The following is a 229178-nucleotide window of genomic DNA, read 5'->3' as shown; positions in this document are numbered from 1 at the left end:
ACGACGGCCTCGTGCAATTCGCTGATGCCACTCTCTTCATCAACCTTGATATGCTCCGGCCGCACGCCGAGGACGACCTTGCGACCGCCGGTCAGAGGCTCCTGCGCGCGATATCCCTTCATCGAGAAGAGCACGTCGTGGGTGCGGAAGAAGATCTCGCCGCCCTCGTTGACGAGATCGCCGTGTAGGAAATTCATCGACGGCGAGCCGATGAAGCCGGCAACGAAAAGGTTTCGCGGCTGGTTGTAGATCGTGTTCGGATCGGCAAGCTGCTGGATAACGCCGCTTTTCATGATCGCGATGCGGTCGGCGAGCGTCAGGGCCTCGATCTGGTCATGGGTGACGTAAATCATCGTATTCTTGAGGCTGTGATGCAGACGCTTGATCTCGACGCGCAGCTCCGAGCGCAGCTTTGCATCGAGGTTGGAGAGTGGTTCGTCGAAGAGGAAGACATCGACGTCGCGCACAAGCGCACGACCGATTGCCACGCGCTGACGCTGGCCACCTGAGAGTGCCGAGGGCTTGCGGTCGAGCAGCGGGCCGATCTGCAGGATGTCGGCGGCACGTTGCACGCGTTTTTCGATTTCGTCCTTCGGCATCTTGGCGACCTGCAGGCCGAAGGAGAGGTTTTTCTTCACCGACATCTGCGGATAGAGCGCATAGGACTGGAACACCATGCCGATGCCACGGTCCTTGGGCTCTTCCCAGGTGACGTTCTTACCCTTGATGAATATCTGCCCGTCGGTCGGTTCGAGCAGACCGGCGATGCAGTTGAGCAGCGTGGACTTGCCGCAGCCGGATGAGCCGAGGAGAACGATGAACTCACCGTCGACGATGTCGAGATTGAGGTTTTCCAGCACCTTGACGGCACCGAAGCTCAACGAGAGGTCCTTGATCGATACACTATGCGACATGAACTTAACCCTTGACTGCGCCGGCGGCGATGCCCCGGACGAAGAGGCGTCCGGAAATGAAGTAGACGATGAGCGGCACGGCGCCGGTGAGCAGTGTTGCGGCCATGTTGACGTTGTATTCCTTCACGCCCTGGACCGAGTTGACGATGTTGTTCAGCTGCACGGTCATCGGGTAGTATTCCGGCCGCGTGAACACCACGCCGAACAGGAAGTCGTTCCAAATGCCGGTGATCTGCAGGATCATCGCAACGACGAAGATCGGCAGCGACATCGGCAGCATGATGCGGAGATAGATCTGCCAGAACCCTGCCCCGTCGATGCGCGCCGCCTTGAACAGCTCTTCCGGCAGCGAGGTGAAATAGTTGCGGAACAGCAGCGTCAGGATCGGCATGCCGAAGATGGTGTGCACGATCACGAGGCCGGTCAGCGTGCCGTAGATGCCGAGTTCGCGCAGCACGATGACGATCGGATAGATCATCACCTGATAGGGAATGAAGGCCCCGATGATCAGGATCGTGAAGAACAGTTCAGCACCCTTGAAGCGCCAGTTGGCGAGCGCATAGCCGTTGACCGAGGCAATCAGGATCGAGATCAGCGTCGACGGCACCGTGATGCGCACCGAATTCCAGAAGCCGCGGGACAGGCCATCGCAATTAAGGCCGGTGCAGGCGGTCGCCCAAGCCTTGACCCAGGGCTCGAAGGTGATCTCGACCGGCGGCGAGAAGATGTTGCCGAGACGGATCTCCGGCATACCCTTAAGCGAGGTGACGATCATCACGTAGAGCGGGATCAGATAGTAGATCGCAAAGAAGATCAGCGATCCGTAGAGCATGATGTTGCGCGGTGAGAAGGTGCGCTTCGGCTTTGCGCCGCGGGGCCCGGCTCCGAGACGATCGGAGACGGCATCGAAACCGGCGGCGGTGGTGTTCAGAGAACCGGGATTAGCCACGCTTCTTTCCTCCGAATTCGAGATAGGCCCAGGGGATGATGACGATGGCAACCGTCAGCAGCATCATGGTGGAGGCGGCGAAGCCCTGTCCGAGGTTCTGCGCCTGGAACATGTAGTCGTAGACGTACTTTGCCGGAACTTCGGAGGCGATGCCGGGGCCGCCGCTGGTCTGGGCGACAACGAGGTCATAGAGGCGGACAATGCCTGATGTGATAATCACGAGCGTGGTGATGAAGACCGGGCGCATCATCGGGATGATGATGAAGAGATAGGTCTTCCATATCGGAATGCCGTCGACGCGTGAAGCCTTCCAGATGTCCTCGTCGATGCCGCGCAAGCCCGCGAGCAACAGGCACATGACGAGCCCCGTGCCCTGCCAAAGACCGGCAATCAGAATGCCATAGATGACGATGTCGGCATCATAGAGGGGATTGAAGGTGAACGTCTCCCAACCGAGCGAACGCACGATCGACTGCACCCCGAAATCCGGGTTCAGAATCCACTGCCAGACGAGTCCGGTGACGATGAAGGACAGCGCGAACGGGTAGAGGAAGATGGTGCGGAACGCATTCTCGAAGCGGATCTTCTGGTCCATCAGAGCTGCCAGCACGAAGCCGATCACGATCGAGAAGACCAGCGACAGGATTCCGTAGATCGCGAGATTCTGGATCGACATGACCCAGCGCGGCGCATCCCACAGGCGCTCGTACTGGTCGAAGCCGACGAAGTTCGCGCGCGGCAGGAGCTTCGAATTGGTGAAGGAATAGACGACCGTCCAGATCGTGCCGCCAAGGAAGATGACCATTGCGGTCAGCACCATGGGAATGGAAGCAATCTTGGCGTTCAGATTGCGAAACAGCTTCTTGGGTCGACCGGCATGCGACGGGCTTGCCATGGGTCAGTCCTCCTCGTCCTGGACACGGGTGGCCAGCCAAGACCGTCACGCTGAAACGCACACGCTTCCCGCACACGGCCGGCAGACGGGCGCTCATGCCCTACCCGGTCGATAATGGCCAATGTCCGGCCAGGGGACACCCCTGGCCGGACAGGTCACCCGCGATTACTCGGCGGAAGCAATGATGTCGGCGAAGCGCTTCTGCGCATCTTCGACAGTCATGGACGGATTGGCGAAGAACTCGGAGAAGAGGTCTTCCTTCTGCTTCTGGCTGTCAGCCGAAAGCAGCTGGTCGGTACCCTGAATGACATTGCCCTTGGCGAGAATATCGAGGCCCTTCTTCATGCAGTCGTTGGCAGCCGCCAGATCGACGTCACCGCGAACGGGCAGCGAGCCCTTCTTCAGGTTGAAGGCGACCTGCGTTGCAGGGGCAACCAGAGTAGACGCGAGAACGTCCTGTGCTGCCGACTTTTCCGCGTCATCGATGACGGGGAAGTAGAAGGCGTCACCACCGGTCGAGATGATCTCGTTCACACCGAGGCCCGGAAGGCAGGTGTAATCCTTGCCGGCAACCTGATTGGCGAGAGCGAATTCACCCTGTGCCCAGTCACCCATGATCTGACCGCCGGCCTTGCCGGTGATCACAAGATTGGTGGCCTGGTTCCAGTCCTGCACATTGGTGCCCTTGGACATCCGGCGAGCATCGTCGGCTGCCTTGAAGACCTTGGCGATTTCAGGACCGGCCGCGACGGCCTCATCCTTGTCCTTGAACACCTTCTCGAAGGTCTCCTTGCCGGCAATGGCGACCATCAGCACGTCAAACGCACCGGCAGACTGCCACGGCTGACCACCAACGGCGAGCGGAATGATGCCCTTGGCTTCAAGCGCGGGTGCTGCTGCGACGAACTCGTCCCAGTTCTTCGGCACCGCAACGCCAGCCTGCTCGAAGGCGGCGTTGGACAGCCACAGCCACTGCCAGGAGTGGATGTTGACCGGGGCGCAATAGATCTTGCCGTCGATCGTGCAGCTCTCGAGCAGGCTTGCCGGCTTGATGATATCCTTCCAGCCTTCCTTTTCGGCGACGGCCGTCAGGTCTTTCATCAGACCGGCTTCGGCCAGTTCCTCGGCCTGGCGGCCGTGGTTGAACTGGGTGGCACCCATCGGGTCGCCACCCGTGATGCGGCTGATCATGATCGGGCGGGCTGTACCGCCGGAGCCGGCGATGGCGCCGTCGACCCATTTGTTGCCGGTGGCATCGAAGGCCTTGGCGAGTTCGGCGACGGCCGCGGCCTCACCGCCGGAAGTCCACCAATGAGTCACTTCCAGATCGGTTGCATGAGCCGCTGCAAACGGCATGACGACGGTGGCGGCCAAAGCTGCCGCAAAGCTACGAAAATTCATGAGTCTCCTCCCTCACTGAAACGTTGCCGGAAAAACTTATGCCAAAGATTTTGGAGACGCAACCAGCCGGATCGCAAAAAATGCTTGAGAGGCCGTCTTCATCGTTTGCGTGCACCGCAAATCGACCATTCAAATCGCTTTGGCTCATAGACAAACCCTGGAGCAGGCGGGAGATTGCGCCACTTTAAATCGTTTGAATCCCACATCTTGGGTCGCTTTCCGTGGCGCATCAAACCTTCACGGCAATTTTGTTGACTGCCAAGGCTCGCTTCGCACTGCACAATCGCAAAAGTTGCAACCTTTCGCGACGCAGCACAAAAAATCGCTCGACAAATCGACTGTATCGTTTCAGATTTTCTCTTCACCGCACCAGGGGGAGGTGCCGGTCTCCAGGTTTGCAGGCGAGGAAAAGCCAATTATAAGCGTGGCTTGTGCGAGTGGCGGGGACGACATGACAGATCAGCAGGGGGGCGGCCTCATAGACCGCCCAGTGGCGACGAAGGAGCGGCCGACGCTCAAGACGATCGCCTTCATGACGGGCCTCGGCATCACCACCGTATCGCGGGCCCTGAAGGACGCTCCAGACATCGGCGCCGAGACCAAGGAGCGGGTCCGCATGGTGGCGCGCCAGCTGGGCTACCAGCCGAACCGCGCCGGTGTACGCCTGAGAACCGGCAAGACCAACGTCATTGCCCTGGTGCTCGGCATCGACGAGGAAATCCTGGGCTTTTCCAACCAGATGGTCGTGGGGATCTCGGAGGTGCTGTCCGGCACGCCCTATCATATCGTGGTGACCCCGCATGCGCATACCAAGGACCCGATGCTGCCCGTCCGATACATTCTGGAAACGGGTTCGGCCGATGGCGTGATCATTTCGCGCACTGAGCCGGACGACGACCGGGTGCGTCTTCTGACAGACCAGAACATGCCCTTCGTCACCCATGGCCGCACCAATATGGGGATCGTGCACCCCTATCACGACTTCGACAACGAAGCCTTCGCCTTCGGCGCGGTGGAGCGTCTGGTCCGTCGCGGTCGCAAACGCATTGCACTGCTCCCTCCGCCGAGCAAGCTCACCTACTACCAGCACACATTCGACGGCTTCATGCGCGGCCTGAAGGCCTTCGGCGCGGAAGAAGTGCCGCTGCACATCAACATCGATGCGCCGCTGGCCCAGATCCGCACCAGCGTCCAGCAACTGATGTCGGGCCCCGACGCCCCCGACGGCCTGATCTCCTCCTCAGGCAGCAGCGCGATCGCGGCCAATGCCGGGATCGAGGCGGCCGGCAAGCGTGTCGGCCACGAACTCGACCTCGTCGCCAAGCAGGGGACACCGATCCTGCACTGGATCCGACCCGAGATCATCTCGGTCTATGAAGACGTCCGCCAGTCCGGTCGCGAACTGGCCAAGGCGGTGATCGCCCGCATCGACGGTGTCGATCCGGAACTGCTGCAGAGCATCAGCGAACCGCGCTGGGAGTAGCCCCCCGACCCCGCCGAGAGCTCTGTCGCACCGCCAATCATGCGAAGGAAGGGCTCTCGCCCTCGTTCCACACCACGACGGAATTGCGTCCGCGCACCTTCGCCGTGTGAAGAGCGGCATCCGCGCGCTTCAGCAACTCGTCCGCCGTCACCTGCATCGCACCATGGGCGACACCGACGCTGACGGTGACGGGCACGAGTTCGCCGCCGAGGAAAAACATCTGCTGTTCGACGCTGTCATGAATGATGTGTCCGAGCTTCTCGGCCTCCTCGACCTTGCAGAAGGGCACATAGGCGGCGAATTCCGCACCGGCCAGGCGCCCGAGGAGGGCTTGTTCGGGCAATTCGCGCAGGATGAGTTCGGCGCAGGTCTTCAGCACATCGTCACCGCCGGAATGCCCGTAGCGATCGTTGATCCGCTTCACGTGGTCCACGTCGATATAGATGAAAGCACCCTCCCCGCGTACCTTCATCGACAGGGTCTGCAGAAGGTTGAGGAAGGTGAAGCGGTTTGAAAGCCCGGTGAGAGCATCCGTGGCCGCCGCCCACTTCATTTCGACGACCAGTCGATCGCGCAGAAGCAGCAGGAAGGACAGCGGCGTAACAATCGCCTGCAGGAACACGGCGAGAAGTGCTGGCCCTGCCCAGGCAGGCAAGGAGCCGGGAGGACTGCCGGGGTGCATGGGTGCGATGAAAACGGCAAGTCCGCTGGCGACGAGAACGACTGCCTGCGCCGAGAACCATAGGCGCGCAACGCCACGGTTGGCAAGCCGCTCCTCCCGCTCCGAAATCGCATGCTCGCCTGCGATCAGGGCCGAGTAGAGGGCCGCGAGCAGGCAGAGAAGCAGAATGCGGGCGTTGATGTCCTGCTCGAAGACCGGAGCGGAGGCCGTCAGCAGGAAGAAGAGACCGGGACCGGCCACAGCAAGCCGCAAATCGAATTTCCGGCGATCGAAAACCCTGAGCCCTTGCCAGGCGAAGGCCGCGGCCAGGAGCATGTAACTCTGGGCGAAGGATGCAGCGATCAGGTGGCTGTCGCTGACCTGCGCCAGGAAGGTACCGAGCGCGCCCGCAGCCGCGCCGATTGCCCAGAGCACAAACTCGGTCCGCGCGGGCTCCTCGCGCCAGTGGCGCAAGAAGACCACGGCAAAAATGCAAAGAATGGCAAAGCTGCCCAGGAAGATCGTCTGAGTATCAATAGAAAACATCGGAAAAGCCTGCATTTCGAACGGCTTTGTTAACCGCTACGATACGCTAGGCCTGACCCGTTAACTCTATCATAAGACAGTAATTAGGATTTTAGCTATCCACCTGCAGCGGCGATTTCCCGGTCACTTGTTCACAGGGATATGACCAGCCCGTCCCGGCCAACGACCAGCGGGCCGTCCCAGACGGGCATCACGGCCGCGCGCCAATGCACTTCTCCGAAAGCTGGATCATCAGCCGGAATGAGGTGGTTGAGCACAAGCATACCGACGCCGGCCCGGTGGGCGATCGCAGCCGCGTCCGCAGCGAAACTGTGGGAGGCCACAAGATGTTCCCGCAGGCGCGCACCGTTCCCGGTGCGACGGATGATGCTCTCCAGCCCCTCCGGCAACATTGCCTCATGCACAAGGATATCGGCACCTCGAGCGAAATCGGCGAGCGGCGGAAAAGGGGCAGTGTCTGCCGAGAAAACAAGCGTCCGCCCTGCACCAGTCACCTTAAGGGCAAAGCACTCGACAACCGGCGGATGATCAACCCGCAGCGCCTCCACCGTCAGATCCGGCAGATCGAGCACAATACCAGGACCATATTCGACCACCGTTATCATTTCCGCCAAATCAGGCCGCCCTTCGTCCGCGATCCGCGTCTCGATGTCGTAGGCCAGAGAGGCGAGAAAACCGGCCCAGACCGCACGGATACCGACCGGACCAAAGACGGTGACCGGATGCTCGAGCCCGGTGGTCCACGCCGTATGGAGAAGCGGTCCGAGTTCCAGCACATGATCCGAATGCAGATGGGTGATGAAGACGAGATCGAGATCCTTGAGCGACATGCCGGTCTCGACCAGACCACGCGAAACCCCGAGCCCGCAGTCGATAACGATCCGGCGTGCCGCCAGGTTCAGCAACATGGAGGTCGGGTTCGGCCCACCCGGGCGGATCGCAGGACCACCCTTGGTGCCAAGAAGGATGAGCGCATCTGTCATGCTGTTGCTCCGCCAAAAAAAGGCCCGACATCGCGGGATATCGGGCCTCGGTCGTTCCAGTGTCAGCGTCTGTCCACAATCAGAACTGGCCGGCCCAGGGGCCGTGATGCATGTCCTTGCCGTCGAGGCGGTCAAAGCCATGCGCGCCGAAGAAGTCGCGCTGCGCCTGGATGAGGTTGGCCGTGCCACGTCCGCGGCGATAGGTGTCGAAGTAGGAGAGCGCCGAGGCGATGGCCGGAACCGGAAGGCCGGAGAGCGCGGCATGGGCAACGACCCGGCGAAGCGCCCCGTCGGTCTCCTTGACCATCTCTGCAAAGGCCGGCGTGACCACGAGGTTGGCCACGTTCGGATCCTTGGTGAAGGCCGAGGTGATCTCGTCAAGGAACTGCGAGCGGATGATGCAGCCGGCGCGCCAGATGCGGGCGATCGTCGGCATGGGCAGCGACCAGTTGAATTCGGCAGACGCGGCCGACATCACCGCAAATCCTTGCGCGTATGCCGCGATCTTGGCGGCGAGCAGTGCATTTTCAAGGTCGGCGATGAAGGCGGCCTTGTCCTTGGGCGTCTCTGCGAGGGTTGGCAGGCCAAAGAGCTTCTCGGCAGCGATACGCTCTTCGCGCAGCGACGACAGAACACGGCCGGCAACGGCAGCCTCGATGCCACCAGCGGCAATGCCAAGGTTCTGCGCTTCGATGGCAGACCACTTGCCGGTCCCCTTCTGGCCTGCGGCATCGACGATCACATCGACCATCGGCTTGCCGGTTTCCGGATCAGTCGCCTTCAGCACCTTTTCAGTGATCTCGATCAGGTAGGAATTCAGACGCCCCTTATTCCACTGACCGAAGATCTCGCCGATTTCGGCGGCCGACATCTTCAGACCGTCGCGCAGGATGCCGTAGATTTCGGCGATCATCTGCATGTCGGCATATTCGATGCCATTGTGGATCGTCTTGACGAAGTGGCCGGCGCCATCGGTGCCGAGCCAGGCGACGCAGGGCTCGTCGTTGAACTTGGCGGCGATCGAAGTCAGCACCGGTTCGACGCGCTTCCAGCTCTCTTCGGTGCCACCGACCATGATCGAGGGACCGTGGCGGGCACCCTCTTCGCCGCCCGAAACACCCATGCCGATGAAGGTGAAATCGGTGCCGGCAAGCTTTTCGAAGCGGGCGACCGTATCGCGGAAGTTCGCGTTGCCGGCATCGATCATGATATCGTTCTTCGACAGATACGGCATCAGGGCCGCGATCTGCTGGTCGACGGCCTCGCCGGCCTTGATCATGATGATGATCGGGCGCGGCGGGCGGATCGCGGCAACGAATTCTTCGATCGTGTGGCAACCGATGATCCGGTCGGCGAGTTCGCCGGCTTCACCGAGGAATTCATCGGTACGCGCAGGCGTCCGGTTGAAGACCGCGATGCGATTGCCCATTTCGGCAATGTTGAGCGCCAGATTGGAGCCCATCACTCCAAGACCGATCAGTCCGATTTCCGCTTGCTGCACGATGAAGCCTCCGCATGCAAATTTATGGATGCGGCTTTCTCGCATCCGCAAAGGCATGCGGCAAGAGTCAAATTTGACCGTTCGGTAAACGCTTCATCAAGTGTCGGGCTTGTCATCGCCGTCAGAGATCACCCGCCAGGCAGCGCCGTCGAGGTCCTCGTACTGGCCGCTCTTCAGCGACCAGAGGAAAGCAAACAGACCGAGACCGCCGAGCAAGAGCGCGATGGGGATCAGGAAAATCAGCATGTTCATGCAGCGAACCTCGCACCCTCTGACCTATCTGTCGATAGGGACGCGGCAGCGCCACCGGCAAGCCCCGTCTCATCCAGCGAAAGCCGGTTGAGCCTGAGCGCATTGGCAACGACGATGATCGACGACGTCGACATCGCCACCGCCGCGATCAGCGGGGTTGCATAGCCGAGGAGCGCGATCGGCACGGCGATAACATTGTAGCCGATGGCCAGTGCAAAGTTTTCGCGGATCAGCCGGTCCGCACGGCGCGAGGCCTCGATAGCAAAGGGCACGGCTTCCAGCCCGTCGCGCATGAAGACGAAGTCGGCCGCCTGGCGCCCGACATCGGCGGCGGTGGCCGGTGCCATCGAGACATAGGCGGCCGAAAGTGCCGGCGCATCGTTGATGCCGTCGCCGACCATCAGCACGCGGCGGCCACGGGCAGCGGCATCGGCGCAGGCTTCGGCCTTTTCGCGCGGGGTGAGACCCGCCCGCCAGTTGTCGATGGCGAGATCGGCTGCAAGCTTGGCCACGACCGGGGCGCGGTCGCCCGAGAGAATGCCGAGGTCAAGCCCCGACTGCCTGAGGGCATCGATCGATGAACGAGCCCGTGGCCTCAGCATATCCTCGAACAGGAAGCTCCCGCGTTCGACGCCATCCAGCGACAGGACGACCTCGGAATAGGGCTTCTCATCCGTCGTGACGGCCTCGGTGACACAGGCAAAACGGCGGTTGCCGAGGCGCCAGACGCCCTCCTCCGTTTCCGCTTCGACACCGGCGCCCGGCACTTCCCGCACGGTCGCAAACCCCCGCGGCTGGCCGCCATAGGCAGCCCAGAGTGCCCGCGACAACGGATGGCGGGAATGGGCGGCGAGACCTGCGGCGACGGCGAAGGCGACAGGCTCGAGCCGCGCGGGATCGACAAGGCGCGGACGGCCCAGCGTCAGCGTGCCGGTCTTGTCGAAGGCGACGGCCTCGATCTCGGCCAACCGCTCCATGGCAGAGCCGTCCTTGACCATCACGCCCGCCTTGAACAGGCGACCGGCGGCGACAACCTGGACCACCGGCACCGCGAGGCCCAGCGCACAGGGGCAGGTGATGATAAGGACCGCAATCGCGACCATCATCGCATGCTTCCAGTCGCCGTCGTAAAGCCCCCAGGCCACGAAGGAGGTGATCGCAAGGAGGTGGACGGCAGGCGAATAATATTGCGCGGCGCGGTCGGCGATGCGGCGGTACCGCGCCCTGCCCCCTTCGGCCGCCTCCATCAGGTGGATGATTTCGGAGAGGAAAGAGTTCTGGGCGGTCGCCGTCGCGCGGACGGTGAGCGAGCCGGTCAGGCTGAGCGTGCCTGCCTGAATTTCCGAGCCCGGACGGACAGAGACCGGCGCGCTTTCGCCATTGACGATCGACATGTCGAGATCGCTTTCACCGAAGACGACGACACCATCGACGGGAATGCGGTCGCCTGCGGAAATGGCGACCTGATCGCCGACACGGATCTCATCCACGGCGCGATATTCGCGCGAGCCGTCCTCGGCGAGCACCATGGCACCGCGCGGATTGAGGCGGGCAAGGCCGCTGATGGCGGAGCGTGCCCGATCGCGCATGATGTGATCCAGCGTACGGCCGATCAGAAGGAAGAAGAGCAGCGAGGCGGTGGCATCAAAATAGGCATGTTCGCCGTGATGGATGGTTTCCCAGAGAGAGGCGAAATAGGAGAGCGTGATGCCGATCGCGATCGGAACATCCATGTTGGTGCGCCCGTGCTTCAGCGCGTTCCAGGCCGATTCGTAGAAGAAGCGTCCGGCATAGATGAGGGCCGGTGCGGCGATCATCGCCGAGATCCAGTGGAAGAGATCGCGTGTCGAGGCGTCCGCGCCGGACCAGACGGAGACAGAGAGCAGCATGATGTTGGTGGCTGCAAAGCCGGAGACCGCGACTGCGCGGATCAGCTGGTTGCGCAGCGCGTCGGAGGCCTCTTCGGCTGCCGTGAACAGATGGGCGGTGTAACCGGTCGAGGCAATGGCCCGGGCCAGATTGACCGGGTCTGTCTCGACACCATCCACGGTCTCCTTCCAAACGACCGAAACGCGCTTCGTAGACAGGTTGACGCGCGCAAGCTCCACTTCCGGCAACGCTTTCAACGCACCTTCGACCGTGGTGATGCAAGTACCGCAATGGACCGCAGGCACGCTCATGTCGACCTGCCAGAGGCCCGGCCCGACCGCCCGGCTGGAGAGCTTCAGCTCTTCCGCAGACGGCAGGGAGACCCCTGCCCGCTCCAGATCCAGTGCACCTTCGGTGCCCGCTGCACAGCAACTCATCGTCATTCTCCCGAAACGGTGATCCGCTTCGCTTCGTGCATGATCATCTTGCCGCCCTTGATCGCCTGCATCTCGACGATCCAGCTGCCGGGTAGAACCACAGTTTCCGCAAGATAGAGACCGTCGCCGGCGGGCGTCAGCTGCAGTTCGAAATCCTGGGCGATACCGACGGGCCGCTTGAAATGGGCAGTCACCGCATCGGCAACGACGGCTGTATTGCCCGGAAGCGTCAGCCGATAGCGCATGCCCTTGGCATCAACAGAGAGATCACCGGTGATGCCGGTCGCCAGCATCTCCCGGATGGCTGCGGTCTTGCCGTTAAACTGTTGGCTGGCGACATAGGTGTTCTTTACCACGAGACCGCTCCAGCTCGACGTCGCAAGATAGGCCATGGTGAAATTGACCGTGATGATCGTGCCGAAAAAGGCCAGCATGATCGCCAGCATGTGCCAGCCGGTGAAGGTGAAGGATTTACTCGCTTCAGTGGTCATCTTTTTTCTCCCGGTCCCATAAAGACTGCGTCATAGACATCGCGCTCGTCACTGCCCTGATCCTGGGCGACGAATTGGAATTCCTGGTTGTCGTCCTCGACCTTGTCACCGGAGAGTGTGACGAAGACCTTGAGCGTGGTCGCCTCATCCGGTTCGACCGAGACAGTGAAGGCACGGGCGGGCGGCTGGTTGATACCGTTGATCTTCATCGTTGCATCCGGCAGGCCTTCGAGCGACACTTCGATCTCGCGCGAGGCAGCTATCATGTTGAGGATGCGGACCGTGTAGCCGTTGCGGATCGAGCCATCGGATTCGAGCACGAATTGCGGATTGCGGTCATGCAATACGTTGACCTCGAGACGGTCGCGACCGAGCAGAGCGACGAGCATACCGATGCCGACGGCGGTCCAGACGCCCATGTAGAGCAGCGTGCGGGCGCGGAAGATGACGCGCCAGTCGAAGTGGCGGATCTTGTCGGAGAAGCTGCCGTCCTCGTTTCGCACCTTCTTCGGGTCAATGCTGCAGCTACCGCCACCGGTGGCGAGCGCCATGTTCGACTGGTATTCGTCGAGCGTCGCATAAGCGATCAGACCGCGCGGCTTGCCGATCTTGTCCATCACGCCGTCACAGGCGTCGATGCAGAGCGCGCAGGTGATGCATTCCAGTTGCTGGCCATCGCGGATGTCGATGCCCATGGGACAGACGGCGACGCAGGCATTGCAGTCGACACAATCGCCAACCGATTCGCCAGCGGCGACCGCCTTCTTGGCGTGGCGCGTGCGGGGCTCGCCGCGCCAGTCGTTATAGGTGACGACGAGCGAGTTCTCATCCAGCATAGCAGCCTGGATACGCGGCCAGGGGCACATATAGATGCAGACCTGTTCGCGCATCAGGCCGCCGAAGACGTAAGTCGTGGCGGTCAGGATGGCGACGGTCATATAGGCGACCGGCGCGGCATTGCCGGTGAGGAAATCCATGGCGAGCGAAGGCGCGTCGGCGAAGTAGAAAATCCAGGCGCCACCCGTCAGAATGCCGATCAGGATCCAGGTCGCGTGTTTGCTGACCCGCTTCCAGACCTTGTCGAAGCCCCAGGGCGCCTGCTCAAGCTTGATTCGGGCGTTGCGGTCGCCCTCGATGAAACGTTCGACGACCAGGAAGAGATCGACCCAGACCGTCTGCGGACAGGTATAGCCGCACCAGGCGCGCCCGACGGCGGACGTGACGAGAAAGAGACCGAAACCGGCCATGACGAGCAGGCCCGCGACGAAGAAGAACTCCTGCGGCCAGATCTCGATGAAGAAGAAATAGAAGCGACGATGCGCCAGATCGATCAGCACCGCCTGGTCGGGCGCGAACTCACCTCGATCCCAGCGCAGCCAGGGCGTCAGGTAATAGATGCCGAGCGTGACCGCCATGATGATCCACTTGAAGCGGCGGAAGGCCCCCTCCGCACGCTTCGGGAAGATCTTCTTTCGCGCCTCATAGAGCGGGCCGCGGCTCTTGGCCGACATCACCGCCTCGGCTTCCAATCTCTCGACCTCAGGCGCGTCGGCTGCACGGGGGTGATCGGCATGCATGGTCATGGCATTTCAACCTTCTTCTGATGCTTGCCTTGTCCCATCTCGAAGCCCAGCCCGCCTTGACTTAAGTCAAGCAGCGGCGAAGCGTCGCAATACATAGGATTTTCCATACCTTAAGGAAAAAGGGCCGCATCAGCGATGCGGCCCGAAAGTGCGGGAAGAAGGGACGAGCTTACTCGCCGCCGCCCAGCTGGTGCACATAGACAGTCAGCTGCTTGACGGTGGTATCACCCAGGCGCGCGGTCCAGCCGGGCATGGCGCCATGGCGCGGCTGCCGGATCTGAGCTGCGATCTGGGCCTCGCCATCGACCTTCAGCCAGATGGCATCGGCCAGATTCGGCGCACCGAAGTCGCGATTGCCCTTGGCGTCATCGCCATGGCAGGAGGCGCAATTGTCGGCATAGATCTGCTTGCCGGGTTCCACCATGGCCGCATCATTCGGCGTGCCGGTCAGGCTGACGACATAGGCCGCAACCTGCTTGACCTGCTCCGGCTCGATGATGTCGGCGAAAGCCGGCATTTCGGAGACGCGGGTGTCCGGATCCTGATCGTAGCGGATGCCATGGGCGATCGAGGTGTGGATCGATTCGAGATCACCGCCCCACAGCCAGTCGTCATCGTTGAGGTTCGGGTAGCCGGCACCGCCGGCAGCACCCGAACCATGGCAAGGCGAGCAGTTCACCTTGAAGGCGGCGGCACCGCCGGCAAGCGCAAACTGCGTCAGGTCCTTGTCGGCGACGATCTGGTCGAGCGGCAGGGCGGCGATCTTCTCCAGATAGACCGATTGCGCAGACTTCGCCGCCGTCAGTTCTGCTGCGACTTCCGCGCGGCTGGAATAGCCGAGCAGGCCCTTGGTGTTGTCGGTCAGGAGCGGCCAGGCCGGATACATGATGGTGTAGCCGATGGCCCAGACGATGGTCGCATAGAAGGTATAGACCCACCAGCGCGGCATCGGGTTGTTCAGCTCGCGAATGCCATCCCACTCATGGCCGGTGGTCTCGACGCCGCTGATTTCGTCGATGTGTTTCTTGTCTGCCATTGTTCAATCCTCCTTGAGAGGGATGCTGGCCGCATCGTCGGCAGGCTTCTTGCCGCCCGGGCGGAATGTGAAGAGCACGACACCGACGAAGAACAGGGTCATCGCAAGCAGAGCCCAACTGTCGGCGAACTGGCGCAGTGCAGTGTAGGTTTCCATGGTGTCACCTCAGCGGTAGCCGGTTGCGTCGTCATAGGTGGAGAAGTCGACAAGCGTGCCGAGCATCTGGAGATAGGCGACGAGTGCGTCCATCTCCGTGAGCTTGGCCGGATCGCCGTCGAAATCGCCGACCTTGGCCTTCGGATAGCGCTCCAGAAGACCTGACGTATCGGCATTGGGATCGGCCTGTGCAGCAAGATCGGCCTCCGCCTGTGCCATCATGTCTTCGGTATAGGGCACGCCGACGAGGCTGTTGGCCTTCAGGTCCATCGTGACATTGACGACCTTGAGCGGCGTCGTCTTGAGATACGAGTAGCTCGGCATGATCGATTCCGGCACCACGTCGCGCGGCTCGGTCAGGTGCTGGACGTGCCATTCGTTCGAATAGCGGTCGCCGACACGGGCGAGATCCGGCCCGGTACGCTTCGAACCCCACTGGAACGGATGGTCGTACATCGACTCCGCTGCTAGGCTGTAGTGTCCGTAGCGCTCGACCTCGTCCTTGAACGGGCGGATCATCTGGCTGTGACAGACATAGCAGCCTTCACGGATGTAGATGTTCCGTCCAGCCAGTTCGAGCGGTGAGTAGGGACGCATGCCCTCCACCTTTTCGATGGTGTTTTCGAGGTAGAAGAGAGGCGCGATCTCGACGATGCCGCCGATGGTGACCACCAGAAGCGAACCGAGGAAGAGAAGGCTCGTGTTCTTCTCGAGGATTGCGTGTTTATCAAGAATGGACATGGGAGCCCTCCTCATTCAGCCGGCTGCAGGGCGGCGGGAGCGACCGATCCGGGGATCGGGGCTTCCTGGCGCTCATAGCCGAGGATGGTCATCAGGATGTTGTAGGCCATGATCACGCTGCCCAGCAGGTACATGGCACCGCCGACGGCACGCAGGACATAGTAGGGGAACATGGCGGCAACCGATTCGGCGAACGAGTAGACCAGGAAGCCCTGGGCATCATATTCGCGCCACATCAGGCCCTGCTGGATACCGGCAACCCAAAGGACAGCCGCGTAGACGACGATGCCGAGCGTGGCGAGCCAGAAGTGCCAGTTGACCATGCGCATCGAGTAGAGACGGTTGCGGTTCCACAGCTTGGGCGTCAGGTAGTAGATCGCGCCGAAGGAGATCATGCCGACCCAGCCGAGTGCACCCGAGTGAACGTGACCGATGGTCCATTCGGTGTAGTGGCTGAGCGAGTTGACGGCCTTGATCGACATCATCGGACCTTCGAAGGTCGACATGCCGTAGAAGGCGATCGCAATCACCATCATGCGGATGATCGGGTCGGTGCGGATCTTGTCCCATGCGCCAGACAGCGTCATCAGACCGTTGATCATGCCGCCCCAGGAGGGCATCCACAGCATGATCGAGAAGACCATGCCGAGCGTCTGCGCCCAGTCCGGCAGAGCCGTATAGTGCAGGTGGTGGGGGCCGGCCCAGATATACATGAAGATCAGGGCCCAGAAGTGGATGATCGACAGGCGGTAGGAATAGACCGGACGGCCCGCCTGCTTGGGCACGAAGTAGTACATCATGCCGAGGAAGCCTGCGGTCAGGAAGAAGCCGACGGCGTTGTGGCCGTACCACCACTGGGTCAGCGCATCCTGCACGCCGGCAAAGGCCGAGTAGCTCTTGACACCGAGGAAGGAGACCGGGATCGCGAGATTGTTGACAATGTGCAGCATCGCGATCGTGATGATGAAGGACAGGTAGAACCAGTTGGCCACGTAGATGTGGCTCTCCTTCCGGGTCATGACCGTGCCCATGAAGGTGATCAGATAGGCGACCCAGACCACCGTCAGCCAGAGATCCACATACCATTCCGGCTCGGCATATTCGCGGCCCTGGGTAATGCCCAGCAGATAGCCGGTGGCCGCCATGACGATGAAGAATTGGTAGCCCCAGAACACGAACCAGCCGAGATTGCCGCCGAAGAGGCGCTGGCGCGAGGTGCGCTGAACCACATAGAAGGACGTCGCGATCAGCGCATTGCCGCCGAAGGCGAAGATGACGGCCGAGGTGTGCAGCGGACGCAGCCGTCCAAAGTTCAGCCAGGGCTCGATGTTGAGATCGGGATAGGCGAGCTGCAGGGCCACGACCACGCCGACGAGGAAGCCGACGACACCCCAGAAGACGGTGGCGATGACGCCGTAGCGGACGACTTCGTCGAAATATTCGGATTGCGGCGCCTTGGGCTTGGATGCGGAGGAGGATGCCGTGGTCGGTGCAAACTGCATCCGGCGCAGCATGACGATCGTGCCGCCAGTGAGCACGAAGAAGGCAACCCACATATGGGCTGCAAAGAGGCTGTCATGGGTGAAAGCCACCCCGAGCAGCGCGGCGAAGGCGAGAACCGCCATCACCAGTGTCTCTAACGTATAGTTCATTGTTGGAATCCCCCAACGCTTGCTGATCTCATCGCGGGGGACAGGTCCCGTGGGAGAATCCTCCCGCGTCGAATGCACCAATCGCATTGGCGCCGCACAGCCACCTTGATCCAAGTCAATGCGGCCCCCTGTAAGATTCGCCAGATTCAAAGCGACAATCGGCCTCCTGCCCTGCGGGCACGGCAAGGTCGAAAACAGCACGGCATCGGGCCCGCTGCGCGTGTCTTGAAGCACAGGGGTGGCCATGCGGCGGAGACCCCGTTGGAGAAAACGGACATGCTGACCAACATGCAAAATGGCAAGGCCAACCGGAGCGATGCAACGACCGGCAACCGCATGCTCGATGCGAGCAAGCGTGATCTCGCCTGGCTCCATCGCGCCCATGGCGAACAGTTGGCGTTGTGTCGGGAATTGGAGGATATCGCCGACTCGCTGCCGGCCAGTATCAACAGGCAGAAATGCATCTATGCCGCGAAGGCGCTGGGGCCGCTGATCAAGGGGATCCATCACTACGAGGAGACGGTGCTCTTCCCCATGTTGCAGCGCGATCCGGACGCAGCCGTCCATCTTGAGTCAACACTGGAGCGACTGAAGTTCGAACATTGCGAGGACGAGTGCTTCGCCGAGGAACTGACCGATGCGCTGCTGAAGCTCGGTTCCGGCGAACGGGTTAACATGGAGGCTGTCGGCTACATGCTGCGCGGCTTCTTCGAAGGCATGCGTCGCCACATCGCGTTCGAGCAGGAGCATCTGCTGCAGGGCATCACAGACGACAGCAGGCAGTTCGGGCCCACCTGAACCGCCGCCTCGCACGCCATAGGTCGCCTCAGGCGGCCATGTCTCCGACGACAGAGCCCGCTTCACCGAGCGTCAGCACGGCGCCATTGATGACGCCATCCTTCGATCTGAGCGGACTGAAACGACCCCGCAACTGATCCGCCGTTGACGCATCGCTGTCTGACCGCGTCAGAAAGCATCCCGAGCGTCCCGCAAATGCGGAATCGAGCGCCTCACGCACATAGTCCTGCCTGCCGACGGAAAAAGCCGTCTCGAAGACAGACCGGCCGATCAGCGTCATCGGAGACACGCCGAGCATCTCCGCCATCGATGCATTCGCGAACAGATAACGATAGTCCAGCGTCACGACCGCAACGCGCTCTGGTAGATTGTTGAGAATAGCCTCGTTCAACTGCTCATCATCGACCTCGAAGGGGAGCCGAACCTCGGCAAGATGGACCGGCGGTACGTCCTGCACCTTCTTGGGACCAAAATAGCGTTCGATCAGGAGCGACAACATCGAGGCATGACGCAGCACGCAGGACCGATCATCCGCATCCTCGCGCAGCAGCTTGGTCAGCAAACGCATCTGCAGATAGATGTCATCCAGGTCGGATGCCCGATAGCTGATGAGCGCGCTGATCATTGGATCAATCTCACGATCCAGAACGGCCACAAGGTGGTCGTTACCCGAGCGGATCGCCTGCTGGAGCTGCATATTCTTCAACGATACCGCCTCGAACATTGCGCGCAAATTCGAATCACGGAACTCGCCAAAAGACATTCGCCACCTCTCCCCGCCGTGTGACAAAGTCTCGATCCACGTCACACCTGTTGCGGCGTCCGTAACATGAGGTCGTGTCACCTTCAATGTGTGCATCCGCACGGTTTGGGCCCAGCCCAAAAAATATCCATGCGGATAACCCATGTCATCCGTGACAATTCAGAGCAAAGCAGAACGATTTTGCGGAGGAGAATGCCAAAAACCGGGCAAACTGTCCGATTTCAGTACGTTCGACCTCTAGATCGACCGTTTGATGTCCCAGCGGTCATGGTACCACAGCCACTGCTCGGGATATTCCCGAACCCACGCCTCGACCTTGTTGTTGAGCATCTGCGCAGTCGCGGTGACGTCAATCTGTCCCTTGTCATTGCGTGGCAAAGTGATTCGGGGCTCGATTTCCAGGCGAAAACGGTTGCCGGGCAGCCGGATGCAGCGAGCCGGATAGACTTCGCAGTCGAACTGCCGGGCAAGTTTGGCGAGCAGCGGGTTCGTGCGGACCGGATTGTTGAAGAACTGCGTCTCCAGTCCCTTCTTGAACTTCTGGTCCACGAGCACGCCAACACCACCGCCCTGCTCGAGCTGCCGCGCCAGCGCGAAGGAAGAGCCGGCATGCGAGGGAACGAGGTCGCCCATCCGCTTGCGGCGGAACTCGAACACCTTCTCGGCGATGTAGGGATTGTTCGGCGGCCGGAAGAGGACCGTGACGAACAGCCCGAAGGCGGCACCCGCAACCGGCAACAGCTCGAAATTCGCGGTGTGACCGGTGAAGACGATGAAGGGACGCGGATTATCACGCAGGTCGAGAAACTGCTCGACCCCTGACACCTCCACCCTGCCCTCACCGGGCTTTTCCGGATCGAAATCGAAGAGACGGTCCAGGAAAACATACTCGGCAGCAAGCCGGCCCATATGGCCCCAGCTTGCCAGCGCAATGGCCTCGCGCTCCTCTTTCGACTTCTCCGGAAAGGCATTGCGCAGGTTCACCTGCATCAAGCGATGACGCCTGGTCTTCGGACCGAGCCAGCGCATCAGCCGGTCGGCGAAGTTGATCGCCGCGTCTGCCGGAAAGATCTTGAGCGCGGTCAGAAAACCGAAGGCAATCTGTGCCACGGACCACTGATAGAACTTGCGCAGCGCCAGAACGATGCGGGTGACGAGCATCCGCACCGGGTCAATCCATCTTCAGAATAATCTTGCCGAAGACCTGGCGGCCTTCCATGCGGGCAAGGGCCTTGTCGATGTCATCAAAGGAAACCTGCGTATCGATGACGGGATGCACGAGGCCGCGCGCCATCTTCTGCATGGCGTCTGCCATGTTTTCCATCCGGCAGCCGAAAGAGCCGAAAAGCTTCAGCTGTTGCTGGAAGAGCATCATCAGGTTCACTTCGGTCGACACACCCGAGGTCGAGCCGCAGGTCACGAGGCGGCCGCCGCGCTTGAGGCAGAACATCGAAGCCGCAAACGTGTCCTTGCCGACATGTTCGAAGACGACATCGACGCCCTTCTTCTTGGTGATCTTCCGGACCATGCCTTCGAAGCGGTCGGTACGGTAGTTGATGACGTGATCGGCACCCAGTGCCTTGGCCGGCTCGATCTTGTCGTCGGAGCCAACGGTGGTGATAACAGTGCAGCCGATCTTCTTGGCAAGCTGGATGGCAGCCGTGCCGATGCCGGAACCGCCGGCATGGATGAGGATGGTTTCACCCGGCTGGAGCTTGGCATTGTCGAACAGCATATGCTCGACCGTGCCGAAGGTGACCGGGGCCAGAGCCGCGGCAACCGCATCGACGCCCGGAGGGGCCGGCACAAGCAGGCGGGCCGGCAGGTTGATCTTTTCCTGGGCAAAGCCGTCGAGATGGAAGCCATGTACGCCGGAGACGTTTTCGCAGAGATTGTCGCGGCCTTCGCGGCAGGGCTTGCAGAGACCGCAGGTGCGCGCACCGTAGACGGCTGCCAGCTGGCCCGGCAGGATATTGCCGACGCCGGGACCGATCGCCTCGACGACACCGGAGGCTTCCGCACCGATGACGAGCGGCATCTTGCGCTTGGCGAACGCCATGCCGCGCCAGCCCCAGACGTCGATGTGATTGAGCGCGACAGCCTTGACGCGCAGCGTCACCTCACCCGGACCCGGTGCATCCGGCTCCGGCAGGTCGACGATTTCAAGCTTGCGGTCTTCGACGAGTTGCAATGCGCGCATGACATGTTTCCTTCAGGGCCTACGGGGCGGATGAGGCGTCGTCACGCTCCCATCGTCATGACCGGATCTGTCCCGGGCATCTGCCGACCTTCGTTGTTCTTGCGAGGGGCGTTACTCCTCGGCTTAAAGCCGAGGATGACGTCTCGAATTGTTGGCGCAGGCCTTAGACCGGTTCCCGCGTCATGACAAGGCTGGCGTTCTGGCCACCAAAGCCGAAGGAGTTGGAGAGCACAGCCGAAACCGAGGCCTCCCGCTTCACGTTCGGCACCACGTCGAGCACGATCGAAGGATCGGGGTTCGTGTAGTTGATGGTTGGCGACACCGTGCCGGTCAGCATGGTCTGGATCGAGAACACCGCCTCGACTGCACCGGCGGCCGTCAGCGTGTGGCCGATCATCGACTTGTTCGACGAGCACGGAATGGCATCCTTCAGCCGGTCGCCGAAGACGGACAGCATGGCGCCATATTCCATCTTGTCGTTTTCGGGCGTCGACGTGCCATGGGCATTGATGTAGCCGATGGCCTCTTCGGAGAGACCGGCATCCGCGAGCGCTGCCTTGATGGTTGCGATCGCAGGACCGCCATCCGGCGAAGAGCGCGTACGGTGGAAATGGTCGGCCTTTTCGCCGCAGCCCTTGATGATACCGAGCACCTTGGCGCCACGGGCAACCGCTGCTTCAAGCGATTCCAGCACGAGCGTTGCGGCCCCTTCGGCGATGACGAAACCATCGCGTTCCTTGCTGAAAGGCTTCGACGCCTTTTCCGGCGGATCGTTCTGGGTCGAAAGCGCCGAGAGCAGCGAGAAGCGGATCACCGCTTCCGGGCTGATCGAGCCATCGGTGGCAACCGTCAGCGCACGCTCCGTGCGACCCTGACGGATCGCCTCTACGCCGAGCTGGATGGCGGTGGCACCGGAAGCACAAGCCGTCGACAGCGTCACAGGCAGACCACGCGTCCCGAACTTGTCCGCGAGACGCTCGGAGATCGAACCGAACTGCACGGCTTCGAGGAAGACCGGATCCGGCTTTTCGCGCATGGCTGCCAAAAAACGGTCATAGGCGTCGCCCGGCTGGGTCGAGGCCGGAGCCCGTTCGGCGAGCGCAAAGCGGTCATGCCATTCCGGCTCGACCGGCGGAGCGGCAAGGAACAGCGGACCGTTGAAGTCGCCATTGATGCCAGCCTGAGCAAGCGCCTCAATGGTCGTCTCACGGGCCAGCGCATAGGAACGCTCGACGGCATTGTTGGCGGGTACGGCGATGAAATCGACGGTGCCACCGATGCGCGTGGACATACCCTCGGTATCGAAACGCTTGATATAGTGGATACCTGATAGTCCCGAGGTCAGCTTCGACCAGTTGTCGGAAAGCCCCTGGCCGAGCGACGTGATGACGCCCATGCCTGTCACGGCGATGATCGGGCGTCCGAGATGATCCTTGAAACGGCTGTCGGTCATGGATCTATCCTCCTCACGCATTCGCCGAGAGCACGGCAAGGCCTTCGCCCCGCACATAGCCGACGGTGGAGATGATGGCATGTTTGGCGGGGCCAGCCTGAGCAGCTTCGCTCGCCGGATCGAAGGCAGGCACCGTGGCGCCCGCATCGATGGCAAGCGCTGCAAGCGCCAGACCCGCCGGGAACTGCGCTTCGACCGAATGACCGATCGAACCGGCATAACCACGCACCGGCATGCCGGCGAAACGTTCCGCTAGGTGAGCCTTCTCCCGTTGCGTCAGTTCGGCCAGACCGGAGGCGCCCGAAAAGACGACGGTATCAGCAGCCGACAGGGACGCGGCTTCCGGCACCATGCGGCCCAGACGCGCTTCGAGCTTGCCCTCGTCGCGATTGCCGCGATCGCCTTCGACAGCATCCAGCACGGCATAGATATGCGCGCCACGCGCTTCGGCATGTTCGCGGGATTCCAGCACCAGGAAGGCGCCGACCGTGCCGAGGATCATGCCGCCACCCGAGGAACCATCGCGCGACCAGAGCGGCTGCCACGGACCGGTCTGATGGGCACGGATGCCCTCGACCAGCAACAGGATGTCAGGGCGTTCGGATATGAAGGCACCGCCGACGAGCGTATGGGTCGACTGGCCGGCCTTGATGCGGGCGAAGGCTGTCTCGATCGCCGAGATGCCGGCTGCTTCTTCGCCCATGAAGGTGCGCGAGGAACCGGTGACCTTGTGAACGATCGAGATATTGCCGGCGAGCAGGTTGGAGAGCTGCGCCAGGAACAGCGTTGGACGAAGCTCGGTCTTCAGCTTCTCGATCAGGAATTTTTCGCGGTCGTTGCGCTGCAAAGCCTCGTCGACGATCAAGCTGTCGACGGCTATGTCACGCTCGCCACCACCGGCAGCCACGATCAGGTCCATCGAGCCACAGGCGTCGACATCGTCCTTCATGCCGGCATCGTCGAGCGCGAGGCCCGCTGCAAAGACGCCGAGGCGCTGCCAGTTTTCCATCTGGCGCTGGTCCTTGCGCCCGATCTGCTCCGACCAGTCGATCTCGGGCAGCTTGTGCACGACATAGGGCGCGAACTTTTCGGTCTCGAGCACAGGCTCCGGTGCCGTCTTGGCAGAAAGCAGCGCGAGATGCGCATCCTTGCCGGTGCCGTGGCAGGTGACGATCCCCACGCCGGTGATCACCACATCATTCGGTTGTTTGACCATATGCAATCCTTTCGCCGGCAGGCTGGCCAGCGTAAAATGCGGGTTTTCCCGAATAAGGCCCCAAGGTCAATAGGAATTGCGCCCTTGCGGCCGAATGCGCCTTAAGCCTGGGCGGCCATCGCGGCCATAAGACCGACTTCCTCTGCGCGCTTGCGCACGATCGGGGCGAGCGGCACTTCGGAGAAGGGCATGGTGCGCAGCTTCAATTGCGCGTCACAGACCTTCTTGCCGCCGCTCGTGATCTTCGCCTTGGTGACGGCAAAGCCCGATCCGTCGTGCTCCAGCTCCGCCTCGATATCGAGCACGGCGCCCGGTTCGACGAAGGTGCGCATCTTGGCGCCATCGACCGACATCAGGAAAGGCATGGCCTCGAAGTCCTTGACCGCCAAGAGCAGCATGCCTGAGGCTTGCGCCATGGTCTCAATCAGAAGCACGCCGGGCACCAGCGGCATGCCCGGGAAATGCCCTTCGAAAACGGGGCTTTCCATCGGCACCACGGATGTGGCCTTCAAACGACCAAGGCCGAGATCCACGCTCTCGACCTTGTCAATCATCTGGAAGTATTCAAGCAGCATGACGATGTCCGCTCCTTTGGAGACGGGTCAGCCCTTGGCGGCGCGAAGTTCGTCGATCTTGGCGCAGAGGTTCTTCAGCACGAAGTACTCTTCGGTCGAAACCTTGCCTTCGTTGACTTCCTGCGTCCACTGCTCGAGCGGGATCTTGATGCCGAATTCCTTGTCGATCGCAAAGACGATGTCGAGGAAGTCGAGGCTGTCGATGCCGAGGTCATCGATCGTGTGGCTTTCCGGCGTAATCGTCTCGCGATCGATTTCGCTGGTCTCAGCAATGATGTCGGCAACTTTGTCGAATGTAGCGGTCACGCCAGTACCTCATATGTCTCAAATTCTGGGTTCCACATAAGGAAAACACCGTCAAATGCCAATGGTGGTTTTGTGCAACAGCGAAATTTGGGCCGGAAGTGTTGCCTAAACAGCAATCGAATGCCGTCCCTTGCCATTCGAAAGATAGCTGTCGAAGACCGCAGCGATGGTGCGGGCGAAGGGACGACCGGTATCGGTGATGACGAAATGTTCGTCCTCGAACAGACAGATCCGGTCCTGGTTGGACTGGGCAAACGCCCTAGCCTCCGAGATGATCGCATCAACGGCATCGCCGAATTCAGACCGCAAGTCTTTAAACGAGACGGTGAAGCGGCACATGATCTCCTCGATCACCCGGCGGCGCAGCCTGTCGTCCTCGCTCACCTCGACACCGCGAACCGCAGCGAGCCCGCCCGCATCGGCCATACGCTGATACTCGCCGGTCGCCGGCATGTTCTGCACATAACCCTGCGGCAATTGCCCGATCGAGGATGCCCCGAGCCCGATCAGGGCTTCCGCTGCGTCATCCGTATAGCCCTGGAAGTTGCGACGCAGGCGCCCTTCCCTCGCTGCAATCGCCATCCGATCGGACGGCAGCGCGAAATGGTCGATGCCGACAGGCTCGTATCCGGCAGCAACGAGCATGGAGGCGGCAAGGCTCATCTGGGCGAAACGCGCCTCAAGCCCCGGCAGCACCTCTTCCTTGATCATCGTCTGATGCTTCTTCATCCACGGCACATGCGCATAACCGAAGAGCGCGATGCGATCGGGGGCAAGCGACAGGATGTCCTTGACCGTCTCGGTCAGCGTCGCCTCGGTCTGATGTGGAAGGCCGTAGAGTATGTCGCAGTTGACCGAATGCACGCCCCGCGCCCGGACGGCCTCGACAACTGTTTTCGTATGTTCGAATGTTTGGATACGATTGATGGCCTTCTGCACCTCAGGGTGGAAATCCTGAACACCAAGGCTGGCGCGCGTCATGCCGATGGCAGCGAGTGCATCATAGCGCGGTTCGTCGAGATCGTTCGGATCCATCTCGACGCTGATTTCGACGTCGTCCGCAAAGCGAAAGGCGGCGCGCAGCGCGGCCATCAGGTCGAGCATATCCTCCGGTCGCAGCATGGTGGGAGATCCGCCACCGAAATGAACGGCGGTGACGACGGCGTCGCGGCTGACCAGCGCACCGACGGCTGAGATCTCCTTCTTCAACGATTCCAGATAGATCGCGATAGGCTCATATTTCAGCGTATGCTTGGTGTGGCAGGCGCAGAACCAGCAGAGCCGGTCGCAATAGGGGATATGGAGGTAGAGCGAGATTCGCTCCCGTCCAGTGAGCGCCGTGAGCCACTGCGCATATTCGCCGCAATCGACACCGTCGTGAAAATGTGGCGCCGTCGGATAACTCGTATACCTTGGGACAGCGCTGGAATACTTGGTGAGAAGGGAATTCTGCATGACTTTGCGCTGCCTTGAGATGTGTCGAGCTACGACCAAAGATAGCGCCGTCAGAGATTGTGGCCTTTGACTTCGATCAATTTGCTGATACATTTCTCACGTAGAGTTTATTGAAACTCAGCGGCCCGAGGAGGGCACTCGACCGGACGCAGCCCTCGTGGCGCCGAGCGGTCTGACGGGATGGCTTGACCATGGACACCTACAGAAAAAACCTCCCGGAATGCGAGGCTCCAGTGGTCTGCCGTTCCTGCGAAGCCCGTCACGGCGGCCTCTGCTCGGTGCTCACCTCGGCCCAGCTGGTCGAACTCAACCGTCACTCGATTCGCCGACGCGTCGATGCCGGCAACGAAGTGATCGGTCAGGGCGAGCAGGTCGGCAGTTACAGCAATATCCTGAAGGGTGTGATCAAGCTGTCGAAGATGATGGCGGACGGCCGCCAGCAGATCGTCGGCCTGCAGTTTGCCCCCGACTTCCTGGGTCGCCCCTTCCTCGGCGAAAGCACGATCACGGCGGAAGCCGCGACCGATACCGAGATCTGCACCTTCCCGCGCAACATCGTCGACCGCATGGTTGGCGAGGTTCCGGACATGGAGCGCAAACTGCACGCCCAGTCGCTGAAGGAGCTCGATGAAGCCCGCGACTGGATGCTGACTTTGGGGCGCAAGACGGCCCAGGAGAAGGTAGCAAGCTTCCTCTACCTGATCGCGACTCACATCGATCCGGAACGCGAGGGTGCCCAGACCTTCGACCTGCCGCTGTCGCGTGCCGACATCGCCGACTTCCTCGGCCTGACGATCGAGACCGTGAGTCGCCAGATGACAAAGCTCCGCAAAGATGGCGTGATCGTCATCGAAAACAATCGCCATGTGATCGTGCCGAAGCTCGAACGCCTGCGCGACGCGGCTGGTATCGACTGAACCGACCAGCGCCCCCAGTTAATCCAGACTGCCCGCCGCCCGACGCAGTTGCAGCGTTGCTCCGGTATTTCTAGACTATCCGCACAAGAAACCAGAGCAGGCCCACCAGGCCTGCCATGATCGTGCATGCCGTGTAGAAAAGGCGAATGCCGATCCGAATGTCTTCGGGCCCGGCATCGCCGCGTCCGGCCGCATGCATCATCGGCTCGCTCACACGCACACCGCCATAGACGCGCGGTCCTGCGAGTTGCAGATCGAGGGCACCTGCCATGGCCGCCTCGGGCCAGCCGGAATTGGGCGACCGATGCAAGCCGCTGTCGCGGAGCGCGGCAGACTGGGCCCGCCGACCGGCTGCCGCCCCAAGCCGCACCGCAGCGGCCACCGCAATGAGACTTGCGGAGAGCCTTGCCGCCGGCCAGTTGGCGAGGTCATCGAGCCGGGCGGACGCCCAGCCGAAATGGAGGAAGCGCTCGTTCTTGTGGCCGATCATCGAATCGGCGGTGTTGAGCATCTTGTAAGCCAAGATGCCCGGCAGTCCTGCGACAGCATACCAGAACACCGGCGCCACGACGCCGTCGGCGAAATTCTCGGACAGGCTCTCGATCGCAGCACGGCAGACGCCAGGCTCGTCCAGCGTCCTGGGATCTCGACCGACGATCATTGCAACCGCGCGACGTCCGCCCTCCAGTCCCTCCCGCCGGAGACCATCTGCAACCGCCTGCACATGGTCACCAAGGCTCTTCTGCGCCAGGAAGACTGCGACAACGACGACCTCGAGCAAAATGCCGACGGCACCGAGATGGTCGAAGACCGATGACAGGATCATGCCGCAGGCGGCAGACGCACCGAGCAGAACAAGGATCGCAAAAACGCCGTTCAGTCGACGGCCCTCCGCCGTGAAAGTGGTGCGATTGAGCGGCTTCTCCAGAAAATCGATCGCCTTGCCGAAGACGACCACGGGATGCGGAACGCGCTGCCAGAGCCACGGCGGATCACCGACGATCCGATCCAGCACGATGGCGGCCAGAAGCAGCAGCAGGTGGCTCATTTATCTGTCCTTTGGAACATCTTCAGTGCGGCCAGCAGGCGGGCATCACCTCCCGCGTCCGGTGCAAGCCCGAAGCGCAGCCAGTCCGGCCGATAGTCAAACTTGCGGGTCAGGATGTGATGGCAGCACAGGTGGTGATGCAGCGCTTCGGCTTCTCTATCCTCGACCAGCCGAAACAGGTCGGCGCCGCCGCGCACCACAAGGCCAGCCTCGCCTAGAGCCTGATCGAGCCCCTGCAAACGCTGCATGATACGGTCACGGATCACATCCGTATCAGAAGACATCAGTTGTTCGGCAACCACAAGCGCCGGCCCCGAGACCGCCCAGGGACCGAGCCATTCCGAAAAACGCGCGGTCACGCTGTCTGCGGCGATGACGAAGCCGAGACGCACACCGGCAAGCCCGAAGAACTTGCCGAAGGAGCGGAACACGATGAGGTTTGCCAGTCGCTCCGCCGCCATGCTCTGTTCGGGATGCATGTCGCCGAAAGCTTCGTCAACGACAAGATAACCATGCCGCCTATCAATCGCGGCGGCGAGTGCCCGGAGTTCATCCCGAGCGAACAGGCGGCCATCCGGATTGTTCGGATTGACCACCACCACCAGCCCATGAGCAGCCGTGATTTCCGACAGGTCCTGAACCGCGTCTACCGCAAGCCCCGCAAGCTTGAAGGCACGGACATATTCCCCATAGGTGGGGGAGACCACGGCGACACGAACACCTTCAGGAACAAGCTTCGGCAAAAGCTGGATCACCGCCTGCGTCCCGGGCACTGGCACGGGCAGCCGCGTTCCGGAGCGGTAATAATGCCTTGCAGCCACGCGCGCCGCCATCTCCCGCTCCTGATCCGGCAAGCGGTGCCAGACGCGCATCGGGATCTCGGGCAAGGCGACCGGGCACGGATTGATACCGGTGGAAAGATCGAGCCAGTCCTCGATCCGGCCACCAAACTGCGATGCGGCTGCGGCGAGCCCGCCGCCGTGTTGAATCGGCCCGTTCATGGTCGATCCCCCGCAAGGTCGATCAGGTGCATGTAGGATCCGGCAACAGATCCGCGCCGCAGGCCGACCTCACCAAGCGTTTCACCAAGCGCATCCTCAGCCTCGAACAACCGGTCTCCGCGACCTTCCGACACGACGGTCGAATAGTGGAACTCATGGCCGCAGTAGCAGCCGGACAACAGATCCGGTGCGAGCGAACGTAAGCGCCGATAGCCGAGATGCCGCTTGCGAACCGCATAGCTCGTCACCAGCGGCAGAAGGCCGAGCATGGCGTGGCGATGCCCATCGGCATCAACAAGCCCCTCTCCGAGCACCATGTATCCCCCGCATTCCCCGTAGATTCGAAGGCCTCGCCCCGCCGCGGAACCCATGCCGGAGCGAAAATGCGCGGCCTGTGCCAGGATGCCGGCATGCAGCTCCGGATAGCCGCCGGGCAGGTAGATGGCATCGACGTCTACCGCCGGCGCCTCGTCAGCGAGCGGAGAAAAGAAGGACAGTTCCGCGCCCTGCCGGCGCCAGCCCTCGAGCAGATGGGGATAGGAAAAGGCGAAGGCTACGTCGCGAGCGACGGCAACCCGTTGACCGGGTGGCGGGAGACCGTCCACCGCCCCCACCGGGCAATCCAGCGCCGCATGTTTTGACAGGGCCAGCAGTGCATCCAGATCCACGCCGCTCTCAACGGCATCGGCCGCCCCTTCGATGAAGGTTTCTAGAGCCGCATGTTCACCGGCCTGAACAAGACCAAGATGCCTCTCCGGCAGCGAAAATTTCGGATCCGTCCGCAGGCAGCCCAGAACGGGGACCTCCGTCTGTGCCATGGCCGCGCGTAGCATCGCCTCGTGCCGATCGCTGCCGACACGGTTGAGCACGACACCCGCAACGCGGACATCATGACGAAACCGGGCAAAACCGGTCACTAGCGCGGCAACGGATTGCGAGGTGCGCCCGCAATCGACCACCAGCACCACGCAGAGTGACAGCGACGCCGCGAGATCCCCGGCGCTGCCAGTCCCGTCAGCGGCCCCATCGAACAGCCCCATCATCGCTTCAATCACAAGCACGCCAGACGCGGCCAGCTGCCCGGCCTGCGCCCGCAGCAGGGCTGGCCGCATGGCCCAGGGATCGAAGTTGAAACAGGCAGCACCGCTTGCGGCCGCATGGAACGCCGGATCGATATAGTCAGGCCCGGCCTTTCCGGGTGCCACGCAGAGGCCACGGCGACGAAGCGCCCGCATCAGTCCAAGCGTCACCACCGTCTTGCCGGAACCGGAGGCCGGCGCGGCAATCAGCAGTCCGCTCATGCCGTGTCTTTCCGGTCCACGGCAAACGGATCGGGCATGAGCTTGCGCCCGGACAGGGCACCCAGCCAGTCAAGCGAGGGACGAAGCCGCACAACATCGCCGATGACGACGATGGCGGGTGGCTCGATGCCGGCCGCGATCATGTCCGCCTCGGCGCGCCCGAGTGTCGTCTCCAGCACACTTTGCTGCGGGGTCGCCGCATTGCAGACGAAGGCCACCGCCTCGTCCGGCCTGCGTCCGGCAGAGATCAGATTGGCGGTGATCTGCCCCATGTGCTTCATCGCCATATACATGACGATGACGGGCGATCCGCGTCCGATGGCCTCCCAGTCGATCCGGTCGGGAACAACGCCGGAGGAATCATGGCCTGTCAGGAACGTCACGGCGTGGTTGACTTCCCTGTGGGTGACGGGAATGCCTGCATAGGCGAGACCGCCGATGCCTGCGGTGATACCAGGCACGATGCGAAACGGAACACCATATTCGATCAGTGTCAGGGCCTCCTCGCCCCCACGACCGAAGACGAAGGGGTCGCCCCCCTTGAGGCGCAGAACGCGATGACCAGCCTTGGCAAGTTCGACGAGCCGCAATGAAATATCGCGTTGTTTGGCGGAAGGCTTTCCACCGCGCTTGCCCGCATATTCGAGCACGGCACCGGTTCGGGCCAATCTCAGGCAATCCTCGTTGACAAGCGCGTCATGCACGATCACGTCGGCCTCCGAGAGACTCTTGGCGGCCAGCAAGGTCAGCAGCCCAGGATCGCCAGGGCCTGCCCCGGCAAGCCAGACATGGCCAGGCTCGAGGCCCGGCAGGCTCATGGGCAGGGCAAGACGCATCGTGTCACTCATGTCCATGGTCTAGGCCCCGTCCGGCAAAATTGCAATTCCGATGAGGCAGTTTCCAGCCCCGATAGCTCATGGCGAGCCTTCCGCCCGACCACCGGCTCGCCTATAAGCAAGCCATGAGCGATGCTGATCGAACAGACACGGGAGACGCCGCAGACGGCCAGCGGCTGGACAAGCCGGAGGGTGCGCCGTTGCGCACCGGCTGGACGACGGGCGCTTGCGCGACGGCCGCGACCAAGGCAGCGTTCACGGCACTTTTGACGCGAGACTTCCCCGACCCTGTGTCCATCACCCTTCCGAGGGGGCAAACGCCAGCCTTCGCCCTCGCGACCGAAGGCTATGCCGACGGGAGCGCGTTTGCGGGCATCGTCAAGGATGCAGGAGACGATCCGGATGTAACCCATGGTGCCACCGTAATCTCCACCGTCACACGGCTACCTCCCGGAAGCGGCATCCGCTTTGTGGCCGGCGACGGCGTCGGCACGGTGACCAAGCCCGGCCTGCCGATCGCGGTGGGTGAGGCCGCGATCAATCCGGTACCCCGCGCCATGATGACGGCCGAGATCGTGGCACTCGCCTCGCAACATCAGGTGACACCCGACGTGGAAATCAGGATCTCCGTGCCGGGCGGCAGCACCATCGCGGAAAACACATGGAATCCGAGACTGGGCATCTTGGGCGGCATATCGATCCTCGGCACGACCGGGATCGTCCACCCCTTCTCCTGTGCGGCCTGGATTCATTCGATCCACCGCGGCATCGATGTGGCACGGGCCGAAGGCCTGACGCATCTGCTCGGCGCGACAGGCTCGACCTCGGAGAAAGCCGCACAAGTCTTTCACGATCTGCCCGAGGGGGCGCTGATCGATATGGGGGACTTTGCTGGTGGATTGCTGAAATATCTCCGCGCCCATCCCGTGCCGCGCCTGACCATTGCGGGTGGTTTCGCCAAGATGTCGAAACTCGGCCAGGGCGCGCTCGATCTGCATTCGTCCCGCAGCCAGATCGACAATCGGTTCTTTCTGTCTCTGCCGGGCAGTGAATTGTTGACGGACATGCAGCGTGGCAGCGTCGAGCGGGCGAATACGGCCCTGGAAGTCCTCCAGATCCTGTCGGCTGCGGGGATAGACATCGCGCAGCCGGTCGCCGAGGCTGCGAAGCGAACAGCCGAAGGCGTGCTGCGGGACAGCGGGGTCACGGTCGATGTCCTCGTGACCGATCGCAAGGGAACGATCATCGCAAATGCCAGGTGACCCGACGATGGCGAGACAGAGGATCCTCATTCTCGGGGGGACGGCAGAAGCACGCCTCCTTGCCGAACGACTGGTCGCGGAAGGCCATCTTGTCACCACGTCGCTCGCCGGGCGGACGATCGATCCGGCAATGCCAGCCGGTGCTGTCAGGATTGGCGGCTTCGGAGGGGCCGAGGGGCTGGCCGCCTATCTGCGCCAGGAGGGTTTCTGCCGGCTGATCGACGCGACGCATCCCTTTGCACACCGCATCAGCGAAAACGCCATCAAGGCCAGTGCCATGACCGGAGTGATCCTCGAACAGCACCTGCGACCCCGCTGGCAAAAGCAACCGGGAGACCGATGGAAACCCGTGGCATCGCTCGAGGCTGCAGCCGAGACATTGCCGCCAGGCGCGACCGCATTCCTCGCCCTCGGTCGGCAGTATCTTCACGCCTTCACGACGCGAAGCGATTGCCGTTTCGTGATCCGAATGGTCGATGCACCGGAGGGACCCCTGCCGTTTGCCGATCATCTCGTGGTTCTTGGAAAACCGGCCAGCACGGCGAACCAGGAAGCGGATCTCTTCACCGCCCACGGCGTGACGCATCTGGTCTGCCGCAATTCCGGGGGGCCGGCCGGTTATGCAAAGCTGATCGCGGCCCGCAATCTCGCACTTCCGGTGATCATCATCGAACGCGACTGACGAATGGGCCTCAACGGAATTCGAAAATCTGCCGGAAAACACCGGGTGCAATGATCGACAGAGGATTGACGACGAGATTGGGCTTCGCAGTCGCACCAGTCAGCTTGAACGTTATCCCCAGCAATCCCCGATCGCGGCCATTGCCGAGAATGGCTCCGATCACCGGCAATTCACCGAACAGCCGGTTCAGACCATAGGCCGGCATGAAGGTCCCGGTGAGATCGATACGCCCGGACTTGTCGCGAACGATCCCCTGGAAGGTCGCCCCCACCTGTTCGCCACGCACGATGCCGTTCTCGACACTGAGCGTGCCGTCGACCACGGCGAGCCTTGCAAAGGCGCGTTGAAACCGGGCAGAACTGACATCGATGTTGCTGCGCACCGCGCTGTTAAGGCTGCGCCCATCCGCACCTGTCGGTGCCGTGACGATGTTTTGCAGGCGCTCTTCGTTTTCGACCCTGAAATTCCGCAGATCCAGATTGCCGCTCCAGGAACCTTCGCGCACCTCCGTCAGGCGCATATTGGCCAGCCCGCCACCGAGCCGATTATAGGTATCGAGAAAGCGCAGCACGGCACCCGCGTCACTCGTCGTCACCGACAATTCCCGCGGCCCCTCCGCCTGACGTAGCTTGCCAACCAGCGCCTGGCCGCTGCCAGTAACCCCGGAAAAATCGACGGCATTGAGCCGCCCCTTGCTGGAGGCGTAGACAAGTGAAACGCCGGAAAGCTGTTCGCCGCCGAAGCCGAGAATGCGTTCGAACTGCCCCTCGACACGCAGCGAGGTCCGCGTCGCGACAGTACCGGACCGGCTCTGCGCCGGCCTCTGGACCGTCGAAATCAGCGATCGGGCGTCAAAGGCCCGCCCGTTGGCCACGACCGTGTAGACACCCTTGTTGACGCGCACGGTGAGCGATACGTCATCTTCGGCGGACAGCCGCACGCGCGAGAATTTGGCGGCAACCAGGCCCTTGTCATTGGCGGACATCTCACCCACGGCGCCAAAGCCATCACCGTCGAGGACAAACTTCTCGATCAGTGACTGATCGCCACTTTTTGACAATTCGAACTTTGCTGTCGCCGCGATCCCCTGCCCTTTCGACCAACCGATCCACGGTATGGTGAGCGTCGCCGAGCGAAGATCGACGGAAGCGGCCTGCTTGTTGTCATCGACGCGCCGCAGTTCGAATTTCAGCGGTCCATCGACGATGTCACCGAGCCCGGGCACCAGCTTTTCCCGCATCGCGTTGTCGAGGGTCGCCGTGACAATGCGCTGGCGCTCCACCTCGCCGGCGCCGCGCCGGATCGGCTCGATCAATTCCACATCCATGGGAACATCGTCGATCCGAGCGGCGGCATCGAGCTCCGCCTTGTCCACATCGACAGACAGCGTGCCCGTGACGTCGGCAATTTGCCGGCCGTCAAACGGTTTCACGATATCGACATCCTCAAGTTCTACCGTAGCACTCCAGACGGACGGCGGCGGCGACTGGTCGGGCACCAGCCCCACCCTGATCGCGGCGCGGCCACGCACTTTTCCGGAGAAATCCTCAGGCTTGAAATCAACGACGCGCAAGGCTTCGATCGGCTTGAAGGAAACGAGTTCGGCCACGGCATCCGCCGCACCGCTGACATTGATATCGATGTCAGCCATCAACGGCTTTTCATAGCTGTTCTGCAGCACGAAACGACCACTATCCAGGTTGACCATACGCCCGGACGGGAAGAAAGACCCAGCTGATCGGATGCCGATATCGATCCGCTCTCCCACCATGTCGAAGCGACCATAGACATCGCGCAGCGGCGGGAGTTCGCCCGTCAGATTGATGCGCGCATCCTCAAGATCGAACCCGATTTTCAACTCGTCGCCGTTCAGCCGTACCGGCTTCGGCTCGATCGACAGGCGGTTCTGCGGAATGAACACATCGATCGTCCCGCGAGGAATAACACCCCCAAAGATGTTCTCCAGAACCCATTGTCTGGGCTTGGAAGCAATCCAGTAGGGCCACAACTGCTTCACCGCAGTCGATCGCATGTTTTCGACGGCAGCGTTGAAGCGGATCTCCGGCCCCGTGCCGCCGAAGCGGATCTGTAGCTTGCCGCGCATGTTGCCGTTCGGCGTGGAGACGTCGAGCGCGTCGAGTTGCAGGCGCTTGTCCTCGACGAGATAGCGACCGTAACCCTTGAGGAAGAAGGGAAATGCAGCCTCGCCGGCGCTCGGCACATAGGCGCGCCCCTCGGTCACCACGAGGTCGATGCCGAAGCCCTTGCCGAAATTCGGGCCCTCCGGCAAGCGGTCGAGATCGATCAGCCCCCCGGACAGCGGGAACACCGTCTCTCCGAAGCGGGCAACCGAATCTGCGACTTCGATGGTGCCCTTGCCGAAGTCGTAGGAGAATTTGAGCCTGGCCTCACTCAGATCCTGACGCTGACCGTCCGAATAGAAGCCGGCATTGCGGATGTTGACGGCGAGCGAGACCTGGGGGGCCTTCACGACGCTATCGGCACGACGCGCATTCAGCAGAAGCTCGGCCGAACCATCAATTCCCTGGCGCGCGGCTCCCGACATCGATCGCCGAAGCAGGAACGGCGTTACCCGCACATCGGCCACGCGCATGGTGAGCGATTGGGCGCGTCCATCGACATTGGTGGTCAGGGCGGTGAGCTCGGTCTGCTGCCCATTGACCGAAATGGCTCCGAAGACGGACAGAGAATCATCCTCGCCGCGCTCAAGCGCGATGTCGTCGATTGCGAGCGTCATCGGACGACCGCTGGTGCTGGTGGAGGCGATCTCCAGGCCGCCTATCCTCATCCGGTCGAGACCACCGCGGGCGATAATCCCCTGCAGGCGATCCAGCTGATCAAATGCACCCGCCAGATGTGTTGGGATCTCGTCGATCCGCATCCCAGAGAGGTCGAGCGGCTCGCCCTTGGGAAGGACCGTGGCGTCGAGATTGATGCCCTCGCTCACCACCTCACGGATCGAAAAGCGGCCACCAAGCAAGGCGAGAGGCTCGAGGATGAAGCGAACGGACCGGGTCAGGGCGACCTGCTGGCCGTCCACCTGCTCATGCAACGTGACGTCGCGCGCCTCGACCGTCAGCTCCAGACCATTGACAAACCGCACCTCCGTCGCGCCGATCTCCGCAACGAATTGCGGCCCGACGGCATTGTTGAGAACAGTTTGTGCGCGCTGGGCAAGTGCCGCGTCGAGCGTGCCGCTTTCGACTACCGCATAAACCCCGAAGAAGACCACCAGCCAAAGCCCGGCGAAGCCCCCGAGCACCCGCAACACGCTTCGCATCATGGAGCGCTTTGGCGGTGGACAATGCACGATGAGGGGATCTTCGGTCTGAGCAGACGGAAGGGCATGCAGCGGCACGATGTCCCGCTTGCGAAACCGTAGCTTTTCGCCCCGGATCTCCGACATGTCCTGGTGATTGTCTCCGTCGATCGATGCCGCTAACAAGTCGCTCTGGACGACGTCGGAGCGGACTATATATCGAAGACGCCCACATTCACCCACAAAACGGGCAAAAGAAAGGTTATCCCATGACGGATTTGACTGCCGGGGACATGGCCCCCGATTTCTCCCTGCCCCGCAACGGCGGCGGCACCGTTTCACTCTCCGATTTTGCCGGAAAACCGGTGATTCTCTACTTCTACCCGAAAGACGACACGAGCGGCTGCACGACAGAAGCGATCGATTTCACCGGCCTCACCGCCGAGTTTGAGAAACTCGGGGCAAGCGTGATCGGTGTCTCGCCTGATTCGGTGAAGAGCCACGACAAGTTTGCCGCCAAGCACAACCTCTCTGTCGTGCTGGCCGCCGACGAAGAGCACAAGGCGCTCGAAGCCTACGGCGTCTGGAAGGAAAAGAGCATGTACGGCAAGACCTATATGGGCGTGGAGCGCTCGACCTTCCTCATCGACAAGTCCGGCAAGATTGCCGAGGTCTGGCGCAAGGTGAAGGTACCCGGCCATGCAGAGGCCGTGCTAAAGGCGGCGCAGGCCCTCTGACATGCCCGAGAAGATGCAGCCCGAGACGGCTTTCCATTCCCTTCGCGGCGCTGCCACTCTCGCAATCCTGAGCGCCGACCTCGACGAGAAGACGGCGCTCGCTCAAACCGCAGCGATCCGCTGGCAGGAGCGACGCCTGTCTTTGCGCTCGCCGCTCGATTCGCAGCTCCCCGATCGGCCGGGCCGCCCGGACAAGCCAGAACTCGTGCCGCCCAAGGCGGTTGGGAAGCGCTCGTTGCACACCCTCCCCGGCCGAATCGCACTTCTGCATGCGCTCGCCCATATCGAACTCAACGCGGTCGACCTCGCCCTCGACATAGTCGCACGCTTTGCAAAGGAGCCTGTGCCACATTCCTTCTTCGATGGCTGGATGAAGGTGGCCTATGAGGAAGCCAAGCATTTCAAGCTGGTGCGCGACCGGTTGAGGGTACTTGGAGCCGACTATGGCGACATGCCCGCCCATGACGGGCTCTGGCAGGCGGCACATTCGACGAAGAACGACCTGACCGCCCGCCTCGCCGTGGTGCCCCTCATTCTCGAAGCCCGCGGTCTCGACGTAACCCCTTCGCTTCAAGACAAGATGCGCGAAACGGGTGACATCGAGAGCGCCGATGTGCTGAAGGTCATCTACGAAGATGAGAAGGGACACGTCGCAGTGGGGGCTAAATGGTTCCGGTTTATCTGCGCCCGCGAGAAGCGCGATCCGGCCAAGGCATTCCAGGACCTCGTGCGCGCCAACTTCCGCGGCCAATTGAAAGCGCCGTTCAACGATGTCGCCCGCGCCGAGGCCGGGCTCACCCCGTCCTTCTACCGGTCGCTGTCGTCCAAGAACAACTCGTCCGTTTGACACGCAATTCCAAACGCCTAACGGTTCATTAACCCTAATTATGCGTAACTGCTAAAGGCGGATCGGACAGGCGACTCGCCGCATCGGGCAGACGCGTGGCAGCGATCCACCCGGCATGATTGGGGGTCAGCGTGACGACGGGTTCGAACAGCCAGGTCTTCGGAAAGCGCAAGAAGCAGCACATCGTCATCCTGGCGAGCGGCGACCAGATCCGCCATATGACGATCCGTCCCTGGATGGTGGCGCTGAGCGTCTGCTTTCTCGGCATGATGGCCATCGGCTATCTCGGGGCAACAACCTATCTCGTGCTGCGCGACAACCTGATCGGCGCAACGATGGCGCGCCAGGCCCGCATGCAGCATGAATACGAAGACCGGATCGCGGCCCTGCGCGCGCAGGTCGACCGTGTCACCTCCCGCCAGCTGCTCGATCAGCAGGTGGTCGAGGATAAGGTTGAAAAACTGCTGGAACAGCAGATGGCGCTCACCTCGCGTCATGGCCGGATCGGCGAACTGCTGCAGGGCGGACAATCTCCTGACAGCCTGCCGAGCGATGGACCGGTGCCCGCCAACAAACCCGTTGTCGATGGCAAGGACCAGGCGGCCCTCTCCACCGGCACACAGGCATTTGCTGCCTTGCTCGGTGAAAACAAGTCTTCCGCCGCGGGGCGGCCAGCGGAAAAACCGGCGCTTGCCCTCGGCTATGTGCCGATGAACGGCGAAAACGTTGCCGATCGTGCCGACCGGCTCTTCTCTCACATGACCCTCTCCCTCAAGGAAATCGAGGCGGAGCAATTGCAGCGCATTGATGAACTGGCGAACGGCGCCTCCCAGACTGCCGACGAGATCGCGGCGATCCTGAAGCGCCAGGGCGTCCCGATCGATGAACAGGCATCGCTCCCGGTGGCCGATGCGATCGGCGGCCCCTATCTGGCGCCGCAGTCCGACCGCAACTTCAACGCCTCGCTCAACGCTCTCGACGCCGCATTGACGCGGCTGGAAACTGTTCGCGATACGGCCAAGCGCCTCCCCTTTGCCAACCCCGCCCCCGGCCACGAAATCACCAGCCGATTCGGCAATCGACCCGATCCGTTCTTCGGCGGGCTCGCCATGCATGCCGGCATTGATTTTCGCGCACCGACAGGCACGGAAATCCGCTCGACTGGCGCCGGCAAGGTGGTGACCGCAGGCTTTTCCGGCGGCTATGGCAACATGGTGGAAATCGACCATGGCCTCGGCCTCACGACCCGTTACGGTCATATGTCCCGTATCCTGGTCAGCGAAGGCGACGACATCGAACCAGGCCAGGTCCTCGGCCTTTCAGGCTCCACCGGCCGCTCGACGGGACCGCATCTGCACTACGAGGTCCGTCGCAACGGCGACCCTGTCGACCCCATGCGTTTCCTCAATGCCGGTATGAAGCTCACCCCGCTGATCAATTGACAGCAACTCTCGCTGCATAGAGACTGGCTGCAACCGGAGATCGCTTCGATGGACGCTTCTGCCCTCCTTACCTTCGCACTTGCCTTCTTTGTCTTCGCGGCCAGCCCCGGCCCCGACAACATGACGATCGTTGCGCGCACCGTCTCGCATGGTGCAGCATCTGGGATCGTCTATGGGCTGGGCACGCTCTGCGGCATCCTGGTCTATCTCGGCCTTGCAGCCTTCGGTCTGTCGATGATCGCTCAGGAGATGGGGCTGGTGATGACGGTGATCCGCTATGCAGGCGCGATCTATCTGATCTACATGGCCTATCGTCTGTGGACAGACGAGCCTGTCGTGCCCGATGTCACGGGCCATGAAAGCAAGAGGGACCTGGCAAAGGTCTTCGCGACCGCGATTGCACTCAACCTCGGCAATCCCAAGATGCCGCTGTTCTACCTTGCTCTGCTGCCTGGCTTCGTCGGCGCGACCTTCGGCTGGAACGACTATGCCGCACTGGCAGGTGTGATCATCCTGGTTGAGGTCGTCGTAGTCGGAGGTCATGTCTATATCGCCGGGCGGGCACGCGCCCTGATGCGGTCTCCGGCGGTCATCCGCCGAACGAATCGGATCGCAGGTTCGGCGCTCGGCCTTGCCGGTTTGCAGATCGTTTGGACAACCCGCTCCAATTAATCGTGATGATTAAGCCTTTGTAGGGTTAAATCCGGCAGTTTCCTTGACTTTCCGGCAGTTTCCTTCTATTCGCCGCAACCATTGGCGCCCGATCTCACGGGCTTTTGAGCGATGTTCGCGAGAACAGGAACGGAAACTACTTCCCTTTGACCACTTTTGCTGACCTTGGCCTGAGCCAAAAAGTCCTTTCTGCCGTCACTGATGCCGGCTACACGATCCCGACCCCAATCCAGGCAGGCGCCATTCCGCCGGCCCTGCAACGGCGGGACATTCTAGGCATTGCGCAGACTGGCACCGGCAAGACGGCATCCTTCGTTCTCCCGATGTTGACCCTGCTCGAAAAAGGCCGCGCCCGCGCCCGCATGCCGCGCACGCTCATTCTGGAGCCGACGCGCGAACTCGCAGCCCAGGTCGCCGAGAACTTCGAGAAGTATGGCAAGAATCACAAGCTCAACGTCGCGCTCCTGATCGGCGGCGTGTCCTTCGACGAGCAGGACCGCAAGCTGGAACGCGGTGCAGACGTCCTGATCTGCACGCCCGGCCGCCTGCTCGACCATTGCGAACGCGGCAAGCTCTTGATGACCGGCGTTGAAGTCTTCGTCATCGACGAAGCAGACCGCATGCTCGACATGGGCTTCATCCCCGACATCGAGCGCATCGCCAAGATGATCCCCTTCACGCGCCAGACGCTGTTCTTCTCGGCGACCATGCCGCCGGAGATCCAGAAGCTGGCCGACCAGTTCCTGCAGAACCCGGAGCGCATCGAAGTCGCCCCGCCGTCCTCGACGGCCAAGACCGTGACCCAGCGCCTGGTGGCCTGCCACAACAAGGATTACGAAAAGCGCTCGACGCTGCGTGACCTGATCCGTGCCCAGGACGACCTGAAGAACGCGATCATCTTCTGCAACCGCAAGAAGGATGTCGCCGACCTCTTCCGCTCGCTCAACCGCCACGGCTTCTCGGTCGGCGCCCTGCATGGCGACATGGACCAGCGTTCACGCACGACCATGCTGGCAAACTTCAAGGCCAATGCGATCACGCTGCTCGTCGCCTCTGACGTTGCCGCCCGCGGCCTCGACATTCCCGATGTCAGCCACGTCTTCAATTTCGACGTTCCAATCCATGCCGAAGACTATGTCCACCGCATTGGCCGTACCGGCCGTGCAGGACGGTCGGGGGCAGCCTTTACCCTGGTGACGCGCAGCGACACCAAGTTCCTCGATGCGATCGAAAAGCTGATCGACCAGAAGATCGAATGGCTTGATGGTGACCTCTCGGCGCTTCCGGCGCCGGCGGAAAGCCACGACGAAAGCCGTGGAAAACGCGGTCGCGACAAGGGTCGCGAGCGGCGCGGCGGTCATAAATCCGATACGCGCAGCGAGTATGTCAAACCGGTAGAGGAACAACAGGTGATGGAAGCGGTGAAGGTGGAAGTGGTCAAGGCAGAACCGGTAGCGGCGGAACGCAGAACGGACAAGCGCCGCGATCAGAACCCACGCAACAACCGCAACAATCCGTCGCCGGCCAATGACGACAATCGCGATCGTCGTCGCAACCGTCACCACGACCATGACGACGGCCCGACACCTGTCGGCTTCGGCGATGACATCCCCGCCTTCATGCTGATCGTCGCCGCGAAGGCCTGATCGCTTTGGGTCAGCCCGGTCTCGATTTCCCCGGTCTCGGGGTCGGCCTTGCCATCCTTCGGGATGGCAAACTGCTTTTATGCAAGCGCATGAAGGCGCCGGAGGCCGGACACTGGAACATTGTGGGCGGCAAGGTAGACCACATGGAGCCGGCAGAGCTTGCCGCGCGCCGCGAAGCAGAGGAAGAAACGGGGCTTTCGATCGGTGCGATCCGCCATCTGGGCGTGACCGAGCAGCGGATCGAGGCGGACCGCCAGCACTGGGTCTCGCTGCTTTACGTTACAGACGACACGACCGGCGAGCCACAATTGACCGAACCCGACAAGCTCTCTGAAATCGGTTTCTTCGACCTAGATGACCTGCCGCAACCGCTCTCGGTTTTCACGCAGGCTGTGCTTCCTTATCTGCGCTGATCTGCCTCCCGTTCCGTGACCCGGATCGCCGCATCGAGCGCGATCCGCGCCCATTTGGCCATCAGATCGGGATCGTCAAGTGCTTCGTCGGGGATCGTCCAATAGGGCATGGCAACGGGTTTGCCGCTCTTGCCCTCGTAGCACCAACGCTTCGCGCCGGCCTCTTCCAGCAATGTTGCGCTGAGCGCATCGCCTTTCAGCATCAGCTCGCCGCGCAGTTCGACTGCGAAGATGACGCCACGGGCATAGATGCCCTTGCCGCCGAACATCCGGCGGATGCTGACAGGTCCCACCGCCTCGAACATGTCCTCGATCGCCGCATTGTCCATGTCAGTCAGCCCTTCAGAATGCCGCCGGCCGCCAGAATAGCCTCGGGCGTGTCCACATCCAGCCGTGCAGCAGGGCCGATTTCAACATCGATGACGGCAAGGCCCGCATTCTCGATCACCGGGCGCGCGCCGATGTCGCCCTCGAGCGACTTCAATGCTTCAAAGGTCGCGGCCGGCAGGATCACCGGATTGCCGCGCTGGCCGTCGGCGACGGCGCGCACGATCGCCTTGCCACCTGACTTCGCGTAAGCACGGACAAGCGTCGCTATATCGGTTGCGGACACATTGGGCATATCGGCAAGCAACACCATCATACCCGGAAGCCCTTCGGCTTCGATCGCCGCCAGCCCGGCTTTGAGCGAGCTTGCCATGCCGCTGGCAAAGTCCCTGTTTTGTAGAACCCTCGCCCCGAGACCGGCAAGAGCATCTGCAACCTCGTCACTACGATGACCGGTGACAACAGTCACGGGACCGACCTTGGCCTCCACCGCTTGACGCACCGAGCGCCGGACCAGCGGCTCGCCCTCGAATTCGGCGAGCAGCTTGTGGCGACCGCCCTCGCCCATCCGACTGGCCCGACCGGCAGCGAGCACCACAAGGCCGAGGGCAAGAGGGTCTGCCTCTGCGGTAGCCGCAAGGCGCGGAAGTGGGCGACTCGGGATCTCCATCAGGAGACCGCCGACGCCCCAACCTGTAATCTCGATCCGATCTGGTGGGTGTCCCGCGAGGATCCGGTTCAACACCCAGTCAAAACCATTTTCCTTCGGCGACCGCGCACAGCCGGGGGCGCCGAGGACACGCACGGCGCCGACATGGCCGAGCACGAGCAGATTGCCCGGATCAACCGGCAGCCCCACCTGATCGACGACCCCGCCGGCAAGTTGGATCGCCGCAGGTATGACATCCTCGGCATCGGCAACAGCCGAAGCGCCGAAGACGACGACAAGCAATGGGTCTTCCCCCTCGTCCGCCCGGGCTCCATCCAGCGCCGCACGAATGGCCTGCGCCACCGGCTCGGCCTGGTGGACCACGCGCGTTTCGGAGACCAGGCGGCTGCCCGAGGGCGCAAGCCGCGCTTCGAGCACGCGTGCCGTCTTGTCCATCACCGACGGTTTGAGCGATGGCAGTTGCGTCGCAACCAGATGAACGCGGTGTGTCAGATAGGGCGCAACTTCAAAGGCAGAACCAGCCCGCAAGATCACGGCCGCAGCCTCGATGCTGCGGCCGGCGACTGCGAGCGGGATGATCTTGATCGTCGCGACGAGATCGCCGGCCCGCACGTCACGGCGATCGGCAAGGCAGGCGAGCGTGATTGCGGGATCGATACTGTTGAAACGATCAACCGCATGCCTGTCGGCAAGAAACAACCCATTGTCGGAAGCATAGAAGTTTACGCGCCCGGTGGAAGCGGGACTGCGGCTGAACCCGCTTGGCACGACCGCAGCCGCCAGTTTCTCTGCCGCTTCGTCCTCTGCCATATCGTCAGGATCAAGGCGGCAAGCAATGACGGACGAGACCCCCTCGGCTACAAGGCGCGCAAGATCGGCCGCCTCCAGACGATGCCCCTTTGACAGTTTTCCGGAGGCGAGCGGCTGGGAATGGGCGAGGATCGAGCCCTCGGCCGCCTCGACCGGGATCGGTCCGAACTTCATGCAGACGCCTCATCCGACGTGGAGGCCGACACCAGGCTCCGCCGCCGGAGCGACTGGATGATTTCGGCAGTTATCGCAACGGCGATCTCGGCAGGCGTTGACGCTGCTATGTCGAGGCCGATGGGAGCACGGATACGGGCGATGGTCTCAGCATCAAAGCCAGCCTCTGCCAACCGCTCCACGCGTTTCGCATGGGTTTTGCGCGACCCGAGCGCACCAACATAGAAACATCCGGCCTTGAGGGCCGCGGTGAGGCCTGGGTCGTCGATCTTCGGATCATGGGTTACCGCGACCATGGCACTGTAGCGGTCGAGCTGCATCGTTGCGAAAACGTCATCCGGCCAGTCGGCGCGCAGGTCGAGACCGGCAAACCGTTCGGGCGTGGCAAAGGCCGTGCGCGGATCGATGATTGTCACAGCGAAACCAGCAAGCGCTGCCATCGGCGCCAGAGCCTGACTGATATGGACGGCGCCGATCACCACGATCCTCGGAGGCGGCAGGTGAACATTGAGAAAGACACTCCGACCATCAACCTCAATCATGCCGGATTTTCCCGAAAGCAGCCGCTCAGCGACATCTGCGCCAAGCGCGTCAGCCGGCACCTGGTCTTCCGCCACCAGCCGGGACGTGCCGGCAGCAATGTCCGTTACCAGCACGGCGCCATGACGTTCGCGTTTCGCAGCATTCAGTGCCTTCAGCGTTGCAATATCCATCACCCGAGCCTCTCGACAAGGACCCTGATCCGCCCACCACAGGAGAGGCCGACGCGCCAAGCCGTCTCATCGGCAACACCGAATTCGAGCATCTTTGGCGTCCCGCTTTCGATGACGTCAAGCGCGTCGGTGATGACGGCTCCTTCAACGCAGCCGCCGGAGACGGAACCTTCGAAATTGCCCTCGCTGTCGATCACCAGATGGCTGCCGACAGGACGCGGTGCCGAGCCCCAGGTTTCAATGACGGTGGCGATAGCAAGAGAGCGTCCTTCCGCCTGCCAGCTTTCGGCAATCGCAAGTGGATCTCGCAGAACGGTATCAATACTCATGGCTCGCTCCTTTGGGACCCGAGATAGCGTCGCGGATCGCAATCCCGATCCGGCGCTCCAGAGAGACAGTGCACCAGATCCGACAGCGCTTCCAGATTGTGAACCGAGCGCAGTTCGTCGACATGCGGCAGCATGGCCCGCACACCCCGCGCACGCGCCTCGAAACCGGCAAAGCGCAGGAGTGGGTTGAGCCAGACGAGCCGACGGCAGGAGCGGTGAAGACGATCGGTCTCACGGGCCAGCAACTCGACCTCGCCACGCTCCAGCCCGTCTGTTATCAGCAGCACAACGGCGCCCTGGCCCAGAACGCGCCGCCCCCAATGCCGGTTGAACAACTTCAGCGTCTCGCCGATGCGCGTACCGCCGGACCAGTCGGCGACCGCCTCGTTGCACTGGGCAATGGCTTCGTCCGGGTCGCGATGCCTCAACTGGCGGGTGACATTGGTAAGCCGCGTCCCGAACAGGAAGGTATGCACCCGACGCCGACGTTCCGTCAGCACATGCAGGAAGTGCAGAAAGATCCGGGTATACTGGCTCATCGAGCCAGAAATGTCGGCGAGGATGACGAGCGGCGGCGGCTGTTGTCGGCGCTCGCGGAATTTCGGCAGCATGAGATCGCCGCCCGTGCGCAGCGACTGCCGCATCGTCGCCCGCGGATCGATGATCCGCCCGCGGGGTGACAGCCGATAGCGCCGGGTCTGGACCAGATCGAGCGGCATGGCGAGCCGTTCGATCGCACGGCGTGCCTCCTTGAGTTCCGCCGCCGTCATCTGGCCGAAGTCAAGCCGGCGAAAGACCTCCTGGCCGGAGACCGTGAGCCGCGCATCGATCTCGACATCGGGCTCGTCGCGCGGCTTCGGCTCGCAACTCTTGTCGGCAAACAGGGCGTCACTCACCCGCGCACCGCCGGCCTTGGGCTTTTGTCGCTCGCCGATTGCCGCCACCGGCGACATCAGCGCGATCATCTTGCCAACCAGGTCGCGCGAGCGCCAGAAGATCGAAAAGGCCTCATCGAAGACGGGCTGGTCCTCGTGGCGCTTGACGAAGATGGCCGAGAGCGCCGCATGAAACTCGTTGCGCGAGCCGATGCCGATCGCATCAATCGCCTCGATGGCATCGATCACGGCGCCCGGTCCTGGCTTCAGACCAGCCTTTCTCAAGACGCGGGCGAAATGCACGATGTTGTCGGCGAGCCGCCCATCACCCTGTGCCGGTGGCGGCACGACAATGCCGTCGCGTCCGCTGCCCTGGTGCGGCCCGAAGGTTTCCATCTCAGCCGGCCTTCGCCAGCAGCTCTGCCTTCACCTCGGAGAGCAGCTTTTCGCCTTCGCTCCCCTGGATGCGGGCAATGTCCTCCTGATATTTCAGGAGCGTGCCCAGCGTATCCGCAATCGTCTCCGGATCGAGTGCGAGGCGATCGAGTTCGGTAAGCGCCGTCGCCCAGTCGATGGTTTCGGCAATCCCCGGATTCTTGAAGAGATCGATGGTCCTCAGCTTCTGAACATAGGCGACGATCTGGCGGGAGAGCTGTTCGTTGCAGCCCTTGACCTTGCGCCTGATGATGGCGAGTTCGTCGGCAGCAACGGGATAGTCGACCCAATGATAGAGACAACGGCGTTTCAAAGCGTCGTGCACTTCGCGCGTCCGGTTCGATGTCACGATGACGATCGGCGGCTCGGCGGCCTTCACCGTTCCGAATTCCGGGATCGTCACCTGGAAGTCGGAGAGCACTTCGAGCAGGAAGGCTTCGAAGGCTTCATCCGTGCGGTCAAGCTCGTCGATCAGGAACACCGGCGCGCGCCCGGGCTCACCCTGCAGGGCCTGCAGCACGGGTCGGCGAATGAGGTAGCGTTCGGAGAAGATGTCACCTTCAAGCCGTGAACGGTCCGAGACCCCGGAGGCCTCAGCCATGCGGATTTCAAGCATCTGCGCAGGGTAGTTCCACTCGTAGACGGCGGAGGAAACATCGAGTCCCTCATAGCATTGCAGCCGGATCAACGGACGATCGAGGGCCTTCGCCAGCACCTTGGCGACTTCCGTCTTACCGACGCCAGCCTCGCCCTCGAGAAACAGAGGGCGTTTCATCCTCAGCGCCAGGAACAGCACGGTCGCGAGCGGCCTACCGGCCAGATAATCCTCAGCCGCAAGTAGATCGATGATCCCATCGATCGTCTCCGGCAATGCCGTTCTCGAGGTCTCCGCCATGTCTCCTCCCATGTTCGGGGAGAAGCTTATAGCGTGTGATAGCCCCGGTCCAGATAGATGAGGGATGGCTCACGGGCACCGAAATGCACCGCCTTGACCTCACCGAAGAGCACGGTGTGGGTGTTGGTCACCTTCCGGTCGGTGACGACGCAATCAAAAGCGGTGATCGCATCGGTAAGGACTGGCGAACCGGTCGACAAGATCTGCCATTCGGCGAGCGCAAAACGGTCCTCCGGGGAAAGCTTGCCGAAGCCGGCAAAGGCGTTGGCGAGATCCTGATGATGGGCGCCCAGCGTATTCAACGCGAAATGCCCGCTCTCGAAGAGCACGGCATTGCTCGGATTGCTATTGTTGAGGCAGGCAAGCACTGTCGGAGGACTGTCGGACACCGAGCAGGCGGCGGTAATCGTAACGCCGCGCCGAACACCCTGATGCTCTGTTGTAACGATCTGCACATGCCCAGCGTAGCGGCTCATGGCGTCGCGATAAAGGACCGGATCAAGACCTGCGACACTCAAATTTCCCACTCCCCTTGCTGACTTGCTTCGTCACGGGGGCAATATGGGCCGCAGGCCTTACCTTTTCCACAACACCTCGGCGTTTTCTCGGCAACACCCGATGCGAGCCCGGAAAGCCAGCATTTCCAATCGCCTGCGCTTTCGGTTAGGATCGAACCATGATGGGAGAAGCACTGATGAAACGCCTGCTCACGGCACCGATCCTGCTGGCCATTGGCCTCGCACCTGCGGCAGCGGCCGAATTGAAGCTGGCCGTCGTCGCACCGAAAGCCGGACAGTTCGAGGTCCTCGGCGACCAGGTCCGACAGGGCGCGGCATTGGCCGCCAATAAACTCTCCATTGCCCTTGTCGAGGTCGACGAGGCCTGCACCGAAGGCAGCGGCAAGGCGGTCGCGGATGCGATTGCAGCAACGGGAGCCAGAGCCGCCATCGGCTTCTTGTGCAGCGAGAGCCTGAAGGATGCCCTGCCCATTCTGGCGGAGGCCGGCGTACCTGCGTTCACGTTGTCCGTCCGCTGGAAGGGCATCATGGAGGATGCAAACAAGGCGGACTGGCCACTTTTCCGGCTGGCCCCCAATGCCGACCAGGAAGCGGCCAAGCTCTCCCAGGTGATCCTGCGCGATTGGGCCGACGCGCCGGTCGCGCTTCTGGAAGATGGCACCATCAGGGGTCGCGAATTGACCGAGGCCATCCGGATCAGCCTTGAAGAACGCGGCCTGAAGCCCGCCTTCATCGACACCTTTCGACCGGGCCAGGAACAGCAGCTGGCACTGGTCCGACGGCTGAAGACGGCTGGCGTGACCCGTGCCTTCGTCGGCGGCGACCGCAATGACGTCGCGATCATCGCCAGGGATGCCCGGTCCGAGAACTTGTCTCTGACCCTCCTCGGCGGCGAAGCGTTGCGTTCGGCCAACGAACCCGTGGCCCTCCAGGATGGCGTGCTCGCCGTAGGGCTGATCGAAACAGCGCAGGGGCCGACAGCCAGCGCACTGGCGACGGAATTTGCGGCGGCGGAAATCCAGCCCGAGGGTTACGTGGTACCTGCCCATGCAGCGGTCACCATCATCGCAGACGCCTGGGGAATCTCGACCGCCATGGGAACGCCCGTGACGGATGCCCTGGTCGGGACCACGTTCGAGACAGCGCTAGGGCCGGTGACATTCGGTGAGGATCACGAACTCACGAACAATCCCTATCGCCTGCTGCAATGGCAGGAAAACACCTTCGTCCCGGTGCCAGAACCATCCCAGTGATGTCGGTCAATCCCGGTAGGGCCAAAAGGCCTGGCTGAAGACACCGCCATCGACCCAGATGGTCTGGCCGGTGACGAACGCCGATTGCGGTCCGGCGAGGAAGAGGATCGGCCCCGCAATATCCTCCGGCGTCCCCACACGACGAAGCGGCGTGACGTCTCCCCAGGTCTTTGCATAGTCGGGTGCCTCGGCCTGGGTGCGGGCCGTTTCGATCGCCCCCGGTGCCACGCAGTTGACGCGGATCTGATGTGGTCCGAGTTCGATGGCAGAGACCTTGGTTAGCTGCTCGATTCCGCCCTTGGAAGCGGTGTAGTCGACGAGCTTGGGGAAGGCGTGCTTGTTGCAGCCGGAGCCGAGATTGATGATCGACCCCCCCTTGCCCGCCTCCACCATGCGGCGCGCGACACGCTGGGTGTTCAAAAAGGTTCCCTTGAGGTTGGTGCTGATGACGGCATCCCAGCGCTCTTCGGAAAGCTCGAGCATCGAAGCCCAGGTCTGGATCCCGGCATTGTTGACCAGCACATCAGGTGTCTGGCCCGCCCAGGCAATCAATTCGTCGAGGAAGGCTTCGATCGCTGAACTGTTGGCCACCTCGCATTCCCGGCCCACGGCCCGTCCGCCAAGCGCTGCGGCCTCCGCCTCGACTTCGGCAGCGGCATCACTCTGGCCAAGATGGGTGAAGGCGACGTCATAACCGTCGCGCACGAAGGCGGACACAAGGTGCCGACCGATGCCGGAGCTGCCGCCGGTGATGATTGCGAACTTGGCCATGTCGTCCTCCCACACTGCTTTGATGTGTCCGAGGGATGCAGGGCCAGGCGGCGATCGTCAAGGGCAGGCATGGGGATGGGGCTTTCTCATCCCAAGGCATGGTTGCCGCCCGGGGTCGCCGATGCTATGCGGACGCCGAGCCATCGCCCCGTCTGCCAAGGCAATCAACGCCCGGACGGCGCGCAACCGTCCTGCCCGTCGAGGATACCAAGATGACCCGCCCTCTCCTGATCTCGCCCTCCATTCTCGCAGCCGATTTTTCCCGCCTCGGCGAAGAAGTCCGCGATGTCGTCGATGCCGGCGCGGAATGGGTGCATCTCGACGTCATGGACGGCCATTTCGTGCCGAACATCTCCTTCGGCCCGGCGGTGATCAAGGCGCTGCGCCGGCACACCAAGGCTGTGTTCGATTGCCATCTGATGATCGCGCCTGCCGATCCCTATCTGGCGGCCTTTGCCGATGCTGGCTGTGACATCATCACCGTCCATGCCGAGGCCGGCCCGCATCTACATCGTTCGCTGCAGACCATCCGGGCCCTCGGCAAGAAGGCCGGCGTTTCGCTCAACCCGGCAACCCCCCTTTCGATCCTTGAACATGTCATGGATGATCTCGACCTGATCCTGATCATGAGCGTCAACCCGGGCTTCGGCGGCCAGAAGTATATTCCCGCCATGACCGACAAGATCGCCAAGGCCCATGCCCTGATCGGCAACCGCCCGATCGACCTCGAAGTCGACGGTGGCGTGACGGCTGATAATGCCGCGGAGATCGCCAAGGCCGGCGCCAATGCGCTCGTCGCGGGATCCGCGATCTTCAAGGGCAAGGGCGTTGACGACTACCGCAAGACGGTCGACACTCTGCGCAAGGCAGCCGAGGGAGGTCGCGGTTGAGGATCACGCTTTCCGCCATTGCACTCGTTCTCCTGACGGCCACAGCCGTCAGCGCCGGCGACGTGGCGGAGATGCGGCCGATCGGCTTCTCCCCGGACGGAAGATTCTTTGCCTTCGAGCAATTCGGTCAACAGGACGGCTCCGGTTTCGCCTACGCGGAAATCCAGGTGATCGATACGCAAACCGACGCATACGTGCCCGGCACACCGGTTTCGGTCTTGATCCGTCGCGAAGAAGCATCGGTCGGCGAAGCGCGGCGTGACAGCCTCGCTCAGGCAAAGACGATCCTCGACATCAGAAAGATCGGTGACGACCCGGGCTTTCTGGTCGCCCTGTCGCCGATTGGGGAATTGGCGGAACAGGTACGCGAGCTGCGCTACCAGGCCTTCCCGAGTTTCTACATTTCCGACGGCATCCATCGACTGTCTCTGGAAGAATTCGGCGCTGAGGGCCTGGAACTCTGCCGCAGCATGAAAGTCGATGTTCAGGGCTTTGCGCTATCGCTCGCCGATGACAAGAAGCCTGACACGCGGCGCGAGGTCTATCGCGACAAGTCCGTCCCGAAGAGCCGCAACTGCCCGAGCGCCTATGCGATCGGCGGCGTGGTGACACCTGCCATGGGCTCGCCCGCGCCGCACATGGTCATGATCCAGGTCGTCTCCCTTGGCTTCGAGGGCAACAATTTGCGCTGGCTCGCCGTTCCGGTGAAGCCTTGACGCAGTGGCGATGGTTTCCACCGGCTGCATTGTGGATCTCCGGTTCGATCGCATGGGGCTTTGCCATGGCGGCAAGCTTCCTGCTCTCGGTCCATGTCTTCGGTCGCGCCACCGGCAGCCATGATCTCGGCCTAACGGCTATCTACGCAGGCGGTGGCCTCCTGGGCTGGCTCGTCGCGCTGCCGCTGATCCACCTCGCGACCCAGAGGCGTCGGCCATCCGTGGTCCTGGCTGGATGGGTGCTGCTGCTGGGCGTTGTCACCATCGGCGCAACGGCCGGCCTCTACGCGCTGCAATACCGCCATTTCTATGCCCATTGGCATGCGCCCTTTGCCTCACGCATCTGGGGCTACCAGATGTTCTACACGACCGCCGTTGCGCTCTATCAGTTCGCAGTGCTGGGTGTGCGGCATCTCTTGCCGGCCGGTTTTGCCATGCTTATCGTCTTGAGCGTGGTGATGGCCCGCCGCAGCCGTTGAGCTTGCCGCCCCACTTTGCTAAGGGGGGCCAGCATTTTCCAAGTCCAACGAAAGACGAGCCCGATGATCCCGCGTTACTCCCGGCCGGAAATGGTCGCCATCTGGTCCCCCGAAACCAAGTTCCGCATCTGGTTCGAGATCGAGGCCCATGCCTGCGACGCGCTCGCCGATCTCGGTGTGATCCCCAAGGAATCCGCCCGCACCATCTGGGAAAAGGGTGGCCCGGCCGAATTTGACGTCGCCCGCATCGACGAGATCGAAGCCGTGACAAAGCACGACGTCATCGCCTTCCTGACGCATCTCGCCGAATTCATCGGCCCGGATAGCCGCTTCGTCCACCAGGGCATGACCTCGTCGGACGTGCTCGACACGACGCTCAACATCCAGCTGGTGCGCGCCGCTGACATCCTGATCGCCGGCATGGACCGCGTGCTGGCAGCCCTCAAGGCCCGCGCCTTCGAGCACAAGGACACGGTCCGGATCGGCCGCAGCCACGGCATCCATGCCGAGCCGACGACGATGGGTCTCACCTTCGCACGCTTCTATGCCGAAATGGCCCGCAACCGCGACCGTCTCGTCAACGCCCGTGCGGAAGTTGCGACCGGTGCGATCTCCGGCGCCGTCGGCACCTTTGCCAATATCGACCCGCGCGTCGAAGAGCATGTTTGCGCAAAGCTCGGCCTCGTGCCGGAGCCAATCTCGACCCAGGTCATCCCGCGCGATCGTCACGCGATGTTCTTCGCCACCCTCGGCGTCATCGCTTCTTCGATCGAAAATGTCGCGATCGAAATCCGCCACATGCAGCGCACCGAAGTGCTTGAAGCCGAAGAGTTCTTCTCGCCGGGCCAGAAGGGTTCGTCGGCCATGCCGCACAAGCGCAACCCGGTTCTGACCGAAAACCTGACCGGCCTCGCCCGGCTCGTTCGCATGTCGGTCGTTCCTGCCATGGAAAACGTGGCCCTCTGGCACGAGCGCGACATCAGCCACTCGAGCGTCGAGCGCGCCATCGGCCCCGACACAACCATTACCCTTGATTTCGCCCTCAACCGTCTGGCCGGCGTCATCGAGAAGCTGGTCATCTACCCCGAGAACATGTTGAAGAACATGAACAAGTTCAAGGGCCTGGTCATGAGCCAGCGCGTGCTTCTGGCACTTACTCAGGCCGGCGTCTCGCGTGAGGACAGCTACCGTCTCGTCCAGCGCAATGCGATGAAGGTCTGGGAAAAGGGTGCCGACTTCCTGGAAGAGCTGTTCGGCGACGAAGAGGTTCGCGCCGCGCTTTCGGAAGAAGACATCCGCGAGAAGTTCGACCTCGGCTATCACACCAAGCACGTCGACACGATTTTCGCCCGCGTCTTCGGTTGACCGGACGCGGCAACGCGACAAGATGAACTGGCGGGCGCGGAGAAATCCGCGCCCGATCTGTTTCGCCGCAAGGAGCTCGGCATGAAACCCCTGTCGCGTCTCGCGGCAACCGCGGTCTACACCGTAGCGCTGCTCGGCATCTGGCTTCTCGGGGGAAGCAAATATGACTGGATGTCCGATATCGATCCGGCCTTTGCCGACGCTACGTTCGAAACGCACGGCAGCCGCGAGGTCGCTACCGCCGTTTTTGTCGTCATCGCCTTGTGCGCAACCGCGTTCCTCGCAAGGTCAGGCAAGGAGAGAGGCAACCGGGTTACACCTCTCATCCTGTCTCTGCTCGCGATTCTGGTATACGTCGCCAGCCGCGCGTAAGCCCGGTTCGCGGCGCTAGGCCACCAACCGGCGATAAAAGTGCCAGGTCGCGTGACCAAGGACGGGCACGATGACCACCAGCCCGACCATCAGCGTCGCCATTCCGAGGGCCAGAAGACCCGCGACCATCACGCCCCAGACCGCCACCGGGACCGGATTGGCAAGGCTGGCGCGCACCGAGGTGGCGACTGCAGATGCTGCCCCGCAATCTCGATCGAGCAGCATCGGAAATGCCACGAGGCTGATCACCAGGGCGACGAGGGCCAGCACGAAGCCGATACCATTGCTCCAGAACAGGAATGCCACTGCATTCGGATGTTCGAAGACACCGCTGGCGAATGCGAAAACGCCCGGCGCCGGATAGTCACCGATCATGGAGAGGTAGAGCCCGCGTGAGACGACCAGCCAGATCATGAACAATGTCAGGAGATAGGTGCTCATCATCAGAAGCGATGGCAATGACGGGGACTTGCCGAGATCGAGCACGTTGGACCAGTCGGCCGGCTGGCCAAGTTCCCGCCGACGACTGATCTCCATCAGCCCGAGTGCCGGAAGCGGCCCGACGAGAGTAAAACCGGTCAGCAGCGGATAGACCATCGGCAACAGCTCGATGCCCGCACTCCAGCCGATCATCACTGCACCGGCGATGGGATAGATGAGCGCCACGAAAGCGTAATGGGAAGGCTTTTCGCGAAAATCCTCATAGCCTTCGCGCAGCGCCGCAAAGACATCGGACACAGCAATACGGCGTACAGAGGGCCGGACGATGGTGCCACTGGCACCGGTCATGACATGAAAAGTCGACATTCTCACTTCCTCCTCAAACAACGGGGTCTGCAAGCTGCAAAGTGAAATGCGGGACGGCGTCGGGGCATACCGGGCGCAACGGGGCGGCGTCGCGGTCAACCTCACCGTCAATCATCGGACCGACATGGCGGATACGATCAATAGGAAATTAGGTTATCAGGTAAACCCCTGCCTGTCGCGCAAGAATGCACGCACGACGCCGTGAACGCCTCAGGACCTCGCTGATGGACCGGGACAGCCGGCATCGATATTTCTGCCTTCCGAACACCGGGTAAATCTTGACGTCGCCGCGACACGACAGCAGATAAGGGCCATGAAAGTCTCTGAAGCAGAAATCCTGATCGTCCCCGGCTATACCAATTCGGGTCCTGACCATTGGCAGACCCGCTGGGAAGCGAAACTGTCGACCGCCCGGCGCGTCGAACAGGCAGAGTGGTCAAAGCCCCTGCGCGAGGACTGGGTGGCGCGTGTGGCCGAGGAGGTGAATGCGGCGACCAGGCCGGTCGTACTCGTTGCCCATTCACTCGGTGTCCCCGCGATCGTGCACGCGATACCGGAAATGAAGCAGCACGTGGCAGGCGCTTTCCTTGTCGCGCCTCCGGATGTGGCCAATCCGGACATCCGTCCGAAGCATCTGATGACCTTCGGTCCCTATCCAAGATTGCCCCTGCCCTTTCCCTCGATCGTGATCGCCAGCCGCAACGATCCCTTCGGCGAATTCGCCCATGCCGAGGACATCGCCAATGCCTGGGGATCCTTCCTGATCGACGCGGGCGAATCAGGGCACATCAACTCAGAATCCGGTCATGGCCCCTGGCCGGAGGGGACGATGGTCTTCGCACAGTTCCTTGGCCGGCTGTGAACCAAGCCTGCCGGCCCTCGCATGGCGGCGGCATCACAAACCGGCCGGGCAGACGGCGAGAACAAGTCGGGATTTAAATTCTTATTAAGCAGACGCTCATAGACTCGTTGCAACCTATCGAAGTCAGGAGCACCATCTTGCGCCCACAAGCTGCCCTTTCATCCGCACCTGGTGCTGGCGGGATCGAGATCTCATGCCTTCCCTGGCCAGCCGCATGGCTCGACCCTGATGGCACGATCCGCGCCATGAACGAGCCGATGCGGACCGCGCTCGGCCAGGCGGCTTCGGTGGGAGGCAATCTTGCGGAAGGTCTGCAAAACGGGGACGGATCAAGATTGATCCTGGCACTGAGCCGCCTCATGGACGGTTCCCCCTCCGCGCTGGAGGTACAGACCGCAGACGGCAACGCCCGCAACTTCATCGCCACGCTTGCCCGGCCAGTCCCCGAGCCTCGTGACGCCCCTCTCCTCCTTCAGCTCAGCGAGATCACCGAGCTTCGTCGACAGCTCCATGACGTGCAGGAGCGAGAAAGCCGCTGGAACCATGCGCTTGTCAGCTCCATCTCGGGCGTCTGGGATCAGCGCAGCAGCGGGGAGTTGTATTACTCGGACGTCTGGCGACAGATCAGGGGCCTTGGGCCGGACGACACCTATCCGCCAACGACGGAGGAGTGGCTGAAAATCGTCCATCCCCAGGATCGCGAGCGCGTGCTTCACTGCATCGAGCGTCAGAATGCCGGTGATCCCGACTACACAGTATTTCAGTACCGGGAATTGCACAGGGATGGCCATTATGCCTGGATTGAATGCCGCGGCGCCTGCGTCGAACGCGACGCCGATGGCAAACCCACCCGTATCGTTGGCACGGATACCGACATCACAGCCCGCAAGGCACAGGAGGAGTGGCTCGAAGGCCTTTCACGGCGGCTGAAACTTGCGGTGGACATCTCCGGGATCGGCATCTTCGAAACCGACTTCGAAGTCGGCAGAAGCGAATGGGATGAAGGCATGCGCCGGATCTTCGAGGTCGAAGCCGATCACGACATCCAGCTCGGCGGTTTCTGGGAGAGCAAACTGCATCCCGATGACCGAAGCCGTACGCTGGCCAATGTGGCAGCCAAGATCGCCGAACTGAAGCCCTTCACCGACAACTACCGGATCATCGCCAAGGATGGCAGCATCCGCTACATCCGTTCCAACAGCCTGCCTTATGTCGATCAGGACGGCAAATTGAAGATGATCGGCGTCAATTGGGATGTCACGGAGGACCAGCGCCTCAGGCAGGAACTGGAAACCCAGAAAACCATCGCCGAGACACGCAGCACCGAGATGGAAAAGACGCGGCTTGCTGCCGAGCACTCGGCCTTGCACGACTATCTGACTGGTCTACCAAACCGCCGCTATCTTGAGGCAAAGCTCGATGAATGGCGTGCGGGCAAGGGCAATCTCGGCTCCGGGATCGCCATCCTGCACATTGACCTCGACCGGTTCAAGCAGATCAACGACACACTGGGACACGGCGCCGGTGACGCCATGCTGTCTATCGCAGCCAGGATCTTGCGCGATAACATCAGGCTGACAGACTTCGCCGCGCGCATCGGCGGCGACGAATTTGTCGTATTGATCGATCACGATGGCGCCACACCCGCACTCGCCGCAATCGCAAGTCGCATCATCGCCCAGATGCGGCAGCCGGCTTTCTACAACGGTCAGGAATGCCGCTTTGGCGCCAGCATCGGCATAGCCCACACGCTGGTCCGCGACATCGATCCGAAGCAATTGCTGCAGAATGCGGATATCGCGCTCTACAAGGCGAAACATCTGGGCCGCAACCGCTATGAATTCTATGCGCAGGCAAGTCGCACCATGCTTGCAGATGCCAGCCGCCTGTCGAGCGAGCTCATGCGCGCGTTGGAAAACAACGAGATCTTCCCGTATTACCAACTGCAGTTCGACGCACGCACCCGCGAAGTGGTTGGGGCCGAGTGCCTCGCCAGATGGCGACATCCGATCAGGGGGATCCTCGGACCCGACAAGTTCCTCGCGACCGCGGAAGAATACGGAATCCTCGCACAGATCGACGGCCTCATACTCGAGAAGGCCCTTCTCGACCTCGAAGCCTGGCGCGCCGAGGGGATCGCGCCACCAAAGATATCGGTGAATGTCTCCGCCAGACGCCTGACCGACCCGGAACTCGCCCGCGGCCTCTCCGACCTGGACATCAAGCCGGGTACGGTTTCTTTCGAACTGCTGGAAAGCGTATTTCTCGATCGACAGGACGCGGCCGTGATGGGCAATCTGGACATGCTGCGACGTCTGGAGATTGACGTTGAAATCGATGACTTCGGCACCGGTCACGCATCAATCGTTGGCCTGCTCAATCTCAAGCCGACAACCCTGAAGATCGACCGGCAGCTCATCGAGCATATCCCTGAAAGCCAGGAGCAGCGAATACTGGTCAAGTCGATCATCCAGATCGCCCGTTCGCTCGGAATCAAAGTGACGGCAGAGGGCGTGGAAACGGAAGAGCACGCCCGCATTCTCGGGCGCCTTGGTTGTGATGTCCTGCAGGGCTACGGCCTTGCATGGCCGGCAGGCTTCGCTGAAGCAACCCAACTCCTGAACAAGCACAAAAAATCCGCCCCGGCCTGACGCCCGGGCGGATCAGTGTAGCCCGCTATCGCAGATCAGGCGTTCTGGATCTGATCGATCGCCTGGCCGAGGAACTCCACCATCTTGGCGCGCAGTTCTTCGTCAGTAATCGACACGCCGCCAGCCGTCAGGTCACCCTTGACCTTGCGGATCACGTCTTCGTCACCGGCTTCCTCGAAATCGGCAGCGACCACTTCCTTTGCATAGGCATCCGGATCGGCCTTGCCGAGGAGACCGGCGGCCCACAGGCCAAGGAGTTTGTTGCGGCGGGCTTCCGCCTTGAAACGAAGCTCCTGGTCATGTGCGAACTTGTTTTCGAAAGCCTTTTCGCGATCACTGATGCCGCTCATATCGATCTCCCATTTTATGCCGCCGTCGTGCGGTTTCGTTTCCCCATTAATCAAAAGGGAGTACAAAGTGCAATGCAAACTTCCGCGAGTCCGGGTGAGTCCTTGGCGGCGCGACGTTTTGGCAGGAAGGGGTGAACTGCGCATTGTGAAAACCGAGGTTTTCCGTTAAGGGACCGCTTCAAAGACCGATCCACTGCGTCCGCGCTTTTGCGCCGGGATGCCAACAACAGAGAAAACCACCCATGAACCGTCGCCGCCGCGTTTACGAGGGCAAGGCAAAGATCCTCTATGAGGGTCCCGAGCCCGGCACGCTGATCCAGTTCTTCAAGGATGATGCCACGGCATTCAACAAGAAGAAGCATGAAGTCATCGACGGAAAAGGCGTTCTGAACAACCGTATCTCCGAATACGTGTTCACGCATCTCAACAAGATCGGCATCCCGACCCATTTCATCCGCCGCATGAACATGCGTGAGCAGCTGATCAAGGAAGTCGAGATCATCCCGCTTGAGATCGTCGTGCGCAATGTCGCCGCCGGCTCGCTTTCGACACGCCTCGGCATCGAGGAAGGCATTGTCCTGCCGCGCTCGATCATCGAATTCTACTACAAGTCCGACGCGCTTGCGGACCCCATGGTCTCCGAAGAGCACATCACCGCGTTTGGCTGGGCCAATCCTGCCGAACTCGACGACATCATGGCGCTCGCCATCCGCGTCAACGACTTCCTGTCGGGCCTTTTCCTCGGCATCGGCATCCAGCTCGTCGACTTCAAGATCGAATGCGGCCGCCTCTACGAAGGCGACATGATGCGCATCATCCTGGCCGACGAAATCTCGCCGGACAGCTGCCGCCTCTGGGACATCGAGACGCGCGAAAAGCTCGACAAGGACCGCTTCCGCCAGGATCTGGGCGGGCTTCTCGAAGCCTATCAGGAAGTCGCCCGCCGTCTCGGCATCATGAATGAAAACGAACCGGTGCGCGGCACTGGCCCGGTTCTCGTCAAGTAAGTTTTGGAGAAGAGATCAGTGATCAAGGCACGTGTCACCGTTACCCTGAAGAACGGCGTCCTCGACCCACAGGGCAAGGCCATCGAAGGCGCTCTCGGCGCACTCGGCTTCGACGGCGTCGGCCAGGTCCGCCAGGGCAAGGTCTTCGACCTCGAAGTCGAAGGTTCTGACAAGACCAAGGCGGAAGCCGACCTCAAGGCCATGTGTGAAAAGCTCCTCGCCAACACGGTTATCGAGAATTATACTATCTCCATCGCCTGAGGGTTGAAGGAGATGCACGATGGCCGAGATCACCAGCGAGTTGATGTTCGAGCTTCTGACGAAGCTCCATCAGAAACTTGACAGGGTCGACTTCGCCATCAGCGAGTTGCGCGCGGATAATCAGACAATACGCGCGCAACTTCATGCGCTGCAAGGTGACGTGAATAACCTGCGCGCAACAGTCGGACACTTCGAAAGCCGGTTAGACCGGATCGACAATCGTCTGGAACTGCGCGAGTTCCAGGAAGCCCAGCTAAGGTTTGAGTCACAGCCATGAAATCAGCCGTCGTCCAGCTCCCAGGCCTCAATCGTGACCGCGACATGATCGCGGCTCTCACCAAGATCTCCGGCCATGCGCCCGTCACGATCTGGCAGACCGAGACTGATATTCCGGATGTTGACCTGATCGTCATCCCCGGCGGCTTCTCCTATGGCGACTATCTGCGCTGCGGCGCGATCGCCGCCCGCATGCCGGTCATGCAGGCGATCAAGGAAAAGGCCGAGCAGGGCGTCAAGGTCATCGGCGTCTGCAACGGCTTCCAGATCCTGGTCGAAGCCGGCATGCTGCCGGGCGCCCTGATGCGCAATCAGTCGCTCAAGTTCGTGTGCAAGGAGATCAAGCTGGAAGTGGTGAACGCCGATACCGACTTCAGCCGCGCCTATGCCAAGGGCCAGATCATCCGCTGCCCGGTCGCTCACCACGACGGCAACTACTTCGCCGATGCCGAGACGCTGAAGACGATCGAGGGCAATGGCCAGGTGGTCTTCCGCTATGCCGACGGCACCAATCCGAACGGCTCGATGAACGATATCGCCGGCGTCATTAACGCCCGCGGCAACGTTCTTGGCATGATGCCGCATCCGGAGAACCTGATCGAGGCTGCCCATGGTGGCAATGACGGTCGCGGCATCTTCGCCTCGGCACTCGACGTCATCGCGGCCTGAAGTAAGCTTCGCTTAACCACAGACCTTTAAGGGAAGGCGGCAGTCAGCCGAAAGATCGCCATGCGCCGCTTCGCCTTCTCCCTTGTACTCCTTGCAGCAGTCGGCCTAGCCGCCTGCAAGCCCGAGGCACCACGCCCGCCGGCAAGCGGTCAGTCCGCCCTCGACATCATGGAAAAGGTTGCAGTCGCCGCGAACCGTTGCTGGTTCAAGTCCGGAGACCCCGCATTCAAGACCTACCAGTTGTCGCCTGAACTCAGCTCCTTCTCCGGTCGTCCAAGGATCCTCCTGGTTCGCAAGGGATCACGGGACGACCGCCCCGTTCTCGTGGTCCAGGCTGAGGGAAAGCCTCCGCGCCTCGACGCTTTCGGCCCTCTTCTGAACGAGGATCTCGCGCTGCGGATCCGCCAGGATGTCGTTCGCTGGGCAAATGGCAAGAAAGACTGCTGATCAGAACGGCGGCTGAAAAGGTCGATCCAGCAAAAGCAGCTTCGACTTCCTGATTTCCCGCTCAGCCATGTCAGGCGTCAGACCGACATCCCGCAACTGCAGCTCCGTCAGTTGACAGAGATGGGCGCGCGTCCTGCGCCGACGCCACCAGAGCTTGAGCCGTGTCATGACGCCACTCAGCGAGAACACCGCGCCCACTGGCGCGGGCACGACAGCCTCGACGGCATGACCCGTCGCGATTGTATCGATTGTTACCATTTCGACCACTCCTGACGTATCGGCTTCTACAAGCAGTCTATGAATTGACTCCATTGAGGTGACAATCTATATAATTGTCATCATGACAAATTGGCTTCCTGCTCTCGACACTGGCACCGGCCCGCTCTACATCCGCATTGCGGATGAGGCTGAAAGCGCCATTAAATCAGGCGCGCTGCCTCATGGGGCAAAGCTGCCACCGCAGCGTGATCTGGCTTATGACGTTGGGGTGACAATCGGGACAATATCCCGTGCCTACGCCTTGTTGCGTGAGCGCGGTCTGGTCACGGGTGAAGTTGGCCGTGGCACTTATGTGCAGGCCAGCGGTGACGGAACCCTGCCGGCCCGCGATCCGGTAAGCCTCAATTTCGGCGGCACGCGTGCCATCACGCCGCCCCCCGGCAAGCTGCGCTTCGACACGACGGCCGCGATCGACGTCGGCCAGGCGGAGATCGTCGGTCGCATCATGGCCGAGATCGCAGCATCGCATCCGGGCGAGATTTCGAGCTACACCCGAACCCTTTCTCCCGACTGGCTGGAGGCAGGCCGGCAATGGCTGTCATCAGGCAGCTGGACACCCGATGCCGAACAGATCCTTCCACAACTTGGCGTGCATGCTGGCGTCAACGCCGTCGTCGCCGCCGTCAGCGGCGCCGGCGACCGGATTGTCTGCGAACACCTCACCTATTCCCAGGTGTCGCGCAGCGCGAACCTGATGGGCCGCCAGATTGCACTGGTTGATTCGGATCAGGATGGCATCCTGCCTGAGGATTTCGAGCGGGTCTGCGCCCGCGAACATCCCAAGGCCGCCTTCATCATGTCGTCGGGGCAGAATCCGACGCTTGCGACCATCCCGCTCTCCCGCCGCAAGGAGATTGTCGACATCGCCCGCAAATACAATGTCTGGCTGATCGAGGACTATCTCTATGGCGGCATGGTCGACGACGGGATCCCGCTGCTGGCAGAGCTTGCCCCGGACCGCACCTTCCTGCTCAACGGCCTGTCGAAGTCGGTGGCGGCCGGCGTGCGCGGCGGCTGGGTCGCCTGCCCACCCCACATGAGCCAGCGCGTCCGCGTCACCCAGAAGATGGTGAGCGGCGGCTTGCCCTTCCTTCTCGCTGAACTCTCTGCTCGGCTGGTATTGTCGGGTGCTGCAGGGGAAATCCGCGGCAAGGTGCTAGCGGAAATCGGCGCGCGCGAAGCGGTCGTTCGCGAGCTCTTTGCCGGCAAGGACTTCCGCTCCCATCCCCGCCTGCCCTTCTTCTGGCTGAAGCTTCCCGAACCCTGGATGTCCGGCACCTTCAAGCAGGCTGTCCTCGATGCCGATGTCCTGATCGACGACGAGGACGAGTTCAAGCCCGCCCGTTCGTCGCGGGTCTATCACCATGTCCGCGTCGGCTTTAGCGAGGGTCGCGAACGCGCGATTTCGGTCGAAGGATTGAAGACGGTTCGGCGCATCCTCGACCAGTCGCCGCTCGGCACCAGTGCCATCGTCTGACCATCGGGAATAGCCAAGGCTTCTTGCGCTGGAAAGCCGCAGGAAAGGCCTGATTGCGCGCATTTTTCAAGTGCGCCGGGCGCAGGCTTGGGTTATAGCCTGCCTCGAAACCGATCTCCCACCGATCTCCATTGCCCTGAGAGCCAGATGACCGTTTCCAACTCCCGTCCCATCACCGCAGAATTGATCGCAAGCCATGGCCTCAAGCCGGACGAATACGATCGCATCCTGAACCTGATCGGACGCGAGCCGACCTTCACCGAGCTCGGGATCTTCTCGGCGATGTGGAACGAGCACTGCTCCTACAAGTCTTCCAAGAAGTGGCTGAAGACGCTGCCGACCAAGGGCCCGCGTGTCATCCAGGGACCGGGCGAAAACGCCGGTGTCGTCGATATCGACGACGGCGACGTCGTGGTCTTCAAGATGGAGAGCCACAACCATCCGTCCTACATCGAGCCCTATCAGGGCGCGGCGACCGGCGTCGGCGGCATTCTGCGTGACGTCTTCACCATGGGCGCCCGTCCGGTGGCCGCCATGAACGCCCTGCGCTTCGGCGCGCCCGATCACCCGAAGACCAAGCATCTGGTGGACGGCGTCGTCGCCGGTGTCGGCGGTTACGGCAACTCCTTCGGCGTTCCCACAGTCGGTGGTGAGGTCGAATTCGACGCTCGCTACAACGGCAATATCCTCGTCAACGCCTTTGCCGCAGGCCTCGCCAAGTCCGATGGCATCTTCCTGTCCCAGGCCAAGGGAGTCGGCCTGCCGGTCGTCTATCTCGGCGCAAAGACCGGCCGCGACGGCGTCGGTGGCGCCACCATGGCATCGGCCGAATTCGACGAGTCGATTGAAGAGAAGCGCCCGACCGTGCAGGTCGGCGACCCCTTCACCGAGAAGTGCCTGCTCGAAGCCTGCCTCGAATTGATGAAGACTGGCGCCGTCATCGCCATCCAGGACATGGGGGCTGCGGGCCTCACCTGCTCGGCTGTCGAAATGGGCGCCAAGGGCGACCTCGGCATCGAGTTGCAGCTCGACAAGGTGCCGGTGCGCGAAGAGCGCATGACGGCTTATGAAATGATGCTGTCGGAAAGCCAGGAGCGCATGCTCATGGTGCTCGAGCCCTCCAAGGAAGAGGTCGCCAAGGCGATCTTCGTCAAGTGGGGCCTCGATTTCGCGATTGTCGGCTACACCACCGACGACCTGCGCTTCCGCGTCATCCATCAGGGCGAAGAAGTCGCGAACCTGCCGATCAAGGAACTCGGCGACGAAGCCCCGGAATACGATCGTCCGTGGATCGAGCCGAAGATCCCGGCCCCGCTCACCGAGAACGACATCCCGGCCGGTGACGTCGCAGACGCGCTGCTGAAGCTGGTCGGTTCCGCCAACAACTCGTCGCGCCGCTGGGTCTATGAGCAGTATGACACGCTGATCCAGGGCAATTCGCTCCAGCTTCCGGGCGGCGATGCCGGCGTCATCCGTGTCGAAGGCCACGCCTCCAAGGCGCTCGCCTTCTCCTCCGACGTCACGCCGCGTTACGTCGAGGCAGATCCCTTCGAAGGCGGCAAGCAGGCGGTTGCCGAATGCTGGCGCAACATCACCGCGACCGGCGCTCTGCCGCTGGCGGCCACCGACAACCTGAACTTCGGCAATCCCGAGCGCCCTGAGATCATGGGCCAGTTCGTCTTTGCGATCAAAGGCATCGGCGAGGCCTGCCTCGCACTCGACTTCCCGATCGTCTCGGGCAATGTCTCGCTCTACAACGAGACCAACGGCCAGGGCATCCTGCCGACCCCGACGATTGCCGGCGTTGGCCTGATGAAAGACTGGAAGAAGATGGCCCGAATCCGCTTTGCCGCTCAGGGCGAAGCCATCCTGCTGGCCGGCGCGCCGTCAAGCTGGGGCACGCATCTCGGCCAGTCCTGCTACCTGCGCGACATTCATGGTCGCACGGATGGGCCGGCACCGCATGTCGATCTCACGCATGAAAAGAAAGTCGGCGATTTCGTCCGTAGCCTGATCCAGGACGGTCTCGCAACCGCCGTTCACGACTGCTCATCCGGCGGCCTCGGCCTTGCTGTCGCTGAAATGGCCATGGCCTCGGGCATCGGCGCGCATGTCAACGCCTTGAACGATGCAAATCCCGTCGCTGTATTCTACGGTGAAGACCAGGGCCGCTACGTCCTGACGGTCAGGGAAGCCGATGTCGATAAGGTGCAGGTCCGTGCCGAAGCCGCCGGCGTCTTCTGCCCGTGGATCGGCCGCACCGGCGGTTCGAACCTCGTGCTCGGCGATGCCAAGCCGGTCGCGGTCGAGGAACTGAAGAAGGCCCACGAAGCCTGGTTCCCGGCGCTCATGGACGGCGAGCTGGCCTGAGGCATTCGATCACATGCCTGTGGAGCATGGGGTAGGCGCTGCCTGCCCCATTGAATCGCTTCTGCGAATGCACGATAGTTCTCGCATAGCTGATTTGCATGAGGGATCCATTACATGCCGATGAAACCAGGCGACATCGAAGACATGATCAAGGCCGGCATTCCGGGAGCGAAGGTCGTCATCCGCGACCTCGCCGGTGACGGAGATCACTATGCCGCCGAGGTCGTCGCGGAAGCCTTCCGCGGCAAGAGCCGCGTCCAGCAGCACCAGATGGTCTATGACGCCTTGAAGGGCAATATGGGTGGCGTTCTGCACGCGCTGGCATTGCAGACCAGCATTCCCGAATAACCGGCTGCATTGCTGCTGCGATATCAAAGGCCTGGCCCTTGGGACGGGCCTTTTTTCATGACCGCGCTTGGATCACCGGCGCCCGGGTCGAAACCAGCGACTCGAAGCTTTTCGCCGGGAGCGGTCCAGCCGTCATCAAGGTGAAGTCGAAGCCACTCGGCTGATCGGGCCCGAGCACGTATTGTCGGTGCATCCTCAGAAAATCCCGCCGATTCTTCCTATAGCGCTCCGCCGACATCGCATGCTTGAAGCGGATGAAGACGAGCTTCGGCTGCGGCGCTTCGGGATGCCCCGACAACGCCACGGTGTGGCACTTGTAGAGATGGATCGGGTCGGTCAGACACTGGATGTCGAACCAGTCAACATCACGGTGACGTGCAAGCATCCCAATCCGGCGACGCAGGATGCTGGCGCTCGATAACAGGCTGCACTGCAGGGCAGCACCGCCCAGGGTCACGAAGATGATCCGCCGCCCTGCCACCATGTCCGGCGCCTTCTCGAGCAGCCGGCCGATCACCGAGATCGCAAAATTGGCACCCATGCTATGGGATGTCACGAGTACTTCGTCCGACGGCTGCTTCAAGGCCTCGATCGCCTGATCAGCCGCCCGCTCGATCAATGACGCGACCTCCGACCGATTTTCCGCCAACGCCACCGCGAGCCGCCAGTCGGCCAGCAGATGCAAGACGTGATAGCGATCGGAAAACGGAATAACGCCGTGACGGACGACGAGATAGCCAGTCGGAATAGCCAGGAAGAACCACCAGGTCGACAAATCGAATGTAGACGGGATCACAGCGATATTGATGCCGAGTGCCAGACCGGCGGCCACAAAGAGGAAGGGAAAGAGGAAGAACAGACCAAAACGCCAGGCATGGCGGAGATACGCGACGGCACCGCCCTGGCGAACGACATCGAACCCGGCCTTGAAGCCCTTGGCGATCTGAACCCACAACGGCTCGGACCGCATCGCGGAGATCAGGCTGTTGTGATCGAAGACGTGAATATCTGAACGGGTCGACCAATCGGTCCCCTGGGCATCCACCAGGAAGTGCGCACCCTGCCCGTCCAAGGTCAGTGTTCCGACATCGAACCGGGCGTTCCACACCGCTGCTGCCTGTGTGGCCGAGCGCTTGTAGCGTTGACGATGCGCCTCGGCGTCCAGAGGTTCGAACCCTGGAAAATGCAGGAGGATACGGTTCTGGATCATCAATGCGGTCACTCTTTCGACGGCAGGCAGCCGCAGGTGGCGCTTGCTAGACGAGAATTGCGCTGATTAAAAGAGCGTATGGAACAAAACATTCCGCAAATGTGGAACATGAGGGGGCATACATGGCTGATCTCGTCGGCGACATCGTGAGCAACGTCGTGAAGGGCGTTCTCCAGGAGATCCTCAAGAAAACCGCCAAGAAGGGAACGACGCGCCGCCGCAAGCGCCAGACCCGCTCGACCACCACAGGCCGCTTCGTGCGAAAGACGACGAAGCGGGTGAAGGCGCCAGCCCGCAAGCAGGTGAGCCGCCGACGCACCGCTGCCAAACGCAGCCGCCAGCGCACGCGTTAATTCCTTGCCCACGCAAATACGCCACTGGCAAAACGATGGCCGTGTTGCTATTTCTACGCCAGAACGAAGCTGCCGCCTTGAACGGCATGTGAAAAGGAAAGACACCATGAGCGCTCACGAATTCATCGACAACGAAGTCAAGACAAACGATGTCGTCCTGTTCATGAAGGGCAGCCCGCAGTTTCCGCAGTGTGGTTTCTCCGGCCAGGTGGTGCAGATTCTCGACTACCTCGGCGTTGACTACAAGGGCGTGAACGTCCTTGCCGATATGGAAATCCGCGAAGGCATCAAGCAGTATTCCAACTGGCCGACGATCCCACAGCTCTACATCAAGGGTGAGTTTGTCGGTGGCTGCGACATCGTCCGCGAGATGTTCCAGGCCGGCGAACTTCAGAAGCACTTCGAAGACCAGGGCATCGCCGTCCGCGGCGCTGCCTGACCCTACCGGCCGAAAGGCCTGCAAAAATCTCAAGGTAATGAAGGCGTTGCCCCAAGCAGCGCCTTCATGCCGTTTCAAGGTTTTAATTCATGTCAGTTTCATTACAGCCCTCTCCCAAGACACTTGGGGGCATGGGACGTGCCGAATTCATCGCCCTGATGGCGTTCCTCATGGCGCTCAATGCGCTCGCCATCGACATCATGCTGCCCGGCCTGCAGGAAATCGGTGCAGCGCTCAATGTCGAAAACGAGAACCATCGGCAATATGTCGTCTCGGCCTATCTGATCGGCTTCGGCATCGCGCAGTTGTTCTACGGCCCGATCGCCGACCGGTTTGGCAGACGCATCCCGATGATCGTGGGCCTCGCCATCTACGTGGTGTCGTCGCTGGCCGTGGTCTTCGTGCCCTCCTTCGAATCTCTGCTGCTGCTGCGCTTCATCCAGGGCATCGGCTCAGCTGCCACCCGCGTCATCACCGTTTCGATCGTCCGTGACGTCTTCGGCGGCCGCCAGATGGCCGAAGTCATGTCGCTGATCATGATGGTCTTCATGGTCATCCCCGTTGTCGCACCCGGCACCGGCCAGGTGATCATGCTGTTCGGCGACTGGCACTGGATCTTCGTCTTCATGGCCGTGACCGCCCTGATCGTCGGGGTCTGGATGTATGTCCGCCTGCCGGAGACGCTTGCCCCCGAAGATGTCCGCCCCTTCACCGTCAAGGTCATCTTCGAGGGCTTCCGCATCGTGCTGACCAACCGCGTCGCACTCTGCTACACGATCGCCAGCACCTTCATCTTCGGCGCGCTGTTTGGCTTCATCAATTCGGCCCAGCAGGTCTATGTGGGCATCTATGGCCTCGGGGTCTGGTTCCCGGTAGCCTTTGCGGCGGTCGCCCTGTTCATGGCGCTCTCGTCCTTCGTCAACGCCAAGCTGGTTGGCCGCTTTGGCATGCGCAAGCTGTCGCACGGTTCGCTCATCGGCTTCATCGCCATCAACTTCGTCTGGCTGCTGGTACAGGTCCTCGGACCGCAGCCTATGCCCTTCTTCCTGTTCATCACCTTTTTCTCGCTGGCGATGTTCCAGTTCGGCTGGATCGGCTCGAACTTCAACTCGCTCGCCATGGAGCCACTGGGGCACGTCGCAGGCACCGCGTCTTCCGTTCTGGGATTCATGGGTACGATCGGCGGGTCAATCATCGGCGCGGCCATCGGCCAGGCCTTCAACGGCACGGCTCTGCCCATGGTCACGGGCTTTTTCGTGGTTTCGATCATCGGCCTCGTCTTCGTCCTGATCGGCGAAAAGGGTCGTCTGTTCCAGGCCCAGAACAAGCCCGTCTGAGCGAGCGTCTGCAGCAGTCCGATACAAGAAAGGCCCGGTCGATGCCGGGCCTTTCTCTTTGATCAATCAACGGTGAAGATCCGCTCTCGCAACTCCTGCCAGGCATCGGGATCGGACGCGATGAGAAGCCCACCCGTCGTATGATGCGGCAGATAGGGCGATCCGTCGAAGCGAGCCACATGCGCGCCCGCCTCCTGCATCATCAACGCACCGGTCAGATGGTCCCAAGGCATCAGCTTGTTGTACATGGCAAAGTCCATGTGCCCCTGACCGAGCAGGCGGTATTCATGCGCGGCACAGCGATAGCTGGTGAAGAGGCGCACTTCCGCCAGGTTGGAGAGGATTTTTCGGCGGGTCTCGATGTCGAAGAAGCCCGTATTGGCAATCCCGATCATCTGCTCGAGCGGGCCGCTCGGCCGCATCTGCATCTGCTCCTGAGAGCCATCCGGCCGGCACAGCCAGGCGCCAGAGCCCTTCTCGACGAGAGCCCAATCATTGCCGACGGGGTCGTAGATCACGCCGCCGATCGTTTCCCCCTTGGACACGACGGCGAGGATCATGCCGAACAATGTCAGGCCCGACGCAAAATTGAAGGTCCCGTCGATCGGATCCACGATCACCGCCAAATCGGCGCCCTTCACCCGATCGAGCAATGCCGGATCAGCCGCAACGGCCTCCTCCCCCACGAACAGCGCATCGGGCATCAGGCTCTCGATGCCCTTGCGGATGACACGCTCGGCTGCCTCATCGGCCTCGGTGACGAGATCGATCGCCTCCGTCTTCATCCTGATGTCGCCATCCCCCAGATTGCGGAAGCGCGGCAGGATCTCCTCGACGGCGGCCTCCTGCAGGAGATTGGCAAGGGCGGCGATGTCGATGGCAGCGGTCATGAAATCTCTCCGGTATCGGCTGTTTTCGAAGCGGGCGAAGGCGCCATTCGGCGCCCGCCTCTTCTAGCCGGATCATGACGGCCAAGTATAGAGCCCAGCCTGCGCGATGATGGTTGTCTGGCCTCGGCAAAAATGCATTATTTCGAAAAAACCGTTTCACGGAGCCTTACAGCATCATGCTTTCCCGGCGTGCCTTCCTCACGACAGCAACCCTCTCCCTCGCTGCCTCCGTCCTGCCTGCCGCCGCGGCCACACGCCGGCAACAGAAGGTGATGAATGGTCAGGTCTACCTGTTCCGGGGCTTCGCCAACATCTTCTCGACGGGCCTCGACACACTGGGCAAGTCGCTCCATGCCGAAGGAATCAAGGCAGAGGTGCTGTCCCTGCCGAAAGCCGATCTCTTCGCCAAGAAGATTGCCGAGCGCTATCGCGCAACGAAGCAGCAACGCCCTATCGTGCTCGTCGGCCATTCTCTCGGTGCCGATATCACCTTTGCAATCGCGAGCGCCCTGCAGCCTATGAAGATCCCTGTGGCCCTGATCATTAGCTTCGATCCGACGGGCAAGGGCCCGGTCCCCGGCAACGTCAAGAAGACGCTGAACTTCTACACAGGCGGCGAGGCGATCTGGTCACCGGTCACACCGGCGCCGGGCTTCAAGGGTGAACTGGCCAACATAAACCTCCGGGAGGGAGACGACGCCATCAAGGGGATTGGCCACTTCAACGTCGAAAAGAACCCGGCCTTGCATGCCCGCGCACTGAAGGAAATTTCGCGCGCGCTCAAGCGGCGCTGATCGACCTTAGAAGATACCGGGGACCAGGCGGCTGGTCCGCGCGCAATAGGCATCATATTCGGCACCGAAGGTCTGGCGCATCATCGCCTCTTCCTTTGACTGCCTTGAGGCATAGAGCGCGATGACCGCAACAAGACCAGCAAGCCCCGCGATCCAGTTCGGGATGAGCAAGGCTTGCGTCACACCCCAGAGAAGGAACGAGGCATACATCGGATGCCGAACATGGGCATAGACGCCCTGCGTGACCAGCTGATGTCCTTCGCGCACCTCGAGCGTCACCGACCAGTTCTTGCCGAGATCCTTGTGGCTGCGCCGGAACAGCCACAGAAACGCGACCCCAGCAAGCAATCCCGCGATCAGCAGCAGTAGGCCCTGATCACGATCAGCAATCCCCTGCAGCGCACCGAGACGCCAGGCGATCGGCATGACGACAAGCCCGAGAACGCAGAAACCGAGGAGCGACATGTCCAGCGCCGTGCGCTTGTCGATGGCCGTCTTCTGTCGCCGGGCCCGGCGCATTGCGGGATAACGCATGGCGCACCAGCTCGCCAGCATAAGCGCCCAGAGCACGAAGGTCAGTCTTGTCACGTCGTCAACTCCGTCTGCTTGCAAGTCACTGCCGGAGACAGGGGCAACCGGTCGGGAGCGACCGCCTCCAGCCGTCTCGTACCACAGCAGATCATCAGGAAATCATAGAAATAGCACCGGCTGTTGGCCGAAATGAACTGGTAATGGACCCGGAAGAAATTGCGCTTGATCCGCTTGTAGGCCTCAGGCTGCAACATCTCTCGAAACCGCACCTGAAACATCCGCGGAAAGGCATCAGCCCGGTCATGCGAAAGGCCGGCCATGCGAAAGGGGTCGCATTTGTAAAAATTGATGATGTCGGTCAGCGCCTGAAACTCGATCCACCTGATGGATTGATGCTGCGCGAGGGTTTCGAGCCGCGCCCGCGCACGGACAGCCGCCGGATGCAGGGCAATCTTCAGTGACGTGGAGCCGATAGTAAGCAGGGTGAAGTCGATTTTCCTGTCTTCCGACCCAAGTCGCTGCACCAGCCGATCCGCGACGTCGAGGATGATCGCGCCACCCGTCGAATGACCGACCAGCAAAACCTCATCATAGGGGGCAGCCGCTGTGCGCTCGGCAATCAGCGCCGCCCATGCGTCGATGCGCTCATCCATCTCGGGACGTCTGCAACGCAGGTGCTCACGACTGAAAGACCAGAGATCCATGAGGTGGAAAACGAAATAGCGCCGCCCGATATAGCGTCCGAAAACCACGGCAATCAACAGACCGACCACAGCCGCCAAGACAGATGCGCCCGGAAACATAAGGCTGGCGACAAGTCGGTAGGCCAGCGTGCCGAGCCAGGCAGACGCTGCAAGCACAACCATCGGATACAGAAAATAGAGGGCGAAGCGCCAATTGGCGTGGAAAAAGCGGAACATCGTGCCGCTGAAGACATAGTCCCCAAAAGCGACGATGTAGGCAAAGAGCCGCATGGCAAAGGGCCGCGCACCGTCACGTCGTACGATATCGTCGAAACTGAGAAAGGTGAGCTCCGACCGGCAGCTGCCATCCAAACCGTGATAGTCGGCTGCCGCCGTCGCAGCGATACCGCCAGCCAGTGACTGCGGCTCCGCCAACTCGGCTCCCACGGACCAGCAGCTCCGGAACCGCTCAAGCTCGCGACGGATACGCCGAAAGAAGCCGGCCGCATCATTGCGCTCGTACCCCCCGACGAGAAACACGGCGCGCCGCGTCACCGGAGGCTGAGTGAACCCAGACATCCAAACTCCCACACGCATTCCCCACGCCGGCCCCGAAGATCACGGCATCCCTTCGGTCGCTAATCTGCAAGATGGCGGATGGACAGTCCAGTCAAAGTCGCAAGCACTTTCGGAAATACTGAGATTTCCTGTGTCTTGTCAAAAAATGCCGTGGCAATCATTGGCCTGTCGGGATTTCTGCAACGGAGCATGGCGTGAAGGATGGCATCGCCTAGGCGATCACCTCATCCCGCCATCACAACCCTCGAAAGAATCATGTCCCAGCTCTCTTGATCCGGTGCGCTGAGAATTCCCCCGGTCGTCTCTCCCGGCAGATAGGGAGAGCCGTCGAATTTCTTCGTCACGCCGCCGGCCTCCTGATGAAGCAGCACGCCAGCGAGATGGTCCCATGGCATCAGCTTGTGGTGTCCGATGAAATGGACCTTTCCTGTCGCCACAAGCCAATATTCGTAGGCAGAGCAGTTATAGGCGAAGGCCATCCTGGTTTGCGCCAGATTGCCCGCGATCCGCCGACGCTCTTCCTGGCTGATGTCATTGATCGAAATGGTGCCCACCATCCTCGAGAGTTCCGTCGGCGCAGCAACGCGTATCCCGGCCTCCGCTCCACCAGGTCTCAGCCAGCGTGCCCCTGCCCCCTTGATCGCCAGGAGCGTGTCACCCAACACGCTGTCATGGATCAAAGCACCGATCGTTTCACCTCGCCTGACAACAGCGACATTTGTGCCGAAGACCGGTAATCCCGCCTGAAAATTGAATGTTCCGTCCACGGGGTCGATCACAAAGGCCAGTTCGGCGTCAGCAAGCGCACCAATGAGGCCCGGATTGCCCTCGCACGCCTCCTCACCGACGACGACCGCGCCGGGCCAGCGGGCAAGAAGCTCCGTCGTGAGATAGGCTTCCGTCTTCAGGTCCGCGTCGGTGACCAGATCGATCGACGACTTCTTTTCAACCACATCCGGGGCATCGAAGCGCCGAAACCTCGGGAAAATCTCCCTTTCTCCGGCGAGCCTGACGAGGTCGAGAACCTGGGCGAGGTCATGATCGGTAAACATGCGGTCAGTCCGTTTTCACTATCAACGAGGACACAGCCGTGGCACAGCGCTGCGAACCCGCAGAGCCCCGCGCTCCCTGTCTGCGCGCCGAAGGACGCCATCCGACGAGCCGATGGCAATCGGCGCGCGGCAGTTCTTACGCCTCAGTCTGTGACGGCTTGGTGACAGCGAGACCGGCAAAATCGAAGAGCTTCGGATCGAGCAGATGCGAGGGATCGACATGGGCAAGTGCGCGCAGCATCGCATCCTTGCGGCCCGGCATTTTTGCTTCGATCCCGGCCAGCATCTCCTTCATCGCATTGCGCTGAAGGCCGTCCTGCGAACCGCAGAGGTCGCAGGGGATGATCGGGAACTCCATTGCCTGGGCGAAACGGGCCATATCCTCTTCCGCGGCGTAAGCCAGCGGACGGAGCACAAAGAGATCCTTCTCATCGTTCAAGAGCTTTGCCGGCATGGCCGAGAGACGGCCGCCGTGGAAGAAGTTCATGAAGAAGGTTTCGAGGATATCCTCGCGGTGATGGCCGAGCACCAGCGCGTCGCAACCCTCTTCGCGGGCGATCCGGTAGAGATTGCCGCGCCGAAGCCGCGAACAGAGCGAGCAATAGGTGCCGCCGCTCGGCACCTTCTCCTTCACGATCGAATAGGTGTCGCGATACTCGATACGATGCTTGACGCCGATCGAGGCCAGATATTCAGGCAGGATATGCTTCGGGAAATTCGGCTGCCCCTGGTCGAGATTGCAGGCGATGAGTTCAACGGGCAGAAGCCCGCGCCATTGCAGGTCGAGCAAGACGGCGAGCAGGCCGTAGCTGTCCTTGCCGCCCGACAGACCGACCAGCCAGCGCTTCTGGCCCTTCAGCATGTCGAAGTCGGATATGGCCTGGCGCACCTGGCGGATGAGACGCTTGCGCAGCTTGTTGAACGAGACCGAACGCGGCGCCTTGGCGAAAACCGGATGCACGCCCGAAAGGTCAAGCTCGTCCTCACCCTCAAGGATAGCGGCATCCTGGCTGTCGATCGTGTTGACGAGGTTCATCTTCGGCTCCGGTCTCAGCGGCAATTGGCTCTGCAATGCCTGCTGCAGGCTTGAAGATCAAGTCCCGAACACCGACCAGCCGGTGCGGGTGGCCAGCATTTCGAGCGCAGCCGAGCCGAGCGCGGAATTGCCGACCTTGTTGAGACCCGGCGACCAGACCGCAATCGAGGCCTTGCCAGGCGCCACCGCAAGGATGCCGCCTCCAACGCCGGACTTGCCCGGCAGACCGACCTGATAGGCGAAATCGCCCGAGCCGTCATAGTGGCCGCACATCAGCATCAGGGCATTGATGCGCCGCGCCCGCTTCGGCGAGACAACGGAAAAGCCGGTCAGCGGATTGGTGCCCCTGTTGGCGAGGAACAGGCCTGCATGGGAAAGCTGGACGCAGGAGAGCGCCAGCGCGCATTGGTGGAAATAGACGCCGAGCGTGTGCTCGACCGGATGGTCGAGATTGCCGAAGCCGCGCATGAAATTCGCGAGCGCGAAATTCCGGTAACCGGTCCGCTGCTCCGACTGCGCCACTTTCTCGTCGATCGACAGCGTCTCGTCATCGGCGAGATAACGCATGAAACGCAGATATTCGCCGATTGCCTCGCGCGGCGCATGGCCGGCCAGAACCATGTCGGTGACAACGATCGCACCGGCATTGATGAAGGGGTTACGCGGGATGCCGTGCTCGTGTTCGAGCTGGACGATCGAGTTGAAGGAGGAGCCCGACGGCTCACGACCGACGCGCTTCCAGATCGATTCGCCCGCCTTGCCGAGTGCCAGCGTCAGCATGAAGACCTTGGAAATGCTCTGGATCGAAAAGGCCGTGTCCGCATGGCCAGCCTTGTAGGTCTGACCGTCGACAGTGGTGATCGCGATACCGAACTGCTTAGGGTCAACCCGTGCGAGCTCCGGAATATAGTCGGCCACCTTGCCTTCACCGAGGCGCGGCTCAAGCGCGCTGACGATCTCCTCGGCGATCCGCTGCAGATCCATCTCATTCCCCTTACCCGATCACGTGCGGCGCCATCTTCTTCGGTCCGCGCTGCACTGCAAACAGAAAAAGCCGCCCCGAGGGGCGGCTTTCCACAAATCCGTCTCGCAAGCAATTAGCGCGAGTAGAATTCGACGACCAGGTTCGGTTCCATGATGACCGGATACGGAACATCCGACAGGCCCGGAACGCGAGCGAAGGTGGCAACCATCTTGTTGTGGTCGACTTCGAGGTAATCAGGAACGTCGCGCTCAGCGAGCGAAACCGACTCGAGGACGGTCACGAGCTGCTTCGACTTCTGACGAACTTCGATGACGTCGCCGGCCTTGCAACGGTAGGAACCGATGTTGACGCGAACGCCGTTGACCGAAACGTGGCCGTGGTTGACGAACTGACGGGCAGCAAAGACGGTCGGTACGAACTTGGCGCGGTAGACGATGGCGTCCAGACGCGACTCAAGCAGGCCGATCAGGTTTTCGCCGGTGTCGCCCTTGCGGCGGTTGGCTTCTTCAAAGATCGCGCGGAACTGCTTCTCGCGGATGTCGCCGTAGTAGCCCTTCAGCTTCTGCTTGGCGCGCAGCTGCACGCCGAAGTCGGAAAGCTTACCCTTGCGGCGCTGGCCGTGCTGGCCCGGGCCGTATTCGCGGCGGTTCACTGGGGACTTCGGACGGCCCCAGATGTTTTCGCCCATACGGCGATCGATCTTGTACTTGGATGATGCGCGCTTGCTCATCGTATTTCCTTCTCAACAGGTTACAGCGGTTTGTTACCAAACCGCTTAAGGAAACACGCCCTCCTCTGAACCTCCGTTTCCGAGGTTCTGACAGGCTTCTCACGTTAGCGAACGAAGAAAACCACGGGACATGTCAAAACAAACACCGGGCGTTTCGGCCCGGCGTTGGTGGCGTCATTAGTGGCGTGGAAAAGAAATGTCAACACGGGCCGGTGTGATCGCACACTCACGACCAGAAAATAGAGCCAATCCCCCTCATTCTCCAGCGGAAAAACACCTGAGATGGCCTGCAAAGGCTGACAGAAGCCGACAAGTCCGCTATCCCGGGTCATCCTCAATGAAAGAAGCCGTCGCCCTTCATGATGAATCGCGCTCTCCGCCTGCCCGTTCTCGCCCTCGCCTGCCTTCTTACAGCCATCACTCCTGCAACAGCGGAAGATAAGAAGCCGGGTCACGCCCATATCCTTGTGGATGCCGGGACCGGCGCGGTCCTTGAGGCGGAGAACCCCGACATGGTGCTCTACCCGGCGTCGCTGACGAAGATGATGACGCTCTACCTGACCTTCGAGGCGCTGCATTCGGGACGCTTCACCTGGGACCAGCGGCTCACCATCTCCCAGAATGCGAATGACAAGGAGCCCTACAAGTTCGCGATCGGTGCCGGCAACACGATCAGCGTCCAGGAAGCCGTGATGGGCATGGTCGTGCTGTCGACCAATGACGCGGCAACCGCCGTCGCCGAGGAACTGGCCGGCTCCGAGGAAGCCTTTGGTCAGATGATGACATCGAAGGCCCGCGATCTCGGCATGACGAGCACCGTCTTCACCAACCCGTCGGGCTTGCCCGATCCGCGCCAGGTGACGACCGCCACTGACATGGCGCGCCTCGGTCTGGCGCTGCTGCGCGACTTCCCCGAGGAATACAAGCTGTTCGCCTCGCGCGGCATGACCTTCCGCAGCATGAAGTTTCGTGGACACAACGCCTTCCTGGTGCAGTATCCCGGCGCCGAGGGCATCAAGACCGGCTACACCAAGGCCTCGGGCTACAACATCGTGACGTCAGCCAGCAATGGCAACCGCCGCCTGATCGGCGTGGTGCTCGGCGCCGACAGCGGCAATGCCCGCACGCAGGAAATGATCACCCTCTTCGACCGTCATTTCGGCACAAAGGTCAGCCAGTGATCTGAGGCAGACCAGGAAAGGCTTTGCCATGACCGACACCGTTCTCGACCGCTTCCTCCGTTACGTCGTCATCGACACGCAGTCCGATCCGGCCTCCGATACGCAGCCTTCGACGGAAAAGCAGAAGGATCTCGGACGCGTCCTCGTTGCCGAACTCCTGGCGCTCGGGCTCTCCGACGCCCATCTCGACGAACATGGCAATGTCTATGCGACGATACCGTCCAACACGGACAGGCAAGTTCCGGTCATCTGCTTCTGCAGCCACATGGATACGGCACCCGATTTCACGGGCACGAACGTCAAGCCGCAGATGGTGCGCAACTACCAGGGCGGCGACATCACGCTGACCGGTGACACGAGCCAGGTGATCCGCGTCGCCTCCCATCCGCAGCTGAACAACCAGATCGGCAACGACATCGTCACCACGGACGGCACCACACTGCTTGGCGCAGACGACAAGGCCGGCGTGGCGGAAATCATGACGGCCGCCGCCCATCTGATGGCGAACCCTCAGATCAAGCACGGCACGATCAAGATCCTCTTCACGACGGACGAGGAAATCGGTCGCGGCGCCGACAAGGTGGATCTCGCAAAGCTCGGCGCCCGCTTCGCCTATACCCTCGACGGCTCGACCGTCGGCGAGATCGAGAACGAGACCTTCTCAGCCGATGGCGTTGTTATCGAAATCACCGGTGTCGCCATGCATCCGGGTTATGCCAAGGGCAAGATGGAGAACGCCATCAAGGCGGTGAGCGACATCGTCGCCCGCCTGCCCCGCGACATTGCACCGGAGACCACCGAGGGCCGTGAGGGTTTCATCCATCCGGTCGACATGTCAGGCAGCATGGACAGTGCCAAACTCCAGCTCATTGTCAGAGACTTCACCGAAGCCGGCCTGAAGGAGAAGGAAGACCTGCTGGAAAAGATCACCCGCGAGGTCATGGCGACCTATCCGGATTCGAGCCATACCTTCACGGTGAAGCACCAGTACCGCAACATGCGGCAAGTCCTCGATCGTCATCCGGAGATCATGGACAATCTCGAAGAAGCCGTCCGCCGTGTCGGACTGGAACCCGTGCGCCACAGCATTCGCGGCGGCACGGACGGCTCACGGCTGTCCTTCATGGGCCTGCCCTGCCCCAACATCTATACCGGCGGCCATGCCTATCACTCGCCACTCGAATGGGTGAGCGTGCAGGACATGGAAAAGGCCGTCGAGACGATCGTGGCGCTGGTCAAGGTCTGGGAAGAGCGGGCAGCCTGAAAGCAAAGGCGCCTCGGAAAAGAGCGCCTCTCCTTCAGATCAGAAGCGAAATAATATTTTTCTAATATATAATTTATAAGGCAATGCATGCGCACAGCACTTCCAAGAACTGGAAGTGATTTTGACTTATTCTCAATCTTTTCTCACTACCCAAAGAAGAACCTATTGCTGAATGGCATTCTTCGTCGGGATGAGATTAATGATTTTGGACTATCTGTTTCGCTCGTTGCGCGGCCGCTTCACGGTTCTGGCTGTGGTTGGCTTCACCCTCGGCTTGACAGCCGTTGCGCTCGTTGGCGCCGCCTTCATGGAAAGCGCAATGAGGCAGGAAGCCGAAAAATCTGCCCGCGGGCTTCTGCTGCAATATGCCAATGACATCCGCGCCGATATCTCCCGCACCTCGGCGGTCTTGCAGGGAGTGAGCCAGGCCGCGGAAGCGGTGGCTGCGACGGATAAACCGAACCGCGACCTGCTTGGCGATATTCTCGATCGCGCCATCAATGCGGAAAAAGGTTTGCTCGGTGTGAGCCTCGTCTTCGAACCGGAAAAGCTGGACGGAGAGGACGAAAAATTCGTCGATCACCCCAATGCCGAGCTGCACAGCGGTCGTTTCGCCACCTATCTCTACCGGACGGGCGGACAAGGCGTCGAAATCGAAAAGCTGGATATGGCCGACAAGGCGGCGAAAATTTGGTACCAGGAACCGATGAAAGCGGGCAAACCGCTGATTACGCCGGCCTATACGGACCTGATTGAAAATGTCGAGATGATGATCACCACGATTACCTCGCCAATTCGACGGGGCAACGAGTTGATCGGTCTTGCCGGCACTGACTTTAACCTGAGCGACATTTCGCGCCGGGTAGGAGAATTGAAGCCCTTTGGCACAGGATCGGTCTATCTGGCCGATGCATCCGGCCTGTGGCTTGCGCATACCGACAAATCACTGCTGGCAAAATCTGCAAACGACAGCACCTTCCTCGGCCTGGGGCAGAAGGCATCGGCAGCCAATGTAGCAGATATCACGGATGAGAACGGCATCTACCACGCCGCCGTCAAGATCAGCTTTCCGGGGCTTGATGAGCAATGGACACTGATGCTGTCTGCCCCAAGTGCAGATATGGTCGTGGCCTCCCGCGACGCCAGAAACAAGATGTTGATGTTCGGCGCCATCGTGGCCCTCGTGGCCATGGCACTCGCCGCCATCGCGGCAACCCGCTTCATCGCCCCGATTTCAACCATGACGACCGTTATGAACCGGCTCGCAGCAGGCGATTACGGCGTTACGATACCCTTCACGCAGCGACAGGATGAGATCGGTGCGATGGCAGGCTCCATCGCCGTGTTCCAGCAGGCTGCCCTTCGCAATCAGCAACTGGAGAAGGAAGCGGGAGACGCGCGCGAACGGATGGAGCAGGAGCGCCAGCGCGCTCAGGCACTGGCAGAGTCGGAAGCAGCCGAGAAGCTTCGCATTGCCACTTCAGGCCTCGCCGCAGGTCTGAAACGCCTGTCCTCGGGCGATCTGGCCTTCAGCCTGACAGAGCCCTTCGCACCGGATTTCGAAGCGCTGCGCCACGACTTCAACCATTCTGTTGCGCAATTGGCTGAGACCTTGGTCGCCATCATTGAAGGCGTCACCTCCATTGATGAAGGCGCCAATTCGATCAATGAGGGTGCGAACGACCTTTCCAAGCGCACCGAGCAACAGGCAACTGCCTTGGAGCAAACCGCCGCCGCGATTGAGCAGATTACCACCAACGTCAAGAATGCGTCTAAACTCACGGAAGAAGCCCGCCGTGTTGCGCGCGACGCCAATGACGACGCCAGCCGCTCCGGCGTCATCGTCAACAGGGCGGAAGACGCCATGAAGGCAATTGAGGCTAGCTCCTCCAAGATCTCGAGCATTATCGGCGTGATCGACGAGATCGCCTTCCAGACAAACCTGCTTGCGCTCAATGCCGGCGTCGAGGCAGCACGCGCCGGCGAAGCGGGCAAGGGCTTTGCGGTGGTCGCGCAGGAAGTGCGAGAACTGGCCCAGCGCTCAGCCAATGCGGCGAAGGAAATCAAGGCGCTGATCACCACCTCCGGCAAGCAGATTGGCGAGGGTGTGGACCTTGTCCGTCAGACGGGCAATTCCCTGACCGAGATCTCCAACTATATCGGCCAGATGAACGAGCACATGGAATCGATCTCCACCTCGTCGCGCGAGCAGTTCACCGGGCTCGCCGAAGTCAATTCCGCCATCAACGAGTTGGATCAAACAACCCAGCGCAACGCCGCCATGGTTGAGGAAACCACCGCCTCCGTCGGTTCGCTGGCAAACGAATCGGACCGTCTTCAGACGCTGGTGCGCCGCTTCATCCTGCCGCAACAGGCGCGGATGCGTCGCGCGGCCTGATCATTCTGCCGCGTGCTGATCAACCACGGAGGCCACAGGCTCATCATCGGTCGCATCCGGGGCGCCGGGTGCGGTTTGCACCTCCAGATCCGGGAAGGCGACGATGCGCTTGCCGGCAAAGTCGGTATGAACAACCACCAGACCCTGCTCCTCGAAATAGCCGAGTAGACGGCGGGCGCGACGGGCCGAATGCGTGCCATAGGCGCGCGCGATGCGCTGGTCGGACGGGCATTCCTCGCTACGCAGCGCTGCCTTGGCGAGCAGCAGGAACACGCCCTGAAGATCGTCGGAGACGCGAACCGAAAGCGACAGCGCCGTCTGCCATCCCTCGCTTGCGGCCGTCTCTTCATCGACCCCGGCCCGCGTAATCGCCACCCGGCGGCGGAACTCGCCCATCGGCATCGGCGGGCCGGAAACGCGGCGCATGCGGGCGCGCACGAGGAATTCCTGATAGAGCACGCTGTCGGTCCGATAGGCGGCCTGCGGGTCGCCGAGGATTTCGGCAAGCACGGCGGACAGGCGGTCCTCACGCTCCTCGGCCGACATCTCCGCGCCCCGCATCGGCGATTCGCTCGGCGCAGGCACCATGGACGCCGGTGTCGAACGCGAGAGCTCGGCCAAAATATCGGTTGTCGGACGCGGCGCCGGCGGCGCGCGGCGCACGATCGGCCGGGTGAATTCTTCCGGGTCCGGCGTGAAGATCAGGTCCTCGACATCCTGAGGCGCATCCGGCAGCGGCATCAGCATGGGCGAAGACGAACGCGCCGAGGTTTCCACGGCACCGATGACAATCGGCAGCGGGCGGCGCGACATGGCAGGGCCCAGCGCCACGAAATTACCGCGCTGCAGATCGCGGAACATCTCTGCCTGACGGCGATCCATGCCGAGCAGGTCGGCCGCACGCGCCATGTCGATATCGAGAAAGGTTCGACCCATCAGGAAGTTGGAGGCTTCCGCTGCAACGTTCTTGGCAAGCTTTGCCAGACGCTGCGTCGCGATCACACCGGCAAGCCCGCGCTTACGGCCACGACACATCAGGTTGGTCATGGCACCCAGCGACATCTTGCGCGCATCTTCCGAGACGTCACCGCCGACGGCGGGCGCAAACATCTGCGCTTCGTCGACGACAACAAGCACCGGATACCAGAATTCGCGGTCCGCATCGAAGAGACCATTGAGGAAGGCACCGGCGGCACGCATCTGCTGCTCCACATCGAGACCTTCGAGCGTCAGCACGCAGGAAACCCGGTGACGGCGGATACGGTCAGCGATACCGGCAAGCTCCGCCTCGGTACGCTCGCCATCGACGACGACATGGCCATACTTGTCGGAGAGCGTGACGAAGTCGCCTTCAGGATCGATGATGACCTGCTGCACCCACTGGGCAGATTGTTCGAGGAGGCGGCGCAGCAGATGCGACTTGCCCGAGCCGGAATTGCCCTGCACGAGCAGACGGGTCGCGAGAAGCTCCTCGATATCGAGCTTGGCAGGCTGACCGCCCTGCACCGTTCCCATATCGATTCCGACCTTCAATGACGGCATCCTCAAATCATGCGTTGATCTTTTGTCACTAACAGAGTTGTCGGCAACCGTGTGCATTACATCCGCGAAACCCACAGGGAAGTGCGGCTTTCAGACACTGCGTCGCCGACGCAAGAGACCGGCGAGCAGCATGCTGAATATCAGCGGCGGCAGAAGCGTGGCAAGCCCACTGCGAAGTCCCGCAAGCTCCGCCACGAAACCGATCATCGGTGGCCCGACCAGAAAGCCGAACAGCGCAATGAAGCTCAGAATCGCGACGTTCTCGGCTGCCGGACGATCCCCGAGATCGGCGGAAGCGGTTACGGCGAGCGGGAACCCCACGGACACGCCGAGCCCGACGCAAGCAAGGCCGAGATAGACGATCGCCGAAACCGGTGCCATGACGACAAGCAGCATGCCGCCAAGCGCAGAACCGAGACAAAGTCGCGCCAGAACAACGGCCCCGAAGCGTTCCTTGGCAGCATCGCCAAGGAAACGCCCCAACGACACCATCATGGCAAAGACCACATACCCCATACCGGTCGCCATGCCCGCAGTGGCAAACACATCCTTGAGATAGACCGCAGACCAGTCGGCAACCGCTCCTTCGGTCATCGTAATGCCGAAGACGAACAGACTGATGCCGAGAATGGCGGGGCTTGGCAACCTCCAGGATGGTCGAGCCTCGGCCTCGGCGACCGGAGCCTCATGCCGCGGCAGCATTCGGCAGACAATCACCGTAATCGGCACCAGAAGCATGCACAGCAAACCGATCGCAAGCAGGGGCGAAGTCTCCAATGCCAGGAAACCCGCACCAATCAGACTGCCTGTCATGATGCCGAGGCTCCAGAAACCATGACAACGGTTCATGATCGACACAGTACCGCGTTTCTCGATCACATCCGCCTCGACATTGAGGCCCAGTTCAATGGTCGACAGGCCGATTCCGAGCAATGCGAGAAGCAGGAAGAGCGAAACGAGATCGGCAGCCGCCACGGGCAAGGGCACGAGCGTGAGGAAAACCGGAAAGCCGAAGATCAGCGTATTGCGGCTGCCAATGCGCCCCACCAGATGGCCTGCAAAGGGAAGCATCAGCAGAATGCCTGTCGGCAGACCCAGAAGCGCCAGAGCAAGCTCGACCGGGCCGAGATCGAGCCGTTCCTGCACGCCCGGAATCTGTGGCAGCCAACTACCGAACGCGACCGGCTGCAGAAAGAACGCAGCCATGATGATGAACTTCGGAGACATGGGGTGGCTGAAACCTGTCAAGGCGGGAGGGAATCACCAATGATCCCGACTGTCGGCCAGCACCGTCGATTTGGGAAGCAGACCACCGCGCCGAGTGGTCTGCTTGCGCGAGAAAAGGGAAGAACGATTCCACCGGCCACGGCCACCCGAACCGTTCTTCCTTTCCTCAGACGCGGAAATCCCAGAGGGAGAGGCTTCTCGGTCTCCTCCACTCTTCGTCTTCGGGCAGACCGATGTCTCGCCGCATCTGCGGAGAGAGGTCCGAGACGAGATTTCTGGCCCGCCTTTGCCGCCATGCGGCCGCAACAAACGCAGCAAAGAGACGCCACGAGCCGAAACGCTCCAGAAGCTCATCCATCCGCTTCGCCAGCGGATTTTCAACTATAGATTGATTTTCTTGCATGACTTGTCCGCCCCGGAACGCGCAAGCGCCCAGGTCCTTTCGGTGATGAAAAGCGACGTGACGCAAGCGACCGAACGCGATCAGACGCGCCGACGGCAAGTCACGTCAATATGGTTGAAAACGCCAGAAAAGGCAGGAAAAACGACTGTTCAGACAGTCATCGCGTGGTGCGAAGAATGAGGCATGGACCTACATAGCTTCGGGAAACCGATCCGCCAGAGAGGCGCATGCGCATGGTAAAATGAGTCATTTTTGGCCTCCTGTTGCTTGAGTTGCGGATGCGAGGACCATGCCATGGGAAAACACCGCCGGCAAGCACGCAATTCGAGATTGCAGAACTTACGGCGAGCCGTTGCAGATATGCAACAAATTGACGCAGGGCAGATGAATGGCCAGCAACGCGGCTGGCGCAGATTGGCGGCCATGACCCGTCCGGGCGAAATCACCGATCAGAACGACAACGGCTCTTGCGGCAGCGTCGCAGACAGCCCCATGCCCTGCAATAACCGCCGGGTCGCGAAGTCAGGGCTTCCCGAGGTGAAGACGGCGAAATCGAACTCGTCCGGATGCTCTGCCCCTTCGACCAGCGGCACGAGACGACGGGCCTGGCGCGCGATGGCTTCCGCCGGATCCAGCCAGTCGACCGGCCACGGGGCGAGCTTGCGAAAGACATTGGCAAGGAAGGGATAATGGGTGCAGGCCAGCACGACGATGTCCGTCCTCGCCCCATCCTTCTCGACGAAACACGGCGCGATCTCCGCCAACACGGCAGAATCGTCCAGCGTCTCGCCACGGATATAGGCCTCGGCCATCCGGGCAAGATTTTCCGAGCCGACAAGGCGTACATGGCATTGCGACGCAAAGGACTGGATGAGGTCGCGCGTGTAGGCGCGCTTGACTGTACCGGGCGTCGCGAGCACCGAGACGAGACCTGACCGCGTCCGCTCCGCCGCCGGCTTGATTGCTGGGACGGTGCCAATGAAGCGCATCTGCGGGAAACTCTGCCGGAGCTCGGCGCCGGCAAGCGTGAACGCGGTGTTGCAGGCGACGATCACAGCCTCTGGATCATAGCGTTTCAGAAGATCTTCGAAGAGCCTGACGATACGCGCCTTCAGCGGTTCTTCTTCCCATCCGCCATAGGGAAAGCCGGCATCGTCGGCGACATAAATGAAGCCGCGTTCCGGCATCAGGAGCCGTGCCTCGCGCAAGACGGTGAGGCCGCCGATCCCGGAATCAAAGACCAGGATCGGTTTGAGATCAGGCGTCCCGTTCGTCGTCATCTGTGGCCTGCGCCTCGCTCTCGGTCTTCGCCGCAGGCGGCCTCTGGCCCGGGCGTGCAAAACGGTCGAGCGAACTGATCACACCGCGGACCACATGGATCTCCGGACCGGTGAAAGCACGTCTGCTGAACACGGCCCGCAGGTTCTCTATCATCCTGGGCTTTTTGTGGGCTGGATGGAAGTAGTTGCGCGCGTCAAGCGCTTCTTCCAGATGTTCGAAGAGGCCGATGACCTGTTCCTTGGTGGCTGCCGGCTGTTCCGGCGCGTCGAATGGCACGACATGCACATCCTCCAAGCCGGATTTCATCCACTCATAGGACATGAGCAGAACGGCCTGGGCAATATTCAGCGAGGCAAAGGCAGGATTGACCGGAAAGGTGACAATCTCGTCGGCAAGTGCCACTTCCTCGTTCGAGAGACCCGACTTTTCGCGTCCGAACATGATTCCGGTCGTCTCTCCGCTGCGGAATTTGGTCCGCAGCGTCTCGGCTGCCGTCACCGGCGATCGCACCGGCTTGAAGCCGTCGCGCTGGCGGGCAGTCGTCGCATAGACGAAGTTGAGATCAGCAACGGCTTCTTCGAGCGTCTCGAAGACAACGGTGCCATCAATGACGTGATCGGCCTTGGCAGCGGCGGAACGAGCCTTGTCGGAAGGCCAGCCGTCGCGCGGATTGACGAGACGCAGCTCAGCGAGGCCAAAATTGGCCATGGCGCGCGCCACCATGCCGATGTTTTCGCCGAGTTGCGGCTCAACCAGAATGATTGCCGGCCCTTCGGCCAGCATGATGCGCTCGCTGTTCGTCCCTGCCATGATCTGCCCTTGTATGAGTGTGGGCCACCCATTGGCATAAAATCGTCAGGGCGCAAAGGGGTTGCACCGGCAAGGTACCCGTTGAAACACAGTCCGAGGCGTTGAATACGGGAGCGCAAACAGCGCCCCGAAGATCAGAGCCCGCCTTGCGCCTTCAATTCCTGCTTGATCGAGGAGCCATTCTGCCCATCGACAACGGGATAGAAATCGTCGATGACCGTCCGACCGTCCTCGTCAATCACATCGAAGATCAGGATCGTTTGGACGTCGTAGTCAGGGCCTTCGCCCATGCAACGGCGATTGTTGAAAAACGCGGTCACCTGCCCCTCTCCGTCATCCTCAAAATGGATATTCTCGAAAGGGCAACCATCCTGCCCCTGGGCAATCGGGTCGTAGTCGAAGGGATAGCCGGTGGTCTCGCCTTCCGGCGGGTCGAAAGGCGGGTTCTTCGATGCCGCCTCGAATGCCCGAACGAAATCCTCGCTGAACAGTCGCTCCAACCGATCCACGCTGAAGACGTCTTCGGCCGGCTCGTCGATCGTATTGTCCCAGCTGCGTGCCGCCGCCTCGATGATTTCCCGGACCGGTGCCTTTATGTCGGCTGTCGCGGCACTCGGCGCGACCGACACGAAAAACAGGCCAAGGACGAAGGCTGCAGACAGGGGCTTCATGGGAGACTCCGATGGATCTGATGGACACTTTGCTTTTAGCCGCAAATCGGGCGTCTCCCGCAACCAAGTTTGGGGCAAAACGCACACCGAAAGTCTGAACCTAGAATTTACCAGAAGACACCCTCTCCTGTTTGCCTTGTAACGAGAGAATGTTATAGGCAGGCCATCGGCAGAGCGCCCTCCCCGCGCCTGCGCGTCAGGCAAAAACTCGTGAGGATATTCATGACCAAGATCAAGGTAGCCAACCCGGTGGTCGATCTCGACGGCGACGAGATGACCCGCATCATCTGGCAGTTCATCAAGGACAAGCTGATCCTGCCCTACCTGGATCTCGACATCGAATACTACGACCTCTCAGTCGAGAACCGCGACGCCACCAACGACCAGGTGACCATCGACGCCGCCCACGCCATCAAGAAACACGGCGTCGGCATCAAGTGCGCGACGATCACCCCGGATGAAGCCCGCGTGAAGGAATTCAACCTCAAGGAAATGTGGAAGAGCCCGAACGGCACGATCCGCAACATCCTCGGCGGCGTCATCTTCCGCGAGCCGATCATCTGCAAGAACGTTCCGCGCCTCGTTCCCGGCTGGACCAAGCCGATCGTTGTCGGCCGTCACGCCTTCGGCGACCAGTACAAGGCAACCGACTTCAAGTTCCCCGGCAAGGGCAAGCTGACCATCAAGTTCGTCGGCGAAGACGGCGAAGTGATCGAGAAGGAAGTCTACAACGCACCGGGCGCCGGCGTGGCTCTCGCCATGTACAACCTCGACGAATCGATCCGCGAATTTGCCCGCGCCTCGATGATGTACGGCCTGATGCGCAAGTGGCCGGTCTACCTGTCGACCAAGAACACCATCCTCAAGGCCTATGACGGCCGCTTCAAGGATATCTTCGAAGAAGTGTACCAGGCCGAGTTCAAGGCGAAGTTCGACGAAATCGGCATCGTCTACGAACATCGCCTGATCGACGACATGGTCGCTTCTGCATTGAAGTGGTCCGGCGGCTACGTCTGGGCCTGCAAGAACTATGACGGCGACGTACAGTCCGACACGGTCGCCCAGGGCTTCGGCTCGCTCGGCCTGATGACCTCGGTTCTCTTGTCTCCGGATGGCCGCACGGTTGAAGCCGAAGCCGCCCACGGCACGGTTACGCGCCACTACCGCCAGCACCAGAAGGGTCAGGAAACCTCGACCAACTCGATCGCTTCGATCTTCGCCTGGACCCGTGGCCTCGCCCACCGCGCCAAGCTCGACGACAATGCCGAGCTGGCCAACTTCGCAACGACGCTCGAGAAGGTTTGCATCGACACCGTCGAAGCCGGCTTCATGACCAAGGACCTGGCGCTGCTCATCGGCCCGGATCAGCCGTGGCTGTCGACGACCGCCTTCCTCGACAAGGTCGACGAAAACCTGAAGAAGGCCATGGCCGCCTGATCGGCAGCCAAAGCCTGAAATTTCAGAACCCGGTCACGGCAACGTGGCCGGGTTTTCTGTATCGGGAAGTGCGTCGCCGGTATCCACATCCGCAAAGCGCTTGCGGATCTCCGCCCCCAGACGGCGTCCGGAGATGCTGTAGCCGGAGAGCGGCAGGTCGTAACGGTCCAGGCGGTTCGGATCATCCTCGTCGAGGTGCTCGATGGCGATCACCCAGCGACCATTGACCCGACGTTGGGCAAGATCGACGATCGAGGCCCAGGCGATCCGCCGGTCGGTCCTCAGATCGACGAGTTCTTCCGTATTGAGTTCGACCACGGGCCGCATGGCCCGCACGAGGCCCAGCCAGCCCTTGCGCAGGCCGAACAGGGCAGCCGCGAGAAGCAGCAGATAGACGAGGACCATAAGCGAGCCCCAATCTCCGCCGAGCAGGCTGGCGAGCAACCCGCCCACCGCCACGGACATCAAGATCGCGGCAGTGCAGGCCCACAGGACGGACGCGCCGCGGCGCGGATAGATGGCGAGGGTCGGATAACTTGTCTCTGTTTTCATGGCGCATGGACATACGGAAAATCTGGGGCCTTCACCAGAGGGCAGACCGTAGCGGCATCATGCTTTCGCCGTGTTGTCAAACATCGGGACTCAGGGTCCAATGTGCTGGGGAAACGGCGGGGGAGCCGTCATGCACGACACGATGAAGACGACGCCATGAGCGAGCCCATTCTGCCGAAGACCGTCAGCGTTTTCCGGGAGGGTTATGGCATCGCCCGGTTCCGGGCCGACGCACTTGCCGGTCTCACGGTTGCGATCGTCGCGCTGCCTCTGTCGATGGCGATCGCCATCGCCTCCGGGGTCACGCCCGACCGGGGGCTCTATACTGCGATCATCGGCGGCTTCCTCGTGTCCCTGCTCGGTGGCAGCCGTCATCAGATCGGCGGCCCGGCCGGCGCCTTTATCGTTCTTGTGAGTGCAACCGTTGCCCGCCACGGCATCGACGGCCTGTTGCTGGCAACGGCGATGGCCGGTCTGATCCTGATCGCCTGCGGCCTGCTCCGGCTCGGCGACTACATCAAGTTCATACCCTATCCGGTGACCATCGGCTTCACCGCCGGCATTGCGGTGATCATCTTCGCAAGCCAGATCGGTGAACTCCTCGGCCTCAGCTTTCCGAACGGAGAACCGGGGCCGCTCGCAGAGAAGCTGCCGGCAATCGCCGCAGCCTTACCAGGACTTTCGCCGCCCGCGACAGCCATCGCCGCCCTCACGGTAGCAATCATTCTCCTGCTGCGACGCTACCGCCCCGCCTGGCCGGGACTGCTGATCGCCGTCATCGCGGCCTCTGCCCTATCAGCAACGCTGGCGCTTCCCGTCTCGACCATCGGCTCGAAATTCGGCGGCATCCCCTCCGGCCTGCCGATGCCAGCCCTCCCAGTGATATCTCTGGAGCTGGCCCTCGCCGTCCTCCCGGATGCGATTGCCTTCGCATTGCTCGGTGCGATCGAATCGCTGCTGTCCGCCGTCGTCGCTGATGGCATGACGGGCCGTCGCCATCGCTCCAACACGGAGCTGGTGGCGCAGGGGACCGCCAACATCGCCTCGGCCCTCTTCGGCGGCATCTGCGTGACCGGAACAATCGCGCGTACGGCAACCAATGTCCGGGCAGGTGCGACGAGCCCCGTCTCGGGCATGCTGCACTCGGCCTTCCTGCTTGCCTTCATGCTGGTCGCAGCGCCCCTGGCCGCCTATATCCCGCTTGCAGCCCTTGCCGGCGTGCTGGCAGTCGTGTCCTGGAACATGATCGAGAAGTCCGCAATCGCCGCATTGGTCCGCTCGTCGCGCGCAGAAACCCTGATCCTCGCCGTCACCTTCCTGCTCGTCGTCTTCCGGGATCTGACCGAGGGGATCGTCGTCGGCTTCTCGCTCGCCGCCTTGCAGTTCATCCACCACATGTCGAAGAGCATCCGTGTCACGCCGGAAAGGAGCGAGCTACCGCTGGACACCACCGATACGGCAACAGTGACCTACCGGCTCGACGGCGCATTTTTCTTCGGCGCAGTCGCCGCCGCTAGCGCCGTATTGGATCGCATCGGCCATGACCATCGCAACCTCGTGCTCGACTGCTCCGGCATCCATTTCATCGACACCTCGGGCATAAACCTCCTGGCAGGCGTGATCCGCAAGGCCGTCCACCAACAGGTCGAAGTCTATGTCGTCTCGGACAGGCCTGACCTTCGCCTGATGTTGTTGCACCAGGAAATCCCCGACCACGGCATCCGCTTCGTGGCCTCGCTCAACGACGCCATGCGGGAAATCGCAACGCGGGCCGAGGTGCAATAGTCGCGGCGGTCAAGCCGCAGAACGCGGTGGCTCCGGGCTTTTGGAAAGCATGCGTTCCGCAAGATGCGAGACCAGCGGCGGGTCTGACGGCGCCGGATCAAGGCTCTCGAACGAGACCCGGTCACGGCCCGCTTCCTTCGAGGCATAGAGCGCCCGGTCTGCCGCTGCAAGCGCCAAGGACAGATCGAGCCGCCCAGCCGGCAGCCATACCGCCCCGATGCTCACAGTCAGGCGGAACGCGCCATGGTCGTGACTGATAGGGGTGTCGCCGATGTATCGGCGCAAGTCGTCAAGCAGATCGACCGGCTGTGACGCCACCCCTTGCGGCAGATAGATGCCGAACTCTTCGCCCCCCAGCCGTCCGACCAGCGCCCCAGGAGGGAGCCGTTCGGTAAAGAGCTTGGCAAGCGCCACGAGCGCTGCGTCGCCTGCGGCATGGCCATGCGTGTCATTGATCGCCTTGAAATGATCCGCATCGATCAGTGCCAGCATTGCCCCGCCGACACGACCGGTGGCCACCGTGCGGTCACGCTCCACGGCCGCGAGGAAGGCTCGGCGGTTGCGGATTGAGGTGAGGAAATCGATTTCCGAAGCGAGCTTGTAACGGCGCGAGGTACGCTCGTGCACCATGGCAAACACTGCCAGCGCCCCCATAAGCCCCTGGGCCACGAAGCCGAACGTCATGAGCCCATACCAGGTCGGCGCATAACCTTCGATCAGTTGCACCGGCTCGATAAACTGAAGCGGAATGCGCAGCACATAGGCAAGGCCGTGCATCCCGAAGGCAGCAATGGCCACCACCCGTGCTGGAAGTGGTTCACGCCGCTGGCCGCTCCACAGGACCTGCACGATCAAGAAGGAATAGGTGGAATAGAACAGCGACGCGACGAGAAGGCGAACCGCGAGATCGTTCGCGAAGGCCGGGACGGCAAACAGGGAAAGCCAGGTGAAGCCGCCGGCCAACGCCAACGGAACCGCACCACGCCGTTCCTCCCCTTCGAAGACGACGCAGCCCAGCCAGATCAAACCGAGGCTCCAGATGCTTGCCGCATTGCCCAGACCCAGCGCCAGGAGCGACGGCGCCACGTCCCTCAGACTGACCAGACAGAGACCGGCACAGCCGACCCAGAAGCCAAGCGACCAGCGGGCAAGCGCCCGATCCGTCCGATCAAAGGACCAGAGCAACGTCAGGAAGCCCGAAACGATGACGAGCGTGGCGGCGAGACACAGGGTCAGCGTCGGTATGTGAAGAATTGCGGCCACGGCTGGAACCTTTCGACCGGCCGATGATGGCATCGAAGGTTGAACAAACCACAAAACCGATTGGTAAATGCCGACATGCTAACAAGAAGCTCGGAGTCAACCGCGACGACACTGGTTTCCGACCCCGAACGAAACGGGTGGATCCACACCATCAGCGAGGATGACCCGCCAGCAATGCAAAGGGCCGGCATGTCTGCCGGCCCCTCAGTTTCCTCAGAGCAGCGCCGCTTCGACTGCGGCGATGGCGGCCTCGGCCTGGGCACCATCGGGACCACCGGCCTGCGCCATGTCGGGGCGTCCGCCGCCCCCCTTGCCGCCGAGTGCCGTGGAGGCAATCCGCACCAGATCCACCGCACTCAAGCGATCGGTCAGGTCAGGCGTGACGGACACGACAGCACTCGCCTTGCCGTCTTCGGCAACCGCAATCAGCACGACGACGGCGGCTGCCAGACCGGCCTTCGCCTCGTCCGCCATGCCCTTGAGGTCCTTAGCGTCGATGCCATTCAACATGCGACCGATGAAATTGATACCGTTGACCTGCTTCGGCGCCTCAGCGCCACCGGTGGCACCACCACCCATGGCGAGTTTGCGCCTGGCATCCGCCAGTTCCTTTTCGAGCTTGCGGCGTTCCTCGACCAGCGCCTCCACGCGAGTGACAACATCCATCGGCTGCACCTTGAGTGTGGTGGCAAGCGTCTTCACGCGCTCGTCCTGCTCGGCAAGATAGGCGCGCGCCGCTTCACCGGTCAGAGCCTCAATGCGGCGGACGCCAGCACCGACGGCGCTTTCGCCAACGAGGCGGACAAGACCGATATCGCCGGTCGCCGACACATGCGTGCCACCGCAAAGCTCAGTCGAATAGGACTTTCCGGCCTTGTCGCCACGGACGGCCTTGCCCATCGATACGACACGCACCTCATCGCCATATTTTTCGCCGAACAGCGCCATGGCACCTTCCGCAATCGCGTCATCGACGGCCATCAGACGGGTCGTGACCGGCGAATTCTGGATGATGATTTCGTTGGCCATCTCTTCGACCACCTTCAATTCCTCTGCCGAGATCGGCTTCGGATGAGAGATGTCGAAGCGCAGGCGCTCGGGCGCCACGAGCGACCCCTTCTGCGCCACATGGGTGCCGAGAACCTCGCGCAGCGCCTCATGCAGGAGGTGGGTCGCAGAATGGTTGGAGCGCAGGCGCGAGCGACGTGCGTGATCGACGTTCAGCGTGACGGCACCACCAGCCTTCACGACACCGTTCTGCACGGTCGCGACATGAACGAAGACGCCTTCACCCTTCTTCTGAGTGTCGGTCACGGCAAGCGAATAGCCTTCACCGACGATCTCACCGGTATCGCCCGTCTGGCCACCCGATTCGCCGTAGAACGGCGTCTGGTTGACGACAATCTGGACCTCTTCACCGGCGCTCGCCTGCTCGACGACCTTGCCGTCCTTGACGACGGCGAGAACCTGTCCTTCGGCCGTCTCGGAACTGTAACCGAGAAATTCGGTCGCGCCGAATTTCTCCTTGAGTTCGAACCAGACGGTCTCGGTCGCCTTGTCGCCGGAGCCCGCCCAGTTGGCACGAGCTTCAGCCTTCTGGCGCTGCATGGCATCGTTGAAGCTGGTCAGATCAACGCCGATGCCGCGGCCGCGCAGCGCGTCCTGCGTCAAGTCGAGCGGGAAGCCATAGGTGTCATAGAGCTTGAAAGCGGTTTCGCCGTCGAGGCTGTTGCCCTTATCGAGCGTCGCCGTGGCGTCGGACAACAGTGTGAGGCCGCGTTCCAGTGTCTTGCGGAAGCGGTTCTCCTCGAGTTTCAGGGTCTCGGAGATCAGAGCTTCGGCACGAACCAGTTCCGGATAGGCGCGACCCATCTGCTGTACGAGGACCGGCAGCAACTTGTAGATGATCGGATCCTTCGCGCCGAGAAGCTGCGCATGGCGCATGGCGCGACGCATGATGCGGCGAAGAACGTAGCCGCGGCCTTCATTCGACGGCAGCACGCCGTCGGCGATGAGGAAGGCAGACGAGCGCAGGTGGTCGGCAATGACGCGGTGGCTTGCGCGACGCTCGCCCTCAGCCTTGACGCCGGTCAGATCGACGGACGCATCGATAAGCGCGCGGAACAGATCGATGTCATAATTGTCGTGCTTGCCCTGCAACAGGGCGGCAACGCGCTCCAGTCCCATGCCGGTGTCGATCGACGGACGCGGCAGGTTGATGCGCTCTTCCTTCGTCACCTGCTCGTATTGCATGAAGACGAGGTTCCAGATCTCGATGAAACGGTCACCATCCTCTTCCGGCGAGCCCGGAGGGCCACCCCAGATATGGTCGCCGTGATCGTAGAAGATTTCCGAGCAGGGACCGCAGGGCCCGGTGTCCCCCATCGCCCAGAAATTGTCGCTGGTCGGGATGCGGATGATCTTGTCGTCCGAGAGCCCGGCGATCTTCTTCCACAGGGCGTGGGCCTCGTCGTCCGTGTGATAGACGGTGACCAGCAGGCGGTTGCGGTCGATCCCGAATTCCTTGGTAATCAGGTTCCAGGCAAGCTCGATCGCACGTTCCTTGAAATAGTCGCCAAACGAGAAGTTGCCGAGCATTTCGAAGAAGGTGTGGTGACGCGCGGTATAACCGACATTGTCGAGGTCGTTGTGCTTGCCACCGGCGCGCACGCATTTCTGCGCGGTCGCAGCCGTCGAATACGGGCGCTGTTCGAGACCGGTGAAGACATTCTTGAACTGCACCATGCCGGCATTGGTGAACATCAGCGTCGGGTCATTGCGCGGCACCAGCGGGCTGGAGGAAACGACCTCGTGACCGTTCGTCTTGAAGTAATCGAGAAAAGTCGACCGGATGTCGTTTACACCGCTCATGTCACGCCCTTCATTCAGGCCGGGAAGCCGGCCAATTTGCAAAATCAATGGCTTTTATCGCCCGGCATCATCCCTGTCCAGCAGCCGCAACGAAAACGACCGCGTCTCGAAAGAAACGCGGCCGCCAAACTTTCGCAAGACTTGCGAGAAACTTACGCGTCGTCGGCACCATCCGCATCATTGGCGTCAGGGCCGCCGTTCTGCAGGAATTTCTCCGCGATCAGGCCGGCATTTTGACGCAGCGCCATCTCGATCTCCTGGGCAACCGCAGGATTGTCGCGCAGGAAGAGCTTGGCGTTTTCACGTCCCTGGCCGAGGCGCTGGCTGTTGTAGGAGAACCAGGCGCCCGACTTCTCGACAATTCCGGCCTTGACGCCGAGATCGACCAGTTCGCCGGTCTTCGAAACACCCTCGCCATACATGATGTCGAATTCGACCTGCTTGAAGGGAGGCGCCATCTTGTTCTTGACCACCTTCACGCGGGTCTGGTTACCGACGACCTCTTCGCGATCCTTGACCGCACCGATACGGCGGATGTCCAGGCGCACGGAAGCGTAGAACTTCAAAGCGTTACCACCCGTCGTCGTTTCCGGCGAACCGAACATGACGCCAATCTTCATGCGGATCTGGTTGATGAAAATGACCATCGTCTTCGACTTGGAGATCGAGGCGGTGAGCTTGCGCAGCGCCTGACTCATCAGGCGAGCCTGCATGCCAGGAAGGCTGTCGCCCATTTCGCCTTCGATTTCGGCGCGCGGTGTCAGCGCCGCGACGGAGTCGACAACGAGCACGTCAATGGCGCCGGAGCGCACCAGCGTGTCAGTGATTTCGAGCGCCTGCTCCCCGGTATCCGGCTGCGAAATCAGCAGGTTCTGCAGATCGACGCCGAGCTTGCGGGCATAGACCGGATCAAGCGCGTGTTCAGCATCGACGAAAGCGCAGATGCCGCCCTTCTTCTGGGCTTCGGCAATGGTCTGCAGCGCCAGCGTCGTCTTGCCCGAGCTTTCCGGGCCGTAAATTTCAATGATGCGCCCCTTCGGCAGACCGCCGATCCCGAGCGCGATATCGAGGCTGAGCGACCCCGTCGAGACCGTCTCGACTTCGACCACGCTCTCGTTCGCGCCGAGCTTCATGATCGAGCCCTTGCCGAACGACCGTTCGATCTGCGAGAGCGCCGCTTCCAATGCCTTGCTTTTATCCACCGATTTGTCCTCTACAAGCCGCAAAGAATTCTGTGCCATTCGATCCACCTTTAGGTTATTGAGGCCGCATAGGCAATGAAGCCGCCGATGGACAGCTTGTACTCTTTTTGTTCTATTTTTGCAAGAGCATATCAAACGATTGATTCAAAATCGTTTTCACAGGAGTGTTCGAAACATGTTCTACCACGTCAATCGCTGGCGGAGCGAGGACGGTTGGCGGTACGTCCGACGGAGTTGAAGGCAGTTTCGATTCGACATTCGCAGAGCCTGGGAGCCGATGCATGACAGTAGAAATCCTGGCGATCGGTGGCGCCCATATCGACCGCCGCGGCCGCATTTTTACCGATACCAAACCGGGAGCCAGCAATCCCGGGCAATGGTTCGAGGAGGCGGGCGGTGGTGTCTTCAACGCCGCCTGCAATCTGTCCCGCCTTGGGCGGCAGATCCGCCTGATCGCACCGCGCGGCGGCGACGCGGCAGGCCACACTGTGGCCGAGGCCGCTGAGCGTGCAGGCCTTGACGATCACCCGGTAATGTTCCTCGACCGAGCCACGCCGAGCTACACGGCGATCCTCGAGCGCGACGGCAACCTGGTCATCGCGCTGGCCGACATGGCGCTTTATGACGCCTTCACAGCAAGGCGGCTCAGAACGCGCTCCATGCGCGACAGTCTTGCCGAGGCGAAACATGTGCTGACTGATGCCAACCTGCCCGCCGAAACGCTGGCGACACTGGCATCAAACTGCCATGCGAGCGGACGCGACATCTCAGCGATCGCCATCTCCCCGGCCAAGGTGGTGAAGTTCGAGCGCGCCCTGCCCCATCTCACCCATCTCTTCATGAACAGTGCCGAAGCCGAAGCGATTGCCGGCAGCCGTCCATCTGATCCCACAGGTTGGCCCGGACTTTTGCGGGCAAAGGGGCTGAGGGGCGCAAGTGTAACGAGCGGCAGCGGCCCGACCATAGCCTTTGATGTGGACGGTGTTGCAGTCATCGAGCCTGTGCCACTCGACAAGATCGCCGACGTGACCGGCGCCGGCGATGCCTTCGCGAGCGGTTTCCTGGACGCCCGCCTTTCCGGCGCCTCGCTGGCCGAAGCGCTGCGTCATGGCACGGCCAGTGCAGCCATCACCCTCGCCTCGCCCCATGCCACCGACGAGAATCTCTCGGAAGAAAGGCTCAAGCGACAGTTGGCACTTGTCCCGCCGGCCCGTTTCCTGTCATGAGAACCTGAATTTCAAAGCGGAAGATCCCCCCATGACCCGTTCCATCTCACCCCTGTTGCCCATCAGCTATTCGAGCGAAGTGAGCGCCGCCAAGCAGCGCGGCGCGCCGATCGTGGCGCTTGAATCCACCATCATCACCCATGGCATGCCCTACCCGGGCAATCTGCAGATGGCCCGCAGTGTCGAGGACATCGTCCGCCAGCAGGGCGCGGTCCCCGCAACCATCGCCGTCATCAAGGGCGTGCTGCATATCGGCCTTGAACCCGCCGAGCTCGAGGCACTGGCGCAGATGGAGCACGTCATGAAGCTCTCGCGCGCCGATCTCGCCTTCGCCATCGCCGAACGCCGCAATGGCGCGACAACCGTCGCCGCCACGATGATCGCCGCCTACCGGGCCGGTATCCATGTCTTTGCGACCGGCGGCATCGGCGGCGTGCATCGCGGCGCCGAGGAGAGCTTCGACATCTCTGCCGATCTCGAGGAGCTCGCCCGCACGGCAGTCATCGTCGTCTCGGCCGGCCCCAAGGCGATCCTCGACATTCCAAAGACGCTGGAAGTGCTGGAAACCCGTGGTGTGCCCGTCGTCACCTATGACAGCGAGGACTTCCCGGCCTTCTGGTCGCGCAGCTCTGGCCTCAAGAGCGTGCTGAACCTGCCAAGCCCGGCAGCGATCGCCAACTTCCAGAAGATGCGCGACCAGCTCGGCATTGACGGCGGCATGCTGATCGCCAACCCGGTCCCGGAAGCCGACGAGATCCCACGCGAGGAGATGGAAATCTACATCAGCCGCGCGCTGGCCAATGCCGAACGCGACGAAATCGCCGGCAAGGCCGTCACGCCCTACCTGCTCGACAACATCTTCCACTTGACCGGCGGTCGGTCGCTGAAGACCAATATCGCTTTGGTCGAGAACAACGCCCGTCTGGCCGCCGAGATCGCCGTCGCCATGAACGGTTGACGCCGGGAGGCTCGTCGAAAGAAAAGAACCCGCCGGAGCGATCCGGCGGGTTCTTGCATTCTGGGAGACTGGAAAACGACGTCAGCCTTCGCCGTCCAGCATCTCGCGCACGGCCACCGCCAACTGCTTCAGCGAGAAGGGTTTCGGCAGGAAGCCGAATTTGGCGTCCGCCGGCAGGTTCCGGGCAAAAGCGTCCTCTGCATAACCCGAAACGAAGATGAACTTGAGGTCCGGATATTTCTTGCGCAGTTCGGTGAGCAGGGTGGGGCCGTCCATCTCCGGCATCACCACGTCGGAGACAACGATATCCACCTCGCCGTTCAGCTCTTCCATGATATCGAGCGCCTCGACGCCCGACCCGGCCTCGTGCACGGTATAGCCGCGCGTCTCAAGCATGCGCTTGCCGCCGCGCCGCACCGCCTCCTCGTCCTCGACGAGAAGCACCACGGCCGACTTGCCCGTAAGGTCAGGGGCATCCTGGGCCTCTATGTTCCCATTGGGCTTCGCAACGGTGATCGTATCCCCGTTCACGGACGCTAGGACCTGACCTTCGACCACCGGCTGCACTTCGGGCACATGGCGCGGCAGGAAGATCCGGAACGTGGTTCCCTTGCCGACTTCCGATTCGGGGTAGATGTAGCCGCCCGACTGCTTGACGATGCCATAGACCATGGCAAGCCCGAGACCCGTGCCCTTGCCGACCTCCTTGGTCGTGAAGAAGGGTTCGAAGATCTTGTCCATGATCTCGGGCGCGATCCCGGTCCCGGTATCGGCGACTTCGATCAGCACCATGTCTTCAGACGGCAGGCCGCGATAGCCGAAGGCCCCGGCCTCGTCCGCATCGACATTGCGGGTCGACACGGTGATCGAACCACCGTCCGGCATGGCGTCACGCGCGTTCACACAGAGATTGATCAGCACCTGCTCGAACTGCGAGAGGTCCGTCTTCACCGGCCAGAGATCACGGCCGTATTCGACCCTGAGTTTGACATTGCTGCCGGAAATCAGCCGATCGACCAGCATCCTGAGATCGCCGATCACGTCGGTGAGGTTCAAGACGCTCGGCCGCATTGTCTGCTTGCGCGAGAAGGCGAGCAACTGGCGCACGAGAACGGCGGCCCGGTTGGCGTTACGCTTGATCTCCATGAGATCGGCAAAGCTCGCATCCGAAGGCCGCGCCTGCAGAAGAAGGTGGTCGGAGGACAGGAGGATGGCGGTCAGCACATTGTTGAAGTCATGTGCGATGCCACCCGCCAGCGTGCCGACGGCGTTCATCTTCTGCGTCTGCGCCATCTGCGCTTCAAGCGCCTTCTGGTCCGTGACATCCACCGCATAGACGATCGCCGCCTCTTCCGGCGCCTCGTCGCTCTGATCGATCACCGCATTGACGTAGAAACGGAAATGCCGTGCATCATTGGTCGGATGCCGGCTGTCTATCGGGGCAATGTCGACCTGGCGGTCCATTGCGGCGGCCAGCGCTTCCCGGAAGCCATCCCGCTCTGCCTCGTGCAACACGACCTCGATCAGCCCCCGCCGCTCGATCTCGTCGCGCGAGATGATGTCGGCGAAGAGCTTCATGAACGGCGCATTGGTGCGCAGGATCCGCCCTTCTCCATCCACCGAGGCGATAGCCATCGGCGTATTGTTGAAGAACCGGGTGAAGCGCATGGAGGCAACCGAATCCGATTGATCTCCCCCCTCGCCCTGTTGGCGGGCGAGCACGATCGAACGGCTCTCGCCGGGCGCTCCGTCACGGGCGGCACGAACGCGATGCACGAGGCGAACCGGCAGGCTTTGGCCGTTCACCCGGCGAAGGTCGAGATCAAGCGTCTCGGTCCGCGCCTGGCCAGGCTCCGCCTGAACCGAATTGATCAGCGCCATGCCTTCGCCGGCAACGAGATCGGCGATCGACATCGATCCGGGATTGAACTGGGTGAGGTCGAGACCGAGCCATTCCGCCAGCGTCGCGTTGAGGTAGTAAATCTCGCCCTTGCGGCCTGCAGAGAAGAAGCCGGCGGGTGCATGGTCGAGATAGTCGATCGCATGCTGCAATTCCTTGAAGAACCGTTCCTGGTCGTCACGCTCGGCGGTGATGTCGGAGATCTGCCAGACATAGAGCGCGCGGCCTCGTCCTTCGCCGGGCAGCACGCGGGCCTTCAGCCTGTACCAATGCACACCCGAACCGTTTGCAGTCTGGCTGCCGAGTGGTTTCAGCAGTCGAAACTCCTCATAGCTGTCCCGTCCCTCGCGCAAGCCGTTGGTCAGCCTGTACAGCGCCTCGCTTGACTCGCGATGACGCGACAGCAGAGCTTCCAGCGTCTGCACTTCCGTCGCCGTGCGGGCGCCGGTCATCGTTCCATATGCGGCATTGGCGAAGACGATCCGGCCTTCGGCATCGGTGATCAGCGTACCTTCCGGCTGGCTCGCGAGAAACCGCCGCGCGAGCGTATCGCCGTGCGACTGCGGCATCACTTCGACGAACCCGATCACCGCGGAGACGATGAAGAAGATCCCCATCATGGCGAGAATTCCGAGAACGCCGAGCACGACCTGATTGTCGAGCTGGTCGCGGAAAAAGATGAAGGCGGCCGAGGCCGCGATCAGGACGAGGGCGAGCAGCAGGATGCGCAGCGCCATGCCGGCGCCACCGCGGCGATCGACCAGGGGGCTCTCTCCATCTCGATCGTTCTGCTGTCGTGTCATTGATGCCTCTTGCCTGAGCGCACGGATCATCGAACCAAAGGGAGAATCGGCGCTGTCACCTGTTTATCAACTTGCCGCAACAGCAAAAAGCAAAGAAAGGGTCCAAGGGCGCCCCTTCGTCGCTCTCCCACAGGATTGCCGCAATCTTGACGGAGAATCCGGCATTTCCAGCCCTCTGCCCAGCCCTCTGCATCGTCGTCGAGACTGCTATGCAAGATTGCGGAGTGGAACGTCTTCTGCCAGAAAGCCAGTCAAAAGGAGCACGCAAATGCTGGACGACCTCATCTCGGCCTATGGCAATCGTTTTCTTGTGGCGGCGCTGGGGGTCAGTCTCGCCCTGCTCTGCCTGTTCATAGTGCTCTGGATCCTGCGCAATCGCGCGCCGTCTCCCTTTGTTCGCGGTGGTCGCAACCGCCAGCCGCGCCTTCAGGTCCTGGATGCGGCCGCCGTCGACACCCGTCGCCGCATTGTCCTTATCCGCCGCGACAATGTCGAACATCTGGTGATGATCGGCGGACCGACCGACATCGTCATCGAAAGCGGCATCGGCGATGAGCGTCCGTATCTCAGCGCCCGGCCAGTCCACCCGCAAGCAATTGCGGAACAGCCGGACCTGCCGCAACCGGCGACCCAGGCAGCGCTTCCGGCAACCGAAGCAGCCTTGCCAATGGTCGCTTCAACCGTAGCGCCCGTCGCCGCACCTGTCGAACCACCGGCCAGGCGTCAGCCTGTCGTGGAAACAGTTCGAGCCGCGCCCCTTCCGCAGCCGGCAAGGCCACAATCGTCCACCCCGCCCCTGGCGGACCAGCAACGTCCCCAGTCAGCACCTGCGCGCAGTCCAGAAGTCGTTGCAGAGCGTCCTGCAATCGTCAACACGGCGGCACCTTTGGCGGCGGCGGCGGCCGCAACACCAATGGCCGCCACGACTGCAGCAACGGTCGTGCCCGTGGAGATCGCGGCACCGGTTCGTGCAGAAACACCAGCAATAGATCCCGTCATGCCTCCTGCACCACAGCCGCAGGCGCCCTCAATCCAGCCGACCGCAACCCTGGAGCCAGTAGTGATTGCGGACGTGGATAAGGCAACGGTCCTCTCCGCCCCCGAAATCTTGCGGCAGAGCGAGGCAACGCCCCCACCGGCTCCGCGAGAGGCGCAGGACACCACGACCGGAACGCAACCGATTGAAGCGTTGAGGGCCGAGCCTGGCGAACGGCTGATGATGGCGGAGCCAAAGCCCGCGACCACTCAGGACATTCGCGTGGCACGCGCCGAACCCGAACTGGTGCTACCGCCCGTCATCGAAACGCCCGTCGCCGAAGATCTGCTGGAAGCGGCCCGCCAAAGGGTGCTTGTGCCCGCACCAACGTCCACCCTGTCACGGCAGTTTGAACCGCAGCGGTTCGAGCCGCCAACGGACCGTCAGCCCCCAATGCCCCTGGCCGAGCCAGCAGCGCGCGACATGAGCGACTTCGAGCGCGTCCTCGAAGAAGAGATGGCCCTGCATCTGGCGGCCGATCCGGCCCCGAAGGCAGCGCCGCAATCCCAGCAGATCCTTCCGGAAACCCGCGCCGATCGCCCGCGCGCGCCGATCGCGGCCATTCTACCGGAAGGCAACCGCACACCCGGTGCCGCGCCCAACCCGCCGCAGCCGGGCCAGGAGCCCAATCTGCAGACGGAAATCGCGCGCATATTCGGCGAAATGTCGGCCAGCAGAAATCCGTGACAGGCGGGGTATGCCCGCTTGCGAGAGACCCCGAAAACAAAAAAAGACCCGCCAATGGCGGGTCCTGGATACTGAGAAGCTAAGTCTGAGGCTCTAACCTCACTCGTCGCGATAGACCTTTTCACGGCGCTCGTGTCGTTCCTGCGCCTCGATCGACAGTGTCGCAATCGGACGAGCGTCGAGACGCTTCAAGCCGATCGGCTCACCGGTTTCCTCGCAATAGCCATAGGTGCCGTCCTCGATCCGCTGCAGCGCGGCGTCGATCTTCGAAATCAGCTTTCGCTGACGATCGCGAGCACGCAGTTCGATAGCCCTGTCGGTTTCAGAGGAAGCCCGGTCTGCGAGATCAGGATGATTGGCGCTTTCTTCTGCGAGGTGGTCGAGCGTCTCGCGCGCTTCTCGGAGGATGTCGTTTTTCCAAGCGACAAGCTTGGCCCTGAAATAGGCCCGCTGGTTCGCGTTCATGAACTCATCGTCTTCCGAGAGCACATAATTGCTAAGATTGATCTTCTCACTCAACGCGATTCTCCTGAAGAACATCTCAATGGGCGGGTGTATATCCTTTCAGAGCAACCGGTTCAAGCCTTCTGGCTGTTGCAAAGTCATTTTTAAATCTGTTACATTTTTCATCTAAATTTCTATTTTTTAAGCATAATTTTCTACAAGGCCACTCCGCGACAGCAACCAGGATACCACGATAGAACGATCGATCGGACCCGTCTGGATGGTTGACGGCAAGGGCCAAGAACCGGTACTTCAATAACGAGCACCATCGCACGCGGAAACCCCAACGGATGACGCCCTCCATTCTGCTTCCACAGCGTATCTATCTGCTGCGCCACGCGAAATCGGGCTGGGCCGAACCTGGCGGCCGGGATTTCGATAGAAGCCTCTCGGATTCGGGCTTCGCCGAAGCGGAACTGCTCGCGGAAACGGCAGCCGACAAGGGTTACCGGCCGGATCTCGTGGTCTGCTCGACCGCTACGCGCTGCCGTCAGACCGCCGATGCGATCAATCGCGTCTTTTCGGGGCTCGTCGAATTCCGTTATGTCGATGCGCTCTACAACGCGCCCGCCGAAGTCTATCTGGAGATTGCCGGCTCGACCCGCGGCGTGCCTGCCCTGATGCTTGTCGGGCACAACCCGGCAATCGAGGAAGTCTTTGCCCGGCTGTGCGGCAACGAAGTCATGGCCCGCACAGTGCCGGAAGGCTACCCCACATCCGGTCTCGCGGTAATCGACACCATAGAAGGCGAGAAGTTTGCCCTGCGGGATTTCCTCGTCGGTTGAACGTTGAGGTGCGACACTGGATCTGCCTCTTTTTTGCACCGCTTTGGACCCTTATATGTTGCATTCGGGTGTTGAAAATCCCTTCCCGGGATCCGCGCCGCCATAGCCTCTGCAGGACAGTTCTTTGCCCCCTTCCCTCACCAGCCTGACCGACGAAGCCGCAATCGCTCTCGACAATCTTGCCGACCGGGCGGCGCATCTGGTCAACCCGACGATCCGGCTCGGCGTGACCGGCCTGTCGCGCGCCGGCAAGACGGTCTTCATATCCTCTCTGGTACATAATCTGCTGCACGGCGGTCGCCTGCCGCTCTTCGAACCGATGCGGTCAGGTCGCCTGACCAGCGCAAGGCTCCAGGAACAGCCGGACGATGCCGTTCCGCGATTTCAGTACGAAGACCATATCCGCGCCCTGGTCGACCAGCGGATCTGGCCGGACTCCACCCGCGCAATTTCCGAACTGCGCCTGACGTTCGAATATCAGAGCGCCAGCACATGGAGCCGCATGCTCTCTGCGGGCCGACTGTCGATCGATATCGTCGACTATCCCGGCGAATGGCTGCTCGACCTGCCCTTGCTCGGGCAGGACTACCGGACCTTCTGCGAGAACACGACGAAACTGGCCGCGAGCGGCGTCCGGGCCGAGTTGGCCGCAGAATGGCTTGCGCTTGCTGGCACCATTGATCCGGATGCCCCGGCGGACGAAATGACGGCCCGCCGGCTGGCCGAGGCCTTCACCACCTATCTCCGGCTCTGCAAATCCGACGAGCGCTCCCTGTCGACCCTGCCGCCGGGGCGATTCCTGATGCCGGGCGACCTTGACGGCTCACCCGCACTGACCTTTGCGCCCCTTACCAAATTGCCAGAGGGCCGCGCGCCCAAGGGATCACTGCGTGCGATGATGGAGCGCAGGTTCGAAGCGTACAAGTCGATCGTCGTCAAACCGTTCTTCCGGGAACACTTCGCAAGGCTCGACCGGCAGATCGTGCTGGTTGATGCCCTTCAGGCCATAAACCGCGGCCCCGAGGCGGTGCAGGACCTGGAACGCGCACTCGGCGACGTGCTGGCCTGCTTCCGCGCGGGCTCCAACAACATCCTGACATCCCTTGTGCGCCGCCGGATCGACCGGGTGCTGGTCGCCGCCACCAAGGCGGACCATCTGCATCACGAAAGCCATGACCGGCTGGAGATCCTGACTCGGCGCCTCGTCAACCGCGCGATCCGCACAATCGGAATGAGCGGAGCCGGCATCGAGGTCATGGCGCTGGCCTCAGTCCGGGCGACGCGCGAGGCAAATGTGAAGCAGGATGGGCATGATCTGCCCGTGATCGTCGGCACACCTATGGCGGGCGAGCGCATCGGAGACGACGTCTTTGACGGCAAGCGCAAGACAGCCGTCTTCCCAGGCGACCTGCCGAAGGATCCGGAAGCCTATTTCCGCTCTGTCGATCAAAACGATCCATCGGCCGCTCTGCCAGACCTCAGCATCGTCCGCTTCCGCCCGCCCGAGCTCGACGAGAGACAGGGCATCACGCTTTCGGTTCCGCACATCCGCCTTGACCGGGCACTGCAGTTCCTGCTGGGAGACCGTCTCGCATGAAGAAACCGACCGTCCCTCCGATAGGCACATCTGGTCCCACGCCTCCTGAACCGCAAAGGCGCCCGGCGGCCTTCAGCGTCGAGCCCGATGCACCCCAGCCCGGCACAACGCAGACCACGAGCAGGCGACCGCGCAGCTTCCCGGGCGATGTGGTGATCGTGCCAGACGCGGAAGATCCGTTCATCGGTGCCGCACAAGCGCTGCAACCTGTACCCGTGGCCGAACCACGACGCCGTGGCTTTTCCTTCGCAAAGCTCGCGACCGGCGCCTTCGGCCTCCTTCTCTCGCTCGCCTTCGGCCTCTGGGTTGATCGGCTGATCGGCGATCTCTTCGCCCGGGCCGACTGGCTCGGCTATACGGCGATCGGCGCAGTCGCCGTTGGGCTGCTGGCACTGGCGATTGCGGTCGGGCGCGAACTGCTCGGCCTTTGGCGCCTCGACGCGGTCCAGAATCTGAAAGCAGAGGCGGATGCCGCCGCCGACAGCGGACAGCGCAAGCGCGCCGCTGCGGTCGTGAAGAAACTCGCGGGCATGGTCTCCCACAGGCCGGAGGTGGCCCGCGGGCAGAAGACGCTCGCCGCCGTGGAAAACGACATCATCGACGCTCCGCACCTGATCGAGCTTGCGGAGCGCGAACTGCTGGCTCCTCTGGACCAACAGGCCCGCGCCCTGATCCTGAGCTCCGCCAAGCGCGTCTCGGTCGTGACGGCTGTCAGCCCGCGCGCCGTGGTGGACCTCGCCTACGTCCTCTTCGAGGTCGTGCGCCTGGTGCGCAGCATGGCGGACCTCTATGGCGGCAGACCGGGCTCCTTCGGCATGCTGCGTCTGTTGCGGGATGTGTTCGCGCACCTTGCCGTCACCGGCTCCATCGCCATCGGCGACGGCCTTGCCCAGCAGCTGCTCGGCCATGGCCTTGCCGCCCGTCTGTCGACCCGCCTCGGCGAGGGGGTGATCAACGGATTGATGACAGCCCGCATCGGCATCGCCGCCATGGATCTCTGCCGACCATTGCCGTTCCGTGCCGTAAAGCGCCCTGGCATCGGCGATTTCGTCGGTGACCTTACGCCGTCGATGACAGCCAAGGACCGCGACCGGACAGGGTGAGGCGGAAGGGTCACATCAGCGACACCAGTGACTTTTGACTGTTGTCCGACCTGGCAATTGAGGTTAATGGAAATGATGCATTAACCATTTTTCCGCTAGGGTCATCGCGGGGTTTCTGGTTTCTCGTACCAAGGCAAATCGATGTTCTCTTCCTCCTCGACATTCGGCCGTTGCGCCGCCATCCTTGCCGTTGCCGCACTCATGCCGGCGACGGTCGCTGATGCTGCTTCGCGCGACAAGCGCTTCTTCGAATCTGTCGCCGGGGTCTGGAAGGGTCCGGGTGAAATTGTCGCCGGCAAGTACAAGGGCACCAAGTTCACCTGCAACCTGACCGGCCTCCCCGCCGAGGGCAAGGAAACGGGGCTTAAGCTCGACGGCACCTGCCGCGTCGGCGTCTTCAGCCAGCCGATGTCGGCGGTCATCTCGCAGGCCGGCGGCAGCTACAAGGGTCAGTTCCTGGACGGCGCAGACGGCAAGGGCCTCGACATCGTATCGGGCACTGTGACCGGCAACCGCGCCGTGATGGGCATCAATCGCGCCAAGCTGAACGGCGCGATGGTCGCACGCCTGGAAGAAGACGATGCGATGAACATCACGATTTCGGTAAAGGTGGAAGACCGGATGATCCCAGTCATCGGCCTGAAGCTCAACCGCCAGGCAACGGCCATGGCCGAGACCGCCGAAAACGACTGATCATTTCACTTCGCAGGACTTTGAATTCAACCGCGCCACCAGGCGCGGTTTTCGTTTGCGACGGCAATGCCCGTGCGATCGGTGAGATCGAGCCATGTCGCGACGCTCTGCCCCTTCACCGACTGCTCGGGAACGATGTCGGCGAGCGGCATCAGCACGAAGGCCCGCTCGGTCATGCGCGGATGCGGGATCTTCAGGTGCTCGGCATCGATTGTCCGGTCGGCGAAGGTGAGAATGTCGATGTCGATGGTTCGCGGCCCCCAGCGCTCGACGCGCACCCGCTTCATCGTCCGCTCGATCTCGAGACAGGCCGCGAGCAGCTCCTGCGGCTCGTGGAGCGTCTCGACCGCCGCACAGGCATTGTAGAAGTCGGCCTGGTCCGTCTTGCCCCAGGGGGGCGTGCGATAAAGGCGGGAAACAGCGGTCACCCGACAGTCCGGATGCTGGTCGATCCGACGCAGGGCCTCGGCCATGGCCGCCACCGGGTCGCCGATATTGCCGCCGAGGCCAAGCGTAGCAGGCTGCCAGCGTTTATGGTCTAAACTGTTCAATACTCACCTGCACATGGTCAAGAATACCGGCAATTGGAGCACTCGGCTTGCGAACCGTGATCCGGCATCGCTTGATTTCGGAAAACCGGTCGAGCAATCCGCGCGCGATCGCGAGCGCCAACGCTTCGATCAGCTGCCGCCGGCTGCCGGTGACGATGTCACGGATCACCTCGAAGGCGATGCCATAATGCACGGTGCCGTCGAGTGTATCGGTCTCTGCGGCCGTCAGGGCATCAACGTCGAATTCGGCATCAACGAAGAACCGCTGACCAAGGACCCCCTCCTCGGGAAACACCCCGTGATGGGCAAAGAAGGCGCAGTTTTTCAGGGTGATGGTGAAAACACCGCTCATGCACTAGACCCCTTCTTCGCAGCGATCCGCCGCTCGGCGGCGAGCATAGCATCGGCGACGATGAGAGCGTCCCGGTTGATCGCGACATTATGGACGCGGAAAACGGAAGCGCCCTTCAGCCTCAGCGCAACCGTGGTCGCCGCCGTTGCGGCATCACGGTCACGGGCCTCGCGTCCGGTCAGTGTCCCGAGGAAACGCTTGCGCGAGGTACCGGCCAAGAGCGGCAGGCCGAAGGCCTTCAGCTCCCCGAAGCGGGCAATCAGCTCCATATTCTCTTCCGTGGTTTCCTTGGCGAAGCCGAAACCCGGATCGAGAACGATTGTTTCGCGCGCAACACCGGCGCTCGTGGCAATCTCGAGAGAGCGAGTGAGGAAATGCTGCTGGTCCTTGATCGGGTCATCCAGCTTTTCGCGCCCACGGCCGGTATGCATGATGCAGAGACCGGCCCCCGTATCCGCAGCAACGGAGGCGATACCCGGCTCCCGTTGCAAGCCGTGAACGTCGTTGATGACATGGGCGCCCGCCGCGACTGCGGCGGCCGCTGTCGCGGCCCGATAGGTGTCAATCGAGATCAGCGCATCCGTACGCGCCGCAAGTTCTGTGATAACGGGCAACACACGCGCAATTTCTTCCGCGGCAGTGACCTCTTCCGCTCCCGGTCGGGTCGATTCCCCACCGATGTCGATCAGGACAGCCCCCTCGTCGACACAGGCAAGCGCATGCCGGATGGCGGCATCGACGCTGGTGTGAAGCCCACCGTCAGAGAAGGAGTCCGGGGTGACATTGACGATCGCCATGATCGCGCCGCGCTCTGTCAGGTCGAACCGACGACCATGCCCCACACGCCAAATTATGCGTTCGTCCATGGTCACCCGACCCGTGTCCTCTCGACGGAAAACCGCGAAGCTGCGATAGTGCAAATCGGGTTTGGCTATGCCCCAAGGGCGCGGCGAATACAACATTGCGGAAAAAAGAATGAAGAACTCCCGCCGTCTTCGGGTCGCCCTCGTCCTGGCAGTCCTGACCGGCTTATCCCTGCCGCTTTCGGCCAGCGCAGACGTCGTGGTCCGCAAGTCCATAATCTATTTCCAGATCGGCGGTCGCACGGCAGCCGAACTCGATACCGAACTATCGCGCAAGGGCCCCTTCACGCAGGCGAGCGGCAGTCGCCACCCCGGTGCAACCCAGATCCGTTTCGGCGGCGACCTCACCTATACCAGGCGCGGGAGCAGATGCACCATTGAGGACGTCCGCGTGACTGTCGAGACGAAGCTGATCCTGCCCCGCTGGAAAAACCGCAAACGGGCATCCGAAGAGATGGCCTTGCTCTGGGATGCCCTGTCGGCTGACATCAAGCGCCACGAGGAGCGTCACGCCGAAATCGCCCGCCAACACGCCAGACTGCTGGAGCAGCGCCTCTTGAAACTGCGACCGGAGCACGATTGCGAGACCCTGCAGGATCGCGTCGGCGCGGTGACCGACGACGTGACCATCGCCCATGACGAAGCCCAGATGCGATTCGATCGAGTGGAGGCCAGAAATTTTCAGGACCGGATGCTGCGCATCCTCCGCTATCGGCGCGAAAGCCAGCCAAACCAGTAGAATTTACCCCTTAATATATGGGGACACTGTTGCCGTGATGCTGCGGCTTGCGCGAGCCTTGCGCCCGCGCCTGTGAATAACCGGCAAATTCTCGCCGTGGCCCTTGATACAAAACTGAAATATAAGTGTCATCAAATACGTTGTTTAGGCGTTCCCGATTTCCCCGTTCTCCCGGCGCGTCCTGGTGCCACAGGTGCTTCCTCCCTCGCCTGTTTGGCGATGCGCCCGCTTGCCCCGCTTTCGCACAACGGAAGCGGGGCCTTTTTTGGTCGGTAGCGCTGGCAGTCGGCCTCAGCCCTGGCGTTCAGGAACATGGACCACGAGGCCGTCGAGCCCCGCAGTCACCTTGATCTGACAGGAAAGGCGCGACGTCGGACGGACGTCGACAGCAAAATCGAGCATGTCCTCTTCCATCGGCGAGGGCTGACCGGTCTTTTCGGTCCACGCTTCATCCACATAGACATGACAGGTGGCACAGGCGCAGGCACCGCCGCACTCCGCATCGATCCCGGGGACCGAATTGCGTACGGCATTCTCCATGACCGTGGAGCCCTCGGCTGCCACGATGTCGAAGCGTGTGCCGTCAAATGCGATGATGCTGATGTTTGCCATGATTGCCTGTCCAGACTTCGCCTGTTGAAAAACCGGCGAAGTCATCCCCCAAATCGGAAGGCCAGTCAACTCACGGCAGGGCGAGGTGCGGCAGACGTCGGCCGGTCGCGCTTAGCGGGCAAGCTTCAGGATGAAGTGCTCGGCTTCGAGAACAGCAGCAGCAACGGAAGCGAGCGCATCCGCGCTGGGGCCATTCGTTTCAACGAGATCGGCGGCACCTGCGACGCGAAGCGCACCAACGGCCATTGCGGCGCCCCGGAGACGATTCGCGGCGGACTTGACTTCAAGCTTGCTGCGATGATCGGTCAGCGCGACGAGACATCCTCTGGCCTGACGGGCAAACATCTGGAGGATTTCCAATTCGACTGCCTTGTCCCCTTTGGTCTGGGTGGCAAGATGTACGAGATCAATCGGACGCTGCTGCGACGGCGTCAGACCGTTGAGGTTATCGGGTGTCTCGAAAGCAATATTGACTGCGGCTGCCATGCCCGTGATCCTTGTCTTCTTGTTCTTGGTGCATGCAGATTGCGGTTCGATGGTGCCGATGCCGTTAAAAACGCAGTGGACCCCGCGAAAAAGCTCGCTCTATGGTTAACGCGGATTAAACCCCGGCATGGACTGGCTTTTCGACCGAAACCTTGATTGAAATACTGTTAACAAGACCCGGACACGCGTAGGCGCCGGGAGTGCATTAATTGTATCGGATGACCAAATGTGTCAGTACGATACGGTTGATTGGGCAAGTTTGCGTGAACTTTGTCCGGCGGCCCGTCGGTGCTACTACTTCCGGCAGGAATGCCGACCGGGCAGCAGACGATCTGCGACAAGAAGGGGTTTCGTCTGGCGTGGCGGCAGGCGGAGCTTCAAGTGAACGGCGGGATCCGGATGGAGCCAGGCGATGAGCGGCATCGCAGCGGATGTCCGACCTGCCGAGAGTAAGCTGTAACGAGGCGTAACCCTATGGCGAACAAGAAGACCGACTCGATTGACGAGAACGCGTTCCAGGCTCTCGAGGCGGCCCTGAGCATTGATTTCGACGGTGAGGAAGCCCCCGCGCCCAAGAAGGCTCGATCCCAAGCGCACGCTCCGGAGGCACCTGTGTCTGACAGTATCCCGCGTCCCGCCTCGAAGAAGACGATCGATCGTCGTTCCGCACGCGCCGGCGAACTCAATCCAGAGCCGGCCCCGAAAGCGCCCGCCTTTTCGCCCGCCAACGACGGATCGCGACGCACGCCGGCTGCAATCCTGAAATCACTCGACGGCGCCTCGCTGACGGCCGCGCTGCGCAATGCCGCGATCGTTTCCGCCCTGTGGGTGCTCGGTGCGCTGGGTCTGACGCAACTTCTCTACGGCAGCGTCATATGGCAGGCCCCGACGGTGGCCGACATTGTTGCCATGCCCGGCGTCGTCGCCATCGTCGTCGGCACCTTCCTGCCGATCATGCTGTTCTTTGCCTTCGCCATCATGATGGCCCGCGCCCATGACCTGCGCAACGCCGCCCGTTCGATGGCAGAGGTGGCATTGCGACTGGCCGAGCCGGAAACCATTGCCTCCGAACGCATCATGACCGTCGGCCAGGCCGTGCGGCGCGAAGTCTCGGCGATGAACGAAGGTATCGAGCGTACCATCGCCCGCGCCACGGAACTTGAGACACTCGTCCATTCCGAAGTGACCGCCCTCGAACGCAGCTACACGGACAACGAATTGCGGGTCCGCGGCCTGGTGCACGAACTCGGCGCCGAGCGCGACGCGATCGTCAATCATGCCGAGCGCATTCGCTCCTCGATCGTCGGCGCCCACGAGCAGCTGAAGGAAGAACTGTCGCTCGCAACGGAAGAGATCTCCGTACGCCTGCAGACGTCGGGCGAAGCCTTCGCCTCGATGATCGACATGCGCGCCGCGACGATCATGGAGAAATCCGACGCGGCCGTGACGGCACTCGGATCGCTGCTCGCCCACAAGACCGAAGGCATGGTGCAGACGCTGGCTGCCTCCGGCATGTCGCTGTCCAGCGAGTTCGACACCCAGCTGAAGACGCTGACTTCGACGCTCAGCCAGCGCGGTCGTGAACTGCTGGGTGAATTCGAAACCCGCGCCTCCACGCTCGACGCCAATACCGAGAAGCTGAATGCAGCGCTGAACGAACGGGCGCGCCAGCTGAACGAGACGCTGGTCGAGCGGACACGCGACATCGCCGAAACCCTGAAGGGCAGCGAAAATTCGATCTCCTCGTCACTCGACGATGTATTGTCGCGCCTCAACAGCTCGCTGGACGAACGCGGTCGCAGCTTCCGCCAGAGCCTTCAGGCGAGCGCCGACGACGCCATCGTTGACCTCGATCTGCGCTCCGGTTTGTTCGAAGACCGCTTCCAGACGACGATCGGCCAGATCAACGCGACCTTCGACCAGCGTGTCGCCGAATTTGCCAGCGCCTTCGACCAGCGCTCGGGATCGCTCGACAGCAAGCTTATGGAAAGCCTCGCGCGCATCAACGAGACGGTCAACGGCGGCACCGATTCGATCAGCGGCATCCTGAATTCCAGTATCGAGCGCCTCGGATCGACACTCACCGACCAATCCCTGGCACTCGCGATGACGCTGAGCACCAGCCAGGACATGCTCGACAGCACGATGTCCGACCGCGCACAGGAAATCGCAGACGCGATGTCGGCCCGCGCGGCAGCATTGACGGAGAGCCTGGAAAACGCTCAGCGCCGCATTGACCAGGTGATGGAAGAGCGCAGCGGTTCGATTTACAGTGCCCTCACCGACAATCAGACACGCTTCGAACAGACCTTGTCGAGCCGCGCCGAACACATCGTCAACGCCCTCGAAGCCAATCAGGATCGCTTTGCCGAGACCCTTGATGGCAAGGCACGCGGGATTGCCGCGCTCGTCGAGGACAAGAGCGAACACCTGATCGATCAGCTCAACACCAAGAGCCTTGAACTCGACCTTACCCTGACAGCGCGCAGCCAGGATCTCGCGGAAACCCTGAACGACAGCCAGCGTCGTATCGACGAGACACTGAGCCAGCGCGCATCCGCCATCATCGAGACGGTCGCGGATGCGGACCGCCGTATCGATACAGCTTTTGCCGAAAAGGCCGAAGCAATTCGCAACGCCTATGGCGATAACCAGGAGCGTCTGGAGCTTTCGCTTGCCAGCCACACCTCCTACCTCTCCTCCACCCTGGAAGATGCGAGCAGCGACATCGAACGCAGTCTTGGCCACACGGCCGGCCGCATCTCGGACACCCTCGCCTCCGGGATCGGCGAACTGGATGCCAAGCTTGGCGGCAGCGAGCGAAACCTTGGCGAAATGCTGACCAACGCGTCGAGCGCGATCGCCCACACGCTTGAGGACACTTCAAGCCGCATTGCCGACACGCTGAAGTCCGGCGTCAGTGAGATCGACGGACGCATCGCCGAGACCAGTGCAGGCCTGCGCTCCAGCCTGGAGATGGCGACGGGCTCTCTGGCTGCCACACTTGGCGAGAACACCGACAGGATCGCCGAGACCATCAATCATGGCGTCGCCGCGATCGACGGACGACTGGTGGATACACACGAGCGCATCCGGGCCACCCTCGACGACCGTACGCAGGCGATCGCCCTGACCCTGAACGACGCGCGCCATTCGCTCGACTCGAGCCTCGGCGAACACGCCACCTCGATCGGCGCATCGATCGCAGCGAGCACGGGCATGCTCGAGATGAGCCTCGAAGACCACGAGGAAAGCCTCCGCAAGGCGATCGACGACTCAAGCCGTGCGCTCGATGAGCGGCTTCGCGGGACCGCCGGCGCCCTGACGGATCAGATCCGTGACGCTGCCGACGACATCACACGCTCGGCACAGGGCTTCTCGGGCACCGTCGAACAGTCCGTCTCCGGCATGACCAGCCGTCTCGACGAGACGAGCACGCGGATCGAGCAGAGCCTCGGCACGCTGGAAGACCGTCTGCGCAATGGCCTCGACGGTGTGGATGCCCGCGTCAACGATGCCGGCGAGAAGTTCGCGGCCCGCCTCGACGACAAGGTTGCCGCCATCGAGCGGGTTGGCGACGAAGCCAGCATGCGGGTCGCCCAGGTCCTGGACGAAGGGACCAATCGTGTTGCCGAGACCTTTGACAGCCGCACGCCGATCATCGAAGAGCGCCTCGCCACGATGGACCGCGCCCTCAACATCGGCCTGGAAAACGTCAACCGCACGATCGAAGGCAAGGCTGCGGGTCTCGCAACCGCACTGCGCAGCGCCGTCACCGACGCTGCCCGCGACCTCGATACGGAAGCCCAGCGCTCCGTCGATCGCCTGACGGAAACCACGGCGCAATTTGCCGAACAGATCGGCGAACGCAGCGCCGAACTGAACCGCACGGTCGAGGAGCGCTCCGAAGACCTCGCGCGGCGTATCACAGAGACACAGAACCGACTGGCAGGCCAGGCCGCGACCATTGCCGAGACCTTCTCGCAGGCCGGTGACATCATCAGCAACAAGGTGACCCAGGCCGAAGCGCTGGTCAGCGCCCAGGTTGCCAACCTCTCCGGCACGCTCGGCGAGGTCAGCACGACGCTGGAACAGCGCGCCGCCGCGATCCGCGATGCGATCTCCGGCAATACGCAGGAACTCGCGACCACCATGGACGCGGTCGAGAAGGCTCTCGAAGCCCGCGGCAATTCGATCCGCTCGGTGCTCGACGACCGCACCCGCGAGCTGAACTCGATGCTGTCAACCCGGTCGGCCGAACTGTCGCGCCTGATCGACGAGAAGGCCGCACCGGTCGTCGCCGCTTACGCCGAGACCGGTCGCGCCGCCGCCGACCAGATCACGGCGGCAGCCGAACAGAGTGCCGAGCGCCTGCGCAGCGAAAATGCAGCCCTCGTCGATGCGATCAGCCAGCGCACCGATCGCGCGGTCGCGACGCTCGGCAATGCCGAGCAAAACCTCGTCGCCAGCGCCTCGCAGCTCATCGAACGCCTCGGCGACAGCAATGCCGGACTTTCTTCGATGATCGACCAGGCCGTACAGAGCATCGGTTCTCTCGACAGCCGCCTCGGCGCCACCGCCAACCGCTTCAGCGAGACGGCGACCCAGGCGACCGACATGCTGTCGACATCGAATCGCCTGCTCGACGACAAGCTGGGCCGCCTGACGGCTGTCTCCGGCGAAACGCTGCAGCAGGTCTCCTCGATCGTCAGCCGTTTCGGCGACCACACCCAGGTCCTCGGCAAGGCGTCCGAACTTCTGTCGGCCGCCCAGTCCAACCTCGTGGGCACGCTCGAAGAACGCCAGCAGGCGCTGCGTGATCTCTCTATCGGCCTCGTCAAGCGGTCTGAGGAAATCGAGACCACCATGCAGGGGCTCGGCAAGATGGTCGAAACCGCCTTCGACCGCGCCGAACAACGCTCCGGTCAGATGGCCGGCAATCTGCGCCAAAGTGTACAGGCATCCTTTACCGATATCGGCCAGATCCTTGGCGAGACGGAAAAGCGGGCACAATCCACTGCGGCCAACATGCGCGAAAGCGTCCAGGCCTCCTTCTCCGACATCGGACAGGTGCTCGGCGAAACCGAAAAGAAAGCGCAGATCACTGCAACCAACATGCGCAATGCCCTGCTTTCTGCTGAACAGGAAGCGCAGGTCTCGATCGACAAGACGCTGTCGGAAGCCGAGAAGCGTTCGGGTGAACTCGCAAACCGCCTGCGCGGTGGGCTGGCGGTCTCGCTGAACGACATCGACCGTCTGCTCGGTGAAGCCGGGCGCAAGTCGGAAGGTGCTGCTGCCGCCCTTCGCGAAGCGATGCAGGGGGCCGTCAACGACGCCGTGGCCCGCTTTGCCGGCGCCACCGACGAGATCCGTCGCTCGGCTGTCGACATTCGCAAGGAGCTCGACCTGACGCGCAGCGAACTGAAGCGCGGTGCCTTCGACCTTCCCGAGGAAGCCAAGGAAAGTGCGTCCCAGATGCGCCGCGCCGTGGCGGAACAGATCAAGGCCCTGCAGGACATTTCGCAGCTCGTCGGACGCACCAGCCAGACCCTGGAGATCTCCGAGCCTGTGGCACGCCGACTGGCGGAAGCCCAGCCGGAGCCTGTCCGCCGTCAGCCGGTTGCAGCGCAGCCGCAGCCGCCGGCGCGCCCGACCGAGAACCTCGGCCTGCGCGGCAGCCTCGGCGCAACCGATGCCTATACACCGTCAACGGCCGCCACCACGCGCGCCGAAGGCGGCGGCTGGATCAGCGACCTCCTGCGTGGCGCCTCGCGTGAAGAGCCGGCAGAAACGGCAGCCCCCACCCGACCGGCACCCGCCGCCCAGCGTCCGGTCGCCGAAAGCCAGCCGGCCCGTCAGGGCGACACCCGCAATCCGCGCCACATGGTCGAATCGCTGAACTCGCTTTCGGTCGACATTGCCCGTGCGATCGACCACGACGCCTCTGTCGATCTGTGGCGGCGCTATCAGCGGGGCGAGCGCGACATCTTCACTCGCCGGCTCTACACGCTGAAGGGCCAGCAGACCTTCGACGAGATCAAGCGGAAGTATGACCGCGAACCGGAATTCCGCGTCGCCGTAGACCGCTATATCGCCGACTTCGAGAAGCTGCTCGCAGACGTTGCCCGCACCGATCGCGACAAGTCGATCACTCAGTCGTATCTGACCTCGGACACGGGCAAGGTCTACACGATGCTCGCCCACGCGGCTGGCCGCTTCAGCTGATGAAAGAACGGGGGCCAGCCAAACGGCTCTCGCTCAGACAATGAAAAACCCCGGATCGCGAAGAGGATCCGGGGTTTTCTTTTGTCGCTAACGCCTCAATCTGCGCAAGCTCAGATGGATTGCAGTGTCCAGGCGACGATCTCGCCGGTAACCCGGGCGAAGGCCCGGTCGAGCGCAGCCACGTAAGCCCCATTGTCCGAACCGCCCGCAGGGACCTCGGCACGGAAGACCTGCTGTGCCTTCACCGTGCCATTTCGGTCGTTGAGAATCTTTGCCGAGATCTCGACGACCCCACGATCACCGCCTTCAGTGGCTATCTCGAAGGCGCGGACATCGGTAATCAGCTGGAAATCGATCGCGAGGCCCTGCCCCGGTCGGCCGACGCCACCCAGGCGCCCACTGTTCTCAAAGGCCTCGACGAGCTTCGACTGCACGACGCGTGTCAGGCGATCACTCCATTGCGACTGCGACAGGTATCGGATCTCCGCTCCGGCAACCCGGACAAGGATCTGCTCGCTGTCCAGAGCTTTCAGCGCGGAGGGATCTGCCACGAGCAGCTGTCGGTTGCGTGCACTGGCAGAGGTCGTGACCGGGCTCGCGGAAACGGCCAGATCGAAGGTGTCATTTGCCGCCTTGGAGCCACAGGCGGTGAGACCGAGCCCAAGGCAAGGAACGAGTAGCGAGGCCGTCAGCAGGCGCCGAATTCGCCTCGTCACGATCGAACCACCGGCGTGCATCCTATCCATTCCCTCGTCCTTTCCGGTCGCCCCCGTCATCGGCGGATCCTCCCGTCATATTCCTTGACCGTATCGCCGCCAAAGAGCAGGCGCTGGGGGTCCTGGTCGAAATTGGTGATGGCATCATTCAGTCCGCGCACAGTCTGGCGGGTGTCGTTGACCAGCGTCTGGATGTCACGAAGCCCGGTGGCAGAGAAACGCTGCAGATTGGCTGCGATCGGCCCGATCTGCGCATTGAGGTTTTCAGCCGTCATCCGGATGGCTTCCAGCGTCTTGCGCGCCTCAACGCTGAGCGAATTGGCATCGCCCGAGCCGAGGAAGGCATCGACCTTCTTGAGGATGCCATCGACCTGCTGAGACGAAGTGTTCAGACGATTGGCAAGCTGGGTGAAATCGTCTATCGCCTTGTTGATGTCATCGCGACGGCCTGTGATGCTGGTCGACAGATCCTTGAACCCCGCAATCGCCTCGCGGGCATCGGAAGATGCGACCGATACATTGTCCACCACCTGACCGATTTTCTGGCTGTCGACGGCGTCGATCAGCTTCGAAACCTTCTGCAGGGTCTGATCCGCATTGTTGCCGAAGCGCTGGAACGTATCGGCAGTTTCCCGGAAGCTATCGATTGCGGGCCCAATTTTGTCAGACGCCTGAGCGAAACTTGCAGTCGCGCGCTCGGTATTGCTGAGGATCTGGTCGATCTTGTCGGAGTTCAGCGCCTTGAAGAGGTCTTCCGCCGCACCCAGCGTCGAGTCGAGACGACCGGAAAGACCGGAGACGGAATCCGACAGGGAGCTGACACTCTTGAGGAATTCGTCGATGCCCTTGGCATTGTCCGCCAGCGACTTCGAGAAGGTCTCCGCGTTGCGCACCGTATTGGTCAGCGGCGCTCGTGCATCGGCGATAAAGCCCTGCAATTCGGCAACAGCACCGTCGGCGCGCTGCAGGATGCGGTCTGCCGTGGAAAGCAGATTTGTGACGCTCGACTGCTCGGCCGTCAGGATCGCCGGCTCGCCGGTATCAATGGCGCGAGCCAGAATTGCCTCGCCGGAGCCAGGGCCACCGCCCGAAAGCTCGATGTATGCCGCACCCGTCAACCCCTGGATCTCAAGCACCGCCTTCGTCCCCGACGTGACCGGGGCATCCTCGCGCACCTCGGTGAAGGCAACAGAGAAATTCGGATCCTCATTGTCGATATAGAGGTTGCGAACCGAGCCGACCGAGATGCCGTTGAAGCGCACCGGCGAACCGACGCTAAGCCCGTTGGCCGATCCCGGAATGCGGATGGCGAGCGGCGCCATCGGACCGCCTCGACCATATTCGGCCATCCAATAGACGAAACCAAAGGCGGCCCCGATGACAAGCATCGTGAAAAATCCGACTATGGCGTAATTGGCTTTGGTTTCCATGGCTCACTTTACCGGATGTCCGCCGGAAGGCTCCGGCCGGGGAATGGAACGGGCACGCTTGCCCCTGAAATAGGATTGCACCCACGGATCGTCGAAGGCGAGCATGTCGTCCAGTGTCCCCTCGACCAGCACACGTTTCTGTCCGAGAACCGCAATACGGTCGCAGACGGAGAACAGGCTGTCGAGATCGTGGGTCACCATATAGACCGTCAATCCAAGGGTATCGCGCAATTGGGCGATCAATTCATCGAATTCAGCGGCCCCGATCGGATCGAGCCCCGACGTCGGCTCGTCGAGGAAGACGAGATCGGGATCGAGCGCCAGCGCACGCGCAAGGGCCGCGCGCTTGATCATGCCGCCGGAGAGTTCAGACGGATACTTGTCCGCAGCATCCGGCTTCAGGCCGACAAGCTCGATCTTCAGATAGGCGAGCTCGTCCATCAGCCATTGCGGCAGGTCCAGGTATTCGCGCATCGGCAGCTGGATGTTCTCCTTCACGGTCAATGCCGAAAATAGGGCGCCGTGCTGGAAAAGAACCCCAAGGCGCGTGTCGAGTGCGATGCGCTGTACTTCGTCGACGGCGTCATAATCTGCGCCAAGGATCTCGATGGAACCCGAACGGCGCGGCAGAAGACGCAACACGGTGCGCATCAGAACGGACTTGCCCGCACCAGAGGCCCCGACGAAACCGAGGATCTCACCGCGGTAGATGTCGAGGTTGAGCTTGTCCAGAACGATCTTCTCGCCGAAGCCGACGGTGAGGTCCTTGACCGAAAGAACGACTTCCCGTGCTTCGGAGCGCGTCTGCTGCATCGTCCACCCTCCTCAGAAATCGATGGCTGCGTAGAACATGGCAAACAGCCCGTCCACGAGGATGACGACGAAAATCGACTTGACCACCGAGGCGGTCACGTGGCGACCGAGCGATTCGGCACTGCCGCCGACCTTCATGCCCTCGACCGCCGCGATGATGCCGATGATGAGTGCCATGAAGGGCGCCTTGATCATCCCGGTTGCGAGCGTCGAATAGTCCACCGCTTCGTGCAGACGGGTGATGAACACGTCGAAGGTGATGCCCGAATAGGCCCAGGCCACCACGGCGGCGCCGTAGAGCGCCGAGAAATTGGCGACGATGGTCAGAAGCGGCAGCGCGATGGTGAGCGCGACGAGGCGCGGAAACACCAGAACGCCGATCGGATTGAGACCAATGACCTTCAGCGCGTCGATTTCCTCGCGCATCTTCATCGAGCCGATTTCCGCGGTAATGGCACTTCCCGAGCGGCCCGCGATCATGATCGCCGTCAGAAGCACGCCGATCTCGCGCAGTTGCAGGATGCCGACGAGGTCAACGACGAAAACTTCCGCTCCGAAATACCGGAGCTGGAACGCCCCCTGCTGCGCAATGATGGCGCCGATCAGGAAGGACATCAGGACGATGATCGGAACAGCGCGCACCCCCATGTGGTCGAGCTGGTTGACGACCGAGGCAGGAGAGACACCGGCGCCGCGACCGAGCTTCGTCTGCGCACCCCGCACCGCCGAGCCCAGCACGAACATCATCGCGACCATGTCATCCCACAGGCTGATGGTCACGCGTCCGACAGGTTCGAAGATCCGCTCGAACAGATTTCGGCGGTCGATCGGCTTCTCCGGCGGCGTGACGGCTTCGGGAAGCGCCTCGATGAGCTGTCGCATACCCGCCGACCCACCGACGATCTCCACGGATCGTCCCTGCGCCCGCTGCTCGGTGACGAAACGACGGATGAGCCAGGCACCAGCGGTATCCATGCCGGTAACGCCGCTGAGATCGATCGTTTCCGACGTCGTGCCAGCGCCATCGATCAACGGACCGGCCGACTTGATCATTGCTGAGAGACTGTTGTTCTTCCAACGACCGACAAGCCGGATCAGCCGACCGTTCCCGTCCGGCTGCTTATCGATCTCGATGCGTGCGTTTTCAGGCTCAACCGGACTCAAGGTGGCGACTACTTCCAAATCCGCGCCGGACGACCCGGTTGCGCAAATCACATGACAGATGGCTGCACACTATAACCATCGCCGCGGCAGAAGAAATCCTTTGCAAACCATTAATCGCGTTGTCCCGGCCGATTGCCCAAAGGGTTGACCGCTTTGCAACAATCGATTGCTCACGCGGCGCGGACGCCCTCGCCCTGCGCCGTTTCGGGCATTGACGTCGGAAGCAGGACCGGAACCATCTTCACCGGACGCTTTCCAGCGGGCGCCTCGCTGACCTTGTGCCCCCAGGAGATCAACTCAAGCCGCCCGTCAGCATGCTCGGCGATCGCCGTGCAGCTCTCCACCCAGTCTCCGGTGTTGACGTAGTGGATGCCATCAATGTCCTCCATCACGGCGTGATGGATATGGCCACAGATGACGCCATCCACTTCGGCACGTCGTGCCTCGTCGGCGACGACTCGCTGAAACTCGCCGATGAAGTTGACAGCGTGCTTGACCTGGAGCTTCGCCCAGGCAGAGAACGACCAATAGGGCATGCCGAGGCGGCGGCGGATCGCCGCCAGCATGACGTTGATCGCGATCGCGGTGTCATAGGCCCAGTCGCCGAGATAGGCGAGCAGACGGGCATTGCGGACGACGACATCGAATTCGTCGCCGTGCAGCACGAGATACTTCTTGCCATCCGCCATCTCGTGAATGAGGCGCTCGGCCACTTCGATGCCGCCAAAATGGATGCCGGGAAAATCACGCATGAATTCGTCATGATTGCCGGGAATGTAGACGATCCGCGTGCCCTTGCGCGCCTTGCGCAACAGCTTCTGGACGACATCGTTGCATTGCTGCGGCCAGTACCAGCTGCGCTTGAGACGCCAGCCGTCGACGATGTCGCCGACCAGTATGATGGTCTCAGCCTCATGCGTCCTCAGGAAGTCCAGAAGAAAATCCGTCTTGGCGGCCTTCGATCCGAGATGGACGTCCGAGATAAACAGGGTCCTGAAATGGCGTGTTTCGCTGGCATCTTCCACGGCACGGTCCTCTTCGCTGTCACGACAGCGCTTAACCAGACTCGTGTTTCAGGAAGATGACATCGGCGTGATAGGCCGGCAAAACCGGCTATTCCCCTCGAAAAGAGCGGGTAAAGCGGCGGGGAAAAGCAGGAACTAAAGTCTACCACTTGTGGTCAATTCGTGTATGACGGGCAGACCAGATCCGAAGATCAGAAACTGCCGGTGACCCGATGAATTCCCAGGACAAGAACAAGCCGCAAGCTGCGAACCCGACCGCCGACCTCGACGAGCAGGCGCTCTTCTATCACCGCTATCCGCGTCCGGGAAAACTGGAGATCCAGGCCACGAAGCCGCTTGGCAACCAGCGCGATTTGGCACTCGCCTATTCGCCGGGCGTCGCAGCCCCCTGCCTCGCCATCAAGGACGATCCTGCGGCGGCCGACGACTACACGGCACGCTCAAACCTGGTCGCCGTGATTTCCAACGGCACGGCCGTACTCGGCCTTGGCAACATCGGCCCGCTCGCCTCCAAGCCCGTCATGGAAGGCAAGGCGGTCCTTTTCAAGAAATTCGCCGGCATCGATGTCTTCGACATCGAAATTGACGCCCCGACAGTCGACGAAATGGTCTCGACCATCTCTGCTCTTGAGCCGACTTTTGGCGGCATCAATCTGGAAGACATCAAGGCCCCTGAATGTTTCCAGGTCGAGGACCAGCTCCGTGCCAAGATGAACATTCCGGTCTTCCATGACGACCAGCACGGCACCGCGATCATCGTCGCCGCTGCCATCCTGAACGGCCTCGAGCTCGCGGGCAAGGCGATCGAGGACGTCAAGATCGTCGCGTCCGGCGCCGGCGCCGCAGCGCTCGCCTGCCTCAACCTGCTCGTCATCCTCGGCGCCAAGCGTGAGAACATCTGGGTTCACGACATCGAAGGCCTCGTCTACAAGGGTCGCAACGAGCTGATGGATCCCTGGAAGGAAGTCTATGCCCAGGAGACCGACAAGCGTGCGCTCGCCGAAAGCATCGACGATGCCGACGTCTTCCTCGGCCTCTCTGCTGCCGGGGTCCTGAAGCCGGAACTGCTGGCACGCATGGCGCCGAAGCCGCTGATCATGGCGCTCGCCAACCCGAAGCCGGAGATCATGCCGGAAGATGCGCGCGCCGCGCGTCCGGACGCCATGATCTGCACGGGCCGCTCGGACTTCCCGAACCAGGTCAACAACGTCCTCTGCTTCCCCTATATCTTCCGCGGCGCGCTCGATTGCGGCGCAACGACGATCAACGAAGAGATGAAGATGGCGGCTGTCCGTGCCATCGCCGCGCTCGCCCGCGAGGAAGTCTCGGAAGTCGCAGCCCGTGCCTATTCCGGCGAGACGCCGACCTTCGGCCCGGACTATCTCATCCCGTCACCCTTCGATCCGCGTCTCATCCTGCGCATCGCACCGGCGGTCGCCAAGGCAGCCGCCGACAGCGGCGTGGCCCGTCGCCCGATCGCCGACTTCGACACCTATCTCGACCAGCTGAACCGGTTTGTCTTCCGCTCGGGCTTCGTCATGAAGCCGATCTTCGCGGCGGCCAAGATTGCATCGAAGAAGCGCGTGATCTTCGCGGAAGGCGAGGATGAGCGCGTGCTGCGTGCAGCCCAGGTGCTGCTCGAAGACGGCATCGGCGAACCGATCCTGATCGGCCGACCGCAGATCATCGAAACGCGCCTGAAGCGTTACGGCCTGCGCATCCGTCCGGGCACCGATTTCGAACTGGTCAACCCCGAAGACGATCCGCGCTATCGCGACTATGTCGATGACTATTTCGCTCTTGTCGGCCGCGCCGGAATCAACCCGGAAGCGGCAAGGACCATCGTGCGCACGAACACGACGGTCATCGGAGCACTCGCCGTCAAGCGCGGCGAAGCCGATGCGCTGATCTGCGGCGTTGAAGGCCGTTTCGACCGCCATCTGCGTGACGTACGCCAGATCATCGGCAAGCGTCCCGGCGTGCGGGACTTCTCCGGCTTGAGCCTCCTGATCTCGCAGCGTGGAGCAATCTTCTTCACCGACACCTTCGTCACCGACGATCCGAGTGCCGAGGAGATTGCCGAGATGACGATCCTCGCGGCGCAGGAAATTCGCCGGTTTGGCATTGCGCCGAAGGCCGCCCTCCTGTCGCATTCGAATTTCGGCTCGCGCCCCTCCCCGAGTGCCTCGAAGATGCGTCACGCTCTGGAGATCATTCGCAGTTCGGCGCCGGACCTTGAAGTTGACGGCGAGATGCAGGGCGGCTCGGCGCTATCTGAAGTGCTGCGCAAGCGCGCCATGCCGGACAGCACCCTGACAGGCGAAGCGAACCTCCTGGCCTTCCCGAATCTCGATGCTGCAAACATCTCGCTCGGGATTGTCCGCACCATGATGGACGCGCTGCATGTCGGCCCGATCCTGTTAGGGGCCGCCATGCCTGCACACGTCCTCTCCACCTCCGTCACGTCGCGTGGTGTGGTCAACATGGCGGCGCTGGCCGTCGTCGAAGCCTCGACCCCCGCAGTCTGACGGCAAGCCGCCGATGAAAAATGGGGGTGCCAGACTCTGCCGCCACCCGTCTCCGCGAAATCTGGCATCTGGACAAGCCAAAGCTGTAACCGTGAGACTGTTTCCCTTGGAATCCAAGGGTATAGTTCATGGTGCAGTTCGGGGTTTATTTCGATGTGTTGGATTGGCTGGAGAAGCAGGAGAAGCTCGACCCCTCGACCTTCCTCCAGAGGCTTCAGGCGGCCTACGGAACAGGACCCGTTACCTATCTCGACGGCGCCATCAGCAATGGCCGCCTGCGCACATACAACCTGCATCACAGCCAGAGGCGGGAAACGCCCCAGATCGCTCGTGCCCTGCACCGCAGGCCGGGCGTCGAGCAGATCGCCAGAGCCTTTTCGGCACTGGAGCCCGTCCAGCTTGATTCGTGGGCAAAGAGCGGCGTGGAGGGCAACGCCCCTGTCATCCTTGCCTATCCGCTACCGGGCCTGCCGGGGCGCCACAGCTGCATTCTCGTCCAGACCACCTTGACCGGTCGGCAGCTGGCGGCCTGGCGCCGGGCAAACGACCGGGATCTCGTCAGTCTCGGTGGCAGGCTTCATGCCCGCATAGGCAGCACCACGACCATCGACCTGGCCTCACCATCCGCTGCCCATAGTCCGCTGACGCGACGTGAACGCGAGACCTTGGCCTGGATCGCCGCCGGGAAGAGCTATTGGGAAGCGGCAGTCATCCTCGGAATTTCCGAACGCACAATCCGCTATTTCATGGCCAATGCACGACAAAAGCTCGACGTCGTCAACAATGCCCAGGCCGTCGCGGAGGCCGTCTGGAGGGGGCTGATCCCGCGCCTCGCGGAGCCCCGGACACCGTGACGAGGGGCAAACCAACCATCGTATCACAGATTGCAACCACGGAAGCTGTCGCCACCGTCAGTTTCAGAGAGGCCCATTGAACCGCATCCTGACTGTTCCGTTCTGCAAGAAGGAGCAAAGCATGATCAGGATCATCAACGGCACCCGCCGCAACCAGTTTCCATCGGACATCGACGCCATGCACAGGCTGCGCAAACGCGTATTCCATGACCTGCTGGGCTGGGAGGTCGAGGTGCGGGACGATTGGGAGATTGACGATTACGACCGCGCCAACCCGCTTTACGTCCTCTCATACGGCGATGAAGGGCGCCTGCGGGGTGCGCTCCGCCTTCTGCCGACACTCGGCCCGAACATGCTCGACGACACCTTCCCGATCCTCTTGGGCGATGGCCCCCAGATCCGCAGTGCCGCGATCTGGGAATCAAGCCGCTTCTGCATCGACCCGACAATTTCACAGGACCGCGCGAGCAACCAAGTCACCATCGCCGCTGCGGAACTGATGTGCGGCGTCGGAGAACTGGGCCTCGCCTCCGGCCTCAGCCACATCGTCACCGTGACCGATGTCTTCCTTGAGCGCATGTTCAAGCGCATGGGTTGCCCAGGTCGCCGTATCGGTGAACCGCAACGCATCGGCGTCGTCCAGGCGGTCGCTGTGTCCTGGGAGGTCTCACAGGATCTGCTGGATCGCATGAAGGCGATCGCCGCCATCGACGGCAGCGTGCTGGAGACGCCGATGACCCTGACCGCAGCGCGGGCCGCCTGATCAAACCGGCGGTCGCGACACGGCACGCGCGACCGCCACGTCATCGGTCATTTTATTTTGGACATCGCTCAGCTATCCTGCGTCCCGTCAGGGTCGTGTCATGCCTTGCAAACGACAACCGGAACGCAGGATGTGCCGAGCAGGATAACGACTTCCATCGCGATGCTCTTGGGGATTGGCGCCATGCTGCCGACCACGGTGGGCGCCTCTGCGCTCTGCGAGCGGCTGCGCGACCGTCTCGTCCTTGTCGACCGGGGCGGCCCCTCGCCTGAGATCAACAGTTATGCCAGCGCTATCGCCCAGCAGAACCTCGAACTGCGCAAGGTGAGACAGGATCAGCGGCGCTTGCGTTGCCTCTCCTCATCGATCATCGAGATCAGACCGGATGGCGGCAATGACTGCAGCGACCTTGCAACAGCGATCACGCGCATGGAAGCCAATCGAGACCTTCTCGCGGCCAAACTTGCCGACCTGCGCGCGTCCCGTGCGACGGATGCCCGCGCATCCCTGGTAACGGCACTCGAAGCCAATGGCTGTGGACCCGATGCTGTATCACAACCCGAGGAAGCCGCACGTATACCCTATCTCGACACACTGGCCGAACCCTATCTCCCTGACCGCGTCGGCGAGGCGGCTCGATCCGCGCCGTCAATCGGCCTTCTGCCGAGCGGGAATGTGCGAACCCTGTGTGTGCGGACCTGCGATGGTGGCTTCTTCCCGATCTCGTCCCAGACATCGGCAATGAACTTTACCCGCGATGCGACCCAATGCCAGCAGATGTGTCCAGGCACGGAGACCGAGTTGTTCTTTCACGCTCCGGAACGCAGCGAGACCGTCGACATGGTCTCGGCCGTGACGGGCCGTCGCTACCGTGAGCTTGCCAATGCCTTCGTCTACCGCAGCCGCCGCTCGGACGCAGACCCGTCCTGCGCCTGCAACCTTCAGCAATACTACCTGCGGATGACACCGCGTCCGGCCGTTCCGGACTACCAGTCCTCGGTGGTAGACATTGCTCCCACCAAGAAAACCGTCCCACCGCAGGCAGCTCCGCCGGTCCTGGAACGGGATCTCGACGAGGCCAACCTCAATGTCAGGCGTGTCGGTCCGGCCTTCCTGCCACCCGACAAGGGAACAATCGATCTCAGGAACCCTGCGGCACCGGGCCCTCAGCCATTGCAGGAGTGACGCCGCAAAGCCGGCTTCCCCACTGTTCCTCGAAGACAAGGTCGTCGAGTGCCAGACGCTGGCGCCATCCCTTCACCTCCAGTTCGGGCGCGCAGTAGAGTTCGTCCACGAAACCGAGGCAGAGATAGCCGATGATCTGGACGCGCGGGGGAATGCCGAGGATCGTCTTCAGCTCCGCCTCATGGAATATGCTGACCCAGCCGAGCCCGACCCCTTCCGCCCGGGCTGCAAGCCAGAGGTTCTGGATGGCGCAGACGGTAGAAAAGGCATCCATCCTCGCATCATGCGTACGCCCCAGCACGACCGGTCCCCCACGATCCGGATCGCAGGTCACGCAGATGTTGAGGGGCGCCTTGCGGATACCTTCAAGCTTCAGGGCCCTGTAGGCACTGCGACGCTCCTTGGGGAACATGGCCTCGGCCTCTTCATTGGCCCGCCGAAAAGCCTGCCAGACAGCGCCACGCGTCTGCGAACTGCGGACCAGCAGGAAGTTCCATGGCTGCATGAAACCGACTGACGGTGCCGCATGAGCGGCTTCGAGCAGCCTGCACACAAGATCATCCGGCAGCGGATCGGCCTTGAACTGGTCGCGGACATCACGTCGCGTATGAATGGCCCGGTAGACGGCGTCCTTGTCCCGATCGGCAAAGGGCGCTGCCCGGACGAGGAACTCGTTCGGATCGTCGTGCATCGTAATCCCCACAATGCGCAACCACCCGCCGTCCGCGCGGGTTCGGTCTATCTTGTCAGGCCGGTCTTCTGACTGGGCATCATCCTTGATGCGCACCTTCCCGGATTGCTCCAGTGGTCGGGTTTCCCCTTGCGCATCACGTCAGCCTCACAGCGTTGGGCACGTGCCGGATTTTCGCCAGCTTCCCGATTCTCCTGCCGAAGGCAGGCACCTGACAGGTGTCTTCTAGCCGGAAGCAGCAGGCTGGGACAGAGCAAAAGCGACAGTATCAGTCCGTTGTCGGGAAGTATCGGACGAATGCGAAGGCTGTCCCGTCCGGAGACCAATTCGGAACGTTGATCGACCCCTGCCCTCCGAAGAACTCGAACAGCGTTTCGACATTGCCGCCGTCGGCATCCATCAGACGAAGCCAAACCTGCTTGTCGCGCGGGTGGCCCGAAACATCGGCGTCATAGGAGAGGAACAGCACCTTGCTCCCATCCGGCGACGGATGCGGAAACCAGTCACCATAGCCGTCGGAGGTCAGCTGCTGCAGATCGCTCCCATCGATGCGCATACGCCAGATCTGCATGGAGCCGGTGCGGCTGGAATTGAAATAGATCCACTCACCATCGGGCGAATAGTCGGGGCCATCATTATGCCCCTCACCGTTCGTCAACCGTCTCTCGGAGCCGCCCTTGGTCGAGACCGTGTAGATATCGAAGGCACCGTTGCGCTCACCGCAATAGGCGAGTTCTTTCCCGTCCGGCGACCAACCATGCCAGTAGGACGGCATCTTGTCTGTAACCTGGCGCGGTTCGCCGTCCCCATCGCCCAGCAGGTAGATGCAGGATTTGCCGTAGAGCGTGTGGTCCGAGAATGCGATCGAGGCACCGTCAGGCGAAATGCCGTGATCGTTGTTGAGCCGGACGGCGAAGCTGGTGTCGATCAGCTCCGGCTCCGGATCATCCTCATCCAGCGGCAAAGCATAGAGCAGCCCGTCGCCATTGATGACGAGGAACTCGCCATCACGCGACCAGTTGGGCGCCTCGACGAGGTCTTCCGTCTGCCAGACGACCTCGCATTCGCGTGTATTGATGTCGTAGATTTCGACGGAACTGCGCATTCTGCTTCCTCTCGGCCGGACCTGATCGCTCAGCGATCGCGGAACCGGTTCGTGATCGGATAGCGACGATCGCGTCCGAAATTCTTCTTGGTGATTTTCACGCCCGGTGCCGACTGGCGGCGCTTGTATTCGGCGAGATAGAGCAGATGTTCGACACGATGCACGGTCGCAACATCATGGCCACGCGCCACAATCTCGTCGACGCCCATTTCCTTTTCGACGAGGCATTCGAGGATATCGTCGAGAACGGGATAGGGCGGGAGGGAATCCTGATCGGTCTGGTTCGGACGCAATTCTGCAGACGGCGCCTTGGACAGGATATTCTGCGGGATCACTTCACCTGACGGTCCAAGGGCGCCCGGCGGCACATTCTCGTTGCGCCAGGCCGAGAGTGCATAGACCTGCATCTTGTAGAGGTCCTTGATGGGGTTGAAGCCGCCATTCATGTCGCCGTAAAGCGTGGCGTAGCCGACCGACATTTCCGACTTGTTGCCGGTCGTCACCACCATCGAGCCGAACTTGTTGGAGACGGCCATCAGGATCGTCCCGCGCGTACGGCTCTGCAGGTTCTCCTCGGTGATGCCGCTTTCGGTGCCCTCGAACATGTCCGAGAGCGACGAAAGGAAGCCCTCGACCGGTTCCTGGATCGGAACGATGTCGTAATGGCAGCCGAGCGCCTTGGCGCAGGCCTCGGCATCGGCAAAGCTTTCCTTGGAGGTATAGCGGTAGGGCAGCATGATCGTGCGCACCCGCTCCTCGCCCAATGCATCGACGGCGATCGCCGCACAGATGGCCGAGTCGATACCGCCGGACAGGCCGAGCACGACGCTCTTGAAGCCGTTCTTGTTCACATAATCACGGAAGCCGAGCACGCAGGCGCGGTAGTCGGCCTCTTCTTTCTCGGGAATGCGCGACATCGGCCCTTGGTCACAACGCCAGCCATCGACCGTGCGCTTCCAGGTCGTGACGGACAAGGTCTCCTCGAACTGGCTCATCTGGAAGGCGAGCGACTTGTCGCCATTGAAGGCAAAACTCGCGCCGTCAAAGACAAGCTCGTCCTGCCCACCGAGCTGATTGGCGAAGATCATCGGCAGGCCGGTCTCGATCACCTGGCGGAGTGCCACCTGATGACGGACATCCACCTTGCCGCGATAATAGGGCGAACCATTGGGCACCAGCAGGATCTCGGCGCCCGTTTCGGCCAGCGTCTCGCAGACTCCGAGATCGTTCCAGATCTCCTCGCAGATCGGCACGCCGATCCGCACGCCCCGGAAGTTGACGGGCCCCGGCATTTCGCCTTCGACGAAGACACGTTTCTCGTCGAATTCGCCGTAATTCGGCAGATCGATCTTGTCTCGGAAGGCGAGGATCCGGCCGCCATCAAGGATAGCAACGGAATTGTGCCGCCCCTTTTCGCCCTGGCGGGGAAAACCGACGATTATGCCGGGACCGCCATCGGCCGTATCCGCAGCGAGGGCCTCGACGGCCTGCAGGCAGGCGGTAAGAAACGCGGGCTTGAGGACGAGATCTTCCGGTGGATAGCCCGAGATGAAGAGCTCGGTCAGCAACAGCAGGTCAGCGCCCTGCCCCGCCGCATCGGCGCGCGCAGCGCGCGCCTTGGCCAGATTGCCGGTCACGTCACCGACAACAGGGTTGAACTGTGCCACAGCTATGCGCAGGACGTCGGAGATCTTTTTTGCTTCGCTCATGACACCGATTTAGCCGCTCGTGTGACCGATCGCAACGCCACTTCGCGTCGCCTTGTTCCGCAATGTCCGCCGCCGCTAACCAATCCCCCTGAAATCGTGGGAACAAAGGTTTCTGCGTCATGGTTCATGTAGCATTCATGACACTTGTGTGACACCTATGCGAAACATTCATGACACACGCTTCATCCCCCGGAGTTCGACGTGGCCCAACCCAGCCCGAAATCGCTAGTCGCGAGCCTCTTCAAACCATTCGGTGCGATCCGCGAACGGGACGTCAGCACAGCCTGGGTTCTCCAGCTCATCGTCCAGTGGGTGAACACGGCCCTGATAGCGGTCGCGATTGTCGTTGCAAGCGAAGTCCTCGCCCGCGGGACGTTGGTCGACGTGGCGGAGTACATGACCTCCTCCAGCCGCCCGGGCCTGGTGGCAGCCGGGGTCGTCTTCCTGCTGCTCGCCTTTTCCGACGCCGTCATCGGCAAAGCCTATCAGTCGGCACTCATCGTCGGTCCCCTTGCTCTGCTCCCCGCCTTCTTCTCGGGCCAGAAGCAGCTCTTTCTTTCCGACCCGCTTTTCCCCAGTGACCTGCTGTTCGGTCGCCAGATCATCGAACTTCTGCCGGTGATGGTCGCCGCCGAGCCGATCAAGGCGATCGGACTTGCCATCGGCATCGTGGTTTTCGTCGCCGCCTTCGTTACCTTGATCTGGAAGAGCCGCAAGGTCTTCCCGCGTCTCAACATCCTCGGCCGAGGCGCCCGCCTCGCCGTGTCCTTTCCGTTGATCGCTGCCTTCGTCTCGCTGATGGACCCGATGTCGTTTTCGGCCATCCGCGATCGATTGAACATCGTTCCCATGATGTGGGACCAGAAGGAGAACTATCGCCATAACGGCTTCCTGCTCGCCTTCGCCTTCAATGTCCCGATGGCGAGCGTCAGTGCGCCGGACGGCTACAGCTCCTTGGCGATCAGCGATATGCAGACCGACCTGCTGCCGGCCTCCTTCTTCTCCGGGCGCCAGGCCGATGTGATCGTTGTCATGAGCGAATCGCTCTGGGACCCGACCAAGATGAGCAGCGTCCGCTACTCCGCCGACCCGATGCCGGTAATGCGCGCAGCCCAGTCGGGACAGGTGTTTTCGCCTGAATTTGGCGGCATGACTGCCAATGTCGAGTTCGAGGCGCTGACCGGCTTCTCCAACGCCTTCCTCCCATATGGCAGCATCCCGTATCAGCAATACATCCGCCGCCCGGTCCCATCTCTCGCCACCTTCTTTGGTTCGAAGGGCTATGTCACCAAGGCCTTCCACCCCTTTCAGAGCTGGTTCTGGAATCGCGACAATGTCTACAAGTCGCTCGGCTTTCAGCAGTTTCATTCCGAGGAAACCATGCCTGCCATGGACAAGCGTGGCATGTTCGTCTCGGATGACGCCCTGACCCGCTACATCATCAAGGAAGCCGACAACACCCGCGAACCCTTCTTCTTCTTCGCTGTCACGCTGCAGGGCCATGGCCCCTACGAGCACAACCGCTATATCAAGAACACCATCGACGTGGATGCCCCCACGCTCTCTGACGACAGCACCAGTGCGCTTGCCACCTATGCTCAAGGCGTGAAGGAAGCCGACCAGAGCCTGAAGGCGCTGATGGACTGGGCCAAGAAGCGCCGCCGGGAGACGATCATCGTTGTGTTCGGGGATCATCTTCCGCCGCTCAACGCGGTCTATACCGAGAGCGGTTACATGGCCAATGTCGTTGCCACGCGCAAAGCGTCCGTTGCCACGATGAAGCGGGAGCATGAGACACCCCTGGTTATCTGGTCGTCGAAGCGTGGCGTCCAGAAGGATATCGGCACTGTGAGCCCGTCCCAGTTGCCCCACTATGTGGTGCGCATGGCCGGCTATCGCCATCCGTTCTACACCGGCATGCTCGGTCGGGTGGCGGAGCGCTTCGCGGTCATCGACCGTCACCAGTTGATTGGTCGCAACAACAAGGCGCAGGCGGACTGGTCCCTGTCGGGCCGCGTGGATCCCCTGATCCGGGATTATCGCCTGCTGCAGCACGACGTGATGTTCGGCGAAGGCTACGGTCTTGGACGTTTCTTCCCAGAGCAAACAGATCTGATGCAACCGGCCAGTTGAGCAGTTCGTTACTTCTGATCACAATTATCCATAAACTCGATTTGAACGGTTGGCGCTATTGCAGCGCCAAGCGATTTCAGTCATAGACTTTTTTTGTTCGTCAAATCAGGGGGCTTGACAGTATTTCCAACGACTGTGCTTGGCGACTGCTTGCGCGGTCGGACACTCCTGAGACATTCAAAATTGAGATCAGAGCCATTGCCATGCCGCTCATGACGCGTGCTGATATCGTTGCACATCCATTGTATCCGGCCATCGAAAAGCAGATCGCCCGGCATCTTATTGGCATTCACATGCGAACGCCACGCATGTCGCGCCTCAAGGCGTCGCATCGCAAGTGGCTGATGACGCAATCGGTTTTTGCCCTGGCCCTTCGTCGTACGCAGGATGATCCGCTTTCGGGTCTGACAGCCACGCGTTTCGTCGAGACGGTCATGCGCCTGGGAGCGGCGAGCCGCAACACGGCCACCGGCTATCTGGCTGAACTCGTAGCCTACAAGTTCCTGCGCGACGTTCCGGATGTGCCGGACAAGCGCGTGCGCGTGCTGGAGCCGACGGAGCTGAGCCTGAATGGCCTACGCAGCTGGTTCAATGGCCATCTGGCCTGCCTCGACCGGCTTGATGGCGGCAACCGCGAAATGACGTCACTCGCCGAGGACAGGATCTTCCTTATCGCACAACCCGTTGGCGCCGACATCATGGTGGGCGATCCGATGTGGCGAGACCCTCCGGATTCAATCGGCCACTTCCTCTGGTCGGATCTCGGCGGCATCATCCTGCATGACCTGTTCTCACGCCTCGACATTGTCGATCGTGCGGCGCCGACTTCATCCTGCGGCCCTGTTACCCTCGTCGAGCTTAGCGAAACCTACCAGGTATCGACAACCAATCTGAAGCGCATGTTCAAGAAGGCCGAAACCGACGGCCTGCTCAGTTGGGAACAGCAGCGTCGGCGCGGCGACCTCCTGCTGACGAGCCGCTTCATTGAGGACTATTTCACCTGGCAGTCCGCAAAGTTTGCCGCGATCGACCTCTCCTATCAGCGAGCGCTGGACGAACTGGGCATCCAGACCGAGAACTCAGCCGCCGCGTAATACCCGTCAGCCCCTCCCCGCCGGATACTGCGGCAGTCCGTCGTTGATCTCGTAGAAGTCGCCTTTGTCGGCACAGAAGATGTGGTAGCCGATCGCAAGTCCGCTCGGCTGGTCGAACGCGCCCGCCATGATGGACATGTAGTCCGCGCCGTCGGCCTGCCAGAAGAGGGCCGAACCGCATGTTCGACAAAATCCGCGCCGGGCTTCTGTGCTTGCGCGATACCAGCCGACATCTCCCATGCCTTCGATCTCAAGTCGATCGAGCAAGACATTTGTCGCGGCGTAGTAGAGCCCTGTCTGGCGACGGCATTGCGAACAATGACAGGCAATGACTTCGCGAAGCTCGCCACGTGTCCTGAAACGCACCGCGCCACAAAGGCAGCGCCCTGTCTTGTCGTCCATCACTTGACCTCCGAAACGAGAACCGGGCGAGCTTCGTTGAAGCCCGCCCGGTGGTCAACCTCGCAAAGTTGAACCTATGGTTCAGCCATTTGCAACCAGCATGCGCTTCTCGTCGCGACCGCTCTTCATCCGCTCTGCCAGCAGGAACGCAAGCTCCAGTGCCTGATCGGCGTTGAGACGCGGATCGCAATGGGTATGGTAACGGTCGGCGAGATCGTTGCCGGTCACCGCGCGCGCGCCGCCGGTGCATTCGGTCACGTCCTTGCCGGTCATCTCGATATGGATGCCGCCCGGATGCGAGCCTTCCGCACGGTGGATCTGGAAGAAGCTTTCGACTTCCGACAGGATCCGCTCGAAGGGACGGGTCTTGTAGTTGTTGAGCGTGATCGTGTTGCCATGCATCGGATCGCAGGACCATACGACCTTGCGGCCTTCGCGCTCGACGGCGCGCACGAGACGCGGCAGGTGCTCGGCAACCTTGTCGTGACCGAAGCGGCAGATCAGCGTCAGGCGACCGGCTTCGTTCTGCGGGTTCAGGATGTCGATGAGGTTCAAGAGATCGTCAGCCTGCAGCGACGGACCGCACTTGAGACCGATCGGGTTCTTGATGCCACGGCAGTATTCGAGATGCGCATGGTCGGCCTGGCGCGTACGGTCGCCGATCCAGATCATGTGGCCGGACGTCGCGTACCAGTCGCCCGAGGTGGAATCGACGCGGGTCAACGCTTCTTCGTAGCCGAGAAGCAGGGCTTCATGGCTGGTGAAGAAATCGGTCTCGCGCAGGCTCGGATTGTTTTCCGAGGTGATGCCCACGGCCTTCATGAAGTCCATGGTTTCGGAAATGCGGTCAGCAAGCTTCCGGTAGCGCTCGGCCTGCGGGCTATCCTTGACGAAGCCAAGCATCCACTGATGCACGTTCTCAAGATTGGCATAGCCACCCATCGCGAAGGCACGCAGCAGGTTGAGCGTCGCAGCCGACTGGCGATAGGCCATCAGCTGACGCTCGGGGCTCGGGATGCGGGCCTCTTCGGTGAACTCGATGCCGTTGATGATGTCGCCGCGATAGCTCGGCAGCTCGACGCCACCGATTGTCTCCATGTCGGAAGAGCGCGGCTTGGCGAACTGCCCTGCAATGCGGCCGACCTTGACCACCGGCAGCTGCGCACCGAAGGTCAGAACGACCGCCATCTGCAGGAAGGCGCGGAAGAAGTCGCGGATATTGTCCGCGCCATGCTCGGCGAAGCTTTCGGCGCAGTCGCCGCCCTGCAGCAGGAAGGCATTGCCTTCCGCGACCTGGGCCAGCGACTTCTTCAGGCGACGGGCCTCGCCCGCAAAGACCAGCGGCGGATAGGTCGAAAGCTGCTGCTCGGCAGCCTTCAATGCGTCGAGGTCCGGATACGCCGGAACCTGCTTGATCGGCTTCTGTCTCCAGCTGCTCGGGGTCCAATTCTGCGCCATGGTCGTCACCTGTCTGATACTAGCTGCGGCAACCTCCCGGCCGCATCGGATGGGGGCTTATAAACGGTTAATCGATCCTTGGAAAGCCGAAGTTTGGGGACTTTCGCAGGCCGCTGGCGCACCTCTGCGGATAGCGCCGAACAAGCCTCGGCGACCACAGCGGACACCTTCCTGGAACCCGGCGCTTGATATGACATGAACGTAAACGTAAGCTCTCGTCGCATCCGGGACGGGAGGTTCGGCATGACACGGCACGAGACGGAGAAATCCGAGATCGTCTTTGAGACGGCGGACAATTTCCCCCTGCATGGCACGCTGATCCGCGGCGCCGGCGACGGTCCACTCGCGCTGATCTCATCAGCTGCGGCCGTCCCGCGCGGTTTCTATGCACGCTTCGCAGAGCACCTCGTCGCCGATCACGGGTTTCGTGCCACCCTCACCTATGACTATCGCGGAGTGGCCGGGTCCCAGGCGCCCCCGGACTGGCGCAAACCGCTCCTGATGCGCGACTGGGCGCATTTCGACATGCCGGCAGCACTGCACCAGCTGGAATCCGTAGCGCCCGGCCACCAGACCGTTGGCATCGGGCAATCCTTCGGCGGACAGGTCCTGGCTCTGGGCGGGCGCTCGCAGCGGTTTGCGCGTTATCTGATGGTGGCCACGATGACGGGCTACTGGGGCAATACTCGTCCGCGTCTGCGCGTATTCAGTCAGATGAACCTGGTCGGCGTTCCACTCGCGACGCTGCTCGGGAAAGTGCCCGGTCGCATCGGTCTCGGCCAGACATTGCCGGGCACGGTGTTCCGGGAATGGGCGAAGTGGGGCCGGCATCCCGAATACTTCTTCGCCGATCCGACAATGGATGCCGTCCGCCGTTTTGCCGAAGTCGAGACGCCGATCCTGGCCATCGGACTGACAGACGACCCATGGGGTACACCGAAGGCACAGCATGCGCTGTTGAAATACTACTACAGGGCCCCCACCGAGATACGCTGGATCTCTCCCGAGGAGGCTGGCGGCACCGTCGGGCATCTCGGCTTCTTCCGGTCGACATTCAAGGACACGTTGTGGAAACCGGCCGTCGATTGGCTGATGCAGAGGTGAGCTTTCGCACTGCAGCAGGGTTTCCCACATGATTCACAAGCCCAACACGGGCTTTCCATAAGGGAGGCCTTGCAAAGAAAATTCGAAATGTCAGCATGACCAGCCTGCGAACACCGCTGTTGCAGAAGGGACTTGCGCATGTCTGGCCAAAAGCAAGCTTCACGCAAGCCCCGGCCACTATCCGCGTTGATGGGGGCGTAGTGTGGTGTTCGGGAAGTTTCGGCTTCCTGCGTTGATCATGAGGATCGTGTGATGGCGTATGATTGGACTGGTGTACAAACCCGAAGAAGCCGCAGGACCCGACTTGTCCTGCTTTCCCTCCTCGCCCTTGCTGCTCTGTCGGCACCTGTCCTCGGGCTCGATCTGCTCTCCAAATTCTGATCAGCCAAGCCTCGCCAGACATCCGGCGAGGCCTTGCCTATCATGAGGATCGATCAGATCCGCTCGCCGTTGCGAACCCGGTAGCTCGGCGCATACATCGTAACCAGTTCCTCGGCAGCCGTCGGATGAACCGCCATGGTGCGATCGAAATCGTCCTTGGTGCAGCCGGCCTTGAGGGTGATGCCGAGAAGTTGGGCCATCTCGCCGGCATCGTGCCCCAGGATATGCGCGCCGACCACCTTGCGATCGGCAGCATTGACGATCAGCTTCATGATCATCTTCTCGGCCCGCCCCGACAGCGTTGCCTTCATCGGACGGAACTGGGCACGATAGACTTCGATCTCTTCGAATTTCTTGGCAGCGGCCTCCTCCGAGAGGCCGACAGTGCCGATTTCGGGTTGTGAGAAGACGGCTGTGGCGATCAGGTCGTGATCGGGCGAGGTCGGATTGTTCCTGTACTGCGTCTCGATGAAGCACATCGCCTCATGGATCGCGACGGGTGTGAGCTGGACACGATCCGTCACATCGCCGAGTGCGAAGATGCTCGGGACATTGGTCCGGGAATAGGCATCGACAACGATGGCGCCGCGATCATTGGTCTCGACGCCGGCCGCTTCCAGACCGAGGCCCGCAGTGTTTGGATCACGCCCGAGCGCCAGCATGACCTGCTCGACCACCAGTCGCCCATTGTTGATCGTATCCACGTCGAGATTGCCTGCCGCCGACTTCGTGACCTTCTGGATGTGATCGTGGCAGAGGATCCGTATGCCCTTGGCCTCCATAGCCTCATGCAGGCCGCGCCGCATGTCATGGTCGAAACGGCTGAGGATCTCCGCACCGCGATAGATCAGGGTGGTATCGACACCGAGCCCATGGAAGATATTGGCGAACTCGACCGCGATGTAACCGCCGCCGGCGATCAGGATGGAACGCGGCAGTTGCTCCAGATGAAAGGCTTCATTGGAGGAGATGCAGAGTTCGTGGCCCGGCAGGGAGGCATGCGGGTTGGCGGCACCACCAACGGCAACGACGATCCGCTCGGCCGTGACCTGCTTGCCGCTCTTGACCAGGCGCACGCTGTGCGGACCCGTCAATTCGGCGCGGGTTTCGAGGATCTCAACACCCGCATTATCCAGACCCTTGCGATAGAGCCCTTCGAGACGCGCGATCTCCCTGTCCTTGGCGGCAATCAGTGAGGGCCAGTCGAACCGCGTCTCGCCCACCGTCCAGCCATAGCCGGTCGCATCCTCGAAATGCTCATGGAACTGGGAGGCATAGACAAAGAGCTTCTTTGGCACGCAACCGCGGATCACACAGGTTCCACCGAAGCGGTATTCCTCGGCGATGGCCACCTTCTTGCCGAGAGAGGCGGCAACACGGGCACTGCGAACTCCACCGGAGCCGCCACCAATGACAAAGAGGTCATAGTCGAACTGGCTCATGGGGGGTCTCCTCGCCTGCTAGGCTCTCGCTTGAACTGCGCCTGATATAGGAAGCGCCGTTGGAAAAAGAAAAGCCCGGGACCATGCCCGGGCTCACAAATCAAGATCAATCGATCAGGGCTTCGGCGCTTCTGCCGCTGCAGGCTGCTGGGCCTGCACCTCGGCCAGCAGCGCGGCATTGGCCTGCTGCTCAAGGTCGCGGGCGATGCCGGCGGTCCAGATGTCGGCAGCCTTCAGCAGCTCGCGGGTCGCGATCGGGCCATCCTTGAGGAGCTTCTTGCCGGTCTCGCTACCGTAGAAGGCCGAGATCTGCTTGAGTTCCTCGGCCGTGAACGCCTTAGCGTAAACCAGTGCGGCCTCACGCTCGAGATCGGCGCGACGAGCCGCCAGTTTTAGGGCTTCCTCCTCGACCTTCACCGAAATCTGGTCCTGCAGGTTCGGATAGGCCTGGATGAGCTGCGAGGTCAGTCGGTCCATGATGTTCGGCAGGATCGCATCGAAACGGTTGGTAACACCGAGCGCGCTGATCGCATCGCGTGCCGCCTGCATGTGCTCAGCCGGCACCTCCTGTGCCTTCGCGGAAACCGCACCCAGCATCACGCTGCCGGCGATGACGGCGATCGAGGCGAAGCGGCCCATACCTTTAAAGCTGATCATGAAATTCTATGCTCCTGTTAGTTCTTCGGCTCCATCACCCGCGCACCAGCCGGTCCGGCGATGATCGCGAGCGACGCCAAGTTAATGAAAAGGCCGTGTTCCACCACGCCGGGGATTTGATTGAGCCGGCTTGCGAGTGCGTCTGCATCAGGAATGCGGCCAAAAGATGCGTCCAGGATCAGGTGTCCGCCATCCGTCATGAAGAGGCTCTCGTCGGAACGGGTTCGCAAGGTCATCGAACCGCTGAGGCCGAGCTCAGAGGCGAGGCGCTCGATCGACAGCCGCGTCGACACCTGGCCGAACGGATTGATCTCGATCGGCAGCGGGAAGGCGCCGAGCGTATCGACGACCTTCGTTGCATCGGCAATCACGATCATCCGCTTCGAGGCTGCCGCGACGATCTTCTCGCGCAGCAGAGCACCGCCGCCGCCCTTGACCAGCCGAAGCCGCGCGTCGATCTCGTCCGCCCCGTCGATGGTAAGGTCGAGTTCGGGCAATTCATCGAGAGACTTCAGCGGGACACCGAGTTCGAGGCAAAGCCGCGCGGTGCGCTCCGATGTCGGAACACCCTGAACCTGCAGGCCACCCGCCACCTTTTCCGCCAGCAAGCGGACGAATTCCTCGGCTGTCGAGCCGGTTCCGATCCCGAGACGCATGCCGTCCTCAACATGCGCCAGCGCTGCAGCGGCAGCCTTGATCTTCATTTCGCGGGCGTCCATGCGCCGAAAGCTCCAGTCCGTTTCGTTGGATGCTGTTTACACGCCTCCTTGGCCGAGTGAAAGCCCTGCATCGCCATGCAAGATTGCCTTTTCAGAGGATTTCCCATAACCCGGCGACACCTCTGACGCCGCCATGGAGAACCGTCTTGACAGCCACGACCATCGTCTTCGACCTCGACGGAACCCTGATCGACACAGCGCCCGATCTCGTCGAGAGCTTGAATCACACCATCGCGGCGCGTGACCTGGCCCCGGTGGGGTACGAGGATCTGACCCATCTCGTCGGCCAAGGTGCGCGCGTGATGATCCAGCGGGCCTTTGCCCTGCGCGGAGCACCGATCACAGAAGACGAGATCCCTGCCCTGCTCGACCGCTTTATCGATCACTACGAAGCCAGCATGCCCGGCAAGAGCCGCCCCTATCCGGGTCTGATCGAGGCGCTCGACCGCATGCGCACGGCAGGCTTCAGGCTGGCCGTCTGCACAAACAAGATGGAACGTCTGGCACGCCCGCTGCTCGAACGTCTGGAGCTCACCGCCTATTTCGAGGCAATCTCAGGCGGCGACACGTTCGCCTTCCGCAAACCGGACCCGGAGCATATCCTCGCCACGGTCGAGCGGGCCGGCGGCAAGGCCGACAAGGTCCTGATGATTGGCGACAGCATCAATGACATCCTCGCCGCCCGCAACGGCAACATTCCGTCGATTGCGGTGCCCTTCGGCTATTCTGACGTCCCGGTCGAAGAACTTGGCGCATCACACATCATCGGACACTTCGACGAACTGACCGTCGAGCTCGTCGAGCGGCTGATCGGCTGATCGGCTGATCGGCTGAAACAGGCTGCAAAAGAAATGGCGGACCAAAGGCCCGCCATCTGACATCACACTGAAATCTTTGATCGATCAAACACGCGGCGCGCGGGCATCCGTCGTTGCGGTGAAGGCCTTGGCCGTATGATCGTCACGGCCATAGACATCGTCAAAATACTCGACGACGCCATCCTTGTTCGGCCAGGCCGTAAAATAGGACACATAGACCGGGATCTTCTGTGGCACCTGCACGGCGCGGTTCTGGCCCGACGCAATCTGCTTGCCGATCTCCTCGACCGTCGTGCCCATCACCGCCGCTGCCATAACCCGCGGCTCGGCCAGGCGCACACAGCCATGGCTCAGCGCGCGCATGTCCCGCTTGAAGTAGCTCTTCGACGGCGTGTCATGCATGTAGATCGCATGCTCGTTCGGGAAGAGGATCTTCAGCTCACCCAGCGCATTGTCGCCACCCGGCGGCTGGCGTACATCGACCGCGTGGGTAACGTTCCAGTCGACCTGGCTCGAGGCCACCTTGCGACCACCATGGGAGACTTCATAACCCAGACGGTCGAGATAGGACGGATCGGCCCTCAGCTTCGGCAGCATCTCATTGACGATGATCGACTTCGGCACGCCCCAATAGGGATTGAACTCGACGGTCTCGATCTGGTCCTGGAAGAAATAGGTCTGGTTTGACTTCGACCCCACCACGACGCGCATCGAAAGCTGTTCCTTGCCTTCGTTGACATAGGTGGCCTTGAAAGCCGGCGCATTGATGAAGACGTGTCGAGACCCGAGATCAGCCGGCAGCCACCGGATCGCTTCCATGGCGACCTGCAGCTTGGCAATCTTCTCGGCATTGCTGTGCCCGGTCATCGCACGGATGGTTGCCGGACCGACGACGCCATCCGGCTTCAGCCCCTTTTCCTGCTGGAAGGCTTCGACCAGAGCGACCAACTCCGGCGTGTATTCGGGCGTACCCGTATAGCCTGCCAGCGTTGCCGAGTGTTGCGTAAGAACCGCTTCCGATGCGCCCTGCTTGAGGGCCCCGATCACCTGAGCGAGTTCGGGATTGCTCTGACCCGGCTTCAGAAGCGTCCCCGGAGCGATCGTGATCGGTGTGGTCGCAGCCTGGGCGTCTTCGGCCTTCAGCCGCGCAAGCTCGTCGCGCAGCGCCACGAATTGCGTGCTCTTCGGATCGCGGTTGCGCAGATAGGCCGCGACATCGGGGCTCATGCGCAGCATGTCGAGGACCGGGGCGATGTTCACGCCCTTGCGCTTGAAATCGTAATAGCCGGAGATCTTGTTCGGATCGATCCGACCACGCGCGGTGTCCTGGACGTAAGTTAGCACCTTCGCGGACAGTGCGACCTCGAAACTCATCAGCTCGCGCTGACGCTTTTCCGGATCGGTCGGATCTGCGGTCTCTGCCGGCATCGGAACGGCATAGTCATCCGGCGAAAGCCCGACCAAATCCGCTGCCGCAAGAGCGTTGATCATCGCCCGACCGCGTTCAGAAATCCCCTGCTCGTCGATCCAGATCAGCGGCTTGTTCGGATTTCCGTAGTAGACCTCGACAGTCTTTGCCACCTCGTCGGTCGCGCGCACGGCGACCTCGGACAGGAAGCGGCGCGCACCGAGAACTTCCGCAGCCGGTTGCGCCTCGGCGGAACCGGCGACCGGCTCGGAGACCGGAAGCTTGATCTTGATGGCGCGCTGCGCTTCAGGCTTGTAGGTGTAGTAGCGCGGGCCGGAGATCTTCGGCAGCGGCTCCGGATCGCCCATTTCAAGGCCACCCTGCGCCTGGCTCTCCAGCGAAGCCGGAGCCGCCTCCTGCTTGACCTGGCGTCCCGGGCCGCCCCGGAGAAGATCGAGAAGCGTGGTGGCGGCAGCCTCGCCCGGCAGGGTGCCGGCGGCTGTAGTCGCAGCGAGGAGCGCGGTGACTACGAAATTCCTGTTTCTCGTCATTCTCTGTTCCATTTCCCGGTCCGGGTCGTCCTTGGACTCGCGGCACGATCTGTCTTGCGCGGATCACTAGCGGATCGGCATTTCGTTGAAAAGTTGGACAATGTCCTGTGGCTCCATCTGCAAGCGTCAACTTTGTGTGACCCGACACGCGACTGCAGCCATCGCCTCGCCGCAAACTAAATGGAAACATTCGTTAAATTTTGATTGACGTTAACAATTCGTACAGACGGGCATCACCTGATCGCGTTCAAGCCGCATACAAATAGTCGTGAGACGTGCCGGAAAGGACACAGGGGCGTCGCAAGGCACCGGCCTGAACTCAGATGGAAAATACTTGACAATCACAATCCACTTATGTTCATCGGCTTGCATCATGCGCTCCGCTTCCTAGATCCATAGCAAGCCAGCGTCACCCGCCAAAGCCACCACAGGCAGGACATCCCATGACCCACCGCATCGAAACCGACACCTTTGGCCCGATTGAGGTCGCAAGCGACCGTTACTGGGGCGCCCAGGCGCAGCGCTCGCTCGGCAATTTCAAGATCGGCTGGGAAAAGCAGCCGCTGTCCATCCTGCGCGCGCTTGGCATCGTCAAACAGGCGGCAGCCCGCGCCAACATGGCGCTCGGTGGGCTCGACCCGAAGATCGGCGAGACAATCATCGCCGCTGCCCAGGAAGTCATCGACGGCAAGCTGAACGACCATTTCCCGCTGGTCGTCTGGCAGACCGGTTCCGGCACGCAGTCGAACATGAATGCCAATGAGGTCATCTCCAACCGCGCCATCGAGATGCTGGGCGGCGTGATGGGCTCCAAGAAGCCGGTTCATCCGAACGATCACGTCAACATGAGCCAGTCGTCCAACGACACCTATCCGACGGCCATGCACATCGCCTGCGCCGAGCAGATCGTCCGCCACCTGATCCCGAGCCTCAAGCATCTGCATGCGGCCCTCGATGCCAAGTCGAAGGCCTTTGCGCACATCATCAAGATCGGTCGCACGCACACGCAGGACGCAACGCCGCTGACGCTCGGCCAGGAATTCGGCGGATATGCTGCCCAGGTTGCTTCTTCGATCCGGCGCCTGGAAATCACACTACCCGGCCTTTACGAGCTGGCACAGGGCGGAACCGCCGTCGGGACCGGCCTCAATGCCCCGATCGGCTTCGCTGAAAAGGTCGCGGAAGAAATTGCCGGGATCACCGGCCTGCCCTTCGTCACGGCACCCAACAAGTTCGAGGCGCTTGCCGCCCACGATGCCATGGTCTTTGCCCATGGTGCGATCAATGCCGCCGCAGCCGCACTCTTCAAGATCGCCAACGACATCCGCTTCCTCGGCTCCGGCCCGCGCGCAGGCCTCGGCGAACTGTCCCTGCCGGAGAACGAGCCGGGTTCCTCGATCATGCCCGGCAAGGTCAATCCGACCCAATCGGAAGCACTGACCCAAGTCTGCGCCCATATCTTTGGCAACAATGCCGCGATCACCTTTGCCGGCAGCCAGGGCCATTTCGAACTCAACGTCTTCAATCCGATGATGGCCTACAATTTCCTGCAGTCGGTGCAGCTGCTCGGCGATGCCGCCGTCTCCTTCACCGATAATTGCGTCACCGGCATCGAGGCGCGCGAAGACAACATCCGCAAGGGTGTCGAGAACTCGCTGATGCTGGTGACGGCGCTGAACGGCAAACTCGGTTACGACCTCTGCGCCAAGATCGCCAAGACCGCCCACAAGAACGGCACGACCCTGCGTGAAGAAGCCGTCGGCGGTGGTTATCTCACCAATGAGGAATTCGACCAGTATGTGCGGCCCGAGCTGATGATCGGGCCGCAGTGAGGGCCAGACCGACACCCTCTGGAAACCTTGATCGGAGGCGGCTTACGACCGCCTTCAATACTCGTCTTTAGAACCATTGCAAAATTGGAACACCGCGACTAGACCGGCAACCGAGTGACCTCTCGTTCCGGCTTCAAAAGGTGCTGCAATGGCTGACGATCTGTTCCCCCTCGGCGAGGACAAGACCCCCTACCGCAAGATCACGTCCGACTACGTCTCTGTCGAAACCTTCAAGGGACAGGATATCCTGACGGTCGAGCCCGAGGGCTTGCGCCTGCTCGCCGAAACCGCGCTCTCGGATATCAACCACCTCCTGCGCCCCGGCCACCTGAAACAGCTCGCCTCGATCCTCGAAGATCCTGAGGCCACAGACAACGACCGCTTTGTCGCCTTTGACCTCCTGAAGAACGCCAATATCGCTGCCGGTGGCATCCTGCCGATGTGCCAGGACACCGGCACCGCGATTGTCATGGGCAAGAAGGGCCGCCGCGTCTGGACCGACGGTCACGACTACGAAGCGCTGGCCGAAGGCGTGCGCGATGCCTATGAGCGCCGCAACCTGCGTTACTCGCAGCTGGCACCGATCAAGATGTTCGAGGAAAAGAACACCAAGACCAACCTGCCCGCTCAGATCGACCTCTACGAGGAGGGCGAGGACGCCTACAAGTTCCTCTTTATGGCCAAGGGCGGCGGCTCGGCCAACAAGACCTTCCTCTATCAGGGCACGCCCTCGCTTCTTACCCATGACCGGATGATCGACTTCCTCAAGGAGAAGATCCTGACCCTGGGTACGGCAGCCTGTCCCCCCTACCATCTGGCGATCGTCATCGGCGGCCTCTCCGCCGAGATGACGCTGAAGACCGTCAAGCTCGCCTCCGCGCGCTATCTCGACGATCTGCCGACCGAAGGCTCCGAAAGCGGTCATGCATTCCGCGACCTCGAGATGGAAAAGGAAATTCACAAGCTGACCCAGTCGATGGGTGTCGGCGCGCAGTTCGGCGGCAAGTATTTCTGTCACGACGTGCGTGTCATCCGCCTGCCCCGCCACGGCGCATCGCTGCCGATCGGGCTTGGTGTCAGCTGTTCCGCCGACCGCCAGGCCAAGGGCAAGATCACCAGGGACGGCATCTATATCGAACAGCTGGAAACCGATCCGTCCAAGTACCTGCCCGAGATCGACGAGACCGCGCTGTCCTCTTCGATGGTGAAAATCGACCTCAACCAGCCGATGAGCGCGATCCTGGCAGAGCTGACCAAGCATCCGGTCAAGACCCGCCTGTCGCTGACAGGCACGATCATCGTCGCCCGCGACCTCGCGCATTCCAAGATCCGCGATCGGCTGGAAAAGGGCGAAGGCATGCCCGAATATATGAAGAACCATCCAGTCTATTACGCAGGCCCTGCCAAAACCCCCACGGGTTACGCTTCGGGCTCGTTCGGCCCGACGACCGCCGGCCGTATGGACAGTTACGTCGACCAGTTCCAGTCCTTCGGCGGCTCGATGGTGATGCTCGCCAAGGGCAACCGCTCGCGTGCCGTGCGCGAGGCCTGCAAGACCCATGGGGGCTTCTATCTGGGATCGATCGGCGGCCCGGCCGCCCGTCTTGCCCAGGACTGCATCAAGAAGGTCGAGGTTCTGGAATACCCCGAACTCGGCATGGAAGCGGTCTGGAAGATCGAAGTCGAGGACTTCCCGGCCTTCATCGTCACCGACGACAAGGGCAATGACTTCTTCCAGGAATTCAACCTCGGATAATTTTTCTCGTCTATGGCGAGCTTGCCGTTGCGGCATCAACCTTCCGCAACGGCAAATTGTCACTTGTTCTACAGATACTTATCGAGAAATTCAGGACGACCGCCCAGTTTATGCCAACGACTTTTCGTTGCGTGACCATTAAACTTTTTCAAATCATTTGCCGCTAATTATTCTTTAGACCCTTAACGTCTCAAGTGAAGATCACTGGAGCTGGCCGAATGACCACGGCGACACCGCCAAAGACGCAGATCCCGGACGTCGCGGCACATATCACCTATGCGATGCGCTCGATGGGGGTTGCCCCGATTCCGCGCAATTACGAGCTATTTTACGAGGCCTATATCGGTTCCAATCCCTCGCTCACCCGCGAACTGGCAGCGCTCGGCGGCCGCGCCACGCAGGACGAACTCGATGCGCTCGGCGAGCAGTATTTCGGCCACCACCAGAGCCGTGTAATCGAGAACGTCCACTCCAAGTTGATCGGCGAACTCGACGGGCTCCTGCGCCTTTTGCAGCAGGAGCAGACATCGCTGCAGAGCTACAATCGTCTTCTGGGCGAAACCTATCACCGGATCAATTCCAAGAGCACCAACAGCACTGACATCTTGCGCAGTGCGATCAGCATCCTGACCGATGCAACGGGCTCGACCATGGCGCACGGTGCCGATACGGTCGTGCAGATGTCGCAGCGCTCCCAGGAGATGGACGAAGTCCGCCGCGAGCTCGATGAATACAAGCGTATCGCCAATACGGACTCGCTGACCCGGATCGCCAATCGCCGTGCCTTCGACGAACGGCTCGCCAATGTCTATGTCAGCGGGACCAAGCCACTCGCCGGCCTCGTTCTGGCCGACATCGACAATTTCAAGAAGGTCAACGACGCCTACGGCCATCCGGTCGGCGACAAGATCCTCGCAACGGTTGCCACCGTCATCCGCAGCAATGTCCGCAAGGACTGCTTCGTGGCCAGAACCGGCGGAGAGGAGTTCGCCATCATCATTGAGGGCAACACAGCGGACGAGATATTTCAGGCGTGCGAACGCATCCGCACAGCGCTTGAGGCGACCCCCTTCAAGAATTCGAAGACGGGTGTCAATTACGGACCGATCACCATCTCGCTCGGCTACGCCATGGCCGCCGACGCCGAGGACGCCGGTGAACTCTACGCAAAGTCTGACATTGCCCTCTACTGCGCCAAGAATGCCGGCCGCAATCGCACGAAGCCCTATGAGGACGGCATGAAGAAGGACTTCAACAAGAGCTGGCTGATCTACAAGCGGTAGCCGGTTTGTCCACTCACCACATTGTCTTGGCGGCCCGTTCGGGCCATTCCCGATCATAGCTGTCGCGATCGAAATCGGCTTTGGCCGATTTCAACATATCGCCGGCGGTCGGCAGCCCTTCGGCGGCCACCTGGGTCGAAACGCTCCAGAGTTCGGCACGCATCACCGCCCGCGCGCACTGGAAATAGGCTTCCTCGATTGTCACGAGCGCCACGCTGCGCGGATGACGGCCATCCATCTCGAAGCTGCCGAGGAGATCCGGTGCGACCGAAACCACGGCACGGCCGTTGATCCGCATCACGCTGCTGGAGCCGGGAATGAGGAACATCAGCGCCACACGCGGGTCGCGCACGATGTTGAGCAGGGAATCGATCCGGTTGTTGCCGCGCCAATCCGGAAGTGCGAGCGTCTTATCATCTTCGATCCGCACAACCGAACTGCGGTCACCGCGCGGCGAGCAATCCAACCCCTCCGGGGCCACCGTCGCCAGCGCGACGAAAGGCGACCGCTCGATCATCCGCCGATAGGCCGGTGTGAGATAGCTGGTCACCTTGGCGGTCGATGCCTCGGTGACGACACCATAATAGGTCTTCAGTTCATCAACGCTGGTAATGATGGTCACGACTTGCCTCCGCTTTGCCCGCTCGCCACATCCTTGATGTAAACGGGTTAGGCAAGGGAGATGACCGTTCTATGACGCGGCCCGCGCTCCGGAAGGGAGGCTGGCCTCTGCGCCCATCAGAAAGGACGCAACCGCTTGGATTACCTCGGGCGCATTCACAATGCGGCGATGCCCGTGCCCGTTGGCCCACAGGTGTCGGACATGCGGCGACACGCCGATATAGCGCTGCGCATGACCGACATTGACCTCCTTGTCGTCCTCGGCATGCACGACAAGCAGCGGCAGGTCGATACGTCGGGCGACACCAACACCGTCAAGATCCTCCACACGGGCCCCGACCAACTCCATCGCTCGCCCCCGCATCGCCGCGACCGCGCTGCGACCGAGGCCGACCATGCCGGCAAAACCGCTGAACACTTCACCCATGCTTGAAGGAGAGCCGATGAGAGCAATGCGCCCAGCCTGGAGTGGCGGCAAGTCCTCGAATACGCGACCGGCCGCCATCATCACCGCAGCACCGCCAAAGGAATGACCGACCACGCCGTCGAAGCGACCAAAATGCCGCTCGGCCGCGACAATCGCCTCTGCCGCAATCTTCAGGTCGAGCCGTCGGCCAGTCGAGGCGCCGTGCCCGGGCAGATCGAGCACCACAACCTCGGCTCCTGCCTGCCTCAGCCCGAATGCGAGTTCCGTCAGGTACTCGGCGCGCGAGCCCCAGCCATGCACCACAAGGATACGGGCACTGTCGCCGCTGAGGCTTTCATTCGGCCACTGATGGGCCGCCGCCATGCCGCGCGCAAGTGCCAGGCGCACCGTTACAGCCTGGCGCAAGCGATTGCGCCCCATGAGGAAGACCTGCTTCGCCTTGGCGCCCTTGGGACGACGGCTCGGCGTCCGACAGAAGAGCTCAAAAGCCAGGCGTCCGGCGAGCACTGGCGAAACCTTCTCCAGCTGCGCGAAAGCCAGACGGGTGACCTTCAGAGGAAAGGATGGCATATTCGGAATCCCATCAAATGTTCAATGCTGAACAATAAAGTACAAGAATGAACAAAAAGCAAGCCTTCCCCTGGGACCATCCTCGATTTCGTAGCTGGATCGCGGTCGCCCGCGCCTGCCAGCTGATGCAGCAGGCGCTGGGACGCGCCCTGGCGCCGCTTGACATCAAGCCGCCGCATCTCGACATCCTGGTCAATCTCTATCGGTTCGAGGGCATCTCGCAGCAGGAACTGGCACGCAAGCTGCTCGTCGGTCGCTCCAACATGAGCATGCTGCTGCCACAAATGGAAAAACGCGGCCTTCTGGAGCGACGCCCCGATCAGCGAGACAAGCGTGTTTTGAGGCTGTTCCTGACGGACGAGGGACGGGGTCTCAGCGAAAAGGCCATGCGCATTCAGACGGAACTGATCGAACGCACCCTCTCCGCAACACCGATCGACGAATGCCAGCGGCTAGCCGAGAACATGGACCTGCTCATTCAGCGCATGCTGTCATCCGCCGACATGCTCGATCTCGAGATCAGCGAGGATCGCGGCTAAGCCGTTTTTCGACGAGTTCGGATTCATAGGCGGCGAACTTTTCATCGCCGCTCTCGCCCAGTTCACGCAGATAGAGCCACGTGAAGATACCGGTGTCGTGGCCGTCGTCAAAGCCGATCCGAACGGCGTAGTTGCCTGTTGGCACCATCTGACGAATGGTCACATGCCGCTTGCCGGGCACCGTAACCTTCTGGCCAGGCCCATGCCCTTGCACCTCGGCAGAAGGCGACAGGACGCGCAGCATTTCGGCCGGGAGGGCTGCGACGACGCCGTCATTGAACGTCACCGTCAACAGACGCTTGTCCTTCGACACCTTCAACTCGCTTGGCCAGATCTCGCTCATGCGACCCTCATTCCCCGCCCATGTGACTGGCCGAAGACCTAGGACCAGGATACTCCGATTGCAAGCCGATTTCCGTTGGTTGGCCTGTGTCGGCTTGACGCTCCCGGGACTTGCCCCCACATTGTTACAGACGCGGCAGGGTCCGGAAGGATATAACTCGGTTTTCCGACCTCAACCTGCACCGCAACACATACATAGGCAGACGACGGGTTGGCCTGACAATGCCAGCCTTCTCTGGGGAGACACCTGTTGGACCATACACCCGCCGACTGGCGCAATGCAGAACCGCTCATTGACCGGGCAGCACCGATGATCGACCCCTTCGGACGTGCTGTGACATATCTGCGCGTCTCCGTGACCGACCGTTGCGATTTCCGCTGCACCTATTGCATGTCGGAGAACATGACCTTCCTGCCGAAGAAGGATCTTCTGACGCTGGAAGAACTCGACCGGCTCTGTTCCGCCTTCATCGCAAAGGGCGTGCGCAAGCTTCGCCTGACGGGAGGCGAACCGCTGGTCCGCAAGAATATCATGCATCTGGTTCGCAGCCTTTCCCGGCACCTGGGGAGCGGTCTGGAGGAGCTGACGCTCACGACCAACGGTTCGCAACTCGCGCGCCATGCGGCCGAGCTTGCCGATTGTGGCGTCCGCCGCATCAACGTCTCGCTGGACACGCTCGATGCGGAAAAGTTCAAGACGATCACCCGCTGGGGAGAGTTCGACAAGGTGCTGGAAGGCATCCGCGCGGCACAGGCTGCCGGGATCCGGATCAAGCTCAACGCCGTGGCCCTGAAGGATTTCAACGAAGACGAGATTGCGGACCTTCTGCGCTTCGCTCATGGCGAGGGCATGGACCTGACCCTGATCGAAACCATGCCGATGGGCGAGACGGGCGAGGATCGCACCGACCAGTATCTGCCGCTCTCCCTCGTTCGCAGCAGGCTCGAAGAACAATTCACGCTTGACGACATTCCCTACAAGACCGGTGGCCCGGCTCGATATGTCGAGGTCAGGGAGACCGGGGGGCGGCTCGGCTTCATCACGCCCCTCACCCACAATTTCTGTGAAAGCTGCAACCGCGTTCGCCTGACCTGCACCGGCACGCTCTATATGTGCCTCGGCCAGGATGATGCCGCCGACCTTCGCACGGCATTGCGCGCGTCCGAGGACGATGCCTATCTGGCCGCAGCAATAGACGAGGCGATCACCCGCAAGCCCAAGGGCCACGATTTCATCATCGACCGTGACCACCGCAAGCCGGCGGTCGCGCGCCATATGAGCGTCACCGGCGGCTGACAGCCGCCGGTGACGCCTCACGCCTCAGGCAGACCGTCGATAGGCCCGCGTTTCTGACCGCAGGTCGGTACGGAAACGCGAGATCTTGTGCATCAGGATGTCGACACGCTGCCGAAGTCCGTGGATCTCGGCATTGTTTTCCTCGACCATGGCAGCGTTCTGCTGCGTGATCAGCTCGACATCGCGCACCGCATGCGTGACTTCGCTGATGCCCGTCGACTGTTCACGCGTCGCCGCCGAAATGGTCTCGACGAGCGCCTGCACCTCTTCGACCTGGTCGATGATCGAATTCAGGGCGACACCCGTGTTCTCCACCAGCTCGACGCCGGAACGCACCTGCCCGCCACTGACAGAGATCAGTGTCTTGATCTCCTTCGCCGCATTGGCACAGCGCTGGGCGAGATCACGCACCTCCTGGGCGACGACCGCAAAGCCGCGTCCCGCTTCGCCCGCACGAGCCGCCTCGACACCGGCGTTGAGCGCCAACAGGTTCGTCTGGAAGGCGATTTCGTCGATGACCCCAATGATCGTCGAGATCTTCTCCGACGACCGACTGATTTCGGCCATTGCCTCGACGGCCTTCCTCACCACGACTCCGGACTGCCGCGCGTGATCCCGTGCCACCTGCACCGATTGCGCGGTGCGGCCAGCCCCGTCGGCCGTGGTCCTGACGACGTCGCTCAGGTGTGAGAGCGCGCGCACACTCTCTTCGAGTGCCGCCGCCTGCTGTTCGGTGCGACGTGCGAGATCGTCGGCGGAAACCGCAAGATTTTCCGTCCCGGCATTGATGTCGGCGCTGGCGGCACGGACCTCCTCGAGGGTTGCACGCAGGGCTTCCACGGCCTGGTTGTAGGTCGAGGCCATCGCGACAAAATCAGCCGGCAGGTCATCACGCATCGAGACATCGAGCTGTCCGTTGGCAAGCGCCTCGAGCACCGACGAGAGCGCTTCGAGCGCTGCCCGCTGATCAGCCTCGACGCGCGCCCTCTCCTGTGCCCGCTGCGTGCTTTCCTGTTCGGAACGGTGTCGCGCAGCTTCGGCCTCTTCTTCCAGCCGCTTGTTTTCCAGCGCAGCATCCCGGAAGACGGTTACCGAGCGAACCATGTCTCCGATCTCGTCGCCGCGATTGCGTCCCTCGATCGGCACAGAAAGATCCCCGCTCGCAAGACGCGACATCACACTGGTGATTCGCTTCAGCGGCGCGCGCAGTGTCTCCACCAGCATCAAGCCGCCAATGATGGCCAACAGCGTGCCAACCACCATGGTGATGACCGAGATCGTCGCAGACCGCTCGCTATCCTCGCGGCCGATTTCCTGGGCCTGGCTGACGAAGTTGCGAAGCGATTCCATTGCCGCGGACACGGAAGCGGTCGCAACAAGGCGTTTGTCCTGCCAGTCCCGACCCGCATCGAGGCGGGCTTGCGAATTCTCCGTGATGACCGCCAGCTGGGGGCCGATCTTCTGAGGGAAGTCGCGCAGCGCGCTATTCTTCGCGCCGAGTTCGGAGATCCGCGCGGCGACGGATCCGAGGGCCTCCACTTCATCGACCACGACCGCACGGCTCGCGTCGTCGAGTGCGCTGAGCATCTGCTCGACGCGCAGTTCCAGCGTGGCAATGTCGAGCGCAGCCGTATCGACCAACGACATCAACTCCCGTTGCTCGGCGACCAGTTTGTCGAGACTGACGAACCGGTCAGCTGCGATATCGCTGTTCTTGGCCGCCTGCAGGGTGATCTTCTGTTCAATTTCGACCAACTCGGACAGGACCCGACCGAGTTCCTGCGCCTTGGCATCGTCCGCACCGCTCTGAGCCAGAACCGCATCGATCTTGCCGATCGCCGCTGCGACCTCGCCAATCAGAACCTTGCCCTTGTCCGAGGCGATCGCCTCGGCCTTCGTCAGATCCTTCTGCATCGGGCCGAGATAGAGCTTGGCTTCCGCGAGCTGTTCCTCGGGTGTGAAGGCCATCTGCACGCCGACGCGCAGCTTGCCGAGCCGGTCCAGCAGCGTCTTGAAGGCGGACGCATCGAACAGAAGTTCCTTGGCGAAACGCTCCTTGGCCGCAAGATCGGTCCGAACAAAGTCCACCTGCTTGACGATCTGCTGGCTCTCGGACTGCAGCGCCGTGACGGCACCGGCGAGACCCGCATCGAGTGCCTCGCGTTTCGTCTTGGTCTCCCACAGCGTGGCTGCCTGCTCCCGCATCAGGACCGGCAACCCGGTGAGCGCGCCCAGATCGGCGGTTTGTGCCTGCTTCTGGAGCACGCCTCCAAGAACGGCGAGCCCCTTCTCCTGGTTGTCGATCGCGGCGAGAAGAGCCTCCCTGCTCTTCTCGGTCGGATCCAGGCTGAACTCCTGCAGACCTTGCTGCAGCGTCTCCAGATCGCTGATGTTGCCGATGGTGGCGCGCGTCACGGTCATATGTCCGTTGAGCGTTGTGGCAGTCCAATAGCCCAGGAGACCGACGCCGGCCATGAGCAGAACGAGAGGAACGACGAAAAGCAATACTTTGGTGACGATCCTGCGGCTTTGCAGGAGACGATCAATAAAACTCATAAGACCCTCGGGGAGGTCGACACCCTGCGAGATCATCGCGCAGGATCGAAGGGGCGGAACCGCCTCATGCGATGCCGTTCGCGAGCTTGTTCCCGGGAGTTTGAACAAAGGTTAACCGACAACACCCGTTTTTGGCACTGCAGCATGCTTTGCCGGGGCCAACCGACGAATTCAGGTTTCTCGCGCCTTCCGCCTGGTTTAGAACCTGCGAACACGCACGGGAATCGAGCATGGCATTATCCGAGAACACCCGAGGCGCCCTGCTGATGGCGATCTCGATGGCTGGCTTCACCTTCAACGACGCCCTGACAAAATCGGTGACCGCGGAATTGACGGTCGCGCAGATCATGTTCGTGCGCGGAGCCTTCACCGCCATGCTGGTCTATGCGGTCGCCCGACACATGGGAGCGCTGGATCACATCCGCAACATCCTGCAGCCGCTGATTCTCATCCGCATCGCCTTCGAGACGGTCGCGGCTGTGGCATTCCTCGCCGCACTCGGCCAGGTCCCTCTCGCCAACGCATCGGCGATCCTCCAATCGCTGCCGCTTGCGGTGACCTTGGGCGCAGCACTGTTCTACAAGGAACCGGTCGGCTGGCGGCGCTGGACGGCGATCGGGCTAGGCTTCATCGGCGTTATCGTCATCATCCAGCCGGGCCCTGAAGGCTTTACGCTGGCATCGCTTTATATCGTCCTTTGCGTGGTCACCGCAGCCGGACGTGACCTCGTCACCCGCAGGATCGATCCAGGCATATCCTCGCTGACCGTCACATTGTTCACCGCCGCCTCCATCTCCTTCGCCGGCTTGCTCTTGGTTCCTGCATTCGGCGGCTGGCAGCCGATATCCGGCAGCGCCCTTGGCCGTCTGGCCTTTGCATCCGTCTTCCTGTTCGCCGGCTATCAGGCCATCATCATGGCGATGCGCACCGGCGAGATCTCCTTCATCGCCCCCTTCCGCTACACCAGCCTTCTCTGGGCAGTTCTGCTGGGCATGGTCTTCTTTGACGAGGTGCCGGATGTCTGGATGATCGTCGGGGCAGCCATTGTCATCGGCTCCGGCCTGTACACATTCTACCGCGAGAGCAAGCGAAAGGCGGCCCTCGCCCGCCGTGCCGATCCGGCGTCTCCCGGCTGATCCAGATCTTTTGAGCAAGGACATTTGAGCGTGCCGCAGCACTCCCGCTTCCTCGACCGGACAACGGCCCCGCATATCGTCAGTCTCGTGGCGATCGCAGGCCTGTCGGCGCTGACGATGAACATCTTCCTGCCCTCTCTGCCGGCGATGGCCTCCGATCTAGGTGTCTCCTATGATCGCGTGCAGGTTCTGGTCTCCGGCTACATCGCCATGACCGCTCTGGTTCAGCTTGTGATCGGCCCCCTCTCGGACCGTTACGGTCGGCGGCCTGTGATGATCGGCGCACTGCTAATCCTGCTTGCCGCCTCACTGGTGTGCATGATCGCGACCTCCATTGAGATCCTGACCGTCGCACGCATGTTGCAGACGGCGGTGGTGGCGGGCCTCGTTCTGTCTCGCGCGATCATCCGCGACATGGTCCCGATGGAGGAAGCCGCCTCGATGATCGGCTACGTGACCATGGGCATGACGCTGGTTCCGATGGTGGGGCCGACGATCGGGGGGCTGTTGAGCGACAGTTTCGGCTGGCGAGCCAACTTCGCAGCGATCTTTGCAGCTGCCCTGCTCGTGCTGTTCCTCATCTATCGGGACCTGGGCGAGACCAACCGCCAGAAGAGCGGCAGCTTCTCGCAGCAGTTTCGGGCCTGGCCAAGCCTGCTCGCATCCCCCCGTTTCTGGGGCTACACCATGGCCAGCACCTTCACATCCGGTGCCTTCTTTGCGTTTCTCGGCGGAGCCCCCTTCGTCGGCGGCACACTGATGGGCCTGACACCAAGTATGCTCGGCCTGCAGTTCATGTTCATTGCGGCAGGCTATATCGTGGGAAATTACCTCTCCGGCAGGTTCGCAAGACGTGCCGGCATCGACATGATGATGCTGATCGGCGGTATCGTCGCCCTGGTCGGCGCCGCAGTTCCGATCTTGCTGTTCGCGCAGGGCATCACCTCCTCGCTCGCCTTCTTTGCGCCGCAGGTGGTCGTCGGCTTCGGCAACGGCCTCTCCTTGCCGAGCACCAATGCCGGCATCGTCAGCGTCCGCCCGGAACTGGCCGGATCAGCCTCCGGCCTCGGGGGTGCGATCAGCATGGGCGGCGGCGCCTTTGTCTCCTGGCTCGCCTCGCGCATTCTCAGTGAAGAGACCGGCGCCATGCCGCTGCTGCTCGTCATGCTGGGCTGCTGCATCCTGGCGCTCGTCGCCATTGGCCTGCTGCGGCTGGCGCCAGAGGAGGAACGGTGACGCCATGGCGCAATCGACGCGTCCTCCCGCCCTGATCCTCGCCGGCGGCCTGTCACGACGCATGGGGATCGACAAGGCCCAGATACGGATCGGCGACACACCGCTGGCGCTGTGGGTCGCACGGCGCCTGGACGCACAGGTGTGCGGCGTCAGCCTCAATGCACCGACCGAACATCCCCTGGCGGCGCATATTCGGGTCATTCCGGATTCGCGACCGGACAGGCCGGGGCCGCTGGCCGGCGTTCTCGCTGGTTTGCGGGCTTTCTCCAAGGCAGGTGATGGACCGACCCATCTGCTGACCACGCCCTGTGACACGCCGTTCCTGCCAACTGATCTGGTCGAGCGCCTCACGCAGGAAGCCGTCGCAGGCACGATTGTCATGGCGGCATCCGCCGGACGGGCTCATCCGATCACAGCGCTCTGGCCCCTCTCCCTTGGCGATGATCTGGAGCGGTGGCTCGAACACCCCGACCATCGTCGCGTCTTCGATTTCATCGCCCGACATCCATCCGAGACCGTCGACTTCCCGATGTCCGAAGAGCCAACTGGTCCCGTGGACCCGTTCTTCAACGTCAATACACCAGAGGATCTGGCGTTCGCCCGATCGATTGTCGAGCGAGGTGCGCCATGACAACAAGCCCGCGGATTTTCGGCATCGCCGGCTGGAAGAATTCCGGCAAGACCGGCCTCGCCGTCCGTCTGGTCGAGGAGTTTACCCGGCGCGGCTACCGGATTTCGACGATCAAGCATGCCCATCACGACTTCGACATCGACAAGGTGGGTGCCGACAGCTATCGCCACCGCGAGGCCGGTGCCCATGAGGTCGTGATTGTGTCCGGCACGCGCTACGCGATCATGCACGAACTGCGAGGCGCCGCCGAACCGAGTTTTGACGAAATCCTGTCCCGCATCGGTCCCTGCGATCTCGTGCTGATCGAAGGCTACAAGCGCGAGCCGGTGCCGAAGATCGAGGCACGGCGGCTGGCTTCGGCGCAGCGCGAGCCGCTGGCACCGACGGACCCGCATATCCGGGCCATTGCCGCCGACCATCCCGTGGAAGACAGCGAGCTCCCCGTTTTCGACCTCGACGACACCGTCGCCATCGCCGACTTCATCGCAGTGGTCACGGCACTTCCGCCGCCGGCCTGACCGTCCATCCTCAATGCAGAAGGCCGCCGGATTGCTCCGGCGGCCTTCCTGTACATGAGATCGATGTTAGTCGTTGCTCGACGCGTTGGCCGGTCGAACCAGCGTGGTCACGCGACGGATCGCGACACGACGGTTCTGCTGCTCGGCGGCTTCGGTGCGGATCTTCAGGAAGCGCTCTCCATAGCCCTGCACCGACATGTTTTCCGGCGGGATACCGTAAACTTCGGTCAGCAGGTTCGCGACCGTTGCCGCACGCTTGTCCGACAGGATCAGGTTCGAACGGTCAGAACCAACGGCATCGGTGTGGCCTTCGATCAGGAAGACTTCGCCAGGGTCCTTTTCGAGCAACTGTTCCATCGCCTGGGCCACCTTACGCAGGGTACGGGCCTGCTCCAGCGGCACCTCGGCCGAACCCGACGGGAAGGTGATCGTATCAAGGTCGATACGACGAACCTTGTCGCGGATACGGGCGGACGACTTGACCTCGTCGATCGAGTACACGCGCTCGACACGCTCGACCGGCGGGCGGGCGAGGAAGTCGTAGTAGTCTCGGTCAGGCGAACGGGTCGTGCTGACGATATAGTCGTCGACCGGAATGGTCAGACGCATCGGCGGCAGCGAAAGACCGACGTCGATATACATGGTCGGACGCTGACCATCCGCCTCCGGCGAATACATCAGAACATATTCACGACCGCGCGGCGAGATGCGCGAGCGGATGATGATGTCGCCATAGCGGTTGTAGACGGTCACCAGCTTACTGCCATCAGCACGCTCGATCGTTTCGCGCACGCGACCGCGGGAGAGCTGCTCGTAATAGGTCTCTTCCGCATCATAGCGCAGCCGCTCGCGATCGTCGCCGCGCACGATAATCTGGTTTCCGATATTGATGACGGTCCGATTGTCGATCTGCTCGATAACACGGACCTCCGTGACCTGATTGACCACAGTGTTCTGGATGATCGTGGTGTTGTTCGTGACATTGTTGGTGACGTTGTTCGTCACATTGCTGTTCGTTACATTGGTAACGGTCGTCGGCACGTCGAAGGTCGGCGCTGCATCGAGCGTCGTGCCGGTTTCCGCGATCGTCGCCTGGATCGTCTCCGGATCGACGACAACAGAATCGGCCTGAGCCTCGGCATCCGTTTCCGGCGGCGGAGCGACGTCTTCCTGAGCCCTCAGTTCATCGCGCTGCTCACGCACATCGGCACCACCTGTGTTGTCGGCGTCCTTGTCGCTGTCGAGCACGGCCGCGCCGTTATCGACCGGCAGAACCACGGTCTCGGACGTCTGCGACGGATCCTCGGCGATGGCTTCCTTCTCTTCGACTGTACGCGTGTCGGTGATCTCTTCGACGGGCTGGTCGGCGGGCGGTTCGACAGCAGGCACGAGAACCTGCTCACCCTCGGGCTGACTATCTGCCGGCACCTCTTCGGTTGCCTGATCCTGGGTCTGCTGTTGGTCGGCTTGGTCGGCCGGTGCTTCGCCGTCTGTCGCCGGCTGCTCGCCAGTGGCATCCTGACCGGGACGCAGTTCACCGTCTGCTGCCGGAGCCTGATCTTCCGTCTGCTCGGGAGCAACGTCATCGGTGGGCTGCTGGTCTTCCTGAGGCTGTTCTTCGGTTTGCTGCTGCTCTTCGGCAGGCTGCTCCTCCGGGGTTGCCGGTGCAGCACAGTCAGCTTCGGAAGCAGCCTCAGAACCGTCTGCGCAGGTAACGGACTGCGGGGCCGGCTCCTCAACAGGCTGTTCGGCCTGCTGGGCTTCCTCAGCCTGCTGCTGTGCCTGTGCATCCGCTTCGGCCTGGCGTTGGGCTTCTGCCTCGGCCTCGGCCTGACGCTGGGCCTCTTCTTCCGCAGCCCGCTGGGCTTCTGCTTCCGCCTCGGCCTGACGCTGGGCCTGCGCATCGGCCTCAGCCTGACGCTGGGCTTCTGCTTCCGCTTCGGCCTGACGCTGGGATTCGGCTTCGGCTTCCGCCTGACGCTGTGCCTCTTCTTCCGCAGCCCGCTGGGCTTCGGCTTCCGCTTCAGCTTGGCGCTGGGCCTCTTCTTCCGCAGCACGCTGTGCTTCGGCTTCCGCTTCGGCCTGCTGCTGAGCCTGCGCCTCGGCCTCCGCCTGGCGCTGAGCTTCTTCTTCCGCAGCGCGCTGTGCCTCTTCCTCGGCAGCACGCTGGGCTTCTTCCTCGGCGGCGCGGCGCTGCTCTTCTTCGGCAGCAGCCTGCGCATCGCGGGCAGCACAGGTCTCGGCATCCGGTGCTTCCGACCCGTCACCACAGACAATCGCCTGGGCGAGCTGGATCAGCGCCTCCTCGGCCTGCCGTGTATGGGTCTGGCTATCCCCCATGCCGATAATCGAAGCGGCGACAGGCTTCGCCACCATCGCCACCGACAGCACGGGGATCGCAACCGTGGCCAGCAATCTACTTTTCAACATGCTTCGTGTTTCCTTCCCTACACACCGCTTCCGACAGGATCGTTCGGACGATGCCATTCAATAAAGTGCCGATGACACACACCGCACATTTGCCGCCAAGCTAGGTTCTGCATGATTAACCCTGCCTGAACGAGTTCGGACGTGTTTTACTCCATTAGCCATGTCCGTGGACGTTCCGGAAGATCTCCACCCCTTCAGAAATCATCAACCAGAGCATTTTTCGGTGACATTGCCGTTTCCTGTTGATTTCATCCCTCAAACAAGACGAATATTGGGCCCAAGTGTGGCCGACCATGCCACACGATCACGGACAGCTGCGGCAAAACAACAAGCGGCGTCCGCCAACAGAGAGGATCCTATGCGTATTCCGACACGTTTTCTGGCCGCAGCTTCGATCGCTGCCCTGTCGCTCTTTGCCGGCTCGGCCATGGCTCAAGAGAAGCTGATCATCGGCACCGAAGGCGCTTACCCGCCCTTCAACAACCTGGAAGCCGATGGCTCTCTCGTCGGCTTCGACATCGACATCGCCAAGGCGCTTTGCGAAGAAATGAAGGTGACCTGCGAATTCGTGACCCAGGACTGGGACGGCATCATCCCGGCGCTGCAGGCCAAGAAGTTCGACGCCATCATCGCCTCCATGTCGATCACGCCGGAGCGCCTTGAGAAGGTCGACTTCTCGAAGAAGTACTACAACACTCCGCCGGCCGTTGCCGTGCCGAAGGATTCGCCGATTACCGATCTCGCCGGCCTGAAGGGCAAGACGATCGGCGCGCAGTCTTCGACCACCCACGCCAACTATGCCGAAAAGCACATGGCGGATTCCGAGCTGAAGCTCTATCCGACGGCTGACGAGTACAAGCTCGATCTCGAAGGCGGCCGCGTTGACGCCGTCGTCGATGACATCGTCGTCCTGTCGGAATGGCTGAAGTCGGATGCTGGCACCTGCTGCAAGATCCTGACCCCGCTCGCAGTGGATGTCGAGATCAACGGCGAAGGCGCAGGCATTGCCGTGCGCAAGGGCGAAACCGCGCTCGCAGACAAGTTCTCTGCCGCGATCGAGGCCATCCGCGCCAACGGCAAGTATGCCGAAATCAACAAGAAGTATTTCGATTTCGACGTTTACGGCCAGTAAACCAGGAATCATATGAGAAAACGAGTGGCGGAAGTCGGACACTTCCGCCATTTTGCATTTGGACGGCATGACGATCAAAAAGGCGGAAAAAACCGCCAAGGGGGAATGGCATGGGCGGATTGTCTTCCGCACTCGGCTCGATCTGGGCCTGGATCAGTTATACCTTCGATCCGTTCTGTGGCCCGGTGGGGGTCTTCCGTCTTCTGGCTGCCGACACGCTTGTCGCTTGCGGGGACACAGGTTGGGGCGACGACATCGCATTTGGTGTCAAGGTCACCATATCACTGGCGCTGTTGACACTGCCGCTCGGCTTGACGCTTGGCTTCGTTATCGCCCTCGCCATGCAGTCGCAGGAGAAAAGCCTCCGGATCGCGGCAGGGATCTACACGACGATCTTCCGCGGCCTCCCCGAACTGCTGACACTGTTCATTGTCTACTATGGCTTCCAGATCGCCCTGCAGTCTCTCCTGACTTGGCTGGGAAGCGAGCAGAGAATCGAGATCAACGCCTTTGTTGCCGGCATGCTGGCGCTCTCCGTTGTCTTTTCATCCTACGCCTCTGAAGTCCTGCTATCCGCCTTTCGAGCCATTCCCAAGGGCCAGTACGAGGCTGGCAGCGCGGTTGGCCTCTCCAAGAGCAAGACGATGTCGCTGGTCATCGTGCCACAACTGATACGGATAGCCCTGCCCGGCCTCAGCAATCTTTGGCTGGTGCTTCTCAAGGACACCGCGCTCGTCTCTGTGATCGGCCTCACGGACATCCTCCGACAGACCGGCGTTGCCGCACGCGTCACCAAGGAAGCCTTCCTGTTCTATGGTCTGGCCTGTCTCATCTACCTTGTCCTCGCCAGCATCTCCTCTGTCGGGCTGAACGCGATCTCGCGCTGGGCCAACCGCTCGGAGGCCGGCCGATGAGCCATACACTGGAAATCATCCCCGCCCGTCCGGCCCCCTCGACCCTCAGGACCCGGATTACAGGCACGCGGATCCTGGGTTATGCACTGGTCTGCCTGTGGCTTGGGCTCGGCGTGGCACTGCTCTGGTCTGTCGTGTCCAACTGGGACATGGACAAGGTCAGCCGATACGGCCCCCGCTACCTCAACGGCCTTGCGACCACCCTCGCCCTGACCGCAATCTCCATCACCCTTGGTGCCGTTCTCTCCGTTCCGGTTACCTTCGCGCGCATGGCGAAGAACCCGATCCTGAGCGCAATCTCCTACACCTATGTCTACGTCTTCCGCAGCACGCCGATGCTGTTGCAGATATTCCTGATCTACTATGGCCTCGGCTCCTTCAGGTCGCAGATCGAAGCGGTGGGCCTGTGGTGGTTCTTCCGCGAGGCCTGGTATTGCGCACTCTTTGCGATGACGCTGAACACGGCGGCCTACCAGGCGGAAATCCTGCGCGGGGCGATCGAGAGCGTGCCACGGGGCCAGACCGAGGGCGCCAAATCGCTGGGCCTGCCGACCTCGATCACCTTCTGGAAGATCATACTTCCGCAGGCGCTGATCGTCGCCTTGCGTCCCTATGGCAACGAGATCATCTTCATGATCAAGGGCTCGGCCGTCGTCGCGGTTGTCACGGTGCTCGACCTGATGGGCCAGACCCGCTACGCCTTCTCGCGCACCTTCGACTACCAGACCTATCTGTGGGCGGCGATCTTCTACCTCGCCATCGTCGAAACCCTGCGCCACACCTGGGCCGCGATCGAGGCACGCCTCACCCGTCACCTCAAGCGGTAACCCTCAAGGCTCGGCCGCGTCGCATGCCGCGCGGCCGACGCATCATTAGCACTTCCTTCACCACGTGATGTTTCCATGGTGACAGGGCCCGCGTTGGTCGCGGCCCCGGTCGGTCGCGGAAGCGATGACACCGTCCGCGCCGATCCCATGCCACGGGATACGGACGAACGGACATGAACAGCGAAATGGAACTGATGCTCAAGGGTTACGGGCTAACCACCGCCCAGATCATCTACCGCCTCCCCGATCACCCTTCCCTGCTCCAGACCTATATCTGGCAGCATTACGATCTCGCCCCCGACTTTCCAGAGATGCGCGGCTTCCTGCGCTTCTGGCAGGACAAGATCGAAGGACCGCTGCATTCGGTGACCTACGTGCACAAGAAGATGATCGCGCCGACCGAATGGCGGTCGCTGAAGGGTGAATTCATCCTCCACTGAGGTGGCACACGCCAGAATCGGAGGTCTGCGGCCATACTGCCGAACGAGGCAGCTCCCTTTTCATTGCCAATCCGGACCCGACCCGCTAGACGACCGGCAAAGGCCGCTCGCATGCGGCCGCAAGAACAGGAGGCCCGGATGGCCAAGATCGACGAAGAAGCACTGGCGGAAGCCTATAATCGCGCACTTGCCCTGGAAAAGGCCGGCGACATCGACGCTGCCGTGAAGGCCTATGAAGAGGTGCTGGCGATCGACCCGGACGATCACGGCGGCGCCTCCGTGCGCATTGCCGCCCTCGGTCGCGGCGAAGCGCCACCCAAGGCACCCGACGCCTATGTCGAGACCCTCTTCGACCAGCATGCCGAGGCTTTCGAGGACATTCTCGTCGAACAGCTCGGCTATACCGTGCCGATGATGGTGCGCCAGCGCCTGCAGGCGCTCGGGCTCGGCCCCTTCAAGCGCCTCCTTGACCTCGGCTGTGGCACAGGCCTCACCGGCGGCGCGCTGCGCGACATGGTGGCCGACATGACCGGCATCGACATCTCGGAAAAGATGGTCGAGATCGCCCATGAAAAGGATCTCTACGAGACCCTCTATGTCGCCGAACTCGAGGACTTCCTCGAAGACAATGATGATGAGCCCTTCGACCTCGTCACAGCAACCGATGTTTTGCCGTATCTCGGAGCCCTCGAACCGCTGTTTTTCGGCGCCGCCGAGAACATGTCGGACGGAGGCCTCTTCATCTTCTCTTCCGAAACCATGCCGGAAGAGATCATGGCAGACCGCCCCTTCCTGGTTGGCCCTCATCAGCGCTTCGTTCATGCAGAGACCTATGTCCGCGAGCGTCTGGCCGCCACCGGCTTCGAGATTGTCGAGATCGGAGACATCAACGTGCGCATGCAGGACGGCAACCCGTCACCGGGGCATCTGGTCGTGGCGCGCAAGATCTGACACAAACAACCTTATGATTGCATTATGCAATCTATGAATGCTTATATATCGTAGCCAGCAACCCCTGGAACCTGTAAGATTGCCAACGGGGAACAGGGGGGCTGTGCAATGGAGTCGGGCAATTTAGGAATTTCGCTAATTAACGCTTTCGGCGACCTAGTCACTACGGTAGGCCCGACGAACGGCTACGCCACGCTGGTGGCAGTCTTGACACCACTGGTTTTCGTCTATGCGCGATACGAGATGCGGCTTCGACGCCTGCTGATCATCCGTGACTTCCTGATGTCCTTTCCGTCGACAGCGGGCATCGGCCCGGGCGGCCGGGGAAACGTCAACCCATCCGTAGAATTCGTCCGGTCGAAGTATGTTCAGGATCTGCGGTTGGGTTCCGAGGATCAGAGGAAATTCGACGAATTGTCCCCCGCCGAGCAGATCAACTTCATCATCGAACGGATAGGGTTTGCAGGTTGGAGCGATTTCAGGCTGCTGATCGCCTCTATCGGGATGGTGGTCGTTACCTATTACGGAACGGATGCCCTTTTGAAGGGTATCGGCATGAGCCTTGGCAACTCCACCTGCATCACCGGCGGCAACGGATGCAGCGAGCGGTTTTATCTGATTGCTGGTCTTGCCTTCGCCGGCGCCTACCTCGCAGCCATACGAGGCTTTATGCGCGGCCTCGCGGTCTTCGATCTGTCAGCCTTCACCTTCGTGCGGTACACGGTGGAGACGATCGTCTCGGTGATCTTCATCCTGGCCCTCTACTACGCCATTCCCGATCCGAGCCTCGGCCTGACACTGGCAGGAGCGGCGACGGCACCGGACGCCCAGAACGCGGCCGCAACGAGCATCCCGGAGGTGTCGCGAATCTGGCTCATTCTCGCCCCGGTTCTTGGATATATGCCCGACAGCGCGTCAAAATTTGCCCTGTTGCGCCTCCAGTCGCTGATCTCCTGGGTCAAGATGGACGACGACCGCTTCAACAGGATCACGCGGATCACCCCGCTCGATGCCCTTGACGGCATCGACTACGCGACACGTTTCCGGCTGCAGGAATGCGGCATCTATGACGTCCAGGGGCTCGCCACCTACAACCCGATCATGCTGCACATCGAATCGCCCTACGGCATCTACCAGGCAGTCGACTGGATCGCGCAGGCGCAACTGTGTCATCTCGTTGGACTGGAAAAATTCCTGGTGCTTCGGGAAATGCAGATCCGCACCATCTTCGACCTAGAGCGGGCAATCGATTATAACCAGCTTGGCCGCGTGGATCGTGACAGTCCCGAGGAGTTCGACCTGCTGCTCGCGGGCATACTCGTCGCCCCTACCCAGAACCTGCGCGACATCTGCCACCTCGGCGGAGTGAGCCTGCTGATGGTCGATGGGGTCAGCGTCAAGGCGGCGCAGAATCCGGATGAATTCTGCCGCTGGTTCCGGGAGAAACTCGGACTGACCCCCTCCGAGATCAAGATCAGGGTTGAACACATGATGGGCTGGATCGCTGACGACCTGCATGTCCGGCGCCTTCGACGCATCTGGCAGGAGATATCCGATTCACTGGGCGAACGCTCAAAACGCCTCGACGGAGAACAGTCGACTGCCTCTGTCGTCGAATGAGACACCTGCAGGCGCGAGGAGATTGGACACGACCTTTTCCGATCGCCGTCCTTGCTTTATGCCTTTCCGCTCGTTCGTGGAAAATGGCAGAGGCAGGACATATGGCAAAGGTCGCATTCATCGGATTGGGCGTGATGGGGTTTCCCATGGCCGGTCACCTGAGGGTCAAGGGTGGCCATGAGGTCAAAGTCTATAACCGCACGACCGCCAAGGCTGAAGACTGGGTCGCGAAGTTCGGCGGCAGCTATGGCCTTACACCGGCAGAGGCTGCCGAGGACGCCGATTTCGTCTTCACCTGCGTCGGCAATGACGATGACCTGCGCTCGGTCACAGTAGGCGAAAACGGTGTCATCGCCGCGATGAAAGCGGGCGCCATCCTGATCGACAATACGACTGCGTCAGCCGAAGTCGCCCGCGAACTCGCCGATGCGACGGCGGCCAAGGGCTGCGGCTTCATCGACGCCCCCGTCTCAGGCGGTCAGGCAGGCGCGGAAAATGGCGTACTCACCGTCATGTGCGGCGGCGAACCCGAGACCTTCGACAAGGCACGGCCGGTGATCGATGCCTATGCCCGCATGGTTGGCCTCATGGGTCCGGCGGGTGCCGGCCAACTGACCAAGATGGTCAACCAGATCTGCATCGCCGGCCTTGTCCAAGGCTTGGCGGAAGGTGTGCATTTCGGCAAGAAGGCCGGCCTCGACATCGAGAAGGTCATCGAGGTGATCTCGAAGGGGGCCGCCGGCTCCTGGCAGATGGAAAACCGCCACAAGACCATGAACCAGGGCAAATACGACTTCGGCTTCGCCGTCGACTGGATGCGCAAGGACCTCGACATCGTGCTCACCGAAGCACGCCGCAACGGCGCCAATCTGCCCGTAACGGCCCTGGTCGATCAGTTCTATGGCGAGGTGCAGAAGCTCGGCGGCCATCGCTGGGACACGTCGTCCTTGCTGGCCCGCCTGGAAAAATGAGAAGCGGAGGGAGCGCAGCTGCGCCCCTCAGTCTTCCTGGGACTTCTGGTTATCGATCATCATGTAGTCGAGCGGCAGCTCGGTCGTGTACTTGATCTGCTCCATGGCAAAGGCCGAGGAGACGTCGCGGATCTCGATCTTGGCGATCATCCGCTTATAGAAGGCGTCATAGGCTGCGATATCGGGCACGACGACCCGCAGCAGATAGTCGACATCGCCGCTCATCCGATAGAATTCGACCACTTCCGGAAATTCCGACACCACTTCCGAAAAGCGCTTCAGCCATTCGATCGAGTGGCTGGAGGTTCGGATCGAGACGAAGACGGTCACCTTCGTATTGACCTTGGCCGGATCAAGCAGCGCCACACGGCGACGGATGACCCCGTCCTCCTCCATCTTCTGAATACGGCGCCAACAGGGCGTAGTGGAGAGGCCAACCTTCTTCGCGAGATCCGCCACGGCCAGTGTCGAATCTTCCTGGAGGATGCGGAGAATTTTGCGGTCGAGGCGATCCATGACAAGTCCTGTAAAACTGATTTTCCTTGATATAGCGGATTTGTTAAAAATTATGGAAAATCATTTCAGCCTATCAACAGCGAAACTTCCCGCCGCAGGACAGGAAGCACCTCTGCCTCGAACCACGGGTGACGCTTGAGCCAGCCGGTGTTGCGCCAGCTGGGATGCGGAAGCGGCAGCATGCGCGGCCCCGGACGGCTCGAGAGAAGAACGTCCCGCCACTGCGCTACCGTCTCGGTCATCGTCTTGCGCCTGACGGGACCAAGGTGCCAAGCCTGGGCATACTGCCCGATCGCCAGGATGAGCTCCACCTGGGGCATCGCATCCATCACGGCCTGGCGCCAGCGTGGCGAGCACTCCCGCCGCGGCGGCAGATCGTGGCCATTTTCGTCATAGCCGGGGAAGCAAAAGCCCATCGGGGCGATGGCGAAGCGTGAGCGATCATAGAAGATCTCACGATCGACGCCCAGCCATTGGCGCAACCGGTCACCCGATACATCATTGAACGGAACGCCGGTCTCATGCACCCTGAGCCCGGGCGCCTGACCCGCGATTAACACCCGGGCCGTCGCCGAGAGATAGGCAACTGGCCGAGGTTCATGCGCCATGCGCCGCTCCAACCCACCCGCCGGACAGTCGCGACAGATCCGGCAGCGGGCGATCGCATCAGACAAGGCATCGATCGTCGACGGCAGATCAGCGCGTGGCATCGATGGCGGCGCGGGGCCCTCAGCAGCCATTCTCTCTCATTCCTCAAACCACTTCGAAATCCATCGGGGCAGCAAGGTCTGGACCCAGCTCGCGAGTTCCGCTTCCTCGACCTGCCTTTGACGACGCCAGTCGGAGGGACGCTCAAACGCCCCGCCCCAGATCCCCTCGCCCCGCCGCCGGGCCTCTGCCTCGGCGGCGATATATCGCCCGTCGGCAACAGCCACACCCGAAGCAACCAGAAGCGCCCCCAGATCATCCTGACCACGCCTGCAGATTACCAGCAGTCGGTGATATCGATCTCGATGCGCTCCGCTACACTCCCATCCACCTCTCGACACCAGGCCCCAAAGCGTCCGTTGCGCTTCTTCCCCACAGGCATAGGTTACCCCATCCGCCGTCTGGCAGCCCTGCCCCAGTTCAGGTGCATCGAGACCGTCGATGCGGAGCCGCTCGCCATCAGCGCCCAGCGTATCCCCGTCGATCACCCAAAACGGCCCACGAAACCGCTGCGCCTGCTCGTTTTCGAGTTTGGCGACAATCAGCAGCGCCAGCGACACCATGGCGAGACCGACCGCCAGATCGCGCAGACGCCGCAGCCTCTTGGTCACATTCCCACCCACTTCGCCAATGAATCCTTTTCACACATGGCAAACAAATCCTTCCCCGACAGGATCTTCTTAAGAATTGGCCGCTAGGGTTCACCAAGGCGCGGAAGACTGCAACGCAATGAGTGATGGCGTAGACACATCGGCGGACAAGAATGTTTTGGACCTGACGCGAGGCCATCGCAACAGGGCTACAACGCGTGCCGTACGCGCCACCCGTGAACGCCTGCAATCCGGACAGGGCAGCTCTCCAGCCTTCGACGTGGAAATTCTCGGCATGCATGTGGCCGCCTCCCTTCAGGGTGCAGCGGTAATCCCTGTCATCATCCTGCTGATCGCCGGCTCTGGTGCCTATTTCACGTCGCAACCGCACTTCCTGATCTGGGGCCTTTTCGCGCTCACAATGCATGCAATCGGCATCATCGTCGTCAAGCGGGCCTCCCGCAGCGAGATCACGCCGGAGAACCAGGGCAACTGGCGCCGCATCCTGCTGCTGTCGCAGGTCGCCATGGGAACCTCCTGGGCGATCTTCGCGCTGCAGGATTGCTCCACCTGCAATCCGACCTCCTTCATCTTCTACAAGGGCGCAGTCCTCCTTGTCGCCCTCTCGATCACTGCGATGGCCAGCATGCTGTTGCGCCAGGCTGTACTCTTCAGCTTCCTGCCGACTGTTGTTGCGCTCACCTATGTCGCCACGGTCAGCCGCGACATGTTAGACCTCGGCCTTACCGCCGTCTTCACCACCGCCCTCATCTTCTTCATCTATATCACCAGCCGTCTGCATCAGGCCAATCTGAAACTGCTCTCCTTCCAGACCGAGAAGGACGACCTGATTGCCGAGCTGGAGGTGGCAAAGTCTCTGTCCGACGAAGCCCGCCGCCGCGCTGAAGAAGCCAACATGGCAAAATCGCGCTTCCTCGCCTCCATGTCACATGAATTGCGCACGCCGCTCAACGCAATCCTCGGCTTTTCCGAGGTGATGGCGACCGAGGTCCTGGGGCCGCTCAACAACCCGCTCTACAAGGAATATGCAGGGGACATCCACCGCTCGGGAACCCATCTCCTGGAACTGATCAACGAGATCCTCGACCTGTCGCGGATCGAGGCCGGAAAGTACGAACTGAGCGAGGAGAGCGTCTCCCTGCTCGAGTTGACCGAGGACTGCATCGGCATGATCCAGCTGCGCGCAAAGTCGAAGAGCATCCGGATCGAGGAACAGTTCGAACGCAACCTCCCCTCGCTCTGGGCAGACGAAAAGGCGTTGCGTCAGGTGATCCTGAACCTCCTGTCAAACGCCGTGAAATTCACCCCTCAGGGTGGCGAGATCATGGTCAAGGCTGGCTGGACCGCCGGCGGCGGACAATACATCTCCATCCGGGACAACGGCCCCGGCATCCCCGAAAATGAGATCCCGGTTGTGCTCTCGGCCTTCGGCCAGGGCTCAATTGCCATCAAGAGCGCCGAGCAGGGCACCGGCCTCGGCCTGCCGATCGTTCAGGCGATCCTTGCCAAGCATGGCGGTGAGTTCAAGCTCAAGTCAAAGCTGCGCGAAGGCACGGAGGTCATCGCCATCCTGCCGTCGACCCGGGTCCTCGAAAGCCTGCCGGCCGTAACCGAAGCAAAAGCCGTCGAGCCCCGTCGTCGCCAGTTTGCCTGATCAATCAGCCGAAGAAGACCCTGCTGATCACGACATAGGCGCTGAAGACGCCGTTGGCGATGATCAGACAAAAGACCGCGAAGGATCCGAGATCCTTGGCATTGCGGCCGACCGTGGAAATCTCCGGCGAGATTCGATCCACCAGCTCCTCGATAGCCGTATTCAACGCCTCGACGCAGAACATGAGCAGCATGAGCACGATGAAGCCCATGAACTCGAACAGGCTGGCACCGACAAGCGCAAAGATCACCAGACCGGCGCAAAAGGCCAGGAGTTCATGCCGGAAGGCCGCCTCCTGTATGAGCCGCCGAAACCCCTGCGCCGAATACTGTCCGGCGGCGAATAGGTGGGCGATGCCCGTCTTCTTCTGGATTGCTGCGGATGCCAGTTTCTCGGCCGGCGTCGCCTTGTGGTTACGATCAGTCATGCGACTTGTTGGATACCCCAGCCTGTTCGAAGGTGGCCATGCCGGAATGGCAGGCCGCCGCAGCCTTGACGATGCCGGCCGCGAGTGCAGCACCGGTTCCTTCCCCGAGGCGCATGCCGAGAGCCAGAAGCGGCGTCTTGCCGAGCCTCTCGATAGCCCGCAGATGGCCCGGCTCACCCGAAACGTGACCGATCAGGCAGTGGTCGAGCGCGGACGGATTGGCTGCCTTGAGGATCGAAGCCGCAGCCGTGGCCACATAACCGTCAATCAATACCGGGATCTTTTCCATACGCGCGGCAAGGATGGCACCGGCCATCGCGGCAATCTCGCGCCCACCGAGACGGCGCAGCACTTCGAGCGGGTCGGAAAGATGTTCCTGGTGGAACGCCACGGCCTGCTTCACCGCCGCCACCTTGCGCGCCAGCACTTCACCCTCGGAGCCGGTACCAGGCCCCACCCAGTCTTCCGCCTCACCGCCATAAAGCGCCAGATTGATCGCCGCAGCGATCGTGGTGTTGCCGATCCCCATTTCGCCAATGCACAAAAGATCCGTTCCGCCGGCAATCGCCTCCATGCCGAAGGCCATGGTCGCCGCGCAGTCGCGCTCCGAGAGCGCTGGCTCGCAGGTGATATCGCCGGTCGGATAGTCGAGCGCCAGGTCGAAGATCTTGAGCCCAAGGTCATGGGTGACGCAGATCTGATTGATGGCCGCACCGCCGGCCGCAAAGTTCTCGACCATCTGCTGGGTCACCGACGGCGGGAACGGCGTGATGCCATGCTTGGTCACCCCGTGATTGCCGGCGAAGATCGCGACAAGCGGACGGTTCACCGCCGGCGCACGGCCGCTCCAGGCGGCGAGCCACATGGCGATTTCCTCAAGCCGACCCAGCGCCCCGGGCGGCTTCGTCAATTGCCTGTCACGATCGCGGGCAGCCACCAGCGCTGCACTATTGGGGCCCGGCAGATCGCGCAGCAGGGCGCGGAAGTCGTCGAATGGCAGGCCGGTGACGGTCATCAATGGGGCTTCCTTGTATTCTTCCAGCAAATCAGGCTTTGTGGCCTCTCTCATAAAGACCGGACCCTTGCCGCTCAACTCAAAAAACGACGCAGGCGGTCGAGGACGAAACGGAAGAGGACCATGCAAGTCGTGCAGAACCTTGTCGAGGATACGGCGCGCGCAATTTCCTTCCTGAGCCGCCTGCCGGTGGCGGATCGTTTTTTCGCCGGCCATGACGGCAGCCTCCGCCGCACGGTGGCCGCCTTCCCCCTGGCCGGCTTCGTCATCGCATTGCCCGCGGCCCTGATCCTGGTCATCCTGTCCGTCTCCGGAGCCGATCCTGTCCTCGTCGCGCTCATCGTGATCACGCTGCAGATCATGTTGACGGGTGCGCTCCACGAGGATGGTCTGTCGGATACAGCAGATGGACTGGGCGGGGGCCGCAGCCGCGAAAAGGCTCTGGCGATCATGAAGGACAGCCGCATCGGGACCTATGGGGCGCTCGCCCTGATCCTGACGGTTGCGATCCGCGTGGCGACGGTAGCGATCCTGATAGGGGAAATGCCACCGCTGGCAGCCGGGCTGAGCTGGTTGGCAGCGGCAGTGTTGAGCAGGACGCTGATGGTCTGGCACTGGTCATCCCTGCCTGCCGCGCGTCCCGACGGAGTGGCATCGGCCGCCGGCAAGCCAGATCCCGACGCGACGCGAACGGCTTTCACCCTCGGAGCAACGCTCACCGCAGTGCTTTGCCTCTCTGCACTGCCCGTGCATGCGGCACTCCTCGGTGCGGTTTTTGGCACAGGCATCGTGGCAGCCTTCACCACGCATGTCCGCAATCGGCTTGATGGCCATACCGGCGACACGATCGGTGCAAGCCAGCAGCTCTGTGAGATCGCTTTCCTCTTGACCCTTGCCATCATAGTTTAGGAACCCGATATAGGAGCGAAACCAAAGGGCTCGCAATGGAATCCCCCTGCATCCTCATCTGTTCGATCGATGACAAGACCGGCTATTGTTTCGGCTGCGGACGCACCCGCGACGAGATCGGCCTCTGGACGACCTATACCAGCCTGGAGCGGCGGACCATCATGGCCGACCTGCCGGCACGTCTCGAAAACGTCGAACGCAAGCCTCGGCGCGAGACCCGCCGGACACGCATGGTGCGAGAGCGTGAGGGCGGCTGATGCGCTTCATCGTCGGCCTCCTGATTCTCGCCATCGGCCTCGCCATACTCGTGGTCAACCATGACACCGGCCAGAGCTTCGGGATCGACAATGACGATTTCGGCCGACTGGTCGTTGCGCTGCCCATCCTGCTGATGATCTCGGCCGGGATCGTGCTCGGTCGCCGTTCCTTCGGCCAGGGACTGCGGCGGATGGCCATCTGGGTTCTCATTGCCCTCGCCCTGGTCACTGGCTACCTCTATCGCGGAGACTTCCGCAGCGTCGGCGAACGTCTCGTGGCGGGCCTGATGCCTGGCCGCGCCGTCACTGTCACCACGCAGGACGGCCAGGCGGAAGTCATCCTCCACAAGGTTCTGGGCGGCCACTTCGAGACCTCCGTCGATATCGGCCCAGTCTCGGTCCCGGTATTGATCGACACCGGGGCGAGCTCCGTCGCGCTGCGTTTCGAAGATGCCGTGCGCATCGGCATCGATCCTGCGGACCTGCGCTTCACTCGCACCGTGCTGACAGCCAATGGCCGGGCGTCCGCCGCACCCTTGCGCATCCCGGAACTACGCCTCGGCCCAATCGTGCGGACGGACATTGAAGCCGTGGTGCTCGAAGAGGGGCGCCTTGACCAGAGCCTGCTCGGCATGAGCTTCCTCTCGACGCTGAGCTCGCTGCAGATGCAGACGGACGAGCTGCGCCTGCGCGACTGAACCACGTCGCTTCAGGGTCTAAGCTTGTAGCCGGTCTTGAAGATGAAGCCGAGGAAACCGAGGCAGGCGGCCAGGAAGATCCCGATCATCCCGACACTGATCAGGGGATGCACGTCGGAGACCTCGAAGAAGCTCCATCGGAAACCGCTCACCAGATAGAGAACCGGATTGAGATGGCTGACCGCCTGCCAGAACGGCGGCAGCATGTCGATCGAGTAGAAGGTGCCCCCGAGGAAGGTCAGCGGCGGCACGACCAGCGACGGCACGAGGCTCAACTGCTCGAAATTCTTCGCCAGAATCCCGATGATGAAACCCGCAAGGCTGAAAGTGACCGATGTCAGAACCATGAAGAAGAGCATCAGCACGGGGTGGGCGATCTGCAGGTCGACGAAAAACATGGCGGTGACCAGGATGATGAGCCCGATCATCATGCCTTTTGTCGCTGCAGCTCCGACATAGCCGATCAGGATCTCCGTCATAGCGACGGGCGCCGAGAGGATTTCGTAGATGGTCCCCGTGAATTTCGGGAAATAGATGCCCGCCGAGCCGTTCGAGATACATTGGGTAATCAGGGCGAGCATGATGAGACCCGGCGTGATGAACGCGCCATAGGACACGCCGCCAATCTCCTCCATCCGCGAACCGACAGCCGCCCCGAAGACGATGAAGTAGAGTGCCGTCGACAGGACCGGCGAGATGACGCTCTGCAGCAGCGTCCGTCGCATCCGCGCCATCTCGTAGACATAGATGGACTTGATCGCTTCGATGTTCATGCGGCTTCTCCGATCAGCGAGACGAAGATGTCTTCGAGCGAGGTCTGGCGTGTCGACACGTCGTCGAAGCGAAGGCCTGCGGCATTCAGTGCCTGCAGCAGACCGGCAATCTGCCCGTTGCCGCTCCCCAGTTCATAATCGTAGACGAGTTGCCCGCCACCTTCCCCAAGCGAAAGCGAAAAGCCAGCAAGGCTCGCCGGGATAGCCTCGATGCGCTCAAGCAATTCGATCGTCATCTGCTTGCGACCGAGCTTGCGCATCAGGGCGCTCTTTTCCTCGACCAGCAGAAGCTTGCCCCGGTTGATGACGCCGACACGATCGGCGATCCCCTGCGCTTCCTCGATATAGTGTGTGGTGAGGATGATCGTGACACCCGTGCGCCGCAGTCGCTCCACGAGTTGCCACATGTCCTTGCGCAAGGCGACGTCCACACCCGCCGTCGGTTCGTCGAGAAACAGGATGCGCGGCTCGTGCGACAGCGCCTTGGCAATCAGCACCCGCCGCTTCATGCCGCCCGACAATTCCCGCAGCGCATTGTTGCGCTTCTCGTAGAGGCTGAGATCCTTGAGGATCTGCTCGATATAGGCCGGGTCGGGCTTCTTCCCGTGCAAGCCGCGGGAGAAGCTCACCGTGTTGAACACGGTTTCAAACATGTCCGTGGTCAGTTCCTGCGGCACAAGGCCGATATCCGCCCGCGTCTTGCGGAAATCGCGAACCACATCGTGACCGGACACGGTCACCTGACCGCCACTCGGATTGGTCATGCCGCAGATGATCGAAATCAGCGTCGTCTTGCCCGCACCATTGGGACCGAGCAGCGCGAGAATTTCGCCCTCTTCGATATCGAAGCTGACATTGTCGAGTGCCTTGAACCCGTTGCCATAGGTCTTTGACAGAGATTTGATCGAGATGATGGGAGCCATGAGGACACTCTGGATTGTCGGGAGGTCACAGGGATATAGGGACCCGCCACTGGCGGGACCAGAGCGCAGGATGCGCGATATCAGGACAGCATCGTTTCCGAATAGACGCGGTTCCGACCGTAGCTTTTCGCCAGGTAGAGCAACTGGTCAGCGGCGGCGAGATAATTGCTGAAGCTCTCGCGGCCGGCGATCTCCGCGAGGCCGATGGAGATCGTCACGTTGATGTCCCGGTCATCGAACGCGACACGCAGCGATGCAATCTCGGCCCGCAGCGTTTCGCAAAGCTGCGCACCCTCCGCGATATCGACGCCCAGCATCAGCACGCTGAATTCCTCGCCGCCCAGCCGTGCCAGAAGATGGCCACTGCCATCGAGCCTGCGTGCCAGCTTTGCACCCACGGCCTGCAGAACCCGGTCGCCGATCTCATGGCCATAGGTATCGTTGAGCTTCTTGAAATGATCGATGTCCAGCATCGCAATGCAGCAGGATTCATTGCGTTCCAGGCGGCCAGCAACTTCCGCAGGCCCCTCGTCGAAGAAGTATCGCCGGTTCGGCAGCCCCGTCAGGTAGTCGCTGAAGGCGGCCACCCGCAACTGACGCAGTTGTGCAAGCGTCTCGATGTTGTGCTGGATCCGGCACTGCAATTCTTCGATCACATAGGGGCGATAAACGAAGTCGTTTGCACCCGCCTTCAGGAAGCTGGCTGACAGGAGGCGGTCGGCCGAAGAAGAAATACCAATGATGCGCAACCGATCGCTGCGGTGCTCCCGCCGAATGCGGCGTGTCAGCTCATAGCCGTCCATGTCCGGCATGTGATAATCGGTGACAACAAGCTCTATATGCGGTTGCCGTGTCAGGATACCGAGGGCCTGGTGGCCGGTCGATGCTTCGTAGACTTGAAACTTCTGCACCCGGAGAAGATCCCCGAGCATGGTTCTGGCCGAAGGCACATCGTCGACCACAAGCACGCCGACGTCACGATTCCCCAGAAGGCGCACGACGGAGGAGACCACCAGATCAATGGCCCCTTCGTTGTTCTTGACGTGATAGTCCGCGACGCCTTTCTGCAGCAAGCGGTCACGCAGGTCGCGGTTGAAGTCCGCCGTGAACACGATGGCCGGAATGCCTTCGGCGATCACCGCGTCCAGGACCTCTCCGTCGGCAGCACCCGGCAGGTTCAGATCGACAACAGCGACATCGAACGTCTCCTTGCCGCGCATGACTTCGTGAAAGACATCCGCAGACGCACACTGAGTGACCTTGCAGAAGTAATCGCTTTCGAGCCGGTGGCGCATGACCGAGGACACCGACCGCGAGTCCTCGATGATCAGGATGCGTCCCTGCTCCGCACGGCTGCGACCCGTCGATGGTTCCCGCGCCAAAATCTGCTCTGAAAAATACATGAACTACCTGCTGCCTAGAGGAGAACGCCCGGCGAGCGGTCTCCTCTCAATGGCAGGACTTTATCGACGTTGGTTATATCTCGCACCTATTTTTTGCGCGCTTGTGCAGCTTTGATTTGAACCAGCGTGTCGAGGTTCTGGTTGACGCGGCAGTAGAATTCTTCGTCGATGAAGGGCCGCAGCATGAAATCGTTGCCGCCCACCTTGAGGAAGCGTGCCGACAGCAGCCGGTTGGTCGAAGACGAAACACCGATGATCCTGAGTTCATGCGACCCTCGCACCGAACGGATACGCCGGGTCAGTTCGAAACCGTCGATGTCCGGCATGTTGTAGTCGGTGACCACCAGCGCGATGTCCGCATTGGCTTTCAGGAGTTCGATCGCCTTTGCGCCACTTTCCGCAAGGCTCACACGGAAGTTGTAGCGTCGCAGGCGGCTCGACAACAGCGCACGGGCCGTCGGGCTGTCGTCAACGATCAGCACGTGGTGGCGATGATTGGTGAGGAAGCGGTAGACGGACTCCGCCAGCATTTCGACCGCGAAGATGTTGTCTTTCAGGATGTAGTCCACGACATCCTTGGACAGCAGCTTCTCGCGCGTCTCATCGTGGAATGTCCCGGTGAAGACGATGGTCGGGATGTTGCAGTCCATCAGGTATTCGAGGGCTTCGCCGTTTTCGGCGCCCGGCAGATTGATGTTTGAAATCGCAAGAACGACCGGCTCCTGCGATAGCTCGTTGGCCATCTGCAGGTCTTCGAACGTGCGGCAGATCTCCACATCCACGCCCATCAGCTCCTTCAGGCGCTGACCGATCATCTGCGTGAAGACGTTGGAGTCTTCCCCGAGGATGATCCGAATATCGGGAAAGGTTTCTCCCGAATATTGCATTCCAGAAACGCTGAGAACAGCCATGGCTCGCCTTTGTGTGTCTTGTCCAGTAGCAAGACATCTATCAAAAGGCATTTGCGGAACCGTTAACTGAGGCCTGCACCAGCACGCCCGCCGTCACCATAGTTAAGCATTTAGGAATATCGCGACATTGACATTCGCACTTGTGGCCGGCGCATCACTTGATGGTAGCGGTGCCGTCCTTGATCTCGACACTTTCGCCACCGGCCAGACCGATCCGGTCACCATTCGGCAGCGTCAGGAAGCAGCCGGAGGTGCAGATGACGTCGGAACCGCCGGCGTCCAGAGCCAGTTCGGTCCTGTTACCGTCCTCGACCACCACGAGCACCACAGCAGAGGGTCCGACATTGTGAATTGAGGCTGCCTGCCCCGGTCCGGCGACCAGCACGCCTCCGATCACGAAAAACAGTTGTCTGTATGACTGCTTCATGCCGACAGCGGAGCAAAAGGCTCCGTCCTCTCAAATGCGGTCGGTACGGATCCGATCGCTCCTGCCCCTCTTGTGCCGCATTCCGCCTGAATGGCGGCTGAATGTGACGTTCATGGCAGGAGTTTGTCATCATCGGGCGCCTGTGACAATTCCTCCGGCTCCGGGCGCGGGTTGTTACCCGGCGTCCCCCTCCGTCGCACCAAGACCTGACGGTCGTGCTCCTGGAGATGCAGCATGACGTCCTGATGCGGATAAGGCATGACGATCCCTCGGGCCCGGAACCGGCGGAGGATCTCGATGCGCACCTGATTGCGCACGGCCAGGCCCTCCCCCATGTCCGCCAGGTGAAAACGCAGCTCGAAATCGAGTGACGAGGCCCCAAAGCGCAGAAACTCGACATGCGGCTCCGGATTGCGCAAGACGTCAGGTCTTTCGTTGACGACCTCCAGCAAAACCTCGATCACCTCCTCCGGATCCACGTCATAGGCGACACTTACCGGCACCTCGGAGCGCTGGACGCGATTGCGGTGTGTCCAGTTGCCGAGCGGCGAATTGATCAACTCGGAGTTCGGCACGATGATTGACTGCCGCCGGAAGGTCTCGATTTCCGTGGCACGGACCGAGATCCGCTTGACGATACCTTCGTTCGCGCCGGTGATCACATGGTCACCGACCTTGAAGGGGCGCTCGACAAGGAGAATGAGACCGGAGACAAAATTCGAGACGATGTTCTGCAGACCGAAACCGATCCCGAGCGAAAGAGCACCAGCCACCAGCGCCAGACTCGAAAGATCGATGCCGGCGGCCGAAATGCCGATGATACCGGCAATGCCGGTGCCCAGATAACCGACGCCGGTCTTGACCGAATTGCGGACACCGCCATCGACATGCGATCGCGCCATGACATTGCCGTCCAGCCATTTCTGGAACCAGCGTGTCACGACCAGGCCAGCGACAAACAGCAGGACGCCGCCAAGGATGCCGAAGATTGAGATCCGGATCGTACCGATGTTGATTTCGGTAAACAGGTTAAAGAGCCACAGCTGAAGATCCCTCGGCTGGAACCCCCAGGACATGAGGATCAATGGCACGCCAGTCACAAGGGCGAAGGCATAGATGAACAGGCCGGCAGCGATGCCGCTCTGGTCGAGGCCGACGGCACCGAGGTGAAAACGCCGTCCCACGAACCGACCGACCTGTGTTTCACCGAACTGGTTTGGGGCGGAAATCGCCTTGCCGGAGAGAATGCCGATATACATCGTCGCGAGAACGGCGCCGGTCACCACGATCTGGGTCGCCAGGAAACGAGCGAGACCGACATAACCGATGGCTCCGGCCACGATCAGCAGTGCACCGATAATCCGGAACGACAGCGATACGGCACGCGGCCAGTAACGACCGCGCGCTGCCGGATCACCGCTTTCGGAAAGCACCGGTCGCAGAAAGGACACCGAAAAGATCAGCAGGCCAACGATCACCGATGAGCTGAGACTCTTCATGACCGTAAGCACAACGGGTGAGCTGTAGGTCTCGCTGATCACGGCGGCCACATAATCGACGCCGTTGACCAGCGCCATCAGGTAGATCGCAATGCCGACGTCACGCGCCCCCTTATTGGACAGCTTCACCAACCGCCAGTTTGGCGCCTGCGGCGCCAGCACGGCCCGCGAAATCGCGCTGACGAAATAGACAAGCCCGATGAGACTGAAGACAGAGGCGATGATCGGCGCGATATCCGGACGCAGGACGTTGAAGGTATCGAGCAGGAAATAAGTCGACGCAAGGAAGAAGCTGAGCGCCAGTGACGGCAGGATGGTGGACCAGAAGGCCACCGACAGGCGGCTGAGATAGGACGGATCCTCCACCTGGACGTCGCGGCGGTTGAAGCGGCCGAACAGCCGGTATTCGGCGAACAGGATCAGCGAGGCGAGCGAGAGCGACAGAACGATTGCAATCGCCAGCGGCAGCGCCTTGAACTTGATGACGAAGCCGATCCAGCTTGAAATGCTTCGTTGAACGCGCTCGGCATCGGCGGCAAAGGATTGCATCGCCTCTTCCAGCACCTGTCCGTTGATCTGCGTATGCTCGAACAGACGACTGGTGAACAGCCCCCGGCGAATGTCCGAGATGCGATCGGAGAGCGACTTCGCCTCGATCGACAGATCCTCCGCCTGCCCAGTAAGCGCATTCACCTCGGCCCGCGATGCATTGAGCCTGGCCCGTTCCTCCGTCACGCTGGCGCTCTCCGCCGGCTGACCTTCTGCGGGCGGGTCTCCGAGTTCCGCGAGCCTGGCCTGCACACTGTCGAGTTTCGGCCGGAGGCCGACAGAGATCGCCAGCGCCTCGCGAACGAGCGCATCCGCCTTCACCTTGAGTTCGGCAAGGACGCTGTCTTCCTGCAGGTTCTTCTCGACCTGCGTCTTGAGAGCCGCCAATTGCGCGCGCGCAGCCTCGATCCGCGTCTCAGCGGCGACAATCTGCTCGTCGCGGGCCGGCGCAGGTGCCGCCACTGTTGCAGGTGGAGGCGCAGGCACCTGGGACGGCGGGGACACCGGCTCGGCAGGCACAACGGCGGCGCCCGCGCCTCCTTCCGTCGACGGTGCCTGGGCCCACACCCGATCAGACAAGACGGGCTGAGACAGACTGAGTGCCATCAGGACGACAGCGAAATGCGGGCGGATCTGTGAGAATCGGATCAAGGCAGGGTCCAGTAAGTGGAGGAAGTGCCTGAGACCATAGATTCTGTTAAAGGCAAAAGAAAGAAAGACTTAAACAACAAAAGGCCGCCGATCGATATCGACCGGCGGCCTTTTGCAACAGGAACAATCAGGCTGCGGACTGGCGAAGGGCCTCGAAACGCTGAACCTGGTCTTCGATCAGGTTCCGCTCCTTGTCCCGGCGCACGAAGACCTTGAACATCGCACGACCCTCGGCATTCATGAACCAGACCGAACAGGAACGGCGCCCGTGGAAGCCGCGATCGACGAAGGCGATCGAGATGCAACGCTCCTTGCGGATATGGCCACCGATTGGGCTGTCACCATGGATGTTGAACCAGCCATGGCCTTCGCTGCCCTCGGGCAGGCTGCCCTCAACCTCGAGCACGATGTCATCGGTGTGTACGATCATCAGGATGTCGCCCCACGAGGACAGATCCTTCCAGATCGGCTCCCAACGTTCCGCAGGAACGACGATGGCTGCACCTTCTGGCAGGATCCCCAGCACCTCGGCCGGGGTGACATCCGCCTTGGCGGCGATCTGTTCGATGACGCCGTCTGGCTTTTCGGCAAGGGCCGCGATCGCGCGGTCACGGCGAATTGCGTCGGTCTGCGTCAGCGTATCCATCTGGGCCTCACGCAGCTTCGAGTTTCGAGCGCTTGCCCGAACGGTCTTCGTGGATGATTACGTCAAAGCCTTCGAAGTGCGGACCGGACAGATACTGCACCTTGCTCTCGCCGGCGCGGGCATGCGCCGCGCGGAACTGGTCCGACTTGGTCCAGGAGACGAAATCGTCATGGCTCTCCCACACGGTATGGGATGCGTAGAGCGTGTGGTCTTCGGCCTTGGCACCTTTCAGCATGTGGAATTCGACATAGCCCGGCATCTCGGCAAGGCGGGCTTCGCGTGCCTTCCACTGGTTCTCGAAGGCTTCCTCGAAGCCGGGGACGACGCGAAAACGGTTCATGGCAATGTACATCGGACTGGATCCCTCTCTGAAAACGAATGTCTGTCGAGGCCGTGCACTTGGGCGGCTTTCACAAGCTTACCGCGAAAACCGCACGGGTGGAACGACCGCGCTCTGTTGCCTTCCTATTTAAACCTGTGTACCACAGTCAAGTTAAATGTCGGGCCTGCCCCGTACATTGGAATGTCATCATCGGCCACCTGCAGCCAGCGCATACTGGCCGGCAGACGCCCGTATCACAGGTACGAACGAAACCATGCTGTCCCTTGCCTTGTCGCGCCGTCACGCCCTTTCTCTTGCGTCTGTCCTTGCCTTGGGACTGCCTCTGGCCGCCCCCTTCGATGCATCGGCCGACGAGGCCAAACGCATCGTATCGATCGGCGGAACGGTGACGGAGATCATCTATGCGCTGGGCGAAGGGGACCGTATCGTCGCCGTCGACACGACCAGCCTTTATCCGGCGGAAGCAACCTCGAAGCCGAATATCGGCTATGTGCGACAGGTCTCTGCCGAAGGTGTTCTCTCCCAGACCCCGGACCTGATCGTCGCGGAAGGCGGTGCCGGTCCGGTCGATTCGATCAACATTCTCAAGGCGAGCGGCTTGGACTTTGTCAGCATCGCCTCTCCTCCGGAAACCGCCACGATCCCGGACAAGATCCGCGCTGTAGGCCAGGCCGTTGGCAGCGTATACAAAGCCGAGGACCTGGCGAAGTCCGTCGAGGCGAGCCTCAAGGCGATCGAGGACAAGGTGAAGACGACCAGCGGACCGAAGAAGAAGGTCCTCTTCGCGCTGTCACTCGCAAACGGTCGCGTCATGGCGGCCGGAACCGAAAGCTCGGCCGACGCCATGATCCGCCTCGCCGGTGGCGAAAACGCAGTATCGACCGTCTCCGGCTTCAAGCCGCTGACCGATGAGGCGGTTATCGCTGCTGCCCCGGATGTCATCCTCGTGATGAGCGGCGGCGGGCAACATCTGACGGCCGAGCAGGCATTCGCCCTTCCGGCTCTTGCCGCAACTCCGGCAGGCCGAAACAAGGCCTTCCTCACCATGGACGGCCTCTATCTGCTCGGCCTTGGCCCGCGCGCTGCTGCTGCTGCCGCAGATCTGCATGCAATGCTCTATCCGGAGGCCAGCAAGCCGTGAACACGCTCGCCCTGATGTCGACGCTTCGCAGACGCGACGGAGACCGCTCCGGGCTCGGCGTCGCGGTCCTGCTGCTGCTGTCCGTCCTTCTCGCCATTGCCGTGCTGGTCTCGATCGTCGTTGGCCCAACCGGCGTCGGCATGCCGCATCTTATTGCCTACCTGACTGGCAATCACGCGCAGCTCGATCAGCAAAACCTGATCATTCTGGAAGCGGTGCGCCTGCCGCGCACCGCAATGGGCCTGCTGATTGGCGCAGCGTTGGGCGTCTCCGGCGCCATGATGCAAGGCCTCTTCCGCAATCCACTGGCTGATCCCGGCATCGTCGGTGTGACCTCCGGGGCAGCGCTCGCGGCCGTAATTGCCATCGTGCTGGGGCCGACCCTTCTCTTCCCCCTTCAGGCGCTGCTTGGCCAGCAATTCCTGCCGCTGATGGCGTTTCTCGGCGGCCTGGGCAACACCTTCCTGCTGTACGCGATCGCGACGCGCAACGGCCAGACGTCGACGACGGCCCTGATCCTTTCGGGGATCGCGATCGCCGCTATGACGGGCGCCGCAACCGGCCTGCTGATCTTCGTCGCGGACGACCGCGCCCTGCGCGACATCACCTTCTGGTCGCTGGGCTCGTTGAGCGGTGCGACGACCGCCAAGATCCTCGCCATCCTGCCCTTCGTGCTGTTCGTGATGGCGATCATCCCCTTCGTCGCACGCGGACTGGACGCGCTGATCCTGGGCGACGCGGCGGCCTTTCACATGGGGGTCCCGGTGCAGAGACTGAAGCGCCTGACCATTCTCGCGGTCGCCGCCGCCTGTGGCGCAACCGTCGCAGCCGCCGGCTCGATCGGCTTCGTCGGGATCGTCGTGCCACATCTTCTGCGCCTGGCGATTGGTCCGTCGCACCGCTTCCTGCTTCCCGCCTCCGCCATCGGCGGCGCGGCACTCCTCTTGCTCGCCGACACGGTTGCCCGGACGATCGCCGCCCCGGCAGAACTGCCGATCGGCATCATCACCGCGATCCTCGGAGCACCGGTCTTTCTGATGCTGCTCCTCGGCAAGCAGGGCCGTCAGGCCATGGAGGGATTGTGATGATCAGCGCACGGCAGATCACCATACGGCGCGGCGGACGCACGCTGCTCGACGATGTGAGCCTCAATCTGGAGCCTTCCAGGTTTACCGTCGTGATTGGCCCGAACGGCGCCGGAAAATCGACCCTTCTGAAGGTGCTATCCGGCGAGATGCGTCCCGATGGCGGCGACGTCTTCTACCAGGACCGCCGGCTCACGTCCCTCGCCCCTTCCGCTCTTGCGCGTGAGAGGGCGGTGCTGCCGCAATCCAGCGCACTTTCCTTTCCCTTTACCGCGCTGGAGGTGGTGCGCATGGGGGCCATGGCGCATGGCAGCCGAGATCCGAACCTCGCTGCCCGCCAGGCGCTCGCCCGCGTCGGGCTGTCCGGCTTCGAGGGGCGCAGCTATAACGCGCTCTCGGGCGGCGAACAGCAGCGCGTCCAGCTCGCCCGCGTTCTCGCCCAGATGCCCGACCCCGTCATGCAGGGACGCCCGCGGGCGATCTTCCTCGACGAACCAACCGCGAGCCTGGATATCGGCCACCAGATTACTGTTCTGGAACTCGCCCGTGACTTCGCGAGACGGGGCGGCGCAGTGCTGGCGATCCTCCACGACCTGAATCTGGCTGCAGAGTTCGCCGACCATCTGGCGATCCTTCATCACGGGCGCCTGATCCGGGAGGGAAGCCCGAGGGAAACGATCGATGACGCGACGATCGGTCATGTCTACGGAATTTCCGGTGCGGTCGGCCGCCTGCCGAGCGCCGCGATACCTTATGTCCTGCCACAGGCGCGGCTCAGCACGACACGCTGAGCCGGCTATCGATGTTGTCCACAGTTATCCACAGGGCATTGCTGCGAGTTTACCGCGCAAATCCGATACAGATCGTGAACACGGTCGACATCCACCCAAAACAAAGAGTGAACAAAGTCGACCGCTCCGCGGCATTCTGGAGAGATCGACGAAGACGATTTTCATTGCCCGGCTAAGCCAGCATCAGCCACCTACGAAATCTCTCGATGAACGCGGCCGCCAGCATGGCACGCGGCAGCGGATCAAAGCGACCCAAGACGCACATCAGCGCCGCGCCAAGCTTGCACCAAAAAACGTAAACCACTGATTTAAGAGAGAAATGGTGGGTGATGTAGGGCTCGAACCTACGACCCGCTGATTAAGAGTCAGCTGCTCTACCAACTGAGCTAATCACCCGCCTGACACCGTTTCCGGTCTCGTCCGCCCCGTTTCCGGTGGCGTGACCGGGCGTATAAACAGGATATGCGACCTTGTCCAGCGTCGCTGCGAAAAATCTTGGCCCTTTGGTCAAAAAAATTTCAAAAACGAGAAATTTCTCTTTATTTTCAAAGATCCAGCATTCCAGCGGCTAGCCGGACCGCCTGCCCGCCAATCCGAGCGCGGGAAACTTCGCCGTCTTTCACGTCGACATGCAGATGGATGTAGGAGGGACGCCCCATTTCGACGCCCTGTTCGATCATCATCGGATGATGGCCGTCCGGCAGGGCGTCGAAATGGTGGACAGCGCCCGAAAGCGCAGCAACCGCCGCCCCTGTCGCCGGGTCCTCGGCAATCCCCATATCCGGCGAGAACATGCGCGCATGGAACTTTGCGGCGTGATGAACGCCTCCCCGACAATAGACATAGGCGGAGGTGAGCCGCCCTTCGCTCATGGGCGCAACCCGCTCCCAGAACTGCGGATCGAATTCAACGCTCTCGACTGTCGCCAGGTCATGAACCGGCACCAACAGGAAGGGGACACCTGCACTCCAGACCATCGGCAAATGATTTTCGAAGCCTATGGCGGTCGCCTTCACCGCAAGCGCATCGGCAAGCCCCTGGCGGTCCAGGAGATGCTCATGTCGGCTCGATAGGCGCGGCAGGTCAAACTCGGCAAAGCTCGCCTCCCCTGGCCTTACACGCACCGCGCAACGGACGGGGCCGATGGCTTCCTCAAGCACCGAAACCAGATCGATGCTCGCCCCTCCGCCGCCATAGGCACGTTCAGCGAGCGCAATCGCGGTGCCCACGGTCGGATGCCCGGCAAAGGGGAGCTCGCGCCCCGGTGTGAAGATTCGGATGCGTGCGGCATGGGCAGCGTGATCTGCAGGCTGAACGAAGACGGTCTCCGACAGGTTCAACTCGCCGGCAATCGTCTGCATCATCTCATCAGACAGACCGGAACCATCGAAGATGACCGCAAGCGGGTTGCCCGCAAGCTTCCGATCGGTGAACACGTCGTAGATGGCATAATCTCTCGCCACGGGCCGTCTCCATTGATGGTCACGCTCCCAGCCACACTGCCCGAGGCCGCATGGCAAGGCAAGTCAGGGCCCTTCACCGGCGATCGCTGAAAAACCAGGTGAGGATCGGCGCCATGGCAAGCCCGTAGCGATAAGCGGTCAGATCACCGTTGCGGATCACGACGGCTCGCGAGATTTCAGGATCGGCACAGGTCCGGGCAAAGGTATTGATGCGGGCCACGAGCGCATCCGCCGTCTCCGCAAAGGAGAAGAGCCGGACCAGGGCAAGGCGCTTCGGTCGGTAGCTGGCATACAAAACAGGATCGGCGAACGCCTCGTTGAGATCGAGACCCGTCTCCTCAAGCACCTCACGCCGCATGTTGCCCTCGATGTCACAGGCACCGTCCGAGACATCGGAGAGATCAAGCGAACCAGCGGCGAAATAGACCTGACCGGGATTGGCCGTATGCGGCGCCATTTCCACTGCAATCAGTGCCCCGTCCGAGGAGACGATGACGGGATAGCCAAACAGGTGGCAGGCCCCGGCGAGATCGCGCTGCCTTCGCCACCACAGGAAGGTCGCAAAGCTCGACACATGGCCCTCGGCCCTCAAGTGCCCGTTCCGATAGCGGATCTCGCGCTGCAGAATGGTCTTTCCATTGAACAGCGCTGGATTGGCAGCACTCTCCCGCAGCCAGTTCTCGGCCACCTCGTCAACCCGCGTCAGGTCCAGCGGATGCGGCTCGGGGGAGACCCGCAGCTCGAGGCTGCACACCTCCTGCGGGCTGCCGTCTGCAGGCAGACCTACCTCATCGATCAGCGGCCCGTTCATGGCAGATGCAACGTGATTGCCACCGGGCAGTGGTCGGAGGCCTTGGGCCTGTCCCAGCCGATGCGGGGATAGCGCTCGACCTCCTGCCCTGGCGGAAACGGCGTACGGAAAGGCTGGCCGTTTCGGATCACATCGGGCACGGCATTCGGATTGGCCTCCGCAAGATGCCTTGAGAGCCAGATGTAGTCGAGCTGGCAGAGATGCTGCTCCTGCGGCCCACGCGCATGGAAGAGCGTCCAGCGGTCGAGTACGTCGCGTCTGAGCATCGCATTCTCGGCGAAACCGTCATGCGAGAAGACATCAAGGGCACTCGCAAGCCCCTCCTTCGGGTCAAAGTGATAGCCGTGGCGGCGATCACCGACAACGTCCACCCGTTCCTGGTAGTCGTTCATGTCGCCGCAGATGACGAAGTTGCGCCGCGAGGATTGATCCCGCCCGAAGCGGTTCTCGATGATATGACGCACGGCCTTGGCCTCGGCCTCCCGCACAGGCATGGTCGACGTGCGACCGTCGACGCCGTCACGGCCATTCGTCATCGACTTGAAATGGACCACATACACCGTGAGCGGCCGTCCACCGACCCGCAGGTCCAGTTCGAGGCAGTCACGTTTGAAGATCCGGTCGTCCGGCCCGACATTGGGCCCCAGCCCGGGGTGATAGAGGCCAAGGTCATGGTAGGTGAGCGCTGCGTGGCTTGTGACATCGCGCAACTCGATCGGCTGCCCGTCGCGTGTTTCCTCTCGCATCAGGACAGCGACATCGATACCGCGGCTGTCATTGCCCTCAACGAGGTATTTCTGCCGATATCCGGAGCCGATCATCCTGAACAGATAGCCGTATTCGAAGGCCTTCAAGGCCTCCATGTTGTCGACCTCCTGCAGGCAAAGGATATCGGCGTCGGTGTCGGCGATAGCCAGCGCCGAAAGCTGGCGAGTGTCATCGGTGGATGAAACGATGCGGGCGGCCTCAAGCCGCTGGTAGTCCGCCTCCGACTTGATGTCGAACAGCTTCAGCACCCGGTCGGACTTTAGTTGGTTGCGATAACCCGTGAAATCAAATCGGGCGATCAGGTTCTCGATGTTGAACGTCGCGATGCGAATGGACATGGTCACCCGTAACAAGCAGCCTGGAGGCGGAGGCGTGGCGCTCACTCAATCACGCCCTCTCCGCCTCCACAACCCGAAGCCGGCAGCCTGTCTTGCCTAGCCCGCTCTCTCGTGTCAGGCCGCGCGCTTCAACGCACTGCCCACAAGGCGCCCCAGACGCCGGATCCCTTCCTCGATCATCGTCTCATTGGCGCAGGAATAGGAGAGCCGGATCGTGTTTGCACCGGAGCGATCGGCAAAGAAGGCCTGCCCGGGGACGAAGGCCACCTTCTCCGTTTCAACCGAACGCGCCAGGAGATCAGCCCCGTCCATGCCCTCCGGAAGCGTGACCCAGACAAACATCCCGCCTTCCGGGCGGGTCCACTCTACGCCATCGGGCATGTATTTCTCGAGCGCTGCGAGCATCGCATCGCGCCGTGCGACATAGGCAGTCCTGATTTTCTCGATCTGTGCGGGAAAATGCCTCTCGGCCACCTCAGCCACGACCATCTGGTTGATCGTGGACGAATGCAGATCGGCCGCCTGCTTCATCAGCACGAGCTTGCGGATCACGGGTCTGGCCGCCACGACATAACCGACGCGAAGACCTGGAGCGAGTGTCTTGGAGAAGCTGCCGCAATAGATCGTCCGGCAGGCGTCGATGCCGCCGCTGCGGGCGATGTCGAGCGCAAGGATCGGCAGGATGGCCTCCCCATCGTAGCGCAGATGCTGGTAGGCCGCATCCTCGATGACGGGGATGTCGAGATCGTCAGCCAGGGAGAGGATGCGCTGCCGCTCCTCCAGGCTGACAGTCTGACCCGTCGGATTGGCAAAGTCGGTGGAAAGATAGGCGAATTTGACAGCCCCGCCACTGGCATGCGCATTTGCCCGGTAGCTCGCTGGCGTCCGATTGCCGGTCCCAAGCTGGTCGTAAGTCGGCTCGTATGCGTTGAAGGCCTGCAGCGCACCGAGATAGGTGGGCCAGGTTAAGAGCGCTGTGTCGCCGGTGGATAGGAAGAGCTTTCCGAGATAATCGAGCGCCTGCTGGGAGCCAGACGTGATGAAGATGTTGTCGACTTCGCAGGCAATTCCGAGGCGCCCCATCTCCTCTTTCAGCCACACACGCAACGGCAGATAGCCTTCGGATACCGAATACTGCAGGGCTGCACTCGCCCGGCCATCAGAAAACAGGTCAGCATAGGCCCGGCTGAATTCCGCCTGCGGAAAAAGTGCCGGATCGGGAATACCGCCGGCAAAGGAGATGATCTCCGGCTTGTCGAGCAGTTTCAGCAGTTCACGGATTTCCGAGGCGCGCATGCGCGACGAACGGGTGGCAAAGACGTGGTCCCAGTTGAGCATCGGGGGTTTCCTCGGCATGTCGTTATGTCGGCAGGAGATCACGAAAAAGACGATAGGTCAATAATACTGACCTATCGTCTTTTTGACCGTGCAGCGCATTTACCCTCTGCAAACCATAGAGGAGTGGTTTCTGCGACCACTCTAAAATTTAAGAGGAACTCCCCTATAGTTGGAGGGCAAATCCAAAGGATCCGCAAATTGCTGATGCGAAAGCTTACCCTCCCAATGATCGGGGCCGATGACGAAGCAGACCCGCCCTGGGAACATCTCTCGGTTCTCTTCAATGTCCTGCCGCATCTGATTGCGGCCCTGGCGATCTTATGCGCATCCATCCCGCCCTATCTCGCGGGTGAGGTGACGAAAGTTGCCGCAGCCTTGCTGATCGTTGCCCTGCAGGTCGTGATACGCGGCATAGGCGACTACCGCTTTCGACATCGGTCAGCCACCGATCCGCTGCAGCTCTGGCTTGGCCGCTTCACGGTCATCTCATTGCTCTCCGGGATCGCCTGGGGCTGCGCGCTGGCAATCCTGTATACCGGCAGCAGCCCGGACACGCAGGTCATCGTTCTCGCCATAGGCTGCGGAATCCTCCAGTCGAGCGCCGCCCGTGCCTATCTCGCGCCTCGGTCGACGCTGCTGGTGATTCTCCTGGTGATGGCCTTCATCAATGTCGCCGCAATCCGCGAGGGCAACTGGATCATGGTGCCGATCTGCCTGGCCTATGTCGGTTTTCTGGCGACCTACATGGTCCGTCTTATCGCCATGGACGAAAAGCGGATTGCCGCCGAAAGAAAGACCCGTGTCCTCGTGGAGGCCCTTGCCGACAGCAATGAGAAGCTGACACGGGCCAACGAGCAATTGCGCCGCCATGCCAGAACCGATGCGCTGACCGGGCTCGACAACAGGCGAGCCTTCGACGAAGAGTTGCGCCGCCGCATGGGCCTGATGCGTGAAACGGGGCGGCCGATCGCGCTGCTCCTGATTGATGTCGATCACTTCAAGAGCTTCAACGACACCCATGGCCATCAGGCGGGTGACGATTGCCTTCAGGTCCTGGCAGAATTGCTGGCGTCGCGAACCCGGAATGTCGACAGCGTGGCAGCCCGTTATGGCGGCGAAGAGTTTGCCGTCATCCTTCAGGGCGAAGACGCACGACAACCAAAACTCTTCGCGGAAGATCTGCGGACCAGAGTAGCGCAACTCCTCCTTCAGACAGGCGATGGCGGCTCGGCGAGCCTGACCGTCAGCATCGGTGTTGCAGTGGCCGGTCCGGCCGATGATGAGCGCTCCATCGTCGCTCGCGCCGATCGCGGCCTCTACAATGCCAAGACCGCCGGCCGGAACCGCGTCTTCGATGCCGATGCACCAGAACACCTTGCTGACACCGCCTGAAGGGCGGCAGGAAAGACCTGCCAAAGGCAATAAAAAATGGCCGGGAAGGTTCCCCCTCCCGGCCATATTCATCCCGGAAAATGGGATCAGTTGCGGGCCTTGTCGACCAGCTGGTTCTTGGCGATCCACGGCATCATGCCACGCAGCTTGGCGCCGACTTCTTCGATCTGGTGGGCATCGTTCATGCGGCGGATGCCCTTGAAGCGGGCAGCACCGGCACGGTATTCCTGCATCCAGTCCGAGGTGAACTTGCCGGTCTGGATGTCGTGCAGAACGCGCTTCATTTCAGCCTTGGTTTCAGCCGTGATGATGCGCGGACCGGTGACGTATTCGCCCCACTCGGCCGTGTTCGAGATCGAGTAGTTCATGTTGGCGATGCCGCCTTCATAGATCAGGTCGACGATCAGCTTCACTTCGTGCAGGCACTCGAAATAGGCCATTTCAGGCGCGTAGCCGCCTTCGACCAGCGTTTCGAAGCCGGCGCGGATCAGCTCGACCAGACCGCCGCAGAGAACGACCTGTTCGCCGAAGAGGTCGGTTTCGCACTCTTCCTTGAAGGAGGTTTCAATGATGCCCGAACGACCGCCACCAACGCCACAGGCGTAGGAGAGTGCGAGCTCAAGAGCGTTGCCCGAACCGTTCTGATGAATGGCAACGAGGCAGGGAACGCCGCCGCCCTTCTGGTATTCGCCGCGAACCGTGTGGCCCGGGCCCTTCGGTGCGATCATGACGACGTCAACGGTCGACTTCGGCTCGATCAGGCCGAAATGAACGTTGAGGCCATGGGCAAACGCGATGGCGGCACCATCACGGATGTTCGGTGCGATGTCGGCCTTGTAGATGTCGGCCTGCAGCTCGTCCGGGGTCGCCATCATCATCAGGTCGGCCCAGGCGGCAGCTTCGGCAACCGTCATGACCTTGAGGCCGTCAGCCTCTGCCTTCTTGATGGTCGGCGAGCCGGCCTTCAGCGCGATGACGAGGTTCTGGGCACCGCTGTCCTTGAGGTTCAGCGCATGCGCGCGGCCCTGCGAACCGTAGCCGATGATGGCAACCTTCTTAGACTTGATCAGGTTCAAGTCAGCATCACGATCGTAATAGACGCGCATTGTAGTGTCCTTCCCTATGCTTGTCAGTTGTGGTGGATGTTGTTGGTCGGCGAGCCGGAACGGGATGCCCCGTCGAGGCCCGCCAATACGCGGTCGGTGCCGTACAGCGCGAGGAAGGCAGAAACCGCCTTTGCCGCCCGGGCACCGAACTTGTGGGACTGCGGCGCTTCACCGAGCAGCATGCGCACATGCAGATCGCTGACGATGAGGCCGTAAAGGATGCGATAGGCTTCTTCGCCATCGCCGAATCGCAACAGGCCATCGCGCTGGCCGGCGTCGAGCAGTGCTCGCGCCCGGCGGTCGATCTGGCGGCGACCGCGCTCCAGAAGTAGCGTGCCGAGCTTGGAGCCGTCGCGGCTCGACTGGCCAATGGCGAGACGGTTCAGCGCCAGCGAAACATCGCCGGCGAGAACATCCAGCAAGTCGCGCGCGAAGATCTCAAGATGCTCCGTGAGGCTCGCGACCGTCAACCGTTCGCCCGGACGTTCGAAGGTGCGCACCTTGCTCGCCTGGTAGGAGATCATGGCCGAGAGCAGGCCATCGCGATCTCCGAACCACTTGTAGAGACTTTCCTTCGAGCAATTGGCGGCACGCGCCAGGCCAGCCGTTGTCACGGCCTTGTCGCCACCTTCCACGAGCAGACGCAGTGCCTCTGCCAGAACGGCGTTCTGGCGTGGCGTGAATTCCGAGGTCTGGTTGTCGCTGGACATGCGCGCCTCCTGGTACCGTACGGTACGGTTCGCAATTGTTATGTCCTCGTGCAACGGCAAGGTCAAGAACAAAACGCAGAAAAAATCGGCATATGCCTCCGCGGCGCGGCTCAGAAGGAGGCAGTTTCAGCCCTGCCCGGCCCGCATTTCCTCCCCAAAACAGCCCCTCCAGCGATGAAACAGCACTCACAAAAGGGTGATAGAAATAAAAAATTATCGTTATGACTCATAGTTAAATGACGGCAAACTTCCGCCCTAACCCATTGTTTTCATACACCACAAATTTCAAGTGCCAAACAGGATACCGGGTATTTTCACCGAACCAGTCAGTTCGATTGCGCGCAAAGGGCTATTGCATTCCAAATCAGAATGCGCCAAATACATCTCATCGAACCGAGCAGTTCGATTTGCACGGTTCAAAAAAGGTACACGACAATGAAGTTCATCGCAGCAGCACTCCTCACATCCCTCGCAGGCGCTTCGGCCGCTTTCGCGCTGGAGCCAGTCCCGGGCTCCATCACCTATGGCGGTGCGCAGCCAAGGCTCGAACAGGCACCGGCCGGTTCGAACTTCTTCCACACCTTCTATCTCAACGGACACGAAGTCCATGAGATCTACAAGGTGAATGCAGACCGGTCCGTCGCGCTTGTCTCCCGCACAGTCGCAAACGACTGACGCGGGGCACAGGACGGCCCTCCCCCCGTCCTGAAAGACTGACCACAGACAGCAGACCCCCAGACAGCAGACCATAGACAAAACACAGACAAACCACGACCAACAACACAATCATGAGCTGAATACAAAGCGTATCACTCAATCCAGAATAAGGAAACACGATCATGAAGACCATCATCTCTGCCGCCCTCATCGCCCTCGCTGCCGGCACTTCTGCCTTCGCCGCCATCCAGCCGATCCCGGGCTCGCTCACCTATGACAACGCAAACGTCCAGCTCGAAAAGGCACCTGCCGGCTCGACCTTCCTGCACACCTTCGCCAATGGCGACGGCCGTGATGTCCGCGAAGTCTACAAGGTCAATGCCGACAAGTCGGTCACACTCGTGACCCGCTCGGTCTCCAACGCTTCCTAATCGAAGCATCCCAACTCGCGCCTCCCAAGACGCAAAACCCTTCGGCGGCAGGCTCGGTCCCCTCTCCCCCACCCCACTAAGCCGCCGCCACACCCAACGCACACAAGGAACACGATCATGAAGACCATCATCTCTGCCGCCCTCATCGCACTCGCTGCCGGCACGTCTGCCTTCGCCGCCATCCAGCCGATCCCGGGCTCGCTCACCTATGACAACGCAAACGTCCAGCTCGAAAAGGCACCTGCCGGCTCGACCTTCCTGCACACCTTCGCCAATGGCGACGGCCGTGATGTCCGCGAAGTCTACAAGGTCAATGCCGACAAGTCGGTCACACTCGTGACCCGCTCGGTCTCCAACGCTTCCTAATCGAAGCATCCCAACTCGCGCCTCCCAAGACGCAAAACCCTTCGGCGGCAGGCTCGGTCCCCTCTCCCCCACCCCACTGAGCCGCCGCCACACCCAACGCACACAAGGAACACGATCATGAAGACCATCATCTCTGCCGCCCTCATCGCCCTCGCTGCCGGCACTTCTGCCTTCGCCGCCATCCAGCCGATCCCGGGCTCGCTCACCTATGACAACGCAAACGTCCAGCTCGAAAAGGCACCTGCCGGCTCGACCTTCCTGCACACCTTCGCCAATGGCGACGGCCGTGATGTCCGCGAAGTCTACAAGGTCAATGCCGACAAGTCGGTCACACTCGTGACCCGCTCGGTCTCCAACGCCTCCTGATTATCCAAGGGTGCGTGGTGGGCCTCGGGGCTTCGGCCCCGGGGCCTTTTTTTGTTGCCATGAGTGACAACCACTATTCGGCATAGTCGACGGGCACGGCAAAGCCATGCTTCAGGGTCTCCATCGAGATCGAGGCCGAGACATCGAAGAGCTCGACACGTTTGACGAGACGTCGATAGACGACGTCGTAATGCTCGACCCGCGGCAGGACGATCTTGAGAATATAGTCATAGTGACCGGTCAGCCTGTGGGCCTCGACGATCTCGGGAATATCGCTGATAGCCCGCCGGAAGGCCTCGATCCACTCGTCCGCATGGTGTGCAGTCTTGACCAGCGCATAAACCGTGGTCGGCACGCCGGTCTTGTCACGGTCGAGCACTGCGATGCGCCGCGCGATGTAACCGCTGTCCTCAAGCTTCTGGATCCGGCGAGAACAGGCCGAAACCGAAAGCGAGACCCTCTCGGCAATATCCGAAACCGCAATCGATGCATCACGCTGCAGAATGTCGAGAATTTTCCGGTCCCTATCATCAATCACGCCCATGCCTCCCACAATTACAGTCACTGACGCAAAAATTCGGCGCCAAACAACCATATAGCCGAGTTCAGGACGCATCAAGGAGGCGCTCCCGCGGACAAAACGCAAATCACCGGCGCGGTATCTCCGTCATTCTTGGAACATGCAAACCGGGAGACGACAAATGCGAACGATTGGCCTGATTGGCGGAATGAGTTTTGAGAGTTCGGCGGTCTATTACCGCCAGATCAACGAGGCCGTGCGGGCTCGGCTCGGTGGATTGGCCTCCGCTGAAATCATCCTGCACTCGGTCAATTTCCAGGAGATCGTCGACCTCCAGAAGGCCGGTCGATGGGATCAGGCGGCCGAGCGACTTGCCCGAGTGGCAGAAGGGCTCGAACGTGCCGGCGCCGACTGCGTGCTGATCTGCACCAACACCATGCATCTGGTGGCGGACGAAGTCTCAGACCGGCTGGGCCTGCCGCTCATCAACATCATCGATGAAACCGCAAAGACGATCGCCGCAAGCGGCGCCCGCCGTCCTCTGCTGCTCGCAACACGCTACACCATGGAGCACGGCTTCTACGCCGAGCGCATGCGCAGGCACGGCATCGACGTGATGGTTCCGAATGCGGATGGACGCACGGCCACCCATGCCATCATCTTCGACGAACTCTGTGCCGGGCAGGTAAAGGATTGCTCTCGTGAGCGGTTGATGGCGATCATCGAGCAAGCCAGAGCCGACGGCGCCGATAGCGTCATCCTCGGCTGCACCGAGATCTGCCTGATCCTCGACCCGGCAAGCCTCCCACTACCGGGCTTTGATTCCACGACGATCCATGCCGATGCAGCCGTGGATTTCGCGCTGCAGCAGGCGGCGGAGATACGCGCCGCCTGACGCGTCAGACCTTCTGACCGCAGGCGCGGCAGAAACGCCGTACGGTCTCGGTCATTCCAAATTCGAGAGCATCGGCCGTGAGACCATGGCCGATCGAGACTTCTGCGAGATGCGGGATGCGCTTGACCAGCAGCGGCAGGTTGGCGACGGTCAGGTCGTGGCCGGCATTGACGGCAAGCCCTTCCGCTTTCGCCGCATCGGCGGTCAAGCCGAGAAGCTCGACCTGCCGCGCCGCCTCGTCGGGACGATCATAACAACCGCCATAGGGACCGGTATAGAGTTCGACGCGGTCGGCACCGGTCGTCCTGGCCATCGCCATTGCTTCAGGCCGCCCGTCGCCATCGACGAAGAGCGAGACCCGCATGCCTCCGGCTTTCAGCCGTCCGACCACCTGCTTCAGGAATTCCTGATGTTTTTCAACATCCCAACCGTGATCCGACGTCGCCTGGGCTGGATCATCGGGCACGAGCGTCACCTGTTCCGGTTCGATCGCCTCGCAGAGCGCTAGAAAGTCCTCGGTCGGATAACCTTCGATGTTGAACTCCGCAGTCGGAAACTCATCATCGATCAGTGCCCGCAGCACGGGCAGGTCGCTGAACCGGATATGACGTTGGTCGGGCCGCGGATGTACCGTGAGCCCGCTCGCTCCGGCCCGCAGCGCAATCCGGCCGAGATCCGCGACATCGGGCCATGGAAGGTCCCGGCGGTTACGCAGCATGGCGATGGCATTGAGATTGACGGAAAGCTTTGCAGGCATGGCGGCAGGATCCGGCAGGGATGAGAACACGGCCGCATCCATACGGCATAGCGGGTGCGATGGCCAACGAGAATCGCAAATGATCCGATACGCGAAATTGATGGATGGCAATGTCGCGGGCCCCCTAGACTTTGGGGTATTGACCCCACCGCCCCATCAATTAGTCAGATTACCGATTGTGACGGATCGCACAATTCGGCACGGATGAACCCGCGCCAGGTGCACACGCCCGAACGGTTTGGAGTTGGTATGTCGACGGAAGTCAGGATCGAGGGCAGGCAGGTCATGGAAGCCCTGCAGCGGGTGCTGTCCAGTCGGACCTTCGCCCGCTCGGAACGGCTGAGGGCTTTCCTCAAGTTCATCGTCGAGATGGAGCAACTGGGTCTCGCCCATCAGCTGAAGGGCTATACGATCGGTATCGACGTCTTCAGTCGTGGCGAAGGCTTTGACCCCGGTACGGATCCGCTCGTTCGTGTCCAGGCTGGCAAGCTGCGCAAACTCCTCAATCAGTTTTATGCAGGCGAAGGCTGCGGCGAAACCCTGCGGATCCGCATGCCGATCGGCGCTTACGTGCCAGTCTACGAGCGCACGACGCCGGTGCCCTTCCAGGGTGACGAGAGCGACATCGAGTTCCCGGACTCAGGGACGGCCAATGCCGCAGAGAGCGGCTTCCACCACGATCTGAATTCCCTGCCCCGCCTGTTTCTTCGAAATCCGGGAAACCATGACGAAGCCGCACGGATCTTCGTCAACGCCATACGCCTCTGGCGCAGCCGTCTCTGGGCCGTCGCCATCGCCAGCCCCGAAGAACGGCCGATCTACGAAGGCGGCGCGCCACATCCGCTGCATTTTGAGATGCTGGTGGAAAGCGACAGCCAAACCGGTCTTCGGCTACGATTGCGTCACCTGCGCTCCGGCCGCGACATCACGCCCTCTGCCAACCGATGGCCGACATCCGGCGACATCCTCGAACTGGGCGCCATCGCCAACCAGTTTGCCGGCGCCAACCTGACGATCCCCGGCTCGGTCTACCGCTTCTGCCATGAGAATGCCCTGTCGACTGGACAGATGAAGTGCCTCGATGCGACCTATCGCTACACGCTGGAACGCACCGACGCTGCCTATATCAGCGCTCGTCGCTGCCAGCAGCAATGGGCGGGCCTAAGCCAAGGCAGCGAAATCATCACAGAGATACCAAGGCTGATCGCTCAGTCCTGCATGCGGGACTGAGCTCCCTCTTGGCCCCCTCACCTTGGGTGACACTCCGCGTCGAAAATTTATTTTATGTATTTCGAATATACTATACGCTTTCACACAGGCGAAGAATCGAACAGCAACGAATCGGCAGGCAGGAGGAAGCAGCGACAGACCATCGGCTTCGGCAGACGCGTTGATACTGAACATGGAGGGGGACATGTCGAACGGAACACACCATCTGCATCCAGTCACGAGCACATCCGCAAAGAGCACCGAGGAGATTATCTTTCCCGATTTGGTGCTGCTGAAGGACCCCCCAAGGGAACCCGTTGCGATTGCTGAAATGGCCGAGTTTTTCGGGGTGACGCACAGGACTCTGCATTTCTACGAAGAAAAGGGGCTGATCAACGCCCAGCGAATGGGCCTGATGCGCGTCTATGGGCGCAACGAAATCGCCCGCATGGCATTGATCAATGTCTGCCGCGAGGTGGGCATGCCGATCTCCGTCATTCAGGATCTGTTCGACACACTCTCGACGGCGACCTCGAAGATCGAAGCCAATCTCATCCTGGAAGAAGCGCTGCTGGCGCGCCGACGGGAGCTCGCTGCGAACCTGTCTACCGTCCATCGACAGCTTCAGCAGTTGAATGCGCTGCTCGACCATGAAGAGGCCGCCGACAGCCGTATCATGCCCGCACCCCGAGGCCCGGCCCTCACCGACATCGAATCCCGCTGCCTTCAACTGATGGCAGAGGGCTACACACCCATCCGCATTGCGAGGACCCTGGAACTGAAGACCGACGAGGTCGCGGCGATCGAGCGCAACATCGTCGGCAAGCTGGACGCACAGAACCGGTTCCAGGCTGTGGCGAAGGCGGTCTTGCTCGGGATCGTTGCCAACTGAAAAGCCCGCGATCCCGCCAGATTGCCGATCATCAATAGTGGACGGAGTTTAACGGGACAGTCCCAGGCCGAGGCGATAGGAGGCGATCGTGTTCAACGATCGAGGCTTTCCGATGCCGTCTTTGTTATCCCGCTATGCCACGCCTTTCACGACGGGGCTTTTTCTCATCTCCCTTATCTCGGGCATCGCGCTCTTCTTCCATGTTGGCACAACAGCCTTCCGAGAAATGCATGAATGGCTGAGCATGGTGCTGTTCCTTCCTTTCGTCCTGCATGTCTGGAAGAACTGGCGCCCGTTCCTCGCCTATTTCAAGCGCCTGCCGATGGCCCTGTCCCTTGCCATCTGTCTGATCGCCGGCCTTGTCTTCGCCTGGCCGGCCATTACAGGAGACACGAGCAGCGCGAGCAGCAATCCCGCCTTTGCCATGGTCAATATCGTGGCGGCAGCGACCCCGGCAGAGGTGGCGCCGCTGCTCGGCAAATCGAATGCGGACATCGTGACCGCGCTCAAGGAAGCGGGCTTCACAACGGTTGATCCTTCAAAGCCCCTGTCCGAGATTGCGACGGCCTCCGGCAAGGACACGATGGAACTGATGGCCACGCTGACCGCGCTGAAGGCGAAGTGAGCTTTGTCAGGAGCGCTCACCGGACGATGGTGAGCGTCTCCGCCGCGCGAGTAACGGCCGTATAGAGCCAGCGCTCGCGCGTATCCCGGAACGCCCAGCTCTCGTCGAACAGCACAACGTCGTTCCACTGTGAGCCCTGGGCCTTGTGGACCGTGAGCGCATAGCCGTAGTCGAACTCGTCGTAACGCTTGCGCGTCGACCAGGGTATCTCCGTCTCGATATCCGCGAAGGCGTCCTTGAGCAGCTTGATCTTGGCTGCCCCGCGATCCATGTCGTCGTCTTCGGGCTTGATCAGGAGATTGATGCCCGGCTTCACCGTCTCGCGCGACGACGTCATCACCTGCCAGAGCGAGCCGTTCAGCAGGCCCTTCACCTGATCGTTCCTGAGGCACACCAGCTTGTCGCCAGCCTGCGGATAGTCGACGGTAAAACCTTTGAGCTCGCGCAAGCGCATGTTGTAGCGACGCCGCGTCTTGTTGGTTCCGACAAGCACCTGATCCGCCCCGAGCACCAGATCCTGCGTCACCTCGTTCTTCGAGATCACCCGCGCGGTGTCGCCGTAATCGCCATACATGATCTCCTTGCCCTCGCGGATATGCATTGCGAGCTGGATGATCGGGTTGTCGCGCGCCTGGCGATGGATCTCAGTGAGCAGATAGTCAGGCTCCTGGTCGGTGAAAAAGCCGCCGCCGGAGACCGGTGGCAACTGACCGGGATCGCCGAGCACCAGGATCGGTGTTCCGAAGCTCATCAGGTCGCGGCCGAGCGCCTCATCGACCATCGAGCATTCGTCGATGACGATCAGGGCGGCCTTGGCGACCGGGCTCTGGCGGTTGATCGAGAACATCGGCGCAATCGAGGTCTTGCCCGTCTCCTCGTCCTCCACCGCCTCTTCGCCGCGCGGGCGGTAGATCAGCGAGTGAATGGTCTTGGCATTGGAGGCCCCGCGCGAGCGCAAGACCTGCGCCGCCTTGCCAGTGAAGGCGGCAAACAGCACGTCGCCGTCGACATGCTCGGCAAAATGCTTGGCAAGCGTCGTCTTGCCCGTACCCGCATAGCCGAACAGCCGGAAGACAGGGGATTTTCCCTCCTTCAGCCATTTCGAAACGGCCTTGAGGGCCTCGTCTTGCTGGGGCGCGAATTGCATGGCCTAGGTCATGCGCGGATTCGTAGGCCCGATGCAAGGCCAAAGCCGGAAATGTCAGAACAAATCGTGGACATCAGACCCTGAGCGGGTCGTTGGAGAGCTCGATCGGCGCACCATGCGGCGTCGCCTCCGCCGCCCGCTGCCAGCTTTCGCGCAAGGCCTCAACGGTGTCGCGATCGGCCAGCCCCTTGCGCTCCAGAAGTCCCGCCAAGGCCGCGACCCAGGCATCGAAATAGTCGGATCCGTCTGCGGCCCGCTCCGGGCGATGCAATTCGGCGGACAGGCTGTCCGCCCATTCCGCCCAGCTGAACACGCCACGCGCGTTAAGATGCACGGTCATGGCAAAGGCCTGTGCCTGCCACGGCTCGGCAAAAACCGGTGCCCCTTCGGGCGAACGCGGCAGGCCCGGCGATGCCGCGAGATCGGTCACCGTGTCACACACGCTCAAGATAGCTCTCCCAGGCATCGATGGAGACGGTCAGCGTCGGATCGCCCCCCTCGCCCCAGATCTCGTCTCCCGTGAAGACGACCGTATAGACCCATTGCGGGTTTTCACCCCGTCCATGGGCATTATCATCAGGGAAAACAAAGCCGCCCTGCACTGCTTCCACGACACCCATCTTCGCCCGCGCATAACGGGGTAGACGCGTATGGCCCGTCGTATGGAAATTCTTCGTTCGCACACGATCACCCACGCCGAACTTCGGCTCGGTCTCGACGGGACGGTCACAAGGCCCGCCACGGGCCAGCACCCCTTCGACCATCTCGGCCTTCAAGACGCGCTTCGGCGCGCGGCCCTGTTCCAGATGCCGACCCGTTGCCAACTCCTCAGCGGTGGCAAAACCATGCCGCTGAAGCAGCATGTCCACACCCCGGATCCAGACCTCGTAATAGCTTGCTGCCAGATAATTGGCGGGCGGAATATTCTCACGCGCATGCCGGCTTTCGTCGATCGACCAGGCGCCAAAAGCGCCGCAGGAAAGCGTAATGCCGAGCGCCCGCTTTTCCCAGTCGGCATGGAATATGGGCTCGTCCGTCTCCGGTACGACCGGACCGAAGCCCATCTGCCCGCCGAGATCATGCGGCCCGTTCATCGCGAACCCTCCCGAGTAAGCGCCAGACCGGTGCCGATCATCGAATCGCGCGTCGCGAGATCGGCGAGCGCCTCTTCATCGAGCCCGTCCGTTCCAGCGGGACGCAGGGGTACGACGAGATAGCGCAGCTCCGCCGTAGAATCCCACACGCGGATCCGCATCTCCTCCGGCAGGCTTACGCCGAATTCGGCCAACACCCCGCGCGGATCAATCACTGCCCGGGACCGATAGGCCGGCGCCTTGTACCAGACCGGCGGCAGGCCGAGCACCGACCAAGGGTAACAGGAGCACAGCGTGCAGACGACGAGATTGTGGGTGTCGGGCGTGTTGAACACAGCCCGCATATGCTCGCCCTGTCGGCCCGTATAGCCGAGGCTTGCGATCGCCGCCGTTGCATCGTGTCTCAGCCAGTCGGCGAATGCGGGATCGGCCCAGGCCTTGGCCACGACCCGCGCACCGTTTCTTGGCCCCACCTTCGTCTCGTAGGTCTCGACGATCGCATCGATCGCATCAGGGTCGATCAGGCCCTTTTCGGTCAAAAGCGTTTCGAGCGCCTTCACCCGCGCCTGCATGTCCGAATACTGGTTGTCGTGGTGGTGATCATGGCCATGATGATGGTGATGATCGTCGTGGTCGTGATGATGGCCGGACATCGGATATTCCTGTTTCAGCGCTATTTCAGCATTGGCCAGAGGCTGAGCAAGAGCAGCACAGCCATGGTGATATTGAACCATTTGAGCCGGACCGGCACCGACAGCCACTCCCTGAGCGCCGAGCCGAAACCCGCCCAGGTCGAAACACTCGGCACGTTCACGGCGGCAAACACCAGCGCGACGATCGCCACCGTCAGAGCATAGTGCTCCGGGTTAGGATAGACAGCCATCGCCGTCACGGCCATCACCCAGGCCTTCGGATTGACCCATTGAAAGGCGGCAGCGCCGAGGAAGGTCATCGGGCGTGCCTTGGCCTCCCCCTCGCCCATCGACCGAGACGTGCCGATCTTCCAGGCGATCCAAAGCAGATAAAGACCGCCCGCGACCTTGAGCGCGATGAAGGCCGGCGGATAGGCATGAAGCACGGCGCCAAGGCCCATTCCGACACCGATCAGGAGGGAAAGGAACCCGGCACCGATTCCCAGCATATGCGGCACCGTCCGCCGGAAGCCGAAATTCACGCCCGACGCAAACAGCATCATGTTGTTCGGCCCCGGCGTGATCGAGGTGGCGAAGGCAAAGAGGACAAGCGCAAGTAGCGTATCGGCCGACATGAATGTTTCTCCCGAATTTTTATGTCAGCCTAACTGTCATATCGCCAGGCGCCAGCCGTATTCTTGTGATGGTGACACGAAGGCAACAGCGCTTTGTCCTTGCCTCGCGGGACCGCCTCGCTATCCTTCGCTCATCCCGCCTCAAGGAGGATCACCATGCATGACGCCATCCCCACTGTCACCCTGCCGGGCGGCGCGGAGATCCCGATCCTTGGCTTCGGTACCTGGATGATGGGCGAAACGAAATCCGAGGCCAAGGCGGAAGTCGATGCCGTCAGGCTGGCGCTCGATCTCGGCATGACGGTCATCGATACGGCCGAGATGTATGGCGATGGCGGCGCGGAACGTATCGTCGGCGAAGCCTTGAAGGATCGGCGCGAAGACGCCTTTCTCGTGTCCAAGGTCCTGCCCTGGAATGCGAGTTACGATGGCACGATCAAGGCCTGCCATGCCAGCCTCGACCGGCTGGGGACCGACCATCTCGACCTCTATCTCCTGCACTGGCGGGGCGAACATCCGCTCGACGACACGATCGCGGCAATGGAAGAACTGAAAGCTGCGGGCCGAATTCGCGCCTGGGGCGTCTCGAATTTCGACCTTGACGACATGGAGGAACTGTTCTCCGTGGCCGATGGCGAAAACTGCGCCGTCAATCAGGTCCTGTACAATCTCTCCCGTCGCGGCATCGAATTCGATCTCCTGCCCTGGTGCCAGGAGCACGGCATCCCGATCATGGCCTATTCACCGATCGAACAGGGCCGCATTCTGCACCATCCCGAACTCATTCACATCGCCAAGGCCTATCAGGCGACCCCGGCACAGGTTGCCCTTGCCTTCCTGCTGGAGCGTGACAGCGTCATCCCGATCCCGAAAACCTCGAACATTCGCCGCCTGCACGAGAATCGCGACGCGGTGGATCTCGAAATCTCCGACGAGGACTGGGCCCGCCTCGACGCTGCCTTCCCGCCACCGGCGCGCAAAATGCCGCTGGACATGATCTGATCTCGACCGGCACGGCGGAAAGTGAACGCATGACCATCCTCATCCTCGGCGCGACCGGCTTCATCGGCCAGCAGGTTCTGCTGACGCTCAGCCAGGCCGGCCATCCGGTCACCGGCCTTGGCCGCGACACCACGCAGGCCGGCGCCCGATTTTCCGCAGCAACCTGGATCGCCCGCGATCTCCGTACGCTCCAGCAAGCAGCCGACTGGCTTCCGCTCCTGGATGGCGTGACAGCCGTGATCAACTGCGCAGGCGCCCTGCAGGACGGGTTGCGCGACGATCTCGTGGCCGTGCAGCGGGACGCCATGCTTGCCCTGCAGCAGGCGGTCGCCACACGGGCAATGCCTCCGCTGCTCATCCAGATCTCGGCACCCGAAAATCTGGCGAGCGCCGGAACAGCCTTCATGGCAACCAAGTTGGAGGCCGACCGGGCTCTCGCGGCCTCCGGCATCCCGCATATCATCCTGCGTCCGACGGTCGTGGTCGGACGCAATGCCTATGGCGGCACCGCCCTCCTGCGCGCCATCGCCTCCGTCCCCGGCGTCCTGCCGCTGGTCGACGCCGAAAGCCCGATGAACGTCGTCCATGTGCATGACGTGGCACAGGCGGTTGTCGACGCCGTCGAGGGCCGTATCGCGCCTGGGTCCGATCTGGTGCTCGCCGGCGAACCGACCCGCAGTGTCGAGCAGATGGCACGCTTTTACCGCCGGTGGCTCGGCCTTGCCGATGCACCCGTCATGCGCTTGCCCTCAACTCTCGCTCGGCCCCTCTCCATCGCCGCCGATCTCGCCGGTCGCCTGGGCTGGCGCTCGCCGCTACGCTCCACCTCCATCCGGATCAGCGGCATCGGCGTGGCACTCGACGAAGGCAGGCGGACCCTGACCGCGCCCGACCCGACACTGCGGCTGGCGACAGAACCGGCTGCCGTGCAGGATCTCTGGTTCGCCCGTCTCTATCTGCTGAAGCCTCTGATGATCCTGACACTCTCGCTGTTCTGGATCGTCTCCGGTCTGGTGCCGCTTCTCGATCCTGTCACGACATCGCTGCGCTTCGGCGCCAGCATGTCGGAAGTCACGGCTTTCACCGTCACCATCTTCACCTCGCTGCTCGACATTGCACTCGGCCTCGCGATCCTCGTGCAGCCCTGGGCAAAACGAGCCATGCTCGGCATGATCGCGGTGTCCATCGCCTATCTCGCCGGCGGAACGCTGATCGAACCCACCCTCTGGCTCGATCCGCTGGGACCGCTGGTCAAGGTCCTGCCCTCGATCCTGCTGACGCTTGCAACGTTGGCAGTCCTGGAGGAGCGCTGAAATGCTCGAGGAGATCCTGCGCTTTGTCCACGTGATCGGGGCCACAGTGCTGTTCGGGACCGGTGCCGGCATCGCCTTCTTCATGCTGCTGGCGCACCGGACCGGCAATCCGACGCATATTGCCCATGTCGCCGGAACGGTGGTGATTGCCGATACGATCTTCACCGCGACCGCCGCCATCCTGCAGCCACTCACCGGCGCCTGGCTGGCTTACGAGATCGGCTGGCCGCTGACCTCGGGCTGGGTGCTGCTGTCGCTGATCCTCTATGTCGTGGTCGGCCTCTTCTGGCTGCCCGTCGTCTGGATCCAGATCCAGCTTCGGGATCTCGCCCGGGAAGCCGCCGCCACCGGCACGCCGCTGCCACCCCGCTATCACCGGCTTTTCCGCATCTGGTTTGCCTGCGGCTTTCCCGCATTCTTCTCGGTCATGGCCATCCTCTGGCTGATGCTGAACAAGCCCGACATCCCGCTCGGCTTCTGACCATCGCAAAATCGCGATCTATCCACAGGCCCTGCATTTCCGGCACTTTACCGCAGTCCCTCAGGAAATTAGGAGATTGCCTAATTTGAAAATTGCGGTGTGAGAACCGCAGACTGAGGGGCATGACATGGCAAAACGCGGCAAGACAGACCTGCATCCGGCAATGGACAAGATCTCGTCCCGCGTCTTTCATGCGCTTGCCTCCGATCCCCGCCGAATGATGCTGGTCCATCTGTCGCAATCAACCCTGACCGCCGGCGAAATCGCCGCCCGCTTCGACATGGCCAAGCCCTCGATTTCCCAGCACCTCTCGATCCTCGAAAACGCCGAACTGATCGAAGGCGAGAAAAAGGGGCAATACATCCACTACAGCCTGAGGCCCGCAGCGCTGCGCCATGCGCTGACAGCCATGCTGACCACGACAGACGTCGGCGGCGAGACGGTAGGCGCGTTGGCCGCCGAGGAAACGGTAGCCAAGACCAAAAAGCCCTCGAAGAAGAAGGCCGATCCGGCCGAAGTCGAGACAAGCTCTGACAAAGAGGAGAAGACTTCGAAGGCCAAGGCCAGTCAGAAGCCAGCCAATGAGAAGCCAGTCAAGGAAAAGCCGAAAAAGGCGGAGGCTGATCTGCCCCCTGCGCCGCAGCAGATGGGCCTCCTCGATCTCCTCGGCATGAACTGAAGAGAGAAGACAACAAAAAAGGCGACCGCGAGGCCGCCCCTTTTTAAGTTCGGGAATTCCCGAATTCCTTACATGCCCTGCGGACCACGGTTCATCGCGGCAATGCCGGTGCGGCAGATCTCGTTGAGGCCGAGCGGCTTCATGATCGAGACAAATTGGTCGATCTTCGAGGACTTGCCGGTGATCTCGAAGATGAAGTGGTTGACGGTCGCGTCCACCACCTTGGCATGGAAGGCATCGGCGAGACGCAGGGTCTCGGCCCGCATCTCCGCATCCGCCACCACCTTCACCAGAGCCACCTCGCGCTCGATCGGGCGCTCCTGGCCGAGCTCGCGGGCCCGAACGGTCAGATCCACCACGCGATGCACCGGAACGATGCGCTCAAGCTGCGCCTTGATCTGCTCGAGCACGCCGGGCGTCCCACGCGTCACGATGGTGATGCGCGACAGATGCGCCTCGTGCTCGGTTTCGGAGACGGTGAGGCTTTCGATGTTATAGCCGCGACCGGAGAACAGGCCGATGACGCGGGCAAGGACGCCCGGCTCGTTGTCAACCAGCACCGAGAGGGTATGGCTCTCGATGGCTGAGGTTTCCTTGGCGATGAAATAGGCCGAACCGGTCGGCTGAAGATGTGCGTTCATGATCTTGTTCCTCCCGGTCAGACGAGCTGACGGCCCTTGGCATCGATGGCAGTGGCGACGGCTTCGTCGGTCGCCTCGTCCGGCAGCAGCATCTCGTTATGTGCCTTGCCCGAGGGGATCATCGGGAAGCAGTTGGCGAGATTGGCGACACGGCAGTCGAAAATGACAGGCTTCTTGACGTCGATCATTTCCTGGATGGCGCCGTCGAGATCGTCGGGCTTTTCGCAACGGATACCGACCGCACCATAGGCTTCCGCCAGCTTGACGAAGTCAGGCATGGCTTCCGTGTAGGAGCTCGACAGACGGTTGCCATGCAGCAACTGCTGCCACTGGCGAACCATGCCCATATACTGGTTGTTGAGGATGAAGATTTTCACCGGCAGTTCGTACTGGATGGCGCAGGACATTTCCTGGATGCACATCTGGATCGAGGCATCGCCCGCGACATCGATGACCAGCGCGTCTCGATGCGCGACCTGGACACCGATGGCAGCCGGCAGGCCGTAGCCCATCGTGCCGAGACCGCCCGATGTCATCCAGCGGTTCGGCTGTTCAAAGCCGATATACTGAGCCGCCCACATCTGGTGCTGGCCGACTTCCGTCGTGATGTAGGTGTCGCGATGCTTGGTCAGCTCATAGAGCCGCTGCAGCGCGTATTGCGGCATGATGACGTCCTTGGACGGCGTATAGGCAAAGGAATTGCGGGCGCGCCACTTGGCAATGCTCGCATTCCACTCGGCCGTCTGCGACGCCTCAGGCTTCTTGGGCAGGGCCCGCCAGGCGCGGACCATGTCTTCGAGAACGCGGCCGACATCGCCGGTGATCGGAACGTCAACGCGGACATTCTTGTTGATCGACGATGGATCGATGTCGATGTGGATCTTCTTCGAGTTCGGCGAGAACGCATTGAGGCGGCCGGTGATACGGTCGTCGAAGCGCGCACCGATGCAGACCATGACGTCGCAATCATGCATCGCCATGTTCGCTTCGTAAGAACCGTGCATGCCGAGCATGCCGAGCCAGTTCTTGCCCGAGGCCGGATAACAGCCGAGACCCATCAGGGTCGAGGTGATCGGGAAGTCTGTGAGGCCAACCAGTTCACGGAGCAACTTCGTCGCTTCCGGACCGGAATTCACGACGCCACCGCCGGAATAGATGATCGGACGACGAGCCGTGGCCATCAGCTCGACAGCCGCCTGGATCGCGCGGGCATCGCCTGAGACCTTCGGCTGGTAGCTCTTCAGCGCCTTGTGGGCATCCGGCGGGGTATAGGTGCCGGTGGCGAACTGGATGTCCTTCGGGATGTCGACGAGAACCGGGCCCGGACGGCCCGTCTGTGCGATGCGGAAGGCTTCGTGGATGATCGAGGCCAGCTGGTTGACGTCCTTGACCAGCCAGTTGTGCTTGGTGCAGGGGCGCGTGATGCCGACGGTATCGCATTCCTGGAAGGCGTCAGAGCCGATCAGCGAGGTCGGAACCTGGCCGGAGATGCAGACCAGCGGAACGCTGTCCATCAACGCGTCCTGCAGCGGCGTCACCGCATTGGTGGCACCGGGGCCGGACGTGACCAGCATGACGCCGACCTTGCCGGTCGAGCGCGCGTAACCTTCCGCAGCGTGACCCGCGCCCTGTTCGTGGCGGACGAGGATGTGCTGGATGTCTTCCTGCTGGAAGATCTCGTCATAGATCGGAAGCACGGCGCCGCCGGGATAGCCGAAGATATGCTCGACACCGTTATCCTTGAGCGCGCGGAGAACGATCTCGGCGCCAGTCATCTGATTGTCTTTACCCGTCATGCTGTGTTTCCATCTGCCTTCTTGGTTTTTGGGGCTGATAACCCGGTTTAGGGCATAAAAAAAGGCCCCTTGAGGAGCCTGTCATCTAGCGCATGGGTGGCTATCGCCGGATGGTTACACCATCCTGCCCATGCGCCGTCCCACCACGATAAGTACAACCGAGTTTTTCATGGGGCGAATTGTTAGCCAGAAAGCGCCCCAGCGTCAACGCATCTTTCGGAAAAATATGCGCAAGCTCGCGAAAGTTTGTTGCGTCGCCAACGATCAAAAGTGACCGGCGCCCTAACGCACTACACGAAGTTTTAAGCGAACCCCTCTACGCTTGCGCCAGCAGGGAGAATGCACTTGTTGAATGATGATCTTCACAAGTCCGGGCAATCCGGAGATCAAGAGCGCCGCGATGGCATGCGGCCAGGCAACAGAATGCTCGGCCGTGTGGTCGCGTGCAATGGCGCGCGCGCCACGATTGCAGCCGTTGCGGAGGATGGCGGTACCGACCTCACCGAACTCTGGTCGGTCGGGCGCCTGATATCCATCAGCGTCGGCAAAAACCGTGTCGTGGCACTCGCCTATTCCATGCAGACGGAAGGCAAGGACTGGGGCGAAGGCGCCGACAACCAGTTCCTGATCGAGGTCGAGCTCTTGGGCGAAGTCTATGTCCAGGATGATGGCAAGGAAGTCTTCTCCACCGGCATCTCACGCTATCCCTATCTCGGCGCCATCGCCCACCGCATCCGCGCGGCGGACCTCCTGCGCATCTATGACAGCCGCCTCGGCGACACGGCTGTGATTGGCAAGCTGACCCAGGACGAAACGATCGACGCGACGATCCATATCCCCTCGATGCTCTCAAAACACTTCGCCGTGGTCGGCTCGACCGGCGTCGGCAAGTCGACCGCCGTCTCGCTTCTCCTGCGCAAGGCCATCGAGAGCGACCCGAAGCTGCGCATTCTGATCCTCGACCCGCATAACGAATTCGCCGCCGCCTTCCCGGAACTGGCGGTGGTCATCGATACCGATACGCTCGACCTGCCCTTCTGGCTGATGCGCCTCGATGAATTCGCCGAGGTCCTCTTCCGCGGTCGTCCACCCGTGGCCGAAGAACTCGACATCCTGCGCGATCTGATGCCCGAGGCCAAACGCGCCTTTCGCGGCAATGAGAGCGCGCTGATGCGCCGAATGGCCGACAAGAGCTCCATGACGGCAGATACACCGGTGCCGTATCGCATCGCCGATCTCCTGGCTCTCATCGACGAGCGGATCGGTCGTCTCGAAGGTCGCGGCGAAAAGCCCTTCCTGCGTTCGCTGAAGATGCGCATCATGTCGGCGGTCAACGACCCGCGCTATCACTTCATGTTCTCCAACAATACGATCAGCGACACGATCATGGAGACGATCGCGCATATCTTCCGCATTCCGGGAGACGACCGCCCCATCTCGACCTTCCAGCTGGCAGGCATCCCGTCGGAAGTCGTCAACTCGGTCGCCTCGGTGCTCTGCCGCATGGCGTTCGAGCTGGCACTCTGGTCGAATGGCGCGATCCACATGCTCGTCGTCTGCGAGGAAGCTCACCGCTACGTTCCCGCTGATCCCACTCTCGGCTTCTTCCCGACCCGCCAGGCAATCGCCCGCATCGCCAAGGAAGGCCGTAAATACGGGGTCTCGCTCGGCGTGATCACCCAGCGTCCCGGCGAGCTCGACCAGACCATCCTGTCGCAGTGCTCGACGCTGTTTGCCATGCGCCTTTCCAACGACCGCGACCAGGAGATCATCCGCTCGGCGATCCCCGACAGCTCGATCTCGACCACCAGCTTCATTTCGTCGATCGGCAATGGCGAAGCCATCGCCTTTGGTGAGGCAATCGCCGTGCCCATGCGCATGCGCTTCAGCCGCGTTGAGGAGCAGCAACTGCCCAAGGCAAACGGCGTCAACGCGAAGCATACGGAGGAGACGCCGGACACGGTCGATCTGCGGACGATCGTCGGACGCATGCGCGCCATCGTCGGGCCTGATATCTCGGCTTTCCAGCAAAGCTTCGACACTGGCTACGGTCGCGACGACATCCCGCGCGCGCCGGATGGCCTCTACGACGACGAAGACTTCGAGGATGAAGACAGCTACGATGAGATGCGACTGCCGCCCGTGACGCGTGCTGCAGCAGCCCCACCGGCCACGTTCCAGCCATCTCCGACAGCACCGCGCCAAGCCTTCGACGCTCCGGTTCACCGCCAGCCGCTATCTGCAGCCGAAACGCCGCCGATCGAACCCTATCGTCCGGACATGCTCCCCCGCACACCCCTTGAGGAACCACCACGCCAGCGGCCGGAAATGCCGACCCCGGCCTTCGCGGCCGAGGCCCCCTCAGCGACCTTCGGATCCCAGCCATTGCGACGCGAAGGGGCGTCCTCGCTGCGGGAGAGCATCCTGAAAAAGCCGCTGTCGAGCCTCTACAAGCGCGACTGAGCACGCATCAGGCGACCCGGTAGACCGCCGGATCGATCCTCTGCCAACCCTCGTCCATCTGGTTGCGGAACCACGTCATCTGGCGCTTGGCATATTGCCGCGTCGCCGCAGAAGCCCGTGCGATGGCCTCGGCACGACTAATGTGGCCCGCGAGCATGTCGGCAATCTGCGACACCCCGATCGCCTTCATGACCGGCATCTCCGGAGCCAAACCCAGGTCGAGCAAGGCCACGACTTCCTCAATTGCCCCCTCTGTCATCATCTTCTCGAACCTGAGGTTAATCCGAGCATGCAGGAGATTGCGGTCTGGCAGGACGACGAGCCTCAATGCCCTTTCGGGCTCGACCAGCATCGGTCCGGACTGCTTCTGGAAATCCGCAATCGACCGCCCCGTCACTCGAAACACCTCCAGCGCACGGACGATGCGCTGGCCATCACTCGGGTTCAGACGATCAGCCATTTGTGGATCGACCGTCGACAGTTCCCGATGGAGCACATCGCCACCCTCAGCAGCCAATCGCTCCCTCAAGACAGCTCTCACCGGGTCCGGAATGACGGGCATGTCCGAAAGCCCCCCGGTGAGCGCCTTGAAATAGAGGCCGGTTCCCCCGACGATGACTGGCATGCGTCCTTCTGCCTTCAGGGTGCCAAGCAGGTGGTCCATCTCCCGCAACCAGTCGCCGGTCGAATAGCTCTGGCCCGCCGGAACATGCCCGTATAGCCGGTGCGGAACGCCCTCCATGTCAGCATCGCTCGGGCGGGCGGTCACGACGCGCAAGGTATCGTAGACCTGCATGCTGTCGGCATTGATCACGACGCCGTCATAAAGACGCGCGAAGTCCAGCGCGAGCGCGGACTTGCCGCTGGCAGTCGGCCCGGTTATCAGGATCGCGTCATTGTTCTTGCAAGGATCTTCCATCATGGCCTTGGTTGCCACGCTTGTCGCCAATCCGTCAAACCCCATTCTGACCTCGGCGCTCGCCGAGAGGGCCGCAGACGCTGTGGAATCTTCACGTCTGTACTGGCTGGCTGATGGCGTCGCCTGCGACATACCGCTTCTGGACACCACAGACGCCGCCGAGGCAGAGCGCCTGCTGCGTGGTGCCCTGACCGGCCATCCAGTCGACGTCGCAGTGCAGAGCGCCGACCTCAGGCGTAAATCTTTCCTCATCGCCGACATGGATTCGACGATGATCGGCCAGGAATGCATTGATGAGCTGGCGGCTGAAGTGGGGCTGAAGGACAAGGTTTCTGAGATCACGGCACGCGCCATGAACGGCGAAATCGCCTTCGAGCCGGCGCTTCGCGAGCGCGTTGCACTCCTCAAGGGCCTGCCGATCTCGGTGGTCGACGAAGTGATTGCCAGGCGGATCACACTGACCCCGGGCGGCCGGGAACTGATCGCAACGATGAAGGCAAAGGGTGGCTACACCGCGCTCGTCTCCGGCGGCTTTACCGTCTTCACCGCCCCCATTGCTGCAATGCTTGGTTTCCATGAGAACCGCGCCAACATCCTCATCGAACAGGATGGCGCCCTGACCGGCGAGGTGGCCGAACCCATTCTCGGCAAGCAGGCCAAGGTCGATTCGCTGCTTGAGATCGCTGGCCGGCTTGGGATCTCCCCGAATGATGTGATTGCCGTGGGCGACGGAGCCAATGACCTCGGCATGCTGGGCGTTGCAGGCTCCGGTGTCGCCCTGCATGCCAAGCCGACTGTCGCCGCCGAAGCCAGGATCCGCATCGATCACGGCGACCTGACCGCCCTCCTCTACCTGCAGGGTTACCGCAAGACCGACTTCGTGACGCCTTGAGACATAGCCTCATGTCGATCGTCGAGACAGAGCGTCTGGCTCTGCGCAACTGGCAGGAGGAGGATCGCAACCTGTTTCGCGAGATCAACCGCGACGAAAGGGTCATGCAATTCTTCCCCGTGCGCCGCAGCCATGCAGACTGCGACCTCCTGTTCGACCGCAATCGGGACATGATCGCCGAGACCGGTCTCGGCTTCTACGCGCTGGCAGACCGCCAGACGGATGAAGCCATGGGGTTCTGCGGCCTCGCCCCCGTCGACCTTCCCGGAATCCTGCCGGATGGTTCGGTGGAGATCGGTTGGCGCCTCGCCACGAGGTTCTGGGGCCAGGGTTATGTGACAGAGGCAGCCGCGCGCCTTCTCGACCATGCGACCGCCGCGCTCGCCATTCCGGAAGTCTATGCCTTCGCCGTCCAAGACAACGAGAGATCGATCGCCGTGATGCGGCGCCTCGGGATGCAGCACCTCGTCGACAGGGACTTCGATCACCCGAAAGTCCCCGACACCCACCCCCATCTGAAGAGACATGTCCTGTATCGGGCAACGGCCGAAATTCTCGGAACAGGGAAAAGGCGATAGGCCTAATTTACGCAGACTTAAAATATCGCGACTATAGGTTGGCGCATGGAGAAACCTGTCCTGGCGCGCATAGGCACCCGAATGGCGAGCATGTTCGACCGCTTCCTGCGCCTTGGAGAAGGTGGCCAGACAGCGGAGGAAGCAGAGCGCATACGCGCCATCCGGCTTTCCGTGGTCAGGGCGAATACGCCTTGGATGATGACGGCGAACCTCTGCAACGCGACCCTGGCGCTCTTTGCCTTTCGCGACAGTCCGTCGACATTCGCGGTCAACGTGATCTGCCTGATGCTCGTCGCCGTCGCTCTCTATACGCTGTCGAGCTGGTGGCGTGCCCGCAGCCGGGCACCCCGCGAAAGGGCCAGCCTGCGTGGTACCGCCCGAGCGGTCCTCTATGCCGCAATCCTGAGCGGGCTCTGGGCAATGCTCGATGTCGTGGCCTACCACACCGCTGACGAGACACAGCGCATGGTGCTCATCGCCCTGACCGTCGGCATGGCGGGCGGGGGCGGATTTGCCCTGGCGACAATCCCCCCTGCATCCATTGTCTTCTGCAGCACGGTCGCCGTCGGAGCGGCGATCGCATTGTCGCGAGATCCCTCGATCGTCGGCGCCTATCTGTTCGTACTCTATCTCGTCTTCGCCGCCATCATAGTGCGCTCGTCACTGGCTGTTTGCGCCAGCCTGACAGAGCGCGTCCGGGCGAAGCTCGCGGCCGACGAACAGCGCGATGTCATCAACCTCCTGCTCAACGATTTCGAGGAAAACGCAGCCGACTGGCTGTGGGGTGCGGACCGCAACCTCGGCCTGGAGCGCGCCTCGGCACGCTTTTACGACAAGATCCAGATGCCGGAAGACATGGTCATCGGCAAGCCGATCACCAATATCATTCCCTTCTCGCCAGTCGGAATTGACGGACTGGACTGTCGGGAGAATTTCAGATCCTGTCTGGAGGCACGGCAGTCCTTCCGCGATCAGGATATCTGTGTCGAACTCGGCGGCGAACTGGCGATCTGGTCCCTGACCGCCAAGGCAATCTTCGACCGGAACGGCAACTTCGAGGGTTACCGTGGGGTTGGGCGTGACGTTACGGCAAGCAGGGAAAGCCGTTTGCGCATCGAGCACATGGCCCGCCACGATCCGCTCACCGACGTCGGCAACCGTGTCCTCCTGTCGGAGGATTTCACCCGCGCGGTGTCACGCCATGAACGCTTCGGCGATCCCTTCTCGGTGCTTCTTCTGGACCTCGATCGCTTCAAGCAGATCAACGACAATTTCGGGCACACCGGTGGCGACGAACTGCTCAGGACCGTTGCCAGCATTCTCAGCCAGCTCCGCGGTGAATCAGACACTCTGGCGCGCATCGGCGGCGACGAGTTCGCAATCCTGCATGTCTCGGGTGACGACCCGCAAAGCGCGGCGACGCTCGCCGCCAGGATCATCGACAAACTGCAGAAACCGATCTCACTGCGTTGTGGTTCGGCCCAGGTCGGCGTCAGCATCGGCATCGCCTGCGCACCGATCGACGGCACGGATCCAGACCAGCTGATGCGCAACGCCGACCTTGCCCTCTACCGAGCCAAGCGTGACGGGCGCAATCGCTACCGGTTCTTCGACGGATCATTGGATTCCGCCGCCCGGCGTCGCAGCATGATCGAACAGGAACTGGCGATCGCCGTGGCCGAGGAAAGCCTCAGCATCAATTTCCAGCCTCTCGTCGATGCCCAGACCCGAACGGTTGTCTGCGCCGAGGCACTGCTGCGCTGGAACCATCCGACCCTGGGGGCCATCAGCCCCGGCGAGTTCATCCCTATCGCCGAAGAATCGGGCCAGATCGGCGCCATCGGCAGCTGGGTCCTGCGCAAGGCCTGCCAGCACGCGGTGAACTGGCCCGAGCACATCCGCATCGCCGTCAATCTGTCTTCACGCCAGTTCCTGAGCCCAGGGCTTCTGCCTCTGGTGGAGAGCACGCTGAAGCAGAATGCGCTGCCGGCGCACCGTCTCGAACTGGAGGTGACCGAAAGCCTGCTGATGGAAATGACGATCGGGGTGGAGGAAACGCTTGCCTCACTATCGAAGCTCGGCCTGCGCATCGCGTTGGACGACTTCGGCACGGGCTTCTCGTCACTCAGCTATCTGCGTCGCTACCATTTCGACAAACTGAAAATTGATCAATCCTTCATCTCTGATCTGGAGACCAACCCCGACAGCCGAGCCATCGTTGAGGCCGTCATCAAGCTCGCCCGCGATCTGCGAATGAGCGTTGCGGCAGAAGGTGTGGAGACGAAGGGGCAGTTCGAACTGTTGCGGCACCTGAGTTGCGGGGAGATCCAGGGATTCCTTGCCGGGCGCCCCATGCCTCCGGAGCAATTCGAGGACTATCTCCGCCAGAACAGCATCTCCGTACAGCGCCTGTACGGCTGATCCCTCACTCCAGAGGCACGGCGACGAGACGCAGATTGCCGTCCTTGTCGGCGATCATCAGGTAACCACTCCGGCGCCCCTCGCCCTTGATGCTGGTCAGCTTCTCGGCAACCTGCTGCGGTGTCTTCATGAATTCCTGCGCCACTTCGACGATGACCTCGCCGACAAGCAGGCCCTTGCTCTCGGCCCTGGAGCCTGGCAGGACGCGGGTGATCAGGACACCCTCGACACCTTCGGCGATCGAGAAACTCTCGCGCTTGGCATCGTCGAGGGCCGAGAGTTCGACACCGATCAGCCCCTCGGTGACCGGGGCACTCGGCTGCGCATCGTCTGCCGTCGCCCCCTGTCCGTCCTCCCCGTTTGTTCCAGGGGGCGTCTCATCCTGTTGCTGGTCTTCGGTCGCCTTGTCATCGCCGCCGTCGGGCGCCGTTCCCTCCGCGCCCGGCCCAACAGCCGTTTCTGGCTCAGCCGTCTCGTTATCGGCGACCTCATCCTCAAGACGTCCGAGCGTGACCTTCACCGTCTGCTCCTTGCCGTCGCGCAGGATCGCCACGTCGAGGGCCTCCCCGATCGGGCTTTCGGCGACGATCCGGGTCAGGTCACGTGTCTCGGTGATCGCGCGCCCGTTGAAGGAAATGACGATGTCGCCGACCTGGATCGGACCGTCGGCCACGGGCCCGCCCTCGACGATTCCGCTGATCAGGGCACCACGCGCCCGACCGATATTGAGGCTCTCTGCCACTTCATCCGAAACCGGCTGAATACGCACGCCGAGCCAGCCACGCCGAGTCTCGCCGAATTCGATCAATTGCTGGACGATGTTTTCCGCAAGCTCCGTCGGCACGGCAAAGCCGATCCCGATGGAGCCGCCGCTTGGCGAGATGATGGCCGTGTTGATGCCGATGACGTCACCGCTCATGTTGAACAGCGGTCCACCGGAATTGCCCTTGTTGATCGCAGCATCCGTCTGAATGAAATTGTCATAGGGGCCGGCATTGATGTTGCGACCGCTGGCCGAGATGATGCCGACGGTGACGGATCCCCCGAGGCCGAAGGGGTTGCCGATCGCCATGACCCAGTCACCGATTCGCATCTTCCGGGAATCACCGAACTTGACCGAGGTCAGTGGCTGCGGCGGTTCGACCTTCAGCACGGAGAGATCGGTTTTGGTATCGGTGCCGATCAGCTTCGCCTTGAGCTTCGATCCATCCGAGAAGATGACTTCGATGTCATCGGCGTTTTCGATGACGTGATTGTTGGTGACGATGAAACCGGTCGGGTCGATCACGAATCCCGAACCGAGCGAATTGACCCGGTTGTTGCTCTCCCCGCCTTCGCGGTTCTTGTAGAAATCCTCGAAGAGTTCCTGGAACGGCGAGCCTTCCGGCACCTGCGGCAGCGGCCCATCCCCCTCTTCCGCCACGCTCTGCGATGTCGAGATGTTGACCACAGCTCCCAGCAGGCCGCTGGCGAGATCGGCCACCGAATCGGGCCCCTGGGCGAAAGCTGGACGCGGCGCGCCGACTGCACCCACCGCAAGCGCGGTTCCCATGAGGAGAGCCGGCAGGATCATTCGCGACGCGCGGACGGGTTTCATCATCGGCTTCCTCACTGGATTGTCTGGTGTCTCAATGAACATAAGGCGGAATGGGCAAAGGCAAAATCACAATTCCCGGAATAGCTCTAACCGCAGCTTGCGACCAGATCTTGTCAGCCGCGCAGCAACCACAACATTGCGGCGCCGAAGGTCACGGCCGTAAGGCCAAGCAGTCGCAACTGCTCCTCAGGAATGTGCGGCAGAAGTCTTGCCATGCGCACAAGAAAACGAGGGGCCAGCGCATAGGCCAGCCCCTCGATGATCAGAAAGATGGCGATCCCTGCGAACAGGTCATCCATCAGGTCAGTTGCCGACCGCCGCCGGCGGTGTCACCGGTGTAGGGACAGCTTGTCCTGCCCCACCAGTTCCGACCCCGCTGTTGAAGAAGCGGAAGAAGTCGCTGTCCGGCGAAAGCACCATCGTCGTACCCTGGTTGCTCATCGAAGCAACATAGGCGCGCATCGAGCGATAGAACTCGAAGAAGGCCGGGTCGCGCTGGAAGGCATCGGCGAAGATGCTGTTGCGCTGGGCATCGCCTTCACCGCGCAGGATTTCCGAATCACGCTGCGCTTCGGCCTGGAGCTCGACGACCTGACGGTCGGCGATCGCCCGGCGACGCTGGCTTTCTTCGTTACCACGGGCACGGATCAGTTCCGCTTCGGCAAGACGCTCGGCCTTCATGCGCTGGAAGGTCTGCTGCGAGACTTCCTGCGTCAGGTCTGTGCGGCGGATGCGGACATCGGTGACCTGCAGGCCGAGGCTTTCGGCTGCCGCCTGAAGATCGTTGCGCACGTCCGACATCATCGAACCACGCTCTTCGGAAAGGGCGGCATCGAAGTTGCGCAGACCGTAAACACGGCGAAGCGCTGCATCGAGACGGGTGCGCAGACGCGATTCGGCGGCTTCCCGATCGGCCGAGACCGTTTCGCGGAAGCGACGGGCATCGGTGATGCGATAGACGGCGAAAGCGTCGACTTCATAGAAGGCACCGCCACGCACCTGAACACGGATGTTCGGCAGGTCGAAACGGAGCGCACGGTCTTCGACATACTGGACGCGGTCGGCATCCATGAAGGCGAAGGGCAGCTTGAAGTAGATGCCCGGCTCGGCCTTGACGTCTTGGATTTGGCCGAAGCGCAACACGATGGCCTGTTCGCGTTCGTTGACCACGAAGATCGACGAATAGACGAAAAAGAGCGCAACGCCGAGAGCGACGATGAAATAGGGAAGACGGTTTTGCATGTCAGTTCCCTCCGGTCGTCGACTGGCCTGCCGGCTGGTTGGCCGGCTGACGCGTGATTTCGTTGAGCGGCAGGTAAGGCACGACCCCCTGCTTCTCGTCGATGATCACCTTGTTCGAATTGCGCAGGACATTCTCCATGGTTTCCAGATAGATACGCTGGCGCGTCACGTCTGGCGCCTTGACGTATTCGTCATAGATCGAAATGAAGCGCTGAGCCTCACCTTCCGCTTCCTTCACCACCTGATCCTTATAGGCGGCTGCCTCTTCGCGGATCTGGGCGGCCTGGCCTCGAGCCTGACCAAGACGCTGGTTGGCGTATTGGTTGGCCTCTTCGACGAAGCGGTCTTCGTCCTGCTGGGCGCGCTGAACTTCTTCGAAGGCTTCTGCCACTTCGCGCGGAGGAGCAGCGTCCTCGATCGGAACCGCGTTGATCGCGATGCCGGCGCCATAGGTATCCATGGTGCCCTGAATGATGTCGCGGACCTGCGTCGAGATCTCTTCACGATTGTCGCGGAAGACGTCCTGTGCCGGACGGCGACCGACCACTTCACGCATGGCGCTTTCGGCAACCTGCTGCAGGGTCTGGGTCGGATCTTCGAGGTTGAAGAGATAGGACTGCGGGTCGGACACGGTGTAAAGCACCGAGAACTGAACGCTGACAATGTTCTGATCGCCGCTGAGCATCAGACCGGCGCCCGGATTGTTCGAAGTCGGCCGGCTGCCGACATTCTGCTGCTGCTCCGTGACCTTCACGATCTCGACCGATTCGACCGGCCAGAGATGGAAATGCAGGCCGGGCATCGCAACCTCTGCCTTCGGCTTGCCGAAGCGCAGTTCGACACCGCGCTCGTCCGGCTGCACAGTGTACACGGCCTGGATCAGCCAGAAGGCGACCAGGACGATACCGACGATCACGAAGGCGCCACCGTTGAAGCCGCCGGGGATGACGTTCTTCAATCGATCCTGGCCGCGCCGGATCAGGTCTTCGAGATCCGGAGGCTGGTTGCCACCGCCGCCGCCGCCATTGCCGCGCGGCCGGTTCGGCCCCTGCCCCCAGGGGCCCTGATTGTTACCGCCGCCGCCACCGCCGCCCCATGGACCGCCGCCGCCGCCGTTTTGATTGCTCCAGGGCATCAATACCTCTTTGCTGTGAAAAGCTCCCAAGTCCTCCGCCCGCCGACCGATCGATCGACATGCATGAGGTTCCAGTGGTTTATAGGTATCGCAGCCTCGCCTTTCAACGCGAGGGGGTCAACTTCTTCATCGGAAAGGGCAAATTTTGCGTTATCAGGCGTCCCTGCGACGGTATATCGCGTAGCGAGTGGGGTAATTGTCCTTCTCACCGGCCGGAATGCGCGTTTCCGCGATGCATTCGAATATCCCGGGGTCAACGGGTGGAAACGTGGTGTCCCCGTCGACAACGGTCTCGACATGTGTGACATGCAACACATCCGCAAGGTCGATGGCCTGACGATAGATCTCGCCGCCACCGACCACGCAGACCTCGTCAACACCGCTCTGTTCGGCGAGCGCCGTGGCGCGCTCCAACGCCGCCCCCAGACTTCCGACCGTCTCGACACCGGGCATATCGAAGCTGTGACTGCGGCTGACGATCACGTGGGGACGACCCGGCAAAGGCTTCGAGCCGACGGATTCGAACGTCTTGCGCCCCATCACCAGCGGCTTGCCCATGCTGAGCGCCCTGAACCGCTTCAGGTCTGTCGAAAGCCTCCATGGCATGTCGCCGTCACGGCCGATCACGCCGTTCTCCGACACGGCCACGATGATGGTGATTTTGATGCGCCCCATGCCGGATATGCCCTCGCCTCGCCTAGACGGCGATCGGTGCCTGGATGCTGGCATCGGCCTCGTAGCCGATCAGCGTGAAGTCCTCGTACCTGAACGAAAAGAGATCCTTGACCTCGGGATTGAGCTTCATGACAGGAAGCGCCTTCGGCGTGCGCGTCAATTGCAGCTTCGCCTGGTCGAAATGGTTGGCATAAAGATGCGCGTCGCCGAGCGTATGCACGAATTCGCCCGGTTCCAGCCCCGTGACCTGCGCCATCATCATCGTCAGCAGCGCATAGGATGCGATGTTGAAGGGTACGCCGAGGAAGATGTCGGCAGAACGCTGGTAGAGCTGACAGGAGAGACGCCCGTCCGCCACGTAGAACTGGAACAGGCAATGGCAGGGCGGCAACGCCATTTCGTCGACAAGCGCCGGATTCCAGGCGGTCACAATGTGCCGACGCGAATTCGGATTGGTCTTGAGGCCCTCGATGAGCCGCGCCATCTGGTCGATGTGCCCGCCGTCATAGTCTGGCCAGGAGCGCCACTGCGCGCCGTAGACCGGGCCGAGATCGCCATTTTCATCCGCCCACTCGTCCCAGATGCTGACCCCGTTCTCCTTGAGGTACCGGATGTTGGTGTCGCCCTTCAGGAACCAGAGCAGCTCATGGATGATCGACTTCAGGTGCAGCCGCTTGGTCGTGACAACTGGAAATCCGTCGGCGAGGTCGAAACGCATCTGGTGGCCGAAGACGGAGCGCGTGCCAGTACCGGTACGGTCGCCGCGGTCGCTACCATTCTCCAGCACGTGGCGAAGGAGGTCGTGATACTGGTGCATGGGGGTCCATCATGAGTCGCTGTTGACTACATACTACCGCCTCCGCTGCAGTGATCCAATGCGGTCGGAAGTTTTTCCCCGTTCGAAGCGCGCATATGTCGATGGATCGATGAGACTGCCAGCCCTGAGACGTCTCGACGCCGATGCCTGCAGAGTTTGGACTTTGAAGCCGCGCGGGCATCATTGATGCATGCACCTTCCATGCGGCCTGCAGTGCTTGGCGCCGCGAAAGACGGAGGACAGCATGATCAGGCATTCGGCGATTGCGGCAATCTCACTGATTCTGGGGCTACTGGCCCTGTCGGCGCCGGCCGCTGCGCAGTCGCCGCAAGCCTATGTCGGCGACTGGGTCGTCGAGGGCGGCCCGCTCGGGGCCTGCAAGATAAACCTTTCTGGTCAGGCGATGGGTGGCCAGTTGAAGGCGACCACCTTCACCTGCGTTGGACCGATGTCGTTTGCCTGGAGCTGGGCTGCGAACGGCAACAGCGTGACCATTATGGGAATGAACAACTTTCGTATCGCCACATTGCAGGCGGGGCGCGGTGTGCTGGCAGGACAGTTGAACGACGGCAGTCTGGTCACCCTGAAGCCGGCGAGCGGTCAGCGCATCGGCACCCCGGCCCAGGCCCAAAAGCCTGCCACCGGTCGCCGCGAAAACTGCTATCGCCGCTACGACAATGATCTCTGCGCCCAGGCAGCAGACGTCACGCCGCCGCGCACGGCATCCGGACCGGTCCGCGTCCAGGCCCTCAATCAGCTCAACATCCGCTCGAAGGAAGACATGAAGAGCCCCGTGATCGGCAAGTTCGCCGTCGGACAGTGCTTCCTCGTCGAAGCCTGCCGACAGACCCAATGGGGACTGCGATGCAGGGTGCCGGTCGGTGACGGCGGCCAGAAGGGCTACGTGATCAAGTATTTCAGTGATCAGACCGGCGACTACATCGTCTTTCGCAACCAGTGCAGGTGACCGTTGAAGCGGGGCCCGTCCGATTGTGCATCCGCCCTCTTTTCATCGGGCACGGAAACACCTATATCAGCCATGCCGGGGCTTGCTCCGGCTATGGCAATAAACGGTCGGTGTAATAAACCTATTGGACCCGGGGGCGGTACCCGGCGCCTCCACCAAAAGCCGGTCGGTGACGAAGTCTCTTCGGACCGGCTTTTGATGGGGGCGAAATAGGATCGACAAGGGCGTAAAGATCGAACTTTTGCTCGGCATGATACCGCCGTTATCGGGTCACAAGTGTAGTTGCAAACGACAACAACGCTAAGGGTTACGCTCTCGCTGCCTAATGGCGGTGCGGGAAACCCGCTCTAAGTCCTTGGGGTTAGCCCCTCAAGGCGGGGTCCGAAGGCACCTGGCAACAGAAGCCTTCACCTAACTCTCCCCCTTCTCTCATCCGTGACTTTGCGTCGGATTTCGCTGCTACCCGCAGCCCGATATTTGATGTACATTCGCCGAACCAGTTTCACGCGGCGGGGCTTTTCCGCATCGCCGCGCCATGGCATAAGCCGCTGAAAATCGGCATGATTAGGAAAGCAGGGATCTGATGGGGCACGACCATATTCGCTACGACATTCTGGCCCAGGACGCACTGCGGAGTGTCATCCGCAAGGTTTTGACCGAGGTTGCGGCGACCGCCCGGCTGCCGGGTGACCATCATTTCTTCATCACCTTCCTGACCGGCGCGCCGGGCGTACGGATCTCCCAGCATCTCAAATCGAAGTATGCAGAACAGATGACGATCGTCATCCAGCACCAGTTCTGGGACCTCAAGGTCACGGACAGCCAGTTCGAAATCGGCCTTTCCTTCTCCGACACCCCGGAAAAGCTCGTAATCCCATTCAACGCCATCCGTGGCTTCTACGATCCGTCGGTGAACTTCGAACTGGAATTCGACGTGCCGCTGGCCGACGAGGAAGAGACGGAGGCCGAAATCACGGCCTATCCGCTGGAAGCCGTTGCCAAGCCGGAGGACGCAGAAGCGGCGAAGGGCGACGAGAAGAAGGAAGGCTCTGTCGTCTCGCTCGACGCCTTCCGCAAGAAGCAGTGAGCCCATGACGAACAGGCCGGACCTCGCTCCGGCCTATTTCATCGAGGAACCGACAATGGCTGCAGACGTCGTCAATCTCCGCCAGTTCCGCAAGGCCAAGGCGCGCAGCGAACGCGAAGCGACAGCCGAGCAGAATCGCATCAGCCATGGCCGGACAAAGATCGAGAAGAGCCTGACCCGGGCCGAGAACGAGATGGCGGCGCGCCTGCATGAGCAGGGACGCATCGAGAAGCCGGAGCAGGACTGAAACCGATCCGGCCTCCAACGGGGCACGACCCCATGTCCGACTGTTGCCGACGGTGCCCGCCATGATCCGCAAGCGTTCGATCACACTTCACGGCCACAGGACGAGCTTTTCCGTCGAGGATCCCTTTCTCCACGAATTGAAATTGATGGCAGCCGAGCGTGGCATGAGCTTTGCGGCTCTGATTGCCAGTATCGATGAGGATCGCCCGGTCGGTTCGAACTTGTCTTCGGCGCTGCGTCTCTTCGTGCTGCAGGAACTCAAGAAGTCGCGCGCGCAAGGCAGCCCTCAGGCGCTGTAGGCCGGACGGCCAGACATCCGGCGATGGGCTGGTGTCAGTCCACGCCGGGCAAGCCCTCGAACCGCATCTCCGGGAGGGGCTGGCGGACAACCCGTTCGCTGGGCGCCACAGGCAAGACGGCGGCAGGCGGGACGGTTTCGGTCGTCAGATCACCCGGCGCATCCTGCGAACGTGGTTCAGATGGCACCGGCGGCGTATCGACGAGCGGCGCTGCTGCTGCTGCAGCTGCTGCCGCTTGTGCCGCAGCGGCAGCCTCTTCCTCTGCCTTCACTCGGGCCTCTTCCTCGATCAGCCGGCGCTCCACCTCTGCGCGGGCGCGCTCCTCGTCGCGAGCGCGTGCCAGGGCCGCCTCACGCCGCAGCCTCTGCTTTTCAAGCACACTGGCCTGAAGCGCCTCGACCCGCCGCCGTTCGGCCTCGAAAGCCCTCAGGGAGAAGAAATTGGTGAGTTCGGTAACATCGAGAATGCGCTCCGGCTGTAATGCCGGACCGGTAAGCGCAATGCGGAAGTTCGGTTCCGCCCCTTCCATGCCCGCGTCACCGGGATCCAGCGCAACACCGACTTCAGCATCCAGCAAACCGGAACGCAAATCGAGGCGGGCCGCGCCATCAAGGCGCGCCTGCGCTGTCTGATGGCTCGCCGCCTGAACCCGCAGCGTCCCATCCGACAGAGCGAATGGCAGGGTCAGGTCTCCGAGCGCCGAGCTCCCGGCGGACACCTGAGCGTCCGCCAGAGCCTTCACCTTCTCCTGGTTGATCTCGGTGCCAATCGCGTCGGCTTCGGCAAGCAGGCTCGGCATGACGGAAAGGTCAAGATTCTCGACGACCAGGGACTTGAGGCGAACCTCCCCGGAGCCGCTTGCCGCACCAATCAGGCTGGCAGCCGTATTGCCCCCGCCCTCCCCGACAAAGGTGATCTCCATCCGGCCTGTCGGATTGCCGGTCGCGACGAGACCGCGCTCGACGCGCAAGGTATCCAGGGCCCGGGCCAGATCGCCGTCGACTAGATCAAGTCGCGCCTGCAGGAAGCCGTTGCCCTCCGCATTCGCAACGGAGAGCCGCCCCGTCACCGTACCGCCGAGCCATCCAGCAGAGACCTCGTCGAGTGAAAGTTCGCCGGCCTTGTTGGTGAGCTTTCCGGATAAATCGGTCATCGCCTCGCCGATTCCGGGCCAGATACGCTTGGCCGTCAGGTCGAGATCGAGATCGAAAGGCAGCGCCTGGGGACTGAGCGCCGCACCCGAAAGATCACCGGTAGCAGGATCGCGCACAGGACCCAGTACGGCCTCGGCAAGCCATTCCAGATCCATCTCCTCGAGAGCGACTGTTCCGACAGCCGACGCAACGGTCCCGGTCAAATCGACCCGCCCCGCAGCTGTCACAGTCTGCCCGGCAATGCTGCCCGCCAGGCTGTCGATCACAAGACCGTCGTCGGCGAGGGAAAAGCGGGATGAGCCAGCAACCGGCACGCCCGTCGCTGCTTCGGGAAGCGCGAGCCCAAGCGACATCAGGTAGGGACCGAGATCGGCGCTATCGACAGAGACCTCCCAGGCGCCGTCAAGCAGGCGAGACGTGTCGAAGGACGTGAGTTGTCCCGTCGCGTCCAGGGTCGTGCGGCTTCCCGCAAAACGGGCCACGAGGTCGGCATTCCCGTCACCGGCGGCATTGATCGCAAGCGTCAGCACGCCCCCTTCGCCGATGTCCCATGGCAGCGGATCGAAACCCGCCTGTCCCAGTAGGACCTGTGCCTCCTCGTTTTCTAGCCGTATGTCGATTGTTCTTGCACCACTCGAAACCAGCGCTGCAAGATCCGCAGCGCCGGCCTTCAGCGAAAGGCCACTGTTGTTGACGCGTCCGTTCGCCTCCAGGCTGACGGCACCGGATTCCAGGACGGAGACCTTGGCCTTCAGGTCGCTCTCCTGATACCAGCCAGCACTTGCCGCCAGCCGGCTGATGAGCGGGCTGCCCGGCAGACGATCACGCAACAGGTTGAGGAAGGGCCCAGAATCGGTCGAGACGATATCGATCTCGCCCTCCCCGATTGGCTGGCTTTCCGTGTCGCGCAGGCTGCCCCGGATCCGGATTTGGCTGCCGGCAACGCTGCCAAGGTTCAGACGTTCGACTGCCAACTGGCCGGCCTGGTAGGTCGCGATGGCTTCCACATCCTCCGCCGTAACCCCGAAGGCCCTCAGTGCATCGACTTTCAACCGTGCTGCGACCCGTTCAGCCAGCAGGTGTCTTTCAGCATCTTCACCGACGATCAGCGCGGCGATCGCACGTGCCGCATCAAGGTCGAGCCCCTCGCCCGCCAAGTCGACGGAAAGGCTCGCCACCTCCCCATTGCGTCCTTCCCTTTCGATCCGCCCCCTCAAGGGCTCCGCGCCGATAGCCAGTTCCAGATTTTCGAAGCGTTGCAGCTCGGGGGTCAGATTGACGGATGCGGAAAACCCGGCCGAAGCGAGGCTCCGGATCGCTGGATCCACTCGACCCGAAATCCAAGTCGCCAGCCCCGAAGGCTGGGTCGATGCGACAAGCAGCCGGCCTTCGAAGGAAGGGGTGCCGACGAGCACCAGCCGGCCACTGGCTTCCACCTGCGTGCGACCTGGCAGGACACCAACCGCCTTGTCCACTGTCCAGCCGTCGCCGGCCGGACGAACATCAAGCTGCAGGTCGCGGAACACCGTATCGCCGGCAACAATCGCCGGCAGACGCAGCGTTGCGCGTCCCGGAACCTTGGGGATCGGGATCCTGGCCGCCGTCGCGAGCAACAGCGCCATGCGCTGCTGGACGGATATGGCCCCGTTGCGGGATGTCTTCGCCCGGCTTCCGTCGGCCGCCAGCCGGTTCACGTCGACCTGCTGTCCTTCCGCAGTCAGCAGAAATTCGGGGTTGGCGCCCGTATCGAGCTTCGCTTCACCCGTGATCACATAGGGATCGGTCGCGTCGCCGAGCTCGAGCCGGTAGCTCGGGATGGTGACGCTGTCATTCGCCAGCTTGAACTCGCCGCGAACCCGTGGTGCCGGAGCAGGCTTCTGGCCGGGTTCCACGGTCTCTTGAGCCGTTGCGACCTTCCACGTCGAACCGAAGGTTCCAGCGTAATGGGGCTTGCCCGCTTCAATCGCCACCTCGCCCTCGAGCTGCAGATCAAACGGCCTCACCTCCGGCTCAATCCGCAAGCGCAGCGGCAGCGCAGTGCCGGTTGGCTCCGATGTGTGCAACGTAAAACTGCCGGCTTCACCATCAAGCGCAGCACGCCCCTCCACGGACCACGGCCCCGCAAGCGTGCGGGCCGAGATGGCCACATCGAGATCCGTCAGGGTCCTGTCACGGCCGGATTGCTGATCGATGAACTCGATCGTCCCTCCGGTGATCGAGAGCTTTTCGAGAACGACGGTGCGCGCGGGGATGCTGGGTTTACTGCCGCGCAACCAGTCCAGGGTGCCATCCTGAAGAAGCCGGATGCGTGCCTTTGGCTCCTCGATGCGCATATCGAAGATGCGCGCCTCACCCGACAGGAAGGGGGCAAGCTCCGCATCGAGAGAGAACCGTGCCACGCGGACGAGCGGCGTGCCGTCAACATCCGCGCCGACAGTCACATCCTCCATTGTCACCGAGGGAAATGGCAGCAGCCGCGCACTCACCGCGCCATGCACCACGACCTTCTTGCCGAGCAACTGGCTGGCATGATCTTCGAATTTCTGACGGAAATTGGTCCAGTCGACGAAAAGCGGGGCAAGCAGCGCAGAGAAGAGCGCAACCACCAGAAGTCCGCCGAGCGTTGCCAGTATACGTCCGAGCACTGAATGCCACTCCCTTGATTACGGCCGAGAGGGTAACGCAATTCACCGGCAGGGCAACCCGCAAGCTCTTGCACTCACAGGCGAAAGATCTTGCCGGGATTGAAGAGGTTGTGCGGGTCGAGGCCGGCCTTGATCGCCCGCATCGTCGGCATCGCCGAGGCGAGCTCCTGCTCGAGATAGCTGATCTTGCCCTGCCCGATCCCGTGCTCCCCCGTACAGGTCCCGTCCATGGCGAGCGCCCGCCCGTTCAACCGCTCGATAAAGGCTTCCGCCTTCTGCACATCTGCCGGATCCTTGTCGTTGAAGAGCAGGAGGACATGGAAATTGCCGTCACCGGCATGGCCGACGATCGGCGCTAAAAAGCCCTGTTCGCGGATATCGGCCTGCGTCTCCGCCACGCATTCCGCCAGCCGCGAGATCGGCACGCAGACATCGGTGG

General features: G+C 61.7%; 216 protein-coding genes, 1 tRNA gene, 1 other RNA gene and 1 riboswitch (2 of these 219 running past the window's edge). Of the genes, 98 read left to right on the top strand and 120 right to left on the bottom strand.

The window, feature by feature from the left end:
- From J2045_RS12855 to J2045_RS12840, 4 genes are all read right to left on the bottom strand, one after another.
- Positions 1-914, bottom strand: partial view of an ABC transporter ATP-binding protein gene (locus J2045_RS12855; RefSeq protein ID WP_307373241.1) — the 5' portion only. The gene continues 175 nt to the left of window position 1, outside the view; 914 of the gene's 1089 nt are visible here — the first part of the coding sequence; the start codon lies at positions 912-914; the stop codon falls past the left edge of the window.
- 4 nt (positions 915-918) lie between these two features.
- A complete protein-coding gene (locus J2045_RS12850; RefSeq protein ID WP_102020167.1) occupies positions 919-1863 on the bottom strand; it encodes a carbohydrate ABC transporter permease in 945 nt (314 codons plus the stop codon).
- Positions 1856-2758 carry a carbohydrate ABC transporter permease gene (locus J2045_RS12845; RefSeq protein ID WP_307373238.1) on the bottom strand — a complete coding sequence of 301 codons (903 nt, stop codon included), beginning with the start codon at positions 2756-2758 and terminating at the stop codon, positions 1856-1858. The genes J2045_RS12850 and J2045_RS12845 overlap by 8 nt, the downstream gene beginning before the upstream one ends.
- Positions 2759-2923: 165 nt before the next feature.
- The gene (locus J2045_RS12840) at positions 2924-4159 is read right to left on the bottom strand and encodes an ABC transporter substrate-binding protein (protein WP_166599771.1); all 1236 of its coding nucleotides are present in this window, start codon (positions 4157-4159) and stop codon (positions 2924-2926) included.
- A 451-nt stretch (positions 4160-4610) separates the two neighbouring features.
- Here J2045_RS12840 and J2045_RS12835 point away from each other — a divergent pair, with 451 nt between their 5' ends.
- Positions 4611-5642 (top strand): LacI family transcriptional regulator, encoded by a 1032-nt coding sequence (locus J2045_RS12835; RefSeq protein WP_166599770.1) that lies wholly within the window; start codon positions 4611-4613, stop codon positions 5640-5642.
- Between the two features lie 37 nt (positions 5643-5679).
- On the opposite strand, the gene J2045_RS12830 is transcribed toward J2045_RS12835, so the two are convergent.
- The 11 genes from J2045_RS12830 to ccoN all read right to left on the bottom strand — a co-directional run bounded on the left by J2045_RS12830 (position 5680) and on the right by ccoN (position 17550).
- On the bottom strand, positions 5680-6849 hold the full coding sequence (locus J2045_RS12830) for a GGDEF domain-containing protein (RefSeq protein ID WP_307373233.1): 1170 nt from the start codon (positions 6847-6849) through the stop codon (positions 5680-5682).
- 131 nt (positions 6850-6980) lie between these two features.
- The gene (locus J2045_RS12825) at positions 6981-7832 is read right to left on the bottom strand and encodes an MBL fold metallo-hydrolase (protein WP_307373231.1); all 852 of its coding nucleotides are present in this window, start codon (positions 7830-7832) and stop codon (positions 6981-6983) included.
- Positions 7833-7911: 79 nt separating this feature from the next.
- A complete protein-coding gene (gene gnd / locus J2045_RS12820) occupies positions 7912-9333 on the bottom strand; it encodes an NADP-dependent phosphogluconate dehydrogenase (protein ID WP_307373228.1) in 1422 nt (473 codons plus the stop codon).
- 96 nt (positions 9334-9429) lie between these two features.
- On the bottom strand, positions 9430-9585 hold the full coding sequence (ccoS, locus tag J2045_RS12815) for a cbb3-type cytochrome oxidase assembly protein CcoS (RefSeq protein ID WP_307373225.1): 156 nt from the start codon (positions 9583-9585) through the stop codon (positions 9430-9432).
- On the bottom strand, positions 9582-11891 hold the full coding sequence (locus tag J2045_RS12810) for a cation-translocating P-type ATPase (protein WP_307373223.1): 2310 nt from the start codon (positions 11889-11891) through the stop codon (positions 9582-9584). Before J2045_RS12810 ends, ccoS begins: the two co-directional genes overlap by 4 nt.
- Positions 11892-11893: 2 nt before the next feature.
- Positions 11894-12382, bottom strand: coding sequence for a FixH family protein (locus J2045_RS12805; protein ID WP_307373221.1), 489 nt, complete (start codon positions 12380-12382; stop codon positions 11894-11896).
- Positions 12379-13965, bottom strand: a complete 1587-nt coding sequence (gene ccoG, locus J2045_RS12800) for a cytochrome c oxidase accessory protein CcoG (protein ID WP_307373220.1) — start codon at positions 13963-13965, stop codon at positions 12379-12381. Before ccoG ends, J2045_RS12805 begins: the two co-directional genes overlap by 4 nt.
- A 169-nt stretch (positions 13966-14134) precedes the next feature.
- Complete coding sequence (ccoP, locus tag J2045_RS12795) at positions 14135-15001, bottom strand: cytochrome-c oxidase, cbb3-type subunit III (protein WP_307373216.1); 867 nt, start codon at positions 14999-15001, stop codon at positions 14135-14137.
- A 3-nt stretch (positions 15002-15004) separates the two neighbouring features.
- On the bottom strand, positions 15005-15157 hold the full coding sequence (locus J2045_RS12790; protein ID WP_307373214.1) for a cbb3-type cytochrome c oxidase subunit 3: 153 nt from the start codon (positions 15155-15157) through the stop codon (positions 15005-15007).
- 9 nt (positions 15158-15166) lie between these two features.
- On the bottom strand, positions 15167-15898 hold the full coding sequence (gene ccoO / locus J2045_RS12785) for a cytochrome-c oxidase, cbb3-type subunit II (protein WP_307373211.1): 732 nt from the start codon (positions 15896-15898) through the stop codon (positions 15167-15169).
- A gap of 11 nt (positions 15899-15909) precedes the next feature.
- Entirely contained in the window at positions 15910-17550 is a 1641-nt protein-coding gene (gene ccoN, locus J2045_RS12780; RefSeq protein ID WP_307373209.1) for a cytochrome-c oxidase, cbb3-type subunit I, read from the bottom strand.
- 276 nt (positions 17551-17826) lie between these two features.
- Here ccoN and J2045_RS12775 point away from each other — a divergent pair, with 276 nt between their 5' ends.
- On the top strand, positions 17827-18348 hold the full coding sequence (locus J2045_RS12775) for a hemerythrin domain-containing protein (protein WP_307373207.1): 522 nt from the start codon (positions 17827-17829) through the stop codon (positions 18346-18348).
- A gap of 28 nt (positions 18349-18376) precedes the next feature.
- On the opposite strand, the gene J2045_RS12770 is transcribed toward J2045_RS12775, so the two are convergent.
- The 8 genes from J2045_RS12770 to hemN form a co-directional block, all read right to left on the bottom strand.
- Entirely contained in the window at positions 18377-19255 is an 879-nt protein-coding gene (locus tag J2045_RS12770) for a PAS domain-containing protein (RefSeq protein ID WP_307373206.1), read from the bottom strand.
- Positions 19256-19348: 93 nt separating this feature from the next.
- The gene (locus J2045_RS12765) at positions 19349-20272 is read right to left on the bottom strand and encodes a lipid A biosynthesis lauroyl acyltransferase (RefSeq protein WP_307373343.1); all 924 of its coding nucleotides are present in this window, start codon (positions 20270-20272) and stop codon (positions 19349-19351) included.
- A 10-nt stretch (positions 20273-20282) separates the two neighbouring features.
- Positions 20283-21311 carry a zinc-binding dehydrogenase gene (locus J2045_RS12760; protein ID WP_006726181.1) on the bottom strand — a complete coding sequence of 343 codons (1029 nt, stop codon included), beginning with the start codon at positions 21309-21311 and terminating at the stop codon, positions 20283-20285.
- Between the two features lie 163 nt (positions 21312-21474).
- Complete coding sequence (locus J2045_RS12755) at positions 21475-22764, bottom strand: beta-ketoacyl-ACP synthase (RefSeq protein ID WP_307373204.1); 1290 nt, start codon at positions 22762-22764, stop codon at positions 21475-21477.
- Positions 22765-22777: 13 nt separating this feature from the next.
- A complete protein-coding gene (locus J2045_RS12750; protein WP_307373202.1) occupies positions 22778-23980 on the bottom strand; it encodes a beta-ketoacyl-ACP synthase in 1203 nt (400 codons plus the stop codon).
- A 101-nt stretch (positions 23981-24081) separates the two neighbouring features.
- The gene (locus J2045_RS12745) at positions 24082-24555 is read right to left on the bottom strand and encodes a 3-hydroxyacyl-ACP dehydratase FabZ family protein (protein WP_166599756.1); all 474 of its coding nucleotides are present in this window, start codon (positions 24553-24555) and stop codon (positions 24082-24084) included.
- 27 nt (positions 24556-24582) lie between these two features.
- A complete protein-coding gene (locus J2045_RS12740; RefSeq protein WP_003502893.1) occupies positions 24583-24861 on the bottom strand; it encodes an acyl carrier protein in 279 nt (92 codons plus the stop codon).
- A gap of 105 nt (positions 24862-24966) precedes the next feature.
- Positions 24967-26316, bottom strand: a complete 1350-nt coding sequence (gene hemN, locus J2045_RS12735; RefSeq protein WP_307373177.1) for an oxygen-independent coproporphyrinogen III oxidase — start codon at positions 26314-26316, stop codon at positions 24967-24969.
- Positions 26317-26507: 191 nt separating this feature from the next.
- On the opposite strand from hemN, the gene J2045_RS12730 reads away from it, so the two are divergent.
- The gene (locus J2045_RS12730) at positions 26508-27233 is read left to right on the top strand and encodes a Crp/Fnr family transcriptional regulator (protein WP_307373175.1); all 726 of its coding nucleotides are present in this window, start codon (positions 26508-26510) and stop codon (positions 27231-27233) included.
- 70 nt (positions 27234-27303) lie between these two features.
- Here J2045_RS12730 and cbiB read toward each other — a convergent pair whose 3' ends face one another.
- Genes cbiB through cobA form a run of 4 tightly spaced genes read right to left on the bottom strand, consistent with a single transcriptional unit; the run spans position 27304 to position 31437 of the window.
- Positions 27304-28281, bottom strand: a complete 978-nt coding sequence (gene cbiB, locus J2045_RS12725) for an adenosylcobinamide-phosphate synthase CbiB (protein WP_307373173.1) — start codon at positions 28279-28281, stop codon at positions 27304-27306.
- Entirely contained in the window at positions 28278-29282 is a 1005-nt protein-coding gene (cobD, locus tag J2045_RS12720) for a threonine-phosphate decarboxylase CobD (protein ID WP_307373171.1), read from the bottom strand. Before cobD ends, cbiB begins: the two co-directional genes overlap by 4 nt.
- Entirely contained in the window at positions 29279-30583 is a 1305-nt protein-coding gene (locus J2045_RS12715; protein WP_307373169.1) for a cobyrinic acid a,c-diamide synthase CobB, read from the bottom strand. Before J2045_RS12715 ends, cobD begins: the two co-directional genes overlap by 4 nt.
- Complete coding sequence (gene cobA / locus J2045_RS12710) at positions 30580-31437, bottom strand: uroporphyrinogen-III C-methyltransferase (RefSeq protein ID WP_307373167.1); 858 nt, start codon at positions 31435-31437, stop codon at positions 30580-30582. Before cobA ends, J2045_RS12715 begins: the two co-directional genes overlap by 4 nt.
- A 107-nt stretch (positions 31438-31544) precedes the next feature.
- Here cobA and J2045_RS12705 point away from each other — a divergent pair, with 107 nt between their 5' ends.
- Entirely contained in the window at positions 31545-32681 is a 1137-nt protein-coding gene (locus J2045_RS12705; protein ID WP_307373164.1) for a cobalt-precorrin-5B (C(1))-methyltransferase, read from the top strand.
- A gap of 7 nt (positions 32682-32688) precedes the next feature.
- Positions 32689-33363, top strand: coding sequence for a cobalt-precorrin-6A reductase (locus tag J2045_RS12700; RefSeq protein WP_307373162.1), 675 nt, complete (start codon positions 32689-32691; stop codon positions 33361-33363).
- A 10-nt stretch (positions 33364-33373) separates the two neighbouring features.
- Here J2045_RS12700 and J2045_RS12695 read toward each other — a convergent pair whose 3' ends face one another.
- Complete coding sequence (locus tag J2045_RS12695; protein ID WP_307373160.1) at positions 33374-36790, bottom strand: DUF3971 domain-containing protein; 3417 nt, start codon at positions 36788-36790, stop codon at positions 33374-33376.
- A gap of 122 nt (positions 36791-36912) precedes the next feature.
- On the opposite strand from J2045_RS12695, the gene bcp reads away from it, so the two are divergent.
- The 6 genes from bcp to J2045_RS12665 all read left to right on the top strand — a co-directional run bounded on the left by bcp (position 36913) and on the right by J2045_RS12665 (position 42400).
- Positions 36913-37380: a thioredoxin-dependent thiol peroxidase gene (bcp, locus tag J2045_RS12690; RefSeq protein ID WP_307373158.1), complete on the top strand. Its 468-nt coding sequence runs from the start codon at positions 36913-36915 to the stop codon at positions 37378-37380.
- 1 nt (position 37381) lies between these two features.
- Positions 37382-38227 (top strand): ferritin-like domain-containing protein, encoded by an 846-nt coding sequence (locus J2045_RS12685; RefSeq protein ID WP_307373156.1) that lies wholly within the window; start codon positions 37382-37384, stop codon positions 38225-38227.
- A gap of 131 nt (positions 38228-38358) precedes the next feature.
- Entirely contained in the window at positions 38359-39669 is a 1311-nt protein-coding gene (locus J2045_RS12680) for a M23 family metallopeptidase (RefSeq protein ID WP_307373154.1), read from the top strand.
- A gap of 48 nt (positions 39670-39717) precedes the next feature.
- Entirely contained in the window at positions 39718-40341 is a 624-nt protein-coding gene (locus J2045_RS12675) for a LysE family translocator (protein WP_307373152.1), read from the top strand.
- Positions 40342-40487: 146 nt separating this feature from the next.
- On the top strand, positions 40488-41987 hold the full coding sequence (locus J2045_RS12670; protein ID WP_307373151.1) for a DEAD/DEAH box helicase: 1500 nt from the start codon (positions 40488-40490) through the stop codon (positions 41985-41987).
- Positions 41988-41992: 5 nt separating this feature from the next.
- Positions 41993-42400, top strand: a complete 408-nt coding sequence (locus tag J2045_RS12665; RefSeq protein ID WP_307373149.1) for an NUDIX domain-containing protein — start codon at positions 41993-41995, stop codon at positions 42398-42400.
- Here J2045_RS12665 and J2045_RS12660 read toward each other — a convergent pair.
- From J2045_RS12660 to J2045_RS12630, 7 genes are read right to left on the bottom strand one after another with little or no spacing between them, the layout of a single operon-like run.
- Entirely contained in the window at positions 42388-42729 is a 342-nt protein-coding gene (locus J2045_RS12660; protein ID WP_307373147.1) for a TfoX/Sxy family protein, read from the bottom strand. The two genes, J2045_RS12665 and J2045_RS12660, sit on opposite strands and share 13 nt — an antisense overlap.
- A gap of 5 nt (positions 42730-42734) precedes the next feature.
- On the bottom strand, positions 42735-44381 hold the full coding sequence (locus J2045_RS12655) for an NTP transferase domain-containing protein (protein ID WP_307373145.1): 1647 nt from the start codon (positions 44379-44381) through the stop codon (positions 42735-42737).
- Positions 44378-45094 (bottom strand): XdhC family protein, encoded by a 717-nt coding sequence (locus J2045_RS12650; protein ID WP_307373142.1) that lies wholly within the window; start codon positions 45092-45094, stop codon positions 44378-44380. Before J2045_RS12650 ends, J2045_RS12655 begins: the two co-directional genes overlap by 4 nt.
- Positions 45094-45423, bottom strand: a complete 330-nt coding sequence (locus J2045_RS12645; protein ID WP_307373140.1) for an XdhC family protein — start codon at positions 45421-45423, stop codon at positions 45094-45096. The genes J2045_RS12650 and J2045_RS12645 overlap by 1 nt, the downstream gene beginning before the upstream one ends.
- Entirely contained in the window at positions 45420-46694 is a 1275-nt protein-coding gene (locus tag J2045_RS12640) for a vWA domain-containing protein (protein ID WP_307373138.1), read from the bottom strand. Before J2045_RS12640 ends, J2045_RS12645 begins: the two co-directional genes overlap by 4 nt.
- 1 nt (position 46695) lies before the next feature.
- A complete protein-coding gene (locus J2045_RS12635; protein ID WP_307373136.1) occupies positions 46696-47628 on the bottom strand; it encodes an AAA family ATPase in 933 nt (310 codons plus the stop codon).
- Between the two features lie 26 nt (positions 47629-47654).
- Entirely contained in the window at positions 47655-48104 is a 450-nt protein-coding gene (locus J2045_RS12630) for a flavin reductase (RefSeq protein WP_307373341.1), read from the bottom strand.
- Between the two features lie 218 nt (positions 48105-48322).
- On the opposite strand from J2045_RS12630, the gene J2045_RS12625 reads away from it, so the two are divergent.
- Entirely contained in the window at positions 48323-49399 is a 1077-nt protein-coding gene (locus J2045_RS12625; protein WP_307373134.1) for an ABC transporter substrate-binding protein, read from the top strand.
- A gap of 6 nt (positions 49400-49405) precedes the next feature.
- Here J2045_RS12625 and J2045_RS12620 read toward each other — a convergent pair whose 3' ends face one another.
- Positions 49406-50170, bottom strand: a complete 765-nt coding sequence (locus J2045_RS12620) for an SDR family NAD(P)-dependent oxidoreductase (RefSeq protein WP_307373132.1) — start codon at positions 50168-50170, stop codon at positions 49406-49408.
- A 212-nt stretch (positions 50171-50382) separates the two neighbouring features.
- Here J2045_RS12620 and rpe point away from each other — a divergent pair, with 212 nt between their 5' ends.
- From rpe to J2045_RS12595, 5 genes are all read left to right on the top strand, one after another.
- Positions 50383-51060 (top strand): ribulose-phosphate 3-epimerase, encoded by a 678-nt coding sequence (gene rpe / locus J2045_RS12615; RefSeq protein ID WP_307373130.1) that lies wholly within the window; start codon positions 50383-50385, stop codon positions 51058-51060.
- Positions 51057-51776 carry a DUF2259 domain-containing protein gene (locus tag J2045_RS12610; protein ID WP_307373129.1) on the top strand — a complete coding sequence of 240 codons (720 nt, stop codon included), beginning with the start codon at positions 51057-51059 and terminating at the stop codon, positions 51774-51776. Before rpe ends, J2045_RS12610 begins: the two co-directional genes overlap by 4 nt.
- Complete coding sequence (locus tag J2045_RS12605) at positions 51773-52255, top strand: hypothetical protein (protein WP_307373127.1); 483 nt, start codon at positions 51773-51775, stop codon at positions 52253-52255. Before J2045_RS12610 ends, J2045_RS12605 begins: the two co-directional genes overlap by 4 nt.
- Positions 52256-52318: 63 nt before the next feature.
- Positions 52319-53620, top strand: a complete 1302-nt coding sequence (gene purB / locus J2045_RS12600) for an adenylosuccinate lyase (protein WP_307373126.1) — start codon at positions 52319-52321, stop codon at positions 53618-53620.
- An 81-nt stretch (positions 53621-53701) separates the two neighbouring features.
- The gene (locus tag J2045_RS12595) at positions 53702-53992 is read left to right on the top strand and encodes a hypothetical protein (protein ID WP_307373125.1); all 291 of its coding nucleotides are present in this window, start codon (positions 53702-53704) and stop codon (positions 53990-53992) included.
- A 15-nt stretch (positions 53993-54007) separates the two neighbouring features.
- Here the strand turns inward: J2045_RS12595 and J2045_RS12590 are convergent, their stop codons facing one another.
- On the bottom strand, positions 54008-54799 hold the full coding sequence (locus J2045_RS12590; RefSeq protein WP_307373124.1) for a DUF2189 domain-containing protein: 792 nt from the start codon (positions 54797-54799) through the stop codon (positions 54008-54010).
- A 313-nt stretch (positions 54800-55112) separates the two neighbouring features.
- On the opposite strand from J2045_RS12590, the gene J2045_RS12585 reads away from it, so the two are divergent.
- Complete coding sequence (locus J2045_RS12585; RefSeq protein WP_307373123.1) at positions 55113-55661, top strand: RBBP9/YdeN family alpha/beta hydrolase; 549 nt, start codon at positions 55113-55115, stop codon at positions 55659-55661.
- Between the two features lie 137 nt (positions 55662-55798).
- Positions 55799-58312 (top strand): EAL domain-containing protein, encoded by a 2514-nt coding sequence (locus tag J2045_RS12580; RefSeq protein WP_307373122.1) that lies wholly within the window; start codon positions 55799-55801, stop codon positions 58310-58312.
- 35 nt (positions 58313-58347) lie between these two features.
- Here J2045_RS12580 and J2045_RS12575 read toward each other — a convergent pair whose 3' ends face one another.
- Positions 58348-58662: a DUF1476 domain-containing protein gene (locus tag J2045_RS12575; RefSeq protein ID WP_307373121.1), complete on the bottom strand. Its 315-nt coding sequence runs from the start codon at positions 58660-58662 to the stop codon at positions 58348-58350.
- A 242-nt stretch (positions 58663-58904) separates the two neighbouring features.
- Here J2045_RS12575 and purC point away from each other — a divergent pair, with 242 nt between their 5' ends.
- From purC to J2045_RS12550, 5 genes are read left to right on the top strand one after another with little or no spacing between them, the layout of a single operon-like run.
- Positions 58905-59669, top strand: coding sequence for a phosphoribosylaminoimidazolesuccinocarboxamide synthase (purC, locus tag J2045_RS12570; protein ID WP_307373120.1), 765 nt, complete (start codon positions 58905-58907; stop codon positions 59667-59669).
- 18 nt (positions 59670-59687) lie between these two features.
- Complete coding sequence (gene purS, locus J2045_RS12565) at positions 59688-59930, top strand: phosphoribosylformylglycinamidine synthase subunit PurS (RefSeq protein WP_307373119.1); 243 nt, start codon at positions 59688-59690, stop codon at positions 59928-59930.
- A 19-nt stretch (positions 59931-59949) separates the two neighbouring features.
- On the top strand, positions 59950-60207 hold the full coding sequence (locus tag J2045_RS12560) for a hypothetical protein (protein WP_307373118.1): 258 nt from the start codon (positions 59950-59952) through the stop codon (positions 60205-60207).
- On the top strand, positions 60204-60875 hold the full coding sequence (purQ, locus tag J2045_RS12555; protein WP_307373117.1) for a phosphoribosylformylglycinamidine synthase subunit PurQ: 672 nt from the start codon (positions 60204-60206) through the stop codon (positions 60873-60875). Before J2045_RS12560 ends, purQ begins: the two co-directional genes overlap by 4 nt.
- Before the next feature lie 60 nt (positions 60876-60935).
- Complete coding sequence (locus J2045_RS12550; protein WP_307373116.1) at positions 60936-61322, top strand: hypothetical protein; 387 nt, start codon at positions 60936-60938, stop codon at positions 61320-61322.
- Here J2045_RS12550 and J2045_RS12545 read toward each other — a convergent pair whose 3' ends face one another.
- Positions 61323-61580: a DUF1127 domain-containing protein gene (locus J2045_RS12545; protein WP_307373115.1), complete on the bottom strand. Its 258-nt coding sequence runs from the start codon at positions 61578-61580 to the stop codon at positions 61323-61325.
- Positions 61581-61662: 82 nt separating this feature from the next.
- Between J2045_RS12545 and J2045_RS12540 the strand changes: the two genes are divergently transcribed.
- The 3 genes from J2045_RS12540 to J2045_RS12530 all read left to right on the top strand — a co-directional run bounded on the left by J2045_RS12540 (position 61663) and on the right by J2045_RS12530 (position 65796).
- The gene (locus tag J2045_RS12540) at positions 61663-63078 is read left to right on the top strand and encodes an aminotransferase-like domain-containing protein (RefSeq protein ID WP_307373114.1); all 1416 of its coding nucleotides are present in this window, start codon (positions 61663-61665) and stop codon (positions 63076-63078) included.
- Between the two features lie 147 nt (positions 63079-63225).
- Positions 63226-65448, top strand: coding sequence for a phosphoribosylformylglycinamidine synthase subunit PurL (gene purL / locus J2045_RS12535; protein ID WP_307373113.1), 2223 nt, complete (start codon positions 63226-63228; stop codon positions 65446-65448).
- A 114-nt stretch (positions 65449-65562) separates the two neighbouring features.
- On the top strand, positions 65563-65796 hold the full coding sequence (locus tag J2045_RS12530) for a BolA/IbaG family iron-sulfur metabolism protein (RefSeq protein WP_062278593.1): 234 nt from the start codon (positions 65563-65565) through the stop codon (positions 65794-65796).
- 55 nt (positions 65797-65851) lie between these two features.
- Here J2045_RS12530 and J2045_RS12525 read toward each other — a convergent pair whose 3' ends face one another.
- Positions 65852-67006 carry a hypothetical protein gene (locus tag J2045_RS12525; RefSeq protein ID WP_307373112.1) on the bottom strand — a complete coding sequence of 385 codons (1155 nt, stop codon included), beginning with the start codon at positions 67004-67006 and terminating at the stop codon, positions 65852-65854.
- A 122-nt stretch (positions 67007-67128) separates the two neighbouring features.
- On the opposite strand from J2045_RS12525, the gene J2045_RS12520 reads away from it, so the two are divergent.
- The 3 genes from J2045_RS12520 to J2045_RS12510 all read left to right on the top strand — a co-directional run bounded on the left by J2045_RS12520 (position 67129) and on the right by J2045_RS12510 (position 69135).
- Positions 67129-67359, top strand: coding sequence for a hypothetical protein (locus J2045_RS12520; RefSeq protein WP_307373111.1), 231 nt, complete (start codon positions 67129-67131; stop codon positions 67357-67359).
- Between the two features lie 106 nt (positions 67360-67465).
- Complete coding sequence (gene grxD / locus J2045_RS12515; RefSeq protein ID WP_054149756.1) at positions 67466-67798, top strand: Grx4 family monothiol glutaredoxin; 333 nt, start codon at positions 67466-67468, stop codon at positions 67796-67798.
- A gap of 131 nt (positions 67799-67929) precedes the next feature.
- Positions 67930-69135, top strand: coding sequence for a multidrug effflux MFS transporter (locus J2045_RS12510; protein WP_307373109.1), 1206 nt, complete (start codon positions 67930-67932; stop codon positions 69133-69135).
- Positions 69136-69197: 62 nt separating this feature from the next.
- On the opposite strand, the gene J2045_RS12505 is transcribed toward J2045_RS12510, so the two are convergent.
- Positions 69198-70025, bottom strand: coding sequence for an inositol monophosphatase family protein (locus tag J2045_RS12505; protein WP_307373108.1), 828 nt, complete (start codon positions 70023-70025; stop codon positions 69198-69200).
- Between the two features lie 176 nt (positions 70026-70201).
- Here J2045_RS12505 and J2045_RS12500 point away from each other — a divergent pair, with 176 nt between their 5' ends.
- Entirely contained in the window at positions 70202-70819 is a 618-nt protein-coding gene (locus tag J2045_RS12500; protein ID WP_307373107.1) for a thioesterase domain-containing protein, read from the top strand.
- A 6-nt stretch (positions 70820-70825) separates the two neighbouring features.
- On the opposite strand, the gene J2045_RS12495 is transcribed toward J2045_RS12500, so the two are convergent.
- The 6 genes from J2045_RS12495 to rpsD form a co-directional block, all read right to left on the bottom strand.
- Positions 70826-71407, bottom strand: a complete 582-nt coding sequence (locus tag J2045_RS12495) for a protein-S-isoprenylcysteine O-methyltransferase (protein ID WP_307373106.1) — start codon at positions 71405-71407, stop codon at positions 70826-70828.
- Complete coding sequence (locus tag J2045_RS12490) at positions 71404-72612, bottom strand: alpha/beta fold hydrolase (protein ID WP_307373105.1); 1209 nt, start codon at positions 72610-72612, stop codon at positions 71404-71406. Before J2045_RS12490 ends, J2045_RS12495 begins: the two co-directional genes overlap by 4 nt.
- A gap of 224 nt (positions 72613-72836) precedes the next feature.
- Entirely contained in the window at positions 72837-73664 is an 828-nt protein-coding gene (locus J2045_RS12485) for an inositol monophosphatase family protein (RefSeq protein ID WP_307373104.1), read from the bottom strand.
- A gap of 136 nt (positions 73665-73800) precedes the next feature.
- On the bottom strand, positions 73801-74700 hold the full coding sequence (gene ttcA, locus J2045_RS12480; RefSeq protein ID WP_307373103.1) for a tRNA 2-thiocytidine(32) synthetase TtcA: 900 nt from the start codon (positions 74698-74700) through the stop codon (positions 73801-73803).
- Between the two features lie 57 nt (positions 74701-74757).
- Complete coding sequence (locus tag J2045_RS12475; protein ID WP_307373101.1) at positions 74758-75684, bottom strand: glutaminase; 927 nt, start codon at positions 75682-75684, stop codon at positions 74758-74760.
- Between the two features lie 113 nt (positions 75685-75797).
- Entirely contained in the window at positions 75798-76415 is a 618-nt protein-coding gene (gene rpsD / locus J2045_RS12470) for a 30S ribosomal protein S4 (RefSeq protein ID WP_307373099.1), read from the bottom strand.
- A 359-nt stretch (positions 76416-76774) separates the two neighbouring features.
- On the opposite strand from rpsD, the gene J2045_RS12465 reads away from it, so the two are divergent.
- The 3 genes from J2045_RS12465 to J2045_RS12455 all read left to right on the top strand — a co-directional run bounded on the left by J2045_RS12465 (position 76775) and on the right by J2045_RS12455 (position 81258).
- The gene (locus J2045_RS12465) at positions 76775-77596 is read left to right on the top strand and encodes a D-alanyl-D-alanine carboxypeptidase family protein (protein WP_370873102.1); all 822 of its coding nucleotides are present in this window, start codon (positions 76775-76777) and stop codon (positions 77594-77596) included.
- 28 nt (positions 77597-77624) lie between these two features.
- Positions 77625-78860, top strand: coding sequence for a peptidase T (pepT, locus tag J2045_RS12460; RefSeq protein ID WP_307373097.1), 1236 nt, complete (start codon positions 77625-77627; stop codon positions 78858-78860).
- Between the two features lie 199 nt (positions 78861-79059).
- The gene (locus J2045_RS12455; protein WP_307373096.1) at positions 79060-81258 is read left to right on the top strand and encodes a methyl-accepting chemotaxis protein; all 2199 of its coding nucleotides are present in this window, start codon (positions 79060-79062) and stop codon (positions 81256-81258) included.
- Here J2045_RS12455 and J2045_RS12450 read toward each other — a convergent pair whose 3' ends face one another.
- The 5 genes from J2045_RS12450 to J2045_RS12430 all read right to left on the bottom strand — a co-directional run bounded on the left by J2045_RS12450 (position 81259) and on the right by J2045_RS12430 (position 87192).
- The gene (locus J2045_RS12450; RefSeq protein ID WP_307373095.1) at positions 81259-82791 is read right to left on the bottom strand and encodes a helicase HerA domain-containing protein; all 1533 of its coding nucleotides are present in this window, start codon (positions 82789-82791) and stop codon (positions 81259-81261) included.
- Positions 82792-82890: 99 nt separating this feature from the next.
- Complete coding sequence (locus J2045_RS12445; protein ID WP_307373094.1) at positions 82891-84006, bottom strand: MFS transporter; 1116 nt, start codon at positions 84004-84006, stop codon at positions 82891-82893.
- A gap of 873 nt (positions 84007-84879) precedes the next feature.
- Positions 84880-85710, bottom strand: a complete 831-nt coding sequence (murI, locus tag J2045_RS12440; protein WP_307373092.1) for a glutamate racemase — start codon at positions 85708-85710, stop codon at positions 84880-84882.
- A complete protein-coding gene (locus J2045_RS12435; RefSeq protein WP_307373091.1) occupies positions 85688-86521 on the bottom strand; it encodes an RNA methyltransferase in 834 nt (277 codons plus the stop codon). Before J2045_RS12435 ends, murI begins: the two co-directional genes overlap by 23 nt.
- Positions 86522-86655: 134 nt before the next feature.
- Entirely contained in the window at positions 86656-87192 is a 537-nt protein-coding gene (locus J2045_RS12430; protein WP_307373090.1) for a hypothetical protein, read from the bottom strand.
- Between the two features lie 222 nt (positions 87193-87414).
- On the opposite strand from J2045_RS12430, the gene J2045_RS12425 reads away from it, so the two are divergent.
- On the top strand, positions 87415-88629 hold the full coding sequence (locus J2045_RS12425) for an NADP-dependent isocitrate dehydrogenase (protein WP_307373089.1): 1215 nt from the start codon (positions 87415-87417) through the stop codon (positions 88627-88629).
- Positions 88630-88662: 33 nt separating this feature from the next.
- Here the strand turns inward: J2045_RS12425 and J2045_RS12420 are convergent, their stop codons facing one another.
- Entirely contained in the window at positions 88663-89181 is a 519-nt protein-coding gene (locus tag J2045_RS12420; protein ID WP_307373088.1) for a hypothetical protein, read from the bottom strand.
- A 156-nt stretch (positions 89182-89337) separates the two neighbouring features.
- On the opposite strand from J2045_RS12420, the gene J2045_RS12415 reads away from it, so the two are divergent.
- Positions 89338-90966: a SulP family inorganic anion transporter gene (locus J2045_RS12415; protein WP_307373086.1), complete on the top strand. Its 1629-nt coding sequence runs from the start codon at positions 89338-89340 to the stop codon at positions 90964-90966.
- A gap of 9 nt (positions 90967-90975) precedes the next feature.
- On the opposite strand, the gene J2045_RS12410 is transcribed toward J2045_RS12415, so the two are convergent.
- The 3 genes from J2045_RS12410 to recA form a co-directional block, all read right to left on the bottom strand.
- Positions 90976-92229 carry a GGDEF domain-containing protein gene (locus J2045_RS12410; protein WP_307373084.1) on the bottom strand — a complete coding sequence of 418 codons (1254 nt, stop codon included), beginning with the start codon at positions 92227-92229 and terminating at the stop codon, positions 90976-90978.
- Between the two features lie 213 nt (positions 92230-92442).
- Positions 92443-95100, bottom strand: a complete 2658-nt coding sequence (alaS, locus tag J2045_RS12405) for an alanine--tRNA ligase (RefSeq protein WP_307373083.1) — start codon at positions 95098-95100, stop codon at positions 92443-92445.
- Positions 95101-95252: 152 nt separating this feature from the next.
- Positions 95253-96341: a recombinase RecA gene (gene recA / locus J2045_RS12400; RefSeq protein WP_166599697.1), complete on the bottom strand. Its 1089-nt coding sequence runs from the start codon at positions 96339-96341 to the stop codon at positions 95253-95255.
- Between the two features lie 242 nt (positions 96342-96583).
- On the opposite strand from recA, the gene J2045_RS12395 reads away from it, so the two are divergent.
- Together J2045_RS12395 and J2045_RS12390 are read left to right on the top strand one after the other, a co-directional pair.
- On the top strand, positions 96584-97528 hold the full coding sequence (locus J2045_RS12395; RefSeq protein ID WP_307373082.1) for a carbohydrate kinase family protein: 945 nt from the start codon (positions 96584-96586) through the stop codon (positions 97526-97528).
- A 31-nt stretch (positions 97529-97559) separates the two neighbouring features.
- Positions 97560-98486, top strand: coding sequence for a pseudouridine-5'-phosphate glycosidase (locus tag J2045_RS12390; RefSeq protein WP_307373081.1), 927 nt, complete (start codon positions 97560-97562; stop codon positions 98484-98486).
- Between the two features lie 81 nt (positions 98487-98567).
- Here the strand turns inward: J2045_RS12390 and cckA are convergent, their stop codons facing one another.
- The gene (gene cckA, locus J2045_RS12385; protein ID WP_307373079.1) at positions 98568-101189 is read right to left on the bottom strand and encodes a cell cycle histidine kinase CckA; all 2622 of its coding nucleotides are present in this window, start codon (positions 101187-101189) and stop codon (positions 98568-98570) included.
- 268 nt (positions 101190-101457) lie between these two features.
- Here cckA and J2045_RS12380 point away from each other — a divergent pair, with 268 nt between their 5' ends.
- Positions 101458-102912: a flagellar biosynthetic protein FliO gene (locus J2045_RS12380; RefSeq protein ID WP_307373078.1), complete on the top strand. Its 1455-nt coding sequence runs from the start codon at positions 101458-101460 to the stop codon at positions 102910-102912.
- 99 nt (positions 102913-103011) lie between these two features.
- Here J2045_RS12380 and dksA read toward each other — a convergent pair whose 3' ends face one another.
- The gene (gene dksA, locus J2045_RS12375; RefSeq protein ID WP_307373077.1) at positions 103012-103431 is read right to left on the bottom strand and encodes an RNA polymerase-binding protein DksA; all 420 of its coding nucleotides are present in this window, start codon (positions 103429-103431) and stop codon (positions 103012-103014) included.
- 275 nt (positions 103432-103706) lie between these two features.
- On the opposite strand from dksA, the gene J2045_RS12370 reads away from it, so the two are divergent.
- The 4 genes from J2045_RS12370 (at position 103707) to J2045_RS12355 (ending at position 107594) form a co-directional block, all read left to right on the top strand.
- Positions 103707-104201: a SixA phosphatase family protein gene (locus J2045_RS12370; RefSeq protein ID WP_307373076.1), complete on the top strand. Its 495-nt coding sequence runs from the start codon at positions 103707-103709 to the stop codon at positions 104199-104201.
- 124 nt (positions 104202-104325) lie between these two features.
- Positions 104326-105798: a YcjX family GTP-binding protein gene (locus J2045_RS12365; protein ID WP_307373075.1), complete on the top strand. Its 1473-nt coding sequence runs from the start codon at positions 104326-104328 to the stop codon at positions 105796-105798.
- A complete protein-coding gene (locus J2045_RS12360) occupies positions 105795-106901 on the top strand; it encodes a YcjF family protein (RefSeq protein ID WP_307373074.1) in 1107 nt (368 codons plus the stop codon). The genes J2045_RS12365 and J2045_RS12360 overlap by 4 nt, the downstream gene beginning before the upstream one ends.
- A gap of 141 nt (positions 106902-107042) precedes the next feature.
- On the top strand, positions 107043-107594 hold the full coding sequence (locus J2045_RS12355; RefSeq protein WP_166599689.1) for a hypothetical protein: 552 nt from the start codon (positions 107043-107045) through the stop codon (positions 107592-107594).
- Positions 107595-107620: 26 nt separating this feature from the next.
- Here the strand turns inward: J2045_RS12355 and folK are convergent, their stop codons facing one another.
- The 3 genes from folK to folP are packed head-to-tail and all read right to left on the bottom strand — an operon-like array spanning position 107621 to position 109363.
- On the bottom strand, positions 107621-108145 hold the full coding sequence (gene folK, locus J2045_RS12350; protein ID WP_307373073.1) for a 2-amino-4-hydroxy-6-hydroxymethyldihydropteridine diphosphokinase: 525 nt from the start codon (positions 108143-108145) through the stop codon (positions 107621-107623).
- Positions 108126-108497, bottom strand: coding sequence for a dihydroneopterin aldolase (folB, locus tag J2045_RS12345; protein WP_307373072.1), 372 nt, complete (start codon positions 108495-108497; stop codon positions 108126-108128). Before folB ends, folK begins: the two co-directional genes overlap by 20 nt.
- Positions 108494-109363, bottom strand: a complete 870-nt coding sequence (gene folP / locus J2045_RS12340) for a dihydropteroate synthase (protein ID WP_307373336.1) — start codon at positions 109361-109363, stop codon at positions 108494-108496. The genes folB and folP overlap by 4 nt, the downstream gene beginning before the upstream one ends.
- A 109-nt stretch (positions 109364-109472) precedes the next feature.
- On the opposite strand from folP, the gene J2045_RS12335 reads away from it, so the two are divergent.
- On the top strand, positions 109473-110099 hold the full coding sequence (locus J2045_RS12335; RefSeq protein WP_307373071.1) for a DUF922 domain-containing Zn-dependent protease: 627 nt from the start codon (positions 109473-109475) through the stop codon (positions 110097-110099).
- 291 nt (positions 110100-110390) lie between these two features.
- Here J2045_RS12335 and J2045_RS12330 read toward each other — a convergent pair whose 3' ends face one another.
- Complete coding sequence (locus J2045_RS12330; protein WP_166599684.1) at positions 110391-110711, bottom strand: 2Fe-2S iron-sulfur cluster-binding protein; 321 nt, start codon at positions 110709-110711, stop codon at positions 110391-110393.
- A 111-nt stretch (positions 110712-110822) separates the two neighbouring features.
- Positions 110823-111197, bottom strand: a complete 375-nt coding sequence (locus J2045_RS12325; protein WP_307373069.1) for an Hpt domain-containing protein — start codon at positions 111195-111197, stop codon at positions 110823-110825.
- A 474-nt stretch (positions 111198-111671) separates the two neighbouring features.
- Between J2045_RS12325 and J2045_RS12320 the strand changes: the two genes are divergently transcribed.
- Positions 111672-117422 (top strand): apolipoprotein A-IV repeat region-like domain-containing protein, encoded by a 5751-nt coding sequence (locus J2045_RS12320; protein ID WP_307373067.1) that lies wholly within the window; start codon positions 111672-111674, stop codon positions 117420-117422.
- A gap of 110 nt (positions 117423-117532) precedes the next feature.
- On the opposite strand, the gene J2045_RS12315 is transcribed toward J2045_RS12320, so the two are convergent.
- The 5 genes from J2045_RS12315 to J2045_RS12295 all read right to left on the bottom strand — a co-directional run bounded on the left by J2045_RS12315 (position 117533) and on the right by J2045_RS12295 (position 122570).
- Complete coding sequence (locus tag J2045_RS12315; RefSeq protein WP_370873108.1) at positions 117533-118159, bottom strand: ABC-type transport auxiliary lipoprotein family protein; 627 nt, start codon at positions 118157-118159, stop codon at positions 117533-117535.
- Between the two features lie 35 nt (positions 118160-118194).
- A complete protein-coding gene (locus J2045_RS12310; RefSeq protein WP_307373063.1) occupies positions 118195-119568 on the bottom strand; it encodes an MlaD family protein in 1374 nt (457 codons plus the stop codon).
- Between the two features lie 3 nt (positions 119569-119571).
- Entirely contained in the window at positions 119572-120381 is an 810-nt protein-coding gene (locus J2045_RS12305) for an ABC transporter ATP-binding protein (RefSeq protein WP_307373061.1), read from the bottom strand.
- 12 nt (positions 120382-120393) lie between these two features.
- The gene (locus J2045_RS12300; protein ID WP_307373060.1) at positions 120394-121545 is read right to left on the bottom strand and encodes an ABC transporter permease; all 1152 of its coding nucleotides are present in this window, start codon (positions 121543-121545) and stop codon (positions 120394-120396) included.
- A gap of 170 nt (positions 121546-121715) precedes the next feature.
- A complete protein-coding gene (locus J2045_RS12295; RefSeq protein WP_307373058.1) occupies positions 121716-122570 on the bottom strand; it encodes a UDP-2,3-diacylglucosamine diphosphatase in 855 nt (284 codons plus the stop codon).
- Between the two features lie 212 nt (positions 122571-122782).
- Here J2045_RS12295 and J2045_RS12290 point away from each other — a divergent pair, with 212 nt between their 5' ends.
- The 4 genes from J2045_RS12290 (at position 122783) to J2045_RS12275 (ending at position 127900) form a co-directional block, all read left to right on the top strand.
- Positions 122783-125098: an NADP-dependent malic enzyme gene (locus tag J2045_RS12290; protein ID WP_307373057.1), complete on the top strand. Its 2316-nt coding sequence runs from the start codon at positions 122783-122785 to the stop codon at positions 125096-125098.
- 128 nt (positions 125099-125226) lie between these two features.
- Positions 125227-125952 (top strand): helix-turn-helix transcriptional regulator, encoded by a 726-nt coding sequence (locus J2045_RS12285; protein WP_307373056.1) that lies wholly within the window; start codon positions 125227-125229, stop codon positions 125950-125952.
- A 121-nt stretch (positions 125953-126073) separates the two neighbouring features.
- Complete coding sequence (locus J2045_RS12280; RefSeq protein ID WP_307373055.1) at positions 126074-126715, top strand: acyl-homoserine-lactone synthase; 642 nt, start codon at positions 126074-126076, stop codon at positions 126713-126715.
- Between the two features lie 183 nt (positions 126716-126898).
- On the top strand, positions 126899-127900 hold the full coding sequence (locus J2045_RS12275) for a DUF2865 domain-containing protein (protein ID WP_307373053.1): 1002 nt from the start codon (positions 126899-126901) through the stop codon (positions 127898-127900).
- On the opposite strand, the gene bluB is transcribed toward J2045_RS12275, so the two are convergent.
- The 3 genes from bluB to J2045_RS12260 all read right to left on the bottom strand — a co-directional run bounded on the left by bluB (position 127857) and on the right by J2045_RS12260 (position 131405).
- On the bottom strand, positions 127857-128591 hold the full coding sequence (gene bluB, locus J2045_RS12270) for a 5,6-dimethylbenzimidazole synthase (protein WP_307373052.1): 735 nt from the start codon (positions 128589-128591) through the stop codon (positions 127857-127859). The two genes, J2045_RS12275 and bluB, sit on opposite strands and share 44 nt — an antisense overlap.
- A 41-nt stretch (positions 128592-128632) precedes the next feature.
- Positions 128633-128821, bottom strand: a riboswitch (cobalamin riboswitch).
- 38 nt (positions 128822-128859) lie between these two features.
- Entirely contained in the window at positions 128860-129696 is an 837-nt protein-coding gene (locus J2045_RS12265) for a TolB family protein (RefSeq protein WP_307373051.1), read from the bottom strand.
- 29 nt (positions 129697-129725) lie between these two features.
- On the bottom strand, positions 129726-131405 hold the full coding sequence (locus tag J2045_RS12260; protein WP_307373049.1) for an NAD+ synthase: 1680 nt from the start codon (positions 131403-131405) through the stop codon (positions 129726-129728).
- 201 nt (positions 131406-131606) lie between these two features.
- On the opposite strand from J2045_RS12260, the gene J2045_RS12255 reads away from it, so the two are divergent.
- Together J2045_RS12255 and J2045_RS12250 are read left to right on the top strand one after the other, a co-directional pair.
- Positions 131607-133538, top strand: a complete 1932-nt coding sequence (locus tag J2045_RS12255; RefSeq protein ID WP_307373048.1) for an LTA synthase family protein — start codon at positions 131607-131609, stop codon at positions 133536-133538.
- Between the two features lie 203 nt (positions 133539-133741).
- The gene (locus J2045_RS12250) at positions 133742-134632 is read left to right on the top strand and encodes a hypothetical protein (protein WP_307373047.1); all 891 of its coding nucleotides are present in this window, start codon (positions 133742-133744) and stop codon (positions 134630-134632) included.
- Positions 134633-134638: 6 nt separating this feature from the next.
- On the opposite strand, the gene J2045_RS12245 is transcribed toward J2045_RS12250, so the two are convergent.
- Both J2045_RS12245 and J2045_RS12240 read right to left on the bottom strand, forming a co-directional pair.
- Positions 134639-135034 (bottom strand): GFA family protein, encoded by a 396-nt coding sequence (locus J2045_RS12245; RefSeq protein WP_307373046.1) that lies wholly within the window; start codon positions 135032-135034, stop codon positions 134639-134641.
- 81 nt (positions 135035-135115) lie between these two features.
- Complete coding sequence (locus J2045_RS12240; RefSeq protein ID WP_166599667.1) at positions 135116-136492, bottom strand: class II 3-deoxy-7-phosphoheptulonate synthase; 1377 nt, start codon at positions 136490-136492, stop codon at positions 135116-135118.
- A gap of 243 nt (positions 136493-136735) precedes the next feature.
- Here J2045_RS12240 and J2045_RS12235 point away from each other — a divergent pair, with 243 nt between their 5' ends.
- Positions 136736-137596, top strand: coding sequence for an alpha/beta hydrolase family protein (locus tag J2045_RS12235; protein ID WP_307373045.1), 861 nt, complete (start codon positions 136736-136738; stop codon positions 137594-137596).
- A 434-nt stretch (positions 137597-138030) separates the two neighbouring features.
- Here the strand turns inward: J2045_RS12235 and gor are convergent, their stop codons facing one another.
- The 3 genes from gor to rpiA form a co-directional block, all read right to left on the bottom strand.
- Complete coding sequence (gene gor, locus J2045_RS12230) at positions 138031-139419, bottom strand: glutathione-disulfide reductase (RefSeq protein ID WP_307373043.1); 1389 nt, start codon at positions 139417-139419, stop codon at positions 138031-138033.
- Positions 139420-139533: 114 nt separating this feature from the next.
- The gene (locus J2045_RS12225; protein WP_307373042.1) at positions 139534-140076 is read right to left on the bottom strand and encodes a DUF2059 domain-containing protein; all 543 of its coding nucleotides are present in this window, start codon (positions 140074-140076) and stop codon (positions 139534-139536) included.
- A gap of 17 nt (positions 140077-140093) precedes the next feature.
- A complete protein-coding gene (gene rpiA / locus J2045_RS12220) occupies positions 140094-140795 on the bottom strand; it encodes a ribose-5-phosphate isomerase RpiA (RefSeq protein ID WP_307373041.1) in 702 nt (233 codons plus the stop codon).
- 146 nt (positions 140796-140941) lie between these two features.
- Here rpiA and gph point away from each other — a divergent pair, with 146 nt between their 5' ends.
- Positions 140942-141613: a phosphoglycolate phosphatase gene (gph, locus tag J2045_RS12215; RefSeq protein ID WP_307373040.1), complete on the top strand. Its 672-nt coding sequence runs from the start codon at positions 140942-140944 to the stop codon at positions 141611-141613.
- An 84-nt stretch (positions 141614-141697) separates the two neighbouring features.
- Here the strand turns inward: gph and J2045_RS12210 are convergent, their stop codons facing one another.
- A complete protein-coding gene (locus tag J2045_RS12210; RefSeq protein WP_307373038.1) occupies positions 141698-143572 on the bottom strand; it encodes a L,D-transpeptidase family protein in 1875 nt (624 codons plus the stop codon).
- Between the two features lie 443 nt (positions 143573-144015).
- Between J2045_RS12210 and fumC the strand changes: the two genes are divergently transcribed.
- From fumC to J2045_RS12195, 3 genes are all read left to right on the top strand, one after another.
- On the top strand, positions 144016-145404 hold the full coding sequence (gene fumC / locus J2045_RS12205; protein WP_307373037.1) for a class II fumarate hydratase: 1389 nt from the start codon (positions 144016-144018) through the stop codon (positions 145402-145404).
- A 148-nt stretch (positions 145405-145552) separates the two neighbouring features.
- Positions 145553-147160 (top strand): fumarate hydratase, encoded by a 1608-nt coding sequence (locus J2045_RS12200; RefSeq protein WP_307373036.1) that lies wholly within the window; start codon positions 145553-145555, stop codon positions 147158-147160.
- Between the two features lie 218 nt (positions 147161-147378).
- Positions 147379-148443: a GGDEF domain-containing protein gene (locus J2045_RS12195; protein WP_307373035.1), complete on the top strand. Its 1065-nt coding sequence runs from the start codon at positions 147379-147381 to the stop codon at positions 148441-148443.
- 13 nt (positions 148444-148456) lie between these two features.
- On the opposite strand, the gene J2045_RS12190 is transcribed toward J2045_RS12195, so the two are convergent.
- Complete coding sequence (locus J2045_RS12190) at positions 148457-149065, bottom strand: pyridoxamine 5'-phosphate oxidase family protein (protein ID WP_307373034.1); 609 nt, start codon at positions 149063-149065, stop codon at positions 148457-148459.
- Between the two features lie 69 nt (positions 149066-149134).
- Entirely contained in the window at positions 149135-150061 is a 927-nt protein-coding gene (locus J2045_RS12185) for an alpha/beta hydrolase (protein ID WP_307373033.1), read from the bottom strand.
- Positions 150062-150108: 47 nt separating this feature from the next.
- Between J2045_RS12185 and J2045_RS12180 the strand changes: the two genes are divergently transcribed.
- Positions 150109-150600: a MarR family winged helix-turn-helix transcriptional regulator gene (locus J2045_RS12180; protein WP_307373032.1), complete on the top strand. Its 492-nt coding sequence runs from the start codon at positions 150109-150111 to the stop codon at positions 150598-150600.
- On the opposite strand, the gene J2045_RS12175 is transcribed toward J2045_RS12180, so the two are convergent.
- Positions 150581-150943, bottom strand: a complete 363-nt coding sequence (locus J2045_RS12175) for a gamma-butyrobetaine hydroxylase family protein (protein ID WP_307373031.1) — start codon at positions 150941-150943, stop codon at positions 150581-150583. The genes J2045_RS12180 and J2045_RS12175 overlap by 20 nt on opposite strands.
- Positions 150944-151252: 309 nt before the next feature.
- On the opposite strand from J2045_RS12175, the gene moaA reads away from it, so the two are divergent.
- The gene (gene moaA / locus J2045_RS12170) at positions 151253-152239 is read left to right on the top strand and encodes a GTP 3',8-cyclase MoaA (RefSeq protein WP_307373332.1); all 987 of its coding nucleotides are present in this window, start codon (positions 151253-151255) and stop codon (positions 152237-152239) included.
- 24 nt (positions 152240-152263) lie between these two features.
- Here the strand turns inward: moaA and J2045_RS12165 are convergent, their stop codons facing one another.
- A complete protein-coding gene (locus J2045_RS12165; protein WP_307373030.1) occupies positions 152264-154795 on the bottom strand; it encodes a methyl-accepting chemotaxis protein in 2532 nt (843 codons plus the stop codon).
- 230 nt (positions 154796-155025) lie between these two features.
- On the opposite strand from J2045_RS12165, the gene J2045_RS12160 reads away from it, so the two are divergent.
- From J2045_RS12160 to mobB, 4 genes are read left to right on the top strand one after another with little or no spacing between them, the layout of a single operon-like run.
- Complete coding sequence (locus J2045_RS12160) at positions 155026-155931, top strand: DMT family transporter (RefSeq protein ID WP_307373029.1); 906 nt, start codon at positions 155026-155028, stop codon at positions 155929-155931.
- A gap of 30 nt (positions 155932-155961) precedes the next feature.
- Positions 155962-157167, top strand: a complete 1206-nt coding sequence (locus tag J2045_RS12155) for a multidrug effflux MFS transporter (protein ID WP_307373028.1) — start codon at positions 155962-155964, stop codon at positions 157165-157167.
- A 4-nt stretch (positions 157168-157171) separates the two neighbouring features.
- Positions 157172-157798: a molybdenum cofactor guanylyltransferase MobA gene (mobA, locus tag J2045_RS12150; RefSeq protein ID WP_307373027.1), complete on the top strand. Its 627-nt coding sequence runs from the start codon at positions 157172-157174 to the stop codon at positions 157796-157798.
- Positions 157795-158316, top strand: coding sequence for a molybdopterin-guanine dinucleotide biosynthesis protein B (gene mobB, locus J2045_RS12145; protein WP_307373026.1), 522 nt, complete (start codon positions 157795-157797; stop codon positions 158314-158316). The genes mobA and mobB overlap by 4 nt, the downstream gene beginning before the upstream one ends.
- A 66-nt stretch (positions 158317-158382) precedes the next feature.
- Here mobB and J2045_RS12140 read toward each other — a convergent pair whose 3' ends face one another.
- A complete protein-coding gene (locus J2045_RS12140) occupies positions 158383-160746 on the bottom strand; it encodes an OmpA family protein (protein WP_307373025.1) in 2364 nt (787 codons plus the stop codon).
- Positions 160747-161104: 358 nt separating this feature from the next.
- Here J2045_RS12140 and J2045_RS12135 point away from each other — a divergent pair, with 358 nt between their 5' ends.
- The 7 genes from J2045_RS12135 (at position 161105) to J2045_RS12105 (ending at position 167601) form a co-directional block, all read left to right on the top strand.
- On the top strand, positions 161105-161878 hold the full coding sequence (locus tag J2045_RS12135; protein ID WP_166599646.1) for an ABC transporter substrate-binding protein: 774 nt from the start codon (positions 161105-161107) through the stop codon (positions 161876-161878).
- A 110-nt stretch (positions 161879-161988) separates the two neighbouring features.
- Entirely contained in the window at positions 161989-162792 is an 804-nt protein-coding gene (locus tag J2045_RS12130; RefSeq protein WP_166599645.1) for an ABC transporter permease, read from the top strand.
- Positions 162789-163619 (top strand): ABC transporter permease, encoded by an 831-nt coding sequence (locus J2045_RS12125; RefSeq protein ID WP_307373024.1) that lies wholly within the window; start codon positions 162789-162791, stop codon positions 163617-163619. The genes J2045_RS12130 and J2045_RS12125 overlap by 4 nt, the downstream gene beginning before the upstream one ends.
- Positions 163620-163792: 173 nt before the next feature.
- A complete protein-coding gene (locus J2045_RS12120) occupies positions 163793-164059 on the top strand; it encodes an usg protein (protein WP_307373022.1) in 267 nt (88 codons plus the stop codon).
- A gap of 138 nt (positions 164060-164197) precedes the next feature.
- Positions 164198-165010 carry a class I SAM-dependent methyltransferase gene (locus J2045_RS12115; protein WP_166599642.1) on the top strand — a complete coding sequence of 271 codons (813 nt, stop codon included), beginning with the start codon at positions 164198-164200 and terminating at the stop codon, positions 165008-165010.
- Between the two features lie 207 nt (positions 165011-165217).
- Entirely contained in the window at positions 165218-166630 is a 1413-nt protein-coding gene (locus tag J2045_RS12110) for a hypothetical protein (protein WP_307373020.1), read from the top strand.
- Positions 166631-166731: 101 nt separating this feature from the next.
- A complete protein-coding gene (locus J2045_RS12105) occupies positions 166732-167601 on the top strand; it encodes an NAD(P)-dependent oxidoreductase (protein WP_166599640.1) in 870 nt (289 codons plus the stop codon).
- A 27-nt stretch (positions 167602-167628) separates the two neighbouring features.
- Here the strand turns inward: J2045_RS12105 and J2045_RS12100 are convergent, their stop codons facing one another.
- The 3 genes from J2045_RS12100 to J2045_RS12090 form a co-directional block, all read right to left on the bottom strand.
- Positions 167629-168117 carry an Lrp/AsnC family transcriptional regulator gene (locus J2045_RS12100; RefSeq protein ID WP_102020303.1) on the bottom strand — a complete coding sequence of 163 codons (489 nt, stop codon included), beginning with the start codon at positions 168115-168117 and terminating at the stop codon, positions 167629-167631.
- 65 nt (positions 168118-168182) lie between these two features.
- A complete protein-coding gene (locus tag J2045_RS12095; protein ID WP_307373329.1) occupies positions 168183-168827 on the bottom strand; it encodes a uracil-DNA glycosylase family protein in 645 nt (214 codons plus the stop codon).
- Between the two features lie 36 nt (positions 168828-168863).
- Positions 168864-169436 (bottom strand): thermonuclease family protein, encoded by a 573-nt coding sequence (locus J2045_RS12090; RefSeq protein WP_307373019.1) that lies wholly within the window; start codon positions 169434-169436, stop codon positions 168864-168866.
- Between the two features lie 118 nt (positions 169437-169554).
- On the opposite strand from J2045_RS12090, the gene J2045_RS12085 reads away from it, so the two are divergent.
- Positions 169555-171090: a sensor histidine kinase gene (locus J2045_RS12085; protein ID WP_307373017.1), complete on the top strand. Its 1536-nt coding sequence runs from the start codon at positions 169555-169557 to the stop codon at positions 171088-171090.
- A gap of 4 nt (positions 171091-171094) precedes the next feature.
- Here J2045_RS12085 and J2045_RS12080 read toward each other — a convergent pair whose 3' ends face one another.
- Together J2045_RS12080 and cobT are read right to left on the bottom strand one after the other, a co-directional pair.
- On the bottom strand, positions 171095-171517 hold the full coding sequence (locus tag J2045_RS12080; protein WP_307373015.1) for a diacylglycerol kinase: 423 nt from the start codon (positions 171515-171517) through the stop codon (positions 171095-171097).
- Positions 171510-172532, bottom strand: a complete 1023-nt coding sequence (gene cobT, locus J2045_RS12075; RefSeq protein ID WP_307373327.1) for a nicotinate-nucleotide--dimethylbenzimidazole phosphoribosyltransferase — start codon at positions 172530-172532, stop codon at positions 171510-171512. Before cobT ends, J2045_RS12080 begins: the two co-directional genes overlap by 8 nt.
- Positions 172533-172655: 123 nt before the next feature.
- Here cobT and cobS point away from each other — a divergent pair, with 123 nt between their 5' ends.
- Genes cobS through J2045_RS12060 form a run of 3 tightly spaced genes read left to right on the top strand, consistent with a single transcriptional unit; the run spans position 172656 to position 174396 of the window.
- The gene (gene cobS / locus J2045_RS12070) at positions 172656-173441 is read left to right on the top strand and encodes an adenosylcobinamide-GDP ribazoletransferase (protein WP_307373014.1); all 786 of its coding nucleotides are present in this window, start codon (positions 172656-172658) and stop codon (positions 173439-173441) included.
- Positions 173442-173476: 35 nt separating this feature from the next.
- Positions 173477-173698, top strand: a complete 222-nt coding sequence (locus J2045_RS12065; protein ID WP_307373013.1) for a DUF1289 domain-containing protein — start codon at positions 173477-173479, stop codon at positions 173696-173698.
- Positions 173695-174396: a TIGR02281 family clan AA aspartic protease gene (locus J2045_RS12060; RefSeq protein ID WP_307373324.1), complete on the top strand. Its 702-nt coding sequence runs from the start codon at positions 173695-173697 to the stop codon at positions 174394-174396. Before J2045_RS12065 ends, J2045_RS12060 begins: the two co-directional genes overlap by 4 nt.
- An 11-nt stretch (positions 174397-174407) precedes the next feature.
- Here J2045_RS12060 and J2045_RS12055 read toward each other — a convergent pair whose 3' ends face one another.
- The 8 genes from J2045_RS12055 to hmuQ form a co-directional block, all read right to left on the bottom strand.
- Complete coding sequence (locus J2045_RS12055; RefSeq protein WP_166599632.1) at positions 174408-175169, bottom strand: ABC transporter permease; 762 nt, start codon at positions 175167-175169, stop codon at positions 174408-174410.
- On the bottom strand, positions 175166-176092 hold the full coding sequence (locus J2045_RS12050) for an ABC transporter ATP-binding protein (RefSeq protein WP_307373012.1): 927 nt from the start codon (positions 176090-176092) through the stop codon (positions 175166-175168). The genes J2045_RS12055 and J2045_RS12050 overlap by 4 nt, the downstream gene beginning before the upstream one ends.
- A gap of 80 nt (positions 176093-176172) precedes the next feature.
- Positions 176173-177495: a response regulator gene (locus tag J2045_RS12045; protein WP_307373010.1), complete on the bottom strand. Its 1323-nt coding sequence runs from the start codon at positions 177493-177495 to the stop codon at positions 176173-176175.
- An 86-nt stretch (positions 177496-177581) separates the two neighbouring features.
- Complete coding sequence (locus J2045_RS12040) at positions 177582-178406, bottom strand: response regulator (RefSeq protein ID WP_166599629.1); 825 nt, start codon at positions 178404-178406, stop codon at positions 177582-177584.
- A gap of 154 nt (positions 178407-178560) precedes the next feature.
- The gene (locus J2045_RS12035; protein ID WP_307373009.1) at positions 178561-178833 is read right to left on the bottom strand and encodes a hypothetical protein; all 273 of its coding nucleotides are present in this window, start codon (positions 178831-178833) and stop codon (positions 178561-178563) included.
- 110 nt (positions 178834-178943) lie between these two features.
- Positions 178944-181532: a mechanosensitive ion channel family protein gene (locus J2045_RS12030; protein ID WP_307373008.1), complete on the bottom strand. Its 2589-nt coding sequence runs from the start codon at positions 181530-181532 to the stop codon at positions 178944-178946.
- 127 nt (positions 181533-181659) lie between these two features.
- A complete protein-coding gene (gene hutX / locus J2045_RS12025; RefSeq protein ID WP_307373007.1) occupies positions 181660-182178 on the bottom strand; it encodes a heme utilization cystosolic carrier protein HutX in 519 nt (172 codons plus the stop codon).
- 7 nt (positions 182179-182185) lie between these two features.
- A complete protein-coding gene (gene hmuQ / locus J2045_RS12020) occupies positions 182186-182530 on the bottom strand; it encodes a heme-degrading protein HmuQ (RefSeq protein WP_166599626.1) in 345 nt (114 codons plus the stop codon).
- A gap of 244 nt (positions 182531-182774) precedes the next feature.
- On the opposite strand from hmuQ, the gene J2045_RS12015 reads away from it, so the two are divergent.
- Genes J2045_RS12015 through J2045_RS12005 form a run of 3 tightly spaced genes read left to right on the top strand, consistent with a single transcriptional unit; the run spans position 182775 to position 185538 of the window.
- On the top strand, positions 182775-183662 hold the full coding sequence (locus J2045_RS12015; protein ID WP_307373005.1) for a heme/hemin ABC transporter substrate-binding protein: 888 nt from the start codon (positions 182775-182777) through the stop codon (positions 183660-183662).
- A gap of 14 nt (positions 183663-183676) precedes the next feature.
- Positions 183677-184747, top strand: coding sequence for a FecCD family ABC transporter permease (locus tag J2045_RS12010; RefSeq protein WP_370873107.1), 1071 nt, complete (start codon positions 183677-183679; stop codon positions 184745-184747).
- Positions 184747-185538, top strand: coding sequence for a heme ABC transporter ATP-binding protein (locus tag J2045_RS12005; RefSeq protein WP_307373003.1), 792 nt, complete (start codon positions 184747-184749; stop codon positions 185536-185538). Before J2045_RS12010 ends, J2045_RS12005 begins: the two co-directional genes overlap by 1 nt.
- Before the next feature lie 320 nt (positions 185539-185858).
- On the opposite strand, the gene J2045_RS12000 is transcribed toward J2045_RS12005, so the two are convergent.
- From J2045_RS12000 to J2045_RS11980, 5 genes are all read right to left on the bottom strand, one after another.
- Positions 185859-185934: transfer RNA gene (locus J2045_RS12000), tRNA-Lys, on the bottom strand.
- Positions 185935-186083: 149 nt separating this feature from the next.
- Positions 186084-187001 (bottom strand): PhzF family phenazine biosynthesis protein, encoded by a 918-nt coding sequence (locus J2045_RS11995; RefSeq protein ID WP_307373001.1) that lies wholly within the window; start codon positions 186999-187001, stop codon positions 186084-186086.
- Positions 187002-187074: 73 nt separating this feature from the next.
- The gene (locus J2045_RS11990) at positions 187075-187812 is read right to left on the bottom strand and encodes an NUDIX hydrolase (protein WP_307373000.1); all 738 of its coding nucleotides are present in this window, start codon (positions 187810-187812) and stop codon (positions 187075-187077) included.
- Positions 187809-188918, bottom strand: a complete 1110-nt coding sequence (locus J2045_RS11985) for an endonuclease/exonuclease/phosphatase family protein (RefSeq protein WP_307372999.1) — start codon at positions 188916-188918, stop codon at positions 187809-187811. The genes J2045_RS11990 and J2045_RS11985 overlap by 4 nt, the downstream gene beginning before the upstream one ends.
- Before the next feature lie 114 nt (positions 188919-189032).
- Positions 189033-190256 carry an aminotransferase-like domain-containing protein gene (locus J2045_RS11980; protein ID WP_307372998.1) on the bottom strand — a complete coding sequence of 408 codons (1224 nt, stop codon included), beginning with the start codon at positions 190254-190256 and terminating at the stop codon, positions 189033-189035.
- Between the two features lie 204 nt (positions 190257-190460).
- Between J2045_RS11980 and J2045_RS11975 the strand changes: the two genes are divergently transcribed.
- On the top strand, positions 190461-191648 hold the full coding sequence (locus J2045_RS11975) for a GGDEF domain-containing protein (RefSeq protein WP_307372997.1): 1188 nt from the start codon (positions 190461-190463) through the stop codon (positions 191646-191648).
- A gap of 86 nt (positions 191649-191734) precedes the next feature.
- Here the strand turns inward: J2045_RS11975 and ilvC are convergent, their stop codons facing one another.
- Positions 191735-192754, bottom strand: coding sequence for a ketol-acid reductoisomerase (ilvC, locus tag J2045_RS11970; RefSeq protein ID WP_166599617.1), 1020 nt, complete (start codon positions 192752-192754; stop codon positions 191735-191737).
- A gap of 23 nt (positions 192755-192777) precedes the next feature.
- On the bottom strand, positions 192778-193464 hold the full coding sequence (locus J2045_RS11965) for a TetR/AcrR family transcriptional regulator (protein ID WP_166599616.1): 687 nt from the start codon (positions 193462-193464) through the stop codon (positions 192778-192780).
- Positions 193465-193899: 435 nt separating this feature from the next.
- Between J2045_RS11965 and J2045_RS11960 the strand changes: the two genes are divergently transcribed.
- From J2045_RS11960 to J2045_RS11945, 4 genes are all read left to right on the top strand, one after another.
- Entirely contained in the window at positions 193900-194139 is a 240-nt protein-coding gene (locus tag J2045_RS11960) for a hypothetical protein (RefSeq protein ID WP_166599615.1), read from the top strand.
- 164 nt (positions 194140-194303) lie between these two features.
- Positions 194304-194552 carry a hypothetical protein gene (locus tag J2045_RS11955; protein WP_166600994.1) on the top strand — a complete coding sequence of 83 codons (249 nt, stop codon included), beginning with the start codon at positions 194304-194306 and terminating at the stop codon, positions 194550-194552.
- A 117-nt stretch (positions 194553-194669) separates the two neighbouring features.
- Positions 194670-194918 carry a hypothetical protein gene (locus J2045_RS11950; RefSeq protein ID WP_166600994.1) on the top strand — a complete coding sequence of 83 codons (249 nt, stop codon included), beginning with the start codon at positions 194670-194672 and terminating at the stop codon, positions 194916-194918.
- Between the two features lie 117 nt (positions 194919-195035).
- Positions 195036-195284, top strand: coding sequence for a hypothetical protein (locus tag J2045_RS11945; protein ID WP_166600994.1), 249 nt, complete (start codon positions 195036-195038; stop codon positions 195282-195284).
- A 73-nt stretch (positions 195285-195357) separates the two neighbouring features.
- Here the strand turns inward: J2045_RS11945 and J2045_RS11940 are convergent, their stop codons facing one another.
- A complete protein-coding gene (locus J2045_RS11940; protein ID WP_307372995.1) occupies positions 195358-195822 on the bottom strand; it encodes an Lrp/AsnC family transcriptional regulator in 465 nt (154 codons plus the stop codon).
- 163 nt (positions 195823-195985) lie between these two features.
- Here J2045_RS11940 and J2045_RS11935 point away from each other — a divergent pair, with 163 nt between their 5' ends.
- Positions 195986-196699, top strand: coding sequence for an aspartate/glutamate racemase family protein (locus J2045_RS11935; protein ID WP_307372994.1), 714 nt, complete (start codon positions 195986-195988; stop codon positions 196697-196699).
- A gap of 4 nt (positions 196700-196703) precedes the next feature.
- On the opposite strand, the gene J2045_RS11930 is transcribed toward J2045_RS11935, so the two are convergent.
- Complete coding sequence (locus tag J2045_RS11930) at positions 196704-197456, bottom strand: pyridoxine 5'-phosphate synthase (RefSeq protein ID WP_307373322.1); 753 nt, start codon at positions 197454-197456, stop codon at positions 196704-196706.
- 249 nt (positions 197457-197705) lie between these two features.
- Between J2045_RS11930 and J2045_RS11925 the strand changes: the two genes are divergently transcribed.
- The 3 genes from J2045_RS11925 to J2045_RS11915 all read left to right on the top strand — a co-directional run bounded on the left by J2045_RS11925 (position 197706) and on the right by J2045_RS11915 (position 200182).
- A complete protein-coding gene (locus J2045_RS11925; protein ID WP_307372992.1) occupies positions 197706-198686 on the top strand; it encodes a hypothetical protein in 981 nt (326 codons plus the stop codon).
- 184 nt (positions 198687-198870) lie between these two features.
- Positions 198871-199557, top strand: coding sequence for a MerR family transcriptional regulator (locus J2045_RS11920; RefSeq protein WP_307372991.1), 687 nt, complete (start codon positions 198871-198873; stop codon positions 199555-199557).
- Between the two features lie 88 nt (positions 199558-199645).
- Positions 199646-200182, top strand: coding sequence for a DUF4405 domain-containing protein (locus tag J2045_RS11915; RefSeq protein ID WP_307372990.1), 537 nt, complete (start codon positions 199646-199648; stop codon positions 200180-200182).
- 16 nt (positions 200183-200198) lie between these two features.
- On the opposite strand, the gene J2045_RS11910 is transcribed toward J2045_RS11915, so the two are convergent.
- The 5 genes from J2045_RS11910 to J2045_RS11890 form a co-directional block, all read right to left on the bottom strand.
- Positions 200199-201329, bottom strand: a complete 1131-nt coding sequence (locus J2045_RS11910; RefSeq protein ID WP_307372988.1) for an ATP-dependent DNA helicase — start codon at positions 201327-201329, stop codon at positions 200199-200201.
- 73 nt (positions 201330-201402) lie between these two features.
- A complete protein-coding gene (locus tag J2045_RS11905; RefSeq protein ID WP_307372986.1) occupies positions 201403-201777 on the bottom strand; it encodes a nitrile hydratase accessory protein in 375 nt (124 codons plus the stop codon).
- On the bottom strand, positions 201764-202423 hold the full coding sequence (nthB, locus tag J2045_RS11900) for a nitrile hydratase subunit beta (RefSeq protein WP_307372985.1): 660 nt from the start codon (positions 202421-202423) through the stop codon (positions 201764-201766). Before nthB ends, J2045_RS11905 begins: the two co-directional genes overlap by 14 nt.
- On the bottom strand, positions 202420-203076 hold the full coding sequence (nthA, locus tag J2045_RS11895) for a nitrile hydratase subunit alpha (RefSeq protein WP_307372984.1): 657 nt from the start codon (positions 203074-203076) through the stop codon (positions 202420-202422). The genes nthB and nthA overlap by 4 nt, the downstream gene beginning before the upstream one ends.
- A 20-nt stretch (positions 203077-203096) precedes the next feature.
- Positions 203097-203690: a LysE family translocator gene (locus J2045_RS11890; protein WP_307372983.1), complete on the bottom strand. Its 594-nt coding sequence runs from the start codon at positions 203688-203690 to the stop codon at positions 203097-203099.
- Positions 203691-203846: 156 nt separating this feature from the next.
- Between J2045_RS11890 and J2045_RS11885 the strand changes: the two genes are divergently transcribed.
- The 4 genes from J2045_RS11885 (at position 203847) to J2045_RS11870 (ending at position 207165) form a co-directional block, all read left to right on the top strand.
- Positions 203847-204692: an aldo/keto reductase gene (locus tag J2045_RS11885; protein ID WP_307372982.1), complete on the top strand. Its 846-nt coding sequence runs from the start codon at positions 203847-203849 to the stop codon at positions 204690-204692.
- Positions 204693-204721: 29 nt separating this feature from the next.
- Positions 204722-206005, top strand: coding sequence for an SDR family oxidoreductase (locus J2045_RS11880; RefSeq protein ID WP_307372981.1), 1284 nt, complete (start codon positions 204722-204724; stop codon positions 206003-206005).
- Between the two features lies 1 nt (position 206006).
- Complete coding sequence (locus J2045_RS11875) at positions 206007-206486, top strand: DUF2269 family protein (RefSeq protein ID WP_307372980.1); 480 nt, start codon at positions 206007-206009, stop codon at positions 206484-206486.
- Between the two features lie 127 nt (positions 206487-206613).
- Entirely contained in the window at positions 206614-207165 is a 552-nt protein-coding gene (locus J2045_RS11870; protein WP_307372979.1) for a metalloregulator ArsR/SmtB family transcription factor, read from the top strand.
- Positions 207166-207233: 68 nt separating this feature from the next.
- On the opposite strand, the gene ilvN is transcribed toward J2045_RS11870, so the two are convergent.
- Together ilvN and J2045_RS11860 are read right to left on the bottom strand one after the other, a co-directional pair.
- On the bottom strand, positions 207234-207806 hold the full coding sequence (gene ilvN / locus J2045_RS11865) for an acetolactate synthase small subunit (RefSeq protein WP_166602354.1): 573 nt from the start codon (positions 207804-207806) through the stop codon (positions 207234-207236).
- A gap of 17 nt (positions 207807-207823) precedes the next feature.
- Positions 207824-209602: an acetolactate synthase 3 large subunit gene (locus tag J2045_RS11860; protein ID WP_307372978.1), complete on the bottom strand. Its 1779-nt coding sequence runs from the start codon at positions 209600-209602 to the stop codon at positions 207824-207826.
- A 345-nt stretch (positions 209603-209947) separates the two neighbouring features.
- On the opposite strand from J2045_RS11860, the gene J2045_RS11855 reads away from it, so the two are divergent.
- On the top strand, positions 209948-212065 hold the full coding sequence (locus J2045_RS11855; RefSeq protein WP_307372976.1) for an ATP-binding protein: 2118 nt from the start codon (positions 209948-209950) through the stop codon (positions 212063-212065).
- A 7-nt stretch (positions 212066-212072) separates the two neighbouring features.
- Here the strand turns inward: J2045_RS11855 and miaA are convergent, their stop codons facing one another.
- Positions 212073-212987 carry a tRNA (adenosine(37)-N6)-dimethylallyltransferase MiaA gene (gene miaA, locus J2045_RS11850; RefSeq protein WP_307373320.1) on the bottom strand — a complete coding sequence of 305 codons (915 nt, stop codon included), beginning with the start codon at positions 212985-212987 and terminating at the stop codon, positions 212073-212075.
- On the opposite strand from miaA, the gene serB reads away from it, so the two are divergent.
- Genes serB through J2045_RS11835 form a run of 3 tightly spaced genes read left to right on the top strand, consistent with a single transcriptional unit; the run spans position 212986 to position 216875 of the window.
- On the top strand, positions 212986-213876 hold the full coding sequence (gene serB / locus J2045_RS11845; protein WP_307372975.1) for a phosphoserine phosphatase SerB: 891 nt from the start codon (positions 212986-212988) through the stop codon (positions 213874-213876). The genes miaA and serB overlap by 2 nt on opposite strands.
- 11 nt (positions 213877-213887) lie before the next feature.
- The gene (locus J2045_RS11840) at positions 213888-214454 is read left to right on the top strand and encodes a GNAT family N-acetyltransferase (RefSeq protein ID WP_307372974.1); all 567 of its coding nucleotides are present in this window, start codon (positions 213888-213890) and stop codon (positions 214452-214454) included.
- A gap of 45 nt (positions 214455-214499) precedes the next feature.
- Positions 214500-216875: a putative bifunctional diguanylate cyclase/phosphodiesterase gene (locus tag J2045_RS11835; protein ID WP_307372972.1), complete on the top strand. Its 2376-nt coding sequence runs from the start codon at positions 214500-214502 to the stop codon at positions 216873-216875.
- Positions 216876-216879: 4 nt separating this feature from the next.
- Here the strand turns inward: J2045_RS11835 and J2045_RS11830 are convergent, their stop codons facing one another.
- The 6 genes from J2045_RS11830 to J2045_RS11805 all read right to left on the bottom strand — a co-directional run bounded on the left by J2045_RS11830 (position 216880) and on the right by J2045_RS11805 (position 222341).
- Positions 216880-218475 carry a Do family serine endopeptidase gene (locus tag J2045_RS11830; RefSeq protein WP_370873094.1) on the bottom strand — a complete coding sequence of 532 codons (1596 nt, stop codon included), beginning with the start codon at positions 218473-218475 and terminating at the stop codon, positions 216880-216882.
- Positions 218476-218585: 110 nt separating this feature from the next.
- Positions 218586-218771 (bottom strand): DUF2065 domain-containing protein, encoded by a 186-nt coding sequence (locus tag J2045_RS11825; RefSeq protein WP_307372971.1) that lies wholly within the window; start codon positions 218769-218771, stop codon positions 218586-218588.
- A gap of 4 nt (positions 218772-218775) precedes the next feature.
- Positions 218776-219714: a protease modulator HflC gene (gene hflC / locus J2045_RS11820; RefSeq protein ID WP_307372970.1), complete on the bottom strand. Its 939-nt coding sequence runs from the start codon at positions 219712-219714 to the stop codon at positions 218776-218778.
- 1 nt (position 219715) lies between these two features.
- Positions 219716-220849 (bottom strand): FtsH protease activity modulator HflK, encoded by a 1134-nt coding sequence (gene hflK / locus J2045_RS11815; protein WP_307372969.1) that lies wholly within the window; start codon positions 220847-220849, stop codon positions 219716-219718.
- Between the two features lie 153 nt (positions 220850-221002).
- On the bottom strand, positions 221003-221524 hold the full coding sequence (locus J2045_RS11810; protein WP_307372966.1) for a dihydrofolate reductase: 522 nt from the start codon (positions 221522-221524) through the stop codon (positions 221003-221005).
- A 22-nt stretch (positions 221525-221546) separates the two neighbouring features.
- On the bottom strand, positions 221547-222341 hold the full coding sequence (locus J2045_RS11805) for a thymidylate synthase (RefSeq protein ID WP_307372964.1): 795 nt from the start codon (positions 222339-222341) through the stop codon (positions 221547-221549).
- Positions 222342-222585: 244 nt separating this feature from the next.
- On the opposite strand from J2045_RS11805, the gene J2045_RS11800 reads away from it, so the two are divergent.
- From J2045_RS11800 to J2045_RS11780, 5 genes are all read left to right on the top strand, one after another.
- Positions 222586-223308 carry an SH3 domain-containing protein gene (locus tag J2045_RS11800; protein WP_307372963.1) on the top strand — a complete coding sequence of 241 codons (723 nt, stop codon included), beginning with the start codon at positions 222586-222588 and terminating at the stop codon, positions 223306-223308.
- Between the two features lie 35 nt (positions 223309-223343).
- Positions 223344-223720, top strand: a transfer-messenger RNA (tmRNA) gene (ssrA, locus tag J2045_RS11795).
- A gap of 171 nt (positions 223721-223891) precedes the next feature.
- Positions 223892-224395: an SspB family protein gene (locus tag J2045_RS11790; RefSeq protein WP_307372961.1), complete on the top strand. Its 504-nt coding sequence runs from the start codon at positions 223892-223894 to the stop codon at positions 224393-224395.
- 55 nt (positions 224396-224450) lie between these two features.
- On the top strand, positions 224451-224642 hold the full coding sequence (locus tag J2045_RS11785) for a DUF4169 family protein (RefSeq protein WP_307373317.1): 192 nt from the start codon (positions 224451-224453) through the stop codon (positions 224640-224642).
- 61 nt (positions 224643-224703) lie between these two features.
- Entirely contained in the window at positions 224704-224940 is a 237-nt protein-coding gene (locus tag J2045_RS11780) for a ribbon-helix-helix domain-containing protein (RefSeq protein ID WP_307372960.1), read from the top strand.
- Positions 224941-224974: 34 nt separating this feature from the next.
- On the opposite strand, the gene J2045_RS11775 is transcribed toward J2045_RS11780, so the two are convergent.
- On the bottom strand, positions 224975-228739 hold the full coding sequence (locus J2045_RS11775; protein WP_307372959.1) for an AsmA family protein: 3765 nt from the start codon (positions 228737-228739) through the stop codon (positions 224975-224977).
- Positions 228740-228813: 74 nt separating this feature from the next.
- Positions 228814-229178: the end of an FAD-binding oxidoreductase gene (locus J2045_RS11770; RefSeq protein ID WP_307372958.1), read on the bottom strand. Its footprint extends 1045 nt past the window's final position; the window shows 365 of its 1410 coding nt (coding positions 1046-1410); its start codon lies off the right edge, out of view — the gene reads right to left on this strand; the stop codon is at positions 228814-228816.

This window comes from Peteryoungia aggregata LMG 23059 (assembly GCF_030814435.1).
Lineage (GTDB): Bacteria > Pseudomonadota > Alphaproteobacteria > Rhizobiales > Rhizobiaceae > Allorhizobium > Allorhizobium aggregatum.
Note: the sequence above shows the minus strand (reverse complement) of the source record. Positions and strands in the feature narration are given on the sequence as shown.

What these genes read in the sequence shown, in the direction of transcription:
- J2045_RS12845 (WP_307373238.1), bottom strand. Translation starts at nt 2,758, where the DNA reads ATGGCAAGCCCGTCGCATGCCGGTCGACCCAAGAAGCTGTTTCGCAAT.
- J2045_RS12840 (WP_166599771.1), bottom strand. Translation starts at nt 4,159, where the DNA reads ATGAATTTTCGTAGCTTTGCGGCAGCTTTGGCCGCCACCGTCGTCATG.
- J2045_RS12835 (WP_166599770.1), top strand. Translation starts at nt 4,611, where the DNA reads ATGACAGATCAGCAGGGGGGCGGCCTCATAGACCGCCCAGTGGCGACG.
- J2045_RS12830 (WP_307373233.1), bottom strand. Translation starts at nt 6,849, where the DNA reads ATGTTTTCTATTGATACTCAGACGATCTTCCTGGGCAGCTTTGCCATT.
- J2045_RS12825 (WP_307373231.1), bottom strand. Translation starts at nt 7,832, where the DNA reads ATGACAGATGCGCTCATCCTTCTTGGCACCAAGGGTGGTCCTGCGATC.
- ccoS (WP_307373225.1), bottom strand. Translation starts at nt 9,585, where the DNA reads ATGAACATGCTGATTTTCCTGATCCCCATCGCGCTCTTGCTCGGCGGT.
- J2045_RS12810 (WP_307373223.1), bottom strand. Translation starts at nt 11,891, where the DNA reads ATGAGTTGCTGTGCAGCGGGCACCGAAGGTGCACTGGATCTGGAGCGG.
- J2045_RS12805 (WP_307373221.1), bottom strand. Translation starts at nt 12,382, where the DNA reads ATGACCACTGAAGCGAGTAAATCCTTCACCTTCACCGGCTGGCACATG.
- ccoG (WP_307373220.1), bottom strand. Translation starts at nt 13,965, where the DNA reads ATGACCATGCATGCCGATCACCCCCGTGCAGCCGACGCGCCTGAGGTC.
- ccoP (WP_307373216.1), bottom strand. Translation starts at nt 15,001, where the DNA reads ATGGCAGACAAGAAACACATCGACGAAATCAGCGGCGTCGAGACCACC.
- J2045_RS12790 (WP_307373214.1), bottom strand. Translation starts at nt 15,157, where the DNA reads ATGGAAACCTACACTGCACTGCGCCAGTTCGCCGACAGTTGGGCTCTG.
- ccoO (WP_307373211.1), bottom strand. Translation starts at nt 15,898, where the DNA reads ATGTCCATTCTTGATAAACACGCAATCCTCGAGAAGAACACGAGCCTT.
- ccoN (WP_307373209.1), bottom strand. Translation starts at nt 17,550, where the DNA reads ATGAACTATACGTTAGAGACACTGGTGATGGCGGTTCTCGCCTTCGCC.
- J2045_RS12775 (WP_307373207.1), top strand. Translation starts at nt 17,827, where the DNA reads ATGCTGACCAACATGCAAAATGGCAAGGCCAACCGGAGCGATGCAACG.
- J2045_RS12770 (WP_307373206.1), bottom strand. Translation starts at nt 19,255, where the DNA reads ATGGGTTATCCGCATGGATATTTTTTGGGCTGGGCCCAAACCGTGCGG.
- J2045_RS12765 (WP_307373343.1), bottom strand. Translation starts at nt 20,272, where the DNA reads ATGCTCGTCACCCGCATCGTTCTGGCGCTGCGCAAGTTCTATCAGTGG.
- J2045_RS12760 (WP_006726181.1), bottom strand. Translation starts at nt 21,311, where the DNA reads ATGCGCGCATTGCAACTCGTCGAAGACCGCAAGCTTGAAATCGTCGAC.
- J2045_RS12755 (WP_307373204.1), bottom strand. Translation starts at nt 22,764, where the DNA reads ATGACCGACAGCCGTTTCAAGGATCATCTCGGACGCCCGATCATCGCC.
- J2045_RS12750 (WP_307373202.1), bottom strand. Translation starts at nt 23,980, where the DNA reads ATGGTCAAACAACCGAATGATGTGGTGATCACCGGCGTGGGGATCGTC.
- J2045_RS12745 (WP_166599756.1), bottom strand. Translation starts at nt 24,555, where the DNA reads ATGCTGCTTGAATACTTCCAGATGATTGACAAGGTCGAGAGCGTGGAT.
- hemN (WP_307373177.1), bottom strand. Translation starts at nt 26,316, where the DNA reads ATGCAGAATTCCCTTCTCACCAAGTATTCCAGCGCTGTCCCAAGGTAT.
- J2045_RS12730 (WP_307373175.1), top strand. Translation starts at nt 26,508, where the DNA reads ATGGACACCTACAGAAAAAACCTCCCGGAATGCGAGGCTCCAGTGGTC.
- cbiB (WP_307373173.1), bottom strand. Translation starts at nt 28,281, where the DNA reads ATGAGCCACCTGCTGCTGCTTCTGGCCGCCATCGTGCTGGATCGGATC.
- cobD (WP_307373171.1), bottom strand. Translation starts at nt 29,282, where the DNA reads ATGAACGGGCCGATTCAACACGGCGGCGGGCTCGCCGCAGCCGCATCG.
- J2045_RS12715 (WP_307373169.1), bottom strand. Translation starts at nt 30,583, where the DNA reads ATGAGCGGACTGCTGATTGCCGCGCCGGCCTCCGGTTCCGGCAAGACG.
- cobA (WP_307373167.1), bottom strand. Translation starts at nt 31,437, where the DNA reads ATGGACATGAGTGACACGATGCGTCTTGCCCTGCCCATGAGCCTGCCG.
- J2045_RS12705 (WP_307373164.1), top strand. Translation starts at nt 31,545, where the DNA reads ATGAGCGATGCTGATCGAACAGACACGGGAGACGCCGCAGACGGCCAG.
- J2045_RS12700 (WP_307373162.1), top strand. Translation starts at nt 32,689, where the DNA reads ATGGCGAGACAGAGGATCCTCATTCTCGGGGGGACGGCAGAAGCACGC.
- J2045_RS12695 (WP_307373160.1), bottom strand. Translation starts at nt 36,790, where the DNA reads ATGTCGGAGATCCGGGGCGAAAAGCTACGGTTTCGCAAGCGGGACATC.
- bcp (WP_307373158.1), top strand. Translation starts at nt 36,913, where the DNA reads ATGACGGATTTGACTGCCGGGGACATGGCCCCCGATTTCTCCCTGCCC.
- J2045_RS12685 (WP_307373156.1), top strand. Translation starts at nt 37,382, where the DNA reads ATGCCCGAGAAGATGCAGCCCGAGACGGCTTTCCATTCCCTTCGCGGC.
- J2045_RS12675 (WP_307373152.1), top strand. Translation starts at nt 39,718, where the DNA reads ATGGACGCTTCTGCCCTCCTTACCTTCGCACTTGCCTTCTTTGTCTTC.
- J2045_RS12660 (WP_307373147.1), bottom strand. Translation starts at nt 42,729, where the DNA reads ATGGACAATGCGGCGATCGAGGACATGTTCGAGGCGGTGGGACCTGTC.
- J2045_RS12655 (WP_307373145.1), bottom strand. Translation starts at nt 44,381, where the DNA reads ATGAAGTTCGGACCGATCCCGGTCGAGGCGGCCGAGGGCTCGATCCTC.
- J2045_RS12650 (WP_307373142.1), bottom strand. Translation starts at nt 45,094, where the DNA reads ATGGATATTGCAACGCTGAAGGCACTGAATGCTGCGAAACGCGAACGT.
- J2045_RS12645 (WP_307373140.1), bottom strand. Translation starts at nt 45,423, where the DNA reads ATGAGTATTGATACCGTTCTGCGAGATCCACTTGCGATTGCCGAAAGC.
- J2045_RS12640 (WP_307373138.1), bottom strand. Translation starts at nt 46,694, where the DNA reads ATGGAAACCTTCGGGCCGCACCAGGGCAGCGGACGCGACGGCATTGTC.
- J2045_RS12635 (WP_307373136.1), bottom strand. Translation starts at nt 47,628, where the DNA reads ATGGCGGAGACCTCGAGAACGGCATTGCCGGAGACGATCGATGGGATC.
- J2045_RS12630 (WP_307373341.1), bottom strand. Translation starts at nt 48,104, where the DNA reads ATGAGCCGCTACGCTGGGCATGTGCAGATCGTTACAACAGAGCATCAG.
- J2045_RS12625 (WP_307373134.1), top strand. Translation starts at nt 48,323, where the DNA reads ATGAAACGCCTGCTCACGGCACCGATCCTGCTGGCCATTGGCCTCGCA.
- J2045_RS12620 (WP_307373132.1), bottom strand. Translation starts at nt 50,170, where the DNA reads ATGGCCAAGTTCGCAATCATCACCGGCGGCAGCTCCGGCATCGGTCGG.
- rpe (WP_307373130.1), top strand. Translation starts at nt 50,383, where the DNA reads ATGACCCGCCCTCTCCTGATCTCGCCCTCCATTCTCGCAGCCGATTTT.
- purB (WP_307373126.1), top strand. Translation starts at nt 52,319, where the DNA reads ATGATCCCGCGTTACTCCCGGCCGGAAATGGTCGCCATCTGGTCCCCC.
- J2045_RS12595 (WP_307373125.1), top strand. Translation starts at nt 53,702, where the DNA reads ATGAAACCCCTGTCGCGTCTCGCGGCAACCGCGGTCTACACCGTAGCG.
- J2045_RS12590 (WP_307373124.1), bottom strand. Translation starts at nt 54,799, where the DNA reads ATGTCGACTTTTCATGTCATGACCGGTGCCAGTGGCACCATCGTCCGG.
- J2045_RS12585 (WP_307373123.1), top strand. Translation starts at nt 55,113, where the DNA reads ATGAAAGTCTCTGAAGCAGAAATCCTGATCGTCCCCGGCTATACCAAT.
- J2045_RS12575 (WP_307373121.1), bottom strand. Translation starts at nt 58,662, where the DNA reads ATGAGCGGCATCAGTGATCGCGAAAAGGCTTTCGAAAACAAGTTCGCA.
- purC (WP_307373120.1), top strand. Translation starts at nt 58,905, where the DNA reads ATGAACCGTCGCCGCCGCGTTTACGAGGGCAAGGCAAAGATCCTCTAT.
- J2045_RS12560 (WP_307373118.1), top strand. Translation starts at nt 59,950, where the DNA reads ATGGCCGAGATCACCAGCGAGTTGATGTTCGAGCTTCTGACGAAGCTC.
- purQ (WP_307373117.1), top strand. Translation starts at nt 60,204, where the DNA reads ATGAAATCAGCCGTCGTCCAGCTCCCAGGCCTCAATCGTGACCGCGAC.
- J2045_RS12550 (WP_307373116.1), top strand. Translation starts at nt 60,936, where the DNA reads ATGCGCCGCTTCGCCTTCTCCCTTGTACTCCTTGCAGCAGTCGGCCTA.
- J2045_RS12545 (WP_307373115.1), bottom strand. Translation starts at nt 61,580, where the DNA reads ATGGTAACAATCGATACAATCGCGACGGGTCATGCCGTCGAGGCTGTC.
- J2045_RS12540 (WP_307373114.1), top strand. Translation starts at nt 61,663, where the DNA reads ATGACAAATTGGCTTCCTGCTCTCGACACTGGCACCGGCCCGCTCTAC.
- purL (WP_307373113.1), top strand. Translation starts at nt 63,226, where the DNA reads ATGACCGTTTCCAACTCCCGTCCCATCACCGCAGAATTGATCGCAAGC.
- J2045_RS12530 (WP_062278593.1), top strand. Translation starts at nt 65,563, where the DNA reads ATGCCGATGAAACCAGGCGACATCGAAGACATGATCAAGGCCGGCATT.
- J2045_RS12525 (WP_307373112.1), bottom strand. Translation starts at nt 67,006, where the DNA reads ATGATCCAGAACCGTATCCTCCTGCATTTTCCAGGGTTCGAACCTCTG.
- J2045_RS12520 (WP_307373111.1), top strand. Translation starts at nt 67,129, where the DNA reads ATGGCTGATCTCGTCGGCGACATCGTGAGCAACGTCGTGAAGGGCGTT.
- grxD (WP_054149756.1), top strand. Translation starts at nt 67,466, where the DNA reads ATGAGCGCTCACGAATTCATCGACAACGAAGTCAAGACAAACGATGTC.
- J2045_RS12510 (WP_307373109.1), top strand. Translation starts at nt 67,930, where the DNA reads ATGGGACGTGCCGAATTCATCGCCCTGATGGCGTTCCTCATGGCGCTC.
- J2045_RS12505 (WP_307373108.1), bottom strand. Translation starts at nt 70,025, where the DNA reads ATGACCGCTGCCATCGACATCGCCGCCCTTGCCAATCTCCTGCAGGAG.
- J2045_RS12500 (WP_307373107.1), top strand. Translation starts at nt 70,202, where the DNA reads ATGCTTTCCCGGCGTGCCTTCCTCACGACAGCAACCCTCTCCCTCGCT.
- J2045_RS12490 (WP_307373105.1), bottom strand. Translation starts at nt 72,612, where the DNA reads ATGTCTGGGTTCACTCAGCCTCCGGTGACGCGGCGCGCCGTGTTTCTC.
- J2045_RS12485 (WP_307373104.1), bottom strand. Translation starts at nt 73,664, where the DNA reads ATGTTTACCGATCATGACCTCGCCCAGGTTCTCGACCTCGTCAGGCTC.
- ttcA (WP_307373103.1), bottom strand. Translation starts at nt 74,700, where the DNA reads ATGAACCTCGTCAACACGATCGACAGCCAGGATGCCGCTATCCTTGAG.
- J2045_RS12475 (WP_307373101.1), bottom strand. Translation starts at nt 75,684, where the DNA reads ATGGATCTGCAGCGGATCGCCGAGGAGATCGTCAGCGCGCTTGAGCCG.
- rpsD (WP_307373099.1), bottom strand. Translation starts at nt 76,415, where the DNA reads ATGAGCAAGCGCGCATCATCCAAGTACAAGATCGATCGCCGTATGGGC.
- J2045_RS12465 (WP_370873102.1), top strand. Translation starts at nt 76,775, where the DNA reads ATGATGAATCGCGCTCTCCGCCTGCCCGTTCTCGCCCTCGCCTGCCTT.
- pepT (WP_307373097.1), top strand. Translation starts at nt 77,625, where the DNA reads ATGACCGACACCGTTCTCGACCGCTTCCTCCGTTACGTCGTCATCGAC.
- J2045_RS12455 (WP_307373096.1), top strand. Translation starts at nt 79,060, where the DNA reads ATGATTTTGGACTATCTGTTTCGCTCGTTGCGCGGCCGCTTCACGGTT.
- J2045_RS12445 (WP_307373094.1), bottom strand. Translation starts at nt 84,006, where the DNA reads ATGGCTGCGTTCTTTCTGCAGCCGGTCGCGTTCGGTAGTTGGCTGCCA.
- murI (WP_307373092.1), bottom strand. Translation starts at nt 85,710, where the DNA reads ATGACGACGAACGGGACGCCTGATCTCAAACCGATCCTGGTCTTTGAT.
- J2045_RS12435 (WP_307373091.1), bottom strand. Translation starts at nt 86,521, where the DNA reads ATGGCAGGGACGAACAGCGAGCGCATCATGCTGGCCGAAGGGCCGGCA.
- J2045_RS12430 (WP_307373090.1), bottom strand. Translation starts at nt 87,192, where the DNA reads ATGAAGCCCCTGTCTGCAGCCTTCGTCCTTGGCCTGTTTTTCGTGTCG.
- J2045_RS12425 (WP_307373089.1), top strand. Translation starts at nt 87,415, where the DNA reads ATGACCAAGATCAAGGTAGCCAACCCGGTGGTCGATCTCGACGGCGAC.
- J2045_RS12420 (WP_307373088.1), bottom strand. Translation starts at nt 89,181, where the DNA reads ATGAAAACAGAGACAAGTTATCCGACCCTCGCCATCTATCCGCGCCGC.
- J2045_RS12415 (WP_307373086.1), top strand. Translation starts at nt 89,338, where the DNA reads ATGAGCGAGCCCATTCTGCCGAAGACCGTCAGCGTTTTCCGGGAGGGT.
- alaS (WP_307373083.1), bottom strand. Translation starts at nt 95,100, where the DNA reads ATGAGCGGTGTAAACGACATCCGGTCGACTTTTCTCGATTACTTCAAG.
- recA (WP_166599697.1), bottom strand. Translation starts at nt 96,341, where the DNA reads ATGGCACAGAATTCTTTGCGGCTTGTAGAGGACAAATCGGTGGATAAA.
- J2045_RS12395 (WP_307373082.1), top strand. Translation starts at nt 96,584, where the DNA reads ATGACAGTAGAAATCCTGGCGATCGGTGGCGCCCATATCGACCGCCGC.
- J2045_RS12390 (WP_307373081.1), top strand. Translation starts at nt 97,560, where the DNA reads ATGACCCGTTCCATCTCACCCCTGTTGCCCATCAGCTATTCGAGCGAA.
- cckA (WP_307373079.1), bottom strand. Translation starts at nt 101,189, where the DNA reads ATGACACGACAGCAGAACGATCGAGATGGAGAGAGCCCCCTGGTCGAT.
- J2045_RS12380 (WP_307373078.1), top strand. Translation starts at nt 101,458, where the DNA reads ATGCTGGACGACCTCATCTCGGCCTATGGCAATCGTTTTCTTGTGGCG.
- J2045_RS12370 (WP_307373076.1), top strand. Translation starts at nt 103,707, where the DNA reads ATGACGCCCTCCATTCTGCTTCCACAGCGTATCTATCTGCTGCGCCAC.
- J2045_RS12360 (WP_307373074.1), top strand. Translation starts at nt 105,795, where the DNA reads ATGAAGAAACCGACCGTCCCTCCGATAGGCACATCTGGTCCCACGCCT.
- J2045_RS12355 (WP_166599689.1), top strand. Translation starts at nt 107,043, where the DNA reads ATGTTCTCTTCCTCCTCGACATTCGGCCGTTGCGCCGCCATCCTTGCC.
- folB (WP_307373072.1), bottom strand. Translation starts at nt 108,497, where the DNA reads ATGAGCGGTGTTTTCACCATCACCCTGAAAAACTGCGCCTTCTTTGCC.
- folP (WP_307373336.1), bottom strand. Translation starts at nt 109,363, where the DNA reads ATGGACGAACGCATAATTTGGCGTGTGGGGCATGGTCGTCGGTTCGAC.
- J2045_RS12335 (WP_307373071.1), top strand. Translation starts at nt 109,473, where the DNA reads ATGAAGAACTCCCGCCGTCTTCGGGTCGCCCTCGTCCTGGCAGTCCTG.
- J2045_RS12330 (WP_166599684.1), bottom strand. Translation starts at nt 110,711, where the DNA reads ATGGCAAACATCAGCATCATCGCATTTGACGGCACACGCTTCGACATC.
- J2045_RS12325 (WP_307373069.1), bottom strand. Translation starts at nt 111,197, where the DNA reads ATGGCAGCCGCAGTCAATATTGCTTTCGAGACACCCGATAACCTCAAC.
- J2045_RS12320 (WP_307373067.1), top strand. Translation starts at nt 111,672, where the DNA reads ATGGCGAACAAGAAGACCGACTCGATTGACGAGAACGCGTTCCAGGCT.
- J2045_RS12315 (WP_370873108.1), bottom strand. Translation starts at nt 118,159, where the DNA reads ATGCACGCCGGTGGTTCGATCGTGACGAGGCGAATTCGGCGCCTGCTG.
- J2045_RS12310 (WP_307373063.1), bottom strand. Translation starts at nt 119,568, where the DNA reads ATGGAAACCAAAGCCAATTACGCCATAGTCGGATTTTTCACGATGCTT.
- J2045_RS12305 (WP_307373061.1), bottom strand. Translation starts at nt 120,381, where the DNA reads ATGCAGCAGACGCGCTCCGAAGCACGGGAAGTCGTTCTTTCGGTCAAG.
- J2045_RS12290 (WP_307373057.1), top strand. Translation starts at nt 122,783, where the DNA reads ATGAATTCCCAGGACAAGAACAAGCCGCAAGCTGCGAACCCGACCGCC.
- J2045_RS12285 (WP_307373056.1), top strand. Translation starts at nt 125,227, where the DNA reads ATGGTGCAGTTCGGGGTTTATTTCGATGTGTTGGATTGGCTGGAGAAG.
- J2045_RS12280 (WP_307373055.1), top strand. Translation starts at nt 126,074, where the DNA reads ATGATCAGGATCATCAACGGCACCCGCCGCAACCAGTTTCCATCGGAC.
- J2045_RS12275 (WP_307373053.1), top strand. Translation starts at nt 126,899, where the DNA reads ATGCTGCCGACCACGGTGGGCGCCTCTGCGCTCTGCGAGCGGCTGCGC.
- bluB (WP_307373052.1), bottom strand. Translation starts at nt 128,591, where the DNA reads ATGCACGACGATCCGAACGAGTTCCTCGTCCGGGCAGCGCCCTTTGCC.
- J2045_RS12265 (WP_307373051.1), bottom strand. Translation starts at nt 129,696, where the DNA reads ATGCGCAGTTCCGTCGAAATCTACGACATCAATACACGCGAATGCGAG.
- J2045_RS12260 (WP_307373049.1), bottom strand. Translation starts at nt 131,405, where the DNA reads ATGAGCGAAGCAAAAAAGATCTCCGACGTCCTGCGCATAGCTGTGGCA.
- J2045_RS12250 (WP_307373047.1), top strand. Translation starts at nt 133,742, where the DNA reads ATGCCGCTCATGACGCGTGCTGATATCGTTGCACATCCATTGTATCCG.
- J2045_RS12245 (WP_307373046.1), bottom strand. Translation starts at nt 135,034, where the DNA reads ATGGACGACAAGACAGGGCGCTGCCTTTGTGGCGCGGTGCGTTTCAGG.
- J2045_RS12240 (WP_166599667.1), bottom strand. Translation starts at nt 136,492, where the DNA reads ATGGCGCAGAATTGGACCCCGAGCAGCTGGAGACAGAAGCCGATCAAG.
- J2045_RS12235 (WP_307373045.1), top strand. Translation starts at nt 136,736, where the DNA reads ATGACACGGCACGAGACGGAGAAATCCGAGATCGTCTTTGAGACGGCG.
- gor (WP_307373043.1), bottom strand. Translation starts at nt 139,419, where the DNA reads ATGAGCCAGTTCGACTATGACCTCTTTGTCATTGGTGGCGGCTCCGGT.
- J2045_RS12225 (WP_307373042.1), bottom strand. Translation starts at nt 140,076, where the DNA reads ATGATCAGCTTTAAAGGTATGGGCCGCTTCGCCTCGATCGCCGTCATC.
- rpiA (WP_307373041.1), bottom strand. Translation starts at nt 140,795, where the DNA reads ATGGACGCCCGCGAAATGAAGATCAAGGCTGCCGCTGCAGCGCTGGCG.
- J2045_RS12210 (WP_307373038.1), bottom strand. Translation starts at nt 143,572, where the DNA reads ATGACGAGAAACAGGAATTTCGTAGTCACCGCGCTCCTCGCTGCGACT.
- fumC (WP_307373037.1), top strand. Translation starts at nt 144,016, where the DNA reads ATGACCCACCGCATCGAAACCGACACCTTTGGCCCGATTGAGGTCGCA.
- J2045_RS12200 (WP_307373036.1), top strand. Translation starts at nt 145,553, where the DNA reads ATGGCTGACGATCTGTTCCCCCTCGGCGAGGACAAGACCCCCTACCGC.
- J2045_RS12195 (WP_307373035.1), top strand. Translation starts at nt 147,379, where the DNA reads ATGACCACGGCGACACCGCCAAAGACGCAGATCCCGGACGTCGCGGCA.
- J2045_RS12185 (WP_307373033.1), bottom strand. Translation starts at nt 150,061, where the DNA reads ATGCCATCCTTTCCTCTGAAGGTCACCCGTCTGGCTTTCGCGCAGCTG.
- J2045_RS12180 (WP_307373032.1), top strand. Translation starts at nt 150,109, where the DNA reads ATGAACAAAAAGCAAGCCTTCCCCTGGGACCATCCTCGATTTCGTAGC.
- J2045_RS12175 (WP_307373031.1), bottom strand. Translation starts at nt 150,943, where the DNA reads ATGAGCGAGATCTGGCCAAGCGAGTTGAAGGTGTCGAAGGACAAGCGT.
- moaA (WP_307373332.1), top strand. Translation starts at nt 151,253, where the DNA reads ATGATCGACCCCTTCGGACGTGCTGTGACATATCTGCGCGTCTCCGTG.
- J2045_RS12165 (WP_307373030.1), bottom strand. Translation starts at nt 154,795, where the DNA reads ATGAGTTTTATTGATCGTCTCCTGCAAAGCCGCAGGATCGTCACCAAA.
- J2045_RS12160 (WP_307373029.1), top strand. Translation starts at nt 155,026, where the DNA reads ATGGCATTATCCGAGAACACCCGAGGCGCCCTGCTGATGGCGATCTCG.
- mobA (WP_307373027.1), top strand. Translation starts at nt 157,172, where the DNA reads ATGGCGCAATCGACGCGTCCTCCCGCCCTGATCCTCGCCGGCGGCCTG.
- mobB (WP_307373026.1), top strand. Translation starts at nt 157,795, where the DNA reads ATGACAACAAGCCCGCGGATTTTCGGCATCGCCGGCTGGAAGAATTCC.
- J2045_RS12140 (WP_307373025.1), bottom strand. Translation starts at nt 160,746, where the DNA reads ATGTTGAAAAGTAGATTGCTGGCCACGGTTGCGATCCCCGTGCTGTCG.
- J2045_RS12135 (WP_166599646.1), top strand. Translation starts at nt 161,105, where the DNA reads ATGCGTATTCCGACACGTTTTCTGGCCGCAGCTTCGATCGCTGCCCTG.
- J2045_RS12130 (WP_166599645.1), top strand. Translation starts at nt 161,989, where the DNA reads ATGGGCGGATTGTCTTCCGCACTCGGCTCGATCTGGGCCTGGATCAGT.
- J2045_RS12125 (WP_307373024.1), top strand. Translation starts at nt 162,789, where the DNA reads ATGAGCCATACACTGGAAATCATCCCCGCCCGTCCGGCCCCCTCGACC.
- J2045_RS12120 (WP_307373022.1), top strand. Translation starts at nt 163,793, where the DNA reads ATGAACAGCGAAATGGAACTGATGCTCAAGGGTTACGGGCTAACCACC.
- J2045_RS12115 (WP_166599642.1), top strand. Translation starts at nt 164,198, where the DNA reads ATGGCCAAGATCGACGAAGAAGCACTGGCGGAAGCCTATAATCGCGCA.
- J2045_RS12105 (WP_166599640.1), top strand. Translation starts at nt 166,732, where the DNA reads ATGGCAAAGGTCGCATTCATCGGATTGGGCGTGATGGGGTTTCCCATG.
- J2045_RS12100 (WP_102020303.1), bottom strand. Translation starts at nt 168,117, where the DNA reads ATGGATCGCCTCGACCGCAAAATTCTCCGCATCCTCCAGGAAGATTCG.
- J2045_RS12095 (WP_307373329.1), bottom strand. Translation starts at nt 168,827, where the DNA reads ATGCCACGCGCTGATCTGCCGTCGACGATCGATGCCTTGTCTGATGCG.
- J2045_RS12085 (WP_307373017.1), top strand. Translation starts at nt 169,555, where the DNA reads ATGAGTGATGGCGTAGACACATCGGCGGACAAGAATGTTTTGGACCTG.
- J2045_RS12080 (WP_307373015.1), bottom strand. Translation starts at nt 171,517, where the DNA reads ATGACTGATCGTAACCACAAGGCGACGCCGGCCGAGAAACTGGCATCC.
- cobT (WP_307373327.1), bottom strand. Translation starts at nt 172,532, where the DNA reads ATGACCGTCACCGGCCTGCCATTCGACGACTTCCGCGCCCTGCTGCGC.
- cobS (WP_307373014.1), top strand. Translation starts at nt 172,656, where the DNA reads ATGCAAGTCGTGCAGAACCTTGTCGAGGATACGGCGCGCGCAATTTCC.
- J2045_RS12065 (WP_307373013.1), top strand. Translation starts at nt 173,477, where the DNA reads ATGGAATCCCCCTGCATCCTCATCTGTTCGATCGATGACAAGACCGGC.
- J2045_RS12055 (WP_166599632.1), bottom strand. Translation starts at nt 175,169, where the DNA reads ATGAACATCGAAGCGATCAAGTCCATCTATGTCTACGAGATGGCGCGG.
- J2045_RS12050 (WP_307373012.1), bottom strand. Translation starts at nt 176,092, where the DNA reads ATGGCTCCCATCATCTCGATCAAATCTCTGTCAAAGACCTATGGCAAC.
- J2045_RS12045 (WP_307373010.1), bottom strand. Translation starts at nt 177,495, where the DNA reads ATGTATTTTTCAGAGCAGATTTTGGCGCGGGAACCATCGACGGGTCGC.
- J2045_RS12040 (WP_166599629.1), bottom strand. Translation starts at nt 178,406, where the DNA reads ATGGCTGTTCTCAGCGTTTCTGGAATGCAATATTCGGGAGAAACCTTT.
- J2045_RS12035 (WP_307373009.1), bottom strand. Translation starts at nt 178,833, where the DNA reads ATGAAGCAGTCATACAGACAACTGTTTTTCGTGATCGGAGGCGTGCTG.
- hutX (WP_307373007.1), bottom strand. Translation starts at nt 182,178, where the DNA reads ATGGATACGCTGACGCAGACCGACGCAATTCGCCGTGACCGCGCGATC.
- hmuQ (WP_166599626.1), bottom strand. Translation starts at nt 182,530, where the DNA reads ATGTACATTGCCATGAACCGTTTTCGCGTCGTCCCCGGCTTCGAGGAA.
- J2045_RS12015 (WP_307373005.1), top strand. Translation starts at nt 182,775, where the DNA reads ATGCTGTCCCTTGCCTTGTCGCGCCGTCACGCCCTTTCTCTTGCGTCT.
- J2045_RS12010 (WP_370873107.1), top strand. Translation starts at nt 183,677, where the DNA reads ATGTCGACGCTTCGCAGACGCGACGGAGACCGCTCCGGGCTCGGCGTC.
- J2045_RS12005 (WP_307373003.1), top strand. Translation starts at nt 184,747, where the DNA reads ATGATCAGCGCACGGCAGATCACCATACGGCGCGGCGGACGCACGCTG.
- J2045_RS11990 (WP_307373000.1), bottom strand. Translation starts at nt 187,812, where the DNA reads ATGAACGGGCCGCTGATCGATGAGGTAGGTCTGCCTGCAGACGGCAGC.
- J2045_RS11985 (WP_307372999.1), bottom strand. Translation starts at nt 188,918, where the DNA reads ATGTCCATTCGCATCGCGACGTTCAACATCGAGAACCTGATCGCCCGA.
- J2045_RS11980 (WP_307372998.1), bottom strand. Translation starts at nt 190,256, where the DNA reads ATGCTCAACTGGGACCACGTCTTTGCCACCCGTTCGTCGCGCATGCGC.
- J2045_RS11975 (WP_307372997.1), top strand. Translation starts at nt 190,461, where the DNA reads ATGCGAAAGCTTACCCTCCCAATGATCGGGGCCGATGACGAAGCAGAC.
- ilvC (WP_166599617.1), bottom strand. Translation starts at nt 192,754, where the DNA reads ATGCGCGTCTATTACGATCGTGATGCTGACTTGAACCTGATCAAGTCT.
- J2045_RS11965 (WP_166599616.1), bottom strand. Translation starts at nt 193,464, where the DNA reads ATGTCCAGCGACAACCAGACCTCGGAATTCACGCCACGCCAGAACGCC.
- J2045_RS11960 (WP_166599615.1), top strand. Translation starts at nt 193,900, where the DNA reads ATGAAGTTCATCGCAGCAGCACTCCTCACATCCCTCGCAGGCGCTTCG.
- J2045_RS11955 (WP_166600994.1), top strand. Translation starts at nt 194,304, where the DNA reads ATGAAGACCATCATCTCTGCCGCCCTCATCGCCCTCGCTGCCGGCACT.
- J2045_RS11950 (WP_166600994.1), top strand. Translation starts at nt 194,670, where the DNA reads ATGAAGACCATCATCTCTGCCGCCCTCATCGCACTCGCTGCCGGCACG.
- J2045_RS11945 (WP_166600994.1), top strand. Translation starts at nt 195,036, where the DNA reads ATGAAGACCATCATCTCTGCCGCCCTCATCGCCCTCGCTGCCGGCACT.
- J2045_RS11935 (WP_307372994.1), top strand. Translation starts at nt 195,986, where the DNA reads ATGCGAACGATTGGCCTGATTGGCGGAATGAGTTTTGAGAGTTCGGCG.
- J2045_RS11930 (WP_307373322.1), bottom strand. Translation starts at nt 197,456, where the DNA reads ATGCCTGCAAAGCTTTCCGTCAATCTCAATGCCATCGCCATGCTGCGT.
- J2045_RS11925 (WP_307372992.1), top strand. Translation starts at nt 197,706, where the DNA reads ATGTCGACGGAAGTCAGGATCGAGGGCAGGCAGGTCATGGAAGCCCTG.
- J2045_RS11920 (WP_307372991.1), top strand. Translation starts at nt 198,871, where the DNA reads ATGTCGAACGGAACACACCATCTGCATCCAGTCACGAGCACATCCGCA.
- J2045_RS11910 (WP_307372988.1), bottom strand. Translation starts at nt 201,329, where the DNA reads ATGCAATTCGCGCCCCAGCAAGACGAGGCCCTCAAGGCCGTTTCGAAA.
- nthB (WP_307372985.1), bottom strand. Translation starts at nt 202,423, where the DNA reads ATGAACGGGCCGCATGATCTCGGCGGGCAGATGGGCTTCGGTCCGGTC.
- nthA (WP_307372984.1), bottom strand. Translation starts at nt 203,076, where the DNA reads ATGTCCGGCCATCATCACGACCACGACGATCATCACCATCATCATGGC.
- J2045_RS11890 (WP_307372983.1), bottom strand. Translation starts at nt 203,690, where the DNA reads ATGTCGGCCGATACGCTACTTGCGCTTGTCCTCTTTGCCTTCGCCACC.
- J2045_RS11885 (WP_307372982.1), top strand. Translation starts at nt 203,847, where the DNA reads ATGCATGACGCCATCCCCACTGTCACCCTGCCGGGCGGCGCGGAGATC.
- J2045_RS11880 (WP_307372981.1), top strand. Translation starts at nt 204,722, where the DNA reads ATGACCATCCTCATCCTCGGCGCGACCGGCTTCATCGGCCAGCAGGTT.
- J2045_RS11875 (WP_307372980.1), top strand. Translation starts at nt 206,007, where the DNA reads ATGCTCGAGGAGATCCTGCGCTTTGTCCACGTGATCGGGGCCACAGTG.
- J2045_RS11870 (WP_307372979.1), top strand. Translation starts at nt 206,614, where the DNA reads ATGGCAAAACGCGGCAAGACAGACCTGCATCCGGCAATGGACAAGATC.
- ilvN (WP_166602354.1), bottom strand. Translation starts at nt 207,806, where the DNA reads ATGAACGCACATCTTCAGCCGACCGGTTCGGCCTATTTCATCGCCAAG.
- J2045_RS11860 (WP_307372978.1), bottom strand. Translation starts at nt 209,602, where the DNA reads ATGACGGGTAAAGACAATCAGATGACTGGCGCCGAGATCGTTCTCCGC.
- serB (WP_307372975.1), top strand. Translation starts at nt 212,986, where the DNA reads ATGGCCTTGGTTGCCACGCTTGTCGCCAATCCGTCAAACCCCATTCTG.
- miaA (WP_307373320.1), bottom strand. Translation starts at nt 212,987, where the DNA reads ATGATGGAAGATCCTTGCAAGAACAATGACGCGATCCTGATAACCGGG.
- J2045_RS11840 (WP_307372974.1), top strand. Translation starts at nt 213,888, where the DNA reads ATGTCGATCGTCGAGACAGAGCGTCTGGCTCTGCGCAACTGGCAGGAG.
- J2045_RS11835 (WP_307372972.1), top strand. Translation starts at nt 214,500, where the DNA reads ATGGAGAAACCTGTCCTGGCGCGCATAGGCACCCGAATGGCGAGCATG.
- J2045_RS11830 (WP_370873094.1), bottom strand. Translation starts at nt 218,475, where the DNA reads ATGATGAAACCCGTCCGCGCGTCGCGAATGATCCTGCCGGCTCTCCTC.
- J2045_RS11825 (WP_307372971.1), bottom strand. Translation starts at nt 218,771, where the DNA reads ATGGATGACCTGTTCGCAGGGATCGCCATCTTTCTGATCATCGAGGGG.
- hflC (WP_307372970.1), bottom strand. Translation starts at nt 219,714, where the DNA reads ATGCAAAACCGTCTTCCCTATTTCATCGTCGCTCTCGGCGTTGCGCTC.
- hflK (WP_307372969.1), bottom strand. Translation starts at nt 220,849, where the DNA reads ATGCCCTGGAGCAATCAAAACGGCGGCGGCGGCGGTCCATGGGGCGGC.
- J2045_RS11810 (WP_307372966.1), bottom strand. Translation starts at nt 221,524, where the DNA reads ATGGGGCGCATCAAAATCACCATCATCGTGGCCGTGTCGGAGAACGGC.
- J2045_RS11805 (WP_307372964.1), bottom strand. Translation starts at nt 222,341, where the DNA reads ATGCACCAGTATCACGACCTCCTTCGCCACGTGCTGGAGAATGGTAGC.
- J2045_RS11800 (WP_307372963.1), top strand. Translation starts at nt 222,586, where the DNA reads ATGATCAGGCATTCGGCGATTGCGGCAATCTCACTGATTCTGGGGCTA.
- J2045_RS11790 (WP_307372961.1), top strand. Translation starts at nt 223,892, where the DNA reads ATGGGGCACGACCATATTCGCTACGACATTCTGGCCCAGGACGCACTG.
- J2045_RS11785 (WP_307373317.1), top strand. Translation starts at nt 224,451, where the DNA reads ATGGCTGCAGACGTCGTCAATCTCCGCCAGTTCCGCAAGGCCAAGGCG.
- J2045_RS11780 (WP_307372960.1), top strand. Translation starts at nt 224,704, where the DNA reads ATGATCCGCAAGCGTTCGATCACACTTCACGGCCACAGGACGAGCTTT.